At 65.6% G+C, this 230,686-nt stretch carries 200 protein-coding genes, 8 tRNA genes, 3 pseudogenes and 1 riboswitch (1 of these 212 cut by a window edge); of the genes and pseudogenes, 134 read left to right on the forward strand and 77 right to left on the reverse strand.

The window, feature by feature from the left end; genetic code table 11:
• Nucleotides 1-565: 565 nt before the first annotated feature.
• From PY310_RS06380 to PY310_RS06425, 10 genes are all read left to right on the forward strand, one after another.
• Nucleotides 566-2,470, forward strand: a complete 1,905-nt coding sequence (locus PY310_RS06380) for a hypothetical protein (RefSeq protein WP_275213480.1) — start codon at nt 566-568, stop codon at nt 2,468-2,470.
• Nucleotides 2,471-2,476: 6 nt separating this feature from the next.
• Nucleotides 2,477-3,466, forward strand: a complete 990-nt coding sequence (locus PY310_RS06385) for an HAD-IIA family hydrolase (RefSeq protein WP_275213481.1) — start codon at nt 2,477-2,479, stop codon at nt 3,464-3,466.
• Nucleotides 3,467-3,483: 17 nt separating this feature from the next.
• A complete protein-coding gene (locus PY310_RS06390) occupies nt 3,484-3,714 on the forward strand; it encodes a hypothetical protein (protein WP_275213482.1) in 231 nt (76 codons plus the stop codon).
• Between the two features lie 2 nt (nt 3,715-3,716).
• Nucleotides 3,717-4,529, forward strand: coding sequence for a TlyA family RNA methyltransferase (locus PY310_RS06395; protein WP_275213484.1), 813 nt, complete (start codon nt 3,717-3,719; stop codon nt 4,527-4,529).
• Between the two features lie 13 nt (nt 4,530-4,542).
• The gene (locus PY310_RS06400) at nt 4,543-5,568 is read left to right on the forward strand and encodes an NAD kinase (RefSeq protein ID WP_275213485.1); all 1,026 of its coding nucleotides are present in this window, start codon (nt 4,543-4,545) and stop codon (nt 5,566-5,568) included.
• Between the two features lie 3 nt (nt 5,569-5,571).
• Nucleotides 5,572-7,311 (forward strand): DNA repair protein RecN, encoded by a 1,740-nt coding sequence (gene recN, locus PY310_RS06405; RefSeq protein ID WP_275213486.1) that lies wholly within the window; start codon nt 5,572-5,574, stop codon nt 7,309-7,311.
• A gap of 89 nt (nt 7,312-7,400) precedes the next feature.
• Nucleotides 7,401-9,161, forward strand: a complete 1,761-nt coding sequence (locus PY310_RS06410; protein ID WP_275213488.1) for a CTP synthase — start codon at nt 7,401-7,403, stop codon at nt 9,159-9,161.
• A gap of 25 nt (nt 9,162-9,186) precedes the next feature.
• The gene (locus PY310_RS06415) at nt 9,187-9,849 is read left to right on the forward strand and encodes an NUDIX domain-containing protein (RefSeq protein ID WP_275213490.1); all 663 of its coding nucleotides are present in this window, start codon (nt 9,187-9,189) and stop codon (nt 9,847-9,849) included.
• Entirely contained in the window at nt 9,849-10,850 is a 1,002-nt protein-coding gene (xerD, locus tag PY310_RS06420; RefSeq protein WP_275213492.1) for a site-specific tyrosine recombinase XerD, read from the forward strand. The genes PY310_RS06415 and xerD overlap by 1 nt, the downstream gene beginning before the upstream one ends.
• 1 nt (nt 10,851) lies before the next feature.
• Nucleotides 10,852-11,337: an 8-oxo-dGTP diphosphatase gene (locus tag PY310_RS06425; RefSeq protein WP_275213494.1), complete on the forward strand. Its 486-nt coding sequence runs from the start codon at nt 10,852-10,854 to the stop codon at nt 11,335-11,337.
• Between the two features lie 73 nt (nt 11,338-11,410).
• Here the strand turns inward: PY310_RS06425 and PY310_RS06430 are convergent, their stop codons facing one another.
• From PY310_RS06430 to PY310_RS06445, 4 genes are read right to left on the reverse strand one after another with little or no spacing between them, the layout of a single operon-like run.
• The gene (locus PY310_RS06430; RefSeq protein WP_275213496.1) at nt 11,411-12,550 is read right to left on the reverse strand and encodes a bifunctional 2-methylcitrate synthase/citrate synthase; all 1,140 of its coding nucleotides are present in this window, start codon (nt 12,548-12,550) and stop codon (nt 11,411-11,413) included.
• Nucleotides 12,551-12,585: 35 nt separating this feature from the next.
• The gene (gene prpB, locus PY310_RS06435) at nt 12,586-13,491 is read right to left on the reverse strand and encodes a methylisocitrate lyase (protein ID WP_275213498.1); all 906 of its coding nucleotides are present in this window, start codon (nt 13,489-13,491) and stop codon (nt 12,586-12,588) included.
• 33 nt (nt 13,492-13,524) lie between these two features.
• The gene (locus tag PY310_RS06440) at nt 13,525-15,045 is read right to left on the reverse strand and encodes an MmgE/PrpD family protein (RefSeq protein ID WP_275213499.1); all 1,521 of its coding nucleotides are present in this window, start codon (nt 15,043-15,045) and stop codon (nt 13,525-13,527) included.
• On the reverse strand, nt 15,038-15,694 hold the full coding sequence (locus PY310_RS06445) for a GntR family transcriptional regulator (protein ID WP_275213724.1): 657 nt from the start codon (nt 15,692-15,694) through the stop codon (nt 15,038-15,040). The genes PY310_RS06440 and PY310_RS06445 overlap by 8 nt, the downstream gene beginning before the upstream one ends.
• A gap of 173 nt (nt 15,695-15,867) precedes the next feature.
• On the opposite strand from PY310_RS06445, the gene PY310_RS06450 reads away from it, so the two are divergent.
• A complete protein-coding gene (locus tag PY310_RS06450; RefSeq protein ID WP_275213501.1) occupies nt 15,868-17,766 on the forward strand; it encodes a propionyl-CoA synthetase in 1,899 nt (632 codons plus the stop codon).
• Here PY310_RS06450 and PY310_RS06455 read toward each other — a convergent pair.
• Together PY310_RS06455 and PY310_RS06460 are read right to left on the reverse strand one after the other, a co-directional pair.
• On the reverse strand, nt 17,763-18,476 hold the full coding sequence (locus PY310_RS06455; protein ID WP_275213503.1) for a response regulator: 714 nt from the start codon (nt 18,474-18,476) through the stop codon (nt 17,763-17,765). The genes PY310_RS06450 and PY310_RS06455 overlap by 4 nt on opposite strands.
• Entirely contained in the window at nt 18,473-20,113 is a 1,641-nt protein-coding gene (locus tag PY310_RS06460; protein WP_275213504.1) for a sensor histidine kinase, read from the reverse strand. Before PY310_RS06460 ends, PY310_RS06455 begins: the two co-directional genes overlap by 4 nt.
• Before the next feature lie 143 nt (nt 20,114-20,256).
• On the opposite strand from PY310_RS06460, the gene PY310_RS06465 reads away from it, so the two are divergent.
• The 10 genes from PY310_RS06465 (at nt 20,257) to PY310_RS06510 (ending at nt 30,060) form a co-directional block, all read left to right on the forward strand.
• Nucleotides 20,257-21,603 carry a cation:dicarboxylate symporter family transporter gene (locus PY310_RS06465; protein WP_275213506.1) on the forward strand — a complete coding sequence of 449 codons (1,347 nt, stop codon included), beginning with the start codon at nt 20,257-20,259 and terminating at the stop codon, nt 21,601-21,603.
• A 235-nt stretch (nt 21,604-21,838) separates the two neighbouring features.
• A complete protein-coding gene (locus PY310_RS06470) occupies nt 21,839-22,738 on the forward strand; it encodes a ParA family protein (RefSeq protein ID WP_275213508.1) in 900 nt (299 codons plus the stop codon).
• A gap of 7 nt (nt 22,739-22,745) precedes the next feature.
• Entirely contained in the window at nt 22,746-23,558 is an 813-nt protein-coding gene (locus PY310_RS06475; RefSeq protein WP_275213510.1) for a segregation and condensation protein A, read from the forward strand.
• Nucleotides 23,555-24,241, forward strand: a complete 687-nt coding sequence (gene scpB, locus PY310_RS06480) for an SMC-Scp complex subunit ScpB (protein WP_275213511.1) — start codon at nt 23,555-23,557, stop codon at nt 24,239-24,241. Before PY310_RS06475 ends, scpB begins: the two co-directional genes overlap by 4 nt.
• A 111-nt stretch (nt 24,242-24,352) precedes the next feature.
• The gene (locus tag PY310_RS06485; RefSeq protein ID WP_275213512.1) at nt 24,353-25,738 is read left to right on the forward strand and encodes a pseudouridine synthase; all 1,386 of its coding nucleotides are present in this window, start codon (nt 24,353-24,355) and stop codon (nt 25,736-25,738) included.
• A gap of 3 nt (nt 25,739-25,741) precedes the next feature.
• Nucleotides 25,742-26,851, forward strand: coding sequence for a prephenate dehydrogenase (locus PY310_RS06490; RefSeq protein ID WP_275213513.1), 1,110 nt, complete (start codon nt 25,742-25,744; stop codon nt 26,849-26,851).
• Nucleotides 26,851-27,564: a (d)CMP kinase gene (gene cmk, locus PY310_RS06495; protein ID WP_275213514.1), complete on the forward strand. Its 714-nt coding sequence runs from the start codon at nt 26,851-26,853 to the stop codon at nt 27,562-27,564. Before PY310_RS06490 ends, cmk begins: the two co-directional genes overlap by 1 nt.
• A gap of 28 nt (nt 27,565-27,592) precedes the next feature.
• Nucleotides 27,593-28,288, forward strand: a complete 696-nt coding sequence (locus PY310_RS06500) for a lysophospholipid acyltransferase family protein (RefSeq protein ID WP_275213725.1) — start codon at nt 27,593-27,595, stop codon at nt 28,286-28,288.
• Complete coding sequence (gene der, locus PY310_RS06505; protein ID WP_275213516.1) at nt 28,285-29,835, forward strand: ribosome biogenesis GTPase Der; 1,551 nt, start codon at nt 28,285-28,287, stop codon at nt 29,833-29,835. Before PY310_RS06500 ends, der begins: the two co-directional genes overlap by 4 nt.
• Nucleotides 29,836-29,983: 148 nt before the next feature.
• Nucleotides 29,984-30,060 (forward strand) — tRNA-Pro (locus PY310_RS06510).
• 60 nt (nt 30,061-30,120) lie between these two features.
• Here PY310_RS06510 and PY310_RS06515 read toward each other — a convergent pair.
• Nucleotides 30,121-30,432: a hypothetical protein gene (locus tag PY310_RS06515; RefSeq protein ID WP_275213517.1), complete on the reverse strand. Its 312-nt coding sequence runs from the start codon at nt 30,430-30,432 to the stop codon at nt 30,121-30,123.
• Nucleotides 30,433-30,888: 456 nt separating this feature from the next.
• Nucleotides 30,889-31,758 carry an Fpg/Nei family DNA glycosylase gene (locus PY310_RS06520; RefSeq protein ID WP_275213518.1) on the reverse strand — a complete coding sequence of 290 codons (870 nt, stop codon included), beginning with the start codon at nt 31,756-31,758 and terminating at the stop codon, nt 30,889-30,891.
• 271 nt (nt 31,759-32,029) lie between these two features.
• Here PY310_RS06520 and gcvH point away from each other — a divergent pair, with 271 nt between their 5' ends.
• From gcvH to PY310_RS06545, 5 genes are all read left to right on the forward strand, one after another.
• Nucleotides 32,030-32,416, forward strand: a complete 387-nt coding sequence (gene gcvH / locus PY310_RS06525) for a glycine cleavage system protein GcvH (RefSeq protein WP_190988958.1) — start codon at nt 32,030-32,032, stop codon at nt 32,414-32,416.
• Between the two features lie 138 nt (nt 32,417-32,554).
• The gene (locus PY310_RS06530; protein WP_275213520.1) at nt 32,555-33,031 is read left to right on the forward strand and encodes an FHA domain-containing protein; all 477 of its coding nucleotides are present in this window, start codon (nt 32,555-32,557) and stop codon (nt 33,029-33,031) included.
• A gap of 23 nt (nt 33,032-33,054) precedes the next feature.
• Nucleotides 33,055-33,771, forward strand: a complete 717-nt coding sequence (ftsR, locus tag PY310_RS06535) for a transcriptional regulator FtsR (protein WP_275213521.1) — start codon at nt 33,055-33,057, stop codon at nt 33,769-33,771.
• Entirely contained in the window at nt 33,771-34,274 is a 504-nt protein-coding gene (locus PY310_RS06540) for a bifunctional nuclease family protein (RefSeq protein ID WP_066285823.1), read from the forward strand. The genes ftsR and PY310_RS06540 overlap by 1 nt, the downstream gene beginning before the upstream one ends.
• 237 nt (nt 34,275-34,511) lie before the next feature.
• Nucleotides 34,512-35,108: a MerR family transcriptional regulator gene (locus PY310_RS06545; RefSeq protein WP_275213523.1), complete on the forward strand. Its 597-nt coding sequence runs from the start codon at nt 34,512-34,514 to the stop codon at nt 35,106-35,108.
• An 86-nt stretch (nt 35,109-35,194) separates the two neighbouring features.
• On the opposite strand, the gene PY310_RS06550 is transcribed toward PY310_RS06545, so the two are convergent.
• Entirely contained in the window at nt 35,195-36,016 is an 822-nt protein-coding gene (locus PY310_RS06550; protein WP_275213524.1) for a ParA family protein, read from the reverse strand.
• Nucleotides 36,017-36,319: 303 nt separating this feature from the next.
• Here PY310_RS06550 and PY310_RS06555 point away from each other — a divergent pair, with 303 nt between their 5' ends.
• A complete protein-coding gene (locus PY310_RS06555) occupies nt 36,320-39,715 on the forward strand; it encodes a pyruvate carboxylase (protein ID WP_275213525.1) in 3,396 nt (1,131 codons plus the stop codon).
• A gap of 94 nt (nt 39,716-39,809) precedes the next feature.
• Here PY310_RS06555 and PY310_RS06560 read toward each other — a convergent pair whose 3' ends face one another.
• Nucleotides 39,810-41,618: an AMP-dependent synthetase/ligase gene (locus PY310_RS06560; protein WP_275213526.1), complete on the reverse strand. Its 1,809-nt coding sequence runs from the start codon at nt 41,616-41,618 to the stop codon at nt 39,810-39,812.
• 181 nt (nt 41,619-41,799) lie between these two features.
• Here PY310_RS06560 and PY310_RS06565 point away from each other — a divergent pair, with 181 nt between their 5' ends.
• Nucleotides 41,800-42,891: an ROK family glucokinase gene (locus PY310_RS06565; RefSeq protein ID WP_275213527.1), complete on the forward strand. Its 1,092-nt coding sequence runs from the start codon at nt 41,800-41,802 to the stop codon at nt 42,889-42,891.
• Between the two features lie 26 nt (nt 42,892-42,917).
• Here PY310_RS06565 and PY310_RS06570 read toward each other — a convergent pair whose 3' ends face one another.
• The 3 genes from PY310_RS06570 to PY310_RS06580 are packed head-to-tail and all read right to left on the reverse strand — an operon-like array spanning nt 42,918 to nt 45,158.
• A complete protein-coding gene (locus PY310_RS06570; protein ID WP_275213529.1) occupies nt 42,918-43,574 on the reverse strand; it encodes a hypothetical protein in 657 nt (218 codons plus the stop codon).
• Nucleotides 43,567-44,361 carry an alpha/beta hydrolase gene (locus PY310_RS06575; RefSeq protein WP_275213530.1) on the reverse strand — a complete coding sequence of 265 codons (795 nt, stop codon included), beginning with the start codon at nt 44,359-44,361 and terminating at the stop codon, nt 43,567-43,569. The genes PY310_RS06570 and PY310_RS06575 overlap by 8 nt, the downstream gene beginning before the upstream one ends.
• Entirely contained in the window at nt 44,358-45,158 is an 801-nt protein-coding gene (locus PY310_RS06580; protein ID WP_275213531.1) for an alpha/beta hydrolase, read from the reverse strand. The genes PY310_RS06575 and PY310_RS06580 overlap by 4 nt, the downstream gene beginning before the upstream one ends.
• 112 nt (nt 45,159-45,270) lie before the next feature.
• On the opposite strand from PY310_RS06580, the gene PY310_RS06585 reads away from it, so the two are divergent.
• Together PY310_RS06585 and PY310_RS06590 are read left to right on the forward strand one after the other, a co-directional pair.
• Nucleotides 45,271-46,083, forward strand: a complete 813-nt coding sequence (locus tag PY310_RS06585; RefSeq protein WP_275213532.1) for a lysophospholipid acyltransferase family protein — start codon at nt 45,271-45,273, stop codon at nt 46,081-46,083.
• Nucleotides 46,084-46,154: 71 nt separating this feature from the next.
• Nucleotides 46,155-47,546: a class II 3-deoxy-7-phosphoheptulonate synthase gene (locus tag PY310_RS06590; protein ID WP_275213533.1), complete on the forward strand. Its 1,392-nt coding sequence runs from the start codon at nt 46,155-46,157 to the stop codon at nt 47,544-47,546.
• Nucleotides 47,547-47,703: 157 nt separating this feature from the next.
• On the opposite strand, the gene pknB is transcribed toward PY310_RS06590, so the two are convergent.
• Both pknB and PY310_RS06600 read right to left on the reverse strand, forming a co-directional pair.
• Nucleotides 47,704-49,794 carry a Stk1 family PASTA domain-containing Ser/Thr kinase gene (gene pknB, locus PY310_RS06595; protein ID WP_275213534.1) on the reverse strand — a complete coding sequence of 697 codons (2,091 nt, stop codon included), beginning with the start codon at nt 49,792-49,794 and terminating at the stop codon, nt 47,704-47,706.
• Between the two features lie 114 nt (nt 49,795-49,908).
• The gene (locus tag PY310_RS06600; protein ID WP_275213536.1) at nt 49,909-51,294 is read right to left on the reverse strand and encodes a lytic transglycosylase domain-containing protein; all 1,386 of its coding nucleotides are present in this window, start codon (nt 51,292-51,294) and stop codon (nt 49,909-49,911) included.
• A gap of 240 nt (nt 51,295-51,534) precedes the next feature.
• On the opposite strand from PY310_RS06600, the gene PY310_RS06605 reads away from it, so the two are divergent.
• Nucleotides 51,535-51,888 (forward strand): Rv2175c family DNA-binding protein, encoded by a 354-nt coding sequence (locus tag PY310_RS06605; RefSeq protein WP_275213537.1) that lies wholly within the window; start codon nt 51,535-51,537, stop codon nt 51,886-51,888.
• A gap of 77 nt (nt 51,889-51,965) precedes the next feature.
• Here PY310_RS06605 and PY310_RS06610 read toward each other — a convergent pair whose 3' ends face one another.
• Together PY310_RS06610 and PY310_RS06615 are read right to left on the reverse strand one after the other, a co-directional pair.
• Complete coding sequence (locus PY310_RS06610; protein WP_275213538.1) at nt 51,966-53,060, reverse strand: polyprenyl synthetase family protein; 1,095 nt, start codon at nt 53,058-53,060, stop codon at nt 51,966-51,968.
• A complete protein-coding gene (locus PY310_RS06615; RefSeq protein WP_275213539.1) occupies nt 53,057-53,584 on the reverse strand; it encodes a hypothetical protein in 528 nt (175 codons plus the stop codon). The genes PY310_RS06610 and PY310_RS06615 overlap by 4 nt, the downstream gene beginning before the upstream one ends.
• A 140-nt stretch (nt 53,585-53,724) precedes the next feature.
• Between PY310_RS06615 and dinB the strand changes: the two genes are divergently transcribed.
• From dinB to dnaE, 23 genes are all read left to right on the forward strand, one after another.
• Complete coding sequence (gene dinB, locus PY310_RS06620; protein ID WP_419095456.1) at nt 53,725-54,882, forward strand: DNA polymerase IV; 1,158 nt, start codon at nt 53,725-53,727, stop codon at nt 54,880-54,882.
• A gap of 264 nt (nt 54,883-55,146) precedes the next feature.
• Nucleotides 55,147-55,518 (forward strand): DUF3040 domain-containing protein, encoded by a 372-nt coding sequence (locus PY310_RS06625; RefSeq protein WP_275213541.1) that lies wholly within the window; start codon nt 55,147-55,149, stop codon nt 55,516-55,518.
• 565 nt (nt 55,519-56,083) lie between these two features.
• Nucleotides 56,084-56,512, forward strand: coding sequence for a division/cell wall cluster transcriptional repressor MraZ (gene mraZ, locus PY310_RS06630; RefSeq protein WP_190988940.1), 429 nt, complete (start codon nt 56,084-56,086; stop codon nt 56,510-56,512).
• Nucleotides 56,513-56,677: 165 nt separating this feature from the next.
• Complete coding sequence (rsmH, locus tag PY310_RS06635; protein WP_275213542.1) at nt 56,678-57,670, forward strand: 16S rRNA (cytosine(1402)-N(4))-methyltransferase RsmH; 993 nt, start codon at nt 56,678-56,680, stop codon at nt 57,668-57,670.
• On the forward strand, nt 57,667-58,335 hold the full coding sequence (gene ftsL, locus PY310_RS06640) for a cell division protein FtsL (RefSeq protein WP_275213543.1): 669 nt from the start codon (nt 57,667-57,669) through the stop codon (nt 58,333-58,335). The genes rsmH and ftsL overlap by 4 nt, the downstream gene beginning before the upstream one ends.
• A 104-nt stretch (nt 58,336-58,439) precedes the next feature.
• Complete coding sequence (locus tag PY310_RS06645) at nt 58,440-60,242, forward strand: peptidoglycan D,D-transpeptidase FtsI family protein (RefSeq protein ID WP_275213544.1); 1,803 nt, start codon at nt 58,440-58,442, stop codon at nt 60,240-60,242.
• A gap of 26 nt (nt 60,243-60,268) precedes the next feature.
• Nucleotides 60,269-61,909, forward strand: a complete 1,641-nt coding sequence (locus PY310_RS06650) for a UDP-N-acetylmuramoyl-L-alanyl-D-glutamate--2,6-diaminopimelate ligase (protein ID WP_275213545.1) — start codon at nt 60,269-60,271, stop codon at nt 61,907-61,909.
• Between the two features lie 6 nt (nt 61,910-61,915).
• Complete coding sequence (locus PY310_RS06655; protein ID WP_275213546.1) at nt 61,916-63,382, forward strand: UDP-N-acetylmuramoyl-tripeptide--D-alanyl-D-alanine ligase; 1,467 nt, start codon at nt 61,916-61,918, stop codon at nt 63,380-63,382.
• The gene (mraY, locus tag PY310_RS06660; protein ID WP_275213547.1) at nt 63,379-64,488 is read left to right on the forward strand and encodes a phospho-N-acetylmuramoyl-pentapeptide-transferase; all 1,110 of its coding nucleotides are present in this window, start codon (nt 63,379-63,381) and stop codon (nt 64,486-64,488) included. Before PY310_RS06655 ends, mraY begins: the two co-directional genes overlap by 4 nt.
• On the forward strand, nt 64,470-66,047 hold the full coding sequence (gene murD, locus PY310_RS06665; protein ID WP_275213548.1) for a UDP-N-acetylmuramoyl-L-alanine--D-glutamate ligase: 1,578 nt from the start codon (nt 64,470-64,472) through the stop codon (nt 66,045-66,047). The genes mraY and murD overlap by 19 nt, the downstream gene beginning before the upstream one ends.
• Nucleotides 66,048-66,049: 2 nt before the next feature.
• The gene (gene ftsW, locus PY310_RS06670; protein ID WP_275213549.1) at nt 66,050-67,393 is read left to right on the forward strand and encodes a putative lipid II flippase FtsW; all 1,344 of its coding nucleotides are present in this window, start codon (nt 66,050-66,052) and stop codon (nt 67,391-67,393) included.
• A gap of 6 nt (nt 67,394-67,399) precedes the next feature.
• Nucleotides 67,400-68,500 carry an undecaprenyldiphospho-muramoylpentapeptide beta-N-acetylglucosaminyltransferase gene (gene murG, locus PY310_RS06675; RefSeq protein ID WP_275213550.1) on the forward strand — a complete coding sequence of 367 codons (1,101 nt, stop codon included), beginning with the start codon at nt 67,400-67,402 and terminating at the stop codon, nt 68,498-68,500.
• Nucleotides 68,497-69,873, forward strand: coding sequence for a UDP-N-acetylmuramate--L-alanine ligase (gene murC / locus PY310_RS06680; protein WP_275213551.1), 1,377 nt, complete (start codon nt 68,497-68,499; stop codon nt 69,871-69,873). The genes murG and murC overlap by 4 nt, the downstream gene beginning before the upstream one ends.
• Entirely contained in the window at nt 69,866-70,783 is a 918-nt protein-coding gene (locus PY310_RS06685) for a cell division protein FtsQ/DivIB (RefSeq protein ID WP_275213553.1), read from the forward strand. Before murC ends, PY310_RS06685 begins: the two co-directional genes overlap by 8 nt.
• A gap of 201 nt (nt 70,784-70,984) precedes the next feature.
• Nucleotides 70,985-72,220, forward strand: a complete 1,236-nt coding sequence (gene ftsZ, locus PY310_RS06690) for a cell division protein FtsZ (RefSeq protein ID WP_275213554.1) — start codon at nt 70,985-70,987, stop codon at nt 72,218-72,220.
• Between the two features lie 8 nt (nt 72,221-72,228).
• Nucleotides 72,229-72,921, forward strand: coding sequence for a purine nucleoside phosphorylase YfiH/LACC1 family protein (locus PY310_RS06695; protein WP_275213560.1), 693 nt, complete (start codon nt 72,229-72,231; stop codon nt 72,919-72,921).
• Nucleotides 72,914-73,639, forward strand: coding sequence for a YggS family pyridoxal phosphate-dependent enzyme (locus PY310_RS06700; RefSeq protein WP_275213561.1), 726 nt, complete (start codon nt 72,914-72,916; stop codon nt 73,637-73,639). The genes PY310_RS06695 and PY310_RS06700 overlap by 8 nt, the downstream gene beginning before the upstream one ends.
• 89 nt (nt 73,640-73,728) lie before the next feature.
• Nucleotides 73,729-74,259: a cell division protein SepF gene (locus tag PY310_RS06705; protein WP_275213562.1), complete on the forward strand. Its 531-nt coding sequence runs from the start codon at nt 73,729-73,731 to the stop codon at nt 74,257-74,259.
• A 120-nt stretch (nt 74,260-74,379) separates the two neighbouring features.
• Nucleotides 74,380-74,667, forward strand: coding sequence for a YggT family protein (locus PY310_RS06710; protein WP_275213563.1), 288 nt, complete (start codon nt 74,380-74,382; stop codon nt 74,665-74,667).
• A gap of 179 nt (nt 74,668-74,846) precedes the next feature.
• Complete coding sequence (locus PY310_RS06715; RefSeq protein ID WP_275213564.1) at nt 74,847-75,545, forward strand: DivIVA domain-containing protein; 699 nt, start codon at nt 74,847-74,849, stop codon at nt 75,543-75,545.
• Nucleotides 75,546-75,636: 91 nt separating this feature from the next.
• Nucleotides 75,637-76,209 carry a signal peptidase II gene (gene lspA, locus PY310_RS06720; RefSeq protein ID WP_275213565.1) on the forward strand — a complete coding sequence of 191 codons (573 nt, stop codon included), beginning with the start codon at nt 75,637-75,639 and terminating at the stop codon, nt 76,207-76,209.
• Entirely contained in the window at nt 76,202-77,128 is a 927-nt protein-coding gene (locus tag PY310_RS06725; protein ID WP_275213566.1) for an RluA family pseudouridine synthase, read from the forward strand. Before lspA ends, PY310_RS06725 begins: the two co-directional genes overlap by 8 nt.
• A 97-nt stretch (nt 77,129-77,225) precedes the next feature.
• On the forward strand, nt 77,226-80,783 hold the full coding sequence (dnaE, locus tag PY310_RS06730; protein ID WP_275213568.1) for a DNA polymerase III subunit alpha: 3,558 nt from the start codon (nt 77,226-77,228) through the stop codon (nt 80,781-80,783).
• A gap of 12 nt (nt 80,784-80,795) precedes the next feature.
• On the opposite strand, the gene PY310_RS06735 is transcribed toward dnaE, so the two are convergent.
• A complete protein-coding gene (locus PY310_RS06735) occupies nt 80,796-81,308 on the reverse strand; it encodes a flavin reductase family protein (RefSeq protein ID WP_275213569.1) in 513 nt (170 codons plus the stop codon).
• A 130-nt stretch (nt 81,309-81,438) separates the two neighbouring features.
• Here PY310_RS06735 and PY310_RS06740 point away from each other — a divergent pair, with 130 nt between their 5' ends.
• The 3 genes from PY310_RS06740 (at nt 81,439) to nrdR (ending at nt 83,996) form a co-directional block, all read left to right on the forward strand.
• Nucleotides 81,439-81,945, forward strand: coding sequence for a hypothetical protein (locus PY310_RS06740; protein ID WP_275213570.1), 507 nt, complete (start codon nt 81,439-81,441; stop codon nt 81,943-81,945).
• 53 nt (nt 81,946-81,998) lie between these two features.
• A complete protein-coding gene (gene hisD / locus PY310_RS06745) occupies nt 81,999-83,375 on the forward strand; it encodes a histidinol dehydrogenase (protein ID WP_275213571.1) in 1,377 nt (458 codons plus the stop codon).
• A 129-nt stretch (nt 83,376-83,504) separates the two neighbouring features.
• Nucleotides 83,505-83,996, forward strand: coding sequence for a transcriptional regulator NrdR (nrdR, locus tag PY310_RS06750; protein ID WP_275213573.1), 492 nt, complete (start codon nt 83,505-83,507; stop codon nt 83,994-83,996).
• A 48-nt stretch (nt 83,997-84,044) separates the two neighbouring features.
• On the opposite strand, the gene PY310_RS06755 is transcribed toward nrdR, so the two are convergent.
• The 3 genes from PY310_RS06755 to map all read right to left on the reverse strand — a co-directional run bounded on the left by PY310_RS06755 (nt 84,045) and on the right by map (nt 86,989).
• Entirely contained in the window at nt 84,045-85,040 is a 996-nt protein-coding gene (locus tag PY310_RS06755) for a patatin-like phospholipase family protein (RefSeq protein ID WP_275213574.1), read from the reverse strand.
• 204 nt (nt 85,041-85,244) lie between these two features.
• Nucleotides 85,245-86,048 carry a polyphosphate--glucose phosphotransferase gene (ppgK, locus tag PY310_RS06760; protein WP_275213576.1) on the reverse strand — a complete coding sequence of 268 codons (804 nt, stop codon included), beginning with the start codon at nt 86,046-86,048 and terminating at the stop codon, nt 85,245-85,247.
• Between the two features lie 62 nt (nt 86,049-86,110).
• Nucleotides 86,111-86,989 carry a type I methionyl aminopeptidase gene (map, locus tag PY310_RS06765; RefSeq protein WP_275213577.1) on the reverse strand — a complete coding sequence of 293 codons (879 nt, stop codon included), beginning with the start codon at nt 86,987-86,989 and terminating at the stop codon, nt 86,111-86,113.
• A gap of 119 nt (nt 86,990-87,108) precedes the next feature.
• Between map and PY310_RS06770 the strand changes: the two genes are divergently transcribed.
• Both PY310_RS06770 and PY310_RS06775 read left to right on the forward strand, forming a co-directional pair.
• Nucleotides 87,109-87,273 carry an SPOR domain-containing protein gene (locus PY310_RS06770; protein ID WP_255768462.1) on the forward strand — a complete coding sequence of 55 codons (165 nt, stop codon included), beginning with the start codon at nt 87,109-87,111 and terminating at the stop codon, nt 87,271-87,273.
• Between the two features lie 32 nt (nt 87,274-87,305).
• Entirely contained in the window at nt 87,306-87,863 is a 558-nt protein-coding gene (locus PY310_RS06775; RefSeq protein ID WP_275213578.1) for a YceI family protein, read from the forward strand.
• Here the strand turns inward: PY310_RS06775 and panB are convergent.
• Nucleotides 87,860-88,765 (reverse strand): 3-methyl-2-oxobutanoate hydroxymethyltransferase, encoded by a 906-nt coding sequence (gene panB, locus PY310_RS06780; protein WP_275213579.1) that lies wholly within the window; start codon nt 88,763-88,765, stop codon nt 87,860-87,862. The genes PY310_RS06775 and panB overlap by 4 nt on opposite strands.
• A gap of 263 nt (nt 88,766-89,028) precedes the next feature.
• Between panB and glnA (PY310_RS06785) the strand changes: the two genes are divergently transcribed.
• From glnA (PY310_RS06785) to PY310_RS06805, 5 genes are all read left to right on the forward strand, one after another.
• Nucleotides 89,029-90,369, forward strand: a complete 1,341-nt coding sequence (gene glnA / locus PY310_RS06785) for a type I glutamate--ammonia ligase (protein WP_275213581.1) — start codon at nt 89,029-89,031, stop codon at nt 90,367-90,369.
• Between the two features lie 9 nt (nt 90,370-90,378).
• Nucleotides 90,379-93,390: a bifunctional [glutamine synthetase] adenylyltransferase/[glutamine synthetase]-adenylyl-L-tyrosine phosphorylase gene (locus PY310_RS06790; RefSeq protein WP_275213582.1), complete on the forward strand. Its 3,012-nt coding sequence runs from the start codon at nt 90,379-90,381 to the stop codon at nt 93,388-93,390.
• Between the two features lie 210 nt (nt 93,391-93,600).
• Nucleotides 93,601-95,037 carry an amino acid ABC transporter substrate-binding protein/permease gene (locus PY310_RS06795; RefSeq protein WP_275213726.1) on the forward strand — a complete coding sequence of 479 codons (1,437 nt, stop codon included), beginning with the start codon at nt 93,601-93,603 and terminating at the stop codon, nt 95,035-95,037.
• Nucleotides 95,034-95,783, forward strand: a complete 750-nt coding sequence (locus PY310_RS06800) for an amino acid ABC transporter ATP-binding protein (RefSeq protein ID WP_275213583.1) — start codon at nt 95,034-95,036, stop codon at nt 95,781-95,783. The genes PY310_RS06795 and PY310_RS06800 overlap by 4 nt, the downstream gene beginning before the upstream one ends.
• A gap of 7 nt (nt 95,784-95,790) precedes the next feature.
• On the forward strand, nt 95,791-96,312 hold the full coding sequence (locus PY310_RS06805; RefSeq protein ID WP_275213584.1) for a GNAT family N-acetyltransferase: 522 nt from the start codon (nt 95,791-95,793) through the stop codon (nt 96,310-96,312).
• A gap of 277 nt (nt 96,313-96,589) precedes the next feature.
• Here the strand turns inward: PY310_RS06805 and glnA (PY310_RS06810) are convergent, their stop codons facing one another.
• Nucleotides 96,590-98,014 (reverse strand): type I glutamate--ammonia ligase, encoded by a 1,425-nt coding sequence (gene glnA / locus PY310_RS06810; protein WP_275213585.1) that lies wholly within the window; start codon nt 98,012-98,014, stop codon nt 96,590-96,592.
• A 260-nt stretch (nt 98,015-98,274) separates the two neighbouring features.
• Here glnA (PY310_RS06810) and PY310_RS06815 point away from each other — a divergent pair, with 260 nt between their 5' ends.
• A complete protein-coding gene (locus PY310_RS06815; protein WP_275213586.1) occupies nt 98,275-98,712 on the forward strand; it encodes an RDD family protein in 438 nt (145 codons plus the stop codon).
• A 20-nt stretch (nt 98,713-98,732) separates the two neighbouring features.
• On the opposite strand, the gene PY310_RS06820 is transcribed toward PY310_RS06815, so the two are convergent.
• The 4 genes from PY310_RS06820 to lipB form a co-directional block, all read right to left on the reverse strand.
• Nucleotides 98,733-99,089, reverse strand: a complete 357-nt coding sequence (locus PY310_RS06820; RefSeq protein WP_275213587.1) for a DUF3817 domain-containing protein — start codon at nt 99,087-99,089, stop codon at nt 98,733-98,735.
• Between the two features lie 99 nt (nt 99,090-99,188).
• Nucleotides 99,189-99,941 carry a DUF4191 domain-containing protein gene (locus PY310_RS06825; protein WP_275213588.1) on the reverse strand — a complete coding sequence of 251 codons (753 nt, stop codon included), beginning with the start codon at nt 99,939-99,941 and terminating at the stop codon, nt 99,189-99,191.
• Nucleotides 99,942-100,029: 88 nt separating this feature from the next.
• Entirely contained in the window at nt 100,030-101,037 is a 1,008-nt protein-coding gene (lipA, locus tag PY310_RS06830) for a lipoyl synthase (protein ID WP_275213589.1), read from the reverse strand.
• Complete coding sequence (lipB, locus tag PY310_RS06835; protein WP_275213590.1) at nt 101,034-101,702, reverse strand: lipoyl(octanoyl) transferase LipB; 669 nt, start codon at nt 101,700-101,702, stop codon at nt 101,034-101,036. Before lipB ends, lipA begins: the two co-directional genes overlap by 4 nt.
• 137 nt (nt 101,703-101,839) lie before the next feature.
• Here lipB and PY310_RS06840 point away from each other — a divergent pair, with 137 nt between their 5' ends.
• Nucleotides 101,840-103,636 carry a serine/threonine protein kinase gene (locus PY310_RS06840; protein ID WP_275213591.1) on the forward strand — a complete coding sequence of 599 codons (1,797 nt, stop codon included), beginning with the start codon at nt 101,840-101,842 and terminating at the stop codon, nt 103,634-103,636.
• 42 nt (nt 103,637-103,678) lie between these two features.
• On the opposite strand, the gene PY310_RS06845 is transcribed toward PY310_RS06840, so the two are convergent.
• On the reverse strand, nt 103,679-104,569 hold the full coding sequence (locus PY310_RS06845; protein ID WP_275213728.1) for a TIGR01777 family oxidoreductase: 891 nt from the start codon (nt 104,567-104,569) through the stop codon (nt 103,679-103,681).
• A gap of 82 nt (nt 104,570-104,651) precedes the next feature.
• Here PY310_RS06845 and PY310_RS06850 point away from each other — a divergent pair, with 82 nt between their 5' ends.
• Nucleotides 104,652-108,167 carry a S41 family peptidase gene (locus PY310_RS06850; protein WP_275213592.1) on the forward strand — a complete coding sequence of 1,172 codons (3,516 nt, stop codon included), beginning with the start codon at nt 104,652-104,654 and terminating at the stop codon, nt 108,165-108,167.
• Nucleotides 108,168-108,267: 100 nt separating this feature from the next.
• On the opposite strand, the gene PY310_RS06855 is transcribed toward PY310_RS06850, so the two are convergent.
• From PY310_RS06855 to PY310_RS06875, 5 genes are all read right to left on the reverse strand, one after another.
• Nucleotides 108,268-108,696, reverse strand: coding sequence for an OsmC family protein (locus PY310_RS06855; RefSeq protein ID WP_275213593.1), 429 nt, complete (start codon nt 108,694-108,696; stop codon nt 108,268-108,270).
• 203 nt (nt 108,697-108,899) lie between these two features.
• Nucleotides 108,900-109,253 carry a hypothetical protein gene (locus PY310_RS06860; protein ID WP_275213594.1) on the reverse strand — a complete coding sequence of 118 codons (354 nt, stop codon included), beginning with the start codon at nt 109,251-109,253 and terminating at the stop codon, nt 108,900-108,902.
• Nucleotides 109,254-109,411: 158 nt separating this feature from the next.
• The gene (gene sucB, locus PY310_RS06865) at nt 109,412-111,169 is read right to left on the reverse strand and encodes a 2-oxoglutarate dehydrogenase, E2 component, dihydrolipoamide succinyltransferase (protein ID WP_275213595.1); all 1,758 of its coding nucleotides are present in this window, start codon (nt 111,167-111,169) and stop codon (nt 109,412-109,414) included.
• Between the two features lie 122 nt (nt 111,170-111,291).
• Entirely contained in the window at nt 111,292-112,674 is a 1,383-nt protein-coding gene (gene lpdA / locus PY310_RS06870) for a dihydrolipoyl dehydrogenase (protein ID WP_275213597.1), read from the reverse strand.
• A gap of 250 nt (nt 112,675-112,924) precedes the next feature.
• The gene (locus PY310_RS06875) at nt 112,925-114,448 is read right to left on the reverse strand and encodes a leucyl aminopeptidase (protein ID WP_275213599.1); all 1,524 of its coding nucleotides are present in this window, start codon (nt 114,446-114,448) and stop codon (nt 112,925-112,927) included.
• Between the two features lie 256 nt (nt 114,449-114,704).
• On the opposite strand from PY310_RS06875, the gene PY310_RS06880 reads away from it, so the two are divergent.
• From PY310_RS06880 to PY310_RS06895, 4 genes are all read left to right on the forward strand, one after another.
• Complete coding sequence (locus tag PY310_RS06880; RefSeq protein ID WP_275213600.1) at nt 114,705-115,643, forward strand: proteasome assembly chaperone family protein; 939 nt, start codon at nt 114,705-114,707, stop codon at nt 115,641-115,643.
• A gap of 73 nt (nt 115,644-115,716) precedes the next feature.
• On the forward strand, nt 115,717-117,060 hold the full coding sequence (locus tag PY310_RS06885; protein ID WP_275213601.1) for an MFS transporter: 1,344 nt from the start codon (nt 115,717-115,719) through the stop codon (nt 117,058-117,060).
• Nucleotides 117,061-117,159: 99 nt separating this feature from the next.
• Complete coding sequence (locus PY310_RS06890; RefSeq protein ID WP_275213602.1) at nt 117,160-118,356, forward strand: DUF4192 domain-containing protein; 1,197 nt, start codon at nt 117,160-117,162, stop codon at nt 118,354-118,356.
• Between the two features lie 242 nt (nt 118,357-118,598).
• Nucleotides 118,599-119,909, forward strand: a complete 1,311-nt coding sequence (locus PY310_RS06895; RefSeq protein ID WP_275213603.1) for an RNA polymerase sigma factor — start codon at nt 118,599-118,601, stop codon at nt 119,907-119,909.
• Between the two features lie 165 nt (nt 119,910-120,074).
• Here PY310_RS06895 and PY310_RS06900 read toward each other — a convergent pair whose 3' ends face one another.
• Nucleotides 120,075-120,296 (reverse strand): DUF7455 domain-containing protein, encoded by a 222-nt coding sequence (locus PY310_RS06900; RefSeq protein ID WP_275213604.1) that lies wholly within the window; start codon nt 120,294-120,296, stop codon nt 120,075-120,077.
• Nucleotides 120,297-120,554: 258 nt separating this feature from the next.
• On the opposite strand from PY310_RS06900, the gene PY310_RS06905 reads away from it, so the two are divergent.
• On the forward strand, nt 120,555-122,663 hold the full coding sequence (locus PY310_RS06905) for a DNA gyrase/topoisomerase IV subunit B (protein ID WP_275213605.1): 2,109 nt from the start codon (nt 120,555-120,557) through the stop codon (nt 122,661-122,663).
• A gap of 18 nt (nt 122,664-122,681) precedes the next feature.
• On the opposite strand, the gene PY310_RS06910 is transcribed toward PY310_RS06905, so the two are convergent.
• Together PY310_RS06910 and PY310_RS06915 are read right to left on the reverse strand one after the other, a co-directional pair.
• The gene (locus PY310_RS06910; protein WP_275213606.1) at nt 122,682-123,668 is read right to left on the reverse strand and encodes a M56 family metallopeptidase; all 987 of its coding nucleotides are present in this window, start codon (nt 123,666-123,668) and stop codon (nt 122,682-122,684) included.
• Nucleotides 123,669-123,675: 7 nt separating this feature from the next.
• Entirely contained in the window at nt 123,676-124,062 is a 387-nt protein-coding gene (locus PY310_RS06915; protein WP_275213607.1) for a BlaI/MecI/CopY family transcriptional regulator, read from the reverse strand.
• 262 nt (nt 124,063-124,324) lie between these two features.
• Here PY310_RS06915 and PY310_RS06920 point away from each other — a divergent pair, with 262 nt between their 5' ends.
• The 4 genes from PY310_RS06920 to PY310_RS06935 are packed head-to-tail and all read left to right on the forward strand — an operon-like array spanning nt 124,325 to nt 131,620.
• Nucleotides 124,325-125,920: a cytochrome ubiquinol oxidase subunit I gene (locus PY310_RS06920; RefSeq protein ID WP_275213608.1), complete on the forward strand. Its 1,596-nt coding sequence runs from the start codon at nt 124,325-124,327 to the stop codon at nt 125,918-125,920.
• A gap of 21 nt (nt 125,921-125,941) precedes the next feature.
• Nucleotides 125,942-126,991 carry a cytochrome d ubiquinol oxidase subunit II gene (cydB, locus tag PY310_RS06925; RefSeq protein ID WP_275213609.1) on the forward strand — a complete coding sequence of 350 codons (1,050 nt, stop codon included), beginning with the start codon at nt 125,942-125,944 and terminating at the stop codon, nt 126,989-126,991.
• Nucleotides 126,992-126,997: 6 nt separating this feature from the next.
• Nucleotides 126,998-130,549, forward strand: coding sequence for a thiol reductant ABC exporter subunit CydD (gene cydD, locus PY310_RS06930; protein ID WP_275213610.1), 3,552 nt, complete (start codon nt 126,998-127,000; stop codon nt 130,547-130,549).
• A gap of 54 nt (nt 130,550-130,603) precedes the next feature.
• Nucleotides 130,604-131,620, forward strand: a complete 1,017-nt coding sequence (locus PY310_RS06935; protein ID WP_275213612.1) for a GNAT family N-acetyltransferase — start codon at nt 130,604-130,606, stop codon at nt 131,618-131,620.
• Nucleotides 131,621-131,646: 26 nt separating this feature from the next.
• Here PY310_RS06935 and PY310_RS06940 read toward each other — a convergent pair whose 3' ends face one another.
• Both PY310_RS06940 and PY310_RS06945 read right to left on the reverse strand, forming a co-directional pair.
• A complete protein-coding gene (locus PY310_RS06940; RefSeq protein WP_275213614.1) occupies nt 131,647-132,165 on the reverse strand; it encodes a DinB family protein in 519 nt (172 codons plus the stop codon).
• A gap of 9 nt (nt 132,166-132,174) precedes the next feature.
• Complete coding sequence (locus tag PY310_RS06945; protein WP_275213615.1) at nt 132,175-134,685, reverse strand: DNA gyrase/topoisomerase IV subunit A; 2,511 nt, start codon at nt 134,683-134,685, stop codon at nt 132,175-132,177.
• A 112-nt stretch (nt 134,686-134,797) separates the two neighbouring features.
• Here PY310_RS06945 and PY310_RS06950 point away from each other — a divergent pair, with 112 nt between their 5' ends.
• The 3 genes from PY310_RS06950 to PY310_RS06960 are packed head-to-tail and all read left to right on the forward strand — an operon-like array spanning nt 134,798 to nt 139,503.
• Nucleotides 134,798-137,482 (forward strand): bifunctional acetate--CoA ligase family protein/GNAT family N-acetyltransferase, encoded by a 2,685-nt coding sequence (locus tag PY310_RS06950; RefSeq protein WP_275213616.1) that lies wholly within the window; start codon nt 134,798-134,800, stop codon nt 137,480-137,482.
• A 43-nt stretch (nt 137,483-137,525) separates the two neighbouring features.
• Nucleotides 137,526-138,269, forward strand: a complete 744-nt coding sequence (locus tag PY310_RS06955) for a DUF5998 family protein (protein ID WP_275213617.1) — start codon at nt 137,526-137,528, stop codon at nt 138,267-138,269.
• A 1-nt stretch (nt 138,270) separates the two neighbouring features.
• The gene (locus PY310_RS06960; RefSeq protein WP_275213619.1) at nt 138,271-139,503 is read left to right on the forward strand and encodes an alkaline phosphatase family protein; all 1,233 of its coding nucleotides are present in this window, start codon (nt 138,271-138,273) and stop codon (nt 139,501-139,503) included.
• A 2-nt stretch (nt 139,504-139,505) separates the two neighbouring features.
• Here the strand turns inward: PY310_RS06960 and sepH are convergent, their stop codons facing one another.
• Nucleotides 139,506-140,873: a septation protein SepH gene (sepH, locus tag PY310_RS06965; RefSeq protein WP_275213621.1), complete on the reverse strand. Its 1,368-nt coding sequence runs from the start codon at nt 140,871-140,873 to the stop codon at nt 139,506-139,508.
• Nucleotides 140,874-141,056: 183 nt separating this feature from the next.
• Between sepH and PY310_RS06970 the strand changes: the two genes are divergently transcribed.
• Nucleotides 141,057-141,356: a DUF4193 domain-containing protein gene (locus PY310_RS06970; protein WP_275213623.1), complete on the forward strand. Its 300-nt coding sequence runs from the start codon at nt 141,057-141,059 to the stop codon at nt 141,354-141,356.
• A gap of 19 nt (nt 141,357-141,375) precedes the next feature.
• On the opposite strand, the gene PY310_RS06975 is transcribed toward PY310_RS06970, so the two are convergent.
• The gene (locus tag PY310_RS06975; protein ID WP_275213624.1) at nt 141,376-141,864 is read right to left on the reverse strand and encodes a DUF3093 domain-containing protein; all 489 of its coding nucleotides are present in this window, start codon (nt 141,862-141,864) and stop codon (nt 141,376-141,378) included.
• 103 nt (nt 141,865-141,967) lie between these two features.
• On the opposite strand from PY310_RS06975, the gene dut reads away from it, so the two are divergent.
• The 4 genes from dut to PY310_RS06995 all read left to right on the forward strand — a co-directional run bounded on the left by dut (nt 141,968) and on the right by PY310_RS06995 (nt 144,490).
• Nucleotides 141,968-142,507 carry a dUTP diphosphatase gene (gene dut / locus PY310_RS06980; RefSeq protein ID WP_275213625.1) on the forward strand — a complete coding sequence of 180 codons (540 nt, stop codon included), beginning with the start codon at nt 141,968-141,970 and terminating at the stop codon, nt 142,505-142,507.
• 123 nt (nt 142,508-142,630) lie between these two features.
• On the forward strand, nt 142,631-143,353 hold the full coding sequence (locus PY310_RS06985; protein ID WP_275213626.1) for a DUF3710 domain-containing protein: 723 nt from the start codon (nt 142,631-142,633) through the stop codon (nt 143,351-143,353).
• On the forward strand, nt 143,346-143,708 hold the full coding sequence (locus PY310_RS06990; RefSeq protein ID WP_275213627.1) for a single stranded DNA-binding domain-containing protein: 363 nt from the start codon (nt 143,346-143,348) through the stop codon (nt 143,706-143,708). Before PY310_RS06985 ends, PY310_RS06990 begins: the two co-directional genes overlap by 8 nt.
• Nucleotides 143,705-144,490 (forward strand): DUF3159 domain-containing protein, encoded by a 786-nt coding sequence (locus tag PY310_RS06995; protein WP_275213628.1) that lies wholly within the window; start codon nt 143,705-143,707, stop codon nt 144,488-144,490. The genes PY310_RS06990 and PY310_RS06995 overlap by 4 nt, the downstream gene beginning before the upstream one ends.
• On the opposite strand, the gene PY310_RS07000 is transcribed toward PY310_RS06995, so the two are convergent.
• A complete protein-coding gene (locus PY310_RS07000) occupies nt 144,457-145,197 on the reverse strand; it encodes a potassium channel family protein (protein WP_275213629.1) in 741 nt (246 codons plus the stop codon). The genes PY310_RS06995 and PY310_RS07000 overlap by 34 nt on opposite strands.
• Complete coding sequence (locus tag PY310_RS07005; RefSeq protein WP_275213630.1) at nt 145,197-145,868, reverse strand: potassium channel family protein; 672 nt, start codon at nt 145,866-145,868, stop codon at nt 145,197-145,199. The genes PY310_RS07000 and PY310_RS07005 overlap by 1 nt, the downstream gene beginning before the upstream one ends.
• Nucleotides 145,869-145,986: 118 nt before the next feature.
• Between PY310_RS07005 and PY310_RS07010 the strand changes: the two genes are divergently transcribed.
• From PY310_RS07010 to PY310_RS07045, 8 genes are all read left to right on the forward strand, one after another.
• Nucleotides 145,987-147,963 (forward strand): APC family permease, encoded by a 1,977-nt coding sequence (locus PY310_RS07010; RefSeq protein ID WP_275213631.1) that lies wholly within the window; start codon nt 145,987-145,989, stop codon nt 147,961-147,963.
• Entirely contained in the window at nt 147,960-149,381 is a 1,422-nt protein-coding gene (locus PY310_RS07015; protein WP_275213632.1) for a class I SAM-dependent RNA methyltransferase, read from the forward strand. Before PY310_RS07010 ends, PY310_RS07015 begins: the two co-directional genes overlap by 4 nt.
• Nucleotides 149,382-149,546: 165 nt before the next feature.
• A complete protein-coding gene (gene acnA / locus PY310_RS07020) occupies nt 149,547-152,357 on the forward strand; it encodes an aconitate hydratase AcnA (RefSeq protein WP_275213633.1) in 2,811 nt (936 codons plus the stop codon).
• A gap of 129 nt (nt 152,358-152,486) precedes the next feature.
• A complete protein-coding gene (gene dxs, locus PY310_RS07025; RefSeq protein WP_275213634.1) occupies nt 152,487-154,460 on the forward strand; it encodes a 1-deoxy-D-xylulose-5-phosphate synthase in 1,974 nt (657 codons plus the stop codon).
• On the forward strand, nt 154,457-155,074 hold the full coding sequence (locus PY310_RS07030; RefSeq protein ID WP_275213635.1) for a DUF402 domain-containing protein: 618 nt from the start codon (nt 154,457-154,459) through the stop codon (nt 155,072-155,074). Before dxs ends, PY310_RS07030 begins: the two co-directional genes overlap by 4 nt.
• On the forward strand, nt 155,071-155,631 hold the full coding sequence (locus PY310_RS07035; RefSeq protein ID WP_275213636.1) for a hypothetical protein: 561 nt from the start codon (nt 155,071-155,073) through the stop codon (nt 155,629-155,631). Before PY310_RS07030 ends, PY310_RS07035 begins: the two co-directional genes overlap by 4 nt.
• A gap of 10 nt (nt 155,632-155,641) precedes the next feature.
• The gene (locus PY310_RS07040; RefSeq protein ID WP_275213637.1) at nt 155,642-156,619 is read left to right on the forward strand and encodes an aldo/keto reductase; all 978 of its coding nucleotides are present in this window, start codon (nt 155,642-155,644) and stop codon (nt 156,617-156,619) included.
• Nucleotides 156,620-156,631: 12 nt separating this feature from the next.
• Nucleotides 156,632-157,657, forward strand: a complete 1,026-nt coding sequence (locus tag PY310_RS07045) for a nucleoside hydrolase (RefSeq protein WP_275213638.1) — start codon at nt 156,632-156,634, stop codon at nt 157,655-157,657.
• Nucleotides 157,658-157,682: 25 nt separating this feature from the next.
• Here PY310_RS07045 and PY310_RS07050 read toward each other — a convergent pair whose 3' ends face one another.
• Nucleotides 157,683-159,107: a mycothione reductase gene (locus PY310_RS07050; RefSeq protein ID WP_275213639.1), complete on the reverse strand. Its 1,425-nt coding sequence runs from the start codon at nt 159,105-159,107 to the stop codon at nt 157,683-157,685.
• A gap of 207 nt (nt 159,108-159,314) precedes the next feature.
• Between PY310_RS07050 and PY310_RS07055 the strand changes: the two genes are divergently transcribed.
• The 3 genes from PY310_RS07055 to PY310_RS07065 are packed head-to-tail and all read left to right on the forward strand — an operon-like array spanning nt 159,315 to nt 162,521.
• Complete coding sequence (locus PY310_RS07055; RefSeq protein WP_275213640.1) at nt 159,315-160,169, forward strand: ECF transporter S component; 855 nt, start codon at nt 159,315-159,317, stop codon at nt 160,167-160,169.
• Nucleotides 160,170-160,179: 10 nt separating this feature from the next.
• Nucleotides 160,180-160,923 carry an energy-coupling factor transporter transmembrane component T gene (locus tag PY310_RS07060; protein ID WP_275213641.1) on the forward strand — a complete coding sequence of 248 codons (744 nt, stop codon included), beginning with the start codon at nt 160,180-160,182 and terminating at the stop codon, nt 160,921-160,923.
• Nucleotides 160,924-160,925: 2 nt separating this feature from the next.
• Entirely contained in the window at nt 160,926-162,521 is a 1,596-nt protein-coding gene (locus tag PY310_RS07065; RefSeq protein ID WP_275213642.1) for an ABC transporter ATP-binding protein, read from the forward strand.
• A gap of 93 nt (nt 162,522-162,614) precedes the next feature.
• Here PY310_RS07065 and PY310_RS07070 read toward each other — a convergent pair whose 3' ends face one another.
• From PY310_RS07070 to PY310_RS07110, 9 genes are all read right to left on the reverse strand, one after another.
• Nucleotides 162,615-164,789: a 3-hydroxyacyl-CoA dehydrogenase NAD-binding domain-containing protein gene (locus tag PY310_RS07070; RefSeq protein WP_275213643.1), complete on the reverse strand. Its 2,175-nt coding sequence runs from the start codon at nt 164,787-164,789 to the stop codon at nt 162,615-162,617.
• Nucleotides 164,786-166,090 (reverse strand): thiolase family protein, encoded by a 1,305-nt coding sequence (locus PY310_RS07075; protein WP_275213644.1) that lies wholly within the window; start codon nt 166,088-166,090, stop codon nt 164,786-164,788. The genes PY310_RS07070 and PY310_RS07075 overlap by 4 nt, the downstream gene beginning before the upstream one ends.
• A gap of 161 nt (nt 166,091-166,251) precedes the next feature.
• Complete coding sequence (locus PY310_RS07080; protein WP_275213645.1) at nt 166,252-167,547, reverse strand: HRDC domain-containing protein; 1,296 nt, start codon at nt 167,545-167,547, stop codon at nt 166,252-166,254.
• Between the two features lie 44 nt (nt 167,548-167,591).
• Nucleotides 167,592-168,245 (reverse strand): DUF3000 domain-containing protein, encoded by a 654-nt coding sequence (locus PY310_RS07085; protein WP_275213646.1) that lies wholly within the window; start codon nt 168,243-168,245, stop codon nt 167,592-167,594.
• Nucleotides 168,246-168,302: 57 nt separating this feature from the next.
• Complete coding sequence (locus tag PY310_RS07090) at nt 168,303-169,418, reverse strand: threonine aldolase family protein (RefSeq protein WP_275213730.1); 1,116 nt, start codon at nt 169,416-169,418, stop codon at nt 168,303-168,305.
• 16 nt (nt 169,419-169,434) lie between these two features.
• Nucleotides 169,435-170,208, reverse strand: a complete 774-nt coding sequence (locus PY310_RS07095) for an SDR family oxidoreductase (RefSeq protein WP_275213647.1) — start codon at nt 170,206-170,208, stop codon at nt 169,435-169,437.
• On the reverse strand, nt 170,205-171,572 hold the full coding sequence (locus PY310_RS07100) for a DUF6421 family protein (protein WP_275213648.1): 1,368 nt from the start codon (nt 171,570-171,572) through the stop codon (nt 170,205-170,207). Before PY310_RS07100 ends, PY310_RS07095 begins: the two co-directional genes overlap by 4 nt.
• 153 nt (nt 171,573-171,725) lie before the next feature.
• A complete protein-coding gene (gene msrB, locus PY310_RS07105; RefSeq protein WP_275213650.1) occupies nt 171,726-172,241 on the reverse strand; it encodes a peptide-methionine (R)-S-oxide reductase MsrB in 516 nt (171 codons plus the stop codon).
• Between the two features lie 14 nt (nt 172,242-172,255).
• Nucleotides 172,256-172,747 carry a hypothetical protein gene (locus tag PY310_RS07110; protein ID WP_275213651.1) on the reverse strand — a complete coding sequence of 164 codons (492 nt, stop codon included), beginning with the start codon at nt 172,745-172,747 and terminating at the stop codon, nt 172,256-172,258.
• 96 nt (nt 172,748-172,843) lie between these two features.
• On the opposite strand from PY310_RS07110, the gene PY310_RS07115 reads away from it, so the two are divergent.
• Entirely contained in the window at nt 172,844-174,121 is a 1,278-nt protein-coding gene (locus PY310_RS07115; RefSeq protein WP_275213652.1) for an alpha/beta hydrolase family protein, read from the forward strand.
• Here PY310_RS07115 and ybaK read toward each other — a convergent pair.
• From ybaK to PY310_RS07130, 3 genes are read right to left on the reverse strand one after another with little or no spacing between them, the layout of a single operon-like run.
• A complete protein-coding gene (ybaK, locus tag PY310_RS07120) occupies nt 174,118-174,615 on the reverse strand; it encodes a Cys-tRNA(Pro) deacylase (RefSeq protein ID WP_275213654.1) in 498 nt (165 codons plus the stop codon). The genes PY310_RS07115 and ybaK overlap by 4 nt on opposite strands.
• 13 nt (nt 174,616-174,628) lie before the next feature.
• Complete coding sequence (locus PY310_RS07125) at nt 174,629-175,093, reverse strand: SufE family protein (protein WP_275213655.1); 465 nt, start codon at nt 175,091-175,093, stop codon at nt 174,629-174,631.
• A gap of 10 nt (nt 175,094-175,103) precedes the next feature.
• On the reverse strand, nt 175,104-176,015 hold the full coding sequence (locus PY310_RS07130) for a sulfurtransferase (RefSeq protein WP_275213656.1): 912 nt from the start codon (nt 176,013-176,015) through the stop codon (nt 175,104-175,106).
• A gap of 216 nt (nt 176,016-176,231) precedes the next feature.
• Between PY310_RS07130 and zapE the strand changes: the two genes are divergently transcribed.
• Entirely contained in the window at nt 176,232-177,269 is a 1,038-nt protein-coding gene (zapE, locus tag PY310_RS07135; protein WP_275213732.1) for a cell division protein ZapE, read from the forward strand.
• A gap of 229 nt (nt 177,270-177,498) precedes the next feature.
• On the opposite strand, the gene PY310_RS07140 is transcribed toward zapE, so the two are convergent.
• The 6 genes from PY310_RS07140 to PY310_RS07165 all read right to left on the reverse strand — a co-directional run bounded on the left by PY310_RS07140 (nt 177,499) and on the right by PY310_RS07165 (nt 178,545).
• On the reverse strand, nt 177,499-177,762 hold the full coding sequence (locus PY310_RS07140; RefSeq protein WP_275213657.1) for an antitoxin: 264 nt from the start codon (nt 177,760-177,762) through the stop codon (nt 177,499-177,501).
• 235 nt (nt 177,763-177,997) lie between these two features.
• A tRNA-Val gene (locus PY310_RS07145) sits at nt 177,998-178,069 on the reverse strand.
• Between the two features lie 41 nt (nt 178,070-178,110).
• Nucleotides 178,111-178,183, reverse strand: a tRNA-Gly gene (locus PY310_RS07150).
• 57 nt (nt 178,184-178,240) lie between these two features.
• A tRNA-Val gene (locus PY310_RS07155) sits at nt 178,241-178,315 on the reverse strand.
• Between the two features lie 40 nt (nt 178,316-178,355).
• Nucleotides 178,356-178,426 (reverse strand) — tRNA-Cys (locus PY310_RS07160).
• A 46-nt stretch (nt 178,427-178,472) separates the two neighbouring features.
• A tRNA-Gly gene (locus PY310_RS07165) sits at nt 178,473-178,545 on the reverse strand.
• A 228-nt stretch (nt 178,546-178,773) separates the two neighbouring features.
• Here PY310_RS07165 and PY310_RS07170 point away from each other — a divergent pair.
• From PY310_RS07170 to hisF, 14 genes are all read left to right on the forward strand, one after another.
• Nucleotides 178,774-178,845 (forward strand) — tRNA-Val (locus PY310_RS07170).
• A gap of 93 nt (nt 178,846-178,938) precedes the next feature.
• A complete protein-coding gene (locus tag PY310_RS07175; RefSeq protein WP_275213658.1) occupies nt 178,939-179,802 on the forward strand; it encodes a cytochrome in 864 nt (287 codons plus the stop codon).
• Between the two features lie 96 nt (nt 179,803-179,898).
• Nucleotides 179,899-180,504 (forward strand): peptide deformylase, encoded by a 606-nt coding sequence (gene def / locus PY310_RS07180; protein WP_275213659.1) that lies wholly within the window; start codon nt 179,899-179,901, stop codon nt 180,502-180,504.
• Nucleotides 180,501-181,421 carry a methionyl-tRNA formyltransferase gene (gene fmt, locus PY310_RS07185; protein WP_275213661.1) on the forward strand — a complete coding sequence of 307 codons (921 nt, stop codon included), beginning with the start codon at nt 180,501-180,503 and terminating at the stop codon, nt 181,419-181,421. Before def ends, fmt begins: the two co-directional genes overlap by 4 nt.
• Nucleotides 181,418-182,980 carry an RsmB/NOP family class I SAM-dependent RNA methyltransferase gene (locus tag PY310_RS07190; protein WP_275213662.1) on the forward strand — a complete coding sequence of 521 codons (1,563 nt, stop codon included), beginning with the start codon at nt 181,418-181,420 and terminating at the stop codon, nt 182,978-182,980. Before fmt ends, PY310_RS07190 begins: the two co-directional genes overlap by 4 nt.
• A gap of 18 nt (nt 182,981-182,998) precedes the next feature.
• The gene (rpe, locus tag PY310_RS07195; RefSeq protein WP_275213734.1) at nt 182,999-183,679 is read left to right on the forward strand and encodes a ribulose-phosphate 3-epimerase; all 681 of its coding nucleotides are present in this window, start codon (nt 182,999-183,001) and stop codon (nt 183,677-183,679) included.
• A gap of 40 nt (nt 183,680-183,719) precedes the next feature.
• Nucleotides 183,720-183,874: riboswitch (FMN riboswitch) on the forward strand.
• A gap of 174 nt (nt 183,875-184,048) precedes the next feature.
• Nucleotides 184,049-185,167, forward strand: coding sequence for a bifunctional diaminohydroxyphosphoribosylaminopyrimidine deaminase/5-amino-6-(5-phosphoribosylamino)uracil reductase RibD (gene ribD, locus PY310_RS07200; RefSeq protein ID WP_275213664.1), 1,119 nt, complete (start codon nt 184,049-184,051; stop codon nt 185,165-185,167).
• Nucleotides 185,167-185,802 (forward strand): riboflavin synthase, encoded by a 636-nt coding sequence (locus PY310_RS07205; protein WP_275213665.1) that lies wholly within the window; start codon nt 185,167-185,169, stop codon nt 185,800-185,802. Before ribD ends, PY310_RS07205 begins: the two co-directional genes overlap by 1 nt.
• Nucleotides 185,799-186,515: a 3,4-dihydroxy-2-butanone-4-phosphate synthase gene (ribB, locus tag PY310_RS07210; protein WP_275213666.1), complete on the forward strand. Its 717-nt coding sequence runs from the start codon at nt 185,799-185,801 to the stop codon at nt 186,513-186,515. Before PY310_RS07205 ends, ribB begins: the two co-directional genes overlap by 4 nt.
• 10 nt (nt 186,516-186,525) lie before the next feature.
• Nucleotides 186,526-187,254: a GTP cyclohydrolase II gene (ribA, locus tag PY310_RS07215; protein WP_275213667.1), complete on the forward strand. Its 729-nt coding sequence runs from the start codon at nt 186,526-186,528 to the stop codon at nt 187,252-187,254.
• A gap of 34 nt (nt 187,255-187,288) precedes the next feature.
• On the forward strand, nt 187,289-187,774 hold the full coding sequence (gene ribH, locus PY310_RS07220) for a 6,7-dimethyl-8-ribityllumazine synthase (protein ID WP_275213668.1): 486 nt from the start codon (nt 187,289-187,291) through the stop codon (nt 187,772-187,774).
• A gap of 106 nt (nt 187,775-187,880) precedes the next feature.
• Nucleotides 187,881-188,144 (forward strand): phosphoribosyl-ATP diphosphatase, encoded by a 264-nt coding sequence (locus tag PY310_RS07225; RefSeq protein ID WP_028270786.1) that lies wholly within the window; start codon nt 187,881-187,883, stop codon nt 188,142-188,144.
• Nucleotides 188,145-188,236: 92 nt separating this feature from the next.
• Nucleotides 188,237-189,097, forward strand: coding sequence for an ATP phosphoribosyltransferase (gene hisG / locus PY310_RS07230; RefSeq protein ID WP_275213671.1), 861 nt, complete (start codon nt 188,237-188,239; stop codon nt 189,095-189,097).
• Between the two features lie 11 nt (nt 189,098-189,108).
• Complete coding sequence (gene hisF / locus PY310_RS07235) at nt 189,109-189,885, forward strand: imidazole glycerol phosphate synthase subunit HisF (protein WP_275213672.1); 777 nt, start codon at nt 189,109-189,111, stop codon at nt 189,883-189,885.
• 113 nt (nt 189,886-189,998) lie between these two features.
• On the opposite strand, the gene PY310_RS07240 is transcribed toward hisF, so the two are convergent.
• Nucleotides 189,999-190,643, reverse strand: a complete 645-nt coding sequence (locus PY310_RS07240) for a TIGR03085 family metal-binding protein (protein WP_275213673.1) — start codon at nt 190,641-190,643, stop codon at nt 189,999-190,001.
• Between the two features lie 137 nt (nt 190,644-190,780).
• On the opposite strand from PY310_RS07240, the gene hisI reads away from it, so the two are divergent.
• From hisI to pyk, 11 genes are all read left to right on the forward strand, one after another.
• Complete coding sequence (gene hisI / locus PY310_RS07245; RefSeq protein WP_275213675.1) at nt 190,781-191,188, forward strand: phosphoribosyl-AMP cyclohydrolase; 408 nt, start codon at nt 190,781-190,783, stop codon at nt 191,186-191,188.
• A gap of 101 nt (nt 191,189-191,289) precedes the next feature.
• Entirely contained in the window at nt 191,290-192,858 is a 1,569-nt protein-coding gene (locus tag PY310_RS07250) for an anthranilate synthase component I (RefSeq protein ID WP_275213676.1), read from the forward strand.
• The gene (locus PY310_RS07255) at nt 192,855-193,457 is read left to right on the forward strand and encodes a Trp biosynthesis-associated membrane protein (protein WP_275213677.1); all 603 of its coding nucleotides are present in this window, start codon (nt 192,855-192,857) and stop codon (nt 193,455-193,457) included. Before PY310_RS07250 ends, PY310_RS07255 begins: the two co-directional genes overlap by 4 nt.
• A 116-nt stretch (nt 193,458-193,573) precedes the next feature.
• A complete protein-coding gene (locus PY310_RS07260; RefSeq protein WP_275213678.1) occupies nt 193,574-193,861 on the forward strand; it encodes an HGxxPAAW family protein in 288 nt (95 codons plus the stop codon).
• Nucleotides 193,861-194,682, forward strand: a complete 822-nt coding sequence (gene trpC, locus PY310_RS07265; protein WP_275213679.1) for an indole-3-glycerol phosphate synthase TrpC — start codon at nt 193,861-193,863, stop codon at nt 194,680-194,682. Before PY310_RS07260 ends, trpC begins: the two co-directional genes overlap by 1 nt.
• Before the next feature lie 73 nt (nt 194,683-194,755).
• Entirely contained in the window at nt 194,756-196,084 is a 1,329-nt protein-coding gene (gene trpB, locus PY310_RS07270; protein ID WP_275213680.1) for a tryptophan synthase subunit beta, read from the forward strand.
• A complete protein-coding gene (trpA, locus tag PY310_RS07275) occupies nt 196,081-196,890 on the forward strand; it encodes a tryptophan synthase subunit alpha (protein WP_275213681.1) in 810 nt (269 codons plus the stop codon). Before trpB ends, trpA begins: the two co-directional genes overlap by 4 nt.
• A gap of 6 nt (nt 196,891-196,896) precedes the next feature.
• Nucleotides 196,897-198,105 carry a prolipoprotein diacylglyceryl transferase gene (gene lgt, locus PY310_RS07280; RefSeq protein ID WP_275213682.1) on the forward strand — a complete coding sequence of 403 codons (1,209 nt, stop codon included), beginning with the start codon at nt 196,897-196,899 and terminating at the stop codon, nt 198,103-198,105.
• Between the two features lie 264 nt (nt 198,106-198,369).
• Nucleotides 198,370-202,980: a glutamate synthase large subunit gene (gene gltB, locus PY310_RS07285; protein ID WP_275213683.1), complete on the forward strand. Its 4,611-nt coding sequence runs from the start codon at nt 198,370-198,372 to the stop codon at nt 202,978-202,980.
• A complete protein-coding gene (locus tag PY310_RS07290) occupies nt 202,973-204,430 on the forward strand; it encodes a glutamate synthase subunit beta (RefSeq protein WP_275213684.1) in 1,458 nt (485 codons plus the stop codon). Before gltB ends, PY310_RS07290 begins: the two co-directional genes overlap by 8 nt.
• A gap of 84 nt (nt 204,431-204,514) precedes the next feature.
• Nucleotides 204,515-205,999, forward strand: a complete 1,485-nt coding sequence (gene pyk, locus PY310_RS07295) for a pyruvate kinase (protein WP_275213685.1) — start codon at nt 204,515-204,517, stop codon at nt 205,997-205,999.
• A 79-nt stretch (nt 206,000-206,078) separates the two neighbouring features.
• Here the strand turns inward: pyk and PY310_RS07300 are convergent, their stop codons facing one another.
• The gene (locus PY310_RS07300; RefSeq protein WP_275213687.1) at nt 206,079-206,684 is read right to left on the reverse strand and encodes an ANTAR domain-containing response regulator; all 606 of its coding nucleotides are present in this window, start codon (nt 206,682-206,684) and stop codon (nt 206,079-206,081) included.
• A 203-nt stretch (nt 206,685-206,887) separates the two neighbouring features.
• Here PY310_RS07300 and PY310_RS07305 point away from each other — a divergent pair.
• From PY310_RS07305 to PY310_RS07320, 4 genes are all read left to right on the forward strand, one after another.
• A tRNA-Leu gene (locus PY310_RS07305) sits at nt 206,888-206,969 on the forward strand.
• Nucleotides 206,970-207,056: 87 nt separating this feature from the next.
• Nucleotides 207,057-208,187 carry a tyrosine-type recombinase/integrase gene (locus PY310_RS07310; protein WP_275213688.1) on the forward strand — a complete coding sequence of 377 codons (1,131 nt, stop codon included), beginning with the start codon at nt 207,057-207,059 and terminating at the stop codon, nt 208,185-208,187.
• 132 nt (nt 208,188-208,319) lie between these two features.
• Nucleotides 208,320-208,592, forward strand: a complete 273-nt coding sequence (locus tag PY310_RS07315) for a hypothetical protein (RefSeq protein ID WP_275213689.1) — start codon at nt 208,320-208,322, stop codon at nt 208,590-208,592.
• 152 nt (nt 208,593-208,744) lie between these two features.
• The gene (locus PY310_RS07320; protein WP_275213690.1) at nt 208,745-209,485 is read left to right on the forward strand and encodes an HNH endonuclease family protein; all 741 of its coding nucleotides are present in this window, start codon (nt 208,745-208,747) and stop codon (nt 209,483-209,485) included.
• 21 nt (nt 209,486-209,506) lie between these two features.
• On the opposite strand, the gene PY310_RS07325 is transcribed toward PY310_RS07320, so the two are convergent.
• Nucleotides 209,507-209,767 carry a helix-turn-helix domain-containing protein gene (locus PY310_RS07325; protein ID WP_275213691.1) on the reverse strand — a complete coding sequence of 87 codons (261 nt, stop codon included), beginning with the start codon at nt 209,765-209,767 and terminating at the stop codon, nt 209,507-209,509.
• Between the two features lie 308 nt (nt 209,768-210,075).
• Nucleotides 210,076-210,774 carry a GIY-YIG nuclease family protein gene (locus PY310_RS07330; RefSeq protein WP_275213692.1) on the reverse strand — a complete coding sequence of 233 codons (699 nt, stop codon included), beginning with the start codon at nt 210,772-210,774 and terminating at the stop codon, nt 210,076-210,078.
• A gap of 331 nt (nt 210,775-211,105) precedes the next feature.
• Between PY310_RS07330 and PY310_RS07335 the strand changes: the two genes are divergently transcribed.
• Entirely contained in the window at nt 211,106-211,393 is a 288-nt protein-coding gene (locus tag PY310_RS07335; RefSeq protein ID WP_275213693.1) for a hypothetical protein, read from the forward strand.
• Nucleotides 211,394-211,396: 3 nt separating this feature from the next.
• On the opposite strand, the gene PY310_RS07340 is transcribed toward PY310_RS07335, so the two are convergent.
• Complete coding sequence (locus PY310_RS07340; RefSeq protein WP_275213694.1) at nt 211,397-211,543, reverse strand: hypothetical protein; 147 nt, start codon at nt 211,541-211,543, stop codon at nt 211,397-211,399.
• A gap of 11 nt (nt 211,544-211,554) precedes the next feature.
• Between PY310_RS07340 and PY310_RS07345 the strand changes: the two genes are divergently transcribed.
• On the forward strand, nt 211,555-211,686 hold the full coding sequence (locus PY310_RS07345; protein WP_275213695.1) for a hypothetical protein: 132 nt from the start codon (nt 211,555-211,557) through the stop codon (nt 211,684-211,686).
• Nucleotides 211,687-211,863: 177 nt separating this feature from the next.
• On the opposite strand, the gene PY310_RS07350 is transcribed toward PY310_RS07345, so the two are convergent.
• The 3 genes from PY310_RS07350 to PY310_RS07360 form a co-directional block, all read right to left on the reverse strand.
• Nucleotides 211,864-212,850 carry a hypothetical protein gene (locus tag PY310_RS07350; RefSeq protein WP_275213696.1) on the reverse strand — a complete coding sequence of 329 codons (987 nt, stop codon included), beginning with the start codon at nt 212,848-212,850 and terminating at the stop codon, nt 211,864-211,866.
• A 206-nt stretch (nt 212,851-213,056) separates the two neighbouring features.
• Nucleotides 213,057-216,395 carry a MobF family relaxase gene (mobF, locus tag PY310_RS07355; RefSeq protein ID WP_275213697.1) on the reverse strand — a complete coding sequence of 1,113 codons (3,339 nt, stop codon included), beginning with the start codon at nt 216,393-216,395 and terminating at the stop codon, nt 213,057-213,059.
• On the reverse strand, nt 216,392-216,595 hold the full coding sequence (locus PY310_RS07360; protein WP_275213699.1) for a hypothetical protein: 204 nt from the start codon (nt 216,593-216,595) through the stop codon (nt 216,392-216,394). The genes mobF and PY310_RS07360 overlap by 4 nt, the downstream gene beginning before the upstream one ends.
• Before the next feature lie 1,108 nt (nt 216,596-217,703).
• Here PY310_RS07360 and PY310_RS07365 point away from each other — a divergent pair.
• The 6 genes and pseudogenes from PY310_RS07365 to PY310_RS07385 all read left to right on the forward strand — a co-directional run bounded on the left by PY310_RS07365 (nt 217,704) and on the right by PY310_RS07385 (nt 223,036).
• Complete coding sequence (locus tag PY310_RS07365; RefSeq protein ID WP_275213700.1) at nt 217,704-218,234, forward strand: hypothetical protein; 531 nt, start codon at nt 217,704-217,706, stop codon at nt 218,232-218,234.
• Between the two features lie 1,216 nt (nt 218,235-219,450).
• Nucleotides 219,451-219,687 (forward strand): annotated as a pseudogene (locus tag PY310_RS21630) (hypothetical protein); the annotation flags it as partial.
• Between the two features lie 200 nt (nt 219,688-219,887).
• Nucleotides 219,888-220,376, forward strand: coding sequence for a hypothetical protein (locus PY310_RS07370; RefSeq protein WP_275213701.1), 489 nt, complete (start codon nt 219,888-219,890; stop codon nt 220,374-220,376).
• Nucleotides 220,373-221,401 carry a hypothetical protein gene (locus PY310_RS07375; protein ID WP_275213702.1) on the forward strand — a complete coding sequence of 343 codons (1,029 nt, stop codon included), beginning with the start codon at nt 220,373-220,375 and terminating at the stop codon, nt 221,399-221,401. The genes PY310_RS07370 and PY310_RS07375 overlap by 4 nt, the downstream gene beginning before the upstream one ends.
• Nucleotides 221,398-221,847 (forward strand): hypothetical protein, encoded by a 450-nt coding sequence (locus PY310_RS07380; RefSeq protein ID WP_275213703.1) that lies wholly within the window; start codon nt 221,398-221,400, stop codon nt 221,845-221,847. The genes PY310_RS07375 and PY310_RS07380 overlap by 4 nt, the downstream gene beginning before the upstream one ends.
• A complete protein-coding gene (locus tag PY310_RS07385; RefSeq protein WP_275213704.1) occupies nt 221,840-223,036 on the forward strand; it encodes an alpha/beta hydrolase in 1,197 nt (398 codons plus the stop codon). Before PY310_RS07380 ends, PY310_RS07385 begins: the two co-directional genes overlap by 8 nt.
• On the opposite strand, the gene PY310_RS07390 is transcribed toward PY310_RS07385, so the two are convergent.
• From PY310_RS07390 to PY310_RS07420, 8 genes and pseudogenes are all read right to left on the reverse strand, one after another.
• Entirely contained in the window at nt 223,031-224,059 is a 1,029-nt protein-coding gene (locus PY310_RS07390) for a DUF4192 domain-containing protein (protein ID WP_275213705.1), read from the reverse strand. The two genes, PY310_RS07385 and PY310_RS07390, sit on opposite strands and share 6 nt — an antisense overlap.
• A 519-nt stretch (nt 224,060-224,578) precedes the next feature.
• Nucleotides 224,579-224,716, reverse strand: a complete 138-nt coding sequence (locus PY310_RS21555) for an integrase core domain-containing protein (protein ID WP_342755735.1) — start codon at nt 224,714-224,716, stop codon at nt 224,579-224,581.
• Nucleotides 224,716-225,424, reverse strand: a pseudogene (locus PY310_RS07395) (IS3 family transposase); the annotation flags it as partial. The gene PY310_RS21555 and the pseudogene PY310_RS07395, both read right to left, overlap by 1 nt.
• A 53-nt stretch (nt 225,425-225,477) precedes the next feature.
• Nucleotides 225,478-228,666, reverse strand: coding sequence for a tetratricopeptide repeat protein (locus PY310_RS07400; protein WP_342755736.1), 3,189 nt, complete (start codon nt 228,664-228,666; stop codon nt 225,478-225,480).
• Between the two features lie 930 nt (nt 228,667-229,596).
• A pseudogene (locus tag PY310_RS07405) lies at nt 229,597-229,944 on the reverse strand (transposase); the annotation flags it as partial.
• Entirely contained in the window at nt 229,904-230,314 is a 411-nt protein-coding gene (locus PY310_RS07410; RefSeq protein ID WP_275213707.1) for a transposase, read from the reverse strand. The gene PY310_RS07410 and the pseudogene PY310_RS07405, both read right to left, overlap by 41 nt.
• Nucleotides 230,315-230,323: 9 nt before the next feature.
• Entirely contained in the window at nt 230,324-230,584 is a 261-nt protein-coding gene (locus PY310_RS07415) for a hypothetical protein (protein WP_275213708.1), read from the reverse strand.
• Nucleotides 230,585-230,686, reverse strand: the 3' portion of a protein-coding gene (locus PY310_RS07420) for a transposase family protein (protein WP_275213709.1). The gene runs 312 nt beyond the window's last position; only the last 102 of its 414 coding nucleotides appear in the window; its start codon lies off the right edge, out of view; the stop codon is at nt 230,585-230,587.

Here is a 230,686-nt window from a genome sequence, read left to right on the forward strand (position 1 = left end):
ACAGCGCCGATGGTACTGCACCCGGGAGGGTGTGGGAGAGTAGGTCACCGCCGGAACACCATTAAAAATGGTTGAGACCCCCCGACACACACGTGTCGGGGGGTCTCCCACATTTAACCACCCACCCACCCAACCAGCCCACAGCCGGCACCCGGGGCACCTACAAAACGCTCTCTCACTTAATGCGGGAAATCCCCAAACCCTCCCGCACCCCCGGCCACGGCAAAACACCCCCGCCAACCTCCGCCCCACCCCGGGCCACCCAACCCCCGGCGCCGCCGTCGAACACCCCAGACCGCAAGAGCGTCCGCCGAAACCCACCTCAACTGCGAGAGCGTTCACGGAAAACCCGCATCAAGTGAGAGAGCGATCTCCTGCAGGTGTGAACATTCCCACGACTGGGGTCTGTGGGCGGATCCATGTCATGCGCCGGTGGTGGCTCGCTTAGAATTGACTGAGATGTACGGACTTCGAAGCGCTTGATTTCGGGTTGCGTAGGAGAACGAAACACGGAACGAGCGGCTGCGATTGCGCCAGTGGTCGGCTCATAACAGGAGGAATCCCCATGGCTGAGCACAACGGCGGCAATCGCGGCGGCAACGACCGCGGCCCTTTCCGCGGGACAAACAATTCGGGCGGAGAACCGCGTGGATTCCGTTCCCGTGATGACCGGAGCCCGGAGGGTCCAAAGCGTGCGTCCGGGTCCGGCGACCGCAAGTCCTTTGGTGAACGGAAGCCCTTTGGGGACCGCGACAACAAGCCGAATGGTGATCGTCCGCGCCGTGAAGGCGACGGCGACCGTCGCGGCTTCGGTGGCGGGGAGCGTAAGCCGTTCAGCGGCGGTGGCGAGCGGAAGCCCTATGGGGACCGTGACAACAAGCCGTACGGTGATCGTCCGCGCCGTGAAGGCGACGGCGACCGCCGCAGCTTCGGTGGCGGGGAGCGTAAGCCGTTCAGCGGCGGCGGTGAGCGGAAGCCCTATGGGGACCGTGACAACAAGCCGTACGGTGATCGTCCGCGCCGTGAGGGCGACGGCGACCGCCGCAACTTTGGCGGTGGCGAGCGGAAGCCCTATGGAGACCGTGACAACAAGCCGTACGGTGATCGTCCGCGCCGTGAAGGCGACGGCGACCGCCGCAGCTTTGGCGGCGGGGAGCGTAAGCCGTTCAGCGGCGGCGGCGAGCGTAAGCCCTATGGAGACCGTGACAACAAGCCGTACGGTGATCGTCCGCGCCGTGAAGGCGACGGCGACCGCCGCAGCTTTGGCGGCGGGGAGCGGAAGCCGTTCAGCGACCGCCAGGAGCGCGCACCCCGCAGCTTCGACCGTGGCGACTCCGGTCCCCGTCACTTCGGACGGGACCGTGCAGAGGAACGCCCGGTCCGGGTTCCCAACGCGCGTGATCTTCGCAGCGCCAACCGACCCGACCGCGAACGGTCCCCGGAGATCGATGAAGATGTTACGGGCAAGGAACTTGACCGCGCCACCCAGCACCAGATCAAGACGCTGGAAGCCAAGAGCGCGGAATGGGTAGCCCGCCACCTCGTTATGGCTGGCCGCCTCATTGATGAAGAACCCGAGCTCGCCTTCCAGCATGCCCTTGCCGCCAGCAGGCGCGGTGGCCGGCTGGCAGCCGTCAGGGAGGCTGTAGGCCTGACCGCTTACGCGGCAGGACACTACGGCGAGGCGCTGCGCGAGTTCCGGACCTACCGCCGCATCAGCGGCTCCAACGTTCACCTGCCTGTCATGGCAGACTGCGAACGCGGCCTGGGCCGGCCGGACCGTGCCCTGGACGTGGTCCGTTCCGAGGAAGCCAACGACCTGGACGCTCCGGGCAAGGCCGAACTGGCCATCGTGGCGGCCGGAGCACGGACCGACCTGGGTCAGCTGGACGCTGCAGTAGCGGAGCTGGAAATCGCCCAGCTGGACATCAACCGTGCATTCTCCTACAGCCCCCGGCTGTTCCGCGCCTACGCTGACGCCCTGGCCGCCGTCGGCCGCCAGGAGGAAGCCGCTAAATGGCAGAAGCAGGCCGTAGTGGCTGAGAACGCCCTGGGCCTCAGCGTCGACGAAGAACCGGACATCGTGGATCTCGGCTGGGACGAGGAAGAGGAAGCCCGGGAGGAGGCCCAGCGCCGCCGTCTGCTGGAACGTGCGGCCGGAGCCCCGGAAGCCAGTGCCGCGGCCGCTGCTGCAGCACGGAAGGTAACCGCGGGTGAGGCCCCTGCCGAAGCCGCGGGTATGGACGCCTCCATTGATGACGTCGAATCCGACTATTTCGAGTCGGATGACGCCGAGTCCGACGCGGACTCCATCGAATCAGATGAACTCGAATCGGACGGCGCCGAACCCGAGGCCAACAAGGCGGCCGCATCGGACCGGAACGACTTCGTCCCCGAGGATTCAGTCCACGATGATGCAGCCGACGCCGGCGACCTTGAAACCGGCCATTCCGAGCGACAGGACAGCTAACCCGCGATGACTGAAGTTCCCCTGATCTCCCTGTTCGACGCGCTCCTGGCAGACCTCGACGGTGTGGTGTACGCGGGCCCGCACGCCATTCCCGGCGCAGTGGAGTCTTTGCAGTTGCTCGCCGGTCTGGGGATCGGTTTGGGCTACGTCACCAACAACGCGTCCCGAACGCCCGCGCAGGTTGCCGCGCACCTGCGTGAGCTGGGCGCGCCGGCCGAGGACAGCCAGGTTGTCAGCTCCTCCCAGGCGGCAGCCGAGCTCCTGGCCTCCATGCTGGCCCCCGGGGCCAGGGTGTTGATCACCGGAAGCCCGGCGCTGGCGCAGGAGATCGAGTTGGTGGGACTGGCCCCCGTTACCGGCCAGGACCAAGACCCTGTGGCCGTGGTCCAGGGCTTCAACCCGGGGATCGGCTGGAAGGAACTGGCTGAGGCCTCCTACGTCGTCTCGGCCGGCGCCCTCTGGGTGGCCACCAACACGGACATGACCATCCCGCAATCACGCGGGATCGCCCCCGGCAACGGAGCCCTGGTGGCAGCCGTCGCGGCAGCAACGGGCCAGACGCCGCTGGTGGCCGGCAAGCCCGAAGCCCCGCTGTTCCACTCAGCCGCCAAGCGTCTTGCCGCCGATCGCCCGCTGGTGGTGGGGGACAGGCTGGACACTGACATCCTGGGCGGCAATAACGCAGGGTTTGCCACGGTGGCGGTATTGACCGGCATCGATACAAAACACACGATCCTCGCCGCCCGCGCTGCCGAGCGTCCGGACTTCATCATTGCCGAACTCGGCGACCTGCACCGCCCCTATCCCGCCGTCTCCAACACTGACGGGACCTACGTCTGCGGGGACGCACAGGCACATGCCGATGGCGACACCGTCAGCATCGTGGGCCATGAGGACGACCTGAACGCCTGGCGTGCCGCCTGCGCCGCCTGGTGGGCCGCCGTGCCGGAGGCCGCCGAAGCCCGGGCGCCCCAACTCAAATGGCGCACCGCGTAAATCAGTAGACTGGTCCAATGACTGAGCTGAACGACGAGCACAACGGCGCAACAGCCCAGCAGACACCACAGTGGCCCGCCACGGTCACGGAGGGCATCACCGATCCCCGGATTGCGTCCCTCGTGGCTGCCCTGGACGGCGTGGCGGACAGGCCGGTCGCTGAACACGAGGGCGTCTATGCAGAACTGCACGACGCCCTGCTGCAGGCCCTCGACGACGACGCTCCCAACAGCGAAGGAAAGGCCTGAGCATGGCACGGCTTGACCAGGCCCTGGTGGCCCGCGGCCTGGCGAGGTCGCGGACCCACGCCGCTGCACTGATAGCCGAAGGCAGAGTGAGCTCCGCCGGGCTGGTTCTGTCCAAGGCCTCCCTCCAGGTCCCTGAGGACAGGGACCTGGCCGTTGAGCACACCGACGAGGACAGCTATGTCAGCCGGGCCGGCCACAAGCTCGCCGGAGCGTTGGACGCCTTCCCGGAGGTCATCGTTGACGGCAAACGGTGCCTGGACGCCGGCGCATCCACCGGCGGCTTCACCGAGGTGCTCCTTCGGCGCGGTGCTGCGCATGTGGTGGCGGTCGACGTCGGGCATGGCCAGCTGGTGCCCCAGCTGCGCGAGGATCTCCGCGTCGCCGTGCACGAAGGCATGAACGTGCGCTACATGACGCCGGCGGATATCGGCGGCGAGGCCGAACTTACCGTGGCCGATCTCTCCTTTATCTCGCTGACCCTGGTGACCCACCCGCTGGCCGTGTGCACACGGCCCGGCGGTGACCTGGTGCTCATGGTGAAGCCGCAGTTCGAGATCGGCAAGGACCGGCTGGGCCGCACCGGGGTGGTGACCTCGGAACGCGAACGCCGGATGGCGGTCGAAAAAGTCGCCAATGCAGCGCTCGACGCCGGACTGGACTTGTGCGGCCTGGCGCAGAGCCCCTTGCCGGGTCAGGACGGAAACGTCGAATACTTCCTGTGGATAAAGCGGAGGATGGCGCGGGACCTGCCTAAGATCGAAGAGCGCCAGGCGGCCGTTGATGGCCTGCTTGGACGAATCTGGCCGAACCACTAGAAAGCGGAACCTGATGACCAGGCGAGTACTTGTCCTTGCCCATACCGGCCGCGAGGAATCCCTGAAGGCTGCATGGGAAGCCTGTGCCCAGCTCCACGACTCAGGAATCACCCCGGTCATGCAGGAATCCGAACTGGCGGACATGGAACGGTTCTTTGGCCACCTCACCCAGCCGGTGGAGATCCTGCATGACCATGTGCGGCTGCCCGACGTAGAGCTCGTTATGGTCCTGGGAGGTGACGGCACCATACTGCGAGCCGCGGAACTGGTCCGTGAAGTCGATGTTCCGCTGCTGGGCGTCAACCTGGGCCACGTAGGGTTCCTGGCCGAGAGTGAGCGCGCGGACCTGGCCCAGACCGTGGAATGGATTGCCCGCCGCGACTACACGGTGGAAGAGCGCATGACCATCGACGTGCAGGTCTGGGTGCGCGGCCAAAAGATCTGGCACACGTGGGCGCTCAACGAGGCCGCGATCGAAAAGGGCAACCGCGAACGCATGCTGGAGCTGGTCACCGAAGTGGACGAACGCCCCCTGTCAGCCTTTGGCTGCGACGGCGTGGTCCTGGCCACGCCCACCGGCTCCACCGCGTACGCCTTTTCAGCCGGCGGCCCCGTGGTCTGGCCGGAGGTGGAGGCCCTGCTGATCGTTCCCATCAGCGCCCACGCTCTCTTCGCCAAGCCGCTGGTCGTGTCACCGCGGTCGCGGCTGGCAGTGGAAGTGCTCACCCGCACCGGCGCCGAGGGCGTGCTCTGGTGCGACGGCCGCCGTTCGGTGGACCTCCCGCCCGGCGCGCGCGTGGAAGTGACGAAGTCACCCACCCCCGTCCGTCTCGCCCGGACACACCAGACGCCGTTTTCCGCCCGGCTGGTCCGCAAGTTCGAGTTGCCCATCCACGGCTGGCGCGGGCCGGTTCCCCAGTCGGACGCCATCCACACCGGCCCCATCCCGGTGGTGCGGACCCCCTCTCCGATGCCGCCGCTCCAGGTGAGCTCCAAGGACCAGCCAGAAGACGAATCCGATCCCGCGAACGCAAAGTGAACCATGCTTGAAGAACTGAGAATCCGCGATCTGGGCGTCATCACCGACGCCACCCTGCCCCTGGGCCCAGGCCTGAGCGTCGTCACCGGCGAAACCGGTGCCGGCAAGACGCTGGTGGTCACCGCCGTCGGACTCCTGCTGGGGGCCCGATCCGACGCCGGTGCCGTGCGCAGCGGCGCGAAGAGCGCCACCGCGGAAGCCGTGCTGAAGCTCGACGCCACGCACCCGGCGATTGCCCGGGCAGTGGACGCCGGCGCCGACGTCGAAGAGTTCGACGGCGGCGCGGAACTTATCCTTGCCCGGCGCCTCGGCGCGGACGGGCGCAGCCGTGCCTTCCTGGGCGGCCGCGCCGCGCCGGTGGGCGTCCTCGCCGAGATCGGCGAGACCCTTGTGGTGGTGCACGGCCAGTCGGACCAGATCAGGCTGAAGGGGGCCGTGGCCCAGCGCGGTGCCTTGGACAAGTTCGCCGGCGAGGCACTGGCGGGACCGCTGGGCACCTACCAGTCCCTGTACGGCCACTGGAAGGCCAGCCAGACGGAGCTGGAGACCCTCCGCAACGCCGCCCGTGACAGGCTCCGTGAGGCCGAGTCGCTGGAGATCGCGCTGGCCGAGATTGACGAGGTGGACCCGCAGCCGGGGGAGGACGAATCCCTGAAGGCGGAGGCCGTGAAACTGGCCAACGTAGAGGAGCTCAGGATCGCGGCCAACACCGCGCACCAGGCCCTCATCGCGGAGGACTACGGTGACGAGGGCGATGCCACCACCCTCGTGGACGCTGCGAAGCGAACCCTCGAAAACGTAGCTGAACACGACGCGGAGCTCGGTGCTGCCGCCGCACGCCTGGCGGAAGTGGGTTTCCTGCTCAACGACATCGCCACGGAACTGGCCAGCTACCAGGCGGGCCTGGACTCGGAGGGCCCCGAACGGCTCGCCGAAATCGAGGACCGCAGGGCAGCACTGGCCAAACTGGTCCGGAAGTACGCTCCCAGCATCGACGAAGTCCTTGTCTGGGCGGAAAACGCCCGGGTCCGTTTCGACGAATTGCAGGACGATTCCACCCGGATCGAGGCGCTGGACGCCGAAGTCATCAAGGCGGAGGCTGAGCTGCAGAAGCAGGCCGCCGCGCTCAGCAAGATCCGGGCCAAGGCAGCCAAGGACCTCTCGGCCCGCGTGAGCGCGGAGCTCAAGGCGCTGGCCATGGCGGACGCCACCCTGCTGATCACTCTCGAACCGGCCGGACAGCTGAGCCCGCACGGCGCCGATGAGATCTCGTTCCTGCTGCAGCCGCATTCCGGGGCACCGGCGCGGCCGCTGGGGAAGGGCGCCTCCGGGGGTGAGCTGTCCCGTGTGATGCTTGCCATCGAAGTGGTGCTGGCAGCTGTGGACCCGGTCCCCACCTTTGTGTTCGACGAAGTGGACGCCGGCGTCGGCGGAAGGGCCGCCGTCGAGATCGGACGCCGGCTGGCCATGCTCGCCCGGCACGTGCAGGTGCTGGTGGTCACACACCTGCCGCAGGTGGCGGCCTTCGCCGACCAGCACATCACCGTCACCAAAACGTCGGTCAGGGGAGCCGACGGCGGCACCGCCACCGGGTTCACGTCCAGTGATGTGCGACTCCTCAACGCCGCTGAACGGGTCAGGGAACTGGCCCGCATGCTCGCGGGCCAGGAGGACTCCGAATCGGCGCAGGCGCACGCCCAGGAGCTCCTGGACGACGCAAAACTATTGCCGCAGCGGGCCTGACCCGCGGCCAACCCTTGATCGGAGGGGGTCCGGCCGTGCACACTGGATCATTTGGGGAACCAGTTCCTGATCCGGGAGAGGCTCAATAGATGATAGGCTCGAATTCCGTGGTGCAGCGATCAAATTCCCGTGTAAATTCCCGGTTCCCGGGCTCGTCCAAGACGACCAAACACATCTTCGTAACCGGTGGTGTGGCGTCCTCGCTCGGTAAGGGACTGACGGCTTCGAGCCTCGGTCACCTCCTGCGGGCACGCGGCCTGTCTGTAACTATGCAGAAGCTCGATCCCTATCTGAACGTGGATCCGGGCACGATGAACCCCTTCCAGCACGGTGAAGTCTTCGTCACGGACGACGGCGCCGAAACCGACCTGGACATTGGCCATTACGAGCGGTTCCTGGACGAAAACCTGGAAGGGTCCGCCAACGTCACCACCGGGCAGGTGTACTCCACCGTCATCGCCAAGGAACGCCGCGGCGAGTACCTCGGTGACACCGTCCAGGTCATTCCGCACATTACCGATGAGATCAAGCGCCGCATGCGCCTGCCTGCAGAGGGCAAGAACGCGCCGGACGTGATCATTACCGAAATCGGCGGCACCGTGGGCGACATCGAGTCGCAGCCGTTCCTCGAGTCCGCCCGCCAGGTCCGCCAGGACGTCGGCCGCGGCAATGTCTTCTTCGTCCACGTCTCCCTGGTTCCCTACATCGGGCCCTCGCAGGAACTGAAGACCAAGCCCACCCAGCACTCCGTGGCCGCCCTGCGTTCCATCGGTATCCAGCCCGAAGCAATCGTGATCCGTTCGGACCGCGAGATTCCCGAGGCGATGCGGGCCAAGATCGGCCGCATGTGCGATGTTGACCTTGAGGCCGTCATCGGCTGCCCCGATGCCCCCAGCATCTACGACATCCCCAAGACCCTGCACACCCAGGGCCTGGACTCCTACATCGTCCGCGCCCTGGACCTGCCCTTCAAGGACGTTGACTGGACCAGCTGGGACAAGCTGCTCGAAGCCGTCCACAACCCCAAGCACCACGTCGAGATCGCCCTGGTGGGCAAGTACATCGACCTCCCGGACGCCTACCTGTCCGTGACCGAAGCCCTGCGGGCGGGCGGCTTCGCCAATGACACCAAGGTCAAGATCCGCTGGGTGCCCTCGGACGAATGCGAAACCCATGAGGGCGCAGTGGCGTCCCTCGACGGCGTGGATGCCATCTGCGTACCCGGCGGCTTCGGAATCCGCGGGCTCGAAGGAAAGCTGGGCGCCCTCAAATACGCCCGCGAATCCAAGCTGCCCGTCCTGGGCCTCTGCCTCGGCCTGCAGTGCATGGTGATCGAATACGCACGCAACGTGGTGGGCCTCGAGGGCGCATCCTCCAGCGAATTCGAACCCGACTCCAAATACCCCGTCATCGCCACCATGGAAGAACAGCTGGACATCGTGGAAGGCAAGGGCGATCTTGGCGGCACCATGCGCCTGGGCCTGTACGAGGCCAAGCTCGATGAAGGCTCCGTCATCGCGGAAACCTACGGCAAGACCACCGTCAGCGAACGCCACCGGCACCGCTATGAGGTCAACAACAAGTACCGCGAGCAGATTGCCGCCGAGGGGCTGGTCTTCTCCGGCACGTCACCGGACGGCAAGCTCGTGGAATATGTTGAGCTGCCCCGCGAGGTCCACCCGTACTACGTGGCAACACAGGCCCACCCGGAGCTGAGCTCGCGCCCCACCAGGCCCCACCCGCTCTTCATTGGCCTGATCAAAGCCGCGCTGGACCACCAGAACGCGCAGAACCAGGACACTGAGCAGGCACCGGCAGCCGAGCCGGCACATACGGTTGCCGCACAGTAGAACCGAATAAGTAAAGGACGGCGCGATGCCCGGTACACCTGAGACGACCCCGGCTGCAAAGCAGGTTTCGGATGCACCGAGCCCGCGCCGTCTTTTGTCCACGGAGAAGGTCTACGAAGGCCGGATCTGGGACGTTGTGAGCGACAGCTTCCAGCTAAGCGAAGCCGGCGAGGCGCTGACCCGTGACTACATTGACCATCCGGGCGCTGTGGCGGTCCTGCCGATGAACGAGGCCGGTGAGGTCCTGCTCATCCGGCAGTACCGCCACCCCGTCGGCATGGATCTCTGGGAAATCCCGGCCGGACTCCTGGACGTGGAAGGCGAGGATTTTGTGGTGGGCGCTGCCCGCGAGCTGGCCGAGGAAGCAGACCTCGCCGCCGCCACGTGGAATGTCCTGGCCGACTTTTTCAACTCACCGGGATCATCCAGCGAGGCCATCAGGATCTACCTCGCCCGCGATCTTACCGACGTGCCGCACCATGAGCGCCACGAGCGGACGGATGAGGAAGCCGAAATCGAGTACCACTGGATGGCCCTGGACGACGCCGTTGCGGGCGTCCTGGCGGGACGGCTGCACAACCCGTCCGCCGTCGTCGGAATCCTCGCCGCGGCCGCGGCGCGCGCCGACGGTTATGCCGGGCTGCGTCCCGGGGACGCGCCCTGGCCGGCGCACCCAAGCCAGCGCTGATGACGGCCGTCCCTTCAGCAGTGGAGGCCGCAGCCTCCGAAGGCGCAGCCCCGGCCGCCCCTCCCCAGAGCCCGATCGACCGCGCCGTGCGGGCCTATCTCCAGCACATGGGCGTCGAACGGGGCCTGGCAGCGAACACGCTCTCCGCCTACCGTCGCGACCTGGCGCGGTACTCCCGATACCTGGCGGCACAGGGATGCCTGGCCCCGGACCAGATCACGCGCCACCATGTGACGGGTTTCGTGCTGGCCCTCAACGACGGTTCCGACGGCGGCACGGCCCTGGGCATCCGCTCCGCAGCCCGCACGATTGTGGCTGTCCGCGGCCTGCACAAGTTCTGGGCGCTCGAAGGCCTGACGACGACGGATCCCGCCAGCGACGTGCACCCGCCCATACCGGGGAAAAGGCTGCCCAAGGCCATCAGCGTGGACGAAGTCACCCGCATCCTCGAAGCTGCCGGCACCGACACCGCCACCGGCCTTCGTGACCGCGCCCTGCTGGAGTTCCTCTACTCCACCGGGGCCAGGATCAGCGAGGCCGTGGGCCTGGACGTGGACGACATCTCCCTGCAGGAAGCGGAGGAAGGGCCGGCGGTGGTCCGGCTGTTCGGCAAGGGGTCCAAGGAACGGCTGGTGCCGCTCGGCTCCTACGGCGCCCGGGCCGTGGCCGGGTACCTGGTGCGGGGCCGCCCACTACTGGCGGCGAAAGGCAAAGGCACCCCGGCGCTGTTCCTGAATGCCAGGGGCGGCAGGCTCAGCCGGCAGAGCGCCTGGACCATCCTGAAGGCGGCCGCGGATCGCGCCAACATCACCAAGGACGTTTCGCCGCACACGCTGCGGCATTCCTTTGCCACCCACCTGCTCGAGGGCGGGGCGGATGTCCGCGTGGTGCAGGAACTGCTGGGCCACGCCTCCGTCACCACCACCCAGGTCTACACCCTGGTGACTGCGGATACCCTCCGCGAAATCTATGCCGCCGCCCATCCGAGGGCGCTGGGCTGAGATGACGTATACCGCTGTCACGCTGTGCTTTCTTACCCGGGAGGTCGCCGGAACACCCCAGGTCCTGCTGGGGACCAAGAAGACCGGCTTTGGCATGGGCAAGATCGTTGGGCTGGGCGGCCACGTGGAGCCGGGGGAGACCGATGAGGAGGCAGCCTGCCGCGAGGTGCAGGAGGAAGCCGCCGTCGTGGTCCTGGAGACGGATCTCCGCGACGCCGGTGTGGTGGTTTTCGATTTCCCGGCCCGGCCGGAGTGGAACATGAGCACACGCTTGTTCGTGGCCGAGCGCTGGGACGGTGAGCCGACGGAAAGCGTCGAGATCGCGCCGGAGTGGTTCGACGTCGGGTCCTTGCCGGTTGAACGGATGTGGCAGGACGCAGCCCACTGGCTACCCATGGCGCTGGACGGGTTCCTGCTGCGCCTGACGGTGGTCCTGAACGATGACAACGAGACCGTCCGCGAAGTGCTGGACTTCTCCACCCGCTGACGCCAGGACATACGACGGCGGGCCGGCCACCTCCCTGAGGTGACCGGCCCGCCGTCGTGCATTCCTGAATGTACTACGGTACGTGCCGTTCTTCCGGCCCGTTGTATTCGCTCAGCGGCCGGATCAGTGAGTTTGAGGCAGCCTGTTCCATGATGTGCGCGGTCCAGCCGGTGATCCGGCTGGCCACGAACAGCGGGGTGAACGTCGGGGTGTCGAAGCCCATCAGGTGATAGGTGGGGCCTGCCGGGTAGTCGAGGTTCGGCTTGATGGCCTTGGCCTCGTCCATGGCCTGCTCAAGCCCGTTGTACAGTCCCAGCAGCTCCGGCCGGCCGTAGTGGGCGATCATCTTGTCCAAGGCGGCCTTCATGGTGGGAACGCGGGAATCGCCATGCTTGTAGACGCGGTGGCCGAAGCCCATGACCTTCTTCTTCTTCGCCAGTGCGTCCTCCATCCAGGCCTTCGCCCGGGCGGCAGCGTCCTCCAGTGATTCCTCGGGCCGGATGCCGATCTCATCGAAGGTGTGCATCACGGCTTCATTGGCGCCGCCGTGCAAGGGCCCCTTGAGGGCGCCGATGGCAGCCGTGACCGCAGAATGAAGGTCAGCAAGGGTTGAGGTGACCACCCGGGCGGTGAAGGTGGAAGCGTTGAACGAGTGCTCGGCGTACAGGATCATCGAGACGTTGAAGGCCTCAATGACCTCGTCCACGGGGTCTTCGCCGAAGGCCATCCACAGGAAGTTCGCTGAGTAGCCCAGGTCCTCCCGCGGTTCCACCACGTCCTGGCCGCGCCGGCGGCGTTGATCGTAAGCGACCACCGCGGGCATGGCGGCGAACAGGTCCACGGCCTTGGCCATGTTGGCCTCGGGCGAGGAATCCTCGGCGAGCTCATGCCTGGCGCCCAGGACGGAGGCCGCCGTCCGGCACACATCCATGGGGTGCGCGGTGGTGGGCAGGGCATCGATAACCTGCTTCAGCACCGGATCCAGGGCGCGGCCGGCGCGCTCGCGGGCGGAGAAGGCGGACAGTTCCTCGGGGGTGGGCAGCTCGCCGTTCCAGAGCAGGTAGGCCACCTCCTCGAAACTGCACTTTGCGGCCAACTCCTGGACGGGGTAGCCGCGGTACAACAGCGAGTTGGTATCGGGGTTGACCTTGGAGACCGCGGTGTAGTCCACCACGACGCCGGCCAGGCCCTTCTTAATATCTTCAGCAGCCATGTTGAACTCCTTCGTTCTTTCGGGTTTCCCGGGCCCTAGCGGACGCCGGGAATCTGGAAGTTGAAAACGCCGGTATCGAATCGGTTGTAGGCCTCGTAGTCAACGAGGTCATAGAGACGCGCACGGGTGAGCATGTTCTCCACCTGTGCTTCCTGGGATCCTGTTGCCTTAATCGATTCCAGCGTACGCTCTGCAGCGCCCATGGCAATGCGCAGGAGCGTGACCGGGTAGATCACCATGTTCACGCCCACCGACTGCAGCTGGTCCACCGTGAACAGATCGCTCTTGCCGAACTCGGTCATGTTGGCCAGGACGGGTACGTCCACGGCATCACGGATGGCCTGGAACTCGGACAGGTCCTTCATGGCCTCCGGGAATATGGCGTCGGCGCCGGCGTCCACGAGGGCGCGGGCCCGCCCCTGGGCGGCTTCGATCCCTTCGACCGCCCGGATGTCGGTCCGGGCCATAATGAGGAAATTCGGGTCCCGGCGCGCGTCCGCCGCCGCCCGGATCCGCTTGGTGGCCGTGTCCAGGTCCACCACGTTCTTGCCGTCCAGGTGGCCGCAACGCTTCGGGTTGAACTGGTCCTCGATGTGGCAGCCGGCCAGGCCGGCGTTTTCGAGTTCCTGGATGCTGCGGGCCACGTTCATGGGCTCGCCGAACCCGGTGTCCGCGTCCACCAGGCAGGGCAGATCAGTCATGCGGGCGATCTGCCCCGCCCGGGTGGCAACCTCCGTCAGGGTGGTCAGGCCGATGTCCGGCAGGCCAAGGTCGTTGGCCAGCACCGCACCGGAGATGTAGACGCCGGCGAAGCCCTTTTCCTCGATCAGCCGTGCCGAGAGGGGACTGAATGCGCCGGGGAACTGCACGATGGTGCCGGAGGCGAGCATCTCGCGCAGTGCGACGCGCTTCTGCTCCGGTGTTGTTTTGGAGTACAGCATGGGTTCTTCCTGTCAGAGGTTGGAAGGGGTTGCCTAGAAGAGGCCGGCGGGGGCGTCGCTGAGGTTGATCACGCCGGGGGCGGCAGTGATGTTCAACTGGTCCAGTTCGCCGGCGCCCAGGTTCGGCAGGTTCTCGGCAGCGGCGAGGAAACGTTCGATTTCCTCCTCGGTCACGAGGCCGGCAGCCAGGGTGCGGAACTTGTTGATGTACTGCTGGCGGGCGAACGGCCTGGCGCCGAGCGGGTGGGCGTCAGCCACGGCGATCTCATCAGTGATGACTGTGCCGTCGTTGAGGGTGATTTCCACTGATCCGCCGAAGGCCTTCTCCGCGATGTCCAGCGAGTGGTAGCGGCGGGTCCATTCCGGGTCTTCCTCGGTGGTGACCTTGTGCCACAGCTCCACGGTGTCCGGCCGGCCGGCACGTTCCGGGGCGTAGGAGTCAACGTGGTGCCACGCGCCGTCCTGCAGGGCGACCGTGAAGATGTACGGGATGGAATGGTCCAGGGTTTCGCGGCTGGCCGTGGGGCTGTACTTCTGGGGGTCGTTGGCGCCGGAACCGATCACGTAGTGCGTGTGGTGGCTGGTCTTGATGAGGACCGACTTCACGTTGGCGGGGTCCGTGGCCTCCGGGTGCTCCTTGTGCAGTTTGCGGGCCAGGTCGATCCAGGCCTGGGCCTGGTACTCGGCGGAGTGTTCCTTGGTGTAAGTGTCCATGATGGCCCGTTTTGCCTCGCCGGCCTCGGGCAGCGGGACCTCGTAGGAGGCGTCCGGGCCGTCCAGCATCCAGGCAATGACACCGTCTTCGCCTTCGTAGATCGGCACGGGGGACGTCTGGCCGCGCATGGCACGGTCCACGGCTTCAACGGCCATCTTGCCGGCGAACGCGGGAGCGTGCGCCTTCCAGGTGGAAATTTCGCCCTTCCGCGACTGGCGGGTGGCGGTGGTGGTGTGCAGGGCCTGGCCGACCGACTGGAAGATGGTTTCAACATCAAGGTCCAGGAGGGTGCCGATGCCGGCAGCTGCGGAGGGACCGAGATGGGCCACATGGTCGATCTTGTGCTTGTGCAGGCAGATGGCCTTGACCAGGTTGACCTGGATTTCGTAGCCGGTGGTGATGCCGCGGATCAGGTCCTTGCCGCTGGCCCCCACGTGCTGCGCCACGGCGAGGATCGGCGGGATGTTGTCGCCGGGGTGCGAGTATTCGGCCGCCAGGAAGGTGTCGTGGTAGTCGAGCTCACGTACGGCCACGCCGTTGGCCCAGGCCGCCCATTCGGTGGAGACCCTGTCGGTGATGCCGAAGACACCCGACCCCTTGCCGTTGGTGGTGGGTGCGTGGGTCAGCGCCTGGGCACGGGCGGCGACGATGGGCCCGCGGTTCAGGGAAGCGATGGCGACGGACGCGTTGTCGATGACCCGGTTGATGACCATCTCGGTGACCTCGGGGGTGACCTCGACGGGGTCGGCGGCGACCTCAGCGATCTTGTGCGCCAGCTGGTCTTTTCGGGCGAGGTTCTCTTCGCTCTTGTAGACCCGGACGTGGTTGAGCTTAACCATGATGCTCCTCATTCGGTGAGTGGGTTGCTTTAACGTGGGAAAGGCTGCGGTGCAGATGCACGGTGGTGGCGGCTTCGGCGAGTTTGGCGTTGCCGGCGGCGATGGCCTCGGCAATTGCGGCGTGTTCGGCCGCTGCTGCGTTCAGGCGCGCGGCGTCGTCGGCTGCCAGCCGGCGGACCCGGACCAGGTGGACCCGAAGACTGCGCATCGCCTGGGCGAGATAGGAATTGGAGATCGCGGCATCGATTGCCTCATCGAGGCGCCCCACCAGGGCGTAATATTCGTGCCGGGCGGGATCATCCTGGCTGATGAGTTCGGGGGCGCGCAGAAGATCGGCGTGAAGCTGTGCGAACACGGCTCGCTCGCCGCGTTCGGCGGCCAGTGCGGCGGCCTTGCCCTCGAGGGTCGCGCGGAGCTCGAACATCTCATCGATGTCCTCCAGGGAGATATCGGTGACGACGACGCCGCGGCCGCCCGCCGCCGTCGTGAGCCCCTCCGCGTTGAGCCTGCTGAGCGCCTCCCGGACGGGGGTGCGGGACACGCCGAGGCGTTCAGACTGCTCCACTTCGGCGAGGACGGTGCCCGGCGCGAGGCGCCACTCGATAATGTCCTCGCGCAGTGCCGCATAGGCTTTGTCGCTGGCTCGCAACGTTCCTCCCGTCATGTCGTGGATGTCCTCCAGTGTATACATGAAATCTGTTCGGCGCCTAGCTTTCGCTCATCTGTCGGGTGAATGAGGCATCAATGTATACAGAACCCTTGTGTTGCCTCGAGTCTGCGCATAGCATGAAGGGCAAATGTCAGCGTGGACGGGAGCTCATCATGGCCGGTAGGAATTATCAGGAAACGTATTCGCGGAGCCTGGAAAAGCGCGACGACTTCTGGCTTGAGGCTTCCCGGGCGGTGTCGTGGACCAAGGAACCCGCTGTGGCGTTGGATGACTCGGCGGCCCCCCTGTACCGCTGGTTTCCCGACGGCGTGCTTAACACCTCCTACAACGCCCTGGACCGGCATGTCGAGGCAGGCCGCGGAGACCAGGACGCCCTCATCTATGACTCGGCGATGCTGGGAATCAAACGCAGCTTCACCTACGCCGAACTGACTGCACTGGTGGCACGGTTTGCCGGGGTGCTGCGCTCGCAGGGCGTGGGCAAGGGAGACCGGGTGGTCATCTACATGCCCATGATCCCGGAAGCGGCCATTGCCATGCTGGCGACCGCCCGGCTGGGGGCGGTGCATTCTGTGGTGTTCGGCGGTTTCGCGCCCAAAGAGCTGGCGGCGCGGATCGATGACGCCAAGCCCTCTGTCATCGTCACCGCCACGGGCGGCATGGAGCCCAGCCGGCGGGTGGAGTATCTGCCTGCCGTCGCCGAAGCCCTCGCCCTGAGCACCGCCGGCCCGCTGCCGGTCGTCGTCAAGGGCCGGGAAGGATTCGCAGCCGCGCTCTCAGACTTCCCGGGGTGGCTGGACTGGGACCAGGCCATGGAAGATGCCGTTCCGGCGGCGCCCGTGGACGTGGCCGCCACGGATCCGCTCTACATTCTGTACACCTCCGGCACCACGGGCGCACCCAAGGGCGTCGTGCGGGACAACGGCGGCCACGCCGTCGCCCTTGCCTGGACCATGGCCAACATCTACGACATCGGGCCGGGCGAGGTGATGTGGACGGCGTCGGATGTCGGCTGGGTAGTGGGCCACTCCTACATCGTCTACGGACCGCTCCTGGCAGGTGCCACCACGGTCCTGTACGAGGGCAAGCCGGTGGGCACCCCCGACGCCGGGGCGTTCTGGCGCGTCATCGAGGACCACAAGGTCAATGTGCTGTTCACGGCACCGACCGCCCTCCGGGCGATCCGCAAGGCCGATCCCCACGCCGCGGAGCTGGCCCGCTACGACATCTCCAGTCTCCGCACGCTGTTTGCAGCCGGAGAACGCCTCGATACCGAAACCTACCGCTGGGCCGGCGAGGTCCTGGGCGTCCCCGTGGTGGACCACTGGTGGCAGACCGAAACCGGCTGGGCCATTTGCGCCAATCCGCGCGGCCTGGAGGACCTTCCCTTCAAACCCGGCTCACCCACCGTCCCCATGCCCGGCTATGCCCTCAGCATCGTGGACAGCTCCGGCGAGCCCGTGGAGCCGGGGGAGGAGGGGAATATTGTCCTGGGTCTGCCGCTGCCCCCCGGCACCCTGACCACACTCTGGCAAAACGATGACCGCTACGTGTCCTCCTATCTTGCGGCCTTCGAGGGCACCTACGTGACGGGCGACAGCGGATACCGGGACGCCGACGGCTATGTCTTTGTGATGGGCCGCACCGATGACATCATCAACGTGGCCGGTCACCGGCTGTCCACCGGCGCCATTGAGCAGGTCATTTCCAGCCACCCGGCCGTCGCGGAGTGCGCCGTGATCGGCGTGGCGGATCCACTCAAGGGGCAGCGCGCCTCCGCGTATGTGGTCCTCAAAGCCGGGGCGGAAACCGACGAAGCCGAACTGGCCCGCGAGCTGGTTGCCCTGGTGCGGAAGAACATAGGGCCTGTGGCCGATTTTAAGCACGCCACCGTGGTTCATGCCCTGCCCAAGACCCGGTCGGGCAAGATCCTCCGCAAGACCATGCGGCAAATTGCCGACGGCGACCCGTACGTTGTGCCCTCCACGATTGAGGACCCGGAAGTCATCGGACAGCTGGTGGGGGTGCTGCGGCCGGACGGGGCAGCCTAGGACCGGTTCCAGCCGTATTCGTTCTCCGGGCGCCCCGGGGTGCCGTAGCGGGGGGCCCGGGTGGCCGCGCCGGCGTCGGCAAGGTATTCGAGGTAGCGGCGGGCGGTCACCCGCGACATCCCTAGCGCCGCCATCACCTCCGTGGCCGAAACAGCGCTCGGCTGCTGCTTCAGGTACTCCTTAACGGAGTCGAGGGTGGAGCCGGAGAGGCCTTTCGGCAACGGCAGTTCCGACGGCGCCCGGAGGCTTGCGAACGCCTGATCCACATCGCTTTGGGACGCCCCCGCCCTGCCCGCCCCTGCCGCCGGCGAAGCCAGTTGCTGCCGGAAGAGCCGGTAGCTGCCCAGCTTGTCCGCAAACGTGGCGTAGGTGAAGGGCTTGATCAGGTACTGGACCACCCCGATGGCAACCGCGCTCCGGACAATCGCCACCTCGCGCACCGCCGTAATCGCAATAATGTCCGCCAGGATGCCGGCGGCCCGCATTCGCCGCGCAATGTCCAGGCCGTGCAGGTCCGGGAGGTTCATGTCCAGGAGGACGAGTTCCACGGGTTGGCCTGCGGCCGCGAGTTCCGTGAGGAGCCGGAGCGCGGACTGTCCGTCCGGTGCGGTGCCGGCCAGCGAGAAACCCGGGATCCGGCCCACATAGGCCGCATGGGCGGCAGACGCCACCGGTTCGTCCTCAACCACGAGGACGCGGATATCACTCACAGGACCTGCTCCTTTTTATCGGTTCCGGCGGCCAGGGCCGGCAGGAACACATGGAAGCGCGCGCCGTGTGTGCCTGTGATGGTCATGCTACCGTCCAGACGCTGGACGGCCTGCCGGACCAGGGCCAGGCCGATGCCTCGTCCAAAGGGACCCGCCGCCTTGGTACTGAAGCCCTGCCGGAAGATGTCCTCCACAGCGGCCGGGTCCACGCCGGGGCCCGAATCCTCGACCATGATGTCCAGTCCCTCGGCGTCCGACTCAACCGTCAGCTGCACCCACTTCGGTGCCTCGCCATCGGCCGCGGCGTCGATGGCGTTGTCCAGGAGATTCCCCAGGATGGTGACCAGGTCCTGGACCGCAAGGCCGGTGACGGATGCAGAGCCTTCGGCCGCGAGCGTCAGCTTGACGCCGCGCTCGTTCGCTTCGGCAGCCTTGCCCATGATCAGGGCGCTGAGGACGGGTTCGTCCACGGAGTTCACCATCTCGTCCGTGAGCTGCTGGCTCAGTTCAAGGTCCTTCGTGGCGAACTCGAGGGCCTCCCGGGTACGGCCCAGTTCCAGCAGGGACACCATGGTGTGCAGCCGGTTGGCGTGCTCGTGGGTCTGGGCGCGCAGGGCATCGGAGAGAGTGCGCATGGTCTCGAGTTCACTGCCCAGGGATTCGATCTCCGTCCGGTCGCGGATGGTGGCAACGGTCCCGAAGACGGCCGGGCGGCGGATACCGGGGGAGACGGGCTCCACGGCAGGGCCCTGGTTCACCACCACAATCCGCGGACCCGTCAGGTGGATCTCATCGTGGGCGGGGCGGCCCGATTCGAAGAGGGCCTTCAGGCTCGGTGCCAGCGGGAGGTCCGCCAGCAGCGGCGGCCGCGAAGGGTCCTCGTCCGAGCCGCGGGGCTCCAGGCCCAGCAGGTCCGCTGCCTGGTCGTTGTACATCACCACCCTGCCTTTGGTGTCGATGAGTATGAGTCCTTCGCGGACGGAATGAAGCACCGATTCGTAATAGGCAAACAGCTGCGCCAACTGCTCGGGGCCCCAGCCTCGGGTGACACGGCGCAGGTACCGGCCCAGCAGCCAGGACGCCAGTGACCCGCCTATCAGCAGTGCGGCGCCGAGGGCCAGCAACGCCGGCAACCGGCCGGACAAGGCAACATCGACTGTCCGGACCGTGACGCCGGCGGCCACCAGGGCCCTGACCTTCCCGGCCGCGTCCTTGACCGGGACCACCGTCCGCACTGACGGCCCGAGGGTTCCGGCGGTGACTTCGGTAAAGACTTCACCGCGGAGCGGAGCGTCGATCGAGCCGATGTAGGGCCTGCCGAGTTCCTCGTTCCGGGGATGGGTCCAGCGTGTCCTGTCGGGGGCCATGATGGTGACGAAATCCGTTCCGGAACCAGCCATGACGTCCAGCGCGTACGGCTGCAGCAGCGCGGACGGATCCGGTGTGTCGGCCGCCTGCAGGACCAGGGGATTGGCGGCAACAGCGGCGGCCACCCCCGTCATCCGCCGGCCGGCTTCCTCATAGCTGCGGTCCCGGGCATCAACGTAAGTGGCAGTACCGACGATCGCGATGAAGGCAAGCACGATGAGCAGGTTGGCAACAAACAGCCTGCGGGCGATACTCCAGCGGTGGATCATCAAGCACCTCCCATGACCAATATGAACGCAACGGTGAGCTAAGTCACGGCGTGCCCAATGATGGATATCACACCAGACTGACGCGATGTGCCCAGAGAATGCGCCGCAGCGTCTACCAGAATATCCATGCAAGGAGACACATCATGGCTTCTCAACGAGGAGAGTCAGCGGCGCCTGCGAAGGCCGCCCGCAAGGGCCTCGACAAATCCCACTACCTTTACATGGCCGTCATCGCAGCCGTCATCCTGGGCGCACTCGTCGGCCTGATCTTCCCTGAGGTCGGCAAATCGCTGAAGCCGCTGGGCGACGGCTTCATCAAGCTCATCAAGATGATGATTGCGCCCATCATCTTCTGCACCATCGTCCTGGGCATCGGTTCCATCGCCAAGGCAGCCACGGTAGGCAAAGTCGGAGGCCTGGCGCTGGGGTACTTCCTGCTCATGTCCACGTTTGCGCTCGCCATTGGCCTGGTTGTCGGCAACCTCATCCACCCGGGTGAGGGACTCAACCTGACCCCTTACGACCCCAATAAGAAGGCCGCCACGGACAGTACCGTGGACTTCCTGCTGGGTATCATCCCCGGGGACATTCCGGTCCTCCCCACCCTCCTCGCGGCAATCCTGGTCGGCTTTGCCCTCCAGAAGATGGGCCCGCAGGGTGCCCCCATCCTGAAGGCCATCGGGCACGGACAGGCTCTTGTCTTCCGCATCCTGATCATGATCATGTGGCTCGCCCCGGTGGGTGCCTTCGGCGCCATCGCCGCCGTCGTCGGGGCCACGGGCTTCCAGGCAATCATCAGCATGTTCACGCTGATGGTGGCGTTCTACATCACCTGCGCGCTCTTCATCGTGGTCATCCTCGGCGGAATCCTGCAGGTTGTTGCAGGTGTCAACATCTTCAAGCTGATGAAGTACCTGGCCCGCGAGTACCTGCTGATCTTCTCCACGTCTTCCTCCGAGGCTGCCCTGCCGCGCCTCATCGCCAAGATGGAACACCTGGGCGTTTCCAAGCCGGTTGTCGGTGTCACCGTCCCCACGGGCTACTCCTTCAACCTGGACGGCACCGCCATCTACCTGACCATGGCGTCGCTGTTCGTGGCCAACGCCATGGGCATGCCAATGGACCTCGGAGCGCAGGTTTCCCTGCTGGTCTTCATGATCATTGCCTCCAAGGGCGCCGCAGGCGTGACCGGTGCCGGCCTGGCCACCCTGGCGGCCGGCCTCCAGGCGCACGCACCCCAGCTGCTCGGCGGCGTCGGCATGATCGTCGGCATCGACCGGTTCATGTCCGAGGCCCGCGCCCTGACCAACTTCACCGGCAACGCGGTGGCCACCGTCCTGATCGGCACGTGGGTCAAGGAGATCGACGGCGAGCAGGTCACCAAGGTGCTCTCCGGCGAACTTCCCTTCGACGAACAGACCATGATGGCGGGTCACGGCGACCGGATGGGCTCGTCTTCCGTCACCCCCGAGGTAGCGGCGCACGCCTAAGAGCCGGCTCTTCCGCTTCCAAACACCGACCGCCCCTGCAGCCTTGCTGCCGGGGCGGTTTGTGCGTCCCGGACCTTAACCTTCGACCTCTAGTAGAGGGTCAAGGCTCAGAATCCACACAAAGTCAAGTTCCCTCGAATACCGTGTCGGGACCTGTAGCCTAGGTGAAAAGCAGGATCGGCGCTGGGTCGCCAGCGGCAGGAAAATCACCGTCATCGAAAGTGTGGATAGATACGTGAGCAGCGAACAGGGTTCGGCAACTCTGGAAGGCACGGAACTCGATCTGGAAGACGCCGTGATGGGTCCCACCGGGCGGCCCCACCGCGAATTCCCGGAACCCGCACCGCTGTCCTCCCACGGTCCCGCGCGCGTGATCGCCATGGTCAACCAAAAGGGCGGGGTGGGCAAAACCACGTCCACCATCAATTTGGCTGCGGCCCTCGCCGAGTACGGCCGCAGGGTTCTGCTGGTGGACTTTGACCCCCAGGGCGCGTTGTCCGCCGGCCTGGGCATCAACCCGCATGAACTGGACCTGACCGTCTACAACGTCCTGATGGACCGCAAAGTGGACATCCGCGACGCCATTCATCAGACCGGCGTTGAAAACGTCGATCTGCTGCCGGCCAACATCGATCTGTCCGCCGCCGAAGTGCAGCTAGTCAACGAGGTGGCCCGTGAGCAGGTCCTGGACCGGGCCCTGAAGAAGGTGGAAGACGACTACGACGTCGTGCTGATTGACTGCCAGCCGTCCCTCGGATTGCTGACCGTTAACGCGCTCACTGCTGCGCACGGCGTCATCATCCCGCTGATCTGCGAATTCTTCGCCCTCCGCGCCGTTGCCCTGCTCGTGGAAACCATCGACAAAGTCCAGGACCGGCTCAACCCCCGGCTGCAGGTGGATGGCGTCCTCGCCACTATGTACGACGCCCGCACCCTGCACAGCCGAGAAGTCATCAGCCGCCTGGTGGAAGCTTTCGGTGACAAGGTCTTCGAGACCGTCATCAAGCGTTCCATTAAGTTTGCCGACGCCACGGTCGCGGCTGAACCGATCACCACCTACGCGGGGAACCACATCGGGGCGGACGCCTACCGCCGGCTGGCCAAGGAACTGATTTCCCGCGGCGGCGCACCCTAGCCAGACCGTGGCGGAGTCCAAGCCCGGCTTTGAGGTGCGGCTGGCGAATTTCACCGGTCCGTTCGACCTTCTGTTGGGCCTCATTGCCAAGCATCAGCTGGACATTACCGAGGTGGCCATCGCCACCGTCACTGACGAGTTCATTAAGTACATCAGGAAGCTCCAGAAACTCGGTGAGGAATGGGCGCTGGACGAAGCCAGCGAGTTCCTTGTCATCGCAGCCACGCTCCTGGACCTCAAGGCGGCGCGGCTGCTGCCGGCCGGTGAAGTGGAGGACGACGAGGACATCGCCAGGCTGGAAGCCCGTGACCTCCTGTTCGCCCGTCTCCTGCAGTACAAGGCGTTCAAGCAGGTGGCCGCGCTGATGGCGGACAGCCTGGAACAGGAGGCCCAGCGGTTCCCGCGGCAAGTTGCCCTGGAAGAGCACTTCGCCGCGATGCTCCCGGAGCTGGTGTGGAAACACACGCCGCAGCAGTTCGCACGGCTGGCTGAAGTGGCCCTGCAGCCGAAGGCGCCCAAGCCCACTGAGGTGGGCCTGGCCCACCTTCACGGCAGCACCGTCAGTGTCAAGGAGCAGGCGGAGATCCTGGGCCTGCGGCTTCAGCCGGGAAAGCCCCTTTCCTTCCGGGCGCTGATTGCCGACGCCGAATCCACCCTGGTGGTGGTGGCCCGTTTCCTGGCATTGCTGGAAATGTTCCGGGACAGGGCGGTCTCCTTTGACCAGCTCTCTCCGCTGGGTGACCTCACGGTGCACTGGACAGCGGCCGGCACGGACTGGTCAACCGAAAACCTGAGCGAAGAATTTGAGGAGCAATTGTGACTGCGGAGTTTTCGGCTGCCGGGGCGGCGCCTGCCGCGGATGACGACGGGCACGCAGTTCCGGACGTCCACTCACTTCCGGGCGGTCCCAAGGCTGCACTTGAAGCAGTCCTCATGGTCCTGGATCAGCCCGCCACCTCCACCGACCTCGCAGCAGGCCTTAACCTGACGGTGGCTTCCGTTGAGCAGTTGCTCGTGGAACTGCAGCGGGAGTATAGCGGCTATACTGTTAAAGCCCCGGACATGGATGACGCCAGCGTTGCTGGCTTCAGCGCCAGCCCCCGGGGTTTTGAATTGCGGAGCATCGCCGGTGGCTGGCGGATCTACTCCCGCGCAGACTTTGCCGACATTGTGGGCCGTTTTGTGCTGGAGGGTCAGACGGCCAGGCTGACGCAGGCGGCACTGGAAACCCTTGCCGTCATCGCGTATCGCCAGCCTGTCTCCAGAGCCAGGGTATCCGCAATTCGGGGAGTCAATGTCGATTCTGTCGTACGGACATTGACCCAGCGCGGGCTGATCGAAGATGCAGGAAACGATCCTGAATCGGGAGCCATCCTCTACCGGACTACATCGTATTTCCTGGAACGGATGGGCATCGGCTCCGTGGCGGAACTGCCGCAACTCTCACCCCATCTTCCGGGGCTCGAGGGGATCGCGGAGTTCTACGACGCCGACAGAATGTAGGCGGGGTATCCCGCCTGCACACAAGAGTATTCATAAGGGCAGATAAATTCTGCATGGCTGGCTAGGGTTGTTCTTGGACAACTTGCCGGTCAACATATCGAAGGACGGGTCATGACACAGGCGGGACGCCAGGGTTCACCACGTAACGGTTCTGGACGGAACAGTTCAGAACGCAATGCCGGACAAGGCGGCGCCAGCCGCAGTACACCGGCCAGCCGCAGTACACCGGCCAGCCGCAGTACACCGGCTAGCCGCAGTGCGCCGGCTAGCCGCAGTGCGCCGGCCAGCCGCAGTACACCGCGCAATCCGGCGCAGGGCGGCACGGGCCGCAACCCTGCCGCAGGCCGCAATCCTGCTCAGGGCGGGAGCGGCCGCCCCGCCGCGGCGGGTGGGGGCTTCCGCGCAGGTGCCGGCAAGCGCACTGCCGGCTTCGGCGGCGGCGACCGGCCCTACAAGGCGCCGAAGCCGCGCGAGGAGCCTTTTGTTGATCCCGGAGATGCCCCGGCTTCTCCGGCAGGGCGCGGGGACTCCGACTGGAAGCCCGCCGCAGCCCCGGCCCGGAAGCCTGCTGCCCGGAAACCGGGAGCCAAAAAAGCGCCGGGCACGCCCGGGGCCCTCAAGCCCAAACCACGTGCCGGCAAGCCCGGGGCAGCTGCTTCGCGCGCATTCGGCAGCGAACGGTTCGGCCAGAACCTTGGCCCCGTGCGCAAGCCCTCCCGCAAGCGCGGACCCCGTGGACCGGTTCCGCAGTCTGAAATGCACGACGCCGACGGGATCCGCCTGCAGAAGGTCATGGCCCAGGCGGGTGTGGCGTCGCGCCGCGTCTGTGAGGAAATGATCGCCGAGGGCCGCGTTGAAGTGGATGGCCAGGTCGTCACCGAGCTGGGTGTCCGGGTGGATCCCAAAACGGCTGTCATCCACGTGGACGGACTGCGGATCCAGCTGGACGAGAACCTTGTTTACATGGTGTTCAACAAGCCCAAGGGCGTCGTCTCCACCATGGAGGACCCGGACGGGCGGCCGTGCATCAGCGATTTTGTGCGGAAGACCCACCAGGGCGAACGCCTGTTCCATGTGGGCCGGCTGGACGTTGCCACGGAAGGCCTGCTGCTGCTCACGAACGACGGCGAGCTGGCCAACCGCCTGACCCACCCCTCCTATGAGGTGCCCAAGACCTACCTGGTGCAGGTCCGCGGACCGTTCCCGCAGGGAATTGGCGCCCAGCTGAAGGAAGGCGTGGAGCTTGAGGACGGCTTCGCTTCCGTGGACTCCTTCAGGCTGGTGGATTCCACTCCGGGCCACGTGCTGATCGAAGTTGTGCTGCACTCCGGCAAGAACCGCATTGTCCGGCGTTTGTTTGACGCTGTGGGCTTCCCGGTCCTGCGCCTGGTGCGCGTCAAGGTGGGCCCCATTGGCCTGGGTGACCAGCGCCAGGGCAGCATCCGCAACCTTGGCAAGCAGGAAGTCGGCCACCTGCTGGCATCCGTAGGGCTCTGACGCATGTCCGCATTTCGCTCACACGGGCGCGGACACCTCAACGGTCCCGTCGTGGTGATTGGCACCGGCCTGCTTGGCACCAGCATCGGGCTGGGACTGCGGGGACGGGGGGTGCCGGTATTCCTCTCGGACCCCTCGCCCACCAACCAGGCTGTTGCGGTGGACATCGGTGCGGGCCAGCCGTTGGGCATGCTTGACGGCGGGACACCGGAGCTTGTGGTGGTGGCCGCGCCGCCGGACGTAACGGCTTCCGTGGTGGCGCAGGCGCTGACTGACTACCCGGATTCCGTAGTAGTGGACATCGCCAGCGTCAAAGCCGCCATCCTGGCGGAACTGCAGGCGAGCGGGGCGGACATGTCCCGCTACGTAGGTACGCATCCAATGGCGGGCCGCGAAAAGTCCGGTCCCGTGGCGGCCCGCGGCGAGCTGTTCACCTCCATGCCGTGGGTGGTTTGTCCGGGCCCCGATTCATCGGCAGACGCCGTGCAGACGGCGCGTTCGCTGGCAACCGATCTCGGCGCGGTAGTTTCGGAATTCACGGCTGACGAGCACGACCAGGCCGTGGCCCTCGTCTCGCACCTGCCCCAGATCATGTCTTCGTTGCTGGCCAGCCAACTCCAGGGGACACCGCTGCACGCGCTGTCCCTCGCCGGCAACGGCCTGCGGGACGTTACGCGCATCGCCGCCAGCGACCCCACGCTGTGGGTCCAGATCCTCGGCGGCAACGCCGCGAAAGTGGTGGAGATCCTCTACGGTGTCCGGGAGGACCTGAACCGGCTGATCGGCACCTTGGAGCAACCCTTGGCGCCGGGTGCCAGACTGGATCTGGCCCAACTCATCAGCGAAGGCAACGCCGGGCAGGCCCGCATCCCGGGCAAGCACGGCGGACCGCCGCAGGCGTACACCTGGCTGACGGTCCTCGTTGACGACAGGCCTGGCCAGATCGCCAGGCTCCTTACCGAAATCGGTGAGGTCGGCGTCAACGTGGAAGACCTGAGGCTGGACCATTCGTCCGGGCAGAACGTGGGAATGGTGGAACTCTCCGTACTGCCGAACAAGCACGACCACCTGATCGAAGCACTCAACGACCGCGGATGGCGGGTACTGCAGTAATGACACAGGAACTTCTTGACACCGTGCCGGCCTTGCGCGTCGGCAGGCCACTGGTGGTGGCCATTGACGGGCCCTCCGGCTCGGGAAAATCCAGTGTCAGCAGGGAAGTGGCCCGCAGGCTGCACCTCGCCTACCTGGACACGGGCGCCATGTACCGTGCCCTCACGTGGTTCTGCGTCTCCGGCGGCATCGACCTCACGGACGCCGCAGCCGTGGAGCAGGCGGCCCGGGACCTCGTCCTGGACCTGAGCACCACACCCCAGGCGGAATACGTTCGCGTGGACGGGACCGACGTTACCGACGCCATTCGCGAGCCCGCCATTTCGTCGGCGGTCAGCGCGGTGGCCACCACACTGGGCGCACGGACCGAACTGATCCGCAGGCAGCGTGAGCTCATCGAAAAGCACCACCGCCGCATGGTGGTGGAAGGGCGGGACATCACCACCGTCGTCGCGCCCGGCGCCGAGGTCCGCATGCTGCTGACCGCCAGCGAGGAAGCACGGCTCCGCCGCCGCGGTATCCAACTGGGCGGCACCCAGAACGCGGAGCAACTCGCCGCCCAAGTCACGCAGCGCGATGCGAGGGACTCCACGGTGGTGAACTTCACGCAGGCCGCCGACGGTGTGGTCACACTCGATTCATCAGATCTTGATTTCACGGAAACCGTTGACGCCGCCCTGGTGATCGTGACAAAGGTCCTCAACCGTGACTGAGCGCACCAAGGTTCCGTCCGGCCTGACCATGGCCTGGAGCCGGCCTGTCGGCTGGCTCCTGGATCACGTGGTGTACCGGACCTCTGTCACCGGCAAGCACAACGTGCCCACGGGCGGACCGGTTATTTTTGCCGGCAACCACATCAGCTTCCTGGACGGGCCGGTGATGTTCGGCGCGTCTCCGCGCGCCATGCACATCCTCGTCAAGAAGGAGATGTTCAAAGGCTTCCTGGGCCGGGTGCTGCGCGCTTCCGGCCAGCTCCCGGTGGACCGTTCCGGGGACCGGGCAGCCCTGCTGCTGGGCAAGGATGTGCTCGAGGCCGGCCGCTGCATCGGGATTCTGCCGGAAGGTACCCGGGGGAGCGGTCAGGCGTTGGACATCAACAACGGGGTCGCCTGGCTGGCACTGAACTCGGGAGCGCCCGTGGTCCCGGTGGCGATTTTGGGCACCAGGACCGGCAGCGAACACCTCGACACCGTACCCAGGCCCGGGCGGCGTTTCCACGTCAGCTTCGGCAATGCGCTGACCCTGAGCCGCAACCCCGGCGAAACGGGCCGTGCTTCAATGGACAGGGCGGGATTGGAAATCCGCGCTGCGCTGGCGGGGCACGTCCAGGACACCATCAAACACAGTGGGCAGCCCCTGCCCCACGCGGATTCCCGCACGAACTTCACAGCAGTAGCCGGGACGCCGGCAGATGACCACTTAAGGAAAGTGCAATGAGCGATACGACTCAAACCTCCGGCCCCTCCGGCGCCGGCGAAGATGAATACACGCCCTCCGGCACGGACCATGTGGCCGAGCGGCTGGCAGCCATCGGCGACGACGAGGCGGAGCTCCGTGCCGCCTCGCTCCGGGCCGGGCTGGCCGACTACGACCTCGATGAGGACGATGCCGCCCTGCTGAGCGGCGACTACGACGACGAGGACTTCGACGGTCCGGTCAAGCTCGACCCCGTCCTGGCCATCATCGGACGGCCGAACGTGGGCAAGTCCACACTGGTGAACCGCATCCTGGGCCGCCGCGAAGCCGTGGTGGAGGACACCCCCGGTGTCACCCGCGACCGCGTGATGTACTCGGCGCACTGGAACGGGCGCAACTTCACCCTCGTGGACACCGGCGGGTGGGAGCACGATGCCCGCGGCATCCACGCCCGCGTGGCCGAACAGGCCGAAATGGCAGTGGAACTCGCGGATGCCGTCCTTTTTGTCGTCGATTCGGCGGTGGGCGCCACAGCCACCGACGAGGGCGTTATGAAGATGCTGCGCCGCAGCAAGAAGCCGGTCATCATGGTGGCCAACAAGGTGGACGACTTCGCCCAGGAGGCGGATTCCGCCGCCCTGTGGGGCCTTGGCTTCGGCGAGCCGTACCCTGTCTCGGCCCTGCACGGCCGCGGCGTGGCGGACCTCCTGGACCACGTCATGGACACCCTGCCGGAGTTCTCCACCATTGAGGGCCTGGAACGCTCCGGCGGCCCCCGCCGAATCGCACTGATCGGCCGGCCCAACGTGGGTAAGTCCTCACTGCTGAACAAACTGGCCGGTTCGGAGCGCGTGGTGGTGGACAACACTGCGGGAACCACCAGGGACCCCGTGGATGAGTTCATTGAACTGGGCGACCGCACCTGGCGGTTTGTGGATACCGCCGGCATCCGGCGTCGGCAGCACATGGCACAGGGTGCGGACTACTACGCCTCCCTCCGGACGCAGGCTGCGCTCGAGAAGGCGGAAGTCGCCGTCGTTCTCCTGGCCGTTGACGAGGTGCTCAGTGAGCAGGATGTCCGCATCCTGCAGCTGGCCATCGAGTCCGGCCGCGCGCTGGTGCTGGCCTTCAACAAGTGGGACCTGCTCGACGACGAACGCCGCACCTACCTGGAACGCGAAATCGAACAGGACCTGGCCCACGTTGCCTGGGCTCCGCGGGTGAACATTTCGGCCCTGACCGGCTGGCACAAGGACCGTCTGGTTCCCGCCCTTGACCTGGCCCTGGAGAGCTGGGACAAGCGAATTCCCACCGGCCGGCTCAACGCCTTCCTCGGCGAACTCGTGGCAGCCCACCCCCACCCGGTCCGCGGCGGTAAGCAGCCGCGCATCCTCTTCGGCACGCAGGCATCAAGCCGGCCGCCCAAGTTCGTGCTGTTCACCACCGGATTCCTGGACCCCGGCTACCGCCGCTTCATCACCCGCAGGCTGCGTGAGACCTTCGGTTTCGAAGGCACACCCATCGAGGTCAACATGCGCGTGCGCGAAAAGCGCGGTAAGCAGCGTTAATTACGACACACCGGAGACGTGTGGGTGGCAAAGTGTCACCGACACCCTCCGGGATCGTGTAAGCTTTTCAAGGTGGTTCGGCCGGACTGCTGAGTTGAAATCCCGGGTAACGCCGGGGAGTAAACGCAGCGGAGAACGGCGGAACTAACGGGCTGTAGCGCAGCTTGGTAGCGCACTTGACTGGGGGTCAAGGGGTCGCAGGTTCAAATCCTGTCAGCCCGACCATGAAGGGCCGTTTTCCGGTAACAACCGGAAAACGGCCCTTTTGCGTTGATCCGGCGGTCCTTACCTCACGTAGACGGTGTAGTGGACGTGGCCTTGGCCGTCCCAGTATCGGGAGTCCCAATTACGGTGGTGGCCGTGACGGTCATTTCCCCAGCAGTCGTAGCCGTCTTCGTCGTAACCGTCCTTGTCATAGCGGCCGTGGCCATTGTGGTCATAGCCGTGATCCTTGTGATCGTTGTGATAGGACGAACCACGGTAGGTATCTCCTGACCGGTCGCTGGCAGAGGCGGCGGTGGCAGTCAGGGCTGCACCGCTGAAAGCCAGGCCGGCAGCAACGAGGGTGGAGCCGAATAAGCGGGTTACTTTGTTCATTGGATTTTCCCAACATCATCGGTTAACAGATGCCCGCAGAACAGGTGTCAGGGATGCAGGCACTGGCCGTCGTCGGCGCGGTGCACGCCCTTGTTGACTCGCCTGTCTACGGTTGTCTCTCAAGGCCTTGGGTGCATCGGCGCTGCCCTTCCGCCTAACGCTGCCCAAGGCTGCTTGAGGGTGCCAACGCCCGCGCCAACGGAACCCTGTTTACCCCCGGGTTCGGAATCGACGGGGCGCTGTGGGTGATGTGAATACACAGTTGGCCTGAATAGGCACTGAACTGAGCATGAATGCCGTTCTCAGGACCTTCAATACTCCAGTTTTCGTCCAGCCCGTGATCATTTTGGGGGGACGTGAGAATCAGCTTACTCAGCTGGTTCCAAGGTGGGAAGACTCCGCGTTTTGTTAAGTGAACAATCCTGCAGGGCGGCAATCTTCTGCACGCCGCCTCTGCTACTTCAGGAACTTGGAGGTCCTGCGGTCCGCCAGGATCTTGCCGTGCGTCTGGCACGTGGGGCAGTATTGCAGGGCCGTGTCAGCGAACGACACTTCCCGGACGGTATCCCCGCAGACCGGGCATGCCTCCCCGGTCCGGGCATGGACCCGCATATGGCTGCGCTTGACGTCCTTGAGTTCGCTGGGAGGCTTCCCCGCGGCCTCGGCCAAAGCCGTGCCGAGAATGGAATGGATGGCGCCGTACAGAACCTGCACGGTACCGCGGTCCAACGACTTGGCGATCGCAAAGGGCGAAATCCTGGCTGCGTGCAGTATCTCGTCACTGTAGGCATTGCCTATCCCGGCGATGACGCTTTGGCTCCTGAGAAGGCCTTTGATCTGCTGGGAACTGGATCCGAGTAGTTCAGCCAGCGCGTCGGCGTCGAAAGCCGCGCTGAAGGGGTCCGGGCCCAGGGCGGCGATTCCCGGAACGTCCTGCGGATCGCGCACCACATAAACGGCAAGGCTCTTCTTCGTCCCGGCCTCGGTGAGGTCGATGCCGTGACGGCCGCGGGGGCCGTCGAAAGTGATCCTCGCGGCGATGTGGCTTTTGCCAAGCCGCAACTGCGTGTCGGTGGGGGAATCAGTGAAACGGACCCAGCCGGCCCGCGCAAGATGGAAAACGAGGGACGGTCCGTCGGTGTCAATGCAGATGAACTTTCCGAACCGCCGCACGCCGGCAACAGTGCTTCCCTCCAGCGCCGTGTAAGGCGGATCGGCGGTCTTCAGAACGGCGAACGACACGATCTGGACCTTCTGCACCCTCGATCCGCGCAGATGTTCATCCAGGAATCCGGCCAGGCCGGCAACCTCGGGCAGTTCGGGCATGGGACTACAGACCGGCAGCCGGCAGATGGGGGAGGGCGCGCAGGGGGAACCAACCGGCCTTCGCCCTCAGGCTCAGCAGGGCGCCACCGCCAAAGATGATCCGCGGAGCCCCATATCGCTTTTCCCGGGTGTTGCCCGTGCCTGTGATCCCATGCGTCCCATCATGTCAGAATCACCCTCGAACGCCCGAGGACTTGTGCCTATACTTTCAGCGGCGGCTTGTTTCCCAGGCCCCGTTGACATTGGTGATTGACCCGATGAAAGGCCCCTGATGAGCAACATTCCCGAAGACCTGTCCTACACCGCCGAACATGAGTGGGTCACCGCACCGAACGCCGACGGCGTCGTCCGGGTGGGCATTACCGACTTCGCCCAGGACGCACTCGGTGACGTTGTCTACGCGCAGATGCCCGAAGCCGGCAGCAAGGTCACCGCCAATGAGGTCGTGGGCGAAGTCGAATCCACCAAGAGCGTCAGCGACATCTATGCCCCGGTGAGCGGGGAAGTGGTCGCCCGCAACGAATCCCTCGACACCGACTCGGCGCTGATCAACACGGATCCGTACGGTGACGGCTGGCTGATCGAGATCAAGCTCGCCGAAGCGGACGCCGTGGACTCCTTGCTCAGTGCATCGGAGTACGAACAGCAGGTAGGCTGAACATAACGGGTTAATCCGGTCCGGCCAGCAGGCGTCTTCGCACGTCAATGGCCGGATGGGACCCGCGTCGAAACCGCGCGTATCCCGCGGGAAATGTTGAGTGCAGTCGTGTGAGCTGCAGCGAAAGAGGAGGAAGCCATGGTTGGCCACAAGAAGGACCATGCCGAAGGCGATTACGGCACAGGTGCGGCCAGGGCTTCGGAGACCACCTCGATCCATCTCACCCCCGTCACCGATGAGCCCATCATTGCCCCCAGGCTCTCCACCGAGGAGCGGCTGTCGGTCGAGGCCCTGCCTGCCGGATCCGCTCTGCTGGTTGCCCACAGCGGACCGAATGCAGGCGCCCGCTTCCTGCTGGATTCCGACGTCACCACCGCTGGCCGGCACCCGGATGCGGACATCTTCCTCGACGATGTCACCGTTTCGCGCCGGCACGTGGAATTCCGCCGCACGCCCCGCAGCTTCGAAGTTGTGGACACGGGCAGCCTCAACGGGACGTATGTCAATCATGACCGGGTTGACAGTGTGGAGCTGAAGTCCGGGAACGAAGTTCAGATCGGCAAGTTCCGCCTCACCTTCTACCTGAGCCCTGCCCGCGCAGCAGGCCGCGCCTGATTCAGGAACACTTGTCTGTGGCCATGGCCCAACCGGAACGCCGGGGACCCCACGTCCTGAACATTGGGGAAGTCCTCGCACAACTCAGCGCCGACTTTCCCGGGATGAGCGCGTCGAAAATCAGGTTCCTGGAGGAAAAGGGACTCATCAATCCGCGCCGGACCCCTGCGGGCTACCGGCAATACGCTGAGAGCGATGTTGAGCGCCTGCGCTTTGTGCTGGCCCTGCAACGCGACCAGTACCTTCCCCTCAAAGTCATCAAGGACTACCTTGACGCCATTGACAGGGGAGAGCGCCCCGAAAACCTGCCTCCCGGCGTCGTGGTCTCGCCCAGGATCGTCTCCGACGAACTTGCAGCGGAGCTCCAAAACCGGGGGCGTAAATTTAGCGAGGAACAGCTGCGGGCGGAGTCCGGAGCGAGCGTCCCGCTCCTCCAGTCGCTGCTCAGCTTCGGGCTCATCAGCCACAGCCACGGCAAGTTTGATGAGCATGCGCTCCAGGTAGCCAGGGCATGCGTGCAGTTGGAGGGCCACGGCCTCGAGCCGCGCCACCTGCGCCCGTTCCAGGCCGCCGCGGAACGCGAATTCGGGCTCGTGGAGCGGGCGGTTGCCCCCTTGGCGTCCCGTCGCGATTCCGCTTCACAGGCGCGGGCGGCAGAAGCAGCCCGCGAAATTTCCGACCTTTGCCTGATCCTGCACCGGGCCCTGGTGCAGGACCGCATCTCGCGGATGGACATCTGATGATCGAAGTCGAGATCGTAGGCGTTCGCATCGAACTGCCCTCCAACCAGCCGCTGGTCCTCCTGCGCGAGATTCACGGTGAACGCCACGTGCCCATTTGGATCGGGACGCCGGAAGCCAGTGCCATTGCCCTGGCCCAGCAAGGGGTCGTCCCGCCGCGGCCCATGACCCACGACCTTCTCGTGGACGTTGTGGAGTCCCTGGGGCATTCAGTTGTCAGCGTGAACATCGTGGCTGTGGAGGACAACATCTTCTATGGCCAGCTCCAGTTCGAGAACGGCACTACCGTCAGTTCCCGGGCCTCGGATGCGTTGGCCATCGCGCTGCGGGCCAAGTGCCGGATCTGGTGTGCTGACTCGGTCATGGATGAAGCCGGAGTGCGCATCACGGAACACGACGAGGGTGAGGACACCGAGCCTGGCCCCACCGTGGATGAAGAGCGGGAACTGCGGCGCTTCCGGGAGTTCCTGGACGACGTGGAACCCGAGGATTTTGACGGCTGAGGCGTCATTAAGGTTAAAGTTGAGGCTGAAACTTCCGACACGCTTTCGCGATCGGTCCTAGGTCTTTGACCTGCGGCCCGCGCGGGCCTAACGTCGAAGGTATCAAGCTCCCATTGCTTACAGCAGCCGCGCAAGTCACACTGTAAAAGTACGACCCCCGCGAATTGCACGTATGGACTTCATACGTGCACTGGCTGATGCAGTGGTCCCCGGGAGCTTATACGAAGGAGGATCCAGGTGAGTCCCAAAGGCGAAGCGGGCGGACTGAAGCAGCCCACAACGGCTGGTGTTGCTGTGCCCGCGAGCGGTGCCCAGGGCCTCCTGTTTACCGAAGACCTCCCTGTCCTTGACGAAGACGCAGGCTACCGCGGCCCTACGGCCTGCAAAGCCGCGGGCATCACGTACCGTCAGTTGGACTACTGGGCCAGGACCGGGCTGGTTGAACCTGCCGTCCGCGGGGCCGCCGGCTCCGGCTCGCAGCGACTTTATGGTTTCCGGGACATCCTGGTACTCAAGGTGGTCAAGCGACTGCTGGATACCGGCGTGTCCCTTCAGCAGATCCGCTCGGCCGTGGAACACCTGCGCGAACGCGGGGTGGAGGACCTGGCGCAAATCACGCTCATGAGCGACGGCGCGAGCGTCTACGAGTGCACCTCCGCCGATGAAGTCATTGACCTTGTCCAGGGCGGCCAGGGTGTCTTCGGCATCGCCGTGGGACGCGTGTGGCGCGAAGTCGAGGGGAGCCTGGCGTCGCTGCCAAGCGAGCACGCGGCCGTGCAGTCCTTTCCCGACGACGAGCTGAGCAAACGGCGCGCGGCGCGCAAAATCAGCTGACCTCAGACACACGGAAAAGGCAACCCCGGCCTGAAATGCTCAGGCGGGGGTTGCCTTTTCTGTATCGGGGATAGCCTCCGGCAGGCTCAGCGCTGGGTCCGGTTGCGCAACCCGCTGCCGGCCGCGAGGAGGTTGGCCAGCAGGGCATCAAAAAGGGCCGCCGACGTTTTGGCTGACTCTCCCGGCCAGTGGTGCACGGGGTGGGCGGCCCCCTGGATCTGCTGCCAGTTTGCCTGCTCGGGAATGCGGGGGCTCAGCAGCAAGTCCCCGAACATCGACTCCATCTCGGCAAGCCGGTAGGTGTGTTCGGACGAACCGGTGCGCACCCGGTTGGCGACAATGCCCGCGGGTGAGAGGTTGGGCGCGAATTCCTGCTTGAAGAGCTGGATGGCGCGCATGGTCCGCTCCGTGCCGGCCACGGAAAACAGCCCGGGCTCGGCCACGAGCGCCACCTTGTCACTTGCGGACCAGGCCATTCGGGTCAGTCCGTTCAGGGAGGGCGGGCAGTCTATCAGGACCAGGTCATAACGGTCGGCGCCGGCAAGGACTGAGGACAGCCGGCGGAGATCGCGGCGGCCCAGGTCCGGGCGATCGTAGATACCCGTATAGGCGGAGCCCACGGCGACGTCCAGGATGGCCGGCCCGGACCCGTTTGATTGGGCCCGCGCGGTCCAGGAACTGCCCGCCACGTTCTCAGCCAGTTTGGCCCGGCGGGGGCTCTTGAGCATTCTGCCGATATCCAGCTGCTCACCGGGCTGGACGCCGAGGGCAGTGGTCGCATCTGCGTGGGGATCCAGATCCACCACCAGTGTGGGAATGCCCGCGGCAAGCGCCGCAGACGCCAATCCTGTGGTGACGGAAGTCTTGCCGACTCCGCCCTTGAGGCTGCTGATGCTGACTACTTGCACTTGTGAGACCAAAACCTAACGCCGGATGCCGTGTTGGGGGTAATGTTTGCTCCGGCAGTGCCGAAGCCGGGCGGCCCCTGCCGCCGTAATCATCATATGTGGCCAGGCCGGTGAATTCCGCCTTATGCGAAACCGGCACGGCTATATGGTCCGCCCCGCGGACCGCATCCGGGAGCATCCGTCGATTCGTACGGGACATGACGGAAGTTTCTGTGACAGTGACCACAATGATTTGTGTTTCCCGGCACAGGTCTTAGACACTGTCACAACCTACCGATACACCCGCGATGATGCAGGAGAAGTATGTTTTCCAAGATTCTGGTGGCCAACCGCGGCGAAATCGCGATCAGGGCCTTCCGCGCCGGCTACGAGCTGGGCGCCAAGACCGTTGCTGTCTTTCCCAACGAGGACCGCAACTCGATCCACCGCCAGAAAGCCGATGAGGCGTATCTGATCGGCGAAGAGGGGCACCCCGTCCGGGCCTACCTGGATGTCGCCGAGGTAGTGCGGGTAGCCAAGGAATCGGGGGCCGACGCCATCTACCCCGGGTACGGATTCCTCTCGGAAAACCCCGACCTGGCCCGCGCCGCCAAGGACGCAGGCATTACCTTCGTCGGTCCGCCGGCGGAGGTGCTGGAGCTGGCCGGCAACAAGGTGGCAGCCCTGAAGGCCGCGCGCGATGCCGGCGTTCCGGTCCTTAAGTCGAGCGAACCGTCCAAGGACGTTGATGAACTGATCGCGGCCGCTGACGAGATCGGCTTCCCCATCTTCGCCAAGGCCGTTGCCGGCGGCGGCGGCCGCGGCATGCGCCGGGTGGACACACGCGAGGCCCTGCCGGAGGCACTTCAGGCGGCGATGCGCGAAGCCGATGCGGCATTCGGCGATCCCACGATGTTCCTGGAGCAGGCAGTACTCCGGCCCCGGCACATTGAGGTGCAGATCCTGGCCGACGCCGAGGGGAACGTCATGCACCTGTTCGAGCGTGACTGCTCCATCCAGCGCCGCCACCAGAAGGTCATCGAGATCGCGCCCGCGCCCAACCTCGACGAGGGGATCCGCCAGGCGCTCTACCGCGACGCCGTGAAATTCGCCAAGGCCCTGAACTACGTCAACGCCGGAACCGTCGAATTCCTCGTCGACACCGTGGGCGAACGCGCCGGGCAGCACGTCTTCATTGAAATGAACCCCCGCATCCAGGTGGAGCACACCGTCACCGAGGAAGTGACCGACGTCGACCTGGTGCAGGCACAGCTGCGGATCGCATCGGGCGAAACCCTTGCGGACCTCGGCCTGTCCCAGGAGACGGTCAAGCTCCGGGGCGCCGCGCTGCAGTGCCGTATCACCACCGAGGACCCCGCCAACGGCTTCCGGCCCGACGTCGGGAAGATCACCGGTTACCGCTCCGCCGGCGGCGCGGGGGTACGGCTCGACGGCGGCACCGTGTACTCGGGTGCCGAGATCAGCCCGCACTTCGACTCCATGCTGGTGAAACTGAGCTGCCGTGGCCGCGACTACCCGGCGGCCGTGGCCCGTGCCCGCCGTGCACTCGCCGAATTCCGCATCCGTGGCGTGTCCACCAACATCTCGTTCCTGCAGGCCGTGTTGGACGATCCCGACTTCATTGCCGGGAATGTGGCCACCAACTTCATTGACGAGCGTCCGCAGCTCCTGAAGGCCAGGGTCTCCGCTGACCGCGGTACCAAGCTGCTGACCTGGCTGGCCGAAGTGACTGTGAACAAGCCCAACGGCGAACTCACCGTGCATTCGGATCCGGCCGCCAAGCTGCCAGCCGTGACTGACCTGCAGCCCGCCCCGGGCTCCCGCCAGCGGCTGCAGGATCTCGGCCCGGAAGGTTTCGCCAAGGCCCTGCGGGAGCAGACGGCCGTTGCGGTCACCGACACCACCTTCCGCGACGCCCACCAGTCGCTCCTTGCTACCCGCGTACGGACCCGCGACCTCGTGGCAGCAGGCCCGGCAGTGACCGCGCTGCTGCCCGAACTCCTGTCCGTTGAAGCCTGGGGCGGCGCCACCTACGATGTAGCACTGCGCTTCCTGGGCGAGGATCCCTGGGACCGGCTGGCGGCCCTCCGGAAGGCGCTGCCCAACGTCTGCCTGCAGATGCTGCTGCGCGGACGGAACACGGTCGGCTACACGCCGTACCCGGAGGAAGTGACCGAGGCCTTCGTCAACGAAGCAGCGGCCACCGGCATCGACATCTTCCGCATCTTTGACGCGCTCAATGACGTGAACCAGATGGCGCCTGCCATCCGCGCAGTCCGGGCCACCGGAACGGCAGTGGCGGAGGTAGCCCTGTGCTACACCGGCGACCTGCTGAACCCGGACGAGAAGCTCTACACCCTGGACTACTACCTGGAGCTCGCGCAGCGGATTGTCGACGCCGGCGCCCACATCCTGGCCATCAAGGATATGGCCGGCCTGCTCAGGCCGGCCGCGGCAGCCAAGCTGGTGGCCGCCCTGCGCGAGCGGTTCGACCTTCCGGTCCACCTCCACACCCACGACACGGCGGGCGGCCAGCTTGCCACCCTGCTGGCGGCAGTTGACGCCGGCGTGGACGCCGTGGATGTTGCATCCGCTTCGCTGGCCGGCACCACCAGCCAGGTATCGGCCTCCGCCCTGGTCGCGGCACTGGCCCACACCCCGCGGGACACCGGCCTGGACCTGGATGCGGTCAGCTCCCTGGAACCGTACTGGGAGGCCGTGCGCCGCGTCTACGCGCCGTTCGAATCAGGCCTGCCGGGACCCACTGGCCGGGTCTACAAGCATGAGATCCCGGGCGGCCAGCTGTCCAACCTGCGGCAGCAGGCAATGGCGCTGGGACTGGGGGAGCGCTTCGAAGCGATCGAGGACATGTACACCGCCGCGGACCGTATCCTCGGCCGCCTGGTCAAGGTCACGCCGTCGTCGAAGGTGGTGGGCGATCTTGCCCTGCACCTGGTGGGACTCAACGCGGATCCGGCGGACTTCAACGAGAACCCGCAAAACTATGACATCCCGGACTCCGTGATCGGGTTCCTGTCCGGCGAACTCGGTGACCCGCCCGGAGGCTGGCCCGAACCGTTCCGTACCAAGGCGCTGCAGGGCCGCAGCATCAAGGTCCGCGACGCGGAGCTCAGCCCTGAGGACAGCGCCGCGCTCAAGGGAGACTCCAAGACGCGGCAGGTCACCCTGAACCGGCTGCTCTTCGACGGCCCCACCAAGGACTACCTCAAGAGCGTGGAGACCTACGGCAACATCTCGGTACTGGACACGCGCGATTACCTGTACGGCCTGCAACGGGGCGCGGAGCACGAGATCCAGCTGGAAAAGGGCGTCCGGCTGATTGCCTCGCTGGAAGCCGTCTCGGAGCCCGACGAAAAGGGCATGCGGACCGTAATGTGTACGCTCAACGGGCAGTCACGCCCCGTCGTTGTCCGCGACCGCTCGGTGGTCAGCAACGTCAAGGCCGCCGAGAAGGCCGATCCGGCGCAGCCGGGCCACGTTGCGGCGCCGTTCGCCGGTGCTGTCACGGTAACCGTCAAGGCCGGGGACGCGGTGAAGGCCGGGGACACCGTGGCCACGATCGAAGCGATGAAGATGGAGGCATCCATCACGACGCCGGTGGGCGGCAAGGTCTCACGCCTCGCCATTTCCGCGGTGGAGCAGGTCCAAGGCGGAGACCTCCTCCTGGTCGTCGAGTAACACCACCTAAACCAACGCGGGGTCACTTCCCGCCCAATAAACTCAGTTTCTCGGGCGGGAAGTGACCCCGCGTTGGTTGTTTCAGGTTTGCGGCTCAGTCGCGGGGTGCGCCGTACATTTCCTCAATGACTGTCTCGAAGTCCTTCATGACCTGGGCACGCTTCACCTTCATGGAAGGGGTCAGGTGACCGGACGCCTCCGTAAAGTCGGCCGCGACAATCCGGAAGGACTTGATGGCTTCTGCCTGGGACACCGAGTTGTTGGCCTGCGTAATAAGGTCCTGCACGGCGGCCTTCACCACAGGGTTCCCGGCTGCCTCCTCAAGGCTGGTGGACTCAGGCAGCCCGTGGCGCTGCAGCCAGCCGGGAAGAGCTTCCTGGTCGAGGGTCACCAGGGCGCCGATGAAGGGCCTGTTGTCACCGACAACCAGGACCTGCGAGACCAGGGCGTCCGCGCGGATCTGATCCTCCAGGAGGGCCGGAATGACGTTCTTGCCGCCGGCCGTGACGATGATTTCCTTCTTCCGGCCCGTGATCCACAGGAAGCCGTTCTCATCCAGCTTTCCGATATCGCCGGTGCGGAACCAGCCGTCGCTGAAGGTTTCGGCCATCAGGTCCTCACGCCGGTAGTAGCCGCGCATAACGCAGACGCCCTTGGCGAGGATTTCGCCGTCGTCGGCAATTTTGACCGCGTTGCCCGGCAGGGGCTTGCCCACCGACCCGATTTTGATAAGGGCAGGGGTATTCACGGTGATGGGGGCCGTGGTCTCCGTGAGGCCGTAGCCCTCCAGGATCTGCAGGCCGATGCCCTGGAAGAAGTGGCCAAGCCGTTCCCCCAGCGGTCCGCCGCCGGATACCGCATGGGCCACATTCCCGCCCATGGCGGCACGCAGCTTCCCGTAAACGAGTTTGTCGAACAGGGCGTGCCTGAGCTTGAGACCCAAGCCCACGTGTCCTGCCTGGCGTGCCTTGGAGAACGCGATAGCTGTCTCGCTGGCCTTGTGGAAGATGGCGCCCTTGCCGCCGTCCTCCGCCTTGGTCAGGGCCGAGTTGTAGACCTTCTCGAACACCCGGGGCACCGCCAGGATGAACGTGGGCTGATAGCTCTGCAGGTCAGCGAGAAGGTTCTTGATGTCCGGCGTGTGGGCCACGGTGGCTCCGGCCGCCACAGCGAGGACCGAGATGAACCGCGCGAACACGTGTGCCAGCGGCAGGAACATGATGGTCTTGGCCTGCTCGTTGACGACGTCGCCGAGGATCGCCAGCGTGTTGTCGGAGAGCTCCACGAAGTTTCCGTGGGTGAGCTCGCAGCCCTTGGGCCGACCGGTGGTGCCGGAGGTGTAGATGATGGTGGCTACGTCGCTAAGTTTGGCGGACGTCCGGCGCTCCTCGAGGTCGGCGTCGCTGACATCCCGGCCCGCTTCGCGAACCGCGTCCAGTCCGGCGCCTTCGAGCTGCCAGACGTGCTGCAGCGCAGTGAGGCCCTCAGAATTGGCGGCCTGGCGGATGATGTCCTCGTGGTGGGCCGACTCGCCGAAGGCTGCAACGGCACCCGAGTCCCCGAGGTTCCAGGCAACCTGTGATGGCGACGACGTTTCGTAGATCGGCACGGACACGGCCCCGGCAAACCAGATGGCGAAGTCAACGAGTGCCCATTCGTAGCGTGTGCGGGACATGATGCCCACCCGGTCTCCGGGACCCACGCCACTTGCGATCAGACCCTTGGCCAGCGCGGAGACGTCTGCGAGGAACTCCTTTGCGGAGATGTCCTGCCAGGCGCCTGCGGAATTGAGCCGCGAGAACAGTGCCGGGTTGCTGGGCTTGGCTGCCTGCCGCAGCACCAGATCGGTGGTGTTGGTTTCCGGGGGGACAACAACCATTGGCGGAACGCTGAATTCTCGCACTATAGCTCCTTTGATATCCGTGGACCCGCGCAGGGTGTCCCTAAAGACTAGTACGCCCGCAACGTGGTCGTGCAGTCACAAACCTACTGGCCAGTAACATCCGAGTCAAAGGGTACGGGAAGGTTCGGGGCCGGGCTGCCGGAACCGGCACCGGCACCGGGCGCGCCTAGAATGAGTCACTATGTACGCAGCTTCCCTCCATGAGCAGGCCAGTCCGACCAGCCGGCCCTTGCCCTGGCGGCGGGGGCCCTGGCCTGGCCGCAGAACGACCTGGCGAGGCGGGCAGCTGCGCGCGGGCGCGCGGCCCGGGCGCAAGGGGCTGGCCATCGGCGTTGACATCGGCGGCACCAAAGTGGCGGCCGGAGTGGTGGACAGCGAAGGCCGGATCCTGTGTGAGGCGCGGCGGTCCACGCCAGGCAGCGATCCTCGGGCCGTGGAACAGGTCATCGTCGAGCTCGTGGACGAGCTGGGTGCCGGCCGCCGGATCCGGTCAGTGGGTATCGGCGCGGCCGGATGGATGGATCTGGACGGCGGAACAGTACTGTTCAGCCCGCATCTTGCGTGGCGCAACGAGCCTTTGCGCGCCAACCTGCAGCGTCTGTTGCGCAGGCCCGTCCTGCTGACGAACGACGCCGACGCCGCAGCCTGGGCGGAATGGCGCTTTGGTGCGGGGCAGGGTGAGAGCAGGATGGTGTGCATTACCCTCGGCACCGGCATCGGCGGAGCCATGGTGATGGACGGGCGGCTGGAACGGGGCCGGTTCGGGGTCGCCGGGGAATTTGGCCATCAAATCATCATGCCGGGCGGCCACCGCTGTGAGTGCGGCAACCGCGGCTGCTGGGAACAATATGCCTCCGGCAATGCGCTGGGGCGCGAAGCAAGGATCCTGGCTGCCGCCAATTCTCCGGTAGCCCAGGAACTCCTGGCCGCCGTGGGAGGGAAACCAGAGCGGATCACCGGTGCGATCGTTACCGAACTTGCCCTCGCAGGCGATGCCGCCTGCCGGGAGCTCCTGGACGAAGTAGGGGAGTGGCTGGGCCTGGGATTGGCCAATCTCGCCGCCGCGCTGGACCCCGGACTCTTCGTGATCGGCGGCGGACTCTGCTCCGCCGGGGATCTGCTGGTGGAACCGGCCCGCAAGGCGTTCGCCAGGAACCTGACGGGTCGCGGCTTCCGTCCGGCTGCCGGCATCGAACTGGCAGCCCTGGGACCCAATGCAGGCCTCATCGGGGCAGCGGACCTCTCTCGGGTGAGCACCCGCCTGCGGAGCTGAGGCGCGCCGCCGCCGTGCCGAACCGCTCAGACGCGGGCGCCGTCGTCGTTGTCGTCTTTTTCCTGCGGCAGCTTCATGATCAGAAAGACCACGGCCAGGATAAACGCCACCACTATGCCCACTATTGCCAGCAACGGCGCCGACCGCCAGAACATGGCTGACAGGAGCAGGGCGATCGGGCCGCCCACCGCGCCAAGCCAGGCGAGCATGGTCAGCGGGTCAGTCCCGGCGAGGCTGGGCGGATCCTCGGGCACGAATTCGCCGTCGTCGTCCTCCACCGCATAGTCCCGGGGGCCGTCGGCGGTGGTAGGACCGTCCGGCCCGGAGCCTGACTGACCACCACCGCCTGACTGACCACCACCGCCTGACTGACCGCCACCGCCGGTTGGGGCCGCGGCCGACCGTTCTGCCGCGGACAACTCGGTGGGTGCCCGGCCGGCGAGGCCGAGGGGATCAAAATCGCGGAACGTTGCCGGCCGGCCTGGCGCCTCCGGCACCGGGTTGTTCTGCCCTCCGCCGGCTTCCGAGGTGCCGTCGGTCCCGGTGTTGCCTTCCTCAGTGTTGGCTTCCCCTGCGCTGCTGACCTCGGAGTCGGTGCCCTCCAGCCGGGCAACAAGATCGAGCCACACGGCGTCGTCCTGGTTGGCGCTCTGGTCCGGAGAGCCGGAGTCGGGCCTAGTCACGGGCAGCACCCTCCGTGACCCCGGTTGCTGCAGCCTCAGCCAGTACGGCCCGGATGAAGTCCACGGACCCCTGGAAGATTTCCTCGGCGTCGTTATCCAGTGTTGCCACGTGGTAGCTGTTCTCCAGGGCGGTCAATGTCAGGGGAGCATTGACCAAACCGCGGCGCAGGGCCACGATGCTCGAATCCGACACCACATGGTCCACGGTTGAACGGAACACCCGCACTGGCGCGGTCACACGGGGGAGCAGCCGGATGGTGTCCTTGAACATTTTGTTCAGTTCATGGGCCGCAGCCACCGGAGTCCGGGGATAGGCACCCTCGTCCACGCCGGGCTTGAGGATGTCGTTGGCGATCGCCGGAGTGCTCTTGAGTACCAGCTTCAGGAGGCCGGCCAGCGGGGCGCGGGGATCATCGATGACCAGGCCGGGGTTGACCAGGATGACGCCGGTGACAGGCCTGGTGGCGGCGATCCTCAGTGCCAGGGCACCACCCATGCTCAGGCCGGCGGCAAAAACATGGTCGCACTGGGCGTCGAGCTCAAGGTAGGCGTCGTCAAGCGCCGAATGCCACTGCGTCCACCGGGTCCTGGCCAGCTCCTGCCAGCTGGTGCCGTGGCCGGGGAGCAAAGGCATGCGAACGGCGTAGCCTGCGTCGGCAAGTGCGTGGGCCCAGGTGCGGAGCCCGTGCGGGCTGCCCGTGAACCCATGCGAGAGGACCACACCAACCCGGGCTCCCTCACCGGCGGCGGGGCTGCTGAAGGGGCTGTGGTCCGGAAGGCTGGTCATGAAGTCTCCGAGGTGGGTTGGGCGGTGTGTGCAGACCGGGAATGTTCGAGGAAGAACCGGATGGAACTGGCGAAGATCTCCGGGGCGTCAACATCGAGCGTAGCCACATGGCCGCTGCTGTGGAGGTCAACCACCTCCACCAGCCGCGGGCCCAGCCGGCGCCGCAGCGTCGCGAGCGAGGTGGGCGGCACCACGGCGTCGGTCCTGGATTTGAACACCTGGACCGGGGCGTTGATGCAGTGCAGCCTGCGGGCGGCAGTGCCAAAGAGCTTCTTGAGTTCGTGCACGGCCGCCAACGGCGTACGCGAGTAGTCGCCGTCGTCCGTTACTGCCGCCGTCGGCTGTTCTTCCTGAATGGGTGATGTGGTCCGCTGGAAATACTTGAGTACTCCGATGACGCGCACGCGGCGGTCGTAGAAGCTGAGCCCCGGGTTGACCACCGAAACCCCTGCCACGGGATGCCGCGCGGCGGTCAGCAGTGCGATGGCACCTCCCATGGACAAACCGGCCACAAAACAATGATCGGTACGCGCGTTCAGCTCCTGATAGGCGGCTTCGAAGGAGTTATACCATTCCCGCCAGTTGCAGCGTGCCAGCTGCCTCCAGTCAGTCCCGTGGCCCGGGAGGAGGGGGACAGAAACGGAAAATCCCTGGGCGGCAAGTTCCTCAGCCCACGGCATGACGCTCAGCGGGCTGCCGGTAAAGCCGTGACAGATCGCGATCCCGGTCCTGGCATTGGGGCCGTGGCCGGGGTAGCTGAAAGCGGCAGGCCGGGGCGGTGTGCTGCTTTCTGTCATGAGTCCATCGTGTCACTGTTCGCCATAAATCTCACTAGAGTAGGGTTGCATTGAATTGCTGGCCTGACCCAACGGAGGGGCCGGCGGGCAGGCATCCGGAGAGGTTCGACACGTGTTTTATTGGGTCATGAAAAGGATCTTCCTGGGGCCGGTACTGCGGCTTCTCTTCCGCCCCTGGGTCAAGGGACTGGACAACGTCCCGGCGGAGGGGGCGGCCATTATCGCCTCGAACCACCTGTCTTTTTCCGACTCCATCTTTATGCCGCTGATGGTGCCGAGGCCGGTCGTTTTCCTTGCAAAATCCGAGTACTTCACGGGCACCGGCGTCAAAGGCCGGCTGACGGCAATGTTCTTCAGGCTCACCAATCAACTGCCCATGGACCGCTCCGGCGGGGCGGCATCCGCGGTGTCGCTGAACGCCGGCATGGATGTCCTCACCAGCGGCGGCCTGCTGGGCATCTATCCCGAGGGGACCCGCAGCCCCGATGCGCGCCTCTACCGCGGCAAGGTGGGCGTGGCGAGGCTTGCCCTGCAGGCCGGTGTACCCGTCATTCCGGTGGCAATGATCGGGACGGACAAGGTCCAGCCCATCGGCAAGCGGATGCCCAACATCCGGCGGATCGGCATGATTTTCGGGGCGCCCCTGGATTTCAGCCAGTACGCCGGCCAGGCCGATGACAGGCTGGTCCAGCGCAAGGTCACGGACCAGATCATGTTCGAGCTGATGCGGCTCTCCGGCCAGGAATACGTGGACGAGTACGCAGCCGTGGTCAAACTCCGGCTGGCCGGGGCCGAGACCACCGGCACGGACCTCAAAGGTGCCGGCGGCAGCCAGGCCACGGGGACAGATGCCGGCATTACCGATGCCACAGATACCGATGGAGAAGACGCCGGTACGAACGGCAACGACGCCGCCGCGGGCTGACTGTGACGCTGCCCCCGGACCGCGTGACGGCCCGGTGTTCCGAAGAGTCCGGAGCGCATTAGTCTTAGATAGTGACTGAGCTATCTGCAAAACCTGCCTTTTCGCTGTCCAGCACCGCCCAGAGCGGAGCCGCCGATTATCCTGGCCTTGATGACTGGCGGGATCTTCCCGTCTCCCAGCAGCCAAGCTGGCAGGACAAGGACGTCTTTGACGCCTCGGTCCGCGAACTCTCCGTGCTTCCGCCGCTGGTGTTCGCCGGCGAAGTGGACGTCCTCCGCGAGCGTCTGGCCGCCGCGGCACAAGGCAAGGCCTTCCTGCTCCAGGGCGGCGACTGTGCCGAAACGTTTGAGGCCGCCACCGCGGACAAGATCTCTGCCCGCGTCAAGACCATCCTCCAGATGGCCGTGGTGCTTACCTACGGTGCAGCAATGCCCGTCATCAAGATGGGCCGGATGGCCGGCCAGTTCGCCAAGCCGCGTTCATCCAATGACGAGACCCGCAACGGGGTGACCCTGCCGGCGTACCGCGGGGACATTGTGAACGGCTATGAGTTCACTCCCGAGTCCCGCGGCCATGACGCCTCCCGGATGCTCCGGGCCTACCACACCTCCGCTTCCACGCTGAACCTGATCAGGGCCTTCACCCAGGGCGGCTTCGCGGACCTGCGCTCGGTTCACCAGTGGAACAAGGGTTTCACCGAAAACCCGGCGCATGCCCGTTACGAATCCCTGGCCCGGGACATTGACCGCGCCATTAAGTTCATGGCCTCCTGCGGTGCGGACTTCGAAGCCCTCAAGCGCGTGGAGTTTTTCGCAAGCCATGAAGCCCTGCTGCTGGACTACGAGCGGGCACTGACCCGCATCGATTCCCGCACCGGTTTCCCCTACGACACCTCCGCCCACTTCCTGTGGATCGGGGAGCGGACCCGCGGACTCGAGGACGCCCACGTCGACTTCCTCTCCCGCGTCCGCAACCCGATCGGTGTGAAGCTGGGCCCCTCCACCACCGGGGACGACGCCCTGCGCCTCATCGACAAACTGGACCCGGAACGCGAACCCGGCCGCCTGACCTTCATCACGCGCATGGGCGCGGGAAACATCCGCGAGAAGCTTCCCGCCGTCGTCGAAAAGGTCACTGCCTCCGGCGCCCAGGTCCTGTGGGTCACGGACCCGATGCACGGCAACACCGTCACCTCACCCAACGGCTACAAGACGCGGAATTTCGACGACGTCATTGACGAAGTGCGCGGGTTCTTCGAAGTGCACCACGCCCTGGGCACCGTTCCCGGTGGCCTGCACGTGGAAATGACCGGTGACGATGTTGCCGAGTGCCTCGGCGGCGCCGATCCGGTGGACCAGGAGTCGTTCCTCGACAAGTACGAGTCTGTCTGCGACCCCCGCCTGAACCACATGCAGTCCCTTGAGATGGCCTTCCTTGTGGCGGGGGCACTGGCCAAGCACTGACCGCAACAAGGGTGCCTCCAGCTGAGGGTGCCTCCCGGACTTTTGTCACGGGAGGCACCCTTTTTGGGTTCCCGGGGGCGGCGTGCCCGCGGATTTCAGGGGCCGGCGTCGCGGCGCACGGCTGAATCCATGCCCCGTGTGACGCCGGGCGCTGCGCTTACACCACGGTAAGGGTGATGACGGAACCTTCCGGGACCTCTGTGTCAACGGGATCCTGGGTCCGCACTGTGCCAAAGAACCCGCCCAGGAAGTTGTTGATCTTCACGTCAAAGCCGAGCTTCCGCAGCTCACGCTCGGCATCGGCCGCCTGCTTGCCCACAAAGTTGGGCACCGGCACCATTTTGGGGCCCTTGGAGATGGTCAGCGTCACGGTTCCGCCCTTGGTCAGCGTGCCGTTGGCCGGAGCCTGGCTGACCACGGAGCCTTCGGGGATCTTGCGGTCGAAGACCTGGTCCTTCGCCACCTTGGCCGTGAGGCCCGCCGCCTCGATGGCGTCGACGGCCTCGTTCTCGCCCAAACCCACCACGGAGGGAACGGGGATCGGCTGGGGGCCTTTGGACACCACCAGGTTCACCGGGGTGCCGTGCCGCGCCGGCGTGCCGGCGGGTGGGTCCTGGGCAAGCACCACTCCGGCGGCCACGGCCTCGTCGAACCGTTCCGTGACATTGCCCAGGGCCATCCTGGCCTGGTTCAGGGCGACTTTTGCCTGATCCAGGGTGCCGCCCGTCAGCGTTGGCAGTTCGTACAGTTGCGGGCCCTTGGAGACGAACAACGCCACAGGCTGGAACTTCCTGACCTCGGTGCCGGCAGCAGGTTCGGAGCCCACCACCAGCCCCGGGGAAACGTCGTCGTCGAAGACATCGTTGGTCCGGGACTGAAAACCGGCCTGGCTCAACAGCTGCTGGGCCTGGGCCACCGTCTTGTTGGCGACCGTTGGAATCGTCGCCGATGCGCCCGGCCCCGTACCGAAGAACCAGCCGGCTCCGGTGGCCAGCAGGGCGATGATGATCAGGGCCACTATCCAGAGGATGCCGCGGCGGCGCGGGTTTCCCTCGCGCAGGTTCCGGACCGGCGTGGCGGCCGCCCGCGACCTTGCCTTCTCATCCTCGCGGTCAAGCTTCCGTTGTGCACGCTTGCTGAGCGGGAGGGGTTCCGCGGCCTCCGGCTGGTCCGCGAAATTCTGTTCGTACTGAATCTGCTGCGGGCCTGAAGGGTATGGCTCGTCCGGCGGGTACAGGGCGTGATGCGGCGGCGGGGCATGGGGCGGCCGCGACGGCTGCTGCGGCCGCGGCCGGCCGAGTGAGGAGGACAGGACGGCGGTGGGATTGTTGGTCCGCGCGATGATCTCAGTGGCGTTGGGCTGCCCCGCCGGCAGGGCAGCCGGAGGACGCAGATCCAGTTCGGAATTGGTGAGGTTCGTCCGGATGTGCCGCAGCTCCTGGAGGAGCGCGTGGCCGTCCACCGGCCGGTTCTCGGGATCGTTCGCGGTGCACCACTGGACGAGTTCGTCCATTTCGGCGGCTAGCCCGGGCACCAGGTCCGACGGCGGTCCAACCGTTTTATGAACGTGCTGGTAGGCCACCTGGATAGGGACCTCGCCGTCGTACGGCTGTTTGCCCGTAAGCATCTCGTACAGCATGATGCCCACCGAATAGATATCGCTGCGGGCGTCGGCAGTCTTCCCCAGCACCAGTTCGGGGGAGAGGTAGCCGACCGTGCCGATCAGGGCGCCCGTGCTGGTGGAGGTCGTCACGGCCCTGGCCAGACCGAAGTCGCCGATCTTGATGCGGCCGTCGTCGGCGATGAGGACGTTCTCCGGTTTGACGTCGCGATGGATCAGGCCGGCGGCATGGGCCTCACCCAGGCCTTCCACTACGGGATCGATGAGGGCCAGGGCCAACCGCGGCGGCAGCGCACCCTTGGACCTGATGACATCGCGCAGGGTGTGGCCCTTGATGTACTCCATCACCAGGTATGCCGTGACACCGTCGTTGCCCTGATCCAGCACTCCCACAACGTGAGGATGGGAAAGCTTCGCGGCCGCTTTCGCCTCCCGGCCGAGCCGGTCCAGGAACGTCTCATCCGTGGCGAGGTGCGGATGGAGGACTTTGAGGGCAACATCGCGTTCCAGCCGGAGGTCCGTGGCCAGATAGACCGTGGACATGCCCCCACGCGCGAGTTTGGAACGGACGGCGTAGCGGTTGTCCACCAGCGTTCCAACGAGACGGTCAGAGACTTTTTCCTGCACCTTACGATCCTAATCCCGCAGCGAAAAAGGGTCCGAACCGACCTGCGGTCCGGACCCTTATCGTTATCCGGGTTGCCCGTTGAGGCGGCCCGGCGTGCGTTGCGAAGCTGACGGTTAGCCGAAGTTCCTCTGGTGCGCCTTGATCGCGGCCACGTACACCTTGGTGTCGTCGTACATGCCGTACTTGCTGACTGAATACTGGCCCTGGTAGTACCCGGCGATTGCCGTGTCCGTGTCCTTGCTGGTGGCAAGGAGCCGCTTGATGATGGCAACACCGGCCGTTGCGTTGTCGTACGGATCCAGGAGGTTCAGTTTCCGGCCTACGAGGTCTGAGGCCCATTCGCCGGAGGTGGGGATGACCTGCATCGTGCCGATGGCGTTCGCGGGCGAGACGGCCCGCTGGTTGAAGCCGGACTCCTGGTATGCAAAGGCGAGGGCCAGGGACGGCTCAACCCCCATCGCGCGGGCCCTGTCAGTCACGATGGAACGCATCTCATCCCGGGACGGCACCGGCGCGGCGTTGAGCAATGCTTTGTTCTCGTTCGCGGAGCTGACCACGGCTTCAGGGTACGAGAAGCCGAGGAACGTGCTGGGCACCAGGGGCGTCACCGTCGCTGCAGGTGTAGACGACGCCGGCTGGATGGAGGCGCCGGGGATGACCAGTTTGTTGCCCGGGTAGATCACGGTGGTCATGCTCAGCTGGTTGGCTGAGAGGACGTCCGAGAGCTTCACGCCGTGCTTTGAGGCGATCGCGGACAAGGTGTCCCCTGCCTTGATGGTGTAGGAGCCACCCGGAGCGGGGGCGGCCGGCGCAGGGGCAGCCGGGGCGGCCGGCGCGGCGGCCGGCTGCGGCGCGGCGGGGGCGGCTGCCGGTGCTGTTTCGCCGGAGCCCACCCTGACCTTCTGGCCGGGATAGATGATGGAGTTCATGTTCAGGTTGTTCCAGCTGAAGACCTCGGACAGGCCGACGTTGTGCCGGGCAGCGATGGCGCTGAGCGTGTCACCGGCCTTCACGGTGTAGCTTCCGCCGGAGTTGGCCAGGGCAGCCGGGGCGGCGGCCGGTGCCGGTGCCGGGGCGGGCGACGCGGCAGACCCGGAAAGCCGGATTTTCTGGCCGGGGTAAATGATGGTGTTCGGCTGCAGGTTGTTCAGAGCCAGTACCTCGCCGGTATTGAGGCCGAACTTCCCCGCGATGGCGCTGATGGTGTCGCCGCGGGCGATGGTGTAGTCGGCGGGGGCTGCGGGCTGGGCGGGCCTGAAGGCCGTGGGAATGCTGGATGATACGGAGGCTGCCGGGATCATTGCGGCTTTAGCCTCAGCTGCCTGTGCTTTCATGGCGGCCGCGAGCGTTGCGGGGATGGCGCGTGCCGGCGCCTCTGCAGGCGCTGGCTGTGCGAGGGCCAGGGACGACAGGACCACCGCAGGAAGTGCGGCCGTGGTGGCCGCAATCATGGGCAGACTCGGCCGGGTTGCCTGCTTTGGCGAGCGGGACGTCGTCATGAAAGGAATCCTCTTCTTTAACTGCCGGGGGACGGGTGATGCGTGTGACTATTGATACTAGTGTTACTTAAGTTGTTCCTGTTACAAATGTGATCTCTGTGAATCTCTCATGAATTTGTCGCTAGCACAATAAGTTGGGCCCAACGGGTATCTCCGGTTTTGTGGAGTGTCGGTCCGTTCATCCACTTGCAGGGCAAAGCTGACTAGGCGGCAGGGCTCCGGCCGTGGCAACCTTGATCCGTGAGTAACGTAGAAAGCCTTGTGGGCGAGTGGCTGCCCCTGCCTGATGTCGCCAAATTGCTGGATGTTTCGATTACGAAAGTCCATAGCCTTATTGATGAACGTGCGCTGGCTGCCCTGCGCGTCGGGGAGCGGCGGATCCGCTCAGTTCCGGCCGCGTTTATCCAGGATGGCCAGGTGGTGGACAGCCTGCGGGGAACCATTGTGGTCCTGGCGGATGCCGGCTATTCGGATGAGGACCTCATCGTCTGGCTCTTCACCCACGACGATTCCCTGCGCGGCCGCCCCATTGATGCGCTGCGCGAAGGCCGGAAAACCGAGATCCGGCGCAGGGCACAGACTCTGGCCTGGTAACGCGGACTCCCGTACCGGCGGGCCTGGTAGCTCCCGCTCCAGGCGCCGCGGGTTGCTGGCGGGTGCTGTTCCGGGAATCAGGCGGCGCGGCTGACGGTGGCTTCGGCCAGCCGCCGCAGCGCCGTCTTCGGCAATTCATCGAGCGGCAGCAGTTCCAGGGCCTCATAGGCGGCGGTGCCGAACTCGTTAATGAGCAGTTCGGTGGCCTGCAGCGCCCCGGATTCCTCAATGATCCTTCGGATCTCGGCCACGTCCGCGTCGCCCAGGTCAGGGCTTCCGAGCTTGGCATCAATAAACGCTGACTCCTGCGCCGACGCGTGCTCGAGCGCCAGCGCGATCAACACCGTCCTTTTGCCTTCGCGCAGATCGTCCCCGGCCGGCTTGCCGGTGGTTACGGGGTCACCGAACACGCCCAGGACGTCGTCACGCAGCTGGAAAGCCTCACCCAGTGGCAGGGCAAAAGCCGAATAGCCGCGGAGCAGGGCATCCGACGCCCCCGCCAGGGCACCCCCGAGGGCGAGCGGATGTTCGGTGGAATACTTCGCCGACTTGAACCTGATGATCGACTGGGCCCGGGTCACAGCGCCTGCGCGGTCCCGGACGGGCCCGGCGACTTCTTCGAGGATGTCCAGGTACTGGCCCGCCATCACCTCAGTTCTCATGAGGTTAAAGATCAGCCTCGCCCTGCTTCCCGAGGCCGCCTGGCCGCCGATGTCGGTGAAGGCCTCCTCGCTGAAGGACAGGCACAGGTCCCCGGTGAGGATGGCCGCCGCGTGTCCAAACCGTTCACTGTCCAGCGCCCAGCCCTGGGCGTCGTGCAGCTGGCTGAACCGGCGGTGCACGCTCGGGCCGCCCCTTCGGGTGTCCGAGCGGTCAATGATGTCGTCGTGGATGAGCGCCGCAGCCTGGAACAGTTCCAGGGCGGATCCGGCCGTCACGATCTGCCCGGACCCGGGCTCACCGCCGGCGCCCCGCCAACCCCAGTAACACATGAGGGCACGGAGCCTCTTGCCTCCGGTCACCAGGTTGGAGATTGATCCCATGAGGGGCTCGATGTCGGGGGAAATCCCTGCCACCAGGGCCTGGCGCGTGGTGAGGAATTCCGTCAGCTCGCCGGCTACAGCGGCCACAAATGCGGCCTGTTCATGCCTCAGCTGCTCCGAGACCGTCACTTGGCTGGCTCGACTGCCGCGTTGGCCCCGATGGTGAAGGTGGAAACACCGGCCGCTTCAACCACCGCAACGTTCACCGTCTCGTTGTCGTTGCGGACGAAGTCCTTGGACGCCACCGCTCCGACGGCGTCGCCGGGCACCGCCTTGAATCCCTGGCCTTCGAGGTGCTTGGTGTAGAAGTCCACGACGGCGGCCGTAGGGGCGGTGATGCTGGCAACCAGCGCCGCGGTGGCGGGCTGCTTGGCCTTGTCCAGGCTGCTGGAGATCACCGTGGCACCGGGCATGACCGGTATCAGTGCCTCGGGAAACCCTTCCACGAGTTTGCCCACCGTGGCAGAGGTGCCCGGTGACGCCGTCGGGCTCGCCGAGGCCGTAACGGTGGAGGTGGTGGAGGCGGGTGAGGAAGTAGCTGCTGACGATGACGTGGCGTCGGGCGCCGCGGGACTGCAAGCGGCAAGGGCCAGCATTGCACCGGCGGCGAGGGCCGCCAATCCTGTTGGCTTGAGATTTTTCGTGACCGTCACAGGGACTTTCCTCCTGGGGTTGATGCCGGGCTCAGCCTCCAGTTTAGTCAGTACCAACAGCTAGAATTGCCGCTGTGGGGCCAGAGCAGAACAACCAGTACACCGAAGCGGGTCTTCGCGAGCTCCGACGCAACTGCATCATGCACGTGGACATGGACGCGTTTTTCGTCTCAGTGGAGCTGCGCACGCGTCCCGACCTCATCGGAAAGCCGGTGATTGTGGGATTCCCCGCGGACCGCTCAGTGGTCCTGTCAGCCTCCTACGAGGCGCGGGCCTTCGGCGTGAAATCAGCCATGCCCATGGCAGTCGCGGTCAGGATGTGCCCTCAGGCCGTCATCATCGAGCCGCGCCACAAGCTGTACTACGAAGTGTCCGCACAGCTGATGCAAATATTCCACTCCATCACGGACCTCGTCGAGCCGTTGAGCGTTGATGAAGCCTTCCTCGACGTGGGAGGGGCAATCCGGCGGTTGGGCCCGCCGCGCGAAATCGGCGAGCTGATCCGCCGCCGGGTTTCCGCCGAGCTGGGCATTACGGCGTCCGTTGGGATCGCAGCGAGCAAATTCGTGGCCAAGATCGCGTCCACCCGCTGCAAGCCTGACGGGCTGTTGCTCATTAGCCCGGATGAGACCGTGCCCTACCTCCACAGCCTCCCTGTAGGCGCACTCTGGGGCATCGGGGCCAAGACCGCTGACGTGCTGGCCCGGATGGGCATCCGGACGGTCGCGGATGTGGCCGCCACGCCGGTGACGTCCTTGAAGAAGGTGCTCGGAGCCACCGGAGAGCACGTCTACCGGCTGTCGTGGGGGATCGATGCCCGTCCGGTGACTCCAGTGCGGCTGGAAAAGAGCATCGGCGCGGAAGAGACGTTCGCTGTGGACACCGGGGATGATGCCGTGATCAGCCGGGAACTGCTGCGGTTGGCCCACCGCACCGCCGGCCGGTTGCGGAGTTCAGGATCCGTGGCCCGGACCGTGGCGTTGAAGCTCCGGTACGCGGATTTCTCCTCCATTACCCGGAGCCGTACCGTGCATACGCCGGTGGACAGCGCGCAGCTGATCCATGGGGTGGCGCTCCAGCTGCTGGAAGCCCTGGGGCCGCGGCCCATGACCGTCCGGCTGGTGGGCATCCGGGCGGAGCAGCTGGAAGAGGCCGCACAGACCTCCCTCCAATTGAGCTTTGACCGCAGGGATGACAACTGGCGTGCTGCTGAACACGCGCTGGACCAGGTCAGCCGGAAGTTCGGAAACAAGTCGGTCCTGCCGGCCAGCCTCCTGGACCCGGGCGGACCGAGATAACAGGGGCTGCGGTGCGGGTTCACGACCGCTCAGGAGGGTAGCGGCCGTCTTTCAGAACAGGCCCCGACAAACTATCCTTATATGTACATAGTTTTCAGTTACTGCCGGACTTCTTGGACGCGCTGCCGTTCCAGTCACCCTCATGCCGGTGTTCGCAATCCGCCACCGTTGGCGGTTGGGAACCTCCCGGGCATGTGGGTCGTTATTGGAGCAGGAGTACGGGATGGGACCAGCCCGGACGTTGGCCTACTTAAGGAGGTCGTGATGCCGCTCTCGGAGCACGAACAGAAGCTGCTTGAGCAGCTGGAGAAGCAGCTGCACGAGGACGATCCGAAGTTCGCAAACAGCATGGGCTCGGATCCTGGACGTACCTGGTCCACCCGGCACCTCGTCATCGGTGTCCTCTGCGCCTTGGCGGGCATCGCGTTGCTCCTGGTCGGTGTCACCACGCAGATCATCATCGTCGGTGTCCTCGGTTTTGTGGTCATGGGCGGCGGCGTCTATTTCGCCACCATGCGCAAGGGGCCCGGCACCAGGGCCGGCTCCGCTTCCGCAGGGAAAGCCGGAAAGCCGCGGAGTTCGTTTATGTCCAGCTTGGAAGAACGTTGGGACGAACGCCGCCGCGACGACTCCTAGGGAACTCGCTCTGCTCCGGACCTCCCGGGCCGGCTGAGACCACTCCGCTGAGGTCTGTCCTTTTTCCTCCACTTCCAGCCCCTCCACTTTTCTCCCCGCCGGGCGCTTGCTCCTGACGGGGGCTGCTACCTAAGACCCGCCCCGGCGGGTCTTCGGCATTTAAGGGCCAGCCCGCTCCATCAGGGAGCAGCACGACGGCGGCCGGCAACTTCTGCAGGCAACTTCTGCGGGCAGCTCCGGTAGGCATCTCCTGTGCCGGCACCTCCTGTGCAGGGTGCGGGCACCTCCTGTGCAGGGTGCGGGCACCTCCTGGGGGAGGGCGCGACGGCGGATCGAACCGTCGCCGGCCCGCGGGCTTCCGGCGCGCCCGCGCCGCTCCCCGTTCCCTCCACACCCCTCCACCGCGCCATTGCGCGCCCTGTGGCGCCGGAGATCCTCAAAAGGGGGCGCCGCGGGTCTATTTTGCATTGACTGTGGGGGAAAGTGGAGTAATGTGGAGGACATAAGAGGGTAGTTGCAACATTAGGGGATGTGCAGTTCCTGACGGCAGACGGGCGGTGGGCCAGTGTTTCTTGGCACGCATTCACCACGTCTGGACGAAAAGGGCCGGATTATCCTCCCCGCAAAGTTCCGCGAGGAACTTGCCGCCGGGCTGGTTCTCACGAGGGGCCAGGAGCGTTGTATCTACGTCTTCAGTGAGCAGGAATTTGCGAGGGTGCACGAGCAAATGCGGGAGGCGCCAATCTCCTCCAAGCAGGCCCGGGACTACATTCGCGTCTTTCTCTCTGGAGCCTCGGACGAGGTACCTGACAAGCAGGGGCGCGTGACCATTCCGGCGGCGCTCCGGGAGTACGCAGGCCTCGGCAGGGAACTGGCCGTCATTGGTGCAGGCACCCGGGCCGAGATCTGGGACGCCCAGGCCTGGAACGAGTACCTGGCTGAGAAGGAAACCGCCTTCTCGGAAACCGACGACGCCATTCCGGGGATTCTCTAATCACCTGAACGGCACTGAAGACCGATTCTTGAACGAGATCTCCAGCCGCCCATCGCACAGTCCACCTGGCTCACTTCCCCGGAGCCAGGCGGCGGGACGATAGGCGCGGATGGGGATCTGGCTTAAGAAGCACCCAGGATACCCGCCGACTGAAAGGACGAAGGCATGAATGATCACCCGAAGCCGACGTCCGAACGCCATGTGCCGGTCCTCAAGGACCGGTGCATCAATTTGTTGGCGCCAGGGTTCGAAGCGGCACGGCGCCGGGGCGAAACGCCCATCGCCATCGACGCGACCCTCGGCATGGGGGGTCACTCCGAGGCGATGCTGGAGCGCTTCCCGGACCTGCACCTGATCGGCATCGACCGCGATGAAGAGGCACTGGCGCTGGCGGGGGAGCGGCTGGCCCGCTTCGCCGACCGCACTGACCTGGTGCATGCCGTGTACGACGAAATTGCCGACGTCCTCGAGGACCTCGGGGTCAGGGAAGTCCACGGCATCCTGATGGACCTGGGCGTCTCGTCACTTCAGCTGGACGAGCGTGAACGCGGTTTCGCCTATTCGTTCGACGCTCCGCTGGACATGCGGATGGACACCAGCCGCGGCCAGACTGCCGCGGACGTGGTCAATAACTACAGCGAAGAGGATCTGGTCCGCATCATCCGGAAATGGGGCGAGGAGAAATTCGCCGGCCGGATCGCCAACAGGATCGTGGCAGCACGGGCAGTCAAGCCGTTCACCACCACCGGTGAACTGGTGGAACAGATCCGTTCCGTGGTTCCGGCCGCAGCCGCCAAATCCGGCGGCCATCCGGCGAAACGGACTTTCCAGGCTCTCCGGATCGAAGTCAATGAGGAACTCGACGTGCTGGAACGCGCCATTCCTGCCGCCGTGGATGCGTTGGCCCTCGGCGGACGCATCGTGGTGATGTCCTACCACTCCCTTGAGGACAAGATCGTTAAGTCCTTCTTCCAGGCCGGCTCCAAATCGTCGGCGCCGCTGGGCTTCCCCGTGGAGCTGGAAGAACACAAGGCAACCCTCAAGACCCTGACCAAGGGCACTGAGGTACCCACCGCCGTCGAAATCGCCGAAAACCCCCGCGCTGCTTCCGCCAGGCTGCGCGCCGTGGAACGCACCAGAGCCAGGAGAGAAGCATGAGCACCGCCGCTGTCAAGAACTTCCCGGTCATCTCCGGCAGCAGCGCGCCTGCTATCAGGACCCAGCCGGCAGGTCCGGGCCGCAAGGAGCGCACCCCGCTGTCCGTGGTGCGCTCTGCGCCCAAGAAGAGGCGGGCCCCCTTTGTGGTGATGTGCTTCGCCCTGCTCGCCGTGGCGCTCGTTGCGGTGCTTGTGCTCAACATTTCGGTGTCCACCTCCCAGTACCAGCTCGTGGAGCTGAGGGGCAAGCAGAGCACACTCACCAAGCAGAACCAGGATCTGACACAGCAACTCCAGAACTTCGAGGCTCCCCAGAACCTGGCCGCCAAGGCTGCAGACTTGGGAATGGTAGCTTCCACGGTCAAAGGACAGATTGACCTTTCCACCCTCACGGTCACAGGCAAGGCAACACCGGCCGTGAAAGGTGGCGCTGCCGGAGCCGTTATCCCGGCACCGGCAGTTCCCGGGGTGCTGACAGTGGTTCCGCCGGTGACGGCGCCCGAACCCTCCGCGAGCCGCAAACCCGCCGGCCAGGAGCCGACGGCGGCAGCGGCGCCGCCGGCAGCGGTTGCCCCGCCGGCTGCGGTACCGGCAGCGCCGGCACCTGCGGTGGAGCTGCACGGCGGCTCTGTTCCCGCCCCGGAGCAGAAGGTACCGGGGCAGTAGCAGGGCGGTAGCGGGGCGGCCGCTGAAAAGCAGCCGGTCAGCGAAAGGCCGGGTGCCCAGCCGGGCACCAGAGCAGGCAACAAGGCGAGTAGCAAGGAATCACGGTGGCGCAGACAACCCGTAAGGCAAAGGCTGTCAAGGCGCCGAACGCCACCAAGCGATTGCGCCTCGGCCTGGGAATCATGCTGACCCTGCTGCTGGTGGTGGGCGGCAAACTCTTCATGGTCCAGGGCCTCGATATTGGCGGGATGGCGGCAGCCGCCCTCGACTATCGCATGCGGCAAACATCACTGCCTGCCGAGCGCGGCAGCATCCTGGACGCCAACGGCACAGTCCTTGCCAACAGCGTGATCCGCTACAACGTTGTGGTGGACCAGACGGTCAACACCAAGACGGAGACGTTCAAAAGGCTCGCCAAGGTAGACGGCAAGGACAAACTGGTCGACGTGTCGCGGGAGCAGGGGCTCAACGAACTGGCCTCCGTCCTGGGCATGGACCTGGACGCCGTCCGGAACGCGGTCACGGGCCAACAGCGCTACTACATCGTGGCCAAGGACCTGAAACCGGATCTCGAGGACAGGGTCTCCAACCTGCAAATCCCCGGCATCGTCACCGAGGGCGTCAGCAAGCGCGTTTATCCGAACGGATCGATCGCCGGCGGAATCATCGGCTTCCTGCAGGACGGCGGCACCGGCCAGGCCGGCATTGAGCAGACCCAGGACGCGCTGCTGCGCGGCGAGGACGGCAAACGGCTCTTCGAAATCGGTGCCGACGGCCTCAGGATCCCTGTGGGTGTGGACGAACTGACACCGCCGAAGGACGGCAAGGACGTCAAGCTCACCCTGAACTCGGATCTCCAGTACTTCGCCCAGCAGGCCATCCAAAGCCAAAGCGACAAGCTCGGTGCCGAATGGGGCAGCATCCTGGTGATGGATGTCAAGACGGGCAACATCGTGGCCATGGCCGACACCAACGCCCCCGACCCTAACGACCCCGGCAGGGTGGCCGCCAAGGACCGCGGAGTCCGCACGGTGACGGCTGCCTACGAACCGGGCTCCGTGCAAAAGATGATCACCGCCTCGGCGCTCATCGAGGAAGGAAAGTCCAGCCCGCTGGACACCTTCACGCTCCCGCCCTCCTACACAATCGACGGCCAGACGTTCACGGACGCCTTCACCCACGGGACCGAGGAACGCACGCTCGCCGGCATCCTGGGGTACTCCATGAACACGGGCACCGTGGCGGCCGGCTCCCGGCTGAGCAAGGAGCAACGCTACGACTGGCTGCGGAAATTCGGCATTGGCGAGGCACCGGACATCGGACTCCCTGCCACCGCGTCCGGCATCCTTGCGCCCGCGGACCAGTGGGACAGCCGCCAGCAGTACACCGTGCTCTTCGGACAGGGCGTCTCACAATCCACCCTGCAGACCGTCCGCGCCTTCCAGACCATCGCCAATAATGGCGTGATGCTTCAGCCGCGCCTGATCGACTCCTACGTTTCCGCGGACGGCACCGAAGAAAAAGTGGCTCCGCAGCCTTCGCGGCAGGTGGTGTCGGACAACACGGCCCGGCAGGTCCGGGACATCCTGGAAAGCGCCGTGACCGAAGGCCAGATCAAGGACGCCGCCATTGACGGCTACCGCGTGGGAGCCAAGACCGGCACGTCCGAGTCCCCGTGCGACGACGGCAAATCCGGGTTCTGCGGCTACACGGCCTCCATGGTGGGGATGGCGCCGATGGACGATCCGCGGTTTATTGTTGAGGTGGTCCTGCAGCGTCCCAAGGGCAGCATCTACGGCATCACCAACGGTCCGGTCTTCCGGTCGGTCATGAGCCAGACGCTGCGCACCTTCAACGTCCAGCCGTCCACCGGCGAACCGGCCAGGCTGCCGCAGTTCGCTAAGTAACACCAGGCCAGCAATCGGAGATTCCCTTGTCAGAGCAGAACGCACCAGGCAGTCATACCGGGCCGGCGGGGGAGTCCGCCGCCTCCCGGTTCAGGCCATCGGCGGTGGCTGCAGTCCGACTGGCCGGCATCGGGGAGGCCATCGGCGTGCAGGTGCCGGGTGCATCGGCTGCCGTAAGCGTCACGGGAATCTCGCTCAATTCACGCACGGTGGAACGTGGCGACCTCTACGTCGCCCTGCCGGGTGGTTCCCGCCACGGAGCGGACTTCGCCGGCCAGGCCGTGGAGCGGGGCGCCGTGGCCGTCCTGACCGACGACGCCGGCGCCCGGCTGCTGGCACTTTCCGCCGACACCGCGGTCCCCGTGCTTGTGGTGGACAGTCCCCGCAACGTGGTGGGTCCTTTGTCCGCCATGATCTACCGGAGCCAGCCTCCCGCCGGACACCCGCCCCGCCTGTTCGGGGTCACGGGCACAAACGGCAAGACCACCACCACGTATTTCCTCAACTCTCTCCTTCGCGCGCTGGGACAACGGGCCGGCCTGATCGGAACCATCGAAATACTCGCCGGCGGGGAGCCCATCCCCAGCCTCCTCACGACGCCCGAGTCAACGGACGTGCACGGCCTCCTGGCGCTCATGCGGGAGCGCGGCCTGGATGCGGCCTCCATGGAAGTGTCCTCCCACGCCATCTCCTTCCAGCGCGTCGACGGGGTGGTCTTCGACGTCGCCGGGTTCACCAACCTGACCCAGGACCACCTGGACCTGCACGGCACCATGGACGACTACTTCGCCACCAAGGCCGAACTTTTCACGTCCCGCCGTGCCCGCGCCGCCGTGGTGATGGTCGACGACGAATGGGGCCGCAGGCTTGCCGCCGCGGCCGGGATTCCGGTCACGACCGTCGCGTCTGCCCCCGGCAACGGTCCCGCCGACTGGACAGTCACCTCGACGGCGCCCCGCGGGCTGGGCACCGAATTCACCCTCAGCGGTCCGGACGAGGCCCGGCTGAAGATCCACACCGGGTTGCCCGGCGCCTTCAACGTCGCCAACGCCGCACTGGCCAGCGTGATGGTCCTGGCCAGCGGAGTGGAAACCGCCGCTCTGCAGACCGCCCTGGACAGCCATGATCCCTTCACCGTTGCGGTGCCCGGCCGTATGCAGCTCGTCGCCGAGGAGCCCGCCGCCGTCGTCGATTTCGCGCACAACACCGACGCGCTGGCCCGCGCGCTCGAGGCTGTCCGGTCACCTCTTCCCGGCTCCCGGGTGATCGTTGTTTTCGGCGCCACCGGGCAGCGGGACCAAGGCAAGCGCCCTGCCATGGGAGCCATCGCAGCACAGCTCGCCGACGTTCTGATCGTCACGGATGACGATCCCCATGACGAGGACGCACAGGCCATCCGCGCTGACGTGCTGGCGGGTGCCAGGGCCGCGCAGGAACAGGGGGCCCTCACGTGCGTCATCGAGGAAATCCACCCCCGGGCGGCGGCCATCAACCGTGCCGCCGAGCTGGCCCGGCGGCAGGACACCATCCTCGTTGCCGGCCGCGGCCACGAGGTCTGGCAAGAGGTCAAGGGCGTCAACCTCCCCCTCGACGACCGGGTGGAACTCCGGAACGCCTTGACAGCCAGGGGATTCACGGTTCTCCAAGACGAGCGGATAGAGTCCTAGACCGAGATGATTGCATTTACTGCGGCGGAAATCGCCGAAATCACAAACGGCCGCCTGGACGCCGATCCGGGGATCACCCCGCAATCGGTGGTCACCGATTCGCGCGACGCCGTGCCCGGGGCGCTTTACGTCGCGAAGCCCGGTGAACACGCGGACGGGCACGACTTCGTGGCGGCCGCTTTCAGCCAAGGTGCCGTGCTGGCCCTCGCGGAGCGACCTGTTCCCGGGCCCAACGGAACGAACTATCCGACAGTACTGGTCCAGGACGCGGTCCTCGCCCTGGGTGCCCTGGCCGCCGAAGCCGTCCGCCGCATCCGCGCGGTCCGGGCGTCGGCCGGCGAATCCCTGACAGTCATCGGCATCACCGGCTCGGCCGGAAAGACCACAACGAAGGACCTGCTCGCCGGGATCCTCTCAACCCAAGGCAACACCGTGGCCCCTCAGGGCTCCTACAACGGCGAGGTCGGCGTGCCGCTCACGGTCTTCGGGGCGGACGCCGGGACCCGCTTCCTGGTCATCGAAATGGGTGCCACCGGCATCGGCCACATCCGCTACCTGGCTGACATGGTCAAGCCGGACATCGGAGTGGTCCTGGGCGTTGGCACCGCCCACGCAGGGGAGTTCGGCGGCGTCGAAAATATCGTGCTCGCCAAGGGCGAACTGGTGGAGGCACTTGCGCCCACCGGCACAGCCGTGCTGAACCTCGACGACGACCGGGTGGCAGGCATGCGTCCGCGCACCGTCGCAGCGGTGCTGGGTTTCTCCGCGGAGGACCGTCCCGACGCGGCAGTGCGGGCAGTCAACCCGGACACCAACAGTGCCGGAAACCCGGAATTCGACCTCGTCCTTCCCGGCAGCGATGCCGGCCTCCACGTGAGCAGCGGACTGATCGGTGCCCACCACACCGGCAATCTCCTGGCGGCAGCCGCAGCAGCGCACGCAGCCGGTGTGCCGGGCACGGACATCGCAGCGTCCCTGGCCGGCCAGTCAGCAGCCAGCCGCTGGCGGATGGAACGCACGGAACGCCCGGACGGGGTTACCGTCATCAACGACGCCTACAACGCCAACCCCGAGTCCATGCGCGCCGCCCTGCGCACCCTGGCAGACCTGGGGCGCGGACGCCGCACCTGGGCCGTGCTGGGAGCCATGCTGGAGCTGGGGCCGGATTCCATCCGTGAGCACACAGCCGTAGGAACCCAAGTGGTCCGGCTCAACATTTCGCGGCTGGTGGTGGTTGGCCGCGAGGCACGCGCCCTCTATGTTTCCGCAGTCCAGGAAGGCTCCTGGGGCGACGAATGTGTGTTCGCCGAAAACGTCGAGGAAGCCTACTCGCTCCTTGATGCCGAGCTGGAACCCGGTGACCTGGTGCTCTTCAAGTCCTCCAACAGCGTCGGGCTTCGGCATTTGGGTGATCGGATAGCATTACCCCCACAATCCACGGAACCTGCCGAAGAAAGGAGCGAGCTGCTGTGATTGCACTTTTGATCGGCGCGGGACTGGCCCTGCTGTTCGCCCTGGTGGGAACCCCCCTGTTTATCCGCCTCCTTGTCCGCAAAAGCTACGGGCAGTTCATCCGCGATGACGGACCCACATCCCATCACACCAAACGCGGCACTCCCACCATGGGCGGAACCGTGGTGGTGGGAGCAGTGCTCCTCAGCTACGGCCTGACCCACCTGATCATGTGGCTGATGAACCCGGCGTCCGCCGGACCGTCGGCGTCGGCCCTGATCCTCCTGTTCCTCATGGTCGGCATGGGGCTGGTCGGCTTCCTCGATGACTTCATCAAGATCTCGCGCCAACGCAGCCTTGGCCTGGACGCGAAAGCCAAACTCATCCTTCAGGCGGCGGTGGGCATCGCCTTCGCCATCCTCGCCCTGAACTTCCCCGATCCCCAGGGCCTGACCCCGGCGTCGACAAAAATTTCCCTGGTCCGCGACATCCCCTGGCTGGACCTGGCCTTCGGCGGCACGGTCATCGGCGCCATCCTGTTCGTCCTCTGGTCCAACCTGATCGTGACGGCAGCTACCAACGGCGTGAACCTCACGGACGGGCTGGACGGGCTGGCCGCCGGCGCCGCTGTGATGGTGTTCGGCGCCTACACCCTGATGGGAATCTGGCAGAACAACCAGGCCTGCGGATCGCCGCGCGAAACCGGAAGCGGCTGCTACACCGTCCGCGATCCCCTGGACCTGGCACTCCTGGCGGCAATCCTCAGCGCCGCCCTGGTGGGCTTCCTCTGGTGGAACACTTCGCCGGCCAAAATCTTCATGGGCGACACCGGCTCCCTCGCCATCGGCGGCGCCATTGCCGGCTTCGCCATCCTCTCCCGCACCGAACTGCTCCTGGGCATCGTCGGCGGCCTGTTCGTGCTGATCACCCTCTCGGTGATCATCCAGGTGGGCTACTTCAAATTATCCGGCGGCAAACGTGTCTTCAAGATGGCACCGCTGCAGCACCACTTCGAACTCAAGGGCTGGGCTGAGGTGACCGTGGTTGTCCGCTTCTGGATCCTGGGCGGCCTCTTCGTCGCCGTCGGCCTGGGTGTCTTCTACGCAGAATGGGTTGTGCTCCTGTGACTGTTTCCCCGCGCCTGCAGAACCTGGTCAGCTGGGACTCGGACTGGGCCGGCCTGCGCGTTGTTGTCACCGGAATCGGTGTGTCGGGCTTCGCCGCAGCGGACACCCTCATTGAACTCGGGGCCCGCGTGGTGGTGGTCGACGCCGCCACCACCGACACCGCGAAGGCCCACGCGGACACCCTGAAGATTGTCGGCGCCGTGGACGTGCTCCTTGGCGAGGAGGCTGTCAGCAGGGTTCCCAAGATTGAAGGAAGCTTCCCCGACCTCATCGTCACCTCGCCGGGCTGGCGTCCCGACCAGGCGCTCCTCGCCGCCGCCGCACGCGCGCACATCCCGGTCTGGGGCGACGTCGAACTCGCCTGGCGGCTGCGGGTGCGTGAAGGACACAAGACCCCCGACTGGCTGACGATCACCGGCACAAACGGCAAGACCACCACGGTCGGACTGACGGCCTCAATGCTGCAGGCCGCAGGACTGAAGGCGATTGCCGTCGGCAACGTGGGCACACCCATCCTGGATGCCCTCCGCGACCCGGTGGAGTATGACGTGTTCGCCGTTGAACTCTCCAGCTTCCAGCTGCACTGGGCGGAATCCCTCTCGCCCGTCGCCAGCGTGTGCCTGAACGTGGCAGAAGACCACGTTGACTGGCACGGTTCCTACAACTCCTACCTGGCCGACAAAGCAAAGGTCTATGCCCGCACGCAGAAGGCCTGCATCTACAACGCCGAGCAGATCGAAACCGAACGCATGGTGGAGGACGCCGACGTGGTTGAAGGCTGCCGGGCCGTCGGCTTCACCACGCTCACCCCGGCCATCAGCATGCTGGGCGTGGTGGACGGACTCCTCGTGGACCGGGCCTTCATCGAGCAGCGCAAGGACAGTGCCGCCGAGCTCGCGTCGATGACGGACCTGGGGCAGTTCGCCCCCCGCCACATGGTGGCCAACGCCCTGGCAGCTGCCGCACTGGTGCGCGCCTACGGGGTGGACACGGAGGCGGTCCGCCAAGGCATCCAGGATTACGTGCCGGGCAACCACCGCATCCAGCCCGTTGCCCGGGTGAACGGTGTTCTTTGGGTCAATGATTCCAAGGCCACCAACCCCCACGCAGCGGCCGCATCACTGACGGCATTCGAGAAGGTCATCTGGATCGCGGGAGGACTCTCCAAGGGAGTCAGCTACGACGACCTGGTCCGCGATCAGGCGGGCAGGCTCAAAGCGGTGGTGCTCATCGGCGTCGACACCGCCCCCCTTGCCGACGCCCTGCAGCGACACGCGCCCGATGTCCCGGTGATCATCGCTTCGGCGGGCGACACTGAAAATATGCAGACTGCCGTAACGGGCGGAGCCAACGCGGGCGACTCTCCGGTTCCGGGGGAGCACGTGATGTCCCGGGCCGTTGCGTCAGCAGCGCAGCTGGCCGTATCGGGCGACACCGTGCTGATGGCACCGGCGGCTGCTTCCATGGATCAGTTCTCTTCCTATGCTCACCGCGGTAACGCCTTTATCGAAGCTGTCCGCGAGCTGGTGGAAGGGCAGGCCCAGACCGGCGAGGAGTAAGAATGGTCAGCACGCCCACCCGGCCGAACGCGGCAAAGCCGCGCACCGGGAAACCCGCGCCGCGTCCGGCACCCGGGTCCACGGTGTCCAGGCCCACCCTCCCTGCCCGGATCAAGGGCTGGTACCGGGGCTTCTGGTCCGCCCTCGAAGGGAACGGGACATCCCGGAACGGCTCCACCTACTACCTCATCCTGGGCTCCACGCTGGCGCTCACGGCCATCGGCATCATGATGGTGCTCTCGGCATCCAGCGTCGAATCGATCGCGGCCGGCAAGTCACCGTACGGAGATGCCCTCAAGCAGGGCATGTTCGCCGCGATCGGCATTTTCGTGATGTTCGTCCTCTCCAGGATCAACGTGGTGTGGCTCAAGCGGCTGGCATGGCCGGCGGTGGGCGTCGCCCTGATGCTCCTGGTCCTGGTCCAGGTGGTGGGCGACGAGGTCAACGGCAACAAGAACTGGATAGATCTGGGCGGCATCACGTTCCAGCCCTCCGAGGCCTCCAAACTGGCGCTGGCTCTTTGGATGGCCACCGTCCTGGCCAGGAAAGGCAAACTGCTGCGGCTGTGGCAGCATGTGCTCGTCCCGGCCGTGCCGCTTGCGGGTGCCGTCATCGGCCTGGTCCTGCTGGGCAATGACCTCGGCACCGCCATGATCATCATGATGATCACGGCCGCGGCCTTGTTTTTTGCCGGCGTGCCGCTCTACCTCTTTGGCTTTGCAGCCGTGGCCGCCGCTGCCGGGACCGCCGTTATGGCCATCACCAGTTCCAACCGCATGTGCCGGATCACCTCCTGGTGGACCGGCCAGTCCTGTGCGGACGGCATCGATGCCAACTACCAGGCCACCAACGGTCTCTACGGGCTGGCCTCCGGCGGCTGGTTTGGCGTGGGCCTGGGCCAGAGCCGGCAGAAGTACAGCTGGATTCCCGAAGCCCACAACGACTTCATCTTCGCCATCATCGGCGAGGAACTGGGCCTGGTGGGCACCGTCGTCGTGCTTGTCCTTTTTGCCATCCTCGGCGCCGCCATCTACCGCGTGGTGGTGGCGCAGGAGGACATGTTCCACCGCGTCCTGGCCGGGACCATCATGGTGTGGCTCCTGGGCCAGGCAACCGTCAACATGGCGGTTGTGACCGGCCTGATGCCCGTCATCGGCGTGCCGCTGCCCTTTATTTCGTACGGCGGTTCGGCCCTGCTTATGTCCCTCTGTGCCGTGGGCGTGGTCCTGTCCCTGGCCCGGGAACAGATGGCGCCGGCCCTTCGCCCCAAGAGAATGCTCAAGTTCGGCACCAGGAAGGCCGGGAAATCCGCCCGGCCCACCAAAACGGCAAGAAAGCGCACCTAGCACCCGATGACTTCCCAGAACCTGTCCATTGTCCTGGCGGGCGGCGGCACCGCCGGCCACATCAGCCCGCTCCTGGCGATCGCGGCTGCCCTGCGGACCGCCGCGCCGCAGTCCAGGCTGCTTGCCGTGGGCACGCCGTCGGGCATGGAAACGCGCCTGGTCCCGGCGGCCGGCGTGGAGCTCGCCACCATCGACAGGGTGCCGTTTCCGCGGAAACCGTCCCTGGACCTGCTGAAGCTGCCCGCCCGGCTGGCCGGTGCAGTGCGCCAGTCCGGCCGGATCCTGGACGAGGCCTCTGCCGACGTCCTGGTTGGCGTGGGCGGTTACGTCTGCACTCCGTTGTACCTCGCTGCCCGCCGACGCGGGATCCCCATTGTGATCCATGAAGCCAACACCAGGCCGGGCCTGGCCAACCGCGTGGGATCGTTACTGACCCGGCATGTTGCCACCGCCTTCGAGACCACCCGGCTGCGGCACGCCCGCCACGTCGGGATGCCGATGCGGACCGAAATCTCGGGCCTGGACCGGGAATCGGCCCGCGGTGCGGCGCGCAAGGCCCTGGGTCTTGATGAACACAAGCCCACCCTGATCGTGACCGGCGGCTCGTCCGGTGCCCGGAGCATCAACCGCGCCATGGCTGAAGCGGCCCGGGACCTGGGCGCAGCCGGGATCCAGACGCTCCACATCACCGGCCGCGGCAAGACAGTGGTGGCGCCCGACGGCGGCCCGCTCACCGCTGACGGCTACCGGCAGGTTGAGTACGTGGACGGGATGGAACTGGTGTACGCCGCCGCCGACCTCCTGCTGGCGCGGTCCGGTGCCGCCACCGTCTGTGAGGTGGCAGCAGTGGGAGTTCCCGCCGTTTTTGTACCGCTGCCCATCGGCAACGGTGAGCAGGCACTGAACGCCGCCGGGCTGGTGGAAAGCGGGGGCGCGCTCATCGTCCCGGATAAGGACTTCACCGCGCAGTGGATAACGGGCCACATCATCCCGTTGATCACCGACTCGCAGCGGCTGGCCGGCATGGCCGCCAGCTCCCGCCGGCTTGGCATCCGAAACGCCGATCAGCGCATGGCTGGTCTTGTCCTGGAAGCGGTATCCGCATGACCCCCGCAAGCATCCGCAGCCAGGAGTCCCTGGGCCGCGTCCACTTCATCGGCATCGGCGGTGTCGGCATGTCCGCCGTGGCCCGGATCATGGCGGCACGGGGTGTCCCTGTCAGCGGTTCAGATGCCAAGGACCTGCCGGTCATGGCGGACCTGGCCACCGCCGGAGCCCGCATCGCCGTGGGGTACGCCGCATCCAACCTGGGCGATGCCCAGACCGTGGTGGCGGGTTCGGCCATCCGCGCGGACAACCCGGAACTGGTGGCCGCCCGTGAAGCCGGACTGCCCGTCCTGCACCGGTCCGAGGCGCTGGCATCAACCATGGGCGACGACACTGTGGTGACCATCGCCGGAACGCACGGGAAGTCCACCACCACCTCCATGATTACGGTGCTGCTCCGGGGAGCCGGGCTGGACCCTTCGTTTGCCATCGGGGCCAACGTGCCTGCCCTGGGCGTGAATGCAGCCCACGGCAGCTCCGGCATCTTTGTGGCCGAAGCGGATGAATCCGACGGCTCCTTCCTGAACTACCGGCCGCAGATAGCCGTGGTCACCAACGTGGAACCGGATCACCTGGACCACTACGGCACCGCGGAGGCCGTTTACGAATCCTTTGACCGCTTCACCGAACTGCTTCCGGCCGACGGCGTCCTGATAGCCTGCGCGGATGACCCCGGCGCCCGCGCCCTCGCCGAGCGCACGCGGGCCCGCGGGAACACGCGGGTGGTCCTGTACGGAACGTCGGACGGCGCCGACCTGGTTTTGCACGACGACGGCCCCGGAAAGGTGGACGTGTCCGCACCTGCCGGCCGGTATGCTCTGGAGCTGCAGGTCCCCGGCCGGCACAACGCGCTCAATGCCGCAGCCGCGGTCGCCGTCGCCCTGGAGCTGGGCGTCGAGCCCGCTGCGGCTGCGCGGGCCCTGTCCCAGTTCTCCGGAGCGTCGCGCCGTTTCGAACTGAAGGGGGAGGCCGGCGGAGTACGCGTTTTTGACGACTACGCCCACCACCCCACCGAGGTCCGGGCAGCCCTGACCGCGGCCCGGTCCGTGGCAGGCGGGCACCATGTCCACGTGCTCTTCCAGCCCCATCTGTTCTCCCGCACCAGGGAGTTCGCCAAAGAGTTCGCCGACGCCCTGAACCTGGCAGACACGGCCCTGGTCCTGGACATCTACCCTGCCCGTGAAGATCCCATCCCGGGCGTGACCAGCCAGCTGATCGCCGATCACCTGGGGCCCGGCGGCCAGCTCGTGGAACCGGCAGAAGCTGTGTCCGCCCTGGCCCGGGCCGCCCGGCCCGGTGACATCGTCCTGACCGTCGGCGCGGGCGACGTGACCGCCTTCGGCCCGCAGATTGTGCAGGCCCTCGGTGGGTAGCCCGCGCCGCCCCACCTACGCGTCACCGGGACGCCGGCCAGCCGATGCCGGGGCGGCGTCGGCTGAACCTGAGACCATCTCCGCTTCCAAGAGTGTCCCCGCTCCGGATCCGGCAACCGTGCCGGCCCGCAAGAAGGGAACGGCCCCCGGATCCGTGCCGTCCCGGGAGAAGAAACCGGCCGGCCCCGACAACGTGCTGGTTTTTCCTGAGCCGCCGGCCAAGCGCCGGAGGCGGCACTTGCTCGTTGCCGCGGGAACTGTGCTGGGGCTGGTTGCGGCCCTCCTTGCCGCAGCCATCTTTTCGCCGGTGCTGGCCGTGGGCACCATTTCCGTAACAGGGACCAAACTGGTCACATCCGACCAGGTGCAGACGGCGCTGGAGCCGCTGAAGGGCAAACCGCTGCCGCAGATCAGCGACGACGAAGTCAGCAGCATGCTGAAGTCCCTGGTGCAGATCAAATCCGTCTCTTCGCAGGCACGGCCGCCATCAGAACTCGTGGTGCACGTGCTCGAACGCACTCCGGTGGCGCTGGTCAAACAGGGGGAGCAGTACCAGCTGGTGGACGTGGACGGCGTGGTGCTGGCTGCGACGACGGACCCGGCCTCGGTGTCCCTTCCCGTGATCGACGGCGGCGCCGGCACCATCGGCAAGGACCTTTTCCAGGCCACCGCCGAGGTGCTGGGGGCGCTCCCCCCGGACGTGCTCTCGAAGCTTTCCAACGCCTCCGCCCAATCGGTGGATGCCGTGGAACTGAAGCTGGTGGACGGCCAGACCATCATCTGGGGCAACGCCGGGGAGAAGGAACTCAAGGCCAAGGTGCTTGCAGCCCTCCTGAAGGTTCCGGCCGATCCAAAGAACCCCGTGCGCGTGTACGATGTGAGCGCGCCCCGGCATCCGGTGACGCGTTGAACCTTTCCTCCGGCAACTGCAAACTTTCCCGGTATTCGCGCGACACGCGGCTCCGGTTATTGAATGTCAGAACCATAGGAAATAGCGTTCCAACATGAGTTACTTGACATAACTATAACCTTCAACTCGAAGGTTAAGGTTGCAGGCTTCAAGCCCGACTCCACAGTTTTCGCAATAGGACACGAACAAGGGACACGTAACGTGGCAGCTCCGCAGAATTACTTGGCCGTCATCAAGGTCGTCGGCATCGGCGGCGGTGGCGTGAACGCAGTCAACCGCATGATCGAGGTAGGCCTCCGGGGTGTCGAGTTCATCGCCATCAACACAGATGCTCAGGCACTGCTGATGAGTGACGCCGACGTCAAGCTCGACGTCGGCCGCGAGCTGACTCGCGGTCTCGGTGCAGGCGCCAACCCTGAGGTGGGCAAGCAGGCTGCCGAGGACCACGCTGACGAGATCGAAGAGGTCATCTGCGGCGCCGACATGGTGTTCGTGACTGCAGGCGAAGGCGGCGGTACCGGAACCGGCGGCGCGCCCGTCGTGGCACGAATTGCCCGCTCGCTCGGTGCACTGACCATCGGTGTGGTCACCCGCCCGTTCACCTTCGAGGGCCGCCGCCGTGCCGGCTCCGCCGAGGCCGGCATCGACGCCCTCCGCGACGAAGTTGACACCCTGATCGTGATCCCCAACGATCGCCTCCTTTCCATCAGCGACCGCAACGTCTCCGTCCTGGACGCTTTCCGCTCCGCTGACCAGGTCCTGCTGTCCGGTGTCCAGGGCATCACGGACCTGATCACCACGCCCGGGCTGATCAACCTGGACTTCGCCGACGTCAAGTCCGTCATGCAGGGCGCAGGCTCGGCACTGATGGGCATCGGCTCCGCACGCGGCGAGGACCGTGCAGTGAAGGCAGCTGAACTTGCCATCGCGTCCCCGCTCCTGGAAGCCTCCATCGACGGCGCCCATGGTGTCCTGCTCTCCATCCAGGGCGGCTCTGACCTCGGCCTGTTCGAAATCAACGAAGCAGCGCGCCTCGTCCAGGAAGTGGCCCACCCGGAGGCCAACATCATCTTCGGTGCCGTGATTGACGACGCCCTTGGGGATGAAGCCCGCGTGACGGTCATCGCCGCCGGGTTCGACGACGTGAAGGCCACCTCGCCCTCCATGGACCAGTCCCAGCCCCAGGTGGCGCCCCAGCGTCCCGCCGCGGCTCCCGCACCGGCCCAGGCCCCCACCTCCGGCGGCGGCAGCCACCAGCTCAACGCGCAGCCCGTCCACGCCGGCATGGGTGCGTCCGGACTGAGCAACTGGGGCCAGCAGCGCCCCTCCGCCGTTCCGGCGGACTCAGGTTTCGACGTCGACCTCCCCTCAGTGGTGGAGCCGGATCTCTCGGGGAACCGCTCGGACGATCTGGATGTCCCCGACTTCCTGAAGTAGGGCACGGCTTGTTCCTTTGGCGGGCTGAAGTCTCACCCGGCGTCAGTGTCGCATTCACGGACATTCACGCCGGCAATCTTGCCCTCCACGTCGGTGACGATGCAGCGCACGTGCGACGGCGCCGCGGTGAGCTGGAGGGGGCCGCCGGGCTGACACCGGGATCCCTGCGGTTCATGGATCAGGTCCACGGTTCCACGGTTGAGATGATGGAGCCCGGCACCGCCGCGCCCACGGCAGACGCCATGGTGTCCCGGGGCCTTCCCCTCGCGGTCATGGTGGCCGACTGCATCCCTGCGGTACTGGTGGCTCAGGACGCGGACGGCACGCCGGTCCTGGCCGCTGTCCATGCAGGGCGGCCGGGAATTGCCAACGGCATCCTGCCCGCAGCAGTGGAACGGATGCGGGCGGCGGGCGCAACCGGGATCCGGGCCTGGCTCGGTCCTTCAATCTGTGGCAAGTGTTACGAGGTCCCCGCCGACCTGCGTGACCAGGTGGCCGCGCAGGTACCGGCAACGCGGGCCGAAACGTCCTGGGGGACCCCCGCGCTGGACCTGCCGGCCGGAGCCCGCAGTCAGCTGGAGGCCGCCGGGGTGGTCGTCGAATACGCCGGGCAGTGCACGCTCGAAAGCGAGCAGCTGTTCTCCTACCGCCGTTCATCCACGACCGGACGCTTTGCCGGAATCGTGTGGTCCCATGACTGAAGACACCGCACGGGTGGCTGAGCTGGCGGAACGGCTGGCCGCGGTCCGGCGGCGGATCGAATCAGCGGCCGCCGAGGCAGGCCGCGGCAACGACCTGCCCACGCTGATCGTCGTCACCAAATTCCATCCGGCCGCGGACATCAGGCGCCTCGCCGCGCTGGGGGTGCGCGATGTGGGCGAAAACCGTGACCAGGAAGCCTCAACCAAGGCGGCGGAACTGGCTGACCTTGGACTTCACTGGCATTTCGTGGGGCAGTTGCAGAGCAAAAAAGCCAAGTCCGTGGCCAGATACGCCCATGCAGTCCACTCCATCGACCGCCCCGCACTGGTGGATGGCCTGGAGCGTGCCATCGCCGCGGAGCAGGATCGCACTGGCCGCGGCGCCCTGCAGTGTTTCATCCAGGTCAGTCTCGATGACGACGCCGGCGCGCACCGTGGCGGGGCTGCGCCGGCTGAGGTGCCGCTCCTGGCTGACCGGCTCGCCGCGGCCGGCGGGCTGGAGCTGGCAGGCGTCATGGCCGTCGCACCGCTCGGGGCCAGCCCGGAGGCCGCTTTCGAAAAACTGGCAGCCGTTTCCGCTTCGCTGGTGGCGGTTCATCCCACTGCCTCAGCCATTTCTGCCGGAATGAGCCAGGACCTGGAAGCGGCCATCAGATTCGGGGCGACACACCTGCGGATCGGTTCCGATATTCTCGGATCACGTCCCGCTGTGGGGTAGCGTCGAGCACATAGGAAGTGAGTGGCGGGGGATTCCAGTGCTGTCAAGTTATTGGGCGGCCCGCCTACGGACACGATTAGGAGTCGACCATGGCCGGCGCTCTGCGCAAGACAATGATCTATCTTGGGCTCGCCGACGGCGATGAACACTACGAGTCCGAGCACACCACAACACGTAAGGACGAGGACGAAACCATGGAAGCTGACCGCGAGGAACGCCGGGCCCCTGCACCGGTCCGCGAAGTCAGCCGTGAATCAGTCCACGTCCCCGAAGAGGAATACCGCGCACCCGTGACCCCCATCAAGCGTGCGGCCTCGAGCCGCGAAGAAACGTCCGGACTCCGGCAGATCACCACGATCCACCCGCGGTCCTACAACGACGCCAAGCTCATCGGGGAGAGTTTCCGCGACGGCATTCCCGTGATCATGAACGTCACTGACATGGGCGAGGCGGACGCGAAGAGGCTGGTTGACTTCTCGGCCGGCCTCGTTTTTGGGCTCCGCGGCAGCATCGAGCGCGTCACGAACAAAGTCTTCCTGCTGTCGCCGTCCTACATCGAGGTCATCGGCGACGACAAGAAAATCAGTGAGACCCAGGCAAGCTTTTTCAACCAAAGCTAGCCCCGGGCTGAGTGCTGATGCCAGGCAGGGACACCTGTCTGGCATCTGTGCTGAAATAGACAAGTAATGTTGGCAGGGCACTGCGGTATCCGGAATGGACATGGAGATATGAGTTAAGTCATGGGAATTGTTTTCGGACTGCTCTATATTGCCCTGCTGCTGTTCTTCGTTGCCCTCATCGTCCGCCTGGTCTTTGACTGGGTGCAGATGTTTGCCCGGGAGTGGCGGCCCCGTGGTGCGGCCCTAGTGGCCGCCCACACGGTGTACTCCGTGACTGATCCGCCACTTAAGGGGCTGCGGCGGGTCATCCCCCCGCTGAGGCTCGGCGGCGTGACCCTGGACCTCGGATTCCTGGTTCTCTTCATCGCCGTGAGCATCGCAATGGCGGTGACCAGGGGATTCGCGTAATCTTCGACAAGACCTAGCAGTTCAGGGGCGGTTGCTGGAACGGATCCCAACCCTGTGAAGCGAAAGAAATCTCCGGTTTGACACCCAGTGTTGAATTAGAGGAACCAGACAAATTTTAGGTACCGTAGTTTTGGACGGCCGGAAGGCCTCCTGACTAACTAGACCAATGAGGTGACCAGATGGCTTTGACGCCAGAAGACGTTGTCAACAAGCGCTTTCAGCCGACCAAGTTCCGCGAAGGCTATGACCAGGACGAAGTTGACGACTTCCTGGACGAGATCGTCGTGGAACTCAGGCGCCTGAACCAGGAGAACGACGAACTCCGCAAGAAGCTTGCCGAGTCCGGTTCTGCTGTGCCGGCCAGCTCCGCTGCCGCCGCCCCCGTGGTTGAGAAGGTCCCTGCGCCCGTCAAGGCCGACAAGGCCGAAGCTCCGGCCAAGGCCGAAGCCGAGACCAAGGTTGCCGAGGCTCCGAAGAAGAAGGAAGCCGAGCCCGTCGCCGCTGTTGCGGCCGTTCCGGCTGCCGCTCCTGCACCCGCCGCGGGGAACAGCGTTTCCGCCGAGTCTGCCGCAGGCCTGCTTGCCATGGCGCAGCAGATGCACGACCGTCACGTGGCGGATGGCCAGTCCCAGAAGGACAAGATCATCGCCGAGGCCCAGATCGAAGCCAGCAGCCTGGTAAACGATGCCCAGGAGAAGTCCCGCAAGATCCTTGGTGCCCTGGAGCAGCAGCGCTCCGTCCTGGAGCGCAAGGTTGAGCAGCTCCGCGGATTCGAGCGCGATTACCGTTCACGCCTGAAGGCCTACATTGAAGGCCAGCTGCGCGACCTTGACGCCCGCGGCTCCGTTGCGGCGCCTGAGGTCGAGGCGAACAACTAGTCCGTCAAGCACGTATTCTGAAAGCCGGTGGCTGAGGATTCCTCGGCCGCCGGCTTTTGTGATTAACATCGGTTTTACAAATGAAAGCACCATGACTGACGACCTCGCCGCTGACGCAGCACATCCCGCGCCATCATCACCCCGGCCCCGGAAAAGGCTCCTGCTCCTGCTTTTTGCGGGCTTCGCAGCGTTTGCCTACGCCTTTGACCAGCTGACCAAAATATGGGTGACCTCCACGATGGTGGAGGGGGAGCGCATCCCCGTGCTGCCGCCGCTGCTGCACTGGTACTTCATCCGGAACTCCGGCGCCGCCTTTTCCATCGGCGAGAACGTGACGTGGGTGTTCTCCATCATCATGGCAGGCGTTTCGATTGCGATCCTGTTCCAGGTCCGCAAGCTCGGCTCGGCCTGGTGGGCCCTGGCATTAGGCTTACTCCTCGGCGGTGCGCTGGGCAACCTGACGGACCGCTTGTTCCGGGAGCCTTCATTCGCCATGGGGCACGTGGTGGACTTCATCCAGCTGCCCAACTTTGCGATATTCAACATCGCCGACTCCGCGGTGGTCTCCGCGGTGTCCATTATCTGCATCCTGACGCTGCGGGGGATCTCGCTGGACGGCTCGCGGCACGTTGCTGCGTCCAAGGAGAAGGCCGACGATGCCTGAGCAGGTGGTGGTGGCAGATGAATTCAACGGAACCCGTGCAGACGCCGGGCTCGCCGGGCTGTTGGGGATCTCACGCTCGCTGGCGGCGACCCTGATTGCCGAAGGAAACGTGCTGTGCCGCGGCAAAAAACTTGGCAAGTCGGCACGCCTGGTGGCGGGGGATGTCCTGGAAGTGACGGTGCCTGAACGACGGGACCCGCTCGAAGTGGTGGAGGAAGTTGTGGAAGGCCTGAAAATCCTGCTCGACGACGACGATTTTGTTGTTGTGGACAAGCCGGTCGGGGTAGCCGCGCATCCGTCGCCAGGCTGGGTGGGACCCACCGTGGTGGGCGGGCTCGCCGGGGCCGGTTACCGCATTTCCACCTCAGGCGCGTCGGAGCGCGTGGGGATCGTGCACAGGCTCGACGTCGGCACGTCCGGCGTGATGGTGGTGGCCAAAACCGAGCGCGCCTACACCGCCCTCAAACGCGCGTTCAAGGAGCGCACCGTGGACAAGGTCTACCATGCCGTGGTCCAGGGGCTCCCGGATCCGCTGGAAGGCACCATTGACGCCCCGATCGGGCGCCATCCCGGGCATGACTGGCGCTTTGCCGTGATCGAGGACGGGCGTCCGTCCGTGACGCACTATGAGGTCCTTGAAGCGTTCGGCAAGGCGACCCTGGTTGAAGTGCATCTGGAAACGGGGCGCACACACCAGATCCGGGTGCACTTCTCCGCCCTGCGCCACCCTTGTGCCGGCGATCTGACGTACGGCGCCGATCCGCGGCTGGCCGCGACCCTGGGCCTGACACGGCAGTGGCTGCATGCGCGCCAACTCGGTTTTGACCACCCGGTGACCGGTGAGCGCGTGACCGTCACCAGCGAATATCCGCAGGACCTCGCCTACGCCTTGGAAATCCTGGAGTCGGGCCAGGCCTAGCCACGCGGCCCCGAGAGGCGAGCGACGCCGGGCCGTTGCGTTCAGGGTCACTGCGTCGCTGGGCAGCCGGCTGACCCGCAGCGCTTAGAATGGTCCGGTGACTTCCAGCAATGCCTCGTTCGTCCATCTCCACAACCACACCGAATATTCCATGCTGGACGGCGCCGCCCGTCTGGGGGAGCTCTTCGATGAAACCGAACGCCTCGGCATGCCGGCCCTCGCCACGACCGACCACGGCTACCTGTTCGGCGCGTTCGATTTCTGGAAGCGTGCCACGGACCAGGGCATTAAGCCGATTATCGGCGTCGAAGCGTATGTGACCCCCGGGACCGCGCGCACGGACAAGAGCCGTGTGCGCTGGGGTGAGGAACACCAGCGGAAAGACGACATTTCCGGCGGTGGTTCATATACCCACATGACGCTGCTGAGTTACAACAACGCCGGGATGCGGAACCTCTTCCGCGCGTCCTCCATCGCCTCGCTGGACGCTGTCTTCGGCAAGTGGCCGCGGCTGGACCGCGAACTCCTCAACACCTACTCCGAAGGCCTGATCGCCACCACCGGCTGCCCGTCGGGCGAGGTCCAGACCCGGCTTCGCCTTGGCCAGTACCGGGAGGCCGTGGAGGCCGCCGCGGAGTTCCGTGACATTTTCGGCGCCGAGAACTACTTCTGCGAACTGATGGACCACGGGCTGGATATCGAACGCCGGGTCACCGGCGACCTGCTCCGGCTGGCCAAGGACCTGAAGCTGCCGCTGGTGGCCACCAACGACCTTCATTACACCCATGAGCACGACGCCAAGGCCCATGAGGCGCTGCTTGCCATCCAGTCCGGTTCAACGCTGCTCGAACCCACGTACGACAACGGCGGTTCCCGCTTTGCGTTCTCCGGCAGCGGCTACTACCTCAAATCCCCGCAGGAGATGCGGGAGCTGTTCCGGGACCACCCGGACGCGTGCGACAACACCCTGCTGATCGCCGAGCGGTGCGAGGTCTCGTTCAACACCGGCGCCAACTACATGCCGCGCTTCCCCTGCCCCCCGGGCGAGGACGAAACCTCGTGGTTGGTCAAGGAGGTGGCCACCGGCCTGGAATTCCGTTACCCCGGCGGCGTGCCGGACAAGGTCCGCACGCAGGCCGACTACGAGCTCGAAGTCATCACCTCCATGGGGTTCCCCGGCTACTTCCTGGTGGTGGCCGACTTCATCAACTGGGCGAAGAACAACGGCATCCGCGTGGGCCCGGGCCGTGGCTCGGGCGCCGGTTCCATGGTTGCCTACGCCATGCGGATCACCGACCTCGATCCGCTGCACCACGGCCTGATCTTCGAGCGCTTCCTGAACCCGGACCGCGTTTCCATGCCCGACTTCGACGTCGACTTCGATGATCGCCGCCGGTCCGAGGTGATCGACTACGTCACCCGCAAGTACGGTGACGAGCGCGTGGCCATGATCGTCACCTACGGCACCATCAAAACCAAACAGGCGCTCAAGGACTCCTCCCGCGTGCTCGGCTACCCGTTCAGCATGGGTGAGCAGCTCACCAAGGCGCTGCCCCCGGCCGTGATGGCCAAGGACATTCCGCTTGCCGATATCCAAAACAAGGACTCCAAGCGGTACAGCGAGGCCGGCGACTTCCGGCAGCTGATCAGCACCGATCCCGAGGCCGCGAAGGTCTTCGAGACGGCGCTCGGCATCGAGGGACTGAAGCGGCAGTGGGGCGTCCACGCCGCCGGTGTCATCATGTCCTCAGACCCCATCATCGACGTCATCCCCATCATGCGCCGCATCCAGGACGGGCAGGTGATCACGCAGTTCGATTACCCCACCTGCGAAGGCCTGGGGCTGATCAAGATGGACTTCCTGGGTCTGCGAAACCTGACGATCATCTCGGACGCCCTGGAAAACATCAAGCTCAACCGCGGCCATGACCTGGACCTGGACAGCCTGGCCCTGGACGACACCGCCTCGTACGAACTGATGGCCCGCGGCGACACCCTGGGCGTCTTCCAGCTCGACGGCGGCCCCATGCGCGCGCTCCTGAAGCTGATGAAGCCTGACAACTTCGAAGACATCTCCGCTGTGCTGGCGCTCTACCGTCCCGGCCCCATGGGTGCCAACGCACACACGGACTATGCCCTCCGCAAGAACGGGATCCAGGAAGTCATTCCCATCCATCCCGAGCTCAAGGAACCCCTCGCGGAGATCCTGGGCGGAACGTACGGCCTGATCGTGTACCAGGAGCAGGTTATGGCGGTGGCGCAAAAACTCGCCGGCTATTCCCTGGGCCAGGCTGACATCCTCCGGCGCGCGATGGGCAAAAAGAAGAAATCGGAACTGGATAAGCAGTTCGCCGGGTTCTCCCAGGGCATGCAGGACAACGGCTATTCCATGGAAGCGGTCAAGACGCTGTGGGACATCCTGCTTCCGTTCTCCGACTATGCCTTCAACAAGGCACACTCGGCCGCGTACGGCGTGATCTCCTACTGGACGGCGTACCTGAAGGCGCACTACGCGCCGGAGTACATGGCGGCGCTGCTGACCTCCGTGGGCGACGACAAGGACAAATCGGCAATCTACCTCAATGAGTGCCGGCGCATGGGCATCACCGTGCTGCCGCCGGACGTCAACGAGTCCGCCCTGAACTTCACCCCGGTGGGCAACGACATCCGCTTCGGTATGGGAGCCATCCGCAACGTGGGGGTCAACGCCGTCGAAGCCATGGTGGCTGCGCGCGAAAAGGAAGGCGCCTACACGTCCTTCAAGGACTACCTGGTGAAGGTTCCGGCCGTGGTGTGCAACAAACGCACCATTGAATCGCTGATCAAGGCCGGGGCCTTCGATTCCCTCAACCACCACCGGCGTGCCCTGGCGATGATCCACGAAGAGGCGATCGACTCGGTCATCACCCTCAAACGCAACGAGGCAATCGGCCAGTTCGACCTGTTCGCCGGTTTCGAGGAGGCCGAGTCGGAAGCCTCCCTGAGCATCGAGATTCCCGACCTGCCGGAGTGGGAGAAAAAGGACAAGCTGTCCTTCGAACGGGACATGCTGGGCCTGTACGTTTCGGACCACCCGCTGCAGGGACTGGAAGGACTCCTCAGCCAGCACGCAGACCAGAGCATCACCTCGATCATTGCCGAAGACGGCCCGCACGACGGCGCGATTGTCACCATCTCCGGCATGATCACGTCACTGAGCCGCCGGATCGCCAAGGCGAGCGGGAACGCCTACGCACGCGCCGAAATCGAGGACCTTGGCGGCTCCATGGAGGTCATGTTCTTCGGCCAGGTCTACGGGCCCATCGCTTCGGTCCTGGCCGAGGACCTGATTGTGGTGGTCAAGGGGCGCCTGCAACGGCGCGACGACGGTGCAGTCACCCTGAACTGCATGGAACTCTCCGTTCCGGACCTCAGCGAGGGAACAAACGGTCCGCTGCAGATATCGATGCCCACCCATAAGGCCACTGAGGCCGTGGTGACCGAACTCGGGGACGTCCTGCGGAACCATCGCGGGAATTCGGAGGTCCGGCTGCATCTGCAGGGGGATACCCGGACCGAAGTCATGGCCCTGCCCGTGCACCTCAGGGTCAACCCAAGCCCTTCACTGTTCGGGGACCTGAAGGTCCTGCTCGGGCCGACCTGCCTGGACTACTAAGGAACAGCCGGTCTAGATTTCGTAGTCCAGCGGGACGGGCTGGCCATAACTGCCGGAGTGATACAGGAGCGGCGTGCCGTCCGCGCCCACGGCGCCAGCGACCACTTCCACGACCACCACGGCGTTGTTCTCGAAGGAGAGACGCATCTGGATCTTGCCGATCAGCCAGCCGGCAACATCCTTGAGAACCGGGACATCGTGCGGTCCCATTTCCCAGTGATCTCCGACGAACCGGTCTTTGGTGCGGGCGAAGCGGTCGGCCAGGGCCTGGTTCTCCAGACCCAGCATATGGACGCCAAGGTGGGTGGCGTTGGCCACCGCCGGCCAGGAGCGCGAGCTGCGGGCCATGTTGAAGGTGAACCGCGGCGGCTGGGCTGAGAGCGATGCCACGGACGTGGCCGTGAAGCCGTACGGCTCGCCCTTGTAGTTCACCGTGATGATCGCGACGCCGGCAGCGTGGCGCCGGAACATTTCCTTGAACGTGCCCTCAAACGGCACTGCATCTGGCGGCACTGCATCTGACATTGTTGAGTTGCTCCCTAGACATGCTTCATGAATTCTTCCTTAAGCGTATTGCTCCGCCGCTGAACAGCGGAATCGGCGCACCACGCACGTCATGCGGCCACACGCAGCCGCCTTTGTTAAGGTTTGTTTCATGGAAAAACACAACAGTCCGCCTTCCGCCCGGCTGCCATGGACATGGTTTGGTGCAGCCGCGGCCGGTGGTGTTCCGCTCGGACTGCTGTGGTGGCTGCTCGCTCCCGGCGGGCTGAACCTGATCACCCGCAATCCCGCCTTGGGAAACGGGACCAACCCGGAGGTGTGGCTGCCGCGGGACCTGACCCTCGCCGGCCTCCTGGTCTTCGGCGGGTGCCTCATGGCCGTTTTCCTCACCGAAAAGCGGGGCGGCGCTGAGCGGCAGGCCTTTCTTCTCAGCCTGGCAGGCGGTCTCCTGGGCGCGGTCATCGCCTGGCAAACGGGTGCGTTGGCCGGCCGGGTGTGGGGTGCGCCCGTGGATGCTGCCATCAACGCCAGTGTGGCGTTCTCCCTCCGATCCCTGTCCGTACTGCTGCTGTGGCCGGCTGCAACGGCAGTGTCAGTGTTTGCCCTGAACCTGCTCAACCTGCTCAGGAAGGGGCCGGACACGGGAATGCATCAGTAGCACCGGGGTGCACCCAGGCCGGACACGGTGTGCCCGGCGCGTAAAATGAACGGGTGACCATTTCTTCTGAATCTCCAGCAACCCCGCCAACCGCAACCGTCAACTTCCGCACGGTCGACCTGCGTGGGAAGGGACTGACCTTGGCCGGCCTGCGTGCCGCGGTGCCCCGCGCCAGGCAGAACACCGTGGCGGACGCGGAGGAAAAGGTCCTGCACATCATCGACGCGGTCCGACAGCGGGGCTTCGCTGCCCTCAGCGACCTTGCCCGGCAGTTCGACGGAGTTGACCAGGTGCACCCACGGGTCCCGGCCGATGCACTGGCCCGGGCCCTGGCGGAGCTGGACCCTGCGGTCCGCCGTGCCCTGGAAGAATCCATCAGCCGGGCGCGGCAGTTCGCGGACGGGCAGCGGCCCCGCGGCGTCGACGTCGAACTCGGCGACGGCGCCCTCGTGAGCCAGAAGTGGGTGCCGGTTTCGCGCGTGGGTCTCTACGTCCCGGGAGGCCTGGCGGTCTACCCGTCCTCGGTCATCATGAACGTGGTCCCCGCCCTGGCTGCGGGAGTGGAATCCATCGCCCTTGCGTCGCCTCCCCAAAAAGACTTCGGCGGCCTTCCCCACCCCACCATTCTTGCCGCGGCGGCCCTGCTGGGCATCAGCGAGGTGTATGCGATCGGCGGCGCGCAGGCCATCGCGGCCTTCGCCTACGGCGTGGAGGCTTCCGATGCGGGACCCGCCCTGGAGCCCGTGGACGTGGTCACCGGTCCTGGAAACATCTTTGTGGCCACGGCGAAACGGCTTGTCAAGGGCGTGGTGGGCATCGATTCCGAGGCCGGGACGACGGAGATCGCCATCCTGGCCGATTCCTCCGCGCAGCCGGCCCTGGTGGCGGCCGACCTGATCAGCCAGGCCGAGCATGATCCCAAAGCAGCGTCGGTACTGATCACTGATTCCGAGGACCTTGCCGCGGCGGTCCGCACCGAGCTGGACCGGCAGTCGGCCCGCACCAAGCACTCCGCCAGGGTATGTGAGGCGCTGTCCGGGCCTCAGTCCGGCGTTGTGCTGGTGGAGGACCTCGACCAGGGCGTGGCAGCCTGCGATGCCTATGCTGCGGAGCACCTGGAGATCATGACCGCCGACGCCGCCGCGGTGGCCGCCAGGATCCGGAATGCAGGCGCCATCTTCGTCGGGGACTACAGTCCCGTCAGCCTGGGCGACTACTGTGCGGGCTCGAACCACGTCCTGCCCACCAGCGGTACGGCGGCGTTCTCCTCCGGCCTGAACGTGACCACGTTCCTTCGGGCCATTCAGGTGGTCAATTACAGCCGGGCCGCCCTGCAGGAAGTCAGCAGCCACATTCTCAGTTTGTCCGGCGCAGAGGACCTGCCGGCGCATGGTGAGGCAGTGACGGCACGCTTCGGCGGGACTGCCTGATTCCGGACCCTGACCCGACTCAGAATCACAACATGTAGTCCTTCTTAACACTACATATAGTGGTTGCCGCCCCTGTTGTGACGTAAGATGCACTTGTAGGGACAAGTTGCTACTGAGGGAGGCGCCACCGTGTACTGTCCGTTTTGCCGTAATCCGGACTCCCGTGTTGTGGACAGCCGCATGGCGGACGACGGCTCCGCCATCAGGCGGCGCCGGCAGTGCCCCGAGTGCGGGCGCAGGTTCACCACGGTGGAAACCACCAGCCTGTCGGTCATCAAGCGCTCAGGCGTGGGTGAACCATTCAGCCGCAGCAAAGTCATCAACGGCGTCCGTAAAGCGTGCCAGGGCCGGCCGGTGAGCGAGGATGACCTTGCGCTCCTTGCCCAGGAGGTGGAGGAACAGATCCGTGCCTCCGGGGCTGCCGAGATCGAGGCGCACGAAGTGGGCCTTGTGATCCTGGGTCCGCTGCAAAAGCTGGACCAGGTTGCGTACCTGCGTTTCGCCAGCGTGTACCAGGCCTTCGAATCCCTGGAGGACTTCGAGACGGCCATTGCCCTGTTACGGCACGAGTCGGTTGGAGAAACCGTCAGCCCCGCTGCGAAGGCCGCCCGGACCTCGTAGAAGCCCACCGCAGGCGCTGCCCGGTGGCCGAGGAAGACCATGGCCGTTTTACCCCCAGAATTCGCTGAGCCGGTCCGCAAGGAACCTGCCCTGGTTGTGCCCGGCGCGGGCGGCGGCCGGACGCAGTGACGGATCCATCGCCTTGGCGCCAAACAGGTGTTCGGCGTCGCCGGCAGGGAAGACCGTTTCGACTTTGCTCCCGCCTGCGCGCAGCTCCCCGACCTGGGCTGCAAGGTGCAGGCCCCACTCCTTTGGCGTCCGCGCCCTCCCGCCGAAGGGTGAGAGCACCAGCACCCGCCCGCATCCGGCCGCCAGGTCGGCGTTCTCGCTGGATCGCCGGTAGCCGCCGTCGATGTACCGGTTGTCCCCGATGCCGTACGCGAAACCGCTGGCACAGCTGGCAGCGACTGCGTCCACCAGGCTGACTCCGCTGGTGCGGTCGAACACCACAGGTTCGCCGGTATGGGCGTCGACCGCCGTGATGAGCACGCGCTGTTCCGGCCAGCTTTGGCCGGGCAGCCGGGCGGCGACGGTGGCGCGCCACCTCGCTTGCCCGGAGACGTCCGACGCCGATTCCATCCCGAGTGCCGCTGCGCCCATTCTGCGGCGCATGTCAGCCGCGTCCTGTGCTGCGCCGATGAGCCTGTTCGTTCTCTCCAGGTGGTCTGTGACCGGCTTGAGGGGGACGCGGGCGTCGGGGGAGGGGGCGGGTCGGGTCCCTTGCCGGGGAACCTCGGCCAGGATGGCGGCGAGAAGTTCGGCCGGGCCGGCGCCGGCGATCTGGGCCGCGGCTGTCGATCCGGCCGACGTCCCGATGGTCAGCTCTGCGCGGGTCACATCGAGCCCGGCCTCGAACAGGCCGGCGATCACGCCGATCAGCCAGGCGTTCCCGGTGGAGCCTCCGCCGCCGAGGACCAGCGCGCGGTCACCCGCGGCCCCTTCCCGCGGGGAGGCCGCGGCCTGCGCCTGATCCTGGCCGCACTGCGGCCCTGGAGAAGCCGGGGTTGGGTTGATGTGCCGGGTGGAAAAAGGTGTTGTGTTCATGGGAGTCGCCGTTCTCGAATTGCCTGGCGGGCGCTCCCTGAGACGACTACCTCAGTCGTGAAATCCTGGCCGGCAGGGGAGTGCCCATTGCTGATACTGCGTTCATGGGGTCCCACCTCCTGCGATTGGTGACGATTACACGAATATTCGCACAGTAGCTAGGTGTGCGCAATGACGCTGTGCCGCTTCCGGCCGAGCAGGGGGCTACTTGGTTAGCTTATGCTTGACGGCGATTTCGACCGCGGCACCCACAATTCCCGCTTCGTTCTTCAGCTCGGCAGGGACGATGGGGGTGCGCAGCTTCAGGTTCGGCAAGTACTCGTCCGCCCGCTTGGAGATCCCGCCGCCCACAATGAACAGCTCCGGCGAGAAAAGGAACTCGACATGGGAGAAGTAGCGCTGCAGCAGCACGCTGTATTGCTCCCAGCTGAGGCCGTCCCGCTCGCGGGCCACGGCAGAGGCTTTGGTCTCGGCGTCGAAGCCGTCAATTTCCAGGTGGCCCAGCTCGGCGTTCGGGACCAGGTTGCCGTTGAAGATGAAGGCGGATCCGATTCCGGTGCCCAGGGTGATGACCAGGACCGTGCCGTCAACCCCGGCACCGGCGCCGTAGCGCGCCTCAGCGAGTCCGGCGGCGTCGGCGTCGTTGATGACCTCAACCGGACGGCCGAGGCGGGCCGTGAGGAGGGCGTCGATGTCCGTGTTGAGCCAGCTCTTATCCACATTCGCTGCCGAGTGCACCACACCGTGCTGGATGATGCCCGGGAACGTGACACCTACCGGTGATTTGGCGTCCGGGGCCTCGGGCCGGCTGGACAGCTCGGCCACAACCTGTGCCACCACCTCGGCCACGGCCTCCGGGGTGGCGGGCTGCGGAGTGGCGACGCGGAACCTCTCGCCCAGCAGTTTGCCCTTCTTCAAGTCGACGATGCCGCCCTTGATCCCTGTCCCGCCGATGTCGATGCCGATCAGCGGGGATTTTTTGTGCGACTTCTCGTCCTTCTTGGCCAATGTTGTTCCGTTCGTGGCAGGGCGGGCGGGCAGGCCGGGCGGCTGACCGGGTCTGGGGAAAATTAGGGGAGCGTAAGGATTTCGGCGCCGGAGTCCGTTACCAGCAGCGTGTGTTCAAACTGGGCGGTCCGCTTGTGGTCACGGGTGACAACTGTCCAGTCGTCTTCCCACATGTCCCATTCGACGGTGCCGAGGGTGAGCATCGGTTCGATGGTGAACACCATTCCGGGCTCGATCACAGTGCTGTACGCGGGGGCGGCATCGTAGTGCGGAATGATCAGGCCGGTGTGGAAGGCTTCCCCCACGCCGTGGCCCGTGAAGTCCCGCACCACCCCGTAGCCAAAGCGCTTCGCGTAGGACTGGATGGCCCGTCCGATCACGTTGATTTCGCGGCCCGGCGCCACGGCCTTGATGGCGCGGTTCAGCGACTCGTGGGTGCGCTCCACCAGCAGCCGTGATTCGTCGTCGACATCTCCGACCAAAAAAGTGTAGTTGGTATCGCCATGCACGCCGTTGATGAACGCTGTGATGTCGATGTTGATGATGTCGCCGTCCCGGACCACCGTGCTGTCGGGGATGCCATGGCAGATGACCTCGTTAAGCGAGGCGCACAAGGACTTCGGAAATCCCCGGTAGCCCAGGGTGGACGGGTACGCCTTATGGTCCAGCAGGAACTCGTGGCCCACCTTGTCCAGCTGGTCAGTGGTGACTCCCGGCCGGATGTGCTTTCCCACTTCAACAATGGCCTGGGCGGCGATCTTGCTGGCAATCCGGATTTTTTCGACAGTTTCAGCCGACTTGACCTCCGTGCCCGTGAACTTCGCAGGACCGGGCTTGCCCACGTACTCCGGCCGCGGGATGGACGGCGGAACGGGGAGCTGCGGGCTGACGGTTCCCCCGGTCAGGGTTCCGGTAGGTGCAGTGGAGGCAAGGGAAGGCATACATTGATCATATAAGGCACCGCAGAACGCCAAGTAATGGAAGCCCCCAACCTTCGCGCATCTGTTGTTAAGTTACGTGGATCACAGCGGGGATCCTTTAGCCGGAATGAGGAGCATCGATGACTGAGTACTGGTATAACGTGAACACCCACGAGGTGGAAGAGGACGCGCTGTCTGACTGGAGCCAGCTGATTGGCCCCTACAAGACACGCGAAGAGGCGGAACATGCCTTGGAGAAGGTCCGCGCCCGCAACGAAGCCTGGGACAAAGGCGAAGAAGACTGACCGGACCCGCTGGCACCGCAGAGAGGCACGACATGGCTGATATCAAACCTGAATACGCAGGGCAGTGGCGATTCGACCCGGCGCACACGCGCATTGGTTTTTCCACCCGCCATGCCATGGTCACTAAAGTCCGCGGTGCCTTTAACGACTTCGAGGGCACCATCACCGTCGATCCGGATGCCCCCGAACGCTCGGCCGTGCAGCTGACCATCAAGGTCGCGAGCATCGATACCCGTAATGCAGACCGCGACCAGCACCTGCGGACCAACGACTTCTTCGACGCCCCCAACTTTCCGGAAATCACGTTTGTGAGCGACCGGGTCGATCAGGTGGACGAGGGGCACTTTATTGTCAGCGGCAGCGTCACCATCCGGGGCGTTACCCGCGAGGTCTCGATTCCGATCGATTTCATGGGCGTCGAGCGCGATCCCATGGGGAACCTCCGTGCCGGCTTTGAAGGCTCCCGCCGCATCAACCGCCAGGATTTCGGGCTCAAATGGAACACCACGCTGGACTCCGGCGGGGTCCTGGTGTCGGACAAAATCACCCTGGAATTCGAGGTGTCCGCCATCAAGGTGGAGGACGGCTAGAACGAGTGCTCAGGGCCGGGGAACTGTCCGGAGCGGACGTCCTCGCCGTACGCCCGGGCAGCGTCGCCGAGGGTGGTGCGGAGATCGGCGTACTGCTTCACGAACTTCGCCATCCGCCCGCCCCGCAGCCCGGCCATGTCCTGCCACACCAGCACCTGGCCGGTGGTGACGTTGCCGGCTCCGATGCCGACCGTCGGAACGTCGATGGCGGCGTCGACGGCAGCCGCGGTCTCCGCGGGCACCATTTCCATCAGGACACTGAACGCGCCCGCGTCAGCCAGCGCGACGGCGTCGTCAATCAACCTCTGGGCGTCTTCGCCGCGGCCCTGGACCCGGTAGCCGCCCAGCGCGTGCTCACTTTGCGGGGTGAATCCGATGTGGGCCATGACGGGGATTCCCGCCTGTACCATTGCCTGAACGGTTTCCGCGTAGTACTTGCCGCCCTCCATTTTGACCGCGTGGGCCAGGCCTTCCTTGAGGAACCGGACGCCGGTTGCCACGGCCTGCTGGGGGGAGACTTCATAGCTGCCGAACGGCAGGTCCGCCACCACCAGGGCGCGCTTCGCCGAGCGGGCCACCGCCCGGCAGAGCGGGAGGAGTTCATCCACCGTCACCGGCAGGCTCGTTTCGTTGCCGAAGACGTTGTTGGAGGCGGAGTCTCCCACCAGAAGAACCTCAATGCCGGCCTGATCGAAAATCTCGGCACTGTACTGCTCGTAGGCGGTCAGCATGGCAAACCTGGTGCCGTCACGCTTGGCCTGCTGCAGATGGTGGAGGCGGACCCGCGGCGCCGGCTTCGCGGGATCGCCCGACGACGGCGACTGCGCGGCGGCGGGCCCGTTTCCGTAGGGTGCGGGTACTTCAGCGGACGCGCTTGAGCCGGAGCTATTGGTTGTGGCCATGGCAAGAGCGTAGTGCGGCACCGAGGCTCCTAGCCACCTGCCTTCAGCCGGGAAGTGTGTGATACGCCTCATATCAGCCCTGCCGCGTGGGTGGATTTTGCCTCGCGTTGACAGGATCCGGCCCGGTTCCGATGTTAACCCTGTGTTACGGGAGCGGTGGCTCCCGCATCGGGCTGGATTGCTTAGTAAAGTGATGGTGAACTGCTGCCGGCGTCCGCTCTTGCGGACCCGGGGCGTGAACGATGACCGGAGAAGAGGCCCCCATGGACCGCCAGCAAGAGTTTGTCCTGCGCACAATCGAGGAGCGCGACATACGGTTCGTACGTCTGTGGTTCACCGACGTCGTCGGGTCGCTTAAGTCAGTGGCACTGGCGCCGGCAGAAGTTGAGGGTGCCTTCGAAGAAGGGCTCGGCTTCGACGGCTCATCCATCGAGGGCCTGGCCCGGGTCTTCGAATCGGACATGCTGGCACAGCCGGATCCTTCCACCTTCCAGATCCTGCCGTGGCGCGGTGAGACAGAGCAGACCTCCCGGATGTTCTGCGACATCCTGACCCCGGACGGCGAACCGTCCTCCGCCGACCCGCGAAACGTCCTGAAGCGGACCCTGGCGAAGGCCGCGGACATGGGATTCACGTGCTACACGCACCCTGAGATTGAGTTCTACCTGCTGAAGTCGCAGGAGCCCGGCCCTGACGGCTCGCCGGTGCCGGTGGATGAAGGCGGCTACTTTGACCACGTGCCCGGTGGCGTTGCCCAGGACTTCCGCCGCACAGCCGTGACCATGCTGGAGTCGGTGGGCATCTCGGTGGAGTTCAGCCACCACGAGGCCGGGCCCGGCCAGAACGAGATTGACCTCCGCTACGCAGATGCCCTTCAGACGGCGGACAACATCATGACGTTCCGGACCGTCATCAAGGAAGTGGCACTGCAGCAGGGGACCTATGCCACCTTCATGCCCAAGCCCTTCACCGAACACCCGGGGTCCGGCATGCACACCCACTTCTCGCTGTTTGAAGGCGACGCGAACGCATTTTACCAGGCCGGCGCGGAGTTCCAGCTCTCCAAGACGGCGCGCCAGTTCATCGCAGGCATCCTGAAGCACGCCCCGGAGTTCACGGCGGTGACCAACCAGTTCGTCAACTCGTACAAGCGCCTTTGGGGCGGCGGCGAAGCCCCGAGCTACCTGAGCTGGGGTCACAACAACCGGTCCGCGCTGGTCCGCGTACCGCTGTACAAGCCCGGGAAAGGCCAGTCAGCCCGGATCGAATACCGCGGCATCGATTCCGCTGCCAATCCCTACCTCGCCTACGCCGTCCTGCTGGGCGCGGGCCTGAAGGGCATTGAGGAGGGCTACGAACTCCCGCCCGCCGCGGAGGACGACGTCTGGTCGCTGAGCTCGGCTGAACGCCGCGCGATGGGACACGATCCGCTGCCGGCCAGCCTCCATGACGCCATCCGCTCCATGGAGGATTCAGAACTGATGCCGCAGATTCTGGGCGAACAGGTCTTCGAACACTTCCTGCGCAATAAGCGCGCGGAGTGGCAGGACTACCGTCTGCAGGTGACGCCCTACGAACTGCAGCGCAACCTCGGCATCCTTTAGGCGGCCGCGGTGAGCCTCGCCCGCCGCCTGATCTCGGCCGGCTTCAGTGACCTGGAGAAGGGGGAGCGGTTCCTCGCTGCCCCTGAACTGGAAGGGCTGGACCCGGAGCGGCTCTTCGCGGGCCTGCAGATGGCGGCGAACCCGGATGTGGCGCTGCAGTCCCTGGTCCGCCTGATCGAGAAACATCCGGGCCTTCGGGATCTCGCCGCGGCCGACCCGGAGACCAGTGAACCGCTCTACCGGGTTCTGGGTGCCTCGGAGGCGCTGGGCGAATTCCTGATCCGGCATCCGGAACACCTGGTCGCTTTCGAGGTCACGGCCAGTCCGGAGCCGCTGCCGGCGGATCCGGACCAACTGCGGGCAGCACTGCTGGCCTCGGTCCGGGCCGACTCGAGATCGACCAGGCCGCTTGCCGGGATCACGGGCGCCGAGGCGTATGCCGCCCTCCGGACGGCCTACCGCCGCGGCGTGGTGGATCTTGCCATCAAGGACCTGTGCGCCGCCGATCCCTTGGACTTTATGCCCGCCGTCGGCGCTGAACTGGCCGACTTGGCCGGCGCTGCCATCGAAGCCGCGCTGGCAGTTTCCCGGGCGGAAGCCACAGAGAAGTTCAGCGCCGTTGAGGTGGCCGAGGTTGGCTTGGCCGTGATCGGCATGGGCAAGTGCGGAGCCCGCGAACTGAACTACATTTCCGACGTCGACGTTATCTACGTCATTGACGCCGGGGACCTGGAAGATGCCCGCGCCATCACCATTGGCACGGCACTGGCGGCCGGAATCTCCAGGGCGATTTCCTCGGTGGCGCGGGAGCCGGGCCTCTGGGAGGTGGACGCCAACCTCCGGCCCGAGGGGAAGTCCGGACCGCTGGTGCGGACCCTCGCTTCCCACGAGAGCTACTACGCCCGTTGGGCCGAAAGCTGGGAGTTCCAAGCCCTGCTGAAGGCGCGCACCATCGCCGGGGACCGGGAACTTGGTGAACGCTACGAGGACGCGGTGGCCCCCCTGATCTGGAATTCCGCCGGGCGTGAAGGATTTGTTGAGTCGGTCCAGGCGATGCGCCGCCGGGTGACCGAGCACATTCCCGCAGCCGAGGAACAACGCCAGATCAAGCTCGGCCGGGGAGGCCTGCGTGACGTTGAGTTCACGGTTCAGCTGCTCCAGCTGGTGCACGGCAAATCCGACGAGTCGCTCCGCCGCAGGGACACCACCGCTGCCATCGCGGCGCTCTCGGCCGGCGGCTACATTGGCCGGTCCGATGCCGCGGCCTTTGACCAGGCCTACCGTTACCTGCGGCTCCTGGAGCACCGGATCCAACTGTTCCAGCTCCGCCGGACGCATCTTATGCCGGTCAGCGAAACGGCCCTGCGTGCGCTGGCCAAGGCGGTGCTGGGGCCGTTCTCCACGGACCGTCCGCATTCTGATGCGCTCCTCGCCCAGTGGCAGAAAACCAAGAGGTCCGTCCGCGAACTGCACGAACGCATTTTCTACCGCCCGCTGCTGAACACCGCGGCGAAACTCAGCACCGAAGACGCGCGGCTGACGCCGGAGGCGGCCCAGGGACGCCTGGCTGCGCTGGGCTACCTTGACCCCAAGGGAGCCATGCGGCACATCGAGGCCCTGACAGCCGGGGTCAGCCGGCGTGCCGCCCTCCAGCGCCAGTTGTTGCCCATCCTGCTGGACTGGCTCGCCGAGGGCGTGGATCCGGACGCGGGCCTCCTGGCGTTCCGGCGGGTCAGCGAGGCGCTGGGCACCACCCACTGGTATCTCGGGATGCTCCGGGACTCCACGGCCGCTGCGGAGCGGCTGTGCCACGTCCTTTCCAACTCACGCCTGATCGCGGACCTGCTGGAAGTGTCGCCGGAATCGGTGGCCTGGCTGGGCAACGACAAGGACCTCGCGCCGCTGGGCTTCGAAGCCCAGTGGCAGGAGATCACCGCCAAAATGTCGCGGCACTCCGACCCCGAAAATGCGATGCGCCTGATCCGGCTGATACGGCGCCGCGAGATCCTGCGGATCGCGATCGCGGATTCGGCCGGGCTGCTCAACCAGGATCAGGTCGGCTCAGCCCTCGCGGACACGGACCGGGCGGCCGTCCTGGGTGCGTTGCGGGTGGCCGAAGGTATCGTCTCCGCGAAAGGTCCGCTCAAGACCGCCATGCTGATTGTTGCCATGGGCCGGCAGGGCGGACGCGAGATCGGCTACGGCTCGGATGCCGACGTGATGTACGTGCACCGGGCCCTGCCCGGCTACTCGGACGAGGAAGCCCAGGAACAGGCGGCCAGGATCGTCTCCAGGGTCTCCAGCCTCCTGACGCAGCCGCTGAAGCCGGCCATCATGGCCGAACGGGTCCTGCAGATGGATGCCGACCTCCGCCCGGAGGGGAAAAACGGCGCCATGGTGCGTTCCCTCGATTCCTTCGCCGAATACTACCGACGGTGGTCCCTGATCTGGGAGGCACAGGCGCTGCTGCGGGCACGGCCCATGGCCGGAGACGATGATCTGGCCCGCGATTTTGTGGCCCTCATCGACCCGATCAGATACCCGGAGAATATTTCGGAGCACGACGTCCGTGAAGTGCGCCGGGTCAAGGCCCGCGTCGAAGCCGAGCGGCTGCCGCGCGGGGCGGATCCGGCCCGCCATCTGAAACTGGGGCGCGGGGGACTGAGCGACGTCGAATGGCTGGTTCAGCTCCTCCAGCTCCAGCACGCGGGCAAACACGATGAACTGCGGACCACCTCGACGGTGGAGGCGCTGGACGCGGCCGCGTCCCTGGACCTGCTTTCCGCGGCTGATGCGAAGCTCCTCGCCGACGCGTGGCGGCTGGCCAGCCGGATCCGTTCCGCCAACGTGATTTGGACCGGACGGGCTTCGGATCTGCTGCCGTCCTCACGCCGGGACCTTGAAGCGGTGGCCCGCTGGTGCGGCTACCAACCCGGCCACGCGGCGGCACTGGAGGAGGACTACCTGCGCCTGAGCCGGCGGGCCCGTGCCGTCTTCGAGCGGGTTTTCTACGGCCATTAGGGACCGGACACGTCCCCGGGGTGCGGGCAGGAAGCGCGGCGGCGACGGCTGCCGCCAAATGCGGATAACCTCTAAAGGTTAGTTTGCCGGTCCAGAAACCGGCTGCCGCACTTACCAAGGGGTTGTTAGAACTTGTCCAGACTCCAGCAGACCGGGGCCACCCGTCACCGGCGAGCCACGGTCATCGGAGCGTTGCTGGCGTTTGCCGCGATGATCTTCGGTGCCGTCGGCGCCGCAGCCGCGCCGGCAGACGCAACCGCGGCCTCCATCGGGTCCGCCCCCTCCGCCATACCGTCAAGCCTCGCGGGCAAGACCTTCGTCATCGGCACGGACACCACCTTTGCCCCGTTCGAGTTCCGGGATGCGGGAGGTGAACTGACCGGCATCGACATGGACATCATCCGTGAGATCGCGAAGAAGCAGGGATTCGCCGTCGAGATCAAGTCGCTGGGCTTCAACGCGGCCCTCCAGGCGCTCTCCTCCAACCAGGTGGACGGCGTGATCGCGGGCATGTCCATCACGGAGCCGCGCAAACAGATTTACGATTTCTCCGACCCCTACTTCGAGTCGGGCGTTCAGATGGCCGTTGCCAAGTCCAACTCGGACATCAAGGCTTACGAGGACCTCCGGGGTAAGACGGTCACGGCCAAGACGGGAAGCGAGGGCGAAACCTTCGCCAAGTCCATCGCGGACAAATACGGCTTCACCGTCAAGTCACTGGACCAGTCCGCCACCATGTACGAGCTGGTCAAGTCCGGGAATGCCGTGGCTGTTTTCGATGACTACCCGGTCCTGGCGTACGGCATCAGTCAGAACAACGGGCTGAAGTCCGTGACCGAGAAGGAAAAGGGCGGCTCCTACGGCTTCGCCGTCAACAAGGGCCAGAACCCGGAGCTGCTTCAGGCGTTCAACACCGGCCTGGGCGATCTGAAGTCCACCGGGAAGTACCAGGAAATCCTGGATAAGTACCTCAAAGATCCCACCCAGGCCACTCCCTCCAGCTTCTGGGACCTGCTGGTCAACAGCTTCCCCGCGCTGATGAAGGGCCTGGGCAATACGGTTCTGGTGACTGCGATTTCCTTCGCCATCGCCATGCTGATCGGTCTGTTCATGGGCTTCCTGAAGATCTCCACCAGCACACTGCTCCGTGGCGTTGCGACGACCTTCGTCAGCGTCTTCCGCGGGACCCCGTTGCTGGTATGGGCGTTCTTCTTCTACTTTGGCATCCCGCAACTCACCGGCCAGCCGATCGACATCTGGGTGGCGGGTGTGTTGACCCTGAGCCTGAACTCCGGTGCGTACATCACCGAAATCGTCCGCGGATCCATCCAGTCGGTGGACCCGGGCCAGCTCGAGGCCAGCCGCAGCCTGGGCCTGGGCTACGCCAAGTCCATGCAGAAAGTTGTGGTTCCGCAGGCTTTCAAGATCATGACGCCTTCCCTGATCAACCAGCTGATCATCATGCTCAAGGACAGCTCCCTGCTGCTCGCCATCGGCTTCGCGGAACTTCTCTACCAGGGCCAGCAGATCTACGCGGGCAACTTCCGGATCACCGAGACACTGCTGATTGTCGCTGTCCTGTACTTCGTGGTGATCATGCTCCTGACCAAACTGGCCAACGTTGCAGATAAGAGGTTCAACAAATGAGCACAGCAGTAACTGAGCGCAGCAAGATCTCGGTCAGGGACCTCAAAAAGTCTTTCGGGGCGCATGAGGTCCTCAAGGGCATCAACGCGGAGGTGGCGGAGGGCGAAGTCGTCTGTGTCATCGGTCCTTCCGGCTCCGGCAAGTCCACTTTCCTGCGGTGCCTGAACAAGCTCGAGGACATCACAGCCGGCCACGTCACCGTGGATGGCTTCGACGTGTCGGATCCCAAAGTGGACATCAACGAGGTCCGGCGGCACATCGGCATGGTCTTCCAGCACTTCAACCTGTTTCCGCACATGTCGGTCATTGAGAACATCATGCTGGCTCCGGTGGAATCGAAGAAGCAGGGCAAGGCCGAGGCCCGGGACAGCGCTCTGAAGCTGCTGGAACGCGTCGGCCTCGCCGAGAAGGCCGATGCCCGCCCGGCGTCGCTGTCCGGCGGCCAGAAGCAGCGGGTCGCGATTGCCCGGGCCCTGGCCATGAACCCGGACATCATGCTTTTCGATGAAGCCACCTCCGCACTGGACCCCGAGATGGTGGGCGAGGTGCTGCAGGTCATCAAAGACCTGGCCGGCGAAGGCATGACCATGGTCCTGGTCACGCACGAAATGGGTTTCGCCCGCGAGGTCGCTGACCGGGTGCTCTTTATGGCGGACGGTGTGATCTGCGAGCAGGGAAAGCCGGAGCAGCTGTTCGGAAACCCGCAACAGCAGCGGACCCAGGACTTCCTGTCCAAGGTGCTTTGATCCGGAGATGCCTGAAAGCGTGTGGCTGTTGCCGCTGAAGGATGTCGACGACGACGCTCGTGCCGTGAAGCTGGGGGAGATAGCCGAACTGGACGTCACTGCCTCCCAGCGGCGGTTTGTGGATGACCCGCTGCGCATGGCGCTGGCCGGCCTGGCAGAGGCCGGCCGGCATCCTTTCGCGATCGACTCCAACGGGCTTGCCGTCGGCGTCCTGACGCTGCAGGCCGGTGCCGCCCGGCTGGCCGGCTGGCCGGATAGCGACTCCGCCTGGTTGTTGAGGGGGTTCGCGATCGACCGGCGCCGGCAGGGGAGGGGACTGGGACAGCTCGCGGCTGCCGCGGCGGTGGAGGCCGCCGCGAAACTGACGGCGAAGCACGCAGGCGGCGAGACCGGCGTCGTTCTTTCGGTCAATGAAGCCAACCCGGCGGGTCTGGCCGCCTACCGCAAGGCCGGATTCACCGACCACGGCCAGTATCTCGGCGGAAGTTCCGGGCCCCAGCGGATCATGTTCCGCGCGTTTACGGGGTAATTCGACCAGACACGCAGCCACAGGATTGCCTCCGGGCGAACATTGACCCATCATGTGGGTGGCGGTGTTCTTCAGTCCTTGTTGGGGGGAAGGCTTGAAAAGTCTTCGTCCGGGGGAGCACATGTCAGGGGGCTGGCTCTTGGTCTCAGCACGTCTGGAGCCAGCCTCCACCTTGCGCGGCTCTGCCAGATGCAAAAAGTCCGCCCGGACGGCTCAGCATGGCTGCTGGCCGTCCGGGCGGACTTATCAGGACTGAGTGTGTCAGCCCTGCGGTGTGCTAGACGCCGTAGTAGAGCTCGAACTCGTACGGGTTCGGGCGCAGGGACAGCGGGCGGATCTCGTACTCGTACTTGTACTCGATCCAGGTGTCGATCAGGTCCTGGGTGAACACGCCACCGGCCTGCAGGAACTCGTTGTCCTCGCTCAGTGCCTCGAGGGCTTCCTCCAGCGTTCCGGGAGCCTTGGGGATGTCCTTGGCTTCCTCGGCGGGGAGCTCGTAGAGGTCCTTGTCGATGGGGGCAGGCGGTTCGATGCGGTTGCGGATGCCGTCGATGCCGGCCATCAGCTGGGCAGCGAAAGCCAGGTACGGGTTGGAGGACGGGTCCGGAGCGCGGAACTCGATGCGCTTGGCCTTCGGGTTGGAACCCGTGATGGGGATACGGATGCCGGCGGAACGGTTGCCCTGCGAGTAAACCATGTTGACCGGGGCTTCGAAGCCCTTAACCAGGCGGCGGTAGGAGTTGACCGTCGGGTTGGTGAACGCCAGCACTGCCGAGGAGTGCTTCAGCAGGCCGCCGATGTACCAGCGGGCAGTGTCGGACAGGCCGGCGTAGCCCTTTTCGTCGTAGAACAGCGGTTCGCCGTTGGTCCACAGCGACTGGTGGCAGTGCATGCCCGAACCGTTGTCGCCGAAGACCGGCTTCGGCATGAACGTCACGGACTTGCCCCAGGCGTCCGCGGTGTTCTTGATGACGTACTTGAACTTCTGCAGGTCATCAGCCGCGTGGGTCAGGGTGGTGAACTTGTAGTTGATTTCAGCCTGGCCGGCGGAGCCTACCTCGTGGTGGCTGCGTTCAACCTCAAGGCCGGCCTCGTCCAGGGCAACGCACATGGCGTCGCGCAGGTCGGCCTGCTTGTCGGTGGGGGAAACCGGGAAGTAGCCGCCCTTGACGGGAGTCTTGTAGCCGAGGTTGCCGCCTTCTTCTTCGCGGCCGGAGTTCCAGTGCGCTTCTTCCGAGTCGATCTTGTAGAAGCTGCCCTCGGGCGAGGACTGGTACTGAACGTTGTCGAAGACGAAGAATTCGGCTTCGGGAGCGAAGAACGCGGTGTCCGCAATGCCGGTGGAGGCCAGGTACGCCTCAGCCTTCTCGGCCACGCCGCGGGGGTCGCGGTGGTACGGGTCACCGGTGCGCGGGTTCACGATGGAGAAGTTCAGCGCCAGGGTCTTTTCCATGCGGAAGGTGTCCAGGAATGCGGTGGTGACGTCCGGGATCAGCTGCATGTCGGATTCGGCGATGCCCTGGAATCCGCGAATGGAGGAACCATCGAAGAGCTGGCCGTTGACGAAGAAGTCAGCGTCAACACTCTTGGCTGGCACATTGAAGTGCTGCTGGACGCCGGGGAGGTCGGTGAAGCGGATATCGACGAATTTAACATCCTCGTCCTTGATGAACTTGAGGACTTCGTCCGCATTCTTGAACATCTATGCTCCTATCGCATATGTAAAATCTGGCTGCAAGCCGTCTGGTCCAGCGCAATCCGAAAGGCAGGGAAACAGCGTTTCCCTGCTCGGGCTATTGCTTGAAACTGCTACCAACCTTATGGACATGTCATTTCCCGACAGTGTCCGCATTGTTTCGGGCAGGTTACAGAATGCCCTGCCCTGGCAACGCTATCGACTGACCACACTGCGGTCCAGCGGATTCCACGCAGTGAACGGTGACGAGCCGGTAGGATTGGACAGTGGTAGATCGCAACGACATTGGCTCCTGGCTGACCGGACCGGACACTTCGGGCATTTCCAAATACCCGGGGGAGCGGTTGGGGCTACCCGAGTCCGGGCCTGGTTCAATCGCCCGCGCGGGACGCCGCATCGTCGCCATCATGCTCGACTGGGGCATTGCACTGTTGATCAGCAATTTTGCCTTTGCCGGCGACTCCTGGGCTACCCTTTTCGTCTTTGCCGTGGAGCAGACTCTGCTCGTGGGCACGCTTGGGTACAGCATTGGCCACCGGATAGTTGGCATCCACGTTCTTCGGCTGGGCGGCGCTCCGGCGGGACCCTTGGCCGCGCTGGTCCGGGCGGTGCTCCTGTGCCTGGTCATCCCGGCCGTCATCTTTGATCCGGACCACCGTGGCCTGCATGACAAAGCCATGAACACGGTCCTGGTGCGGCGCTAGTTCCACGCCCCGGCGTGTTCCTACACCCCGGCGGTTTCCTTGACGGCTGACGTGCGTGCCGTGTTGTCCGTGAGGTGACCGCGCTTCCCGGCCCAGCGCTCGAAGGCGATGGTAGCGAACGGGAAAACGGCTGAAACGCCTGCAAACAGCGCCACCGGGAACGGCCAGCGCTGGAGCCGCCACAACGTAAGGGCAGCGACCCCGTAGCCCACGAACAGTGCGCCGTGAATCGGTCCGGCGATTTCCACCCCCAGTTCGCTGGTTTTGGCGACCCATTTGAAGTACATGCCAATGAGCAGGGCAGCCCAACTGAAAGCCTCAGCCACCGCCAGGATCCGGAAGGTACGGATAACGACAGTCTTCAGCGGGATTTGCATGGGTTCTCCGATCTCAGGATGTGTTGGCGCGACGGTTGGCGCGCAAAAAAATGCCGCCCCGGTACCAGCCTGAGCCGGAACCGGGGCGGTTCTAGGTTCTTAGCGTCCGCGGTTGGGGCGCGCCTTGTACGGGTCGATGCCCTTGGGGATGGGCAGACGGTTGCCCAGCGACGAGATGCGCTTGGACACCGCGTTCACCTCAAGCTTTGTGAGTTCGTTCTTCAGCTTGCCCATCTTCCTGGCCACCTGGCTGATGGGAACCTGGCCCTCGCCACGGCCGCTCTCGATCACGTGAACGGTGACATTCGGGAGGATGCGCGCCAGGCGTTTGCGTTCCGCGTCGAGCAGCGGCTTGACACGGACGGAGGGGCCTTCGCTGACCAGGACGACGCCGGGACGGCCGATCGCGCGGAAGACGGCGTCCTGGGTGCGCGGATTGACCGCAACGGGCTGGTCTTCGGTGACCCAGCCACGCTTCAGCGTGCCCAAGGCAGCGCCGGACGCGCCGGGCTGGTTCTCGATCTGAGCGAACGCCGCGCGCTCGGCCCGTCGGGACAGGATCAAGGTCGCGCCGAGGAGCCCGAGCGGAATGCCGATCAGCAGGCCCGTGATCCAGTTCTCCAGCCAAAAGCCCACCAAAAGGCTAACGGCCACCACACCGAGGAACACCAGCAGCATCAGCCACGGAACCATGGGGTCGTGGCGGCGGGTCATGTTGAAGACCTCGCCGATCTGCTTCAGACGGCTGGGCTTCTTGACCTTCGCTTCTTTCGGCTTGCGCGAGAAGAGGCCACGCTTCGGGGCGCCGTCGGCCGCCGGGGCAGTGTTACTGGAATCAGGGGATTTCGCCATAGTGCCTCAATTCTACGTGATTTATGCCTGAGGGCCGGACGCCGGAAGTTGTCCGGTGCCGGCCCTCAGGGCACAACAAACTTACTGTTCAGGATCTGGCGGCCAGCAGTGAGCTGGCTTCCTGGCGGGTGCTGCCGGAGGACTCGATGTGGGCGAGCTGGGCCGGGATTTCCCAGCCCTTCTTCCGCATCGCGGTGGCCCAGAGCCGGCCGGCACGGTAGGAGGAACGGACCAGCGGGCCACTCATGACGCCGAGGAAGCCGATCTCGTTCGCCTCGTCCTGCAGGTCCACGAACTCCTGCGGCTTGACCCAGCGGTCCACCGGCAGGTGCCGCTCGGACGGGCGCAGGTACTGGGTGATGGTGATCAGGTCACAGCCGGCCTCGTGCAGGTCCCGCAGGGCTTCGGAGATTTCCTCGCGGGTCTCGCCCATGCCCAGGATCAGGTTGGACTTGGTCACCATGCCCAGGGCCCGGCCCTGGCTGATGACATCCAGGGACCGCTCATACCGGAACGCCGGCCGGATCCGCTTGAAAATCCGCGGCACGGTCTCCACGTTGTGCGCGAACACCTCCGGCTTGGAATCGCAGATCGCCGCGATGTGCTCGGGCTTGCCGGAGAAGTCCGGGATCAACAGCTCCACCCCGGTGCCCGGGTTCAGCTCATGGATCTTCCGGACCGTCTCGGCGTACAGCCACACACCCTCGTCCGCGAGGTCATCCCGGGCCACCCCGGTGACCGTGGCGTAGCGCAGCTGCATCGCCTGCACCGAGCGGGCCACCTTGGTGGGTTCGAACATGTCCACCGGGGAGGGCTTGCCGGTATCGATCTGGCAGAAATCACAGCGCCGGGTGCATTCGGACCCGCCGATCAGGAACGTGGCTTCCTTGTCTTCCCAGCACTCGAAAATGTTCGGGCAGCCGGCCTCTTCACAGACCGTGTGCAGGCCTTCTTTTTTGACCAGGTTCTTGAGCTGGACATACTCCGGACCCATCTGGACCTTGGCCTTGATCCACTCCGGCTTCCGCTCCACGGGTACAGCGGAGTTACGCTGCTCAACGCGCAGCAGCTTCCGGCCTTCTGGTGCCAATGTCACAGGAGCGCTCCTTCTGGGTTTGCGACGAGTGCGTCTTCATGTTTGCGGAACTCGGCCATAAACCGGTCCGCTATGTCACTCGGATTGATGGTCCGGCCGGCTTCAATGGACATCGTGGTGACACCGGCATCGGTGATGCCACAGGCAATGATCTGCTCGTAGGGCGCCAGATCGTTGTTGCAGTTGATGGCAACACCGTGCATCGTGACACCATCCAGAACGCGGATGCCGATCGCGGCAATTTTCCGGTCCGGGCCTTTGTCGTCCGCGGTGATCCACACTCCGGCGCGGCCCTTGATCCGCTCTGCGTTGATGCCGTAGTCAGCCATGACGGCGATCATGACGGCCTCAAGCCGCTCAACGTAGTCGCGGATGCCGGACCGGTTCTTCAGTTTGAGGATGGGGTAGGCGATCAGCTGGCCCGGGCCGTGCCAGGTGAGCTTGCCGCCGCGGTCCACAGGAATCACCGGCGTCCCGTCCAGCGGACGCTCGTGCTCTTCGGTGAGTTTGCCCGCGGTATAGACAGCCGCGTGTTCAAGGATGAGGACCGTGCTGGGTGCCTCCGCTGCAACAACTTTGGCGTGGATGTCGCGTTGCAGGTCCCAGCCCCGGGTGTATTCGACCAAGTCGGGGGCGAGACCCACCTGTGAAAACTCAAGAGTCATGCCATCCAGCTTAGACCCCGGTTCCCAGGGGGTCCGGTATAAGTGGCGGACCTCTCATGCCGCCCGGACAGTACGCCGGCACCTGCTCCCTGTGGATAACTTCTGCGCGTATTCCGCGATTCCGCTAGACATGACTCATGGATCATTTCAAAGCTCCGGAAGTTCCGGGTTTCCTGGTGGGACGCATGCTGGGCCGGGGCGGAAGCGCAACGGTGTGGCTGGTAACCGAGGAAAGGACCGGCCGGGAATTTGCGCTGAAATGCCTTGGCCCGGAGGCCTGCGGGCGCGCCGGCGGCCCTGACGCCGCGGGGCTCGACGGTGCGGCCGGGGAGGACGGCATCCGCCGTGAGATTCGGATCCTCTCGGTGCTGGACCATCAGCATCTCATCAAGGCCCTCGACGTCCTCCGGCTGGTGCGGCAGCCCGGACCGGAAGCCGCTGAGGGAGCCGCCGGATCCGGGATGGGCCTGCTGCTGGACTATGCGCCCGGAGGTTCCCTGGCAGAACTTGTTGCCAGCCGCCGCAACCTCCCCATCGGGGAGACCGTCACCGTGCTGACGCCCATCGCCCAGGTGCTGGGATATCTGCACGCCAGGGGGTTCACCCACGGTGACGTCTCGCCCGGCAACGTCCTGTTCACCGGGCACGGCAAACCGATGCTGTCCGACCTCGGCATCGCCCGCATGGTGGGAGATGCGTCGGCGGTGGCGGACCAGGGAACGGCAGGCTTTATGGACCCGGCACCGGTGGATGCGGTGCGGGCAGGGCTGCAGCCGGAGCGGGATGTTTTTTCGGTGGCAGCCCTGGGATGGTATTGCCTGACGGGTGAGCCGCCGCGGCGGAGTGCAGACCGCCCGCCGCTATCCCTCCTGCTCCCGGACGTGCCGGCCGAGCTGGCCGCTGCCCTGGAGGCCGGCCTGAATGAGGACCGGCGGCTGCGGCCTACCGCCGTTGAACTGGCGACGGCGATCTACCGCAGCGCGCCGCCCTTGCCGATTGACCTCGCATCCTCCGTCCATGCCACGGTCAGTCCGCAGTTGCTGACCCGGCGGCGTGTTCCCGAACGCCCGGACGGTGCTGTCCGGAACGGTCTGGGTGCATGGCGCAGAAAACTCGCGACGTCGCGCTGGTCCGGCTTCGTGGGGGTTCGCCAAGTGCTCCCTTTCCCGGTGTGGGAGGAAAGGCCTGGGCGTCCTGCTCAGCCTTTAGCCGCGGCGCTCACGGCGGGAGCAAACGTGACAACGGGAGAGATGCAGTCCACGCGACGCGGCAGGCGCGCCGAACAGCAGGAGGCCAATCGTCGCAGGCCGGCGCCCGGACGCGGGACCCTGGTACTGGCCGGGGGAACCGCTGCCATGATTGCGGCCGTCATCTGGATGGCCGGCGCCTTCGGGCCCGGCGGGCTGTTCACGGGAACGGAAGGATTCAGAGGGCCGGCCACGGGGAGCGGCTCCAGCCAGGAAGCGCTGAGTGGTGCCAATCCGGACACGTCCCCGAAGGAAACCGGCACCACCGGGATTCCGGCTGCCGTCGCGGCGCGGCTGGGCTCAAAGGATCCGGGCGAGGCTGTTCACGGGCTGGCTGCCGTCCGTTCGTTGGCATTCAACTCGGGCCGGCTGGAGCTGCTGGACCTTGTTAACGTTCCGGGCTCCGCGGCCGCCGCCACCGACGCGCGGCTCAGGGATGCGCTCCAGGGATCCGGCCACATGCTGGCGGGCTTCACGAGCACACTCTCCGATGTCCACGTTCTGCCTGGCGGTTCGCCCGGCCAGGCCATCGTGGGGGTCACTTCCTCCACATCATCGTATGTGGAACAGGACAGCACCGGCACGGTGGTGGCCGCCGGCGCCGCCGGGACAGGACAGGCTCTTCGGCTGGTCCTGGTTCCCCTGGACGGGCAGTGGAGGATCAGCGACGTCCTGCCGGGTTCATGACAACAACTGCATAAGCTTCGCGTCAGCGCCAGCTCCTGACGATCAGCGCCCGGCGAGCCAGGCAGCGGCCTGGCCAAGCGACGGGTGCTGCCATTGGAAACCGGCTGCCTCGAGGACGGCAGGCTCCATGCGCTGGCTGGGCAGTAAGAGTTCGTCGGCGAGCTTGCCCAGGACCAGGCGCAGTGCCGGGGCGGGCACCCGGAAGATGGCCGGCCTGTGAAAGGCCGAGGCCACGACGGCGGTCAGGGTGTTCACGTCCGCCTGTTCGGGGGCGCACACGTTGACCGGGCCCCTGATGGCGGAGGAGGCAAGGAAAACGAAGGCCGCTGAAACGTCGGGCAGCGTGATCCACGGCCAGTACTGCCTGCCGTTGCCCAGCGGGCCGCCGACGCCGAGGCGGATGAGTGGAAGCAGCCGCCCCAGTGCGCCGCCGGACCGGTTGAGCACAATTCCCATCCGCGGTGTCACCACACGGACGGCGGGTGGTGCCTGGTGCGCGGCCGCCTCCCACTCGAGGCAGAGACGGGCCAGGATGGTGGAACCCGGTGAAGCGGTTTCCTGAAGCTGGGCCGGCCCGGAGTCGCCGTAGTACCCGGAAGCTGACTGGCTGATAAACGTCCGGGGCGGGGCGTCCAGTTTGTCCATCGCCTGCGTCAGGGTTTGGGTGGCACTCAGGCGTGAGGTGAACAGTTCGGTAATCCGGTGTTTTGTCCAGGGCCTGTCGCCGATCCCTGCGCCCGACAGGTTGATCACAGCGTCAGCACCGTCCAGCGCCGAGGGGTCCAGGCGGTGCGCGGCCGGATCCCATTGAAATTCAGTGGGAGTGGAAGGCTTGCGGCGGACCAGGGTCACCACCTGATGGCCGGTACCACGAAGGGTTGCGGACAGATGTGTCCCGATCAGCCCGGAGGCTCCGCTAATGACGATGCGCATGATCCATCTCACCACGCCCCAACCTTTGACGGAACCGGTGTACCTCCCGGGGGTGTCAGCACGGGTTGACTATGATCGAACGATGACTTCTTCGAGCTACTTCCGATTTCCGCACGTCCACGGCGATCTGGTCACCTTTGTGGCGGAGGACGACGTCTGGATCGCGCCGCTTAGCGGCGGCCGGGCGTGGCGTGTTTCGTCACTGCAGCTGCCTGCCCGCAACCCCCGCTTCACTCCCGATGGTAAGCGGCTGGTCTGGACCGTCATCCAGGGGACAGCGCCGGAAGTGGTTTCGGCCGAGGTCGACGGCGGTGGCTACCGTCAGCTGACGTATTTCGGCCACGGGACCACTAAGGTCAAGGGTTTCACCGCAGCCGGTGACGTGGTGGTGACCAGCGCCTTCCGCCAGGCCGAGAGCCGGCACACCTATGCCTACAGCCTGCCGGTTGAGGGCGGCTGGGCCGAAGAACTTCCCTTCGGCCCGGTGGAGTCCGTGGCCTTTGGCCCGGAAGTCGGAGACGAACGGCCCGTGGTCCTGGCCAGCGTGCTCTCCCGCGAGCCGGCCTGGTGGAAGCGGTACCGCGGCGGTACCGCAGGCAAGCTGTGGATCGACGCCGACGGTAACGGCGAGTTCGAACGGCTGGTTCCCGAACTGGACGGAAACCTCACCGATCCCCTGTGGGTGAAGGGACGGATCGCGTTCCTCTCCGACCACGAAGGGTTTGGCAATCTGTATTCGGTCCTTCCCGGCGGCGGGGACCTGCGCCGTCACACGGACCACGAAGATTTCTACGTCCGGCACGCAGCCACCGACGGCGAACGGGTGGTCTTCGAATCGGCCGGCGAACTTTGGGTCCTCCATGATCTTTCCTCGGAGCCCGTGCGGCTGGACATCACGTTGGGCTCGGCGTCGCAGTCGCGGCGACCGTCCCTGCTGAAGGTCACCAAGCACCTGGGCGCGGTGGTCCCGGACGCCGGCGGTTCGGCCAGCGCGGTCGAAGCCCACGGCACCATCCACTGGCTCCGGCACAAGGACGGGCCCTCCCGCGTGGTCGAAGCCACCCCCGGCGTGCGTGCCCGGCTGCCCCGACCGCTCGACGGCGGCCGGCTCGCCTACATTGCCGACCACGATGGCGTGGAGGCCATCTACATCAAGGAAATCGCTGCCGACGTTGCCGCACCCCGGGCGGCCGTCGTTGCGCCGGACCAGGCCCGCGCGGTTCCCGCTGCCGCGGTGGCCGCCGGTGACGGGGCCGCGAAGGAGGAGCCGGCACTGCAGCTTCCCAGCCCGGTTCCCGCGGCCGGCGCCACCGCCGTGGTGACTGCCGACGTCGTGGTTGCCGATGATGCTGCGTCCGGCGCCGCGCCCGCTGCGGACGTGAAGACCGCCGACGCCGGGACTGCCCCCGGAGGTGCCGGACGTCAAACTCCTGCCGCTCCCGCGGGCGCGTCCCGCATCGCCTTTCCGAAGCCGTCGCGCGCCAGCGCCCTGGAAGCCAGCCCGGACGGCAAGTGGCTGGCCGTGGGCACCTCGTTCGGCGACGTGTACGTGGCCAACACCGCCACCGGCGAGTTGTCACTGGTCACCAGCATCGGTGAAGGCACCATCGGTGAAATGGCATGGTCCCCGGACTCACGCTGGCTCGCCTGGTCCGAACCCGTCACCTCGTTCGGCTCCCGGAGCCGGTTGCGGCTGGCGAAGGTGGAACAGCCGGACCAGGAAATCGTTGAGGTCACCGACGGGCGCTTCTGCGACGTCTCGCCGAGTTTCACCCCCGACGGGAAATTCCTGGCGTTCCTGTCGAACCGCAGCTTTGACCCGGTCTACGACGGACACTCGTTTGATCTTTCCTTCCCCAGCCCCATCAAGCCCTACCTCGTGGCGCTGGCAGCGGCCACGCCGTCGCCCTTCGGCCCGTCCGTGGACCTGACGCCCTCAGCGGGTATGGACACGGAAGCCGACGAGGCGGCACCTGCTGAGGTGCGCGTGGACCCCGAGGGCCTCGCACACCGGGTCATCGGCGTGCCCGTGACCCAGGGGAACTACACCGCCCTGGTAGCCACCGAGGGTGCACTGCTCTGGCTCGACTGGGCCCTGGCAGGCGTCACAGGCGATGGCAAGGCCAGCCAGGAAGACAAGGACGCCCGCCCCGGCCTGGTCCGGTTCGACCTCGCCCGGCGCAAGCCCGTCACCCTGGTCGATGCCGTGGACAGCTACCGGCTCTCCGGCGACGGCCTCAAGGTGGTGCTGCTCAGCGACAAACAGGTCAGCGTTGTTCCTTCCACCGCAAAAGCGGACGAGGAGTCCGGCCAGCTGGTCAAGGTTGACCTCGGCAGGATCCGGGTGATGATGGACCCCGTCAGCGTCTGGGGCCAAGCCTTTGATGAGGCCTGGCGGCTGCAGCGCGATTTCTTCTGGGCGGAGGACATGGCCGGCCAGGACTGGGAATCGATCCACAAGCGGTACCGGCCCCTGGTGGACCGGCTGGGATCACATGACGACCTGGTGGACCTGCTGTGGGAACTGCACGGCGAACTGGGCACGTCCCACGCCTATGTCCGGCCGGCGATGGTCACCGAGAACGGCAGTAACGGTCAGGGCCGGCTGGGCGCCGACCTCGCCTTCACCCCCGCCGGCTGGGAGATCACCCGCATCCTCGCCGGCGAGTCATCCGACCCGCTGGCCACCTCGCCGCTCACCCGCCCGGGCGCTGCCGCCATGGCCGGGGACGTGCTCCTCGCCATTGACGGCGTGCCGCTGTCCGGGACGGTCACACCGGCCATGCAGCTGGTTGGGGCCGCCGGGCGCGCCGTGGAACTAACACTGCTCAACGGTGCCGGCCATGGAGCCGAGGCAGGCACGCAGCGGCGCATCGCCGTCGTCCCGGTCAAGGATGAGGAGCGACTGCGCTACCAGGAGTGGGTGACGGCAAACCGCAGGACCGTCCGCGAGGCTTCGGGCGGCCGCTACGGGTACCTCCACATCCCGGACATGATGGCCAACGGCTGGGCCCAGCTGCACCGTGACCTGGACACCGAAACGGCTCTCGACGGGCTGATTGTGGACGTCCGGCGCAACCGCGGCGGGCATACCTCCCAGCTGGTGGCCGAGTTGATCGGCAGGAAGGTCACCGGATGGAGCATGCCGCGCGGGGAACGCCCGCGCACTTACCCGCACCACGCCCCGCGCGGTCCGGTGATCATCCTCGCGGATGAGTTTGCCGGGTCCGACGGCGACATCATCACCCAGGTGTCCAAGCTGCGGGGCATCGGGCCTGTCATCGGGACCCGGACCTGGGGCGGTGTGGTGGGAATCGACAACAGGTTCTCCCTGGCCGACGGCACCGGGGTCACCCAGCCGCGCTACGCCACCTGGTTCGGCGGCGGCGTCGGATGGTCCGTGGAAAACTACGGTGTGGATCCCGACATCGAAGTCACCTATCCGCCGCACGCCTACGCGGCCGGCAGGGACCCGCAGCTGGAGTACGGCATCGGCGCCCTGCGGGAAATGATCCAGGAACTGCCCACGGACCGGCCCCCGGCACGTGAAGGTTACCGCCGCCTGCGGCCGGCGCCGCTCCCGGGCCGCCGTAGCTGACAGCCATCGCGGTCCATGACAGAAGGCCCTGCCCCCACCGGTTATCCGGTCGGGAGCAGGGCCTTCTGTCTTGTCCGCGCGGCGTACACCGCAGGCGTGACTAGGACTGCAGGGAAGCGTCCAGGGTGATCTCGATGCCGGTCAGTGCGGCCGAAACCGGGCAGCCGGTCTTGGCTTCACCGGCGATCCGCTGGAATTCTTCCTCTGAGATGCCGGGGATCTTCGCGGACATGGTCAGGTGGCTGCCGGTGATGCCAGTGCCGGCAACGAACGTGACGTCCGCCTTGGTGTTGACTTCCTCGGGAGCGTGGCCGGCCTGGGCCAGGGCGTGGCTGAAGGCCATCGAGAAACAGCTCGCATGCGCTGCGGCGATCAGCTCTTCCGGGCTGGTCTTTCCCTCGGCGGCCTCGGTGCGCGCCTTCCACGTGACGTCGAACGTACCCAGGCCTGAGCTGTCCAGCGTGGTCTGACCCGACCCCGACATCAGGTCGCCGTTCCATACTGTGTGTGCGGTGCGTATTGCTGCCATGTCCACTCCTCAAGGTCGGTTCGAACCGGGGCCGGCCGTTGCCGCCCCCGCCGGTTCCCATCCTAGGGATTCGGCTGCGCGCTTGCACGGACTGTCCGCTCTCAGTGGATTATGACCGGACTGCGGTGGGGGGAGGGGGTTAAGCGCCGACGGCGCCCCTCCCGGATGAGGGGAGCGGCGCCGTCGTGGTGGTGCGAGGGTGATCAGCTCCAGAGCGTGGCGATGGCAACGTTGACCAGGGCCAGTCCGCCGACGCCGTGGGCGAGGCCGGTGGAGACCGGTTCGCCCTTCTTGACCTTGCGGGCGCCGATCACGGCCAGCACCGCAACCACGATGGCGATAACGAGCTTGATGCCCAGTTTGGTGTAGTTGGGGTTTGAGTCCGGCAGGAACGGAAGGACGCCCATCATGGCGACGCCGGTGAGGAGTTGCAGGAAGGCGCCATCACGCTGGCGCGGGTGCACGGTGGGGGTTCGCATCGTGGCGATCCAGTAGCCCACGATCATGGCCGCGCCCACCACGTGCAGGAAAACCAGAATGTTAAAGAGGATTGTCATGGCTCCAGCTTAGCCAGTCAGTTCTACGTCCCGTAGCAAAGCCACGCGGACGTCGCAGCGCGCTGTCCACGGGCTGCCAGGAGTTAAACCGCGACGGCGGCGCCGGCTGCGGGAGGTTTCCCGCCCGTGCCGGCACCGCCGTCGTTGGTTTGTGAAGCTTAGAGCCCCAGGTCCGCTTCGAAGGCGCCTTCTTCAAGGCGGGCCTTCAGCGACTGCAGGAAGCGGCCCGCGTCCGCACCGTCAACCAGTCGGTGATCGTACGTCAGTGACAGGTACATCATGGAGCGGATCGCGATGGAGTCGTCGCCATTCTCGTCGGCCACCACAACAGCACGCTTGACGATGGCACCGGTCCCGAGGATGGCGACGTTCGGCTGGTTGATGACGGGCGTGTCGAAGAGTGCCCCGACGCTGCCGATGTTGGTGATGGAGAACGTGCCGCCGGACAGTTCGTCAGGCCCGATCTTGCCCTGGCGGGTCCGGGAGGCGACGTCGGCGATCTTCCCGGCGATGCCGCCCAGGTTGAGGTCGCCCGCGTTGGAGATGACGGGAACCAGGAGACCCTTTTCGGTGTCCACCGCAATCGCCAGGTGCTCGGCGTTGTGGTAGGTGATCTGCTGGGTTTCCTCGTTGTACTCGGCGTTCAGCTTCGGGTGCTGCTTCAGGGCCTCGGCCACGGCCTTGGCGATGAACGGCAGGTAGGTCAGCTTCACACCGTTGGTAGCAAGGAAGTTGTCCTTGCCGGCGGTGCGGAGCTTGACGATGCGGGTCATGTCGACCTCATGTACCTGCGTCAGCTGGGCGGACAGGTCCAGCGACTCACGCATGCGGCGGGCAATGACCTGGCGGATGCGCGGAGCCTTCTGGGTGGTGCCGCGGAGCGACGAAGGGGCGGGACCGGACGCTGCCGGGGCTGCCGACGCGGCCGGCTGGGCCGGAGCGGCTGCCGGGGCTGCCTTGGCTTCAGCTGCCGCGAGCACGTCCTGCTTGCGGATGCGGCCGCCGACGCCGGTGCCGGACAGGGCCGAGACGTCAACACCGTGCTGGTTGGCGAGCTTGCGGACCAGCGGGGTGACGTAGCCGGACTCGCCGTTGGCGGCCGGTTCGGCAGCCGGGGCCGGAGCGGGCGCGGCTGCGGGAGCCGGGGCTGCTGCGGGAGCGGGGGCCGGGGCGGCCTCCGCCTTGGGGGCCGGGGGCGCGGGTGCAGCAGCCGGAGCAGGTGCTGCAGGCGCTGCGGCGGCGGGTGCAGCAGGTTCGGCCGGGGCTGCCGGAGCAGGTGCTGCCGCGCCGGAACCGATAACGGCCAGGACGGCGCCAACCTCGGCGGTCTCGTCCTCGTTGACCCGGATTTCCTGGAGCGTGCCGGCAACAGGGGACGGGATCTCGGTGTCAACCTTGTCGGTGGAGACCTCGAGCAGCGGCTCATCAACAGCAACCGTATCGCCCACGGCCTTCAGCCAGCGCGTGACAGTGCCTTCGGTGACGCTTTCACCAAGGGCAGGCAGGGTGACGTCGTGGCTTTCGCCGCCCGACGCGGCCGGAGCCTCTGCAGCGGGGGCTGCGGGGGCTGCGGCGGGTGCCTCTTCGGCGGGAGCTTCTTCGGCAGGGGCCTCAGCCGCCGGGGCTGCGGGCGCTTCTTCTGCTGCCGGTGCTGCAGCGGGGGCATCCCCGCCGCCGGAACCGTCGCCGATGCGGACCAGGGGAGCGCCTACCTCGGCGGTCTCATCCTCGGCGACGAGGATTTCCTCGATGATGCCGGCTACTGGAGAGGGGATTTCAGTGTCTACTTTGTCGGTGGAAACCTCGAGCAGCGGTTCGTCCACCTCTACCCGGTCACCTACCTGCTTGAGCCAGCGGGTGACGGTTCCTTCGGTGACACTCTCACCGAGGGCGGGCAAGTTAACGGATTCAGACATGTCGTCCCCGTTCTCCTTATTGATCTTTAGTGCGGATGATTGCTGCCTGTTCGAGCTTAGTGCACCCGGCATTCTCAGCCGGGTGCACCAAACCCTGATGTCTTGCGGTCAAACGGGGGCTGTTAGCCGTGAAGGGCCTTGCCAGCGAGGGCGAGGTGGGCTTCGCCCAGGGCCTCGTTCTGGGTCGGGTGGGCATGAACCAGTGCTGCCACGTCCTCCGGGTAGGCCTCCCAGTTCACGATCAGCTGGGCTTCACCGATCTGCTCACCCATGCGGGCGCCGATCATGTGCACGCCAACAACCGGACCGTCCTTTTGACGGACGAGCTTCACGATGCCGCTGGTGCCCAGGATGGAGCTCTTGCCGTTGCCGGCCAGGTTGTACTCCTGGGTCTCCACCTGGTCATCGCCGAACTTCTCCTTGGCGCCCTTTTCGGTGTAACCGACCGTAGCGATTTCCGGCTCGGAGTAGGTGACCTTGGGGATGTTGACGTCTTCGACCACGACAGGCTTCAGGCCGGCGATTTCCTCGGCCACGAAGATGCCCTGCTGGTAGCCGCGGTGGGCGAGCTGAACACCGGGGACGATGTCGCCCACGGCGTAGATGTTGCCGACACCGGTGTGCAGGCGCTCGTTGGTGATGACGAAGCCACGGTCGATGTTCAGGCCGGCTTCCTCGTAGCCCAGGTTGGCCGTGACGGGGCCGCGGCCCACAGCCACGAGGAGGAGATCGGCCTCGAAGGTCTTGCCGTCCACCAGGGTGACCTTGACGCCGTCGTCGTTCTGCTCAACGCCCTGGAAGAACACGCCGGTGGAGAACTTGATGCCGCGCTTCTTGAACGCGCGCTCGAAGTTCTTGACGATGGTGGCGTCCTCGTTCGGAACGAGGGAAGGCAGGCCTTCAACGATGGTCACGTCCACGCCGAAGGACTTCCACACCGAGGCGAACTCGACACCGATGACGCCGCCGCCCAGGATGATGGCGCTCTTCGGAATGTAGTCCATGGTGAGGGCTTCGTCGGAGGTGATGACCTTGCCGCCGATTTCCAGGCCCGGCAGTGTGCGCGAGTACGAGCCGGTGGCGAGGACAATGTTCTTGCCCTTGTAGGCGGTGCCGTTGACGGTGACGGTGTCCGCGGCGGTCAGCTTGCCTTCGCCTTCGATGACGGTGATGCCCTTGGACTTGATCAGCCCCTGGAGCCCTTTGAACTTGCCGGCGATGATGCCGTCTTTGTAAGCGTTGACAGCGTTGATGTCGATGCTGTCCAGGGTGACATTCACGCCGTACTTTGCCGAGTCGCGGGCGTGGTCTGCCAGCTCAGCGGAGTGCAGCAGGGCCTTGGTGGGGATACAGCCGTTGTGCAGGCACGTACCACCGAGCTTGCCTTTTTCAACGAGACCCACGGTGAAGCCCAGCTGAACGGCCCGCAGCGCGGTGGCGTAGCCGCCGCTGCCGCCGCCGAGTACCAGAATGTCGAATTCTTGCGCAGTTGCCTGATCGGCCACTTAGACGCTCCCTCGCGTGAACGATGACGCGAGCTTGCGCATCATCTGGTCTTTGGAACTTGTACTGCCGTGATTATGCCAGCAGGCAGGTTCTCTTTCATTTGTCACTACCGTGGTTTACCTTAGCGAACCACTTATCCATGCTCCACCTCGCCGCTGCGTTTGTGGAGCGCTTGTGTCCAGTGTCACGCGGCTTTGTGCCTGACGGATCACGCCGGGCAGCAAAGCCGCGCAGGACACCGGGACGTGGTCAGACTGCCGCCAGGACATCCTCCACGTAGGCCACCAGGGTCCGGACGGTACAGCCCGTGGCCTGCTTGTGCGTGTAGCCGTAAGGAGTGCCGTTGTTAAAGGAGGGGCCGGCAATGTCGATGTGGGCCCAGGGGATCTGTTCGCCGTCCTTGCCCTTGCCCACGAACTCGCGCAGGAACACCGCAGCGGTCATCATGCCGCCGTGCCGTTCGCCGATGTTGGCCAGGTCGGCCACCTGGGAGTCAATGGTGGGGCGCAGCTCCTCGGGCAGGGGCATGGGCCATACCAGTTCTCCGGCGCGGTCGGCAGCGGCCTTGAGCGGTCCGGTGACGCTGTCTGAGCCCATGACGCCTGCTGTGCGGTTGCCGAGGGCAATGAGCTGCGCGCCGGTGAGCGTGGCGACGTCGATAATGGCGTCGGGGTATTCACGGCTGGCGGCGACGATGCCGTCCGCCATCACCAGGCGGCCTTCGGCGTCGGTGTTCAGTACCTCCACGGTCTTGCCGCCGAACATGGTGAGGACGTCGGCGGGGCGGGATGCTCCGCCGCCGGGCATGTTTTCGGCGATGCACAGCCACGCGGTGGCCTTGACGGGCAGGCCAAGACGGGCGATGGCCAGCACAGTATTAAGGACGACGGCGGCGCCGGCCATGTCGGACTTCATGTCACCCATGCCGAGGGCCGGCTTCAAGGAGATGCCGCCGGTGTCGAAGGTGATGCCCTTACCGACCAATGCGATCTTCCTGGTGGCCTTAGCCGGGGCGTACTCCACTTTCACCAGGCGCGGCTGGCGGCTGGAGCCCTTGCCCACGCCCATGATGCCGCCGAAGCCTTCCTTCTCCAGGCGCTTCTCATCCCAGACGGTCACCTTGACGGGCAGGCCTTTGGCCAGGTCCTTCGCGGCCTCGGCGAAAGACTCGGGAAAGAGGTGGCTCGGCGGCTGGTTGACCAGGGACCGGGTGGCATTGACCGCCTGGCCGATCAGGCCGGCGCGCTTCAGTGCCGCACTGAGTTCGTCGCTTGCCGGAACATCCGTGTAGATCACCGCATTGCGCACGGGGTCTTTGAGGCCATCGCTGGAGGACCTGTGCTCGGTAAAAGCGTAGGCGCCCAGCGCGGCACCCTCGGCGACCGCCGCGACGTCGGCGACTCCCGCCGTCGGGAATGCCAGGACAACGGTGGGCAGGCCAGCCAGTTGGCGGACGGCGGAACCGGCAGCGCGCCGAAGGGCCTCTTCGGAGAGTTGCTGGCCGACGGCGACCTTGCCCACGCCGGCCAGGACCAGCACGCCGGCACCGGTTTCGGGCAGGCCGGGAAGCCGGATTGCCTGATCGGCGGCCCCGGTGATCCCCAGGGCCTTGAGGGACTCGGTCAGCGCCTCGGCTGACTTCGCGGTCAGCGGGTTCCCCAGCAGCACAGGGCCGTCGGGGCCCTGTCCCACGCCGATGACAACGGCGTCACTGGTGGCCCTCTTCAGGTCCTTGGCGAGGGTACTAAGGTTGATTTCAGTATTCTTGACCACGGGGTAAAGTCCTCAATTCTCGAAAAGGCTGTTCGCAGGTGGATGTCCGGCGCTGGCCATGGAAATGATGCAGGTGTCCGGTCGGAGCCCGGCCGGGTGCCGGCCCGGCCCCTCCGGCAGCCTCTTCTCGATCGTAGCCGCTGGTGGCCGCCGGGGCGGAATCTTGTGAGACCTGCGCCACACCGCCCGGCGGAATGCCGGGAGCTCCGGGAGCGTTGTGCAATGTATCCACCTGAATCCTCGAAAGGAAGACGCTGTGCTTGAACGGATTTCCGGCTCACTGCTGGACCCCGATGCGCTCTACGCGAGCAACATCGAGCTGTTCCACAGCCCGGCGCTCCGCGGGCTGAACCTGGTGATGGGTTTCACCGGCTTTGCCGATGCGGGCCATGTAGTGAAGCAGATCAACGCGGAACTGTTGGACACCCTCGATGCCGAAACGGTGGCGGTGTTCGATGCCGACCAGCTGATCGACTATCGGTCGCGACGGCCACATATCTCCTTTGTCGAAGACCATGTGCAGGACTATCAGGCGCCGAAGCTGGCCCTGTACAAGTTGAAGGACGGGCTGGGCAATGCCTTCCTGCTGCTGGCAGGCTTCGAACCCGACCTTCAGTGGGAGCGTTTCGCGCGGGCTGTTGTGGGCATTGTGGAAAAGCTCGACGTTAACCTCGTGACGTGGATCCATTCGATACCCATGCCGGTGCCGCACACCCGGCCGGTGGGCGTCACGGTCCACGGCAACCGCCCCGAACTGATCGAGGGCATCTCGGTCTGGAAGCCCACGGTGGACGTCCCCGCAGCAGTGGGGCACATCCTGGAGCTGCGCCTGGTGGACGCCGGACGCAACGTCGCGGGGTATGTCATCCACGTCCCGCACTACCTCGCCGAAGCTGAATACCCGACGGCCGCAGTTGCCGGCCTCGAATTCCTCGGCGCGGCCACCTCCCTGATGCTCCCCACCGACCGGCTGCGTGAGGCGGGCCGGGAAGTTGCACGCCAGATCGCGGAGCAGGTGGAAGCCTCGGATGATGTCCGGCAGGTGGTTGCCCGGCTGGAGGAACGGTACGACGAGAAGGCCGACGGAACGGTCCGGCGCTCACTGCTCGCCGACGAGAACGACGAACTTCCCAACGGCGATGAGCTGGGGGCCGCGGTGGAGGCGTACCTGGCGCGGGAGAACCCCGGCCTCTGATCCGTTCGGCCGGATGTGTCCGCTTGGCAGACGGTTGCCACGCTAAGCGGGGCAACCCGGGCATAATGAGGGAGTGACTTCCCCCCGAGCCTGGCTGATCTGGACCGTCGGTATCTTTGCGTATCTGGTGGCGGTCTCCCAGCGCACGTCCTTCGGCGTGGTGGGGCTTGAGGCCACCGAGCGATTCAACGCCAGCGCATCCGCGATCTCCTTCTTCACCGTGCTGCAGCTGCTGGTCTACGCGGGCCTGCAGATCCCCGTTGGCGTGCTGGTGGACAGGTTCGGCTCCCGGGCCATGATCGCCGGCGGGGCCATCCTCATGGGGCTCGGCCAGCTCCAGCTCGCTTTTGCGGAAAGCATTCCCGGCGGCGTGGCCGGGCGGGTGCTGGTGGGTGCCGGCGACGCTATGACATTCATCTCGGTGATCCGCCTGATTCCGCTATGGTTTGCCCCGGCACGGGTTCCCCTGGTCACCCAGCTGACGGGAATGTCCGGCCAGTTGGGACAGCTTTTCAGTGTTCTGCCGTTTGCCTTTGTCCTGCACTCGTTCGGGTGGACCCCCGGTTTCCTGATGCTCGCCGGCATGTCTGCGCTGGCCGTGATCCTGGTGGTGGTTCTCCTGCAGGATCACCCGCCCGGAGCAACGACCCCGCAGGTACAGCGCGGCCTGAGGGCCACCGGCGTCTCCCTTGCCACTGCATGGCGCCAACCCGGGACCCGGCTGGGCATGTGGACCCACTTCACCATCCAGTTCAGCGGCACGGTGTTCGCCATGACCTGGGGCTATCCGTTCCTCATCTCCGGACAGGGGCTGGCCTCGGGGACCGTGGCAGGACTCATGACCCTGTACGTTGCCGCCGGACTGGCCACCGGCCCCTTCATCGGCAGCTTCGTCGCGCGGCACCCGCTGCGCCGGTCCACCATGGTTCTGCTGATATCCGTCGCCACTGCCGCGGCGTGGGCCGCTGTCCTGCTGACGCCGGGCCGGTCGCCGCTGTGGCTGCTCGCGATCCTGGTGGTGGTCCTGGCCATTGGCGGCCCGGGTTCCATGATCGGGTTTGATTTCGCCCGGACCTTCAACCCGGCCCACAGGCTCGGCACCGCCACGGGGATTGTGAACGTGGGCGGCTTCATCGCGGCGCTCGTGACGATTTTCCTGATCGGTTTTGTGCTGGACTTCCTCCTTGCCAGCGGCTATTCCGGCGGGGAGCTGTACGGCCTGGAGCCATTCCGGATCGCCCTGAGTGTGCACTTCCTGCTGCTGGCGTTTGGGGGCGCCATGATGCTGCGGACCCGGCGCAAGGTGCGGCGTCAGATGGCGGCGCAGGGTGTGGTGGTGCCTCCGCTGCTGCGGGCTATGGCACAGCAGCGGCGGTCGAACCTGGCCCAGCGCCGCCGGCAGGACAGCCCGGAATAGCGCCGGCACTTTTCCTCCACACCTGCCGCCCGGGGAAGTTGTTGACATAGCGGGGGTGGGGACTGTCATTGGACTTGGTGCCGGGCCAAAGCTGGAGCCATGAAACCTTCAGAACACCTGACCGTCCGAGGCCCTGAAGACGTCCTCGGGTTCATTCCACATTCCTTGGGGTACTGGCCCTCGGACAGCCTCGTGGCCATGTCCATGCACGGTAAACGCCTCGGAGCGACCCTTCGGCTTGACCTGCCCGGGCCGCGAAATCTTGCCGACCCGCTGGAGTATGCCCGGAGGGTTCGCGAGTACCTTTCAGCCGACCGCGATGCTGACGGGGCCCTGCTGGCCCTCTTTACCAACCACGGCTGGATGGAACCGCCAGGGATCTACCAGGGACTACTGGCCGCGCTGGAAACTTCTCTCGACGCCGGGGGCATGACAGTACGCGATGCCTGGTATGTGGGGGATGACTATTGGCGGAGCGCCAGCTGTGATGACCGGGTGTGTTGTCCTTTGCCCGGCCTGCCGGTGCAGGTGATCAAGGACAGCATGCTGAATGCCGAGATGGTCTACCGCGGCAGCTGTGTGGGGCCTTCGCCTGAAAACGGCGCACGCCCGGCGGCGGCGCTTTCCCGTGCGGAGCGCGCCGGTATCCTGGCGGCGGAGGATGCCTGGGCGGCCCGGCTGGACACCCGCCGGGGGAGCCGGGAACAATTCAGCAGCCTCCTGGGGCGGTGGGATTCGGTACTGACCGGCGAGGGCGTGCCGTTGTCAGCGGACCACGCAGCGTTCCTGCGCGCCTCGCTCCGCGTCCCCGCCTGGCGTGACGCCGTTTTTGTGATGGCTGCGGCGGGCACCCAGGCAGCCATGGCGGGTGCCGAAGCGTTTGGCATCTTCGAAGCGGGGTGCACTCTGGCGCCCGTCGGTCCGGCGGACCTCGGCCACGGCGCCACCGATAGTTTTGACAGTGCCTGCGCGGTGCCGGGATACGGCGAGATTCTGCTGGGCCTGGAGCCTGAAATGCCTGCATGGGACAGCCTGAACAGTCTGGATGCAGTTCTTGAGCAGCTCTCGGACTGCGGTGGAGCGTCCGGCGCTGCCGCGCTCACAGGCCGCGGCTGGATCGCCTGGTGCCGGGGCAGGGGATCGTACGCGGCCGCGTATCTTGGCCGTGCCCTGGACGAGGAACCCGGCTACCGGCTTGCCGAGCTGATGATCGAACTGGTGCGGCGCGGAACCCTCTGTGGCTGGGCAGCGCGGAAGGAGGCCGCCTGGCGCAGGTTCGAACCCGACGCAGCGTAGGTCCCGCCGGTTCTTGAGGCTTCTGCGGCAAAACCGTGAGACAATGGTTGCCGAGACCCGGTTGGGTCCGTGTATCAAGTGCATGTAATGCTGCCCCTGCGGGAACATTACAGCCGCCCCGGCAGTTCTACTTATAGACTCTGCCGGCCGTGGTTGCACCTGATGTTAATCACGGACTTGACAGGGTCATAGTGGTGTTGCCCGTATGGTGATTCCACAGACCGCCGCTAGAAAGGTTTTCTGTGACCCCGTCTTCCGCGAAGAAGGAACCCGCCACCCAGGACGTTTTGTCCCCGGAGGAGAAGCAGGCTGCAACCAACGCCAAGCGAGCAGCAACGCGGGCAGCCAACAAAGCCGTCAAGGACGCCGCCGGCGGCACCGCCGTCGACGGCAAGCCCGAGCCCAAGAAGCGCGGGCCCAAGCCCGGCGCCAAAGCTGCCGCCGAGGCAGCCGGAAAAGCCGCACGTGCATCGGACTCCGATGACGACGAGGTCGAGGACCTCGACGATATTGTGATCGAAGCCGGCGAAGAGACTGAGATCGACGCCGCCAAGGCCGCATCCGCAGCCACCGGCAAGGGCTTTGTGTACTCGGACGCCGATGACGACGACGCCCCGGTCCAGCAGGTCATGTCCGCCGGCGCGACGGCTGACCCCGTTAAGGACTATCTCAAGCAGATCGGTAAGGTTGCGCTGCTCAACGCCGAGCAGGAAGTCGACCTGGCGCTCCGGATTGAAGCCGGGCTTTTTGCCGAAGAGAAGATCAACGCCGACGACGGTTCCATGGACCCCAAGTTCAAGCGTGAGCTTGAGTTTGTGATCCATGACGGCAAACGGGCCAAGAACCACCTGCTCGAAGCCAACCTCCGCCTGGTGGTTTCACTGGCCAAGCGCTACACCGGCCGCGGCATGCTGTTCCTGGACCTGATCCAGGAAGGCAACCTTGGCCTGATCCGCGCTGTCGAGAAGTTCGACTACACCAAGGGCTTTAAGTTCTCCACGTACGCCACATGGTGGATCCGTCAGGCCATCACCCGTGCCATGGCCGACCAGGCCCGCACCATCCGCATCCCGGTGCACATGGTGGAAGTCATCAATAAGCTGGCCCGCGTCCAGCGCCAGATGCTTCAGGACCTTGGCCGCGAACCCACGCCTGAAGAGCTGGCCCTCGAACTGGACATGACCCCGGAGAAAGTGGTTGAAGTCCAGAAGTATGGCCGCGAGCCCATCTCGCTCCACACCCCGCTGGGTGAAGACGGCGACTCCGAGTTCGGTGACCTCATCGAGGACTCCGAAGCCGTGGTCCCGGCCGACGCCGTCAGCTTCACCCTGCTTCAGGAACAGCTCCACTCGGTTTTGGATACCCTGTCCGAGCGTGAAGCAGGCGTCGTGGCCATGCGGTTCGGCCTCACCGATGGCCAGCCGAAGACTTTAGACGAAATCGGCAAGGTCTACGGCGTCACGCGTGAGCGTATCCGCCAGATTGAATCCAAGACCATGTCCAAGCTCCGCCACCCCTCGCGGTCGCAGGTGCTCAGGGACTACCTGGACTAGATCAGACTCACGCAACGCGGGGTCAGTTCCCGCCCGACATCCACGGATTAACGGGCGGTAACTGACCCCGCGTTGCGGCTTAAGGGCTTAAACCAGGGCGCTTCTATTGAAAAGCAAAACAGGACCCCCTCCAATGGAGGGGGTCCTGTCCGGATGTCTTGCAGGTCAGTCGACGGCTACGGGAGCCTTCTCGTGAAGCCTGCCGGTCTCATCGTGCCAGTCAGAGCTCAGCGGCCTGAGTGTTGCCTCGACTGCACGGGCATGGTGGCCGCAGAAAAGCAGCTCACCGCCGGAGGTCTCAAGTACAACGCGGACATATGCCTGAGCCCCGCAACGATCGCACCGGTCCAGTGCGTTGAGTGTGCGGTCTGCCACTGCTGTTGTCATATCGGCCTCCTTAGTAGATCTGTATGTCTATATAACCAGCATTCGTATCAATACCATCGCAAGGACGGGTCAAGTTCGCTGACCGCGTAGCCACAAGAGTGTCTCAAGCTTCGGATCATGGTCACGAAGGCGTCACGAGTGGCGGCGGCCACAGCCCCCGGCCAGGTGTGGCAGCGGGCCGCCCCCGCTCCCGCAGACTAGGCTTGAACGAGCGTCCGCAGCGCCAGCTGTTTCCGTTACTGAAGGAGTTCACCACCCGTGGCACCAAGTTCTGACTACACCGCCCGGCACCTATCCGTCCTGGAGGGCTTGGAAGCCGTCCGCAAACGCCCCGGCATGTACATCGGCTCCACCGACTCGCGCGGACTGATGCACTGCCTGTGGGAGATCATTGACAACTCCGTGGACGAAGCACTGGCGGGCTTCGGACATGACATCAAGATCATCCTGCACTCGGATAACTCCGTGGAAATCCACGACGACGGCCGTGGCATCCCCATTGATGTGGAACCCAAAACAGGGCTCACCGGCGTCGAAGTGGTCTTCACCAAGCTGCATGCCGGCGGGAAGTTCGGCGGCGGCTCCTACACCGCCTCCGGCGGCCTGCACGGCGTGGGCGCCTCCGTGGTCAACGCGCTGTCCGCCAGGCTGGACGTGGAGGTGGACCGCGGCTCCAAAACATACAAGATGTCGTTCCGCCGCGGAGAGCCGGGCCGGTTCAAGGACACCGGCAGCAAGCCCGATCCGGCCGCGACGTTCGAACCGTTTGTTAAGGACTCCGTCCTTGACGTCATCGGCAAGGCGAAGCGCGGAGTGACCGGGACACGGATCCGCTACTGGGCCGACCGGCAGATCTTCACTCCGGACGCGAAGTTCTCGTACGACGAACTGGCCGCCAGGGCCCGGCAGACATCCTTCCTGGTGCCGGGGCTCAAGCTCACCGTCCGCGATGAACGTCGGCTGGCCGGAACCCCGGGTGAAGCCGGCCCCCATGAGGAGGTCTTCCACCATGACGGCGGCATCTCCGAGTTTGTTGACTTCCTCGCCGCCGATCCCGCTGTCACCGATGTCTGGCGCCTGCACGGCTCGGGCAAGTTCAAGGAAACTGTGCCGGTGCTGGATGAGCGCGGCCACAGCCAGCTGGCCGAGGTGGAACGCGACTGCGAAGTGGACGTGGCACTGCGCTGGGGCATCGGCTACGACAGCACCGTCCGCAGCTTTGTGAACATCATTTCCACGCCCAAGGGCGGAACCCACCAGGCCGGCTTTGAGCAGGCCCTGGTCAAGACGTTCCGGAAGGCCGTGGAAACCAATGCCCGCAAGCTCAAGGCGGGCAACGACAAGATCGAAAAGGACGACATCTTCGCCGGGCTGACCGCTGTCCTGACGGTCCGGCTGGCCGAGCCGCAGTTCGAGGGCCAGACCAAGGAAATCCTCGGCACCTCGGCGGTCCGGGCCATCGTGGCGAAGGTGGTGGAGCATGAGATCAACGCCAAGCTGAACTCGGCCAACCGCAACGACAAGGCCCAGTCCGCGCTGCTGCTCGAGAAGATCGTCAGCGAAATGAAGTCCCGCATTTCCGCGCGCGTGCACAAGGAAACACAACGGCGCAAGAATGCGCTGGAAACTTCGTCCATGCCCACCAAGCTCGCCGACTGCCGGACGGACGACGTCGTGCGTTCCGAGCTGTTCATCGTCGAGGGTGACTCCGCCCTGGGAACGGCGAAGCTGGCACGGTCCTCGGACTTCCAGGCGCTGCTTCCCATCCGCGGCAAGATCCTGAACGTCCAGAAGGCGTCGGTGGGGGACATGCTCTCCAACGCTGAATGCGCCGCCCTCATCCAGGTGGTGGGCGCCGGCTCCGGCCGCAGCTTCGATATCAGCGCGGCCAGGTACGGCAAGGTCATCCTGATGACCGACGCCGACGTTGACGGGGCCCACATCCGGACGCTGCTGCTGACGCTGTTCTTCCGCTACATGCGGCCCATGATCGACGAGGGGCGCGTTTTCGCCGCCGTTCCGCCGCTGCACCGGGTCGAAGTGATCAACGCCGGCCAGAAGGCCAACGAGATGATCTATACCTACTCCGAAGCGGAACTGCACGTGCTGCTGGCCCGGCTGGCGAAGGAAGGCAAGCGCTACAAGGAGCCGATCCAGCGCTATAAGGGTCTTGGCGAGATGGATGCCGAACAGCTGGCTGAAACCACCATGGATCCCCGGCACCGGACGCTGCGCAAGGTGGGGATCGAGAACGCCAAGCAGGCAGAGGACACCTTCGATTTGCTGATGGGCTCGGACGTGGCGCCGCGGAAGGACTTTATTATTGCCGGCGCCTCCAGCCTGGACCGGGAGCGGATCGACGCCTGATATTCGGGCCGGCGTCCCTTAGCCCAGCAGGCCGGGCACGATCAGCAGCGCCGTGGGCAGGGCAAGCAGGAGGGTGCAGCCGGCCAGCACCGTGCCGCGGACCGCGGTGGGCAGTTCCGGCCGGGGCGAGAGCAGCCGGCTGACGCGCGAAGCCGTGGTGCGGGCGGCGTCGGAGCCGGTCACGCCCGCTGCGGCCTCCAGCCCGTCGAGGGCCAGGCCGGCCTGAGCGGCGGGCCGGAAAGCCCGGGCGCCGGCCGAGCCGCTGGCGACTATGGCGATTGCCTTGATGAGGGTTGACCGACTTTCCGTCTTCAGGGCAACATCGTCAGCCAGCATCTCGATGAGGGAGTTCACGGACTCCTGGGCCAGCCTGGTGGTGGGAAGCCAGGGGAGGGCCTGGCGCCACGCGGCGAACGCCCAGAGGAGCAGGTGGTGGCGCTGGTTGAGGTGGGCGTTCTCATGGCTCAGGACTGCCCGCAGTTCGTCCGGTTCAAGGGCGGCCATCAGGCCGTCGGAGAGTACAGTGACCGAGCGGGCCCCGCCGGGCAGGCAGTAGGCCACGGGGGAGTCGTGGCTGATGACCACCGTTCCTGCCCTTTCGGCGGAGGGCGAAGCCAGGAGGTCAAGCAGTTCACGGTGGCGCCGGCGCTGCCGCCGGATCTTGTAGTACGTGAGCAGCAGCGTAAAGACCAGGTGCGCCGTGAGCAGCGCGGCAGCGGAGAGGGCAAAAAGGTGCCAGAAGCCAAGCGCGGTGGTGGGCGCATTGAAGAACACCATACCCGCGAGGGCCCGCAGGCCGGCGATCAGGTTTTCGCCCACCGGTTCCAGGCCGTAGACCAGCATGGCGCCGATCATCGAGAGCCCGCCGGCGAGGGCGATCGCCTGCCAGAGGAGCATGGCGGTAAACGGCGAGCGGGCCGGCCACTGGGCACGCGAAAGAAAGATAGGCACCGGCCACGCCAGGACTATCGCCAGGACCGCCAGCAGGTATGAGGTCCAGAACATGGGCCCGCTAGACGTGGCCGAGCAGTTTGCGCAGCGTTTCGGCTTCACTTTCGGTCACGGAACCGATGAACTGCGCCAGTACGGCTTCCCGGTCAGGCGCGGAGCCCAGCACCTCATGCATCAGTTCCGCGGTGTGTTCCTCCCGGCTTGAAACCGCCTGGTAGCGGTGCGGCCTGGTGCCGCGTTCCCGTTCCACAAGGCCTTTCTTTTCCAACCGTGAGAGGACAGTCAGGACCGTTGTGACGGCAAGTTCCTTGCCGGCATGCCCGGCTGCGTCCCCGTCCGCCTCCGTGGTGGTTGCCAGTCTGTCACGCAGGGTATTTGCGGTGGCTGCTTCGTGGCCCGCCCAGAGCAGGTCCATCACTGCCCGTTCCAGTTCCCCAAGACTTGCCATTGCTACATCCTTCTTGTTCCCGCATCCGCCGGCTGAGCGCCGCGGTGCCTGCACATTGTTCGCTACAGATACACCACTAAATTTACCTGTTTTTTGGCTGAGTTTCTACGTACCGTAGAACACAGCGTGGGCGGTCCCCTTGTTGGCGGTGCAGTGACGTGCAACTCTTGTTTTTACAGTGCCTGCCGCATTGTTCTACACTCTGTAGAAGTTACAGTTCTACGATTCGTAGAAGTTGAACCCCGACCCCCGAGGGACTGCTGTGGAAGCTCTGGAAATCGCACGCTGGCAATTCGGCATCACCACCGTTTACCACTTCATGATGGTGCCCCTGACTATCGGCCTGGGCCTGGTGGTCGCAGTCATGCAGACCATCTGGTACCGGACCGGCAAGGCCGAATACCTGAGGATGACCAAGTTCTGGGGCAAGCTCTTCCTGATCAACTTCATCATGGGGGTTGCCACCGGCATCGTCCAGGAGTTCCAGTTCGGCATGGCCTGGAGCGAATACAGCCGGTTCGTCGGCGACATCTTCGGCGCACCGCTCGCACTGGAGTCCCTGCTGGCGTTCTTCGTTGAGTCCACGTTCCTGGGCCTGTGGATCTTCGGCTGGAAACAGCTGAAGCCGGCCATCCACCTCGCCTGCCTGTGGATCGCCGTGGTGGGATCGGTCTTTTCCGCCTACTTCATCATTGTGGCCAACAGCTGGATGCAGCACCCCGTCGGCGCGGAAATCATCAACGGCCGGCCGGTCATGACCGACGCGTGGGCCGTGTTCACGAACAACACCGCGCTGGTCGCCTTCCCGCACACCTTGATGGGAGCGCTGGCCGTGGCCGGCGGGTTCCTGCTGGGCATCGCCTGGTACCACCTCTGGCGCCGGCGCAAGGACGGCATCGACACCATCGGCCCTGACGGCAAGGTCATTCCCGGCGAAGCACCGATCGCCGGCCGCGACAGGACCGACTACAACGTCTGGATCCGCTCCCTCCGGATCGGCGCCGTCGTCGCCATGATCTCGTTCGCCGGCACCGCCCTCACCGGCGACCTGCAGGGCAAGCTGATGTTTGAGCAGCAGCCCATGAAGATGGCCGCTGCCGAAGCCGCCTGCCACGACGGCACCGGCTTTTCGGTCCTCAGCGTCGGCAACCTCGGCTCCAAGAACTGCGACGACATCACGGCAGTGATCGAAGTGCCGGGCATCCTGTCCTTCCTTGCCAAGGGCGACTTCACCACTGAGGTCAAGGGCGTCAACAGCCTCCTGGACCAGTACAAGGCCGACTACGGCACCCACCTGCCGGACAACCCGATCTACGGTGAACGGGCCGGCGCCGAAATCCAGTACGTCCCCGTCATGGAAGTCACGTACTGGGGCTTCCGGATGATGATCGGCTTCGGCGGACTGGCGGCGATGGCAGCTCTCGTGGCCCTCTGGCTCACCAGGAAGGGAACCGTCCCCGCGTCGCCCTGGCTGATGCGCCTGGCGGTATTGGGCATCCTGGCCCCCTTCGGTGCCAACGCCGCCGGCTGGATCTTCACCGAAATGGGCCGTCAACCGTTCGTGGTGGCGCCCAACCCGGACCTGAACGGCATTGACCAGGTGTTTATGTTTACGGCAGCCGCCGTTTCGCCCGGCGTGTCGGCCGGCGAACTGCTGACCTCGCTCATCGTCCTGGCCGCGGTCTACGGCGCCCTGCTCGTGGTGGAGGTCAAACTCCTGGTCAAGTACATCCGCGGCGGCGTGGTCTCTGCCATGCCGGAACTGGTGCAGGCGCCGGCGGACGAGAACGAGGACGGCACCCCGGGCCCCGGCGGCACCGCCAAACCCGCCGATGACGTCCTGGCATTCGCCTACTAAGCAGAGCAGAGGATATTCGACATGGAACTGCTGCCCACCATCTGGTTCGTCATCATTGCGGTGCTCTGGACCGGTTACCTTTTCCTTGAAGGCTTCGATCTCGGCGTCGGAATGCTGATGAAGCTGTTCGCACGGAACAACACTGAACGCAGGGTGCTGCTGAACACGGTCGGCCCGGTCTGGGACGGCAACGAGGTCTGGCTGATCACGGCCGGCGCGGCCACTTTCGCGGCGTTCCCGCTCTGGTACGCCTCGCTCTTCTCCGCGCTCTACCTCCCCCTCCTGGTGGTCCTCGTGGCACTGATCTTCCGCGCCGTGGCTTTCGAGTACCGGGGCAAGGTGGACGATGACAGCTGGCGGGCACGCTGGGACTGGGCCATCGCCCTGGGCTCCTTCTTCGCCGCCTTCGGCGTGGGCGCGGCCCTGGCACTGACCACCACCGGCCTGCCGCTGAACGCAAACGGCGACCGTGAAGGCGGAGCGATGGCGTGGTTCAGTGGCTACGCCGTCCTGGGCGGACTGGCCGTGGTGGGGTTCTCCCTGCTCCATGCCCTGGCGTTCCTCGCCTTGAAGACCGACGGCGACATTCGGCACCGGGCCCGTGCCTGGTTTGTCCGGCTGCTGCCCGTCCTGCTGCTTCCCCTGGCCGCCTGGGCGCTGGTCATCCAGTTCCTGGCGGGCGAGCTGTGGACCTGGGCCGCCGTGGTCCTGGCAGTCGTGGCAGCTGTCGTGGCGTGGTTCCAGGCCAGGCGCGGAGCCGAGGGCCACGCGTTCATGGCCATGGGAACCTTCCTGCTCCTGGGCAGTGCCTCGATCTTTGGCGCCGTGTTCCCCGTGGTGCTGCCCTCCACCCTGGACCCGGCGTTTGACCTGACCATTGCCAACGCGTCCTCCTCCGATTACACCCTCGGCCTCATGAGCGTGGTGGCGGCGGTGGGCCTTCCGCTGGTGATCGTGTACCAGGCCTGGACGTACTGGGTGTTCCGCCGCCGCGTCAGCGCGGCGCACATCCCGGAGGCCCACAGTTTCCTGCCGGCAGTGGCCGTCAGGGCATTCACCACGAAGGGCTGACCCGGCGTGCGCCCGGACTTTCCAGCCGGACCGGCCACCCGCTCCGCCGTCTACTGGCTTGGCCTGCTGGCCGCGCTGAAGGCGCTCGCCCTGGTCCTCATGGGGCAGGCCGTGGCGGCCATGCTCGCCGGACTGGCCACCGGGAACGATTCCTGGCCGGACCAGCTGCCCTGGGGCCTGGCAGGCGTGGTGCTACGTTCAGTCACCGTGTGGGCACAGGGCATCGCCGCCCGCAGGGCCGCCCTGGGCATCAAGGAGGAACTGCGGCAGGAACTGCTGGCACGCGCCCTTCGGAACGGTGCACGCAGCACCGGGCCGGGCGACGGCGGCCTCGCCGTGCTGGCGACCCGCGGCCTGGATGCACTGGACAGCTACTACACCCAGTTCCTGCCCGCGCTCGTGAACTGCGCCGCCATCCCGCTGCTGCTGGGGGTACGCATCCTCTTCGCGGACTGGGTCAGTGCCGTGGTAGTGGTCCTGACGGTTCCGCTGGTCCCGCTGTTTATGGTGCTGATCGGCCGGTACACGGAGGACCATGTCCGCGAGGCGCAGGAAACGCTCACCCGGCTCTCCGCCCACATGCTGGAGCTGGCCAAGGGGCTGCCCGTGCTGGTGGGCCTGGGCCGCGCCACGGCACAGCGCAAGGCCCTGGAGGAAATCTCCGAGGAATACCGGACCAAAACCATGGGGACCCTGCGGACCGCGTTCCTCTCCGCCCTGGCGCTCGAACTCATCGCCACCATTTCCGTGGCCGTGGTGGCCGTCTTCATCGGAGTCCGCCTGGTGCAGGGCGACATGGCCCTCGAGGCCGGCCTCCTGGCGCTCATCCTCGCGCCCGACTGCTACCTGCCGCTGCGCGAACTGGGCACTGCGCACCACGCCAGTGACGATGGGAGGGCCGCGCTCGCCGCGACCCGGACCGTCACCGAAGCACCGGAGCCGCGGCCGCTGCCTGCCGGCGGCGCCACTGCCGGGAATGCCGAAATCCCCGCCCGCGTCGTCCTTCCAGTGAACGACGACGCCGCGCTGCCTTCCACAGCGGACTCACGCGGCGTGTCGGTCACCGACCTCACGGTTACCTATGCGGGCAGGGCGGAAGCCGCCGTCGGCCCCCTCACCTTCACCGCCCCGCGGGGCCGGATCACCGCCCTCGACGGCCCCAGCGGTGCCGGCAAAAGCACCGTGCTGGGCGTGCTCGCCGGGACGGTGGGCGACGGCGCCGGAACCACGGTGTCGGGACAGCTTTCCGGCTTCGACCGGGACGCGGTGGCCTGGGTTCCGCAGCACCCGGTGATGGTGGCGGAGTCCGTCCTTGGGGAGGTCGCGCTCTACGTCAACGCCGGGACCGCAGAAGAATCGGAAGGGATTGCCCGCGAGTGCCTCGCCGCGGCTGCCGCCGGCCACCTTGCCGGGAAGCATCCGGCCGAGCTGAGCCCGGGGGAGCTGCGGCGCGTTGCGCTGGCCCGCGGGCTGGCCCGCATCCGCGCCGGCGCCACCGTGCTGCTCCTTGATGAACCGACGGCCCACCTCGATGCCGCTTCATCGGGGCTGGTGCAGGACTCCATCCGTGCCCTCCGCGGCCAGGTCACCGTGATCCTGGTGGCCCACGACCAGCAGACCCGCGAACTGGCGGACCACCTGGTGCCTGTCTCTGCCCGCGGGGTCACGGAACCGTCCAGGGCCCCTGCCAGGCCGAACGCTGCAGTGGCTCCAGGAGGCCCGGCCGGCGCAGCAGCGGGCGGTGACGCCCATCAGGTCCCTGCAACCCCAGGCCTGGGCGTTGCCCGCCCGGCGTCGGACGGACGGCCTGACCCAACCGACGGAGGGCCTCAGCCAACCAGCAGCCTGCTGGGCAGCCTGCTGGCGCCCGTGGCCGGCCGGTTCACGGGCGCAGCCGTGGTGGGGGCCCTGGCCGCCATCTTCGCTGTTGCTCTCTCCGGACTGTCCGGCTGGCTCATCATCAGGGCGAGCGAGCAGCCGCCCATCCTCTACTTGCTGACCGCCATCGTGGGCGTGCGGTTCTTCGGAATCGGGCGGGCCGTCCTGCGCTACGGGGAACGGCTGCTGCTGCACGACGCCGTCTTTGCCGCCCTCACCCGGCTCCGTGGCCGGCTTTGGGAATCGCTGAGCCGCAAGGCCCTGTCCCTGCGGCGGCTGCTGCAGGGCGGCAACGTCCTGGGCACGGTCATTGACGATGTCGATACCATCCGGGACCTGCTGCCGCGCGTTGTCCTGCCCCCCGTGACCGCCCTTGCGGTTGGCGGTGCGGCGCTGCTGGCCACCAGCCTGGTGGCCCCGGCGGCCCTGCCCGCCGTCACCATCGCGGCCGTCCTCAGCCTGGCCGTGGCGCCCGCTGCTGCCCTCTGGGGCGACCGGCAGTCGGCCGCAGCGGAACAGCGCCTGCGCGCCGGGGTCCTGCGGCGCACGTCCGCGGCCCTGGACGCGCGGGCCGAACTGCACGCCAACGGCATCTCCGCAACGGTCCTGGCCGCACTCCGGTCCGAGGACCGCACAGCAACCAAAGCATCCCAGCGCTCCGCCTGGGCGGAAGGCCTGGGCCAGGCCGTCACCGTAGCCGCCTGCGGCACGGCGGCGCTGGCTGCCGCCGTGCTCACCGCACCGCAGGTGATTGCCGGTGCCATGGAACCGGCCACCGCGGCGGTGATGGTGCTCCTGCAGCTTGCCCTCGTGGAGCCTTATGCAGCCATGACGACGGCGGTCCGCCAGTACCCTGCCCTGCGCCAGGTCATGCGCCGCGTGGCGGAGTCCGGCGTGCTGACCGCGACGGCGGACGAGGAAGCAGAAGGGGACGGGCTGTGCCACGTCCCACCCCGCTCCGGGGCTGTCCCCGGTGTGGAACTGACCAACCTTTCGGCAGCGTGGCCCGGCGGAGGCACAGTGTTCTCCGGGGTGTCGGCAACCGCCGGGCCAGGCCGATGGCTGGCGGTCACCGGGCCTTCCGGCTCGGGTAAGTCCACCCTCCTTGCCGTTCTCCTGGGCTTCCTTCCCGCCGCGGCCGGAAAGGCCGCGGTGACAGGACAGGCAGCCTGGTGCCCCCAGGAAGCTCACCTGTTCGATTCGACCCTTCGTGGCAACCTGATGCTGGGGCTCCCAGCCCGCTGCAACGGCACCTCCGGCACCCCCGGCTCCAGTACCCCTGAGCCCGGCGAGGCCGAGCTGGCTGCGGCCTTGACCGCCGTCGGCCTCGATGCCCTGGTGGCACGGCTGCCGGACGGGCTTGACACCCGCATCGGCTCCGGCGGCTCGTTCCTGAGCGGCGGTGAGCGGCAGCGGCTTGCCGTGGCCCGGACCGTCCTGACAGGCGCCCGGGTGATCCTGCTGGATGAGCCCACGGCCCACCTGGATGCCGAATCGGGCCGTGAGATGCTGGCAGACCTGCGCGCCGGCCTCCAGGACCGAACGGTGGTCATGGTGACGCACAATCCCGCTGAAATCCGGCCGGGCGACACTCTCCTGGACCTGTCCGCTGCTTCGGTGACAGGCGCTGAGGGAGGGACCCGGCATCTGCTGTCAACAGGGCAGCCTTCATTGGCCTGACACGACCGGCTGATGTCGGCACAGGCTACCGACTGATGTAGGTAGCCTGTTGCCATGGACCAGAAGCCACCGGTGGACTTTCCGCAACTGCAGTGGCGGCCGGCCGCGGCGTCCGACATCCCGGCGTGGGCTGCCCTGATTGCCCGGACCGCCGTCGTCGAGACGCCCGTCTGGTACGAGCGGGAAGCGGACCTGCAGGAGCACGTCGCGTCCCGCAAAAACCCTGTGGCCACCCACACGGTGCTTGGTTTCGACGGCCACGGCGTCATCCGCGCGTACGCCAGGATTTCGAAAAACCCGGACGGGGACAAAGCACACGGCTTTGGGTGCGTGGACCCGGCGTGGCAGCGGCGCGGAATTGGCACGGCACTGCTTGGCTGGCTGGAGCAGCGCACCCGGGAGCGCTTCGCCGGGGACCGCGCCAGGGTTCCGGCAGAAGTCTCCGCCGGCGGCGACGCGCGGCCGGTGCCCCGCCTGCGGATCGGGACCGGGCAGCAGCACGCGCACCAGGCCAGGCTGTTGGAAACCGGCGGGTACACGGTGGTCCGCTACTTCAACGAAATGCACCGTCCCCTGGACCGGCCGCTGCCCCCGGCCGCCCTCTCCCCGGGCCTGGTGCTGGCCGCGCTGGTTCCGGAGCTGCACGAACCGGTCCGGCTGGCGCACAACGCGGCCTTCCTCGACCATTGGGGCAGCGAGCCGAAGGACAGGGAATCCTGGTCTTTCATAGTCAACAACCCGCAGGCGCGCCCGGACCTCAGCGCTGTGGTCCTGGACAGTGTCACCGCTGAAGTGGCCGGTTACCAGCTTGCCAGCCACGATCCGGACATCGCCGTGCAGCGGGGCTTCCGGGAGGGCTACACGGAACTGCTCGGCGTACGGCGGGCGTACCGCGGCCGCGGGATTGCCCGGGCGCTGCTGACTGATGCCATGCGCCGGTTTACCGCCGCCGGAATGGACGTGGCGTCACTGGATGTCGATTCGGAGAACCCCTCCGGCGCGCTGGCGCTTTACACGCGGCTGGGTTACCGGGCCGTCAACCGCAGTATGGCCTGGGACAAGGCCCTGTAGTGAACCGCTGTAGTCAGGCCCTGGAGTCAGCCGTCCACGTCGTGCAGATGGTGGACCACGTCGTGCAGGAAATACTGGGACAGCGTCAGGACGGTGAACTTCGAACCGTTGCCCCGCAGGCCCGTCCTGACCCAGTCCTCCTCCCGGACGCCGGCGAAGGACGCGGCGATCTGTTCGCCCTCGGCCGTCAGTTCGGCACTGACAACGGCGGGGTCCGCGCCGGCATAGTCCTTCTCGACAGCCGTCCGGTCCTGGTCCCAGTTCTCGAACCGTGCGTCCTCGGACCCGAGCATCAGGTTCAGCCGCTGGTCGAACAGCGCAAAGACGTCCCGGACGTGGCAGGCGTACTCCAGGGCCGACCACGTGTTCGCGTCCGGACGTTCGGTGACCTCCGGCCTGCGGAGGACCGCCCGCCAGCGCGGGAGCATGTTCGCCACGCTGCCGGCAACGGTCACCGGGGTGACGGTGGATGCATCAAAGGAACACTCCGGGCAGGGCCGGGAGAGTACCCAGGTCCAGTCTTTTTCATCAGGAATGATAGGCATGGCAGCAGTCTAGGCCGGATCAGCCCAGGCCATGGCCGGTCCCACCGCATCCACGGCCTGGGACAGGGGAATGCCCGAACCGTCACGCCGCCCGTGTTCCTGCGGCAGCGACCTGGCCACACCGCCCAGCGAGGACGCCTTGGCCGGTCCGTGCCCCGCCCAGCCCAGCAGCAGGGTGTCTTCGCCCTTGAGGAACCGGTGGGCGCGGACACCTGCAGTGGCGCGGCCCTTGACCGGATACTCGGCAAACGCCGTCACCTTCGCGGCGCCGGGCGCGGTGCCCGGCAGGGCGCCGTCGGTCCCGGCGATGGTCACCACGACGGCGGCGTCATCGTTCGGGTCCACCGCGCCAAAGAACACCACATGGTCGCCGGCGCCGAGCTTGATCCCGGCCATGCCGCCCGCTGTCCTGCCCTGGGCCCGGACGGTGCCGGCACTGAAGCGCAGCAGTTGCGCTTCGCGGGTCAGGAACACCAGGTCCGTGTCTTCCGACCCTGCCGGGGCCACACCCACCACGGCGTCCTTGTCCTTGAGGGCAATGATTTCCCAGTCCTCGCGGTTCAGGGGGTAGTCCGGCTGGACCCGTTTGACCACGCCCTGGGCGGTCCCGATGGCCAGGACCTCATCCAGCGGGGCGAAGGCCACCAGTGTTTCACCCTTGCCCAGGGTGATGAAATCCTTGGCGGGGACCCCGCCGGCCAGGTTGGGCAGGCCGGACATCGGCGGCAGCACCGGCATGTCCATCACCTGGAGCCGCAGCATGCGCCCCAGTGAGGTCACAGCGGCGATCTCACCGCGCGCGGAGGTCTTGACCACGGACCGGAACACGTCATGCCGGACCCGCGGACCTGACTCGGCGAGCGGCTCCTGGTTGGACGTGCGGGCAATCTGGCCCGAGGCCGTAAGAATGGCCCAGCACGGGTCATCGGGGATCTCCAGGGCCAGCGGTGTGGCTTTCCCCTTCACCCCGGGCGCGGCAGCCAGGGCAGCGGCCACCGTGGGGGAGACGGCCTCGGATTCGAGCAGCACCGTCCGGCGCGGGGTGCCGTATTTCTCCGCGATCTCGCCGAGCTCGGCCGACACCAGTTCACGCAGCCGCTGCTCTGAGCCGAGGATGGCTTCCAGCTCCGCAATTTCGCGGCGCAGCTCCTCCTGTTCCTTCTCGAGTTCGATCCGTGAGTACTTGGTCAGCTGCCGCAGCCGCAGTTCCAGGATGTAGTTGGCCTGGATTTCGGTGAGGTCGTAGATGGACATCAGCCGTTCGCGGGCTGCGGCCACCTCGTCCGAGGAGCGGATGATCTGGATGACCTCGTCAATGTCAACGATGGCGATCAGGAGGCCCTCCACCAGGTGCAGGCGGTCCTTTTTCTTGCCCAGCCGGAAGGCGGTGCGCCGGCGGACCACGTCGATCCGGTGGCCGACGTAGACAGAGAGCAGGTCCACCAGCCCGAGGGTCTGCGGCTGGCCGTCCACCAGCGTCACGTTGTTGATGCCGAACGAGTCTTCCATGGGGGAGTAGCGGTACAGCTGCTGGAGGACAGCGTTCGGGTTGAACCCGTTCTTCAGCTCGATGACCAGGCGCAGGCCGTGTTTGCGGTCCGTGAGGTCCACGATGTCGCTGATGCCGGTCAGCTTCTTGGCGTTGACCGCGTCCTTGATCTTCTCGATCACCTTTTCCGGGCCCACCATGTACGGCAGTTCGGTGACCACCAGGCCGGTCCGCCGGGCGGAGAGCTGTTCGATCTCCACTTTGGCGCGGGTTTTGAAGGATCCGCGCCCGGTGGCGTACGCGTCACGGATGCCGTCCAGGCCCACGATGCGGCCGCCGGTCGGCAGGTCCGGCCCGGGGACAAAACGCATCAGGTCATCCAGGGTGGCGTCCGGGTTTGCGATCAGGTGCCTGGCGGCGGAGATGACCTCCACCAGGTTGTGCGGAGCCATGTTGGTGGCCATGCCCACGGCGATGCCGGTGGCACCGTTGACCAGCAGGTTCGGGAACGCCGCCGGCAGCACGTCCGGCTGGGTGAGCTGGTTGTCATAGTTGGGGACAAAGTCCACCACGTCTTCGTCCAGGTGGTCCGTGAGCGTCAGCGCCGCCGCCGCCAGCCTGGCCTCCGTATAGCGGGGAGCAGCCGGGCCGTCATCGAGGGAGCCGAAGTTGCCGTGGCCGTCGATCAGCGGCAAACGCAGCGAGAAGTCCTGGGCCATGCGCACCATGGCGTCATAAATGGCTGTGTCGCCGTGGGGGTGGAGTTTACCCATGACCTCGCCCACCACGCGCGCGCTCTTGACGTGGCCGCGGTCAGGCCGGAGGCCCATCTCGCTCATCATGTACAGGATCCGGCGCTGCACCGGCTTGAGGCCGTCCCTGGCGTCGGGCAGGGCCCGGGAGTAAATCACCGAATAGGCGTACTCGAGGAAGGAACCTTCCATCTCGGACGTGACATCGATGTCCACGATGTTCTCGACGTAATCCTGGGCGGCTGCCCCGGCTGGGGGTGGGCTTTGGCGGCGGGCCATATGGCTGGTGGATCCTTCTGGGTTACTGATGGTGCGCTGGCGGGCTGCAGTTTCCTGGCGCAGTTTTGTTGGCGCAGGGCCTGCGGCGTCCTTTTGTGGTTAGGCTAAGCCTATGGTGGATCAGCCCGGGGACGGCGAATATCCGGAACATTGGGAAGCCGATGTCGTGCTCAGGGACGGCGGCACAGCGCATCTGAGGCCAATCCATCCCAGTGATGCCGACGCCGTCCAGGCCTTCCATACCGGGCAGTCGCAGAACTCAATCTACATGCGGTTCTTCACGTTCAAATCCCGGCTGTCCACTAAGGAGCTCAAACGCTTCACTGAAGTGGACTACAAGGACCGGGTGGCGCTGGTCATCACTTTCGGCGGCGAGATCCTGGGCATTGGCCGCTACGACCGGCTCGATGACCCGGCCGAGGCCGAGGTCGCCTTCAACATCGCCGACGCCCACCAGGGCAGGGGAATCGGATCGATCCTTCTCGAACACCTCGCCGCCGCCGCCCACGAAAACGGAATCCGCCGCTTCACCGCCGAAGTGCTGCCGGAAAACCGCAAGATGCTGATGGTTTTCGCTGATGCCGGCTACGACGTCAAACGCCATTTCGACGACGGCGTGGTCAGCCTGGAGTTCAACATCGGTCCCACGGAAAAATCGCGTGCCGTCATGGAGTCACGCGAGCACCGCGCCGAGGCGAGGAGCGTCAGGGACCTGCTGACGCCGTCGTCCATTGCGGTCATCGGCGCGAGCCGCAAGTGGGGGACCGTGGGCCACCAACTGCTCGAACACATCATTGAGGGCGGCTTCCCCGGACCCGTGTACGCCATTAACCCCGAGGCGCTGGAACTGGCCGGAATGTTGTCGTTCGGCAGGCTGTCCGAGGTCCCGGACCCGGTCCAGCTCGCGGTCATCGCCGTTCCCTACACCGAAGTGCCCGGCGTGGTGGATGACTGCGCCGCGGCCGGGGTCAAGGGGCTGGTGATTGCCTCCGCCGGGTTCGCGGACGACGGCGAACGGGGCCTGCTGCGCCAGCGGGACCTCGTCCGGAAAGCGCGGGCGAACGGCATGCGGGTCATCGGGCCGTCCTCGCTCGGGATCGTCAACACGCATCCGCAGGTTTCGCTCAACGCCTCAATGGCGCCGGAGATGCCGCGGCGCGGGGGCCTGGGGCTCTTCAGCCAGTCGGCGGCCATCGGGGTGTCCCTCTATGCGGCATCCAGCCGCCGCCGGCTGGGACTGTCCACGTTCCTCTCGGCCGGCAACAGGGCGGACGTGTCCGGCAACGACATGATGCAGTTCTGGGAAGACGACGCCGACACCACCGCCGTGGGCCTGTACCTGGAATCAATCGGCAACCCGCGCAAATTCTCCCGGATCGCCCGTCGCCTTGCCCGGTCCAAGCCGGTGGTGGTTGCCAAGTCCGAGACCATGGGCCTTCGGCTTCCGCCCGGCCACGCCGTCCGCACCACCCAGGCACCGGCGGGGGCACTGGACGCGATGATGCGGCAGTCCGGCGTCATCCGGGTGGAGACCATTGAAGAGCTCATGGACGTCGCCCAGATCGTCGCAGGCCAGCCGCTGCCTGCCGGTCCGGGGCTGGCCATCTTCAGTAATTCCATGGCGTTGGGCAAGGTGGTGGCAGACAGCGCCGAAGCCCACGGCCTGGCCGTCCACGGAATCGTCACCGACGTTGATCTCGACGCCGGGATGTCCCTTGCGCTGCCGGCGCTCCGCCGCAGCCTCCAGGAAACGCTCGCGTCCGACGCCGTCCACGCAGTGGTGGCGGCACTGCTGCCGGTCCGCGGCCTGACGGTGGAAAGCATCGCGGGGGTGCTGGCCGAGTGCTCCGCGGCGGCAGGCAAGCCGGTCGTGGCCGCCTTCACGGGAATCCTTGATGCCTCCGTTTACGTGGAGGGGATGGTGGGCAGCGAGGCGCAGACCGTACCGTGCTTCTCCAACCCGGGCGCGGCCGTGGCGGCGCTCGCCGCCGTCGTGCGCTATTCCGAGTGGCTCGCCCGGGACCCGGGCCAATTTGTGGAGCCCGCCGGCTGCGATCCGGAAGCCGCGGACATGCTCCTGGATCAGTTGCTCCAGGATGTCCAGGGCGCCGAACTCAAAGCCCTGGACGCCGCGTCCACGGCCGCACTGCTGGCGCACTACGGCATCCCGGTGCTGCCGTCCGCCGGGTTCGGGTCGGAGGATGAAGCAGTCGCCGCCGCGGACCGGCTGGGCTGGCCGGTTGCCTTAAAAACCACCGACCCGGCGCTCCGGCACCGCCTGGACCTGGGCGGTGTGCGGCTGGACATCGAGGATGCAGACTCGCTGCGCCGGACCATCGCGCAGATGCGCCGGTCGCTGGCCCCGTACGGTTCGCGGTCCCTGGAGGTGCAGGCCATGGCTCCCGTGGGGCAGGCCTGCACGTTCCGGGCCATCGAGGACCCGCTGCTGGGGCCCGTGATCTCCTTCGGCCTGGCCGGGGACGCCGTCAACCTGCTCGATGACTGGGCGCACCGGGTTCCGCCGCTGTCCGCCGCCGACGTCGAGGAGTTCGTCCGGGCGCCCCGGGCCGCCCGCAAGCTGCTGGGCTACCAGGGCCTGCCGCCCGTGGACATGGATGCGCTTGAGGACCTCGCCGGGCGGCTGGCGTGGATGAAGGACAACCATCCCGAGATAGCCCTGGTCGAGTTCAACCCGGTCCTCTGCGGTGCCCGGGGGCTGTCGCTGCTGGCCGCCGAAATCCGGATCGGCAACCCTGCCCGGCGCACCGACAGCGCCCGGCGGGCCATGCTGGGCTGAGCGCGGTTAGCATGTCCCCGGCGGATCTGTGAAAATGGGGGGCATGAGCTCACAGCCTTCCCCGTCGACGCCATCCACGCCCGGCAATGACAACCAGGCACCCCGACCCCACAGCTCACACAGCCACACGCCGCAGGCCCTGAGCCTGGACGACGCACTCCAGAAGGCCGGTTTCTACCCGCTCCTGGTGGCCGACGTTGTTGACGACGCGTTGGACGGCCGCGAATGCGTGGCCCATCTGGTGCATCTGGAAACCCATTTTGACCGGGCCGAGGTCCGCCGCCACATCACGGTGCTGGTCCTTACCTCGGACATGCTGGTGATCACCCACGTGGACGACCAGCAACTCGATGAGGCCGGCGAGCAGATCGTCGCCCAGATCTCCACCGAGTCTGTGCCGGTGGCCCAGATCCGCTCCGTTGTCCTGAGCTACATGTATTCCCAGCCGCAAAACTACAAGCCTTCGGATCCGGTGCGGGAAGTCACCCTGGCCATTGCCTGGTCCGGCGGCCAGCGCCTGGACATGGGGCCCGCGAGCTGCGGGGATCCGCAGTGCGAGGCCGATCACGGCTACAGCGGCACCATCGCCCAGGAAGACATTGTCCTGCGGATCAGCGCCGAAGCGGACGGCTCCCAGGCTGTCCAGGACGCCAAACTCTTTGCCCGCGCCCTGAGGGCCGTCAACACCGGGTCCACCGCCCCGCTGCTGCACGCCGGCCAGACCCTGCAGCCGCGCCCCCGGACCGGCGTGTTCGGAAACAGGCTCAGCCGCGGGCACCAGCGCTGAGATGCCGGAACACGCAAGAACAGCACTTTCTGCTGCCCGCCCCGCCGGCGGCACCCACCCGCTGGACGTGCCCCCGGCTCCTGCCTTCGGCCGGCGGTCCGTTGCCGAGGTCCTGACCAGCGCGGCCGCAAGCCTGGGCGTGGAAGGATTCACCAACACCCTGGGCCTGCCGGGGGCCTCGCGCGTGTGTGTGGTCCTGGCGGACGGGCTGGGCCGGAACCTGCTCAAGCAAAAGTCCGCGCACACCCCGTTCCTGCGTTCCGTCATGCAATCCGGGCAGGGCGAGGTGCCGGTCTGGCTGGACTCCACCTTTCCCTCGACCACTGCGGCGGCCCTGGCGACCTTCGGCACCGGACTCCCGCCCGGCCAGCACGGCATGGTGGGCTATGACGTCCTGGACCCTGCACAGGACAAAGTGGTCAATATGCTGGGCAACTGGGATGCCAACGTGGACCCGCTCGCCTGGCAGCCGCACCCCACCGTGTTCGAACGGGCAGCCGGATCAGTCACGGTGACAACGGTCAGCCTGCCGCAGTTCGGCAACTCGCCAATGACCCAGGCAGCCCTCCGCGGCGGGAACTTCGTCTCAGCGGTCACTTCCCACGCCCGCACGGCTGCCGCCGCCGAGGCCATGGCCGCTGCCGGGCCCGCGCTGATGTATTTCTACGTCAACGAACTGGATAAGGCGGGTCACCGGTACGGCTGCCAGTCCGAGCAGTGGGAACACCAGCTCGAAGAGCTCGACGCCACGGTCAGGCGGCTCAGCGCCTCCCTGCCTGCCGGGACAACCATCCTGCTCACCGCGGACCACGGCATGCTGGACGTGCCCGAGCCGCAGCGGATCGACTACGCGGCGGACCCGGCCCTGATTGAGGGCGTGCGTCATACTGCGGGGGAACCGCGCATGGTGCACCTCTACCTTGACGATCCTGCCGATCATGCGGCCCGTGAACGCCTGCTGACGGCCTGGCGTGCCCGCTTCGGCGCCCGGGTCTGGGCATTCAGCCGGGAGGACGCCATGACGGCCGGGCTGTTCGGATCCGTGCGTCCGGCCGTCGGGCCCCGGATCGGTGACGTTATGATCGCCGCCCGGGACGCCCTGGCGCTTTACGACACCCGCCGGGTTCGGCCCGCCGCGATGGAGGTGGTGGGCCAGCACGGTTCGCTGACCAAGGCCGAACGCGAAGTTCCGCTCCTCTGCTTCCCCGCAGAAGGCAAAACGCGGCGCGGCTGAGGCTAGTCCCGCTTGGTTCCGAAGACGATCTCGTCCCAGCTGGGAACGGTTGAGCGTTTCGGCTTTGCCGGCTGCCGTTCGGGCAGTTCGGAATCCTGGTGCCTGCCGGATGCGGGTTCATCGCTGCCGGCTGCGTAGGCTGCCCGCCGTGGTCCGCCACCCAGGAGCTCGTCCAGTCCCGCACCCGGTGTGCCCTTCCCGGATTCCCCGGGCGCTTCCGACGCCGGGACAACCGGACCCACCGGACGCAGCTGGGATGCCGCGATGGTGATTTCGCGCGTCTCGGTGCTGACGCCGTCGTGCAGTTTCAGGATGTCGTCTTCATCCCCGGCATCACGGTGCGGCGGAATAATGTTCAGGCGCGAGAGCATGGACGGACGGCCGTCCCGCCGGCGGGCCAGGGGATCCACATCGGCAGCCGGTGCCGTGGTGTCAGTCGCCGCCGCCTCTGCGTGCGGGTCATCCTGCCCGGTGTCCTGACGGGCGCCCTGCTCGGGGACAACCTCCGACGGACGCGGGTGTGCCGCGGGCACGCCGTGGGTCAGCAGCAATGCCAGGGCGTCGTCAGCGTCTTCGTCCACGCCAAGGCGCTGGCCCCGGCGGGAACGGAGCATGTCCAGGAGCCCGTCGGATTCCTTGGCCTGCACAATGGGGTGCGGACCGGTGGCGTTGCGGGCGGCGGCTTCGGCGTCGGTTTCGAAATCGAAAGGCCTGTCGGAGACTGCCGTCAGCCGGCGTGCCGGGACGGGGCCATCCAGCGGTTCGAGTTCGCTGAGCTGCTGGGCCCAGCGGTTGGCGTTCTGAAGTGATTTACGGCCGGGGCTGAAGGTCCACAGTGCCGGCGGTTCTTCACCGATGCCGGCCTGGCCGGCACGCTGCGGTTCGAAGCGGGCCGCCACCGTCCAGTTGCCGTCCTGGCGCCGCCAGGAATCCCATTCCACCGTGGACGGTTCAATGCCGTGTGCGGACAGGCGGTGGCTCACCATCTCACCAAGGGTGGCCGGGTTGTCCCCGAAAATGGAGCGGTAGGCGTCGTGGCCCGGAGAGGGCGAAGCCACCTCCACCTTGCGTGCCTGCTGGGCCACGTATTCCCGTTCGGCGAGGACCGGGCCCTCGTACCGCTCCACCTTGGCCAGCGGCAGCCCGGAAAGCTCAGCCACGTCCGCGGCGGTGGCACCGCTGCGGATGCGTGCCTGAATGTCCCGCGGGGACATGGCAATGGGCGCCGCTGCTGTTGCGGCTTTCACTGACGGCCGGCTGGCCGCCCGCAGTGCCTCATCGATCGGCAGCTGGAACATCTCGCCGCCGGCACCGCTCAACAGGAGATGCTCCCCGTCGTCGTGTACGCCTACAAGCCGTAGATCCTGCATGCAAATCCTCCACCCTGGCATTACTATCAATCGAAACTCTGCCACTGCCGGGCACTGTTTTCGGTTAGGAGCAAGGGCGCGCCGCGATATTCCGGGACTTTCGCGTGCCGGGCACAAACCGGAGGTGCGCTGCGTTATCAACGGTGTTACCCGCTGACGTGAAAGGAATGGAGTTGAGCGGAGATGGCCACCGACTACGATGCGCCGCGCAAATCTGAGGAAGAGCTCGGTGAGGATTCGCTGCAGGAGCTGAAATCCCGGCGGACCGAGAAGCCGGCGGCGGTGGTGGAGGAAGACGAAAACGACCTCGCTGCGGGTTACGAGCTTCCCGGTGCTGACCTGTCCGGCGAGGAGTTGCTGGTGCAGGTGGTCCCGCCGCAGCCGGACGAGTTCACGTGTTCCTCGTGCTTCCTGGTCCGCCACCGCTCCCAGATCGCCCGTGAAAAGGACGGCCACTTCTACTGTGCGGAATGCGAAAGCTGAGCCCCGTTGACCCCGGGCCCTACTTTGCCGAGAGCGCTGCGGTGAGTTCAGCGGGCCGGCGCGAGGATGTCAGCCAGTAGGGCGTCCGGTCGGACGGGTCGGTGATTTCGATCCGCACCACGGGATCGATCCAGCCCCGGATGCAGAGGTAGGCGAGTCCGTTAAGCTGTGTGCCGCGTTGAGCCGTGGCTTCCTTTCCGCTGAAAGCCTCCACGGCGCCCACGAAGCGGCGCTCGATGGTGGCACGGCCCACAGTCAGTGTTTCCCCGGTGACCATGATGGTGGGGGTTGAAACCACCAGCAGGACGGCGATGATGATGAACAGCACTACTGCAGCGATGTAGCCCGTTGCCAGGCTGATGGGGGCGAAGACCAGGATGCCGGCCGCGGATATCCCTGCCGAGATGATCCAGATCCAGACGTTGGGCCACAGCCTCTCCCGGAATACTGCCGGGGCGCCGGCGGAGGGGGTGTTGGGGACAGGTGCGGCTGAACTGGATTCGGGCATGCCCTCAGCTTTCCATCTTTGGCCGGCTAATTCATCTTGGTGTTCTGCAGGAGCCACCCTGCGTCTAGGAAGGAACGGCGGCCGGGCGTTAGAGTGAGTGACTGTGACTGACGAACTCGCCACTGTTGAAACGGCACCTGACACTGTTGGCTCCGGCTCTGCGCCGGACACGGCCGGCTTCGGAGCCCCCACCCTGCAGGTCCAGCTGAAAATGCTCGACGCCGGCCTGGAAGCGCCGTCGTACGCCCACCCCGGCGACGCCGGTGCGGACCTCCGGGCCAGGGAAGATGTGGTGCTGCAGCCGGGCGAGCGGAAACTGGTGCCGACGGGAGTGTCCATCGCCCTCCCGGACGGCTTTGTGGCCCTGATCCACCCCCGGTCCGGCCTCGCCACGAAGCACGGGCTGACCATCGTCAACGCTCCCGGCACCGTGGATGCGGGTTACCGCGGAGAAATCTCCGTGACCTTGCTGAACACCGATACGCGCGAGGCCATCGAACTGCGCCGCGGCGATAGAATTGCACAGATGGTCATTCAGCGCGTCGAATACGCACAGTTTGTCCCAGTCAACGAATTGAGTGAATCCGTTCGGGGCGCCGGCGGGTTCGGTTCCACCGGCGGTTTCACGCCCCGCAGCACCTGAAGCCAGCCCCCTGCATTGAACCTGCGGGGACAATCGGGCGGCGCGGGGGCTGCAGCGGCGGCATGGAAATCGGCGGGACCCCCGGGCCCGGCCGGGCACTTACACAACTAAGGAGACAAACCCATGGTTTTTGGGCTCGGCAGGAAATCCAAGAAAGAACAGGACGCCGAACCGGCCGAATCCTCCGCGTCAGCGGAATCAACGGATTCCACCCGGGCAGCGTCGGGGGACCCGGGCCTGCGGGCCAACGGCCCCTTCGACGTAGCCGAGATCGACAGCCGGGACGGCTACGTTGACCTCGGTGCCCTGCTCATCGCCCCGAGCGAGGGATTGCAGCTCCGGCTCGAGGTCGAAGAAGCCACCCAGCGTGTGGTGGCCGTGACCATGGACCTGAACGGCTCCAGCTTGCAGCTGCAGGCTTTCGCCGCCCCCAAAACCGAGGGGCTATGGGACGAAATACGCGAGCAGATCGGCCAGTCCGTGGGGAGCCAGGGCGGCCAGGTGGAAGAAGTGCAGGGTACGTTCGGCACAGAGCTGATCGCCAAGCTGCCCGCCGGTGCTGCGGACGGAAGCCAGGGATACCGGGTGGCCCGGTTCATCGGTGTGGACGGACCCCGCTGGTTCCTGCGCGGCGTCCTGGGCGGGGAAGCGGCTCTGGAGCGTGAGGCCGCCGCTGAGCTGGAAGCCCTGTTCCGCCGCATTGTGGTGATCCGTGGTGACAGCCCCATGCCGCCACGGGACCTGCTGCAACTCCGCCTGCCCAAGGACGCCACCGCCACTCCGCCTCCTTCCGCCCCTGAACTTCAAGAGCCCGAGCGCGGTCCGGAAATTACCCAGATTGGCTGATTCCCAGCACGTGGCCCCGGGCCGGCAGCCGCACGCCGAAGTAACCGTCAGCGGCCTCCCGGAAAGGGGCCGGGTGCTGTGCCACGGGTTCATTGAATCGGTAACTTTTCTGCCGACCAATCAAAACCCGGCGTTTACGGCCATCATCACCGACCTTGACGAGCAGCGCGCCGGCGTCAGCATCGGTCACGGAAGCGAAAAGCGCCTCCGCATCGTCTGGCTGGGCCGCCGGAGAGTGCCGGGGATCGAAGCCGGGACGGAAGTCCGCGTCGAAGGCATGCTGACCCAAAGCCATGGCCTGCCCACCATTTTCAATCCGCGCTACGAAATCATCTCCCGCCAGGAGCACGAATGACCCCGTCCCAGCTGCCCGAGCCGTCCTCCGGACCGGAACGTTCCAACCCGGAGCAGGCCGGTCCCGGGGCGTCCCGCCCGGACCCCTCGCCCATGGCGGGCCTGGCTGGGGATTATGCCGCCAAGGCCGGGCTGCACCGCACCCATGACGGGCAGATTGACGTCCTCAAGAGTGCGGGCGGCATCCAGGGCATCGCCGAGAGCGTCGTCCCCGGCCTGGTTTTCCTTGTGGCCTTCACCATCACCCGGGACCTCACCCTGTCGCTGGCGGGTGCGCTGGCATCCGCCGCTGCCTTTACCGTGGCCCGCCTCATCCAGCGGCGCCCGCTGACCCAGGCGCTGGCCGGGGTTGTGGGCGTGGGTATCTCGGCGTGGCTGGCCAACACCACGGGAAAGGCAGAGGACTTTTATCTTCCCGGCTTTTTCACCAACGCCGCCTACATCGTGGCGATGGTCATCTCCATCGCCATCAAGTGGCCGCTGGCTGGCCTGCTGTTTGGGTTCATCCGTAACGAAGGCCTTGAGTGGCGCAAGGATCCGGCCCGGGTCAAGGCGTACCGGCTGGGCACCTGGATCATCGTGGCGGTCCTGGTGCTTCGGCTGATAGTCCAGGTACCGCTGTACCTGATGGGGGCGGACGGGCTGGCCGCCCTCGCCACCACGCGCCTGATCATGGCAGCACCGCTGTATATCCTCGGCGTCTGGATCGCCTGGCTGGTCACCCGCCCGGCGCCGGCCGGTGCCGGCGATCAGCCGTCGAAACCGTCGTCCTCAGGAGCCTGAGCTCCGGCCGGCAGCACGGCTTCCGGCTCATGGACCACGGTTTCGCCAGATTCGGGGGACAGCAGTGCGCGGAGTTCGTCCTCCGCGGCGATGGTGGTGACGAAGAACAGTTCATCCCCGCCGTCGATGACGTCGTCGCGGCTGGGCGTGATGGGTGCGTGGTCACGGAGGATAGCCACCAGGGTGGCGTCCTCGGGCCAGGTGATGTCGCCAACTGTCAGTCCGATGACGTGGGAATCGTGCGGCACCGTGAATTCCACGAGTGAGGAAACCCCGGTCTGCAGGGTCAGCAGCCTGACCAGGTCACCGATTTCCACAGCCTCTTCCACCAGCGCCGTCATCAGCTGGGGAGTGTTCACGGCTACGTCCACGCCCCAGGAATCGTTGAACATCCAGTCGTTCTTCGGGTTGTTGACCCGGCCCACCGTGCGGCCCACGCCGAATTCGGTTTTGGCCAGCAGCGAGACCACCAGGTTGACCTTATCGTCCCCGGTGGCGGAGACCACGACGTCGGCGTCCTCCACTTTTGCCCCCTGCAGGGTGCTGAGCTCGCAGGCATCGCCCACCAGCCAGTGCGCGCCGCGCAGCCCGCTGCGGCCGATGACCTCTGGCTTGAGATCGATCAGCAGGATGTCGTGTTTGTGTGCCAGAAGTTCCCTGGCGATCGATGACCCGACACTGCCGGCACCGACGATGACAACTTTCACTACAACTCCTTGACAGGTGCTTTGGCCAGGATCTGGGCGACCTGGGAACTTCGGTCCACCGGCAGCATGGCATGCACGGTGTCGCCGTCCTGGTAGAGGGTGCCGGACTCAGGCAGGATGCCTTCGCCGAACCTGGTGAGGTAGGCCACCCGGATGCCGGCAGCCTTCTCAACTGAGGCGATCCGCTGGCCGATCCAGCCGGCGTCGAGATCCACCTCGGTAAGCACCAGCCGGCCGGAAGGCTCACGGAAATCCCCGGCGATGTGCTGCTCGGGCAGGATACGGCGCAGCACCTGGTCAGCGCTCCAGCGCACTGCCGCGACCGTGGGAATGCCAAGCCGCTGGTAGATCTCCGCCCGGCCGGGGTCATAGATCCTGGCCACCACATGGGGAACGTGGAACGTCTCGCGCGCCACCCGGGTTGCCAGGATGTTGGAGTTGTCCCCGCTGGACACGGCCGCGAAGGCGTAGGCCTCGGCAACTCCGGCCTGCTGGAGGGTGTCCCGGTCAAAACCCACACCGGTGACTTTGCGCCCGGTGAAGCCCTGCCGAAGCCGGCGGAACGCCCGGTCGTCCTGGTCGATGATGGCGACGGAATGGCCTGCATCCTCCAGCGTGTGCGCCAGGGTGGCCCCCACCCGGCCACATCCCATGATCACGAAATGCGCCACCGTGTTTCCTTACCTTCCGTCGGCTGTTACTGCTGCAAGAACTCTACCGGCACCCCGGGTTCGGCAGCCGCTTCGACGCCGTCATGACATGCGCCGCGAATACGACTAGCTTTGTGGAGTGCTGACAATATTGAATGCCGTAAAACGGGTGCTGGTGGGCAGGCCCTTCAGGAATGACAGGCTGGCCCACACCCTGCTGCCCAAACGGATAGCACTTCCGGTGTTCGCCTCCGATGCCCTGTCCTCGGTGGCGTACGCGCCGGACGAGATCCTGCTGACCCTGGCCCTTGCCGGCGTCAGTGCCGTTGCCATTTCGCCCTGGGTGGGCCTGGCAGTCATGGTGGTGCTGCTGACAGTGGTGGCCTCATACCGCCAGAACGTGCATGCCTACCCGTCCGGTGGCGGGGACTACGAAATCGCCAACGAAAACCTTGGCAAGTACGCCGGCCTCACGGTGGCGTCCGCCCTGCTGGTGGACTACGTCCTGACCGTGTCGGTCTCGATGTCCTCCGCCGCCGCCTACCTCATCACCGCCGTGCCCGCCCTGCACGGGGAACAGGCGCTCATCGCCACCATCGGCGTGATCATCCTCGCACTCGTCAACCTGCGCGGCATCAAGGAGGCCGGCAGCGTCTTTGCCGTCCCCACCTACATCTTCATGGCCTCCATCCTCGGCATGACAGCAGTGGGCGTCTTCCAGGCCGCTACCGGCCAGCTGGGCGAGGCGCCCTCGGCCAACTTCGAGATCATCCCCGCGCCCGGCTTCGACGAAGGGCTGGTGGGCCTGGCCGGCGCCTTCCTGCTCCTGCGGGCCTTCTCGTCCGGCGCCGCCGCACTGACCGGTGTCGAAGCCATCAGCAACGGCGTGCCCAACTTCAAGGTGCCCAAGAGCAAGAACGCTGCCACCACCCTGCTGCTGCTTGGTACGATCGGCGCCGCCATGCTGGCAGGCATCATCTACCTCGCCAACGCCACCAGGGTCCACATTGTGCTTGACCCGGCCACCGAGTTCCTCCTCAACGGCCTGCCGCTGCCCGAAGGCTATATCCAGAGCCCGGCCATCAGCCAGATTGCGCAGACCATCTTCGGCCCCGGGTCCATTCCGTTCTACATCGTGGTGGCTGCGACCGGCGTGATCCTGGTGTTTGCCTCTAACACCGCCTTTAACGGCTTCCCGGTCCTTGGCTCCATCCTCGCCCAGGACGGCTACCTGCCCCGCCAGCTGCGGACCAGGGGCGACCGCCTGGCCTTCAGCAACGGCGTCCTGGCGCTGGCCGCCGGTGCCCTGGTGCTGATCATTTCCTTCAACGCCGATGTCACCAAACTGATTCAGCTCTACATTGTGGGTGTATTCATTTCCTTCACGCTGAGCCAGCTGGGCATGATCCGGCATTGGGGGAGGCACCTCAAGCTCGCCAAGGACAAAGCAGTCCGGCGCAAGATGATGAAGTCCCGCACCATCAACACCATCGGCTTCGGCATGACCGGACTGGTGCTGGTGATCGTGCTGATCACCAAGTTTGAACAGGGCGCGTGGATCGCCCTGTTGGCCATGTTCTTTCTGTTCCTGATCATGTGGAGCATCCGGGCCCACTATGACAACGTGGCCAAGGAACTGGCCGTGGATGAGGACTCCTCACCGCGCGCCCTGCCGTCCCGGGTCCACGCCGTGCTGCTGGTCTCGCACGTGCGCAAGCCTGTGCTCCGCGCCCTGGCGTACGCCCGGGCGTCGCGGCCTTCACGGCTTGATGCCATTACCGTGGATATCAACGCCGAGGAAACAGCGCACACCGTGGCTGACTGGGAAAAGCTGGAGATCCCCGTGCCGCTCACCGTCCTGGCGAGCCCCTACCGCGAGACCATCACGCCCATCATGGAATACGTCAAGAACATGCGCCGCGACTCGCCCCGCGACCTGGTGGTGGTGTACATCCCCGAATACGTGGTGGGTAAGTGGTGGGAGCAACTGGTCCATAACCAGACAGCACTGCGTATCAAGACCCGGCTGCACTTCGAACCCGGCGTGATGGTGGCCAGTGTCCCGTGGCAGCTTAAATCGTCCGAAGAAGCAAAGAACCTGCAGGATATCCAATGACCCCCCAGCCCCACAGCACCGCCGCCACCGCACCCGCCCCGGACGCCGCCGTCGAACTGGTGCTCGACGTTGGCCCGGTGGCCCACGGCGGGCACTGCGTGGCCCGGCACGAGGGCCGGGTGATCTTTGTCCGGCACGGGATTCCCGGTGAAAAAGTCCGTGTACGGCTCACCGACGCGGAGGAGTCAGCCAAATTCTGGCGCGCCGACGTGGTGGAGGTCCTGGCCGCCTCCCCGGACCGCGTGGATCACTTCTGGCATGCGGCGGACTCATCCCGTTCCTGGCAGCACGGGCACCCTCCGGTGGGCGGTGCCGAATTCGGCCACATCTCCCTGGCACGCCAGCGGGGGCTTAAATCGGCGGTACTCGCCGAACAGCTCAAGCGCCTTGCCGGCGTCGAAAGCGTGCCCGGTCTTGCCGACCTGGCGAACGTTGTGGAGGAAGTGCGGGGGAGTGCCCCCGGCGCGGAGTCCGGGGCAGACGAAACATACGACGCCGGCACCGGGCTGGGGTGGCGCACGCGCGTTGGCTTCTCCGTCACCGCCGCCGGAAAACTTGGCATGCATGCGCACCGTTCGGACTCCATCGTTGCCGTCCGGGAGATGCCGCTGGCTTCCGAACGGATTAACCGGTTGCGGCTGTGGGACCACGACTTCCAGGGCATCGAGCGCGTGGAGGTTGCGGCGCCGTCGAACGGCTCCCGCCCCCTGGTGCTGCTTGCCCCCGCGCCCGGAACCAGCCCCAAGCGGCTCAACGCCGTCGCGGCCGGGCTACCCGACGACGTCTCCGTAGCCGCGTTCGATCCCCTCACCGAAGAAGTCCGGCAACTCCGCGGCCGCACCTGGGTCCAGGAGTCCGCAGCCGGGCACGAATACCGGGTCACGGGAGCGGGTTTCTGGCAGATCCACCGCAACGCGCCCGGAACACTTGTGGGCGCTGTCACAGAATTCCTCCACGGCGGCGGCTTCCTGGGGCCCGGATCCGTGGTGGCTGACCTCTACGCGGGAGCCGGGCTCTTCACGGCACCGCTGGCCGATGCCGTGGGCGAGACCGGCTCTGTTCTCTCGGTGGAAGGCGCGCCGGGAACCAGCCGGGACGCCCGAAAGAACCTGCACGGTGCCCCGCAGGTGGAAATCGTGCAGGGCAGGGTAGAGCGGATCCTCCGCCAGAAACCGCGGAATTTCGATGCCCTGGTGCTGGACCCGCCCCGGGCCGGGGCAGGCAAGGCGGTCGTCAGCCAGCTCGTGGCCGCCGGACCCCGGGCGGTTGCCTACGTTTCCTGCGATCCGGCATCGTTTGCCCGGGACGTTGGGTACTTCCAGCAATCGGGATGGTCACTGGCCGGCCTGCGTGCGTTTGACCTGTATCCCCACACGCACCACCTGGAGACGGTCGCCCTGCTGACGCCGGCCCCGTGATGCTACTAGGATGGCGGTAGTAATCCCACGTCGCGCACCGTAAACACGGTTGAGTATTCACGGCTGACCTCCTGCAACTTTGTGGCCAGCACTAATTAGGCCTGCCTAACTAGCAAGCGGTCTACCGCGCGACAAAGATGAAACTGTTGCGAGAGGAGTCCTGCGATGAGCACAGTGGACAGCTTCGGTTCAAAAGGCAAACTTAATGTAGCCGGAACCGAATACGAAATTTTCCGGTTGAACTCCGTTGAAGGTGCAGAAAACCTTCCGTTCAGCCTCAAGGTATTGCTTGAAAACCTGTTGAGGACCGAGGACGGCGCGAACATCACTGCCGATCACGTGCGTGCCTTGGCCGGGTGGGATCCCAATGCCCAGCCCGATACAGAAATCCAGTTCACGCCTGCCCGCGTGATCATGCAGGACTTCACCGGCGTCCCCTGCGTGGTGGACCTGGCGACCATGCGTGAAGCGGTCAAGGAACTCGGCGGTGACCCCAAGCGGGTCAACCCGTTGGCTCCTGCGGAAATGGTCATCGACCACTCCGTTCAGATCGACGCCTTCGGTAACTCCGGCGCACTGGAGCGCAACATGGAGATCGAATACCAGCGCAACGGCGAGCGTTACCAGTTCCTTCGCTGGGGCCAGACGGCGTTCGATGACTTCAAGGTAGTTCCCCCGGGAACCGGCATTGTGCACCAGGTCAACATCGAGTACCTGGCACGCACCGTCATGACCCGCGAAGTTGACGGGGTTCTCCGGGCCTACCCGGACACCTGCGTCGGCACCGACTCGCACACCACCATGGTCAACGGCCTGGGTGTCCTGGGCTGGGGCGTTGGCGGCATCGAAGCCGAAGCGGCCATGCTGGGCCAGCCGGTCTCCATGCTCATCCCGCGCGTGGTGGGCTTCAAGCTGACCGGGTCCATCCCCGCCGGCGCCACCGCCACGGACGTGGTGCTGACCATCACCGAGCAGCTGCGCAAGCACGGCGTGGTGGGCAAGTTCGTGGAATTCTACGGCGAAGGTGTCGCGGCTGTGCCGCTGGCCAACCGCGCCACCATCGGCAACATGAGCCCGGAATTCGGTTCCACGGCCGCAATGTTCCCGATCGACGACGTCACATTGGACTACCTGCGCCTCACCGGCCGCTCGGAAGAGAATGTTGCCCTCGTGGAGTCCTACGCGAAGGAACAGGGCCTCTGGCACGATCCTTCCAAGGAGATCAAGTTCTCCGAGTACCTGGAACTGGACCTGTCCACCGTTGTTCCGTCCATCTCCGGCCCGAAGCGTCCCCAGGACCGCATCGAGCTCACCGATGCCAAGGAGCAGTTCCGCAAGGACATCCACAACTACGTCGCCATCGAAGACGGCAGCGTGGACGAGTCCCTGGACGAATCGTTCCCGGCCTCGGACGCCCCGTCCTTCACGCACGCCGACTCCCACACCACGGAGACCACCCGTGTCCAGTCGGCAGCGAACGGCGCCAACGGGCGTCCCAGCAGCCCGGTGCACATCAAGACCGAAGACGGCCGCGAGTTCGAGCTGGACCACGGAGCGGTTTCGATCGCCTCCATCACCTCCTGCACGAACACGTCCAACCCGTCCGTGATGCTGGCCGCAGCCCTGCTGGCCCGCAACGCCGTGGACAAGGGCCTGATGTCCAAGCCGTGGGTCAAGACCTCCGTGGCTCCCGGTTCCAAGGTAGTCACCGACTACTACGAAAAGTCCGGCCTGACCCCGTACCTGGAGAAGCTTGGCTTCTACATCGTGGGCTACGGCTGCGCCACCTGCATCGGCAACTCCGGCCCGCTGGACGCTGAAATCTCCGAGGCCATCCAGGCCAACGACCTTTCCGTCACCGCAGTGCTCTCCGGTAACCGTAACTTCGAAGGCCGGATCAACCCGGACGTGAAGATGAACTACCTGGCCTCCCCGCCGCTGGTCATCGCCTACGCCCTGGCCGGTTCCATGGACTTCGACTTCGACACCGATTCCCTCGGCAAGGACGAAGCCGGCAACGATGTCTTCCTGAAGGACATCTGGCCGAACCCGGTTGAGGTCCAGAAGGTCATCGATTCCTCCATCGACAAGGACATGTTCGCCCGTGGCTACGAGGGCGTTTTCGACGGCGACGCACGCTGGAAGGCGCTCGACACGCCCGCCGGTGACACCTTCGCCTGGGATCCGAACTCCACCTATGTCCGGAAGCCCCCGTACTTCGAGGGCATGAAGGCCCAGCCGGAGCCCGTCCGGGACATCACCGGCGCCCGCGTGCTGCTGAAGCTCGGCGATTCGGTCACCACCGACCACATCTCCCCGGCCGGCTCCTTCAAGTCGGACACCCCCGCCGGCCAGTACCTGCTGGCCAACGGTGTGGAGCGCAAGGACTTCAACTCCTACGGCTCACGCCGTGGCAACCACGAAGTCATGATCCGCGGCACGTTCGCGAACATCCGCATCAAGAACCAGCTCCTGGACGGCGTGGAGGGCGGCTTCACCCGCGACTTCACCCAGGCCGACGGCCCGCAGGCCTACGTCTACGACGCCGCCCAGAACTACCAGGCAGCCGGCACCCCGCTGGTGGTCCTGGCGGGCAAGGAATACGGTTCCGGATCCTCCCGTGACTGGGCAGCGAAGGGTACGGCGCTCCTGGGCGTCAAGGCCGTCGTCGCCGAAAGCTACGAGCGCATCCACCGCTCCAACCTGATCGGCATGGGCGTCCTGCCCCTGCAGTTCCCGGCCGGCGAGACCGCGGCCACGCTGGGCCTGACCGGCACGGAAACCTTCTCGGTTGAGGGCGTCACCGCCCTGAACGAAGGCACCACGCCCAAGACCCTGAAGGTCACCGCCACCGCAGAAGACGGTACTGCCAAGTCCTTCGATGCGGTCCTGCGCATCGATACCCCGGGTGAAGCAGACTACTACCGCAACGGCGGCATCCTGCAGTACGTCCTGCGCCAGATCTCCGCTAACTAGCAGGTATCTGAACCACGCAGCATCCTCCCGAAGCCCCGGCCGGTCAGCGACCAGCCGGGGCTTCGGCTTTGCATTTCACCCAAGGCGTTAGAGTTAATAGGCACGTCTACCACCCGAAGGAGGGGTCATTTGGGAATCTTGGACACCATCCGGAAACCGCAGGACCTGAACGAGCTGTCCCAGGGGCAGCTCGAAGAGCTGGCTGATGAAGTCAGGAGTTTCCTCATATCCAATGTTTCCCAGACGGGTGGACACCTGGGCCCCAACCTCGGTGTGGTGGAACTGACGCTTGCCGTGCACCGCATCTTCGATTCGCCGCGGGACAGCATCGTGTTCGACACGGGCCATCAGTCCTATGTGCACAAGCTCCTGACCGGCCGACAGGACTTCAGCACCCTGCGTCAGCAGGGCGGCATGTCCGGTTACCCGTCCCGCGCCGAGTCGGAACACGACATCGTGGAAAGCTCGCACGCGTCCTCCTCACTCTCCTGGGCGGACGGCATTTCCCGCGCCCGGCAGCTGACCGGTGAAGGTGACCGCTACGTCGTCGCGATTGTTGGCGACGGTGCGCTGACCGGCGGCATGGCCTGGGAAGCCATCAACAACATCGCCGCGGACAAACGCCGCCGGGTGGTCATTGTGGTCAACGACAACGGCCGCTCCTACGCGCCCACGGTGGGCGGCTTCGCTGACTACCTGGCCTCACTGCGTCCCACCATCGACTCTTTCCGCGCGGCTCCCGCCTACGAGGGAACCCTGGACTGGTGGAAGAAGAAACTCCAGGACGGCGGCCCGGTGGGCCAGTTCACCTATAAGAGCCTGCATGCCATGAAAAAGGGCGTCAAGGACTGGTGGGCGCCCCAGGGGATGTTCGAGGACCTGGGCATGAAGTACATCGGCCCGGTGGACGGGCACAACCTCCAGGCCATGGAGCATGCGCTGTCCACGGCCCGGAACTATGCCGGACCCGTGATTGTCCATGCCATGACCGAGAAGGGCCACGGCTACGCGCCGGCCCGCGCCCATGAGGCAGACCAGTTCCATGCGGTGGGAATCATCGACCCCGAAACCGGTGAGCCCACGGGGGCTTCCGGCGCTCAGTCCTGGACCTCGGTTTTTGCCGATGAGATCGCCGCCATCGCCGATGAACGGCCGGACATCGTCGGGATCACCGGCGCCATGCTGATCCCGGTGGGCCTGCATAAGTTCGCAGCCAAGCATCCGGACCGCGTGATTGATGTCGGCATCGCCGAGCAGCACGCGCTGACATCCGCCGCCGGCATGGCGTTCGGCGGCCTCCACCCGGTGGTGGCTGTCTATGCCACCTTCCTGAACCGTGCCTTCGATCAGCTCCTGATGGATGTCGCCCTGCACAAGGCCGGGGTCACCATTGTGCTGGACCGCGCCGGTGTGACCGGCCCGGACGGAGCCAGCCACCACGGCATGTGGGACATGGCCATGGTCCAGATTGTGCCGGGGCTGCACCTTGCCGCGCCGCGCGATGCGTCGCGGCTCCGCGAGGAGCTCCGGGAAGCCGTGGCCATCGATGACGCGCCCACGGTGGTGCGTTTCTCCAAGGGCACCGTCGGCGCGGAAGTGGAAGCCATCGAACGCCTCAGCGACGGTGTGGACGTGCTGGCCCGCCGGCCCGCCGGCTCCACCGAAAACGACGTCCTGATTGTCAGCGTCGGAGCCATGTCCGAACTCGCGCTGGACGTCTCCAACCGGCTCGGCGCCCAGGGCATCAGCACCACCGTCGTTGACCCGCGCTGGGTGCTGCCCGTGCGCCGCTCCATCATCGCGCTGGCCTCCCACCACCGGCTGGTCATCTGCATCGAGGACGGCGTCAGGGCCGGCGGTGTCGGATCACGGATCCGCCAGGAAATGCGTGCCGCCGGGGTGGACACCGCCCTGAACGAGGTGGGACTTCCCGCCGAATTCCTGGACCACGGCACCAGGAGCCAGGTGCTGGAACGGGTAGGGCTGACCGCACAGCAGATAACGCACGACGTCGTCGCGCAGGTTTTGGGCACGAAAGTTCCGTTTGCGCGTCCCCTCCCGGGTCAGGAACACCCCACCACCGGCAGCCTCCCGATTCTGTGAGGGACGAAGATGCCCTGAAGTATCCCGGCCCTGCCGGGGAATGCGGGCCGGTCACCCACAAAAGCACCACCAGGATTCCCGCCGGCCTCCAACCGGGCCAGCTGGTGGTGGCGCGGAACCGGAAATGGAACGGCAAGGCCCACTGGGTGGTTCCGGGACGGTACCTGGGGGAGGACCGGCACGGGTGGTGGATCTTCCAGGGAACCAACGAGTTCTGTTCGCGGCCCGGTGCTGCGTTCTACACCCGCTCCGATGCCGTGCTCCTGGTGCCGCGTTCCGGGGACTGGGTGGCCACCTTCTATGACTCCGCACACCCCAACGGGGTCCGGGTCTATGTTGACCTCGCAGTGGCCCACGAATGGACGGAAATCCGGCCGGCCGTCACGGAGTTCCATGTCATCGACATGGACCTGGACATCATCCGGATGGACGGACGCGGTGTGTTCATCGATGACCAGGACGAATTTGCCGAACACGCAGTCACCATGAACTATCCGGACCGCCTGGTGCAGGACATCCAGGCCGCCGCAGAAGAGCTTTATCAGGCCGTCAAGGCAGAGCAGGCACCGTTCGACGGCTCAGACGTCGAATGGTTCACGAAGGGACGGTTATGAGCGGAATCATCAGGGTCTACAAACGGGACGACGAGGGAGTGCTGCACTTCCGCGAAGGCTGGTTCGACGAGGACTACAGCCAGTTCGTGATGAATTACGGCGTGGTGGGCCACCAAAGCAGAACCGAAGAAACAGACGTTGCGGACGCCGCCGCGGTGGAGGGCCTGATGGACGCCTTCGCGGTCCAGTGCGCCGAAGACGGCTACGCCGAAATCCCGGACAAGGAGCAGTTCTGGGTAGTGGCGCAGTTCGCCCTCAAGACCAAAGACGGCACCGAACGGGACCGCTACCTCGAGGAAAAGGCCAAGGATGCGATCATCAGCCACCTGGCCTGGCGCGGCCTGGGAACCGTGGAGCGCTCCGAGTTCAGCGACTACAAGCTGAACATCTTCTGCCTCTGCCCGGACGTTAACAAGGCCGTGAACGCCATCAAGATCTGCTGCCGCGGCGAGGACCTGGACTTCACCAAGCTCAGCATCGGCGCCGCACCTTTTACCGAACCGGCCAACTTCAAGCTCAAGCATTCGGCGAAGCCCGCCAGCAGCTTCAGCATCTAGGGGAAAATCCATGACTGAATACCGTCGGCTGGGCAAGTCCGGGCTGTCCGTCTCCGTGGTGGGACTCGGCTGCAACAACCTTGGCCGCGCCAACACGGTGACCGAGACGCAGGCGGGGACTGACGCCGTCGTGCACGCGGCACTCGACGCCGGCGTGACACTGTTTGACGTCGCCGACAACTACGGCAAGGAGCCCGGCCTCAGCGAAACCATGCTGGGCAAGGCACTGGCCGGCCGGCGCGGGGATGCGGTGGTGGCCACCAAGTTCGGGATGGACATGCGCGGCGCCAACGGACCCGACTTTGGCGCCAGGGGCTCGCGCCGCTACATCGTGCGCGCGGCCGAAGCGTCGCTGCGCCGGCTGGGCACCGACTGGATCGACCTCTACCAGTTCCACACCCCGGACCCGCTGACGCCCATCGAGGAAACCCTGTCCGCCCTGGACGACCTCGTCAGCAGCGGCAAGGTCCGCTACATCGGGCATTCCAACCGTACCGGCTGGCAGATCGCGGAGGCAGAATTTGTAGCCCGCGCCGCCGGGAGCACCCGGTTCATCTCCACCCAGAACCACTACAACCTCCTGGACCGGCGCGCCGAGCTGGAAGTCACGCCGGCGGCCGAAGCCTACGGCCTGGGCGTCCTGCCGTACTTCCCGCTGGCCAACGGGCTCCTCACCGGTAAGTACTCGCCGGACACGGCACCCGCAGGGTCCCGGCTCAGCCACACCCGAACCCACATGGTGCACGACGCCGACTGGGACCAGCTGCAGCGCTTCAGCGCCTTCGCCAAGGAACGCGGCCTCTCCGAGATCCAGGTGGCCTTCTCCTGGCTGGCGGCACAGCCTTCGGTCGGCAGCGTGATCGCCGGGGCCACCAGGCCCGAGCAGATCCGCCAGAACGCCGAAGCCGCGGCCTGGGTTCCTACTCCGGCCGAACTGGACGAACTGGACGTGATCTTCCCCAAGGTCCCCAAAGTGGCGCTCTTCTAAGGGGGAGCGGACATGACCAGGCTCCTGCTGGACGTTGACACCGGGATAGATGACGCCTTGGCGCTGGCCTACCTGGCTTCCCTGCCCGAGGTCGAGTTTGTGGCCGTCACAGCGTCCCCGGGGAATGTTGACGCCCACCAGGTGGCCCGAAACACCCTTGCCATGCTGGAGCTGTGCGGGCGCACCGGGGTGGAGGTGGCCATCGGCGCCGAAGCCCCGCTGGCCGTCCCGTTGGTGACCACGCCGGAAACCCACGGTCCGCAGGGTATTGGCTATGCCGAACTGCCTCCGCCCTCCGGCACGGTGTCACCCCGGCATGCCGCAGACCTGTGGGTGGAGGCGGCCCGGGCGAACCCGGGCGAGCTGACGGCCCTCATCACGGCGCCGCTGACGAACTTCGCGCTGGCTATCCGGCGCGAACCCCGGCTGCCCGAACTGCTGGGCAGGGTGGTGATCATGGGTGGCAGCTTCTACCACCAGGGGAACACCACCCCCACCGCCGAGTGGAACACCCACGTTGATCCGCAGGCGGCCAAGGAAGTCTACGCGGCCTACCGCGGCGTGCCCGTGAACCGGCTGCCCATCGTCTGTTCCCTGGATACCACGGAACGGATCGAGCTGAGGCCCGAACACGTGATGCGGCTAGCGGAGGCGGCCGGCTGCGCGGAGCGGGAGCTGGTTCTGCCCAAACAGCCCGAAGGGCTCAGGAGCACCGCGGACAGCCCGCTCGTACGGCACCTGTCGGACGCCCTGCGCTTCTACTTTGAGTTCCACCGGCTCTACGGGCAGGGCTACGTGGCGCACGTGCACGACTACTTCGCCGCAGGTGTGGCGGCCGGGACTCTCGACTACGCCACCCGGCTGGCCACCGTGGACGTCGAGGCTGACTCGGCCCTGCTGATGGGAACAACCGTCGCCGATTATCGGAACCTCTGGAAGCATCCGCCCAACGCCCGGATCGTGGCGGACAACAAACCGGAGCAAGCATTCGGCGAACTGATCCGGTCTGTCGGGGCCCTCGCAGCGCGGCTGCGCTGAACCGTCACTGTGCAGGAACCGGACCCTACAGCGCCGCGTTGTCCGGAACGTCCACGTCCAGAGCCAGCAGCGCGTTTTCCACCACCTCTGTCAGGGCCGGGTGGATCCAGTACGGCCCCCGGGCGAGGGAGGACACCGGCGTGTCCAGCGCGATCGCCTGGACCAGCGGCTGGATCAGGGTGGACGCCTCGTGGCCCATGATGTGGGCTCCCAGCAGCCGACCCGTGGACTTCTCCGCAATCAGTTTGACGATCCCCTCGGAGTCCTCCATCGCCCAGCCGTACGCGGTGCTCCCGTACTCCTGCACGGCCACCACGATCTCTGAGTCGTCGGCGGCGTCACGCCGGGCCTGCTCCTCCGTCAGTCCGACGGCGGCCACCTGCGGATTGCTGAACACTGCAGCGGGAACGCCCTTGTAGTCGATGCCCCGCAGCCGGTCCGGGTGTTCGAGGTTGTGGGCCACCACGCGCGCTTCCCGATTGGCCACGTGCTTGAGCTGATACCGGTTGGCGATGTCACCGAGGGCGTAGACGCCCTCCAGCGGCTTGCCCTGCGAGAGGACCCGCAGCTGTCCGTCCACGGCCAGCGTCCCGTCAGCGTTCACGTCAAAGCCGGCGGCGCCGACGTCCAGCCGGTCCGTGTTCGGCACCCGTCCGGTGGCCATGAGCACAATGTCCGTTTCGAGGCGCAACTGCTTACCGCCGCCGTCGCCGAACACTGCTGTGACACGGCCGTCCCCGTTGTCCTCCACGCTGTGAAGCGAAAAATCGAGCTCCAGCTTCCAGCGGCGGCCGGCAGCCTCGGCGAACCGCCGGGAGATTTCCTCGTCATTGCCGCGGAGGAGCCGTTGGGAGCGGTTCACCTGGACCACCTCGGACCCGAACCCGTGGAAGATCGCGGCGAACTCGGCGGCGATGAAGCCGCCGCCCACCACCACAACGTGCCGGGGCGGTCCGTCAATGCGCATCACCGTGTCTGAGGTATGCACCTGGGGCAGATCCATGCCGGGAATGTCCGGGACCACCGCGCGGGATCCCGCGGCCACCACCACCTGGTCGGCCGTGATGCCGGTGCCGGAGTCCGTCCGCAGGGAGGCGGGTCCGGTGAAGCGCACGTATTCCTGGTACAGGTCCACGTTGTCCAGTTCGTCGGCCCGGTAGCGCCGGCCGCCCTCGGAGATGGCGTCAATGCGGCCGAAGATCCGGTCCCGGATGGCATTCCAGTGCACGTTGTCCAGTGTCAGTTCCACGCCAAGACGCGCGGCTTCGGCGGGGACGGCGGCCAGGGCAGCCGGGTAGACGAACATTTTCGTGGGAATGCACCCGACGTTGATGCAGGTACCGCCGAAGGTGCCGCCGTCGATGAGGGCCACCCGCTTGCCGTCCCAGAACGGGGTGATGAGCGAGTTTCCCGATCCGGAACCGATGATGGCGAGATCGTAGTGCGGCATGGTTCGGCCTTTCAAAACGTCAGGACGGCGATGTCTGGGAGTCTACTATCCATCGCGAGCCCGGTTGCTGCCCGGTTGCTTCCCGGTAGAATGATCCCGGACCCGGGCCGGCGCAGACGCCCCCGGCTGCCGCCGAGGTGACATAGGCGGCATACCGCCCCGCCCGGGCCTTCCGGGTGGCCGAGCCTTTACGCCAAAAGGAATGCCATGTCATCGCCCTCCCTCACCCTGCCGCCGCAGACACCGGCCGACGCGCGGAACCGCCGCCTGCTCGAAATCCTCGGAGCCCTGGCCATCGCGGGGACATATGTTTACCTGGTCCTCAACCAGCCTGCTGACATCACCGGCGGGCCAGGCAGCGCCGCGGCACTGATCGCGCTCTCCGGTTTCCTGGCCGGGGCCGTCCTGCTGATCGCCGCCGTGCTGCCCACTTTGCCCGTCTCCACGCTGGTGCTGATTCCGGTTGCCCTGGTGCTGAACATCGTCATGGGCCAGTTCGTGGGCAGCACCTTGGTGCCCTTCTACCTGGATGCCATCGGCACCGTGCTGATTGCCGTCCTCGCCGGTCCGGCCGCCGGTGCTGCCACCGGCGCGCTCAGCAGCATCGTCTGGTCCTTCTTCAACCCCACCGTCCTGCCCTTCGCCGCCGGCGCGGCCCTGATCGGCTGCCTCGCCGGCCTGGCCGCGCGCTACGGCCTCTTCCGCCGTTTCTACCTGGTTCCCGTGGCCGGCTTCCTGACCGGCATCATCGGCGGCGTGGTCTCGGCTCCCGTCGCGGCCTTCGTTTTCGGCGGCACCTCGGGGGTGGCCACCGGCGCCATCGTCAGCGCTTTCCGCTCCATGGGGGACAGCCTGCTGGCCGCCATCACCAAGCAGGCCCTGATCTCTGATCCGATGGACAAAGCCATCGTCTTCACCCTGGTGGCGCTGCTGGTCTATGCGCTGCCGCGCCGCACCCGGCTGCAGTTCCCCTTCGTCCGGCGGCACCGTGTGCTGGCGGGACAGGACGTGCCGCCGGTATCAGAGCCGCTGCCCGGCAAGGCCGACGGCCAGGATTCCTGACCCGTCCCTGATGCGCCTCCACCCCCTGACGTCGCTGACCGCTGCCGGCAGCGCAGCCGTCATCACGACGGCGGCAGCCTGCCTGCCCTTGTCCGTCGCCGTTAGTGCCGCCGCCGTTGTGCTCTCGATCGCGGGCGGGAAGGCCGGCCGGATGCTGCCCGCGGCGGCCGCCGTCCTGGTCCCGCTCGGATTGTCCCTGCTGGTGCTGCACGGCCTGTTTTTCCCTGAGGGCATCACCATCCTCGCCCAGTGGGGACCGGCGCGGCTGACCTCCGAGGGGCTGCAGTTCGCCGTGGAGCGCGTGGCGCAGCTTTCCGCCGCCGTGCTTGCCCTGCTGCTGTTCTCGTTCAGTGTTAGTGTGCCGGACCTGGTGGCGGCCTTGTCGTCGAGTGGTGTCAGGGGGCGGTTCGGCTACGTCCTTGCCTCGACACTCACCCTGTTGCCTGCCATCAGCGCGCGGGTGGAGCGGATCCGGCAGGCGCAGGAATCGCGGGGCCTCGTGATCCGCCGGGGCTGGGTTCACCGGGTTATCGCCTTTCGGATGCAGGCTGTGCCGCTGGTCCTGGCCTTGGTGGAGGAAGCGGCCACGCGGGCCCAGGCGCTGGAAGCACGCGGCTTCAGCGGCGCCGGCCCCCGGTCGAGTTACCGCGAGGTGCCGGACCCCCCGGCCCAGCGCCTTGTGCGGGTGGTGTTGCTTGTCGCCGCGGTTGCGGCAATCGCCGCCCGGCTGGGCTTCCCGACGGCGGCCGCGTAGGGATGGGAGGAACGCCGACGCCGGTGCTGGCCGCACACATCAGGCGCTTCACCTACCACGGTGATGCGGCGCCGGTGCTGGGCTCCATCGACCTGTCCCTGCACCCCGGAACCCTGACAGCTGTCCTGGGCGGCTCGGGCAGCGGAAAGACAACGCTGGGCCGGCTCCTTGCCGGCTGGCTCCGGCCCGGCAGCGGCGGCGCCTTGGAGGGATTCCTGGAACTGGCCGGCACCCGTTTGGAGTTCCGGGGAGCGCCCGATGACCCACAGATCGACCCGACGGCCTGGTGCCGCCGAATTGGCTTTGTCCCGCAGGACGCGGCGGCGGCGTTGACGACCGTCCGCGCCACCGTAGCCGAGGAATTGGCGTTCGGCCTCGAAAACCTGGGCACGGACCGGCACCTGATGCAGGCCGCCGTCCAGCAGGTCGCGGAACTGACCGGGCTCGAGCATCTCCTGGACCGTGATCCGGCCCGCATCTCAGGGGGCGAGCTTCGGCGCCTGGCCATCGGCTGCGCCATCATCACGGAGCCGGCCGTGCTGGTGCTCGATGAACCTTTCGCCTCGCTGGACGCCGACGGTTCAGCTGCCCTGACATCGCTGGTGCGGGCACTCGTGGCCGGCGGCACCGCCGTCGTGCTGTTAAGCCAGGAAGCCGATGCCCTGCTGCCCGATGCCGGGCACTGCATCCTCCTGGACAACGGAGAGTCTGTCCTTGAGGGCAGTCCGGCACGGCTTGCCGCCTCCCCGGAGCTGGCCGCCAGCGGCGTCATCTGGCCGGATTCCGGCATGGCATGCCGCCGGCCGCAACCCTCGGCGCGGCCGGCGCAGGCTGGTACCGGCCAACCCGGCCGACCCGACGAATCCGGCCAACCCTTTCCACCCGGCGCCACGGGAGAACCAGCAGGACTGCCCGCCCTGGAGCTTCGCAACATGAGCTTCGCCTATGCGGGCCCCCGCACGCGGAGGTGGTCCCGGCGGCCCGCTGCAGGCCTGCCGCACCCGGCCGTCCTGGATGGTGTCAGCCTGTCCGTTGATCCCGGCGAGATCGTGGCTGTCACCGGACCGAACGGGGCGGGAAAATCCACGCTCCTGCGGCACCTGAACGGGCTCCTTCAGCCGCTGGCCGGCAGCGTCCGGATCAACGGCAGGGACATTGCCGGGCTGCTCCCGGGGCGGGTGGCCGCTGACGTCGGACTGCTCTTCCAGAACCCTCGCGATCAGCTGTTTGAACGGACGGTTGAACGGGAAGTCGGCTTTGGGCTGCCGGCCGGCGCAGCAGCCACAGCCTCGATCCGGCGGGCACTGGCCGCCGTCGGGCTCACCGAATCAGCAGGCCGGCACCCCGCAGAGCTGCCCGCCTCCCGGCAACGGCTGTTGGCCCTGGCCACGGTCCTGGCCAGGCGGCCGCGCCTTGTGGCTTTGGACGAACCCACCGTGGCCCTTGACCGGCAGGGACTGGCCATGCTGGACACGGCGGTCAGGCATGCCGCTGCGGAGGGCGCCGCCGTCGTGCTGGTGACGCATGACCTGGCCTACGCCCGGTCCATGGCGCACCGGCTGGTCCGCCTGGAGGCCGGCCGCCTGCACTCGATATGAGCGGTCGCTGCCTCATGGGGTCCGGAGGTGGCCAGATAGCGCAATTTTCCGATATTCGAAGCGCTATCTGGCCACCTCCCGGCTGTACGGGTGCTAAGCGCGGCTCACCGCCGCCGCCGCGGAGGTGACACCCGGGGCGTGGAAGCGCTTGCCGTTGACCCGCTCGGAAGCGCCGACGCGGTCCAGGTAAGGGGTGATGCCACCGAGGAACATGGGCCAGCCGGCGCCCAGGATCATGCACAGGTCGATGTCCTCGGGGCCGGCCACCACGCCTTCGTCCAGCATCAGGCCGATTTCCTCCGCCAGGGCATCCTGGACCCGGTGCAGCACGTCCTCGCCGGTGGACGGGGACGTGCCGAAGGACATCAGTGAAAGCGTGGACGCGGGGATTTCCTGGCCGCCGTCAGCGGTGGGAGCCCAGAGCGACTTCACACCGTTGTCGATCAGTTTCTGCAGGTTGGCGGACACCTCAAAACGCTCGCCGAACGCGGCGTGCAGGGATTCCTGGACGTGCTGCGCCACCGGCAGGCCCACCATGGCGCCGAGCGTGAACGGCGTCATGGGCAGGCCCATGGGGCGGAGTGCGTTGTCCGCGACGCCGGCCGGGGTGCCTTCATCAAAGGCCGCCACCACCTCGCCCATAAGGCGCAGCAGGACCCTGTTGACCACAAAGGCGGGCGCGTCCTTGACCAGGACGGCCGTCTTTTTCAGGCCCTTGGCCAGCTCGAACGCTGTGGCCAGGACAGCGTCGTCGGTCTTGGGCGCGCGGACGATTTCCAGCAGCGGCATGACGGCCACCGGGTTGAAGAAGTGGAAGCCGACCAGCCGCTCGGGGTGGGCGAGGTCCTCAGCCATGGCGGTGACCGAGAGCGATGAGGTGTTGGTGGCGAGGATGCACTCCGGCGTGACGATGGCTTCCACCTCGGCGAAGACCTGCTTCTTGACGTTCAGCTCTTCGAAAACGGCTTCGATGACAAAATCGGCGTCGGCGAAGGCCTCCTTGGACACCGAACCGGTCACCAGGGCCTTCGTTCGGTTGGCTGCGTCGGGGCTGATCCGCTTCTTGCCGAGCAGCTTGTCCACCTCGGCATGGACATAGCCCACGCCTTTGTCCACGCGGGCCTGGTCGATGTCCGTCATCACCACCGGGACCTTGAGCTGGCGGGCAAACAACAGGGCGAGCTGGCTCGCCATGAGCCCCGCGCCCACCACACCGACCTTGGTGACCGGCCGTGCCAGCTTCCGGTCGGGCGCGCCCGCGGGCCGCTTGGACCTCTTCTGGACCAGGTCCAGGAAGGCGTAGACGGTGGAGCGGAATTCATCCGTCTGCATCAGGCCCGCGAGGGTCTCACACTCGAGGGCCGCCGATTCGGCCTGGCTCATGGTGCGGTTCGCCTCAAGGATGTCCAGCACCTTGGCCGGCGCCGGGGACGCGTTGGACGTTTTGGCTTCCACCAGTGCACGGCCGGCTCCAACGGCCGCGGACCAGCGGTCTGCCACGGCGGGCTCTGCCGGGTCCACGGCGTTGGGCCGCCCGGGGGCCAGCTCACCGGTGATCACCTTGGCAGCCCAGAGCAGGGACTGTTCCAGGAAATCCGCCGGTTCGAACAGGGCATCGGCGATGCCGAGTTCGAAGGCCTGCGGCCCGCTCAGGGTGCGGTTGTTGCTGAGCGGGTTTTCGATCATGACCTTGACCGCGTTCTCCGGACCGATCAGGCGCGGCAGGATGTAGACGCCGCCCCAACCGGGAACCAGGCCAAGGAAGGCCTCAGGCAACGCGAGTGCGCCGGCGCCCGTGGAGACCGTGCGGTAGGTGGACTGCAGGGCGATCTCCAGGCCACCGCCCAGGGCGACGCCGTTGATGAACGCGAAGCTGGGTACGCCGAGGTTGGCCAGCGTGGCGTAGACGTCGTGTCCGAGCTGGGCCATCCAGAGGCCGTGCTCACGGTTCTCCAGTGACTTGACGGCGGACAGGTCTGCGCCGGCCACCAGGAAGTAGGGCTTGCCGGTGACGCCGACGCCCACGATTTCGCCGCGGGCGGCACGCTCCTTGAGCCCTTCCAAAACGGTGCCCAGCTCAACCAGGGTGTTCGGGCCCAGGGTGGTGGGCTTGGAATGGTCCAGGCCGTTGTCGAGGGTGATCAGGGCAAAGACCCCAGGGCCGGGCTGCCCCGGTGCTCCCGGCAGTTTGATGTCCTGGACGTAGGAGTGCGTCACCGTCTCATTCGGAAAGATCCCGGCAAGTTTGGTGAAATCTGCGGCGCTCATACGGCGGCTCCTTCGGTGGTTGCTGCGGCGTTTGCGTTGTGGACCTCTGATGCTGCCGCGCCGCTGTAACGGGCGTGGTGCGGGTTTTCCCAGATCACGGTGGCACCCATGCCCAGGCCGATGCACATGGTGGTGATGCCGTACCGGACGGACGGGTCTTCTTCGAACTGCCGTGCGAGCTGGTTCATCAGCCGGACGCCGGAGGAGGCAAGCGGATGGCCCACGGCGATGGCGCCGCCGTAGCGGTTCACCCGGGGGTCGTCGTCGGAAATTCCGAAATGGTCCAGGAAACTCAGGACCTGGACGGCGAACGCTTCATTGATCTCGAAAAGGCCGATGTCTTCAATGCTGAGGCCGGCATTCTTCAGTGCTTTTTCGGTGGCCGGAACGGGGCCGACGCCCATGACTTCCGGCTCGACCCCCGCGTAGGCGTAGCTGACCAGGCGCATTTTGACGGGCAGGCCAAGTTCCGCGGCGGCCTCGGAGGAGGCCAGGACCGCGGCGGTGGCGCCGTCGTTCAGGCCGGCTGCGTTGCCGGCCGTAACGCGGCCGTGCGCGCGGAACGGTGTGCGCAGCGCGGCAAGGTCCGCCAGGGTGGTGCCCGGGCGCGGCGGCTCATCAACGGTGTTCAGCGTCCAGCCCTGGCCCGGCTTGAGTGCGGCAACGGGCACAAGATCCGGTTGGATCTGTTCGCGCGCATACGCCGCCGCCAGCTTGTCCTGGGAAGCAACGGCGTAAGCGTCCGCGCGCTGCTTCGTGATTTCCGGGAACCGGTCATGCAGGTTTTCCGCTGTATTGCCCATGTTGAGGGCGGCCGGGTCCACCAGCCGTTCGGCCATAAAGCGCGGGTTCGGGTCCGCGCCGGAACCCATCGGGTGGTTGCCCATGTGCTCCACACCGCCGGCAATCACGACGTCGTACGCGCCGAAGCCAATGCCGCTGGCCGTGGTGGTGACTGCGGTCATTGCCCCCGCGCACATCCGGTCGATGGCGAAACCGGGCACCGTGCGGGGGAGCCCGGCGAGGAGGGCGGCCGTGCGGCCCAGCGTCAGGCCCTGGTCACCGGTTTGGGTGGTGGCCGCTACGGCCACTTCGTCGATCCGCGCCGGCGGCAGGGTGGGGTTGCGGCGCAGGAGTTCGCGGATGCATTTCACCATCAGGTCATCGGCACGGGTTCCGGCGTAAATGCCTTTGTCGCCGGCCTTCCCGAAGGGGGTGCGGACGCCGTCAACAAAGACGACGTCGCGGACCGTGCGCGGGGATCCGCTGCTGTGTTCTCCGCTAGGGCGGGCTTGGCTCACGTTTACTCCTCATCGAGACTTTGGCGCCGTCCGGAGGGTGCGAAGAGGTTGCAGCACGTAGCCGGACAGCAGTGCACACTATGTTACTCACCGGTAACATAGTGTGCAAGGCTCTTGGGGGGACGTTCTAGTCCGTTGGCGCCGCGGCTTTGGTTTCCTTCTCAGGGAGCCGGCTGAGGGTTGCGGAAAGCGTCCGTGATCAGCGGCGCGACCAGACCGATTTGCCACGGGCGCGCACCCAGTGAGCTGAGTTCGGCGGCTATGGCCTCTTCGCTGAGTTCCGCCGGCGGACGCCACGCCACGCGCCGCAGGTAGTCCGGTGTCAGCAGGTTCTCCAGCGGCAGGTTCAGTTCGTCGGCTTTCGCCTGGAGCAGCGGACGGGCTGTGGACAACCGCCTGGCCGCCTCGGGGTCGCGGTCCGCCCAGACGCGCGGCGGGGGAGGGGCATTCGTGGGCAGGTGCAGCGGCGGCAGTTCCTCCAGCTCCCTGGCGGCCGCGATGCACCGAAGCCACCGGGGTGCCTCGCGCTGCGCAGCCCGCCCGTGGAAACCCTTGGTGCCCAGGAGCTGGGGAACCGTGGAGGGCATGGCCTTCGCTGCCGAGACCAGGGCGGAATCAGGAATCAGCCTGCCGGGCGCAACGTCACGCTTCTGTGCCAACGAGTCCCGCTCCAGCCACAGCTCCCGGACTGCCGCGAGCTGGCGGCGGTCGCGGATCTGATGCAGTCCTGAGGTCTTCCGCCAGGGATCAATCCTGGGGGGTGCAACGCCGGCAGCGAGGATCGCAGCGAATTCCTGCTCGGCGTACTCGAGCTTGTCGTCGGCCTGGAGCAGCTCGATGAGTTCCTCGCGCAGCTCTGTGAGGACCTCCACGTCCAGTGCGGCATAGCGCAGCCATGGTTCGGGCAGCGGGCGGGTGGACCAGTCCGCGGCAGAGTGCTCTTTGGCCAGGCCAAACCCGAGCAACTGCTCGATGACCGCAGCCAGGCCGACGCGCGGCAGCCCGGCGAGCCGGGCCGCCAGTTCCGTGTCAAACAGCTTGTCCGGCCACATGCCCAGCTCCAGCAGGCAGGGCAGGTCCTGGCTGGCGGCATGGAGGATCCACTCCACGCCCTTGAGCGCGTCATTGATGATGGCCAGGTCATCGAACGGTTCGGGGTCGATCAGCCAGGTGCCGGCGCCTTCGCGGCGGATCTGGACCAGGAAGGCGCGCTGCCCGTAGCGGAATCCCGAGGCGCGCTCGGCGTCCACTCCTGCGGGTCCGGTTCCGGCGGCGATGGCTGCGGCGCACCGCTCCAGCCCGGACTGGGTTTCAATGACGAGTGGCACACCGTCGCGGGGTGCATCGAGGTCTATGACGGCGGGGACCTGACTGTCGAAGCCCTCCACCGAGATGTGGGAAGTGGTTTCAGCAGCCGGGGCGCCGGCTGTGGTGTTATCCGGAATGTGAGGGGTCATGGTGCTTTCAGTTTACCGATCCGGGCCCATGCCATTGTCCGGTCCTAGTTCCGGCGGCGGTTCGGCAGGGCGGAGACGCCGTCGGGCAGCGGGGGCAGGCCGGCGAACGTACACACCATGTCGGACCACGCCTCCAAGTGCGCGGTGACATCTGAGGACGCCGGGGTCCAGGAAGCGCGCAGTTCGATGTCGATCGAGCCGGGCCGGTCCGACAACGTTCCGAAGCTCTCCGACAGGACGCGGGTGGCGGTCCCGCCGGCTGCCCGGTACGGGGCCTTGTGGTTCTCAAGCGCTTCAACGAGCCAGGTCCAGGCGACGGTGCCGAGCATTTCGTCATTGCCCATTTCCGGCTCGAGTTGCGCCCGGATGTACGTGACGATGCGGAATTCGCCGTCCCAGACCGCGGATCCCTCGGGGTCGTGCAGAAGGATGAACCGGCCCGTGGCCAGCTCGGTGTCGGCCTCGTCCTCGGAGCCAGAAGCGGCGGCCAGGGCCATGGCCGCCGGGCCGTGCACCGGAGTGGTGGCTTTACCGGGGCCCGGTGCCATCACCTCGGCGCCGAGGGCGACGGCGAACGGGGCCAGGCGTGCCGGCGCGGGAATTTCCGCCAGGCGCAGTTCACTGCGGCAGTGGGCCTTCCTGAGGGTTCCCAAGGCGTGGAGAAATTCCGGGGGAACCTGGGCGAGTGCGTTCACCATCGCAGATTACGCAACCGCACCGGGCGCGGGGGGCAGGCTCGCCGTCGGCGGGTCATGCTACCTGGCCGCCCCGTGCTCATGGTGGGCCGTCAGTTCGTGGCGGATCGCCGCCACGAAGGCGTCGATGTCCTCCTCGCTGGTATCAAAGGAGCACATCCAGCGGACCTCGCGGGCGGCTTCATCCCAGTCATAGAACCGGAACGACTTCCGCAGCCGGTCCGCCACCCCGGCCGGCAGGACCGCGAACACACCGTTGGATTCCGTCTTTTGGGTGGGCTCCACGCCCTCGATCGTCTCCACCGCAGCCCTCAGCCGGGCTGCCATGGCGTTGGCATGCGCGGCGGAACGGAGCCACAGATCGCCCTCCAGCAGCGCAATGAACTGGGCCGAAAGGAAACGCATTTTTGAGGCGAGCTGCATGTTCATTTTGCGGAGGAACACCAGGCCGTGGGCGGCTTCAGGGTTCAGGGCCACCACCACCTCGCCGTAAAGCAGCCCGTTCTTGGTGCCGCCGAAGGACAAAATGTCCACCCCGGCGTCGCGCGTGAATGCCCGCAGCGGCACGCCCAGGTGGGCGGCCGCATTCGCCAGCCGCGCCCCGTCCATGTGGAGTTTCATGCCCTTGGACTGGGCGTGCTCGGCGATGGCGCGGACCTCATCCGGGGTGTAGCAGGTGCCCAGTTCAGTGGTCTGGGTGATGGAAACCGCCAGCGGCTGCGCACGGTGCTCATCGCCGAAGCCCCAGGCCTCGCGGTCGATCAGTTCCGGAGTCAATTTCCCGTCCGGGGTGGGGACCTGAAGCAGCTTGATCCCGCCGATGCGTTCCGGGGCGCCGTTCTCATCCATGTTGATGTGGGCCGTCGACGCGCACACCACCGCGCCCCACCGCGGCAGAAGTGACTGGAGGGACAGGACGTTCGCGCCGGTGCCGTTGAAGACCGGGAAGCATTCGATGCCGGCTCCGAAGTGCTCCTCCATCAGTTCCTGCAGGCGGGCGGTGTAATCGTCCTCGCCGTAGGACACCTGGTGGCCCTCGTTGGCTGCCGCCAGCGCCGCCAGGACTTCCGGGTGGACCCCGGAGTAGTTGTCCGATGCAAAGCCGCGGATGGAGGGATCGTGCAGCCGCGAAGCGGGGTTGCCGGTCCGGGGTGCGGCCTGTGCCGTGGTTGTCATTGCTTTGCTCACGTTCTCAGTCTAGGGAGGTCGGGCCCAGGGCGGGCTGTGCAGGGCGGGCAGGCCCGGGCGCGAGCCGCACGCGGCGTCCGTTCAGCTCCGATGCCGGGCGGCTGAACAGCCCGACGACGACGGCCGCCAGGTCTTCAACGTCGGTGGCACCGGGAAAGGTCCGTTCCGGGTGCGCCTTCCGCAGTTCCGGATGCACCAGCGCCTTGACCACCAGCACGACGGCGGCGCTCCGCAGGTCCGTGCCTGCCCCGGCAGCTGAACGTGCCAGGCCTTCGGCCATGGCCAGGGTCCAGGCTTCCGCTGCGGCTTTGGCCGCCACATAGCTCGCCGCGGCCGCCGTCGGACTCTCCACCGCGGTGGAAGAGACCATGGCGAACCTTCCACAGCCGGAGGCGGCAATGTCGTCGTAGAAAACGCGGGAAACGTTCCGGAGGGTGGTGATGGCGCCCTGCTCAAGGAAGTCCCAATCGGCGTCGCTCTGGTCCGGAATGCCTTTGGCGCCCCGCCAGCCTCCCACCAGGTGGATCACGGCGTCCGGCGGCCCGGTGGTTTCCGCCAGTGTCTCCCGGAGGGCGCGGACACCGGACAGGTCGGCAAGGTCGCACACCAGGGGCATGACGCCGTCGCCCGCCTGCGCGGCTGCGGCTTCGATCCGCGCCTGGTCCGAACCCACCGTCAGGACCCGGAAACCGGCCTGCCGGAGGGCCCTGGCGACGGCCACCCCGGAGGGTCCGCTGCCGCCGGTGACCAGGACCTGCAGCTGGCTCGGATCGCTCACAGGGCGGAGGCTCCGGTGATGCCTGCGGTGGATTCGATGACCGGGCGCATTTTTTTCTCCAACGCCTCGTAGAACATGGACAGCGGGAATTCGTCGTCCAGCACCTGGTCGGTCAGGCCGCGGGGCGGCCCGGACACCGGAAGGGCGTCCGCGCCCTTAGCCCAGACTGATGCCGGGTTGGGCGTGACCGTGCCGGAAATCAAATCATAGGCTGCCAGCCAGTGCGCCGTCTTGGGCCGGTCGATGGAGCGCCAGTAGAGGTCGTCGATGGCTGACCCGAGCGCGATGACCGCATCCGCCACCTGGTCCCAGTCGATGCGGAGCCGGGTGTCGGTCCAATGCAGGACATGGTGCTGGTGCAGCCACGCGAAGAGCAGCTGGCCGCCGAGGCCGTCGTAGTTGCGCACCCGGCTGCCGGTGATCGCAAAGCGGAAGATCCGGTCGAAGATGATGGCGTACTGCACAAGTTTGGCGTGCCGGCGGGCCTCCGGGAGGGCGTCCTCGTCGTGCTCAATCCGCACGGACTCCCGGAACGCGGTGAGGTCGCAGCGCAGTTCCTCCAGCGAATACAGGAAGTAGGGCATGCGCTGCTTGATCATGAACGGGTCGAACGGCAGGTCCCCGCGCATGTGCGTGCGGTCGTGGATCAGGTCCCACATCACAAACGTGGCCTCGGCCAGTTGCTGGTCTGCCAGCAGGTCGGCAGCACCCCCGGGAAGATCCAGGGAGGTGATGTCCGCTGCCGCGCGCACCACGCGGCGGAAGCGGGCAGCCTCGCGGTCCGCGAAGATGGCGCCCCAGGTGAAAGTCGGCGTTTCCCTGACGGCAACAGTTTCCGGGAAGAGCACTGCCGAGTTGGTGTTGTAGCCGCGGGTGAAGTCCAGGAAACGGATGGGCACAAAGAGCTTGTTGGAGTAGTCGCCTGCCTCCAGCCCGGCCACGAACTCAGGCCAGATGACCTCTACCAGGACGGCCTCCACGAGCCTGCTGCTGCTTCCGTTCTGGGTGTACATGGGGAAGACAACAAGATGCTCCAGCCCGTCCTGGCGCTGCAGCTGCGGCTGGAAAGCCAGCAGTGAGGACAGGAAGTCCGGCACGCCAAAACCGCTCGCCGCCCAGGCCTCGAAGTCGTCGACGACGGCGTCCAGGTAGGCTGCGTCGTGCGCGAAGAGCGGCGCGAGTTCGCTGATCGCTTCGGTGATCGCAGCCACCTCGCGGGCAGCAGCGGCGTGGTGGCCCGGGTCAGGCACCGATCCGTCCTGGCTCTGAAGCCCCTGCAGCAGTTCCGCGGCGGTCCTGAGCCTGAGCCAGGCGGGGTTTTCAGCGCTGATCCTGGTGGGGCCAGCGGTGATGGTGACAGTCATTGACGACAGCCTTTCTCATTGCTTGGGCATCTACGGCGAGCGTAGCAAGCAATCAGACCATCTAATTCAAAAACGACCTGAGCATAAGAAAGTATTATGCTGACACCGCGCTTTCCGGCCATCAGGTGCGGCATGACCGGCCCCTGAAGTGCTTTAGGACTGCGCCGCTTCGGACTCCCCGGCGTCCCGTGGAACCAGCCTCAGGGATACCGAATTGATGCAGTACCGCTGGTCGGTGGGAGTGCCGTAGCCTTCGCCGGCAAAGACATGGCCCAAGTGGGAGTCGCAGTTCGAGCACCGCACCTCAACCCGCTCCATGCCGAGGGTGCGGTCATGGATATACCGCACCGTACCGTCCGCCAGGGGGGCCCAGAAAGAGGGCCATCCACAGTGGGAGTCGAACTTCTCGTTGCTCCTGAACAGTTCGGCCCCGCACGCGCGGCACTGGTAGACGCCCTCCGTGTGGGTGTCCACGTACTCGCCGGTGTACGGGCGCTCGGTGCCGGCCTGCCGGAGCACGTGGTACTCCTCCGGGGTCAGCTCCTGCCGCCACTCGTCGTCGGACTTCCGGACCGCCGCTTCCGGCGCTGCGGCTCCGTCGCCCGCGGCCGGCGCGGGGATGGAATCGGTGGCTTTGTTTCCGAAAACGCTTTTTCCAAAAATACTCATAGTGTCCTCAACGCTCAGGAGTCGCCGATAAATCCCGAACCGGCGTACAGGTGGAGCACGGGGAGTCCCAGCTGATCCTGGGCCTTGTTGGCCCAGTCCGTGTGGAAGGTGTCCGCCACGGCGTGCGGCCGGGTGATCACCACCGCCTGTGACGCACCGAGTTCCTTTACCTTGGTCACCAGGCCGTTGACGGCGCCGCCGTCCACCACCTCGCCGCTGACTCCGCCGCCCAACCCGTCCAATGCTGCCAGCGAGACCGCCAGTGTCTCTGCCGCCTCGGCCCGTTCAGCACCCGGGTCAGGGGCGTGCGCAGTCAGGTCTCGGAAAGCTTTGGCGACATCGAGCAGGGACAGATTTTCGAGGAAATCCACCAGGAGGTGACGCTCGGTGTTGGCCGGGACCAGCAGGACAAGCGGCGTGTCCGAACCGTCCACCAGCCGTTGAATGTTGACGCGGTCATCTGCACCCAGGGGTTCTTCGGTCAGAATGACGATTGGATCGCTCATGGCATCAGCCTAGCCGGGCGCGCTGGTGACTGCACAGGACCCGCGCCACAGGCGTCGAAATAGGGCCAACCCGTCCGCGGCGGTAAGAATGGTTCCATGGCACCTTCCACGCGAACTCCAACGTTGACGGCGATCCCTTCCGCTCCGGCTGACGGGCGCATGTCGCTCCGCGCCAAGTGGACCCTCGGTGGCGCCATCGGCGGCGGGGCCCTCGCGGGACTGCTTGCGACCGGCTCTTCCGCTCTCGCCCTGTATTTTGCCCGGCGGGTCATCACTCCGGTCAAGCAGCGGGCGGCCGACCAGGAAGTCCTGGCGGTCCTCCGGGACGGGGACGTGATGCAGGCCATTTTCGCCGCCACGCCCGAGACCACCGTGGAGGGTGTGTACGGCTTCTTTTTCGACGGCGGCAAGGGACACGCCCGCATTGGTCGGATCGTTTCCTACTCGCCGGCTGACGGCACCGTCCTGCGCGAAGTGGAAGCCGTTTATGCCGGCGACTTCGACGCCGCCCGCCGCGGGTGGTGGAGCGGCGCGCACTATCCGGATCCGGCCGCAGCGGGGATCGGGGCCGAGGACGTGCTGATCGACGTCGACGGCGGGCAGGCGCCAGCCTGGCTGGTCCGGGCCGAGGGTGGCGGCAGGATCTGGGCCATCATGGTTCACGGCCGGGGAGCAACCCGCCAGGAGGCCCTGCGCGCCGTACCCCCTGCACTGGAACTGGGGCTGACCAGCCTGCTGATCTCCTACCGGAACGACGGACTGGCTCCCTCAGCTGACGACGGCCGGTACGGCCTTGGGTCCACCGAGTGGAGGGACGTGGACGCGGCCATCGGGTATGCCCTGGCCAACGGCGCCCAAGAGCTTGTCCTTTTCGGCTGGTCCATGGGCGGCGCCATCTGCCTGCAGACGGCGGACCTGTCCCGCCACCGTCACCTCATCCGGGCCCTGGTCCTCGATGCGCCGGTCATCAACTGGGTCAACGTCCTGGCACACCACGCCCAGCTGAACAGGATTCCGTCCCTGGTGGGGCGGTACGGGCAGCTCATGCTGGGCCACCCGCTGGGGCGCCGGCTCACCGGCCTTTCGGCGCCCGTCGACCTCAAGGCCATGGACTGGGTGGCGCGTGCCGTCGAGGTCCGCACGCCCACGCTGGTCATCCACAGCATCGACGACGAGTATGTTCCCTACGAGCCCTCCGCCATCCTGGCTGAGCGGAATCCGGACATGGTCACGTTCGAAGCCTTCAGCCGTGCCAGGCACACGAAGGAATGGAACGCTGATCCCGAGCGCTGGGAAAGCGTGGTCAAGGCGTGGCTCCGCACCCAGCTGGCGCCGCGGACCAATCCCGGGCAGCGCAGGGCGGAGGAACCTTAGGGCGTTCCCGTACCGATACCGGCGGTCACCGCAGAGGTCAGCCGGATGAGGTCCGCCGGGGCCAGTTCGATATCCAGTCCGCGCCTGCCGCCGGAAACCAGCATGGTCCGGAGCGCGAGGGCGCTCCCGTCGATCACGGTGGGGGAGGCCTGGCGCTGGCCGAGCGGGGAGATGCCGCCCAGAACGTAGCCGGTGCGCCGCTGTGCTGCGGCAGGATCAGCCATGGCGGCCTTTTTGGCTCCCAGCGCCGCTGCGAAGGCTTTGAGGTCAAGGCTACCGCTGACCGGCACCACTCCCACGGCCAGCCGGCCTTCCACTTCGACCATGAGGGTCTTGAAGACCATCTCCGGAGCGATGCCCAAAGCTTCGGTCGCTTCCTCGCCATAGCTGGCCACCGACGGATCGTGCGTGTATGGGTGCAGCACAAAGGGAACGCCGGCAGCAGCCAGGACGGCTGTTGCGGGCGTTCCCTGCGACGGACTCTTGCGTCCCACGGTGCCGGTTCTGTCAGGAAGCCTCGGGCTGCTCGAGGGCGGCCACTTTGCGCTTGATCCGTCCCAGCATGGCGGTCATACCCCGCATCCGCAGCGGCGTAATGGCGCGCGTAAGGCCCAGCAGTTCCGGCATGTCATCCGGGACCGCCAGTATTTCCGCAGCGCTGAGTCCATCAAGTCCCTCGTGCAGCACCCCGGCGAACCCCCGCGTGGTGGGGGCTTCCGGTGGTGCTTTGAAGTAAAGCCGGACCGCAGCGGCCGGGCCGGCGTCGTTCTTTTCCGTCTCGATGGTGAGGAACAGCGGCGACTGGCATTCCACCACCTGCTCCAGGAGTTCAGGGTGGTCCTTCAACCGGTCCGGCAACTCCGGCAGCTCGCGCGAGAACTCAAGCAGCAATTGAAGCCGGTCGGGCTCCGTCAGGGCCCGGAAGTCGTTCACGATTTCCGCCAAGGCGGCGGGCAGTTCTTGTGTAGTCATCTGTTTCAGCTTACGCCGGGACTGCCCCGCGTTCAGCGCCCTTGACGATCGGAGCGCGCACGGCGTTGCCCCACTCTGTCCAGGAACCGTCATAATTGCGGACGGTGTCAAAGCCGAGCAGGTATTTGAGCGCAAACCAGGTGTGGCTGGACCGTTCGCCGATGCGGCAGTACGCCACCACATCGTCGCCAGCCACCAGGCCGGCCTCACCCAGGTACAGCGCCTCGAGTTCGTCGCGGCTGCGGTAGGTGCCGTCCGCAGCGGCGGCCCGGGCCCAGGGGATGGACGCCGCCGTGGGAATGTGGCCACCGCGAAGCGTGCCCTCCTCCGGGTAAGCCGGCATGTGCGTGCGCTGGCCGGTGTACTCCTCCGTGGAGCGGACATCGATGAGCGGCTTGCCGAAGTGCGCCATGACGTCCTCCTTGAAGGCACGGATGGGGGCGTCATTCCGCTCCACCACGGGGTACTCGGCCGGGGCGGGGCTGGGCCGCTCGGTGGTCAGTTCCCGGCCTTCGGCAATCCACTTGTCCCGGCCGCCGTCCAGCAGGCGGACATCCTCGTGGCCGAAGAGGGTGAAGACCCAGAGGGCGTAGGCAGCCCACCAGTTCGACTTGTCCCCGTAGATCACCACGGTGGTGTCGCGGGAGATCCCTTTCGAGCCGGCCAGGGCGGCGAATGCCTCGCCGTCCACGTAATCGCGGGTCACTTCATCGTTGAGGTCCGTGTGCCAGTCAATCTTGACGGCGCCGGGAATGTGGCCGGTCTCATAAAGGAGCACGTCTTCATCGGACTCCACCACAACCAGCTTTCCTTCCGCTACCGCACCCGATTCGAGGGCGGCGGCCAGCCAGTCAGTTGACACCAGGCGCTCAGGGTTGGAATAGGCGGCAAACTTCTCGTTTTGTTCAACGGCATAGGGCATGGTGATGGCCTTTCACTTCAGGGTGCGGCGGACCTGCCGCCCGAGTTGGAAACCTACCTCCAGCCTAGCCATGGCTGACCAGCATGTCCGCCCCGCCGTTAACGGGGGAAATGTGGCCTTCGTCACGGGATAGCCATGAACAGCGGCTTGGCGGGGGAGGGCCGGTACGTTGCCGGTATTCTTGCTGGGGACAATACACCAGCAGAACGGACCACCTTGGTACAGATCGAACAGCTTGCCGCACGCACCCCGGCGGTATCGGTGGATGAGCTCCTCAAGGGCTTTTACCCTTCCCCACGGTTCGGGCAGGTCTCGTTTGCCAGTTACCGGCCGGACCCCAACCAGCCGTCCCAGTCGGCAGCGGTCAAGGCCCTGGAAGGATTCGCCGGCGGCGTTGGTGCCGGTGACGGCGCCGGGCTGTTCAGGAAGCTGTTCGCGAAGAAGGCCGAGACCAGGGCAGGGATCTATCTGGACGGTGGATTCGGCGTGGGCAAAACCCACCTGCTGGCTTCACTGTGGCATGCCGCCCCGGGCCCCAAAGCGTTTGGCACCTTTGTGGAGTACACCAACCTGGTGGGGGCCCTGTCCTTCCGGAAGACCGTGGAGGCCCTGAGCCACTACAAGCTGGTGTGCATCGACGAATTTGAGCTCGATGATCCGGGTGACACGGTGCTGATGTCCCGGCTGATGCGTGAACTGGCCGACGCCGGCGTGAAGCTCGCGGCGACGTCCAACACGCTGCCGGGTTCCCTGGGCGACGGCCGCTTTGCCGCCGTCGACTTCGCCCGTGAGATCCAGGTCCTCGCGGACCAGTTCGACGTCATCAGGATCGACGGCGAGGATTTCCGCCACCGCGGCCTGCCCGCTGCCCCGGCCCCGCTGAAGAACAGCCAGCTCTCTGCCCAGATGAAGGCGGAGTTTGACGGTAAGACGGTGGCCCAGGACGAATTCAGTTCCCTGATCGGGCATCTGGCCGGCGTGCACCCGAGCCGGTACCGGCAGCTCATCGACGGTATCGACGGCGTGGTGTGGCGGAACGTGGAAACCATCACCGAACAGGCGGTGGCCCTGCGCTTTGTGGTGCTGGCGGACCGCCTCTATGACAAGGATGTGCCCATCCTGGCCAGCGGGGTCCCGTTCGACAAGCTGTTCACGGAAGAGATGATGCACGGCGGCTACACCAAGAAGTACTACCGTGCTGTGTCGCGCCTGACGGCCCTGGCCCGCGAGGGCCAAAACCACGAGCCGTCCTAAGCGCGGTCCGGCTGCGTTCCGGCCGGGCTGAAGCTGCATTTCCCCGCTGAATGGTCCATTCCCCGCGGCGTTCCCCGGGGAACGGACCACCTCAGGGGGAAAAGCCGGGGGCCGCGATGGGTTGGTTTGCGCACCCGCCCCGCTTAAACGCCAAAGGTGCGGGTGCCGCCTCCCGGCGGGACCCGCACCTCCTTGACGTACCAGGGCAACGCCCCGGTCAAATCCTTAGTTACGGAGCCCGGTCAACCGGCGGAACCGGCGGAGCGGGGTTGACCGGCGGTACCTGCTCGTTGGCAGGGGTCTCGCCCGGTGTTCCGTTTTTATCAACGAGCCTGGAAGCGCCATCCTGGAGCTTGTCCACGTGCCCGGCGTACTTGCCGCCGGTCTTGGTGTCAACAAAATCCCCGGCCTTGGTGATGCCGTCCTTGATGGCCTGCTCGTTGCCATGGATAAGACCCTGAGCCTTGCCCTTAAGATCGTCAATTAGTCCCACGAGCACCTCCCTTCAATCGCGGAGCCAGGTCGCTCCTCCGCAACCGATCCTAGCCCTGTCGCCCCCGGCGTGCCAAGGAAACAGGGCGTGCCCGGCGTTCGCTGGCAGCGGATGTCACGCCGCCCGTGGGTGCCGCTGCAGAGTGGGAGCGCCGGCAACCGCCCGTGGGCCGTCCCTGAGTGCGCAGCCGCCAGAAAATGGGCAAAAAAAAGCAGCTCACGGGGAGCTGCTGCTGTGGGCGATACTGGGATCGAACCAGTGACCTCTTCCGTGTCAGGGAAGCGCGCTACCGCTGCGCCAATCGCCCGGAACCGGAGAGCCGGCCTGGTGGTGTTGCTGGGAGAAGAGAGCGGACGACGAGATTCGAACTCGCGACATCCACCTTGGCAAGGTGGTGCTCTACCAGCTGAGCTACGTCCGCATATGAAGCAAGTCCTGGCAAGGGCCAGACCAACTACATGAAGCAAGTTTCCTTGCCTGGTGGGCGATACTGGGATCGAACCAGTGACCTCTTCCGTGTCAGGGAAGCGCGCTACCGCTGCGCCAATCGCCCATTGCCATCCGGAATGAACCGAAAGCCATGGTTTTCACCGAGGTGGGTACGGGATTCGAACCCGTGTAAACGGCTTTGCAGGCCGCTGCCTCGCCTCTCGGCCAACCCACCGTGTAAGCGAAGAATCCGAAGTTCCTTGCCGTGACAGTGTCCTGCGAGCGGACGACGAGATTCGAACTCGCGACATCCACCTTGGCAAGGTGGTGCTCTACCAGCTGAGCTACGTCCGCATGTTGACCGTTGATTCCGTGCCGTTTCGGGCATTTCCTCGCGTTCCAACGAGTAAGAACTCTATAGGAGGTTCAGGGAATCTACAAATCGGACGTCCGGAAAAGTCGACGACGGCCGGGGATCCCTGCAATCTAGGGGTTTTTTCGTATTACAAGCATGTAATTCGTGGCGGTCGTAATCTCGATTTCCATAAACCCGGTCCGGTCCGCTAGCATTCAAAGGCATCGGGGCGATTGGCGCAGTGGTAGCGCGCTTCGTTCACACCGAAGAGGTCACTGGTTCGAACCCAGTATCGCCCACCGAGGATCAGGTCCGTTTCCGCTCAAGCCGAGCGGAAACGGACCTTTTTTGTGTCCCCCCTTTTTGTCAGCCCCCTGTGAAAGAGTCGTTGTATGACTGATCCACTCCTTGCCCACGCCACGGAATACGGCCGCATGTACGCACGGTCCACCTCCGAGCAGTTCTCTGTTCCGTCCATCACCACCGTGATCGGCCAGCAGCCGCACGGGCTGGACGGCTGGTTCGGGTATATGGGAGCCAGCAGCCTGGCCAAGGATCCCTTGCTCGCAGACTGCCTGGGCAGTCCGGCCAAGATCCGGCAGGCTGTCAACCGGGCGTCAAAGGCGGCCGAGACGTATCGTGATGACGCCGCAAAACGCGGTGACCGGGTCCATAACTACTGCGAACAGGTGGCGCTCCGCGCCCTGGGCCGGCCGCATGCCATGAAGGAAACCCGCGAGGCTCTTGCAGCCAACGGCGAGGAGGCCTTTGCGTTGCGGTTCGACGAATGGTGGGAGCTCTACGACGTCGAACCCATAGCCCCCGAAATTACCGTGTGGAACAAGTCCGTGGGCTACGCCGGCACGCTGGACCTTGTGGCCCGCATCAACGGCCGGATCTGCCTCATCGACTATAAGACCAAGGGCACCACGCGGGACGGCACCGTCAAGCCTCTGGATGACAAGGTTGTGATGCAGCTTGTAGCCGGGATGAAGGCCGAGGAAAGCCTGGTGGATCCGGTTGCCGGCGAATGGGAGGCATGGAAGTACGGCGAAAACCCCCTGCTGCTCGCCGTCGCCATCGGGGAGACCGAGGTCCGCCCGGTCCGTGCGAATCCGGAGGTTCTCAAACATCACTGGTGGAAGTTCTGCGCCCTGCGCCGGGTCTGGGAGCTCTCCGCTGACACACTCGCTGCCGGTACGGCCCTGCTTCCCGTCGCGCCGCCGCCGTCCGTGCAGCACGTACGCACCGCTTAGTACTACTGGCTGCAGCAGAGCGCCCGTCCCGGCAGTGATGCCCCTGCACCTAAACTGGGTAGGTTCACCAACACCCACCGTGAGGAAAAACAGCACATGGCCATTCTGAATATCCGCATCATTGGTGATCCCGTGCTCCGCACAGTGGCCGATCCTGTGACGGAATTCGGGCCCGAGCTGGCCAAGCTCGTTGCAGACATGACCGAGACCATGGAAGACGTGGAAGGGGCCGGCCTCGCCGCGCCCCAGATTGGTGTCAGCAAGCGGATCTTTACCTACCGTGTGGGCGGCGTTGACGGCCACATCATCAACCCGGTGCTGGAAAACAGCGACGACTACCAGGCCGACCACATAGAAGGCTGCCTCTCCATCCCGGGACTGGGATTCCCCGTCCGCCGGTTCAGGGCCACGAAGGTCACGGGAGTGGACCTGCACGGGAACCCCGTTACCGTCGAGGGCGAGGGCATGCTGGCCCGCTGTTTCCAGCACGAAACCGACCACCTGGACGGCATCCTCTACACCGACCGCCTCGAAGGCGAAGACCGGAAGACTGCGCTGCGCTCCATCCGGAATGCCAACTATGACGCCATCACAGAACGCACGACGGCGAAGCGCGCCAAGACCGTCGGCTCCAGTTTTGGTGGCGGCAACGTTGGGGGCGGCAGCTTCGGCGGGTCCGGTTTCGGTGGCACGAACTCATGAGGGTCCTCTTCGCAGGTACACCGGCCGTCGCCGTTCCCTCCCTGGACGCACTGGTTAAGGCCGGCTTTGACGTCGTTGCCGTCCTGACCCGCCCGGACGCGCCGCTGGGACGCAAACGCGTGCTGACGCCGTCGCCCGTTGCCGCCCGCGCCGCAGAACTCGGCATCGGCGTCATCCACGCCACCCGCGTTGACGACGCCGTCACGGCGCAGATCGCCGCCGCCAAACCCGATGTCGCCGCCATCGTGGCCTACGGGGGACTGATTCCCCGGGCCGCGCTCGAGGTCCCTCCGCACGGCTGGATCAACCTTCACTTCTCCCTCCTTCCCGCGTGGCGCGGCGCCGCGCCCGTGCAGCGTGCCGTCATTGCCGGTGATGACGTGACCGGAGCTGTCACCTTCCTGCTGGAGGAAGGGCTGGACACCGGACCCGTCTTCGGGACGCTGACCGAGAGCGTTGGCCCAAACGACACCTCCGGAGCGCTGCTGGAGCGGCTGTCCCGCAGCGGCGCCGTGCTGCTGTCTCAGACCTTGTCCGCGGTGGAGGCAGGGAAGGCTGCGCCCCGGCCTCAGGAGGGGGAAGTTTCGCTGGCACCCAAACTGACCATCGACGACGGCCGGCTCGATTGGATGCAGCCCGCCCTGGCCATCAGCAGGCGCGCACGGGGGGTCACTCCCGAGCCCGGGGCCTGGACCACGCTGGCGGGTCAGCGGGTCAAGCTGGAACCCGTTCAGCTCCGGCCCGACAGGTCGGATCTTGAGCCCGGGACGGTCCGCCTTGAGGAAAAAAACGTTCTGGTAGGAACGGGGTCCCACGCGGTGCAGCTGACAGGGATCCAGCCTGCCGGCAAGAAAATGATGGCCGCGGCCGATTGGGCACGGGGTATGGCTTCACGTGAAAGTGTGGTGTTCGAATGAGCGGGTCCGGCGGTAATACAGGTGCCCGGGGTGGAGATCGCGGCGGAAGCAGCCGCGGCAAGGGTGGACCGCGCGATTCGAGCACGCGCAATGCCCAGGGCCGGGAACGGAACCGGAGCTCCCAGAAGAGTTTCACCGAGAATGCTCCCGCGCAGCGCACGCGCCGGGCGGATCCTGCGCGGCTGGTGGCTTTCGAAGTCCTGCGCGCCGTGGCCTCCGAGGACGCGTACGCGAACTTGGTGCTCCCGTCACGCATCCGGCATCACGGCCTGGACAAGCGCGACGCCGGCTTCGCCACTGAACTGAGCTACGGTGCCCTGCGCGGGCAAGGCACTTATGACTCCATCCTGGCCCGCTGTGTGGACCGTCCACTGGACCAGCTCGACCCCGCCATTCTTGATGCCCTGCGGATCGGCGTCCATCAGCTGCTGGCCATGCGCGTTCCGGCGCACGCCGCGCTGGACCAGACGGTTGGCCTGGCCCGGGCCGTGATCGGCGCCGGCCCCTCCGCGCTGATCAATGCGGTGCTGCGGAAGGTCTCTGCCCACACGCTCGAAGAGTGGCTGGACCTCCTGGTGGCAGGGGAAAGCGACGAAACAAAAATCGCGTCCATCCGCTATGCCCACCCTGAATGGATTGTCCGGGCCATGCGGCAGTCCCTGGTGGCGCACGGACGTTCGGCCGCGGAGATCAATGACCTGCTGGAAGCGGACAACGCTGCCCCGGTGGTCAACCTGGTTGCCCTGCCGGGCCTCGGGAGCCTGGATGAGGCCCTGGAAAACGGGGCCACCCCCGGTGAACTCGTGGAAGGCTCGGCACTCTCCAGCGGCGGGGACCTCGGCCGGCTCGCCACGGTGCGCGAAGGCAGCACCCGGGTCCAGGACGTGGGCTCGCAGCTCGTGGCCCGGGCCATGGCGGCGGTCGACCTCGGCCCGCGCACCGACACGCCCGACGGCGCCGGTGAACGCTGGCTCGATCTGTGCGCCGGCCCCGGTGGCAAAGCCGCCCTCCTCGGCGCCCTCGCCCGGCAGCAGGGTGCCACGCTTCTCGCCAACGAACCGGCCCCGCACCGCGCCAAGCTCGTGAGCCAGGCCCTGTCCGCAGTCCCGAAGGATGTCTGGCGCGTCCGGACCGGGGACGGCCGCGAAGTTGGAACGGAACAGCCCGAATCCTTCGACCGCGTCCTGGTGGACGTGCCCTGCAGCGGCCTCGGTGCCCTCCGGCGCAGGCCCGAGTCCCGCTGGCGCCGCACACCCAAGGACCTGGCGGACCTCGGTCCGCTGCAGCGCGCCCTCCTCACCTCAGCGCTGGACGCCGTGCGCCCCGGCGGAGTGGTGGCCTACGTGACCTGCTCACCGCACCCGGCGGAAACCACCGCCGTCGTCACCGATGCCCTGCGGAAGCGGGACGACCTGGAACTGCTGGACGCCGGCGCCGTGCTGGACGGCGTAAGCCTGCCCGGAAAGCTGGGCGCCGGCCACGACTCCACGGCCCAGCTCTGGCCGCACATCCACAGCACCGACGCCATGTTCCTGGCCCTCATCCGCAAGAAGGCCTGACCCGTGAAAGGTTCACCCATGCCGCAATGCTGCATCAACCCGAGCATTCTCTCCGCCGACTTCGTGAACCTCGAAGCCGAACTGCAGCGGATCAGCAACGCCGACGCCGTCCACGTGGACGTCATGGACAACCACTTCGTCCCCAACCTCACCCTCGGGCTGCCCGTGGTCCAGCGGATCCAGGCGGTCAGCCCCGTTCCGCTGGATGCACATCTCATGATCTCCGATGCCGACCGCTGGGCCCCCGGTTTCGCCGACGCAGGGCTGGCGTCCGTGACCTTCCACGCCGAAGCCTCCATCGCGCCGGTAAAACTCGCCAGGGAACTGCGGGCCCGAGGCTCCAAGGCCGGCATGGCGCTGCGTCCGGCCACCGCCGTGGAACCTTACCTGGATATGCTCGAAGAACTGGACATGCTCCTGATTATGACCGTGGAGCCGGGATTCGGTGGGCAGGCGTTCCTGGACCTGACCCTGCCGAAGATCCGCCGCGCCCGCGCCGCCATTGACGGATCCGGCCTTGAGGTTGCCCTCCAAGTGGACGGTGGCATCACCGAGGAAACCATTCTCCGGGCGGCCGAGGCAGGGGCCAACGTCTTTGTGGCCGGCTCCGCCGTTTACGGTGCCGAAGATCCTGCCGCGGCCATCGGACGGCTGCGCGAGGCCGGCAGCCTTAAGTTACGCAGCGGGTCCGGGGAATAGTCGGGGCCGTCTGGCAGTTGTGGCACAATAGCAACACACATTACGTGCTCCGGGGTCGGTGTAAGTCCGAACCGGCGGTGACAGTCCGCGACCCGCGAGCCGGCGCTTTCCCCAACCAGGGAGGGAACCGGCGGACGGTTGAACCGGTGAAATTCCGGTACCGACAGTTAAAGTCTGGATGAGAGAAGCACGTTCAGCTGTATCTGTGGCGCCACTGCGGCGCCGCGGCCTTCTGCTGTCGTATACCCCCGGAGCCATCGCGGTTCTAGAGGGAAGGAACGACACACACATGAACCCCTTGCGATGGCTCTTTGAAGCCAGGTTGTCCCAAGGACGGGATGCCCAAAACGCCACCATGGTGGCCGCCGCATGACCGGGACCGATACGGTCACGGCATTCAGCGCCGCCGAGACCGCCGCCATGGAGGCCGCCCTTGAAGCAGCCCTGCGCGGGCCGCGCGGAGCAAACCCGCTGGTGGGCGCCGTCGTGATTGACGCCGACGGCCGGCAGTTAGTGACCGGATATCACCGCGGCGCCGGGACCCCCCACGCCGAAGCGGACGCGATCAGCCAGGCCGAATCCGCCGGGCTGGACCTGACCGGCTGCACCATTGTCATCACCCTGGAACCCTGCGACCACCGCGGCCGGACCGGACCCTGCACGCAGGCGATCATCGCCGCGGGAATCAAAGACGTGGTGTACGCCGTTGACGACCCCCATGATCCGGCCGCGGGCGGCGCAGCCACCCTGCGGAACGCGGACGTCAAGGTACGGAGCGGGCTTGGCGCCGTGGAGGCGTTCGAGCTGAACCGCCAATGGTTCCTCGCCGTAGCCACCCGGCGCCCGTTCGTCACCCTGCACATCGCCCAGACCCTGGACAGCCGGATAGCGGCCGAGGACGGAACCAGTCAATGGATTTCGTCCCCTGAATCGCTCGCGGACAACCACGCCCTGCGGGGACGGATCGACGCCATCCTCGTAGGAACCCAGACCGTGCTGGTGGACAACCCGCGCCTGACCGCGCGTGATCCATCGGGAACCACGGCCGGCAAACAGCCGCTCCGCGCCGTCATGGGCCTGCGCGGGATCCCCGCGGACGCGGCCATCCACGGCGACGACGGCCACGTGCTCCACCTGCCCACGCGCGATCCCCGGGAGGCGTTGTCGCTGCTGTACGCGGCAGGCGTCCGGCACGTCATGGTGGAAGGCGGTTCACGCATCCTCAGCTCCTTCCTGGCCGCCCGGCTCGTGGACGAACTCATCGTCTACCTCGCGCCCACCCTGCTGGGCTCCGGAACACCGGCCCTGAACGGCCTGGGAATCACCACGCTCGCGGACGCCATGCAGTGGGACTGGGACCCGTCCGGCGGTGGCGCGGTACAGACCCTGGGGCGCGACCTGAGACTCCACCTCCGCCCCGAACCAATCCAAGCTTTGGAACCACAACCAGCCCGCGCTGCCGCGGAACCAGCCATGGGAGGCTACTGATGTTTACCGGAATTATTGCCGAACAAGGAGAGGTCCTTTCCGTGGCGCGTGACGGCGATACCAGCGCCACCCTCCGGCTGCGTGCCCCGGGCACCACCGAAGGACTTGCCCTCGGCGGGTCCATTGCCGTGAACGGCGTCTGCCTGACCGCCACCGAGATTGACGGCAAGGACTTCAGCGTTGACGTCATGGGCGAAACGCTGGTGCGCAGCACCATCGGAGAGCTCGACGCCGGCGATTCGGTTAACCTCGAACGCTGCGTCCCGGCCGGTGGCCGGCTGGACGGCCACGTGGTGCAGGGCCACGTGGACGGTGTGGGGCAACTGGTGGAACGCGAAGCCCTGGGCAATTGGGAACGCCTGCGCTTCGCCGTCCCGGTGAACCTGGCCCGGTACATCGCCGAAAAGGGTTCCATCGCCATCGACGGCGTTTCGCTCACCGTCACCGCGGTCAGCCCCGCGGCCGAGGCCGAACCCTGGTTCGAAGTGGGACTGATCCCCACCACGCTCGCCGACACCGGCCTGGGCGCAAAACAAACCGGCAGCCGGGTCAACCTGGAAGTGGATGTGCTGGCAAAGTACACCGAACGGCTGCTGGCATTCAGCACCGGCGCAGCAAACGGAGGAACCCGATGAATACCACTGTCCGCGCCCAGCCCGCCGCCGGGGCCGCGCCGCGCCCTGACGCAGCCAAGGGGCTTGACCTCGTGGAAGACGCCGTCCGGGCCATGGCTGCCGGACTGCCCGTGCTGGTGGTCGATAACGAGGACCGGGAAAACGAAGGCGATATCATCTTCGCGGCCCAGCATGCCACGCCGGCCCTCATGGGCTGGACCATCCGTTACAGCTCCGGCGTCATCTGCGTCCCCCTGACCGGGGACCGCGCCGACGCCCTGGAGCTGCCTCCCATGGCGGCCGTGAACCAGGACTCGAAGGGGACGGCCTACACCGTTTCCTGCGACGCTGCGGTGGGGGTCAGCACCGGCATTTCCGCCACGGACCGCGCCCTGACCGCCCGCGTGCTGGCAGACCCGGCGGCCGGACCGGCCGCTGTAACCAGGCCGGGGCATATTTTCCCGCTCCGGGCCGTTAACGGGGGAGTGCGTGAACGCCCCGGCCACACCGAAGCGGCCGTGGACCTCTGCCGGCTTGCCGGACTGGAGCCGGTGGGCGTGATCGCAGAAGTTGTGTACGACGACGGTGAGATGATGCGGCTCGACGGGCTGCGGGCATTCGCCGCCGAACACGGGTGCCCCCTGATCTCGATTGAGGATTTGGTGGTTTACCTTGAAGCAGGGGCCGCGGTTCCCGCCGACAGTCACACCGGGCCGGACGCCCGGGCGGAGTAGAGGAGTAACGATGACGGTTTCCGAGCTTTCGGACGACAGCCAGCACAACGGCCACCACCGCGGGGCAGCCGCAAACGGCCGTGCCCACCCGGTCAGCTCCGGGCCGATTGTGCAGCTTCCCACCGCCTTTGGCGACTTCATCACGCAGGCCTGGACTGACCTGGTCACCGGCGCGGAGCACCTCGCGGTCAGCTCACCCAATCCTCCCAAGGACGGCCTTGCGCCCCTGGTCAGGCTCCATTCCGAGTGCTTGACCGGCGATGTCTTCGGGTCCTACCGCTGCGACTGCGGCGAACAGCTGGCCTATGCCCTGGAGCTCATCAATGAGTATGGCGGCACGCTGCTGTACCTCCGCGGACAGGAAGGCCGGGGCATTGGCCTGGCCAACAAAATCAAGGCCTATGCCCTGCAGGAAGCCGGCTTCGACACCGTGGAGGCCAACGAGCAGCTCGGGCTGCCCGTCGACGCCCGCTGCTACAAGGCCGCCGCCCAGATTCTCGCGGAGATGGGCCTGCACGAGGTCCGGCTCCTGAGCAACAACCCCGACAAACAGAACCGGCTTGCCAAGGCCGGGGTCAGGGTGGTGGAGATGGTTCCCACCGAGGTGCCGTCCCGCGACCAGAACATCCGCTACCTGCAGACCAAGAAGGACCGCATGGAGCACCGGCTCACGCTGGACACCCACGTTGCAGCAGTGCCCGTCGCCGCTGCCGACACATTCTCCCCTGACAACGACTGACTCCCCATAACGACTGAACGGACCACCTACACGCATGAGCGGACATGGCGCACCAGATATTGACCTCACTACCCTGAACCCGGCGGAAACATCGCAGCTGCGGCTGGCCATCGTGGCTGCCAGCTGGCACACCCAGATCATGGACGGCCTCCTGGACGGTGCACTGCGCGCTGCCAAGGACGCAGGCATCAGCGAGCCCACTGTCCTGCGGGTTCCGGGAGCCTTCGAGCTGCCGGTCGCTGCCGCGCGGCTGGCACCGCACTTTGACGCGGTGGTGGCGCTCGGCGTCGTCATCCGCGGCGGCACGCCGCACTTCGAATACGTATGCCAGGCGGCGACGGCGGGACTTACCGATGTGAGCGTCTCCACCGGCGTGCCGGTGGGCTTCGGCGTGCTCACCTGCGACACGGAACAGCAGGGACTGGACCGCGCGGGCCTGCCCGGCTCCAGCGAGGACAAGGGCCACGAAGCGGTGACGGCGGCCCTGGCCACCGCCGTTCTGCTCAAGCAGTACAAGTAGCAGTCCGACAAACGGCTGGCGGGCGCGTGTGTGTTCCCTCACATCGCGCCCGTCATGCGTCGGCCCGACAGGCGCCGCCGGGCCCGCAGCAAGTAGGCTGTAGGGCGTGAAGAATTTCGAGACGCTGTTCGCTGAACTGAGTGAGAAGGCAGCCACCCGCCCGGCAGGCTCCCGCACCGTCGCTGAATTGGAGTCCGGAGTCCACGGCATCGGCAAGAAAGTCGTGGAGGAAGCAGCCGAAGTCTGGATGGCCGCTGAGTACGAATCCGATGAGGCCGCGGCCGAGGAAATCTCCCAGCTGCTGTACCACCTGCAGGTTCTGATGCTCGCCAAAGGCCTGACCCTGGAAGACGTCTACAAGCATCTCTAGCCACAGCGGTGCCGCGGCCTTCCCGGCCGGCCGGTGCCTTGTGTGGCCCGAATTGCCTGATCAACAGACCTCCCCAACCAAGAAAGACCCCCATGCTGCGAGTAGCCGTCCCCAACAAGGGCTCCCTGTCCGAAGCCGCGTCCGCGATGCTGTCCGAGGCGGGCTACCGCCAGCGCCGGGACACCCGCGAGCTGGTCATGATGGACCCGGACAATGACATTGAGTTCTTCTTCCTCCGCCCCCGCGACATCGCCGTTTACGTCGGCCGGGGAACCCTCGACGTCGGCATCACCGGCCGCGACCTGCTGCTGGACGCTGAGGTGGAGGCCGAGGAACTCCTGCCCCTGGGTTTCGCTGCCTCCACGTTCCGCTTCGCCGGACCGGTGGGGGACTTCAGCAAGGTTGAGGAACTCGAAGGAAAGCGTCTCGCCACCAGCTATGACGGCCTGCTCCGCGGTTACCTTGCCGAGCGCGGCGTCAACGCCAAAGTGGTGCGGCTCGACGGCGCCGTCGAGTCCTCCGTGCGCCTCGGCGTCGCGGACGCCATTGCCGACGTCGTCGAAACCGGCAATACGCTCAAGGCCGCCGGCATGGAGATCTTCGGTGACCCCATCCTCAAGTCCGAAGCCGTCCTGATCCGCCGCACCGGCAAGGGAGGCGCCGCGAACGGCACCGCCAGGGAGATCGACGTTCTCATCCGCCGCCTCCAGGGCGTCCTGGTGGCACGGCAGTACGTCCTCATGGACTACGACATCCGCAAGGAACTCGTGGAGAAGGCTGCGGCCCTGACACCCGGCCTGGAATCACCCACGGTATCGCCGCTGCGCGACTCCGAGTGGGTGGCTGTGCGGTCCATGGTCCCCAAGAAGGACACCAACCGCATCATGGACGAGCTGTACGACCTCGGCGCCCGCGCCATCCTGGTCAGCAGCATCCACGCCTGCCGGATCTAGGGGACATTGTCATGGCTGTAGCTGTACGAGTCATTCCGTGCCTCGATGTCGACGCCGGACGTGTGGTGAAGGGCATCAACTTCGAGGGGCTCCGCGACGCCGGTGACCCGGTGGAACTTGCCCACCGCTATGACAACGCCGGCGCTGATGAGCTCACGTTCCTGGACGTCACCGCATCCTCCGGCAACCGCGAAACCACGTTCGACGTGGTCCGCCGAACCGCTGAGGAAGTCTTCATCCCCCTGACCGTGGGCGGCGGCGTCCGCGGCGTGGCCGAGGTGGACAAGCTCCTCAGGTTCGGGGCGGACAAAGCATCCATCAACACCGCCGCCGTGGCGCGGCCGGATGTCATCAACGAAATCAGCAGGCACTTCGGGTCCCAGGTGCTGGTCCTGTCCGTGGACGCGCGCCGGACCCGTCCGGGATCCGAGCCCACGCCGTCGGGCTTTGAAGTAACCACCCACGGCGGCCGCACGGGCACCGGCATCGACGCCGTCGCATGGGCGAAGGAAGCCGCGGACCGCGGCATCGGCGAGATCCTGCTTAACTCCATCGACGCGGACGGCACCAAGGACGGGTTCGACCTTGAGCTCATCCGCCTGGTGCGTGCCGCCGTCAAAGTGCCGATCATCGCGTCCGGCGGCGCGGGGGAGCCGGCCCACTTCCCGCCGGCAGTGGCCGCAGGCGCCGACGCCGTGCTGGCCGCCTCAATCTTCCACTGGGGCCCGGACAACATGATGGCCCAGGTCAAGGACGCCATCCGCGCAGCCGGCTTCGAAGTCCGCTAATCCCGCCCGCTTAACCACAACGCGGGGTCACTTTTCGCCCAATAAACGACAGTTTTCGGGCGAAAAGTGACCCCGCGTTGGTGTTTGTTGGGGACCGGCGGGGCGGTGAAACCCTACAGGCCGACTTCGGCGGACTGAAGGAGGGCGACGGCGTCCGGCTGGCCTTCGAAGGTGACGAGGGCGTGGCGGGTGCGGCCGTGCGCGTGCATCAGCAGTTCACCGGGCTCACCGACGATCGCCACTGACACGGGGGCGCGCTTGGCCACGTGCCGGGGCCCGGAAGGGCGTACCAGCACAATGCCAAGATCCACGCCGCGGTAAAGAATGGCGGCACGTTTGATGAGTTCGTCCCACAGGGCGTCTGAGTATGCCTCGTCCAGGGCCCGCGGAGCCCAGCGGTCCACGGCCCGGCGGATGTCCTCGGTGTGGACGAAGTATTCGATCAGGTTCGAACTCTCGTCCAGGGCCTTGATCTTCATGGGCGACAGGGCAGGGGGGCCGCCGCGGAACGTATTGACCAGTCCCGCATACTCGTCCGGGGTCTTCAGCTTTGCGGCGAGCTTGGCAGTGGCCTTGTCCGAAGCCTTGGAAAGGCTCTTGATGATCAGGCCGAGGCCCACGGCAGCCTTGCGTTCGCGCAGGTACAGGTGCGCGGCAAGGTCCCTGGTGCGCCAGCCCCGGCAGAGGGTGGGGGCATCAGGACCGGCCGCCAGGAGGGTTTCGGCCAGGACTTCGCGGGACGGGTCAACGTAATGCATCACTTGTGAAACTAGCACGAGAGCGTGGAAGTTGGGCAGCGGAGCCGCCACGGGAGAGGTGCCCTTGGTAACAGACGGTTTTGTATGCCACGCAGGGCATATTAGGCGGCTGTTGAACAGGCACTAGACTTGAGCTGATGTCTGAGCAGCCCGCCCCCGCCCCCGTATCTGTCCCTGCCCCCGCCGCCAGCCCGCTCCCACCCGGCGTGGCGGCAGCGCTGAAGCGTGACAGCGCCGGGCTCGTCGCTGCGGTGGTCCAGCAATTCGACACCAACGAGGTGCTGATGCTGGGCTGGATGGACGACGAAGCGCTGCACCGCACCATGACCACGGGCCGGGTCACGTTCTACTCCCGCTCCCGCCAGGAGTACTGGCGCAAGGGAGACACGTCAGGCCACGTCCAGTGGGTCAAATCCGTTGCCATGGACTGCGACGGCGATGCCTTGCTGGTCAGGGTGGACCAGGTCGGGGCGGCCTGCCATACAGGGACCCGCACGTGCTTCGACGGACGCGCACTCGAGGTCCGGACGGGCCCGGCCTCCTAGCCACTCCCTGCGGCGGAACCCGTTGCAGCCTTACATCCTTTTGCCAGCAAACGACTGACGCCGCCCGCGGCGGCACACAAGAACAGGCGGAAAGCATAACCATGCAGGACCTTGGAATGATCAGCCCGGGCCTCGAGGAGTTCCGCGAGCTCGCCGCCACCAGCCGGGTCATCCCCGTGACGCTCAAGGTGCTGGCGGATGCCGAGACGCCCATCGGCCTGTACCGGAAGCTGGCCAATGGCCAGCCCGGAACGTTCCTTATGGAGTCCGCGGCCGTTGGCGGCACCTGGTCGCGCTATTCCTTCATCGGGGCCAACTCCCGCGCCACGCTGACCACCAAGGACGGCCAGGCCCACTGGCTCGGCCAGCCCCCTGCCGGCGTGCCCCTGGACGGCAACCCCGTGGACGCCATCCGCGACACTGTCGAAGCGTTGCGGACCAGCCGGTTTGAGGGTCTGCCGCCGTTCACGTCCGGCCTGGTGGGTTTCCTCGGCTGGGAAACCGTCCGGCACTGGGAACGACTCACCAGCCCGCCCGAGGACGATCTCCACATTCCCGAACTGGCCCTGAACCTGGTGACGGACATGGCCGTCCACGACAACCACGACGGCAGCGTGCTGCTCATCGCCAACGCCATCAACTTCGACAACAGCTCCGAGCGGGTGGACGAGGCGTGGCACGACGCCGTTGCCCGGGTGAAGGCGCTGCTCACCAAAGTCAGCACACCGGTAGCGCAGCCCGTCTCCGTCCTGGAACCCGCCGCCCTGGACTTCGCCTCCAGCGTCCAGGAACGCTGGGCCGAACCCGCCTACCTCGAAGCCCTGGACCGGGGCAAGGAGGCCATCGTGGACGGTGAAGTATTCCAGGTAGTGATCTCCCGCCGTTTCGAAATGGAGTGCGGCGCCTCACCGCTGGACGTCTACCGGGTCCTACGCAACACCAACCCCAGCCCGTACATGTACCTCTTCAGCCTCGAGGACGCCGACGGCCGGGAATACACCATCGTGGGGTCCTCCCCGGAGGCCCTGGTGACCGTGACCGGGGACGAAGTCATCACCCACCCCATCGCCGGTTCCCGGCCCCGCGGAAAGACCGTTGAAGGCGACAAGGCCTTGGCCGAGGAACTCCTGGCCGACCAGAAGGAACGCGCCGAGCACCTGATGCTGGTGGACCTGTCCCGCAACGACCTCTCCAAGGTCTGTGTAGCAGGCACAGTGGACGTCACCCAGTTCATGGAGGTGGAGCGGTTCAGCCACATCATGCACCTTGTTTCCACCGTGGTGGGGACGCTGTCCCCGGAGGCCAAAGCCTATGACGTCCTCAAGGCAACCTTCCCGGCCGGGACACTCTCAGGCGCCCCCAAGCCCCGGGCTCTCCGGCTTCTGGACCAGTTGGAGCCGCACCGGCGCGGGATCTACGGCGGCGTGGTGGGATATCTGGACTTCGCCGGCGACATGGACATGGCCATCGCCATCCGCTCGGCCCTGCTCCGTGAAGGACGGGCGTACGTCCAGGCCGGCGGCGGCATCGTGGCGGACTCGGTGAATCCCACCGAGGCGATCGAAACCGTGAACAAGGCCGCCGCACCGCTCCGCGCGGTCCACACGGCCGGTTCGCTGCGCAACATTACGGCAGAGACGCTGCCCGAACCGGGAAAGGCCAGCGAATGACCCCGGTCTGGGCGCGGAAATCCACCCTGGTCCTGCTGATCGCGGCGCTGGCGTTGGCCGTCTTCGGCACCACAACACAAAACTGGATCACCGTCACCCTCGATCCGGACCAGGTGGGCCAGACCGTGGGGGGCCAGAACATCCTCACCGTCCAGGGCAGCAAGGCAGCCACGGCGGTGACCGCGCTGGCGCTGGTGGCCCTTGCCGGCGGCCTGGCCGCGTCCATTGCCGGGAAGATCGCACGGTGGGTCATCACGGCCATCGTGGTCCTCGCAGCGGCCGGCATCATCGTCGCAGCTGCCACCGTGCTGGCTGATCCGCTCGCCGCCGCACAGGGGTCCATCGCAGCCGCCACCGGCGTCTCCGGAAGCAGCGCGGGAGCTGCGGTGACCGCGTTCCCGGTGCTCGCCGTCGTCGTCGGAATTCTTCTGGCGCTCGGCGCGCTGCTGATCATTCCGGCGGGCCGGTTCTGGAAGTCCCGCACCAAATATGACGTGGCGTCCGCCGGTGCCGCGGCGGGGAATTCCGCCCCGCCGGCGGGTCCGGTGGACGAGATCGACAGCTGGGACAGGCTCTCGCGCGGCGATGATCCCACCTGAGCCGCTCCCGGCCGACGCCGGAACGGGCCGCCCGAACGGTGGCCCGGGCCGCCGATGGGCAGGTTGCGGCCAAAAAATGGCAGAATGTAAGCAGTATTGATCCTGAGGAGATTCACATGAGCAAAGCACCCGCATCCGCGTCCAAATCCGCCCCGGCCCCTGCCGTGCACATCGGCGTTGACCACAGCCAGGAACTGGGCCATGGCAACAGCCCCGCCGCATGGACCTGCGTGATTGTCATGCTGGTGGGCGCGCTCATCGCGGCGATCGCTTTTGTCATTGCCAACACTCCCATCTTCATCGCCGGCGCGTGCGTGATGGTCCTCGGCCTGATCCTCGGCTTCATCATGCGTAAAGCGGGCTACGGCGTCGAGGGCAGCAAGCTGAAGAGCTCCGGCCACTGATGGCCACCGTTCTCGATGACATCAATGCCGGTGTCAGGGAGGATATGGAAGCCAGGAAGCGTCTGGTTTCCCTCGCGGAACTGAAGGAACGGGCACTCGCAGCCGCACCGGCGCGTGACGCGTGGGCAGCACTTGGCGGCCCCGCGGCACTCCGCGACGAGCTCAAGGTGATCGCCGAAATCAAGCGCCGCAGTCCCTCGAAGGGTGACCTCGCCACCATCGTGGATCCGGCGTCACTGGCCGTGCAGTATGCCGACGGCGGCGCCGCCGTGATCAGTGTCCTCACCGAAAAGCGGCGGTTCAACGGCTCACTCGCTGACCTGGACGCCGTCCGCGCCAGCGTGGATGTCCCCTTGCTCCGCAAAGACTTCACCGTGGACGAATACCAGATCTGGGAGGCCCGTGCCCACGGCGCCGACCTGATCCTGCTGATCGTGGCTTCACTCTCGGACAGCGAGCTCCGGGACTTCAGTGCCCTCAGCCGCGAGCTGGGCATGAACGTGCTGGTGGAAACGCACACGGAAGAGGAAATCGCCCGTGCCGTGGCGGCTGAGGCGCGCATCATCGGCGTCAACGTCCGCAACCTCAAAACGCTCGACGTCGACCGTTCCGTTTTCGCCTCACTCGCCGGCCTGATCCCCGCCGAAGCGCTGGTTGTCGCCGAATCCGGCGTGCGCGGTGTGGACGATGTGTCGCATTACGCGGCGAGCGGTGCCAACGCGATCCTGGTGGGCGAAGCCCTGGTGAGCGATTCGACTCCGCGGGAGCGGATCGCAGAGTTCACCGCGGCCGGCGCTGCCGCCATCGCCGCGCGGGCCTAGCCCGCAACGCCGGTCCCGGTGCGGGCCGAACAAAACTTTCTGAACAATCAACTGGAACAGGACGGTGAGACTGATGGTTGATGCACCCTCAGGGCACGTTGACGAGAATACGGCGGAAGCCTTCCTGCAGGGCGCGTCGCTGAAGCACGCCCCGGGGCCCTACTTCGGGAACTACGGCGGACGCTGGATGCCCGAGTCCCTGATCGCCGCGCTGGACGAGCTCGAGGACACGTTTGACAAGGCAAAGGCTGATCCGGACTTTGTTGCCCAGATTGCTGACCTGAACAAAAATTACTCAGGCCGACCGTCCCTGCTGACGGAGGCGAAACGGTTTGCCGAGCATGCCGGGGGAGTCCGGGTCTTCCTCAAGCGCGAGGACCTCAACCACACCGGATCGCACAAGATCAACAACGTCCTGGGGCAGGCGCTGCTTGCCAAGCGCATGGGCAAGACCCGCATCATCGCCGAAACGGGCGCAGGCCAACACGGCGTCGCCAGTGCCACCGCCGCCGCCCTCCTGGGCCTGGAATGCGTGGTGTACATGGGCGCTGAGGACTGCCGCCGCCAGGCCCTGAACGTGGCACGGATGGAACTGCTGGGTGCCACCGTGGTTCCTGTGACGAGCGGATCCCAGACGCTCAAGGACGCCATCAACGAAGCCCTGCGGGACTGGGTGGCCAACGTGGACCACACCCATTACCTGCTCGGCACCGCTGCCGGCGCCCACCCGTTCCCCGCCATGGTCCGCTACTTCCATGAGGTGATCGGCGAGGAAGCCCGCGCCCAGATCCTGGAGCAGGCCGGCAAGCTGCCCGACGCCGTCTGTGCCTGCATCGGCGGCGGCTCCAACGCCATCGGCATCTTCCACGGGTTCCTCGACGACCCCTCCGTGAGGATCTTCGGCTTCGAAGCCGGCGGCGACGGTGTGGACACCGGCCGGCACGCAGCCACCATCACCCTGGGCAAGCCGGGCGTCCTGCACGGAGCCCGCTCCTACCTCATGCAGGACGACGACGGCCAGACCATCGAGTCCCACTCCATCTCCGCAGGGCTGGACTACCCCGGCGTCGGGCCCGAACATGCCTACCTGGCCGACATCGGACGGGTCAGCTACGAGCCCATTACGGACAGCGAAGCCATGGACTCCTTCCGGCTGCTGTGCCGCACCGAGGGCATTATCCCGGCCATCGAATCGGCGCACGCCCTCGCCGGCGCCATCAAGGTGGGGCAGCGGCTCGCGGCCGAGGCTGAAGAGTCCGGCGGCAAGGCCTCCGAGAAGATCATCATCGTGAACCTGTCCGGCCGCGGCGACAAGGACGTGGCCCAGGCTGCGGAATGGTTCGACCTGCTCGACAAGAATTCACCGGAAGCCGAAATCGGCAAAGAGGGGGAGCAGCTGTGAGCACGGCGCAACTGACCAGCAAATCCGCAGCTGCGATTGACAAGGCGCGTGCCGAAGGGCGCGCGGCGCTCATCGGCTACCTCCCGGCCGGCTTCCCGGACGTCGAGCAGACCATCGCCGCCGGAATCGCCCTGGCCGAAAACGGCGCGGACCTCATCGAAATCGGCATCCCCTACTCGGACCCGGTCATGGACGGTCCCGTCATCCAGGCGGCTACCACCGAAGCGCTGGCCAAGGGCTTCCACGTCCGGCAGGTCTTCGACGTGGTTGCCGGCATCACCAGCAAGACCGACGCTGCAGTCCTGGTCATGACGTACTGGAATCCCGTGGTCCGGATGGGCGTGGATGAATTCGCGCGCAAGCTGGCCGAGGCCGGGGGAGCCGGGCTGATCACGCCGGACCTCATTCCGGACGAAGCATCAGAATGGTTCGAGGCCTCGGACAAGTACGGGCTGGACCGGGTGTTCCTCGTGGCACCCTCCTCCACCCCGGAACGGATGAAGCGCACCGTTGATGCCAGCCGCGGTTTCGTCTACGCGGTATCCATCATGGGTGTGACGGGTGCCCGCACCTCCGTCAGCAGCGCAGCGAAGGACGTGGTTGCCGCCGCGCATCACGCCGGCGCCGAACGTGTATGCGTGGGGCTCGGAGTTTCGAACGCCGACCAGGTCCGCGAGATCGCCGCCTACGCCGAGGGCGTCATCGTGGGCACGGCGCTCGTCGCCGCAATCCGCGACGGCGGTGTTGCCGCCGTCGCAGATCTGACCCGCGACCTGAGTTCGGGCCTCGCCCGGGAAGTAGCCTAAGCGACAATGCAGATCCTCCTTCAGGCCGCCGCCGCGGTGCCGGCCAGCATCCCGAGCCCGGACTGGTCCGGCTTCGACATTCCGTTGCCCTGGGGGAGCCTGCGGATCCATGCCTACGCCCTGTGCATCCTCGCAGGAATCGTTCTGGGCCTGTGGCTGACCTCCGTTCGCTGGGCCCGCCGCGGCGCTCCCGAGGGCAGCGTCTGGGACATCGTCATCTGGGCGATCCCCTTCGGCATCATCGGCGGCCGGCTGTACCACGTGGTCTCTTCACCGGACCAGTACTTCGGGCCCGGGTTCGACGGGACAGGCGACCTTTGGCTGATCCCGCAGATCCAGCGCGGCGGCCTGGGCATCTGGGGTGCCGTGGTGCTGGGCGTTGTTGGGGCCTGGATTGGCTGCCGGCGCGCGGGTGTGAAGCTGACTGCCTTCCTGGACGCGGCGGCCCCGGGCCTGCTGCTGGCCCAGGCCATCGGCAGGTGGGGGAACTACTTCAACCAGGAGCTCTTCGGCGGCCCCACCACCCTGCCGTGGGGACTGCAGATCGACGCGGACAACCCCAACTTTCCCGCCGGCATGCCGGCGGACACGCTGTTCCACCCCACGTTCCTCTATGAGTCGCTCTGGAACATCGCCGGTGTGGTGATTCTGCTGGCCCTTGACCGCAGGTTCCACTTCCGCCGGGCCCGGCTTTTCTGGCTCTACGCGATGTACTACACGCTGGGCCGGGTATGGATCGAAGCAATGCGGATCGACGATGCCGAACAGATCAATCTCGTTGGCATCACCACCAGGCTCAACGTCTGGACCAGCATCTTCGTGTTCATCGCAGCACTGGTGGTGTTCGTCCTGGTGGGGATGAAGGGCCGGCCCGAACCGGACACGCCGTACCTGGCAGGACGCGGTCCGGCCCCCGAAGCCGATGACAGCGAAAGTACATCCGGCGACGGTGACGCCGGCGATACTGGCGTGAAATCTGATGACCATGTGGCTGCTGTTGTTCCGGCCGTCCGCAATGCGGATACCCGTGTCTCAGATAGTGAATCGCGTGATAATCTCCCTGTTATCCAAAATGGATCCGGAAACGCTTCCACCCCAACGGAAGACGAACCGGCAGTCAGGGACGGCAAAAAGTCCGTCCCTGCGACGCCGGGCACCGGAGATTCCGGCCGTAAGGTCACGGAATCCGCGCCGGAGGCTGGCACAAGCAAGTAGCACGCCGGCACGGCTGGGCAGCAGAGCTACCGCTCGGAGCGCCCGCACACCACAATGTCGTGGCAAACAGGGCCCGCCCGGACAGCAGATAGCCGCTGCCCGGTCAAGCCCGGGTCAGGGGCCTGCGTAACTGTTCGTTCAGCAGGCCTGTCTGACCTACAATTTCCTGTAAATAACACTTTGTTGTGCCCATCACACCGGCGCTCAGAAGTGGGGCCAACGGTGTCCCTTCCATACGTACGATCTCGAGGAAGGACGTCTTCAATGACCCATCTTCATAGCCCACGCTGGTCCGAAAAAATAGGATCTGACGGCCCCGTCTCTCCGTTCAAGCGCTTCGCTGCGCTGCCGGAGGCCCGGGGTCTATACAATCCGGAAAACGAAAAAGACGCGTGTGGCCTGGCAATCATCGCCACGCTCCGCGGTGAGCCCGGCTACGACATTGTCGACGCCGCCCTGACCGCCCTGCGCAACCTCGAACACCGTGGTGCCGTAGGCGCAGACGAAGGCACCGGTGACGGTGCCGGCCTTCTGATGCAGATCCCCGACGAATTCTTCCGGGCGGTCACGGAATTCGAGCTACCCGCGCCCGGCCAGTACGTTGCCGGGACCGCCTTCCTGCCGTCCGAGCAGCGCGAGGCCGACGCCGCGAAGGCAGGAATCGAGGGCCTCGCAGCTGACGAGGGCCTCACGGTCCTCGGCTGGCGTGAAGTGCCCATCGTGGCGGATCTCGTCGGCGCCATGGCCCGCGCCTGCATGCCGTACTTCTCCCAGCCTTTCCTCGCTTCCGCAACCGGTGAGCAGTTGGACCGCAACACGCTCGATGCCCGGGCCTGGCGGATCCGCAAGCGTGCCCAGAACAAGTTCGGTGTCTACTTCCCGTCCCTGTCGTCGCGCACCATTGTCTACAAGGGCATGCTGACCACTGCCCAGCTGGAGCCGTTCTACCCGGACCTCTCGGACAAGCGTTTCAAGACCAAGCTGGCCATTGTCCACTCCCGCTTCTCCACCAACACGTTCCCGTCCTGGCCGTTGGCCCAGCCGTTCCGCACCATCGCCCACAACGGTGAAATCAACACCGTCAAGGGCAACCGGAACTGGATGCGCGCCCGCCAGTCCCAGCTCGCCAACCCGCTGCTGGGGGATTCGCCCGAAGAGCTGTACCCCATCTGCACGCCCGGCGCGTCCGACTCCGCGTCCTTCGACGAAGTGGCCGAGCTGCTCTGGCTCTCCGGCCGGCCCATCACGCACTCCATCATGATGATGATCCCGGAGGCGTGGGAGAACCACGCCACCATGGATCCCGCACGGCGGGCGTTCTACGAATACCACTCACTGCTCATGGAGCCCTGGGACGGCCCGGCCGCCGTGTCCTTCACCGACGGCAACCTGGTGGGTGCCACCCTGGACCGCAACGGGCTGCGCCCCGGACGCTACTGGATCACCGAGGACGGTCTGGTCATCTTCGCGTCCGAGGTCGGCGTGATCGACGTCGAACCGTCCAAGGTGGTCAAGAAGGGCCGCGTTTCCCCGGGCAAGATGTTCCTGGTGGACACCGACGCCGGCCGCATCATTGACGACGAAGAGGTCAAGGCCGAAGTTGCCGCGGCGAACCCCTGGGCCGCGTGGCTCAAGGAGAACCTGATCGACCTCAAGGACCTCCCCGAACGCGAGCACGTGGTGCACACCGCCGCGTCGGTGAACATCCGCCAGCGCACCTTCGGCTATACCACCGAAGAACTCAAGATCCTCCTCGGCCCGATGGCCCGGACCGGTGCCGAACCGCTGGGCGCCATGGGTTCGGACACCCCGGTGGCGGTGCTGTCCAAGCGGCCCCGGCTGCTGTTCGACTACTTTGTGCAGTCCTTCGCGCAGGTCACCAACCCGCCGCTGGATGCCATCCGTGAAGAGCTGGTCACATCGCTGACGTGTGCCATCGGCCCGAACGGCAACCTGCTGGACACCAAGCAGGTCCGGCAGCCGCAGGTCTCGCTGCCGTTCCCGGTGATCACCAACGACCAACTGGCCAAGATCGCCAACATTGAAACGCCCGACGGCGACCGGATCGCCATGAAGGTCCGTGGCCTGTACCGGCCCGAAGGCGGCGAATCAGCCCTGCGTGCCAGGCTGACTGAAATCTGCGAGCAGGTTTCCGGTGCCATCAACCGCGGCGTGCAGTACGTGGTGCTCTCTGACCGCGACTCGAACGCCCAGTGGGCGCCGATTCCCTCCCTGCTGCTGGTCAGTGCCGTGCACCACCACCTGCTCCGGAGCGCCAACCGCACCAAGACGGCCCTCGTGGTGGAGGCCGGCGACGTCCGCGAGACGCACCACGTTGCCGTCCTGATTGGCTACGGCGCCTCCGCCGTCAACCCGTACCTCGCCATGGAATCAGTGGAACAGCTCATCTCAACCGGCGACGTGGTGGGGGTGACGCCGCAGGACGGCGTGTACAACCTCATCAAGGGCCTGGGCAAGGGCGTCCTGAAGATCATGTCCAAGATGGGCATCTCCACCGTGGCCTCGTACACCGGCGCGCAGACGTTCGAGGCCCTGGGCCTGGGGCAGGAGCTGGTGGACGAGTTCTTCGCCGGCACCCATTCGCAGCTGGGCGGCGTGGGCCTGGACGTCATCGCGGCCGAAGTGTCCGCGCGGCACCAGATGGCCTACCCGGAGGGCGGCATCGAACAGCCGCACCGCCCGCTGCTGGGCGGCGGCGAGTACCAGTGGCGCCGCGACGGCGAACCGCACCTGTTCAATCCGGAAACCGTCTTCCGACTGCAGCACGCCACGCGTGAGCGCCGCTATGACATCTTCAAGGCGTACACCAAGGGCGTGGATGACCAGTCCGAGAACCTGATGACCCTGCGCGGGCTGCTCAAGTTCAAGAACGATCGTCCCGCCGTTCCCCTCGAGGAAGTGGAGCCGGTCTCCAGCATCGTGAAGCGGTTCTCCACCGGTGCCATGAGCTACGGATCCATCTCCCAGGAAGCCCACGAGACCCTCGCCATCGCCATGAACCAGTTGGGCGGCAAGTCCAACACCGGTGAAGGCGGCGAAGACGTGGACCGGCTGCTGGACCCCAAGCGCCGTTCTGCGGTCAAGCAGATCGCCTCGGGCCGGTTCGGCGTCACCAGCCTGTACCTGACCAACGCCGAGGACATCCAGATCAAGATGGCGCAGGGTGCCAAGCCCGGCGAGGGCGGCCAGCTGATGGCGCAGAAGGTCTACCCGTGGGTTGCCCGCACGCGTCATTCGACCCCCGGCGTCGGCCTGATCTCCCCGCCCCCGCACCACGATATCTACTCCATCGAGGACCTCGCGCAGCTCATCTACGATGCGAAGCGCGCCAATCCCTCGGCCCGCGTCCACGTCAAGCTCGTCTCCGAAGTGGGGATCGGCACTGTGGCATCGGGTGTCACCAAGGCGAAGGCCGACGTCGTACTTGTCTCCGGACACGACGGCGGCACCGGTGCCTCCCCGCTGAACTCGCTCAAGCACGCGGGTGTGCCGTGGGAGCTCGGCCTCGCCGAGACCCAGCAGACGCTGATGCTCAACGGCCTGCGCGACCGCGTGGTGGTGCAGGTGGACGGCCAGCTCAAGACCGGCCGCGACGTGGTGATCGCCGCGCTGCTCGGCGGTGAGGAGTTCGGCTTCGCTACCGCACCGCTGGTGGTGGAGGGCTGCATCATGATGCGCGTCTGCCACCTGGACACCTGCCCGGTGGGTGTGGCAACGCAGAACCCCGAGCTGCGGGCCCGCTTCAGCGGCAAGCCCGAGTTTGTGGTCAACTTCTTCGAGTTCCTGGCCGAGGAGGTCCGCGAGATCCTCGCGGAGCTCGGGTTCCGCAGCATCGAGGAGGCCATTGGCCATGCCGAGGTGCTGGATGCCCGCGAGGCGATCAACCACTGGAAGGCCGACGGCCTGGACCTGGATCCGATCCTGCACGGTCTCGAGTTCGACGACGACGCCCCGCTGCGCAACATGACCTCGCAGAACCACGAGCTGGACAAGCACTTCGACCAGCGGCTGATCACCATGGCCACGGAGGCGCTGACCGACCGCACCCCGGTGAAGATCGCCGTGGACGTCATCAACACGGACCGCTCGGTGGGTACGATGCTCGGCCACACGGTGACCAAGACGTTCAGCACCGACGTGCTGGCGCCGGACACCATTGACATCACGCTGACCGGTACTGCGGGACAGTCGCTTGGCGCGTTCCTGCCGGCCGGCATCACGCTGCGCCTGTTCGGCGACTCGAACGACTACGTGGGCAAGGGCCTTTCCGGCGGACGGATCATTGTCCGGCCGGACCGGACCAACGTGTTCAAGGCCGAGGGCAACGTCATTGCCGGCAACGTGATCGGCTACGGCGCCACCAGCGGCGAAATATTCCTGCGCGGCCAGGTGGGCGAACGCTTCCTGGTCCGTAACTCGGGCGCCACCGCGGTGGTGGAAGGCATCGGCGACCACGGCTGCGAGTACATGACCGGCGGCCAGACGCTGATCATCGGCAGGACCGGACGCAACTTCGGCGCCGGCATGTCCGGCGGCACCGCCTACGTGCTGGACCTGCGGACCACGCGGGTCAACAAGCAGGCGCTGGAGTCCGGCGAACTGCAGCTGCGGGAACTGGACGCCGAGGACCGCGACATCGTCCACGGGCTGCTGGTCAAGCACGTCGAGGAAACCGAATCGCTGCATGCTCAGCGGCTGCTGGAGAACTTCGACGACACCTGTGCCCGCATTACCAAAGTGCTGCCGCGCGATTACGCGGCAGTCCTGCAAACCCGTCTTGACGCGATCGAAGAGGGCCTGGACCCCGATGGCGAAGAAGTATGGGCCCGAATCCTGGAGGTAACCGGTGGCTGACCCACGCGGATTTCTAAAAGTACGCCAGCGTGAAACCCAGCCACGCCGCCCTGTTCCGGTCCGCATCATGGACTGGAAGGAAGTTTACGAGGCCCAGGAAAAGGGTGTCCTGAAGGCCCAGGCCGGCAGGTGCATGGACTGCGGCGTACCGTTCTGCCACCAGGGCTGCCCGCTGGGCAACCTGATTCCGGAGTGGAACGACCTCATGTGGCGGGACAAGGGTGAGGAAGCGATTGAGCGGCTGCATGCCACCAACAACTTCCCCGAGTGGACTGGCCGGCTGTGCCCGGCGCCCTGTGAGGCGTCCTGCGTCCTGGGAATCAACCAGCCTGCCGTCACCATCAAGCAGGTTGAAGTCTCGATCGCTGACGAGGCGTGGGAGAACGGCTGGGTCAACCCGCTGCCGCCGACGCGCCTGACCGGGAAGACGGTTGCCGTCGTCGGGTCCGGCCCTGCCGGGCTGGCCGTGGCGCAGCAGCTGACCCGCGTGGGCCACACTGTTGCCGTTTATGAGCGGGACGACAAGATCGGCGGGCTCCTCCGCTACGGCATCCCCGACTTCAAAATGGAGAAGGAGCAGGTGGACCGCCGCATCGAGCAGATGAAGGCGGAAGGCACCCGATTCCGGACCGGCGTCGCCGTGGGTACCGATGTGACGTGGGAGCAGCTGCGGCGCCGGTATGACGCCGTGGTGGTTGCCACCGGCGCCACCGTCCCGCGTGACCTGCCCATTCCGGGCCGCGACCTGGACGGCGTGCACTTCGCCATGGATTACCTTGTTCCCGCCAACCGCGTGGTGGCGGGGGAGAACGTGGAGAACCAGATCCACGCCAAGGGCAAGCATGTGGTGATCCTGGGCGGCGGTGATACCGGAGCCGACTGCCTCGGTACTGCCCACCGCCACGGCGCCGCCTCGGTGACCACCCTGGCCATCGGCAAGCAGCCGCCGTCGGAGCGTGCCGGGCACCAGCCCTGGCCCACGTTCCCCACGCTGTTCGAAATGGCCAGCGCACACGAGGAAGGCGGCGAACGGACCTACCTCGCCTCCACCGTGGAGTTCGTGGGGGAGAACGGCAAGCTCACCGGCGTCAAGGTGGCCGAGACGGAATTCGTTGACGGCAAGCGCCTTCCCAAGGCCGGCACCGAACGGATCATCCCGGCGGACCTGGTGTTCCTGTCCCTGGGCTTCACCGGAGCCGAGCCGGCCGGCATCACCGAGCAGGTCAGCGCCGAATTCGACGGCCGCGGCAACGTGTCCCGGGACGGCTATTACATGACCAACACGGAGGGCATCTTTGTCGCGGGCGACGCCGGCCGCGGGCAGTCGCTCATTGTGTGGGCCATCGCCGAAGGCCGTGCCTGCGCAGCGGCGGTGGACAAGTTCCTCATGGGCAGCACCATCCTGCCGGCGCCGGTGGCGCCGACGGACCGTGCCATCGCCGTGCTCTGACGGACCGTTTGACGCACGGTCAGTTCGCCTCAGGTTCACTTCCACAACGACTTAACCAATGCAGCACACTATTAGGGTAGGTATATGAGACGCGCTAAGATTGTGGCCACTTTTGGCCCGGCAATTGCCAGCTTTGAGAACACCTTGGCGGTGTTGGAAGCCGGCGTGGACGTGGCCCGGATGAACATGAGCCACGGCGATTACTCCGTGCACGACAACACCTACGAGAATGTCCGGAAGGCTGCGGGGCAGCTGAGCAAGCCGGTGGCCATCATGGCTGACCTGCAGGGTCCGAAAATCCGCCTGGGCCGGTTTGTCGACGGTCCGCATCTGCTGGCCGAGGGTGACACGTTCACCATCACCACCGAGGATGTGCCGGGCACCAAGGAGATCTGCTCCACCACGCTCAAGAGCCTCACCGAAGACGTCAACGTGGGCGATGCCCTGCTGATCGACGACGGCAAGGTGGCCCTGCGTGCCATCGAGGTGGACGACGTCAAGGTCGTTGCCGTCGTCACCGTCGGTGGGATGGTGTCCAACAACAAGGGCATCAACCTGCCCGGCGTGGCCGTCAACGTTCCCGCGCTGAGCGAAAAAGACGAGGACGACCTGCGCTGGGCCATCCGCCGCGGTGTTGACATGGTTGCGTTGTCCTTCGTCCGCGACGCCGGAGATATTTCCCGTGTCCACGAGATCATGGACGAAGAAGGCCGCCGCGTGCCGGTCATCGCCAAGATCGAGAAGCCGCAGGCCGTGGAGCAGCTCCACGAAATCATTGACGCCTTCGACGCCATCATGGTGGCTCGTGGCGACCTCGGTGTGGAACTTCCCCTGGAGGAAGTGCCGATCGTGCAGAAGCGTGCCATTGAACTGGCGCGCCGCTGGGCCAAGCCGGTCATCGTGGCCACCCAGGTCCTCGAATCCATGATCGACAACCCGCGCCCCACCCGCGCGGAAGCCTCTGACTGCGCGAACGCCGTCCTCGACGGTGCGGACGCGGTGATGCTTTCCGGTGAGACGAGCGTGGGCAAGTACCCGATCGAGACCGTTAAGGTTATGGCCCGGATCATCGAATCCACCGAGGTCCACGGCCTGGAGCGCGTCCCCCCGCTGGGGACAAAGCCCAAGACCCGTGGGGGCGCCATCACCCGCGCCGCCGTCGAAATCGCCGACCAGCTGGATGCGAAGTACATCTGTACCTTCACCCAGTCCGGCGACTCCGCACGGCGTCTGTCGCGTCTGCGCCCCATCAGGCCGGTGTTCGCGTTCACTCCGCTGGAGCACGTGTGGAACCAGCTGGCGCTGACCTGGGGGATCCAGCCGGTGCTGGTCCCCATGGTGGGCCACACCGACGAGATGACCGCCCAGGTGGACCGCAGCCTGCTGGAAATGAAGCTGGTGAAGGATGGTGACCTGGTGGTCATCGCCGCCGGTTCGCCTCCCGGCAAGGCCGGATCCACGAACATCCTCAAGGCGCACAGGGTGGGCGACTTCGCCGACGCCGGCAGCCTCGGCGATAGCGGCACGGGTGCTCCCCGGGAGAAGCTCGGCCCCTGGCCGACGTCCTAACGGCTTAAACGGAAGAACCCCTGCCGGTTGGCAGGGGTTCTTCCGTTTAACCGCCGGCGGCTCGTGGCCGCCCGGTTGGCTAGTTGACCTGGTTGATGATGGTTTCGGCCACTTCGCGCATGCTGAGGCGGCGGTCCATGGAGGTCTTCTGGATCCAGCGGAACGCTTCCGGCTCCGTCAGGCCCATCTTGGTGGTCAGCAGGCTCTTGGCGCGCTCCACGAGCTTGCGGGTGGCGAACTGTTCCTGCAGGTCCGAAACTTCGCTCTCGAGGGCCTTGATTTCCTCGTGCCGGGAGAGGGCGATCTCCAGGGCGGGGATGAGGTCCGCCGGGGTGAAGGGCTTGACCACGTAGGCCATGGCGCCGGCGTCGCGGGCGCGTTCCACGAGTTCCTTCTGGCTGAACGCCGTCAGCAGGACCACGGGGGCGATGCGGGCCTTGACGATCTTCTCGGCGGCGGTGATGCCGTCCATGACGGGCATCTTCACGTCCATCAGGACCAGGTCAGGCTTGAGTTCTTCGGCGAGCTGCACGGCCTTTTCGCCGTTGTCCGCTTCGCCTACGACGTCGTACCCTTCCCCGCGCAGGATCTCGATGATGTCGAGCCGGATGAGGGTTTCATCTTCGGCCACAATGACGCGGCGCGCCGGCTGGGACGTGGGGTTTGACTCCGTCGGTTCAGTCACGGGATCTCCTTGGAAAGGTACGGGGGAACATCACCATTTTAGGTGCGCCCGCGGCCGTACTTTGAACTGCATGGTCTGTTGCGGCTTCAGCGGCGCGATTCTGGAATTTAGCCTATCTGCATGTAGAGTAATTCCGCGTACGTGAAGCGATCGCGTTGCTCACAATCAGCTGTGGGCGTACCGGTTTGCATCGCGTATTCCGCGCCCGAGTGGCGGAATTGGCAGACGCGCCGCACTCAAAATGCGGTATCGAAAGGTGTGTGGGTTCGAGTCCCACCTCGGGCACAGTGTTACCGCAGGTCAGAGGCCTGTTTCCAAGTTGCGTGTTGACAAAACCGCCCAAAGTGTTGACAGCGGCGTACCGTTTTTTGTGTGGCAAGCATTCGAAAACGCACCAAGAAGGACGGCACATCGTCCTATATGGTGCTGTGGCGGGGCCCAAAGAGCCGCGAGCAGCAGGGCCTGACTGTCGCCACGCTCGTCGAAGCTGAAACCTTAAAGCGGCTGCTGGACGCCAACGGCCAGTCCTTCGAGATTGCGCAGCATGCGATGCTGTCGAACGCCAAGCGGACACCCACAGTTGCCGAGGTCATCCAGGAACACATCGATCTCCTGATCCGGCCTTCGAGCGGAACCACTAAGACCTACCAGACCATGCTGGACCTGCATATCCGGAACGTCATCGGTCACGTCCTCGTGGACAAGCTGGACTACCGTCTGATCGCCCACTGGGTGAAGTCGATGATGGCGAAGGGCAAGGCGCCGAAGACCATCCACAACGTGCATGGTCTCATCTCAGCCGCCATGAATACTGCGGAGATGCTCGGGTACATTACGCGCAACCCGTGCCGCGGTGTGCAGCTTCCCGGCATTGAGAAAGCCGAAGACGAGGCCATGTTCCTCACCCATGCGGAGTTCAGCCTCATCATGGAAGGCATGGGGGAGCGCTACAGAGCGTTCACGAACTTCCTGGTCATGACGGGTACCCGCTTTGGGGAGGCCACCGCGCTGACCGTGGCGGACGTGGACCTGCTCTCCAAGCCGCCCACTGCGCGGATCAACAAGGCCTGGAAACGGGACGGCCAGAACCAGTTCTACGTTGGGGCTACGAAGACAGGTGCCGGCAAACGCACCATAGGGCTGAACCCTGCACTGGTGGAGCTGCTGATTCCTCTGGTCGCAAGCAGGCCAGGAAAAGAACTCGTGTTCACGACGCCCAAGGGCGATCGGATCATTCACAAGCTGTACTGGCACCATTACTGGGTTCCTGCCGTTCACACGGCCCAGGCGATAGGGCTGACGAAGAATCCACGGATACACGATCTCCGCCACACCCATGCGTCGTGGCTGATCCAGGACGGTGTACCGATGTTCACTATCTCGCGCCGGCTGGGGCATGCTTCTACAAGGACTACTGAGCAGGTGTATGGGCACTTGATGCCGGAGGCGCTTCAGGCTGGTGCTGACGCAACGGAGCGGTCGATAACGGCCTTCCTGCGGTGACTGCCGGTGCTCAGCGTGGGCGTCGCGGTTGACTGTCCCATAAAACGCCACCTGGCTCTCGCTTCCGGACATGTCGAGTGGTCTTCACTGGACCATGAAAGTGGAAAGCAACGCCTTCCCTCTGGAGTCCCCGTGGAGATCGAATTTTTTGAACCCGCCGAAGCAGCCGCGCTGATGCGCTGCACAGAGTCGTGGCTGCGCGACGGCGCGACCAGTGGACGGTTCGCGCACGCATGCTGGGGAAAGGGAAAGATCATTTTCACCTCGGAGCACATCCTGGAAATAGCCAAGTTGAGTGAGATCCTCCCGGGAGGCACTGGTTTACCGCTCTCGGCCGATGGACCGGCGGGAAAGGAGCGGCTCATCGGTACCCGCTCAAAAGCCAGACTGACCACGGTGCACTGAGTCAGGGTGACCGACATCCATCGAGCCGCGGCCCAAAAGCTCGACTCGGCAAGCAACACCGGACGCCGACACGCGCGAGAACCCTGGGAGCAGGGTCGTGTTATGGGCATTACCGACACGCCTACCAGCGCCAGTCATTGGGCAAAGCTAGCGTGGAACATCCCGCTACAAACCGAAGGAACATCAAGATCATCCGCTCCGCCGTCAAAGCTCTGACCGCTGTAACCGCCCTCCTTCTGGGCGCCTCGCTGGCCGGTTGTGACGCTGCAGCCAACGCCCTTGAGGCCATCGAATCTCACGCCGGCATCGCTGCCGGGGCGCCCTCCCCGGTAGACGCAACCGACGCGCTCGAACAACTGAAGAGCGTCCCGGTGAAGGGCCGGGCCCCGAAGACTGGCTATACACGTGATGAGTTTGGACCTGCCTGGGCTGACACGGACCGCAACGGCTGCGACACTCGCAATGACATCCTCGCCCGGGATCTGGCCAACGAAACGTTCAAGCCTGGTACCAACAATTGTGTAGTCTCCACCGGAACGCTGGTCGACAAGTACACCGGTACAACCATCAACTTTGTCCGTGGCCAGGACACCAGCTCCGACGTCCAGATCGACCACGTTGTCGCCCTCAGAGACGCCTGGCAGAAGGGCGCGCAACAGCTCAACGCAGACCAGCGCAAGGAACTCGCCAATGATGCATTGAACCTCATGGCTGCCGATGGCCCCACCAACAGTGCAAAGGGCGACAAAGATGCAGCCACCTGGCTGCCGCCAAACAAGGCCTTCCGATGCGAGTACGTCGCCCGCCAAACCGCCGTCAAAGCCAAATACAGTCTCTGGGTCACTCAAACCGAGCACGACGCAATGGTCGGCATTCTTGAAGGCTGCAATTAGCCCCCGTTAACGCTGGCCAGATTAGGTCAGGCCAACCAGCGCCACCAGCGTGGCTTTTTCGGTTCCGGCCTTGATCCAGGAGTCCTGCGGTGCGCGCACATACGTCGGCGGCCCCTCAGCACTGACAGCCTTCGCGACCATGTTACGGGAAATACCCAGCCGCGCCGCTATCGACCTCATCGATTCACCCTCGACCAGATGCAACCGCCGAATAAGCGCCCGATCCTCCACTGTGATCACCCACCCAATCGTTTGGAACGGGTGGCTCAGTTTCACCGTCACAATGGCTCACTTTTCGACCGTCACCGACACCGAGCCGGGGAGTGCACCGGCCAGTGCAGCGGGAACGATAAGTCAGCGAACGGCTGACCAGAACCATGAAGCCTCCTGCGGCGAAGCCGCGTCAGACCAACGAACCGCCAGCGAGCAGGAAGACCGTAGAGCCAGCATCCCCAGGGCGAGGCCCTGTCCAGCACAGACACCGGAAAGACACGGGACCGCCGGCGGCCAGGAACTCTATCGCCGGCAACACCGCACCGCTTGACGGCGGCGAGTTGGGCGGGGCGCTACCGCGCGGCGGCGGAGGCGATTCACGGCTCGCCGTGAATCCAGTTAACAATCGATCTAACTTCGTCCGGGCTTGAATCGAACCATTCATCGCCTGCCGCGTCTTCGATCTGGCGTCCCCTGAAGAACAAAATCGCTTGAACGGCGGTCTCGAGCTTTCGGGGCGTAGAAGTTTTTCTCACGTAGGCGAGGACTGGTCTCTCCGGCATTGCCGTGCCCTGTTGGTCTGCCACTCGAACAGTGGCATTACCCGCGGCTGTCATTCCTACTTTGACTGGCCAGGTGGGCTCTCCGCGAAGCTCTGCTAGGTCCTTGTAGGCCGGAAAGTAGTAGACATACATGCTTCCTTGGCCTTCGCCTTCGGCTTGAACGTCTTCAAGCGCCAGCGACTCCTCATCGGACAACTCAGGTTGGACAAGCGCGGACAGCTCCGCGACTTCCGGTGCGCGAAGCCAGCGCCAGGTTCCGTATCCCCCAGACGGTTCAAGGCTCCCGTTTTTTTGGAGCACCTGCAGTGCTTTCTTGACCTGACTCGTCAGACCCGACTCAGATGGTAGGCCGCCCTGCGACTCGTGGTAGTCCTCCACCGCAGCGATAAGTTCCGCTCGGCGAAATAGTGGCTCCGGAACCAGAAGAGGGGCGAGGTCGGCGATCACGTTGGGTGTAAGTGGAAGTCCCGCGTACTTGTACGGGGCCGGGTTGTCTTCGGTCATGACTGCCATGGTTTCATGCTCTGTCGCGGATGGAGGCTTCGACCTTGATGTCGGTGATGCCGAGCCGGGAAAGAGCACCGGCGGCGCCGGGACTGTTGCGGCCAGGCCGGTCAGCAGGTGCGCTGGCCCAACGTGGTTGTGATCGAGGAGCGCAGCGCGTACTCAAGAGCTGCTTCTCACTCTGTGCGAACGGCAGGTGCCTTGGGCTAGGTTCGCCATAAACCTCATTTGCGCGGAGCCAGCGAGACTGCTCACTGTCGGGAAGTCTTGGTCACCGACGCGCTTCAGCATAGGATGACGAACCCGGGCACAACGCCCGCGCCGGAACGATGGGGGCACAATGACCACCGGAGCCAAGCATCAGGTCCTGACTGAAATATCCATGGCCATCAAGGGTGATGAGGAGCGCCGCTTCTATGCAGACTGCCGGTGTACGAAAGGCACAGATCACGACGCCTCACCGCTCATGCTTAGCCAGTTCGATCCCGACGAGGATGAAGTCGACGAAGTCGGCGAGCCGCTCAGTGCCTCCGATGCAGCCGACATCTGGCGCTCCCGTGGCGAGGATGAGGACTACATGTTCGGGTACAGCGAGGACGAACTCCGCCGGGCCGCGGACGAGGATTGATACCTAGTCCGTGAACACCCGGCGGCGGTGCAGGAAGTCGTGCTGCCAGCCCATCCGTTCGCCGATGAGCACCTCAGTGCAGTCAACGTCCTCGGCCATGATGGGCCACGGCGAAAGCGTGAGGATGACGACATACCCGCGCCCGACCAAGGCGGCGGCATATGCGGGGGGAAGTCCGGGAACAGGCGGCTGGTAATTGTCTCGGCCATGATGATCCTTTTGCCGGCACCGAGCAGGTCAGCCTGCGTTTCGTCAAGTACGACCAGCTCAACGATCAAATCTCCTTCCAGTGAAACGACGTCGAAAACGACCTCGGCGAAGCCTTCGTCGACTCCGCTACGACGGACCGTCCGCATCGCCACAGTGGAACTGGAGACCGCTATGCCGTCGATGCGAGCCTCGCGCAGTACCTTCAGGACCGTTTCGCCAGCGAGAAGGCGTCCGGGTGGGGCTTTCGGGTACGTCAAAGGCTAAAAGGTGTACGGGGGGACTTCCCGGTCTTTCCACTCGCTGAACGGCGTCACGGCAATGATCTTGGTGGGGTCGGTCTTATCCACGACAGCCAGCCCGGTGACAACGCTTCCCACCGGCAGCTGGAACACCAAGTTGCCATCCGCGTTGAAGGGGTCGAATGGTTCGGCCCTGGGACGATAGTAGCCTTCGCCTGACTCAAGGATCGGAGGATCCCATTGGGTGTAGAAGCCGGTTGCGGCCCCGGCCGGCGTCGCGTAGGAATCTGCAAATACATTCGGGGGCAACGCCCAGTAGTTCTGCTTGGATCCGCTGCCGGACCATTCAACGAGCACGGGAGTGTCCCCGGCGGCCACCGTCTTCTTCGGCGGCCGCCAGCTTTCGGGCAGGTCGCGCTGGGCGACCAGGAGACGCATGGCGGACGTTCCGGTAATCGAGATGTCGAGCGGGCCCGTGGTCTTGTTGAAAACGCTGGCCTTCAACTTGATCTGGGTCTGGTCCATCTGCGGTGTCCCGTCGCGTTCGTAGGTTCGGGACTGGCACCACATGGTGACGCAGACTTCAACGTCAGGAAGTTTGAAGTCTGAAGGGTTGGGGTTAGGACAGGTCCGCCCTGATGAGGCCACATTGAGCACTTCGGGTGCCGGCTGGGTGATGGTCGGCGTCGCAGACGGTATGGCGGACGGGGAGGGGGACAGAGAGTCACTGGGTCCGGTGGGCGAGGGGCTTGGCGAAGGCTGGCCCAGCGACTCGATCATCTTAGGGATGGAAAGCGAGGGCGGCCATCCGAAGAGCTGATTGGTGCTGCCGAGGACAGCCAGCACCGCAACGATACAGGCGATGAGTCTCCACCACGGGTGTTTCTTCCAGAACTCAATCGCGTCAGCGAGCTTCTCGCCTGCAACGGTCGGACGGCTGCGCCGGCCATTCGATCGACCAGGCTGAACACCAGGCAGCGATGCGCCCTCTTGCTCTTCTGATGCCACTGGCTTCCCCCGGTCCTCGTCGCTGTCGCTGACGCCTAGGATATGTGCAGGACGGCCGGGCAGGGCCAATTTGAGCCGAATGTTTCGGGCCCGCCGCGCTACCCTGACGGCTACCAACCGCCGGTAATCCGCACTGCTGCCAGCTTCTGCTGCACAGAGCCGTCCAGTTGAGTGGGTGTGTAGACAGCAACGAGGACCAACCCTGGCTATAGGCGTTCCTGCTGCCCAGTACTGGCGCGGATTTTTATGGACGACCAGGTTGCAATCGGCGAAAAGGCTGGAAACTGCCCTCGCTGCACGTGAGTGCGAGGGCGACGACGAGTGTTGTCCGGGCAGCGAAAGCAGCCAGAACCACGCATACGACGTAAGTTCGGCCGGCGGGGGTTGAGCCGCCGGGGGCAGACTACAGATGGAGGGGAGACGGCGATGACGAGCAATGAAGGAGCCTTGGCGGCTTCAAAGGCAGCCAAGGAACGCTGGATGAAAAGGCTATTTAATTTCAAGTAGGCCGCTTCGCTCATGAAAGCCTCCGGCGTCGACCCCAGAAACCTTCGAGACCTAACCTCGGGGGAAAGTACTTGCATTTCGGCAGATGAGCCGTGCGCATGTGATGGCGCAAGAGCTATTGGCGGACTCTGGACATGTCCAGAGCCGAGGCGTTCAATTAAAGCTGTGCGCTCAAGGCTGTCCGCCTTTACGCGCTCTGCCTCGCGGACTTCATGAGCCGTCCGTTCAGCACCTTCCGCAGCGAGCACCTCACCGAGAATGCTTCGCCAGGAGAGTTGCAAGTTGGGATCAACGGCGGGATGTTCGGAGTCGTCACCCTCGCTGACGTAGGCAAAGTTGCCGGCCCGGCCTCGCGTCATGCTGACATAGAGGAGCTCGCGGGTGAGCCGGCCCTGGGTAACTACGGTGTGACCGGTGTCGACCGTAATGCCCTGGGAACGGTGTGCAGTGGTTGCATAGCCCAGCTCGACACTCGACTCGAGGTAGGTTCGGGGGAGTATGACCCTCGCTCCCGTTTCCCGTCGAACTGCGAGAAGGGAGCCGTCCCGCCCGCTGACGCTTTTGACGTCGAACAGCGTTCCATTGCGGACGAAATCACCCACGCTGTCGACGAGCCTGCGGTCGTTCCGGCGCGCGATGATGGTGTCGTCGGATCCCGCGTAGAGGCCATCGTTGAGCAGAACGCTGATTTCAGGATCCACCTCGCCCCTTGCCACACGGTCGGCTTGGGCGCGCTCGTTGAGCATGCCGACGGTGTCATTGTCGGCTGCGATGAGGATGGATGACTTGCCCGCGAGCGTTTCTGCCTGCCACGCCAGGTAGGCCTGGTCGACCATGTCCAAGTAGGTGCCGTGTCTAATCCGACCATGCCTCTCGTAGTCCTGGATCGCCGAGTAGTCTCCCGTCCGCAGCTTGAGGGATGTTGCCCCCTCCCACTTCTCGTGGAATCTCCAGATGCTGCTGAGCCGGGTGGTCTTTCCTTGGCGGTCCAGCCAGCCGAGGACACCACCGGCGTCGATCGCGTCCAGCTGGCCTGGATCACCAACTAAGAGGATCTTGGCATGGGCTTCGCGTGCCTGCTGGACAAGGGCGGCGAGTTGAAAGGTGGAGACCATGGACGCTTCGTCGATGATGACGAGCTGGTCAGGGTGGAAGCACCATCGTTGCTGAACGGCGGCGAGCCGGGCAACTTCCTGCGCGATAGGGACGCTTTGGCGGTCGTCGCTTCTAGCGATCGTCAGGCGGGTCTGGAGGTCGAAGAAGCGCCCAGCTCTTGAACTTGCCCCGGGGCCAACCGACTCATGCAGCCACTTAGTGACATTCTCCGTGGCCATGGAGAGACCGCGGCCCAACACGGCCGCGCTGGCCGCTGCTGGGGCAAGCCCGATCACGCTACCGGCACCGTACTCCGCTTCCCAGATTGCCCTGACCGCGCCGAGAGTCGTTGTCTTTCCAGCGCCGGCTGGACCAACGATCGCATCCAGTCGGTTGCCACTGAGGAGAACGCATGCGACGGCGGAGCGCTGATCTGAGTGCAGCTGTGGCTTCCCGGTGTGTCCCACTTTGTCGAGCGAATCCATGATGACGTCCGCGCGGATAGCCGGGCCGCCGTCGTCGTTCCTTGCCGCCATGATGGCGTCCTCGCAGGCGAGCGTTGACGTGTCAGTGTAGAGGCGCGATCCGTGGAAGTCGAAGACGCTGCTTTGCCTGCCGCGGAGGTCTGGCGCGGCGTCTGGTGGGGCGGTGTAGCGGTACTCGTTCAGTGGCACGGACTGATGTTCGGCGGCCGTGGCGACGGCATCCATTAGTGCACTCCGGTCGGAAGCGGAGCGGCAACGGATCTGTGCGCAGACCCTTTCGGCTTCGGCGAGGAGGTTCCAGCGGTTCCAGGTTGAACGCTTTCCCGCGACACGTTCACGGGCAAGGGAGGCGACGCTGTCGATCCAGTCGGCAGCGAAGTCTGTGAACGCGAAGGGAGAGTCCCCGGATCGGTTGATAGTGGAGGCGAGAACATCGTCGGGGCGGAATCCGTTGGCGATTGATCGCTCCCGCCAATGCCTGGAGAGTTCATGCAGGGGTGTGGGCAGCTCGGCCTTGGGGACACGCGTAGCCAGCGTGGCTTGCTGACGCAGCTTGATGATCGTTGCTGCCGTGGGACGCCGGCCGTGCTCTGTGACCCAAACCTTCACGAGGCGGTCAGTTTCCAGATTGATGAGGCGTGACCGGTTCGAGAATTCGCGGATGAGTGCTTCGTCGATGCCGGTGAGCTGCTGGGTTGGATTCCGAGTGTTGGCGGCAGGTGTACGGATGTCGGAGTCGCTTCCGAGATGCCGGTGGAGGGCGTCGAACAGGAGTCCGTTGTAGTGTTCGCTGGCTGCGACGGCGGCCTTGTAGAGGGTGCGGGAGTCGAGGGTGACCCAGGCTCCGTCGGTGATGCGCTGGATGCGGTTGGCGATCACCAGGTGCGTGTGGAGCTGTGGGTCCCCGGCGCGGGATTCCCAGTGGTCGAAGGCGGCGGCGATGGCACCTCTTGTGCCAAGGTGGGCTACACCGTTCCGTCCGGCGCGGGTGTGGATGACGTTCTCTTCGAGCCAAGCAAGCGTTTGTCCGACGGCGTCATGATGGGTTCGGAGGATACGCTCCTGGGTGCCGCGAGGGCTGAGTGCCCACAGGACGGAAACTGATTTTGGCACGCTGAAGGTCAGGTCAAAGCCGACGACGGCGTGCCTCACCGTGGGTGGGCCGGTCTTGTTGTCGACGGCGGTGGGATGGCTGTGGGGACGACCTAGCGGTCCGCCTGTGCCGGGGTGAATTGCTAGTTCGAAGACCGCTTTCGCGTCCGATTCCGAGACTGGTCCACCGGGGGTTCTGTTGATTCCTTTGAGTCCGCCGCCAACCCATCGGCCTTCCGGAGTGCCGGCTTTCATGTAGTAGCTGGTCGTGTCCGGGGGAGAAGAGGGCAGGTCGTCCATCATCGTCGTCTTGAACAGGTAGCGGAGGCCTGATTGCGCAGAGAGCCGCGCGATGGACATTGTCATAGCCGCGGCACTCCGGCCTGTCGTTTTGTTGGCTGCCATCCGCGGCGGCGGAAAATCTCCAGCGTTGCTTGATCAAGCGCGACGCCCTTCGCCTGAGCGAGCGCGACCAGCCAAGCCGAGATGTGCGTCAAATCCTGGACATTGATTCTTTGCGCGCGTTTGAGGCGAGAGACCTCTGACTGGAGGAGGTTGTTGCTCACTCTTTGTTCAGAATTCTCCGCCTCGAGCCGATCAATCTCACAGGCTTGGGACCGGAGCTTGGACTGGAGTGCTTCCCGGTGCCGCTGGCAGGATCTGGTTTTGGACTCGAGTTCTCGTTTCGTTGCTCCTAGCCGGCTCTGGAGGTCCGTGACCAGCGAGTCCGCTTTTGGTGCCATGGCAGGGCGGTTGCGAACCCGACGTCGACGGTCCCGCTGCCTGTTGCCACAGCGCGTTGAGCAGAAGCGCTGTGTCCTGCGGGAAGACTCGAAGCCTGCAGCGCACTCTTCGCATTTCTTGATGGTCATGTGTGTTCATCTGTGCGAGGTCAACTCCCGACATGACTAGCCGTGGGCAGCGCTCACGCTGATGGCCTTGGATGCCAGAGGTGTGAAGGAGGTGAAGAAGGTTGCAGGTATTTGCATCGGTGGATGGCTGAGTCCGGAAGAGGCGGGGGAGACATGTTCAGGCAAAGTGAGGTACGAGGGTTTCCCTTATGTGCCGCAGACGGCGGCTATGGAGAACCAGCGGGGATAGTGGCATTTCCGTCCTTGCCGGTTATCGGTCCAGAACGTTCCGCCGAATGGATCAACTTGGAAACAGAGCATTCCGGGAGGCATTCAAAGCGACACTACCGGCCGGGATCTGTGTCACGAGACTGCGTAGCCAAGGATTTACTGTGGCATCTCCATGGCTGCAGTAGTCCACTTCACCTCAGCAAGTAGCCCTACAGCCTTCCCAGAGAATAGCGCAGCGTGCTCCAATGAGTGCAGTTAGCGGATCATCGAATGAGTGGGGACGGGCATGAAATCGTCTAATCAGCTCAAATATTTGGCAGTAATGGCCGTGGTTGCTTGGGTGTGTGCAGGATGCACCGCGGCCCAAGGTCCGCTCGGACCCACGTCCACGGCAACGCCGTCGGCGCCCCCCGCTTCGTCGGATAGTTCGCCTCCAACTTCGGCGACTGCAATGCCTCCTGATCTTCACGGAGAGCCCCTGACCTCTCTGGCCCCGACTTTCACTCAGTCGCCACCGACATCGCCAGAACCTTCACCAACCAGTTCAGTTCACGGGACAGACTGGACCACGTTTGTAGTCTCTTCCGGGACGGTGAGTTTTGACATTCCTGCCGTCTGGCATGCAACTGCCGACGTGGCGTCCGGACGCGGCATAGACATCAGAGTCAGAGACGCTTCAGGCCAGGTTGTGGCAGTTTTAGCGACAGGAATAAGCGGTCTCGGAGGAGCGTGCCAAGGACCGGGTTTCCACTATGACGTGCTCGACAGCGTCGCAATGAACATTCCCACGGGAGGCGCAGCCCAGCCTGCTGGTTTCGTCTCACCGCGTTTCGTTTTCCGTGTTCTTGCAAAAGACGGGAAGTTATATGGTTCCTATGGCATCACGGACCACAGCGCCGGCATAGACCACATCGCCGGGTGCTCAATATATAACCTAGTTACCAGCCCCAGTGGGGATGACTACATGTTTGGCGACTCGATGGAATTCTCTTCTGGGGAATCCACCGCTATGGGACCTGGCCCAAAGGTGTTTGCAAGCTTGGCAGAAGCAGGACAGTACATGGCTGGTGCACAGTACCAGCAGATCAAGAAAATGATCACGTCGCTTCACATCAGTTTTTAGTTGATCCGACTTGAGCCGCGCTCAAGTTGTCCAGTGGGAAGAGCCGCTGACCTCACGTCAGGATGTTTTCACAATTAGGAGCCCAAAGTGAATTGGAGCACCATGCTGGCGTGGTCGGCGGCCCTAGCAGTCTCGCTCGTCGGTTGCTCAACGAGAGCCAGCCAGCCTGTTCCGACTATGCAGCCTACGACGACTCCAATTGCAACGGGTCAGACTTCGCAGCCTCCGACTACTCCGATTACTACGGGTCAGACTTCGCAGCCTCCGACTACAGCGAACGCAGCCTCGCTCGGGCATTGGCAGTCAAGCTGCCGTGATATTCAAATCGACTCGGCAAAGCTGAAGGACGACCTCGCTCAGCACTCTCCGCAGCTTCTTCATGACAGCAATATTAGAGCGAACCAAGCAAAGCGTTCACTGGCGCTAGCGGCAATTGCCCCACTAAACCTATGTCCGATCGACCCCACATATGCAACCGAACTGGCAGGTTCGCTGCCGGGACTTTGGCAGACAGCCGGGGCCGAGGGATTTGCCACTATCATCGACGAGTCATTTCCTTCTCAGATCACCTCAACCCACCCCACCGACAATAGCGATTGCGCGTCCTGCAACATCACGGGCACAATCGAATTCGAACACCCCAAATGGGGACGAGTCCGGCTAGAGACGTACGCAGAGACTCCGCCCCCTACACAGGATCTGACAAAGTCGGGATACAGGGTTGTTTCAACGAGCGATCACAGTGTTCTCCTGAACAAGCGGTTAGATGATTCTTTCTTCACCCTCGTTGTATATCCCAAAGAAATCAACGGATTCTTGTTCATCGAGTACAACCCCGGCCGCTACGACGGGGTCATCGTTCTGCGTCCAACAACGGAAGGCATGGAAGATTTCGGCACCGACTCCTACCCGAGATCCTATAGCGGGCGATTCTACGATGCCCTACTTGCTCCAGAACCTTCAGGGTTCAAAGTCGTTCACAGAGTCAACGACTGCACCCCATCGTGTGCGCAAGGGACAATCACCAAGACCTCATACGTCTTCGACTCGACGGTTAACGACTTTATCCCGTCGAAAGAGCCATGAGCCTTCCCCGAAAGAGAGTGTGGACGTGTCACCGATCAGGTTCGGGGCTGTGAAAAACGGTGTGTGAAGGTTCGGCCTTATCGCAAAGGAGACGGCCGAACCAGAGTCAACGACCGCGGTGACAGGGGTCATGATCGATCCTGTGACGGGAGAGATCATCGATCAGAAGGCGCTCGGGGAGGGTTTGCTCGCGCAGGCCTAGGAACTGGGCGTGAGCCTGGTAGGTGATTATGGCAGTTTTAGTGGGGACCGGCCCGGGCGGCCTGCTGACCAGCTCACGAGGAATGTGCTGGAGACCGCGCTGGAAGCAGATCTGACCGAGCATCTGGGCCACGAGGAGTGTTTTGGCCGGCACGGCGTGACGCCCTACAGATCGGTGCGAAACCCATGGTGTCCGCATCGGGCCGAGTGCGTGTCCAGGTGAGTGCGGCGGCATTCGATAACACCACTTGCGTTGGTGTGGGAATTGAATGCAGTCGCTCTGGACATGTCCAGAGCGCAAGCGTTCAATAAGAAAGTAAGCAACTACTGCCTGTCCAAGGGGCCAGGCTGATTGATGGGGTTCCGATGGACGGCACAACATCCGCTAAATATTCGCCGGCGCGATCCGCTGCAGAAGGCTTCCTGGCCCTGACTCTGCCGAGCCGTCTTACGTTGGAGCGGCTGATCTCGATTGTTGAGAACCTCAGGCACCGGCGGATTGAGATCGACATTTCTGAGTCCTTGACCGGGGGATCGGTCTGCGGGTTGTGGCTGTCCACGGACAGCATGGAGATCATCCTGCACGCACCGACGCCGTCGCCACTCCACCGGCAGCAGTTCATCCTTCACGAACTGGGCCATATGGTGCTCCGACACGATGAGCTGGTGGTGTCTTCAAACTATGCGGAGACGTTGTTTCCGAATCTGTCCGGCGAGAAGGTGTCGCGGATCCTGGGGCGGAGTGACTTCCTGGACCACATCGAGGCCGCTGCCGAAACTTTGGCAGATCTCTTTGCCGCTGCCATCCGGGACAGCAGCCCCGAGCCGCGGTCGTTTGAACGGATCTTCGGATGATCCAGGACGTCGCTGCAGCCGTGATCTGGTGTCTGGCGCTATGCCTCCTGCCGGATCTGAAGCGGCGCAAAGACAAGAGCATCCTAGTGGCGGCACTAACGATCGCTACGGCACTCACGCTAAACATTGACCGGATCTACGTCGCGGGAGACCGCGTACTCGGTAGCCGTAATTTCTTGGACCTCATAGCCAATATCTTCATGGTTGTCGGTATCTACTTCCTGTCCCGTGCGATCCTGCGCGCCGCCGATGTCAGTGAAACGGCGGACGCACACAATAGGGTAGGGCTTTCGGCGCTCGGGGTTGTGGTTGGGGCCCTCATTGTTAGCTTCAGCCTGGTTGATGCACCGCGGACTTCCACCTCCTTCATGAGGGATTTTGGAAGCCAGTGGCCAGCGGCCGCATACTCGGCTGTTCAGTTCCTCTACATCGGGGTGGTGGTGGCCACCACCGGCATTACCTGTTTCAGGTTCCGCAGCGTGATGGCGAGGCCGTACTTCCGCGTCGCTTTTGTGTTCATCGGCCTGGGCTGCGCTTTGGCTGTGGTGATGGTCCTTGCCGTGTTGGGGATGGATGTACTTCATCTTGTGGGGGACCTTGAGGCCATGACGCGTCTCTCCTACGTCTACGACGCCGCGGTGGTGGGCGCTATGGTCTTCCTTTGCGTGGGTCTGGGCTTGCCGCCCGTGGCACGACGCCTGGAGCGTAGGTCCGATGCCCGGGCCGCAGCCATCCTTGTCGAACGAATGGCTGGGCTCTGGGAACGAAGCACGTCGGGGCGATCCGAGATTCGCCTGGATTTGGCTCAAACTCCAATCGACCGCCGCGATGCCCCCAGGCGCCGGCTGCACAGGATGCTGGTGGAGATCCAGGACGCGCTCTTCGTGGACCCGCGACTTGCTCAATCGCTGAGTCAGAATGATCTGGATGTTCTCCGAGAAGCGGAGCAGCATCTCGGTGCGCGGTTGGCGGCGCCCGGACATCGAGGACCGTGGTTGTCGCGGAAAGGGGACACACATCCGTGACCGATAGCGACGCTGGGATTCCCGAACAGCCGCAGGCGAAACTCGCGCGGAAGCTAAATCTCCTTCTGGACCTTTTTGAGGCCCAGGGTTCAGCGCCCCTGACTTATCCCCAGATCAGCAAGCACATGTCTGACCGCGGAACGCCGTTATCCCGTTCCCGCTGGGCCTACATGCGTGCCGGCGACAGTTCCATGGCGACGGACCCGCAGCTCCTGCGGAACCTCGCCGAATTCTTCGGCGTTGACCCCAGTTACCTATTGGACGACGACGGCGACGTGCCCGACTTGGTGGACGCGCAGCTGCAGCTACTGCGGACACTGCGGGAAAACCGCGTGAGAAACTTCGCTGCAAGGCAACTGCAGGGGATTTCACCGGAGACACTACAGCGCCTGCGCAAAGCTATCGACGAACGCCTGAATTCTCCCGAGGACGACGCCGATGCGTAGTGCCGCTGCAGCTGTCGCCGCAGGCTGTGGCATTGTGGGCGCGGCGTCCCTTCTCGCCGCGGCCTACTTTGCCCGGCAAGTGGTGGTTCCCAAAACGCAGCGGAAGGAGGACCTGCAAATCCGTCGTGTGTCCCACGACGACGAAACCCTGATGGTGGAGTTACCGGCCTCGGCACGGACGACGGCCCCAGGCCTCTACAGCATCTGGTTTTCCAACGGCACAGGGCATGCCTGCATTGGAGAGATCGTGTCCTCTGACGATGCGGCCGGGACGGTAACCCGACGCGTTGAACGGGTTGACTCCGGGGATCTCCGGACCGCCAGAGCTGGCATCTGGAGCGGATACGTCTATCCAACGCCAGATCCGTTGGGGCTGCCGTACTCCGACGTTGAGATTCCCGTCGAGAACGGCGTGGCGCCCGCCTGGAAGTTCACACCGAAGCAGCCATCCGGAGACTCTTCCACGTGGGCCATCCACATCCATGGCTTGGGTGGTTCGAAAGCCGGCGCTCTCCGCGGCGTGCCCGTTGCAGACCGCCTGGGATTTACGTCCTTGGTTGTCTCGCTCCGGAATGACCGGGATGCTCCTGCATCCAACGACGCCCGATATCACCTGGGGCAGACCGAATGGCACGACGTTGAAGCCGCCGTGTCGTATGCCGTGGGGCAAGGTGCACGCCAGATAGTGCTTTTCGGCTGGTCCCTCGGTGCGTCAATCGCCCTTCAGCTGGCGGCATCATCGGAGTTTCGGGACCTCATCTGCCAGCTCGTCCTCAATGCACCGGTTATCGATTGGAGTAGCACCCTGATGGCCAATGCCCGTTCCAGTATGCTCCCCGGTTGGGTTGCCCGGCTTGGACTGCAGATGCTTGAGTCACCCCGAACGCGCTGGATCACTGGCTTGGACGCTCCCTTGAGCTTTCATACCCTGGACTTCTTGGCACGGGCGGACGAACTCAGTGTTCCCATCGTTGTCATTCACAACGAAGGGGACCGGTCGACACCCTTTGCCATTTCTCGCGAGTTCGTCACCCGGCGCCCTGAGCTGACAACTCTGCTGACTTTCCCGTCCGCGGAGCATACGCAGGAGTGGAATTCTGACCCGGACGGATGGGACGCGGCGGTGGAGAACTGGCTCCGGAACAGCCCGCCGTCGTCGTCGGTATCCATACAACCGCGGGGCTTATGACGCTTCGAGTCCCCGATCCCGGTAGGCAGTGCCTTTGTCCATGCTCCAGCCGGCGATCATGCCGGTTCCGATCATTTGGTCGCTGAGCCTGGCGAGGCGATAGTTGGGGTCGGCTTCGAGGGCGAGTTCCAGGAACTGGTGGGCCTTGCTGCCTCTGCCTTCCCACCAGTTGATGAAGGCGATGGCAGTCAGGGACGGAGCAGAGTGAACTGTGGCACTGTGCGTGTAAGCGTGGACCAGTAATTGCTCAGCCCACTCGACCCGGGACCATTGCGGCTTGCCGTGTGTTTGGGCCAGGAGGATCCGGTCCATGGGTTCGTCGATTCCGGGGATGTCGGCCATGAGTTGGTCGCGGATGGCAGGGAACTGGAGGTTCGCGATCAGGCGGATGGTTTGCTCGTCGTCCGGGTATGTCTTGGCTGCGAGCATTTCTGTCCAGAGCGTCCTGGCCTGCGCCATCGCGTCCCAGTGGCGCAGACCTTGGATTGCTGCGACACGGTTCTCGACGGCATCCAGGGTCTGGGATTCTTTGATTGAGGCCGGCAGGCTGATGCGGTTGGTGGGTTCGATGGTGCTGCCGCGGTAGACGAATTCGGCGTTGATCTGGCTGGATTGGGTGGCACTCAAGGGGAGCCGGACGCCCTTCTGGGGGTCGCCGTCGTACTGTGACACTGTCTGGTCTCCGACGAGGAGTCCTTCCCTGATGGTGAGTCCTCGCTCGGCGAGGGCGCCCGTGAGTGCAGCGATGGTTGCCGCGTGTGGTTTGTGGTCGCCGTTCCCGGGTTCCGAGGTGTAGACGGCGAAGAGCACACCTTCGGCGCTGGTGTCGTGGCTGAGGTATCCGGCGACCATCTTTGCGTAGCTGTTTTCGGTGCTTGGCTTCGGGAGGTCGACGCGGAGAGTTGCTCCGACGTGGTTGTCGGCGAGGGTGATGCAGACCAGGCTTTCGTGGGGCCAAAACCCCAGGGTGTGGCCAACGAAACTAAGGACGTCGGCGGGGGTTTTGATGGTGAGCGGTTCCATGATCCTTCTCCTTCAGCGGCCGGCCGGCACAGGGTGTGTCAGTCAGATGTGTGCGTCGTTCTGATAGAGGATTCATCGCCCAGCGATGATGGAGGATCAGAATGACAAAGAGCGATGATGCTTCTGGTCATTCATGGGTGTGTTTCGGCGGCACGGCATGACGCTGGGGTCCCTTGATGAAATGTCGACCTAAATTGAAGAATTGACTTTATTTGCAAGAAGTGCACGTCCGAGTTGGAAGTGTTCCAAGTAGCCCGAGGTATACGCCCCAGACCGTGATCGGTGACGATCCGCTGGCAGCTCGAGGCCTGCAACGTTGCATGTCGCAGATCCATGTTCTGGTCCAGGGTGCTGACTCTGGTCTAATCGATACTCCCCGTGGTCGACCCTTTTGACTGTGGCGTTACGGCCGCCGCGTAACCAGCCATCCAGAGGCGTAAGATTCACTGATCGTGATTCGAGGCGGTTGGCACTTAGGGCTGCATCACAGAGTGGTTGGAACCGCTAGCAGTCCAGCGTCTATGCGATAGCTAGTTTGTTTTCTTGCGTCCAGTTTTCCCAGTAGCGTTTCGGCGTCATGCCGTCCAGGGATCCGTGGGGCCGTTCATGATTGTAGATAGCTTTCCATTCCTCGGCCAAATACTTTGCTTCGGCCATAGCCGTCTTTGCCGTCGCCAGCGGTGGTAGGTCCTTACGATCCCAGTCGTGATGGCGAGCCGGAGTTCCTGCGTGGTGAGCCAGCGTTGCCGGTCCAGGACGTTCTTCTGCAGCAGCGAGAAGAACGATTCCATCGAGGCGTTGTCCGGTTATGAGGGACGCACCGACCCTGCCCATCGATCCGGTGAGTCCGTGGTGCCGGAGTGATTCGACGTACCGGCGTGACCGGAAGTGGGAGCCGCGGTCCGAGTGCACCACGGTTCTTGCCGGGCGGCGTGAGCGCACCGCGTTTTCCAGTGCGGCGACGGCGAGCGAGGACTTCATTCGCGAGTCCATCGAGTAGCCGACGATCCTTCCGGAGTAGACGTCTTTCACCGCGCAGAGGTAGAGCTTTCCCTCGGCTGTCGGGTGGTCGGTGATGTCGGTCAGCCACAGTTCGTTCGGCGCCGCGGCGGTGAAGTCCCGTTCGACGAGGTCGTCGTGGACCGGCGGCCCGGGTCTGCGGTTCAGTCTGCGCTTCTTCGAGAACAGTGACCAGATGCCGTGGTCCCTGCACAGCCGCTGGACCCTGTTCTCGGCCGCAGTGATGCCCTTCTCCGGGAGTTCGTCGGCGATGAACCGGTACCCGAATGCGGGGTCGGCGGCGTGGATGTCCAGGGCGGCGTTGACCAGATGCGCATCGATCCAGTCCCGTTCCGTCACCGGACTGAGTCCCACGGATCTATGAACCGTCCCAAGTCGTCGGCTGCGCACTAGGCCGCTCACACCCACCCAGTTTCGTGGCCAACGTGCGCAGCCGCCTGCTGCTGGAGCTCTTGATAGTGGCGTTTCTCATCCGCGCGGCCCAGTAAGCTGAAGGATTCTGCGAGATCGCCGAGCGCCTCGGCGTAGAACGCACTTTGCTCGCCGACGTGCTGGCGCCAATATTCAGCCAGGTCTTGCTGGCCTGGAATAGCTTCCTGCGCGGCGCCGCTTCGCGCCAACATGATGAGTTGCTGACGGCGCGCCCGAAGCGTCAGCCGGTGTTCGGGGCCGAGCGCGTGTGTCATCCGCGGGACTAGGTCGCCGAAGATGGCTGTGGCCTTCGCCGGTGCGCTCGTTGCCCCTATTAGCGCCGCCCGATTGTGCTCGGCCAGCAGTGCAGCGCTGTCATCCGCCGGAAGCCGGGCCGAGGCGGTCTTGCAAGCCATCTCGAGCAGGTCGAGGGCGCGCTCGTACCGCCCTGCGCGACGCAGAATCTCCCCGGCTGACGCGAGTGCGTTGACTACGTCTTTGGCGTCGACTGAGTCCGGAACCGAGCTGAAAGCCAGAAGTTGGCTGTGAATTTCGTCGTCTGGTGGATTAGGCAAGCCTGATAGTACTGAAAGCAAACGAATTCTGGCAGCCCAAGTAGCCCCGTGGTCCGGGCCGTACAGGGCGCTGCGACGTTCCACGAGCTGACGTGCCAACGGCTGTGCCTCTTCGAGGTTTCCGGCTGCAATTAATCGTTCGATGAAGTTGCTGAGGCTGGTCAGCGTCGTGGTGTGGTCCTTGCCGAGCGCGCGGGTGCGGCGGGCAATGAGGTCGGTGTATGCCACGACTGCGTCTGGGTACGGGTGTGGAGTGACGCCCTGGGAGAGTAAGCTGTGTAACGAGAACAGGGTGTGTGGATCGTCGGGACCCAGCGTCCGAAGCCGACGCTCGTAAGCGTCGAGGTGAAGCCGTCGTGAACGTTCAGGGTCCACGGCGAAGATTTGGTTGGCCAGGTTATGTTCGATGGTTAGCGTGTCACGGTCATCGGATCCATAGAGACGTGTCAATGAATCAAGGATCGCCTCAAGATCCTTGGCTGCAGAGCCGGGCTTGGTCTTTCCGAGATCGAGTGCCAAATTTGCAGCGACGATAAGTGATTCCCGCGTTTCCGCCCCACCGCTCTCAAAACGGGCCTTCTTGAGCGCCAGGGCATGGATCTGCGCGGCCTCGGGGTAGCGCTGCTCGACATGCAAAAAACGGCCCAAAGCGCGTAGTGCGCGAAGGTCAAAGGTGTCGTCCGGTGTCGGTGACTGGAGCGCTAGGGATGCACCGAAGGCGGCAAGCCGAAGATTTCTGCGATGAGTAGTGATGTCTTCAACGTCCCCAATATCGTCGGCGATTTGGGTTGAGAGGTCCTCAATGACGGCGGCGTGAAAAGTCTCAGGATTCTGGACGTACTGGAGCGTAGAGAAGCCGATGAGACCATGCAGTTCGACGGTGTCTGGGTCTAAGGCGCGGACCAAGGAAAGATTGAGTAGCTCACCGAGCGCATGGCGAGTCCCGAAGGTGGTTAGTTCGCCGTTGGTGAAGTGCCGCACTACCGGTATCAAAGTTTGCACAGGTAGTGGTCCCACGTTAACCGTTGCTGCGACTGCGAGCATAATAAATGCGTCCTCCCTAAGCCGGCGTATGCTCGGCGCAAATGTAGCCATCGCGCTACTCGCATGGCCAGTCGGAGAGACGGAAGTCCAGGCATTGGTGGCCGCCTCCTCAACTAGAGCCAGTTCGTCTCCCGGCTTATCGAGTTCAGCAAGTAGAGAGCCGGCGGAAGACCCGGGCATGGCGACTAATGCGCCGACGACGTCGACCGCCAGCGGGAGGTGGCCTAGTTTGGCAACCAACGCGAGGGCGTCGTTTTTGTCAGCTTCCTCCGCACGAGGCGTCTGGGCCAGGAGAAGCTCGACAGCTTCTTCGTCGTCCATAACGTCGAGCGGCAGATTGGGTACGTGCCGGTAGGCGGATCCTTGGGTAGTGACAACCGTTCGGCCAGCACTTTTGGGCGGCAGCGCGGAAGCGAACTCGGCGGCGGATAGGCCCGGTGGGAGGTCGTCCACAACCCACAGGAAGGGCCGGTCGAGTGAGCCGAGATGATCGGCGATGACATCGTCTTGATTCTGAAGCTGGACGGTCAGGTCGGTGTCACCCGGACGGATCTGGAGGGGACGCAACTGACGCGCAATAAGTCCGAGCTGAGTCTCGAGTAGAGGTTGGATGTGCTTGGTACGTTGCCCACCCTCGGCTGGGGTGCTGAGCCGGAGCCAGAAGATTCCGCCTGGGTAGGCGGCGGCGAAGCGGCTGGCGTATTCCCGAACTAGTGCGGTCTTGCCTAGTCCACCCATGCCCTGAACGACGACAGCACGGGGTGCGGGGTCGCCACCTGCAACAGCAGGCGGTGGCCGTAGCAGGCCGTCCAGCCTCCAAAGGTCCGACGCGCGGCCTACGAACCGCTGGAACCTTAATGGCGGGTCACCGTACAAGGGCACCGCATCCGCATCGACAATCTGCGTGAAAGTGCCGTGCGTCGCGTGAGCACGATCGGCGATTCGGACAGCCAGTGCAGCCCAGCCCTCCGTGTCCTCGGACCGCGGTGCGTCTGCGATCAAGTTGGCGCGCAGTGACGTGGGCAAGATGTGTTCGATGCCCGGCTCGGGGTTGATAACGAAGACGCGCGAGGGATCGACGGCTACGGCAGCCGTGAGCTCCCAGTGGCACGCCCTCCGGTGGGCGTATGCGTCCGAGTACCAACACACGAACAAAGCCGACTCAGCCATTCCCGCCCGAACTCGATCTCCGATCGCATCGAAGTCCTCAATGTCGGCATCGTCAAAGAAGACCTCGATGCCCAGCTTCATGAGAAAGTCGCGCAACATCGGAGCCAGCCCGCGACGTGGGTTCTCCGCCCTGCGCTGTGGACTCTGATCGAGCCAAGCGTGACTGAGGAACACCCCCCCAGACCCGGCCATGTCACCCCCTCGATGTCGACCGCTATAGATATAATCAGTCCAAGATGTCAACTCCAGTAAAGCAGGTCGACCCGTGCTCACGAGCTGCAGCGAGTTGGGCCGACGCGAGTATTGCGTACGAGATGAAGACGTCAAAATGGAGATTATTTGGCTGGAGCATCGGCGCTTCACTAAAGCAGACTTTGTGTTGAACATAGTCTGGCGACCAACCCGGTTGGGTGAAAGGTCTTGAAGTCCTCCGACTCGGGGCGTAGGGTCCTTTCACCCGGGCCTCGAGAGAGCTTTCGTCGATAACGTACAGGGTGCCTTGGGAAAGCCCCTAGTTGCCATTCAAACGTCAGGCCACGAGAAAAGGTAAAAATGCCCCTCCAGGAAGTAGGTGTCGAGCTCGGTTGGGGACCCGCTAAGTTATCAGGGAAATGGACTCCTGATCTTGCCGAGCGCGACGCGGCATGGGAACTATACGTAGAGCTAGTCACCAGGATCACCATAGTTCCATTGGCCCCAGGAGAAGGGATCCTCCGAGAGGCTCTCAACTCCTTGTATACGCTGTTCGATACGACTCGTGCGGTGCTCAAGAAGTATGGTCCTGCGGTAGCTCGGCAGCCAAAAAATGGCGAGTATCGATTGGGACATTTGGCAGTATGGATTCTCAATGCTGCCCTTCGCCCAGTACTCGCGAAGTGGCATCCAGAGCTACAGAGATGGGAGGCCTTACGTCCCCAAGGCAAAGCAGTGGGAGACCACGAAGTGGCTTGGGAGCGGAGCCAGGAGTTGAGGGAGGAGCTGGAGCAACTGCGTGTCCTGCTCGTCGATTACGCGCGCATTCTCGCAGCCGTTTGCGAAGCCCCCGCCCTTATTGATGCTGTAGACGAAATAGCTTCGGCCCAAGCGCAACATTCAACAATTGCGAACGAAAATCCCGCCTGATATGAGGGTCAAGCGGGGGCTTGGGGAACCTTAAACTCCTTAAGGAAAACTGTATTGGGGGCGGAACAATTCCCGGAGGATCCGTGCTCAGCCGTTGTTGGCTCATAAAGTGACACGACGAAGTGTTCGCAGAGCGCGATCTGATGGAAGGAACTGCCATGGGTGGGGCTGCCCCCTTGAATGCTCTCCTAAGTTTCAAGCAGCTGTTCGGTGTTGTCTGGTGTTTGGGACGACGTGCTTGCGGCCGGGGTTGAGGATGAAGTAGACCTAGCGTGCGAGGTATCGCTTCAGGCAACGGATGATTTCCATCTTGGAGTGTCCCTCGGCGGTCTTTTTCGTGACCTGCGTTCTTGGGTCGAGCCTGAGCCGGCTGATGACCGCGAGGTGCGGGGCGCCGTTGGCTTGGCGGTCTGCGCCGCGATTGAGCCAGTGCCGATGTGTCATTCCCGAGGACGCTGGCAGGGGTGAAACGCTGCAGAGCATCGCGAACGCGGCTTCGGACTTAATACGGTGGGGGTTGTCGCCGGCTGTCACGAGGAGCTTGGTTGGCGATGGCAGCGTCTGCAAGTGACCCGGTCCGGAGCAGTGCTCGCAGTTGTTCCTTGACCTTCCACACCGCTTCCAGCTTTCCTGGCGGGTCGTCGGCGGCGAAGACCTCGGTCAGGCGGTGGGCTGCGTTCGGGGTCAGTGTGTCTCCTGCGCGCAAGAGCAGCATCCGATGCGCCCATGCCTTGTCGACCCTGCGGCCGCGGCAGTCCTTGACTTGCTGGGACAGGTTCCGCCTGGCCTCGGTCATGGCCTGGTTGCCCAGAGAGATGAGATGGAAATGGTCAACGGCGACGCCGGTGCGTGGAAGCCAGATCCGTAGCGCCTTGCGGAACGCGGCGGAGGGGTCGATCGCGACGACCTGCACGGCCAGCCGCTATGTCAGTGGCCGGGCGAAGAGCCAGTCACTAACGCCCTTGTGGTCCCGCCCATCGACCACGCCCAATACCTGCCCGGTGTCCAGGTCCACGATCGTCGTCATCCACGGCTCTTGCCGGATCCACGAGCTGGAGTCCGGGTCGCGGAAAAACCGGACGGACCGAAACCGGTGTTCATCGATGCCCAGCATCCGCGGACTTAGTTCGTCAACATCAGGCAGCGTGAGCAGGCAGGCTTCATTCAGCGCGGCACGTACCATTCACCACCAGACCCCGAGCGTCTCGGCGGTCTCGGACACTGGCCGTCCAGAGCGGATCACCGCGTCAACGACGTGGTCCCGGAGCCGGCCGGTGGATCGGGC

It is taken from the genome of Pseudarthrobacter naphthalenicus (assembly GCF_029076445.1).
GTDB classification, from domain to species: domain Bacteria; phylum Actinomycetota; class Actinomycetes; order Actinomycetales; family Micrococcaceae; genus Arthrobacter; species Arthrobacter naphthalenicus.

What these genes read in the sequence shown, in the direction of transcription:
- PY310_RS06715 (WP_275213564.1), top strand. Translation starts at nt 74,847, where the DNA reads ATGGCTTTGACGCCAGAAGACGTTGTCAACAAGCGCTTTCAGCCGACC.
- PY310_RS07345 (WP_275213695.1), top strand. Translation starts at nt 211,555, where the DNA reads ATGCGGGGGGAAGTCCGGGAACAGGCGGCTGGTAATTGTCTCGGCCAT.
- PY310_RS06910 (WP_275213606.1), bottom strand. Translation starts at nt 123,668, where the DNA reads ATGTTCTGGACCTCATACCTGCTGGCGGTCCTGGCGATAGTCCTGGCG.
- trpC (WP_275213679.1), top strand. Translation starts at nt 193,861, where the DNA reads ATGGCCACCGTTCTCGATGACATCAATGCCGGTGTCAGGGAGGATATG.
- PY310_RS06845 (WP_275213728.1), bottom strand. Translation starts at nt 104,569, where the DNA reads ATGCGCATCGTCATTAGCGGAGCCTCCGGGCTGATCGGGACACATCTG.
- PY310_RS06950 (WP_275213616.1), top strand. Translation starts at nt 134,798, where the DNA reads ATGGTGGATCAGCCCGGGGACGGCGAATATCCGGAACATTGGGAAGCC.
- prpB (WP_275213498.1), bottom strand. Translation starts at nt 13,491, where the DNA reads ATGCTGTACTCCAAAACAACACCGGAGCAGAAGCGCGTCGCACTGCGC.
- PY310_RS07070 (WP_275213643.1), bottom strand. Translation starts at nt 164,789, where the DNA reads ATGAGCGCCGCAGATTTCACCAAACTTGCCGGGATCTTTCCGAATGAG.
- PY310_RS06955 (WP_275213617.1), top strand. Translation starts at nt 137,526, where the DNA reads ATGAGCTCACAGCCTTCCCCGTCGACGCCATCCACGCCCGGCAATGAC.
- ftsW (WP_275213549.1), top strand. Translation starts at nt 66,050, where the DNA reads ATGGTCAGCACGCCCACCCGGCCGAACGCGGCAAAGCCGCGCACCGGG.
- PY310_RS06860 (WP_275213594.1), bottom strand. Translation starts at nt 109,253, where the DNA reads ATGACAATCCTCTTTAACATTCTGGTTTTCCTGCACGTGGTGGGCGCG.
- PY310_RS06520 (WP_275213518.1), bottom strand. Translation starts at nt 31,758, where the DNA reads ATGCCCGAACTGCCCGAGGTTGCCGGCCTGGCCGGATTCCTGGATGAA.
- trpB (WP_275213680.1), top strand. Translation starts at nt 194,756, where the DNA reads ATGGTTGATGCACCCTCAGGGCACGTTGACGAGAATACGGCGGAAGCC.
- PY310_RS06565 (WP_275213527.1), top strand. Translation starts at nt 41,800, where the DNA reads ATGTACGCAGCTTCCCTCCATGAGCAGGCCAGTCCGACCAGCCGGCCC.
- PY310_RS06430 (WP_275213496.1), bottom strand. Translation starts at nt 12,550, where the DNA reads ATGGCTGCTGAAGATATTAAGAAGGGCCTGGCCGGCGTCGTGGTGGAC.
- glnA (WP_275213581.1), top strand. Translation starts at nt 89,029, where the DNA reads ATGGACCGCCAGCAAGAGTTTGTCCTGCGCACAATCGAGGAGCGCGAC.
- PY310_RS06960 (WP_275213619.1), top strand. Translation starts at nt 138,271, where the DNA reads ATGCCGGAACACGCAAGAACAGCACTTTCTGCTGCCCGCCCCGCCGGC.
- PY310_RS06390 (WP_275213482.1), top strand. Translation starts at nt 3,484, where the DNA reads ATGACTGAGCTGAACGACGAGCACAACGGCGCAACAGCCCAGCAGACA.
- hisG (WP_275213671.1), top strand. Translation starts at nt 188,237, where the DNA reads ATGCTGCGAGTAGCCGTCCCCAACAAGGGCTCCCTGTCCGAAGCCGCG.
- pyk (WP_275213685.1), top strand. Translation starts at nt 204,515, where the DNA reads ATGAGACGCGCTAAGATTGTGGCCACTTTTGGCCCGGCAATTGCCAGC.
- PY310_RS07260 (WP_275213678.1), top strand. Translation starts at nt 193,574, where the DNA reads ATGAGCAAAGCACCCGCATCCGCGTCCAAATCCGCCCCGGCCCCTGCC.
- PY310_RS06890 (WP_275213602.1), top strand. Translation starts at nt 117,160, where the DNA reads ATGAAACCTTCAGAACACCTGACCGTCCGAGGCCCTGAAGACGTCCTC.
- PY310_RS06440 (WP_275213499.1), bottom strand. Translation starts at nt 15,045, where the DNA reads ATGGTTAAGCTCAACCACGTCCGGGTCTACAAGAGCGAAGAGAACCTC.
- PY310_RS07080 (WP_275213645.1), bottom strand. Translation starts at nt 167,547, where the DNA reads ATGACCCCTCACATTCCGGATAACACCACAGCCGGCGCCCCGGCTGCT.
- PY310_RS07175 (WP_275213658.1), top strand. Translation starts at nt 178,939, where the DNA reads ATGACTGATCCACTCCTTGCCCACGCCACGGAATACGGCCGCATGTAC.
- PY310_RS06500 (WP_275213725.1), top strand. Translation starts at nt 27,593, where the DNA reads ATGGCCTGGAGCCGGCCTGTCGGCTGGCTCCTGGATCACGTGGTGTAC.
- PY310_RS07050 (WP_275213639.1), bottom strand. Translation starts at nt 159,107, where the DNA reads ATGCCGCACTACGATCTCGCCATCATCGGTTCCGGATCGGGAAACTCG.
- dinB (WP_419095456.1), top strand. Translation starts at nt 53,725, where the DNA reads ATGCACGTGGACATGGACGCGTTTTTCGTCTCAGTGGAGCTGCGCACG.
- murG (WP_275213550.1), top strand. Translation starts at nt 67,400, where the DNA reads ATGACTTCCCAGAACCTGTCCATTGTCCTGGCGGGCGGCGGCACCGCC.
- PY310_RS06775 (WP_275213578.1), top strand. Translation starts at nt 87,306, where the DNA reads ATGGCTGATATCAAACCTGAATACGCAGGGCAGTGGCGATTCGACCCG.
- PY310_RS06700 (WP_275213561.1), top strand. Translation starts at nt 72,914, where the DNA reads ATGACTGAAGACACCGCACGGGTGGCTGAGCTGGCGGAACGGCTGGCC.
- PY310_RS21555 (WP_342755735.1), bottom strand. Translation starts at nt 224,716, where the DNA reads ATGGCCGAAGCAAAGTATTTGGCCGAGGAATGGAAAGCTATCTACAAT.
- PY310_RS06465 (WP_275213506.1), top strand. Translation starts at nt 20,257, where the DNA reads ATGGCTTCTCAACGAGGAGAGTCAGCGGCGCCTGCGAAGGCCGCCCGC.
- PY310_RS06655 (WP_275213546.1), top strand. Translation starts at nt 61,916, where the DNA reads ATGATTGCATTTACTGCGGCGGAAATCGCCGAAATCACAAACGGCCGC.
- PY310_RS07065 (WP_275213642.1), top strand. Translation starts at nt 160,926, where the DNA reads ATGGGAGGAACGCCGACGCCGGTGCTGGCCGCACACATCAGGCGCTTC.
- lgt (WP_275213682.1), top strand. Translation starts at nt 196,897, where the DNA reads ATGCAGATCCTCCTTCAGGCCGCCGCCGCGGTGCCGGCCAGCATCCCG.
- PY310_RS06795 (WP_275213726.1), top strand. Translation starts at nt 93,601, where the DNA reads ATGATCTTCGGTGCCGTCGGCGCCGCAGCCGCGCCGGCAGACGCAACC.
- PY310_RS06710 (WP_275213563.1), top strand. Translation starts at nt 74,380, where the DNA reads ATGGGAATTGTTTTCGGACTGCTCTATATTGCCCTGCTGCTGTTCTTC.
- xerD (WP_275213492.1), top strand. Translation starts at nt 9,849, where the DNA reads ATGACGGCCGTCCCTTCAGCAGTGGAGGCCGCAGCCTCCGAAGGCGCA.
- PY310_RS07250 (WP_275213676.1), top strand. Translation starts at nt 191,290, where the DNA reads ATGCAGGACCTTGGAATGATCAGCCCGGGCCTCGAGGAGTTCCGCGAG.
- PY310_RS06940 (WP_275213614.1), bottom strand. Translation starts at nt 132,165, where the DNA reads ATGCCTATCATTCCTGATGAAAAAGACTGGACCTGGGTACTCTCCCGG.
- PY310_RS06770 (WP_255768462.1), top strand. Translation starts at nt 87,109, where the DNA reads ATGACTGAGTACTGGTATAACGTGAACACCCACGAGGTGGAAGAGGAC.
- gcvH (WP_190988958.1), top strand. Translation starts at nt 32,030, where the DNA reads ATGAGCAACATTCCCGAAGACCTGTCCTACACCGCCGAACATGAGTGG.
- sucB (WP_275213595.1), bottom strand. Translation starts at nt 111,169, where the DNA reads ATGTCTGAATCCGTTAACTTGCCCGCCCTCGGTGAGAGTGTCACCGAA.
- PY310_RS06840 (WP_275213591.1), top strand. Translation starts at nt 101,840, where the DNA reads ATGGATCATTTCAAAGCTCCGGAAGTTCCGGGTTTCCTGGTGGGACGC.
- PY310_RS07130 (WP_275213656.1), bottom strand. Translation starts at nt 176,015, where the DNA reads ATGCCCTATGCCGTTGAACAAAACGAGAAGTTTGCCGCCTATTCCAAC.
- PY310_RS07125 (WP_275213655.1), bottom strand. Translation starts at nt 175,093, where the DNA reads ATGACTACACAAGAACTGCCCGCCGCCTTGGCGGAAATCGTGAACGAC.
- PY310_RS07415 (WP_275213708.1), bottom strand. Translation starts at nt 230,584, where the DNA reads ATGGTACGTGCCGCGCTGAATGAAGCCTGCCTGCTCACGCTGCCTGAT.
- PY310_RS06740 (WP_275213570.1), top strand. Translation starts at nt 81,439, where the DNA reads ATGGAAAAACACAACAGTCCGCCTTCCGCCCGGCTGCCATGGACATGG.
- PY310_RS06985 (WP_275213626.1), top strand. Translation starts at nt 142,631, where the DNA reads ATGGTTTTTGGGCTCGGCAGGAAATCCAAGAAAGAACAGGACGCCGAA.
- PY310_RS06945 (WP_275213615.1), bottom strand. Translation starts at nt 134,685, where the DNA reads ATGGCCCGCCGCCAAAGCCCACCCCCAGCCGGGGCAGCCGCCCAGGAT.
- PY310_RS07370 (WP_275213701.1), top strand. Translation starts at nt 219,888, where the DNA reads ATGGACGGCACAACATCCGCTAAATATTCGCCGGCGCGATCCGCTGCA.
- PY310_RS07085 (WP_275213646.1), bottom strand. Translation starts at nt 168,245, where the DNA reads ATGGTGAACGCACTCGCCCAGGTTCCCCCGGAATTTCTCCACGCCTTG.
- PY310_RS06410 (WP_275213488.1), top strand. Translation starts at nt 7,401, where the DNA reads ATGATAGGCTCGAATTCCGTGGTGCAGCGATCAAATTCCCGTGTAAAT.
- PY310_RS06935 (WP_275213612.1), top strand. Translation starts at nt 130,604, where the DNA reads ATGGACCAGAAGCCACCGGTGGACTTTCCGCAACTGCAGTGGCGGCCG.
- PY310_RS07205 (WP_275213665.1), top strand. Translation starts at nt 185,167, where the DNA reads ATGTTTACCGGAATTATTGCCGAACAAGGAGAGGTCCTTTCCGTGGCG.
- PY310_RS06825 (WP_275213588.1), bottom strand. Translation starts at nt 99,941, where the DNA reads ATGGCGAAATCCCCTGATTCCAGTAACACTGCCCCGGCGGCCGACGGC.
- PY310_RS07385 (WP_275213704.1), top strand. Translation starts at nt 221,840, where the DNA reads ATGCGTAGTGCCGCTGCAGCTGTCGCCGCAGGCTGTGGCATTGTGGGC.
- map (WP_275213577.1), bottom strand. Translation starts at nt 86,989, where the DNA reads ATGCCTTCCCTTGCCTCCACTGCACCTACCGGAACCCTGACCGGGGGA.
- PY310_RS07035 (WP_275213636.1), top strand. Translation starts at nt 155,071, where the DNA reads ATGAGCGGAATCATCAGGGTCTACAAACGGGACGACGAGGGAGTGCTG.
- PY310_RS07190 (WP_275213662.1), top strand. Translation starts at nt 181,418, where the DNA reads ATGAGCGGGTCCGGCGGTAATACAGGTGCCCGGGGTGGAGATCGCGGC.
- PY310_RS06855 (WP_275213593.1), bottom strand. Translation starts at nt 108,696, where the DNA reads ATGGCAGCAATACGCACCGCACACACAGTATGGAACGGCGACCTGATG.
- recN (WP_275213486.1), top strand. Translation starts at nt 5,572, where the DNA reads ATGCTTGAAGAACTGAGAATCCGCGATCTGGGCGTCATCACCGACGCC.
- PY310_RS06450 (WP_275213501.1), top strand. Translation starts at nt 15,868, where the DNA reads ATGGCCGGTAGGAATTATCAGGAAACGTATTCGCGGAGCCTGGAAAAG.
- PY310_RS07060 (WP_275213641.1), top strand. Translation starts at nt 160,180, where the DNA reads ATGCGCCTCCACCCCCTGACGTCGCTGACCGCTGCCGGCAGCGCAGCC.
- PY310_RS07055 (WP_275213640.1), top strand. Translation starts at nt 159,315, where the DNA reads ATGTCATCGCCCTCCCTCACCCTGCCGCCGCAGACACCGGCCGACGCG.
- PY310_RS06970 (WP_275213623.1), top strand. Translation starts at nt 141,057, where the DNA reads ATGGCCACCGACTACGATGCGCCGCGCAAATCTGAGGAAGAGCTCGGT.
- PY310_RS06975 (WP_275213624.1), bottom strand. Translation starts at nt 141,864, where the DNA reads ATGCCCGAATCCAGTTCAGCCGCACCTGTCCCCAACACCCCCTCCGCC.
- PY310_RS06415 (WP_275213490.1), top strand. Translation starts at nt 9,187, where the DNA reads ATGCCCGGTACACCTGAGACGACCCCGGCTGCAAAGCAGGTTTCGGAT.
- PY310_RS06600 (WP_275213536.1), bottom strand. Translation starts at nt 51,294, where the DNA reads ATGACGACGTCCCGCTCGCCAAAGCAGGCAACCCGGCCGAGTCTGCCC.
- PY310_RS06395 (WP_275213484.1), top strand. Translation starts at nt 3,717, where the DNA reads ATGGCACGGCTTGACCAGGCCCTGGTGGCCCGCGGCCTGGCGAGGTCG.
- PY310_RS06800 (WP_275213583.1), top strand. Translation starts at nt 95,034, where the DNA reads ATGAGCACAGCAGTAACTGAGCGCAGCAAGATCTCGGTCAGGGACCTC.
- PY310_RS06555 (WP_275213525.1), top strand. Translation starts at nt 36,320, where the DNA reads ATGTTTTCCAAGATTCTGGTGGCCAACCGCGGCGAAATCGCGATCAGG.
- PY310_RS06820 (WP_275213587.1), bottom strand. Translation starts at nt 99,089, where the DNA reads ATGCAAATCCCGCTGAAGACTGTCGTTATCCGTACCTTCCGGATCCTG.
- der (WP_275213516.1), top strand. Translation starts at nt 28,285, where the DNA reads ATGAGCGATACGACTCAAACCTCCGGCCCCTCCGGCGCCGGCGAAGAT.
- hisF (WP_275213672.1), top strand. Translation starts at nt 189,109, where the DNA reads ATGGCTGTAGCTGTACGAGTCATTCCGTGCCTCGATGTCGACGCCGGA.
- PY310_RS06400 (WP_275213485.1), top strand. Translation starts at nt 4,543, where the DNA reads ATGACCAGGCGAGTACTTGTCCTTGCCCATACCGGCCGCGAGGAATCC.
- gltB (WP_275213683.1), top strand. Translation starts at nt 198,370, where the DNA reads ATGACCCATCTTCATAGCCCACGCTGGTCCGAAAAAATAGGATCTGAC.
- murD (WP_275213548.1), top strand. Translation starts at nt 64,470, where the DNA reads ATGGGTTGTGCTCCTGTGACTGTTTCCCCGCGCCTGCAGAACCTGGTC.
- PY310_RS07375 (WP_275213702.1), top strand. Translation starts at nt 220,373, where the DNA reads ATGATCCAGGACGTCGCTGCAGCCGTGATCTGGTGTCTGGCGCTATGC.
- PY310_RS06575 (WP_275213530.1), bottom strand. Translation starts at nt 44,361, where the DNA reads ATGACCAGCCTTCCGGACCACAGCCCCTTCAGCAGCCCCGCCGCCGGT.
- PY310_RS06485 (WP_275213512.1), top strand. Translation starts at nt 24,353, where the DNA reads ATGACACAGGCGGGACGCCAGGGTTCACCACGTAACGGTTCTGGACGG.
- panB (WP_275213579.1), bottom strand. Translation starts at nt 88,765, where the DNA reads ATGGCCACAACCAATAGCTCCGGCTCAAGCGCGTCCGCTGAAGTACCC.
- PY310_RS07330 (WP_275213692.1), bottom strand. Translation starts at nt 210,774, where the DNA reads ATGGCAGTCATGACCGAAGACAACCCGGCCCCGTACAAGTACGCGGGA.
- ribA (WP_275213667.1), top strand. Translation starts at nt 186,526, where the DNA reads ATGACGGTTTCCGAGCTTTCGGACGACAGCCAGCACAACGGCCACCAC.
- PY310_RS06515 (WP_275213517.1), bottom strand. Translation starts at nt 30,432, where the DNA reads ATGAACAAAGTAACCCGCTTATTCGGCTCCACCCTCGTTGCTGCCGGC.
- msrB (WP_275213650.1), bottom strand. Translation starts at nt 172,241, where the DNA reads ATGAGTATTTTTGGAAAAAGCGTTTTCGGAAACAAAGCCACCGATTCC.
- acnA (WP_275213633.1), top strand. Translation starts at nt 149,547, where the DNA reads ATGAGCACAGTGGACAGCTTCGGTTCAAAAGGCAAACTTAATGTAGCC.
- PY310_RS07110 (WP_275213651.1), bottom strand. Translation starts at nt 172,747, where the DNA reads ATGAGCGATCCAATCGTCATTCTGACCGAAGAACCCCTGGGTGCAGAT.
- PY310_RS07390 (WP_275213705.1), bottom strand. Translation starts at nt 224,059, where the DNA reads ATGGAACCGCTCACCATCAAAACCCCCGCCGACGTCCTTAGTTTCGTT.
- ftsR (WP_275213521.1), top strand. Translation starts at nt 33,055, where the DNA reads ATGGCCCAACCGGAACGCCGGGGACCCCACGTCCTGAACATTGGGGAA.
- hisI (WP_275213675.1), top strand. Translation starts at nt 190,781, where the DNA reads ATGTCTGAGCAGCCCGCCCCCGCCCCCGTATCTGTCCCTGCCCCCGCC.
- PY310_RS06530 (WP_275213520.1), top strand. Translation starts at nt 32,555, where the DNA reads ATGGTTGGCCACAAGAAGGACCATGCCGAAGGCGATTACGGCACAGGT.
- glnA (WP_275213585.1), bottom strand. Translation starts at nt 98,014, where the DNA reads ATGTTCAAGAATGCGGACGAAGTCCTCAAGTTCATCAAGGACGAGGAT.
- ribH (WP_275213668.1), top strand. Translation starts at nt 187,289, where the DNA reads ATGAGCGGACATGGCGCACCAGATATTGACCTCACTACCCTGAACCCG.
- PY310_RS06995 (WP_275213628.1), top strand. Translation starts at nt 143,705, where the DNA reads ATGACCCCGTCCCAGCTGCCCGAGCCGTCCTCCGGACCGGAACGTTCC.
- lipB (WP_275213590.1), bottom strand. Translation starts at nt 101,702, where the DNA reads ATGACTCTTGAGTTTTCACAGGTGGGTCTCGCCCCCGACTTGGTCGAA.
- PY310_RS07240 (WP_275213673.1), bottom strand. Translation starts at nt 190,643, where the DNA reads ATGCATTACGTTGACCCGTCCCGCGAAGTCCTGGCCGAAACCCTCCTG.
- ftsL (WP_275213543.1), top strand. Translation starts at nt 57,667, where the DNA reads ATGAGCACCGCCGCTGTCAAGAACTTCCCGGTCATCTCCGGCAGCAGC.
- PY310_RS06900 (WP_275213604.1), bottom strand. Translation starts at nt 120,296, where the DNA reads ATGACAACAGCAGTGGCAGACCGCACACTCAACGCACTGGACCGGTGC.
- PY310_RS07015 (WP_275213632.1), top strand. Translation starts at nt 147,960, where the DNA reads ATGACCCCCCAGCCCCACAGCACCGCCGCCACCGCACCCGCCCCGGAC.
- PY310_RS07090 (WP_275213730.1), bottom strand. Translation starts at nt 169,418, where the DNA reads ATGACAACCACGGCACAGGCCGCACCCCGGACCGGCAACCCCGCTTCG.
- PY310_RS07115 (WP_275213652.1), top strand. Translation starts at nt 172,844, where the DNA reads ATGGCACCTTCCACGCGAACTCCAACGTTGACGGCGATCCCTTCCGCT.
- mobF (WP_275213697.1), bottom strand. Translation starts at nt 216,395, where the DNA reads ATGACAATGTCCATCGCGCGGCTCTCTGCGCAATCAGGCCTCCGCTAC.
- PY310_RS07040 (WP_275213637.1), top strand. Translation starts at nt 155,642, where the DNA reads ATGACTGAATACCGTCGGCTGGGCAAGTCCGGGCTGTCCGTCTCCGTG.
- PY310_RS06380 (WP_275213480.1), top strand. Translation starts at nt 566, where the DNA reads ATGGCTGAGCACAACGGCGGCAATCGCGGCGGCAACGACCGCGGCCCT.
- fmt (WP_275213661.1), top strand. Translation starts at nt 180,501, where the DNA reads ATGAGGGTCCTCTTCGCAGGTACACCGGCCGTCGCCGTTCCCTCCCTG.
- cydB (WP_275213609.1), top strand. Translation starts at nt 125,942, where the DNA reads ATGGAACTGCTGCCCACCATCTGGTTCGTCATCATTGCGGTGCTCTGG.
- PY310_RS06625 (WP_275213541.1), top strand. Translation starts at nt 55,147, where the DNA reads ATGCCGCTCTCGGAGCACGAACAGAAGCTGCTTGAGCAGCTGGAGAAG.
- def (WP_275213659.1), top strand. Translation starts at nt 179,899, where the DNA reads ATGGCCATTCTGAATATCCGCATCATTGGTGATCCCGTGCTCCGCACA.
- PY310_RS06425 (WP_275213494.1), top strand. Translation starts at nt 10,852, where the DNA reads ATGACGTATACCGCTGTCACGCTGTGCTTTCTTACCCGGGAGGTCGCC.
- ribB (WP_275213666.1), top strand. Translation starts at nt 185,799, where the DNA reads ATGAATACCACTGTCCGCGCCCAGCCCGCCGCCGGGGCCGCGCCGCGC.
- PY310_RS06705 (WP_275213562.1), top strand. Translation starts at nt 73,729, where the DNA reads ATGGCCGGCGCTCTGCGCAAGACAATGATCTATCTTGGGCTCGCCGAC.
- PY310_RS06755 (WP_275213574.1), bottom strand. Translation starts at nt 85,040, where the DNA reads ATGAACACAACACCTTTTTCCACCCGGCACATCAACCCAACCCCGGCT.
- murC (WP_275213551.1), top strand. Translation starts at nt 68,497, where the DNA reads ATGACCCCCGCAAGCATCCGCAGCCAGGAGTCCCTGGGCCGCGTCCAC.
- PY310_RS06385 (WP_275213481.1), top strand. Translation starts at nt 2,477, where the DNA reads ATGACTGAAGTTCCCCTGATCTCCCTGTTCGACGCGCTCCTGGCAGAC.
- PY310_RS06735 (WP_275213569.1), bottom strand. Translation starts at nt 81,308, where the DNA reads ATGTCAGATGCAGTGCCGCCAGATGCAGTGCCGTTTGAGGGCACGTTC.
- PY310_RS06460 (WP_275213504.1), bottom strand. Translation starts at nt 20,113, where the DNA reads ATGATCCACCGCTGGAGTATCGCCCGCAGGCTGTTTGTTGCCAACCTG.
- PY310_RS07100 (WP_275213648.1), bottom strand. Translation starts at nt 171,572, where the DNA reads ATGACTGTCACCATCACCGCTGGCCCCACCAGGATCAGCGCTGAAAAC.
- ribD (WP_275213664.1), top strand. Translation starts at nt 184,049, where the DNA reads ATGACCGGGACCGATACGGTCACGGCATTCAGCGCCGCCGAGACCGCC.
- PY310_RS06490 (WP_275213513.1), top strand. Translation starts at nt 25,742, where the DNA reads ATGTCCGCATTTCGCTCACACGGGCGCGGACACCTCAACGGTCCCGTC.
- PY310_RS06805 (WP_275213584.1), top strand. Translation starts at nt 95,791, where the DNA reads ATGCCTGAAAGCGTGTGGCTGTTGCCGCTGAAGGATGTCGACGACGAC.
- PY310_RS06915 (WP_275213607.1), bottom strand. Translation starts at nt 124,062, where the DNA reads ATGGCAAGTCTTGGGGAACTGGAACGGGCAGTGATGGACCTGCTCTGG.
- PY310_RS06850 (WP_275213592.1), top strand. Translation starts at nt 104,652, where the DNA reads ATGACTTCTTCGAGCTACTTCCGATTTCCGCACGTCCACGGCGATCTG.
- rpe (WP_275213734.1), top strand. Translation starts at nt 182,999, where the DNA reads ATGCCGCAATGCTGCATCAACCCGAGCATTCTCTCCGCCGACTTCGTG.
- PY310_RS07335 (WP_275213693.1), top strand. Translation starts at nt 211,106, where the DNA reads ATGACCACCGGAGCCAAGCATCAGGTCCTGACTGAAATATCCATGGCC.
- rsmH (WP_275213542.1), top strand. Translation starts at nt 56,678, where the DNA reads ATGAATGATCACCCGAAGCCGACGTCCGAACGCCATGTGCCGGTCCTC.
- PY310_RS07255 (WP_275213677.1), top strand. Translation starts at nt 192,855, where the DNA reads ATGACCCCGGTCTGGGCGCGGAAATCCACCCTGGTCCTGCTGATCGCG.
- sepH (WP_275213621.1), bottom strand. Translation starts at nt 140,873, where the DNA reads ATGCAGGATCTACGGCTTGTAGGCGTACACGACGACGGGGAGCATCTC.
- PY310_RS06725 (WP_275213566.1), top strand. Translation starts at nt 76,202, where the DNA reads ATGCCTGAGCAGGTGGTGGTGGCAGATGAATTCAACGGAACCCGTGCA.
- cmk (WP_275213514.1), top strand. Translation starts at nt 26,851, where the DNA reads ATGACACAGGAACTTCTTGACACCGTGCCGGCCTTGCGCGTCGGCAGG.
- PY310_RS06580 (WP_275213531.1), bottom strand. Translation starts at nt 45,158, where the DNA reads ATGACAGAAAGCAGCACACCGCCCCGGCCTGCCGCTTTCAGCTACCCC.
- PY310_RS06540 (WP_066285823.1), top strand. Translation starts at nt 33,771, where the DNA reads ATGATCGAAGTCGAGATCGTAGGCGTTCGCATCGAACTGCCCTCCAAC.
- PY310_RS07400 (WP_342755736.1), bottom strand. Translation starts at nt 228,666, where the DNA reads ATGTTCAACACAAAGTCTGCTTTAGTGAAGCGCCGATGCTCCAGCCAA.
- PY310_RS07045 (WP_275213638.1), top strand. Translation starts at nt 156,632, where the DNA reads ATGACCAGGCTCCTGCTGGACGTTGACACCGGGATAGATGACGCCTTG.
- lspA (WP_275213565.1), top strand. Translation starts at nt 75,637, where the DNA reads ATGACTGACGACCTCGCCGCTGACGCAGCACATCCCGCGCCATCATCA.